This is a genomic window from Pigmentiphaga sp. H8, from assembly GCF_003854895.1.
In the GTDB taxonomy this organism is placed as follows: Bacteria; Pseudomonadota; Gammaproteobacteria; order Burkholderiales; family Burkholderiaceae_B; genus Pigmentiphaga.
This window is the reverse complement of record NZ_CP033966.1, coordinates 3,439,531-3,665,387: the sequence shown is the minus strand read 5'-3', so window position 1 is coordinate 3,665,387 and position 225,857 is coordinate 3,439,531. Positions and strand designations below refer to the sequence as shown.

At 68.2% G+C, this 225,857-nt stretch carries 204 protein-coding genes, 2 tRNA genes and 1 pseudogene (2 of these 207 only partly in view); 121 read left to right on the top strand and 86 right to left on the bottom strand.

Going from position 1 to position 225,857, the window contains the following annotated elements; translation table 11 throughout:
• From boxA to EGT29_RS17270, 4 genes and pseudogenes are all read left to right on the top strand, one after another.
• On the top strand, positions 1–606 hold the end of the coding sequence (boxA, locus tag EGT29_RS17285) for a benzoyl-CoA 2,3-epoxidase subunit BoxA (protein ID WP_124690136.1). It extends 669 nt beyond the left edge of the window; 606 of the gene's 1,275 nt are visible here — the last part of the coding sequence; its start codon lies beyond the left edge, outside the window; its stop codon occupies positions 604–606.
• Positions 607–611: 5 nt separating this feature from the next.
• Positions 612–1,394, top strand: coding sequence for an enoyl-CoA hydratase-related protein (locus EGT29_RS17280; protein WP_124690135.1), 783 nt, complete (start codon positions 612–614; stop codon positions 1,392–1,394).
• Positions 1,395–1,489: 95 nt separating this feature from the next.
• A pseudogene (locus EGT29_RS17275) lies at positions 1,490–1,609 on the top strand (enoyl-CoA hydratase); the annotation flags it as partial.
• Positions 1,610–1,652: 43 nt separating this feature from the next.
• Positions 1,653–2,105 carry a MaoC family dehydratase gene (locus EGT29_RS17270; RefSeq protein ID WP_124690134.1) on the top strand — a complete coding sequence of 151 codons (453 nt, stop codon included), beginning with the start codon at positions 1,653–1,655 and terminating at the stop codon, positions 2,103–2,105.
• Between the two features lie 20 nt (positions 2,106–2,125).
• Here the strand turns inward: EGT29_RS17270 and EGT29_RS17265 are convergent, their stop codons facing one another.
• Genes EGT29_RS17265 through EGT29_RS17255 form a run of 3 tightly spaced genes read right to left on the bottom strand, consistent with a single transcriptional unit; the run spans position 2,126 to position 4,517 of the window.
• Complete coding sequence (locus tag EGT29_RS17265) at positions 2,126–2,404, bottom strand: DUF6587 family protein (RefSeq protein WP_124690133.1); 279 nt, start codon at positions 2,402–2,404, stop codon at positions 2,126–2,128.
• 16 nt (positions 2,405–2,420) lie between these two features.
• Positions 2,421–4,268 (bottom strand): ferrous iron transport protein B, encoded by a 1,848-nt coding sequence (gene feoB, locus EGT29_RS17260; protein WP_124690132.1) that lies wholly within the window; start codon positions 4,266–4,268, stop codon positions 2,421–2,423.
• Positions 4,269–4,274: 6 nt separating this feature from the next.
• On the bottom strand, positions 4,275–4,517 hold the full coding sequence (locus EGT29_RS17255) for a FeoA family protein (protein ID WP_087841524.1): 243 nt from the start codon (positions 4,515–4,517) through the stop codon (positions 4,275–4,277).
• Between the two features lie 188 nt (positions 4,518–4,705).
• On the opposite strand from EGT29_RS17255, the gene EGT29_RS17250 reads away from it, so the two are divergent.
• Positions 4,706–4,924: a hypothetical protein gene (locus EGT29_RS17250; protein ID WP_124690131.1), complete on the top strand. Its 219-nt coding sequence runs from the start codon at positions 4,706–4,708 to the stop codon at positions 4,922–4,924.
• An 18-nt stretch (positions 4,925–4,942) separates the two neighbouring features.
• On the opposite strand, the gene EGT29_RS17245 is transcribed toward EGT29_RS17250, so the two are convergent.
• From EGT29_RS17245 to EGT29_RS17225, 5 genes are all read right to left on the bottom strand, one after another.
• Positions 4,943–5,830 carry a UDP-2,3-diacylglucosamine diphosphatase gene (locus tag EGT29_RS17245; protein WP_238160065.1) on the bottom strand — a complete coding sequence of 296 codons (888 nt, stop codon included), beginning with the start codon at positions 5,828–5,830 and terminating at the stop codon, positions 4,943–4,945.
• A gap of 77 nt (positions 5,831–5,907) precedes the next feature.
• Positions 5,908–6,831, bottom strand: a complete 924-nt coding sequence (locus EGT29_RS28750; protein WP_124690129.1) for an alpha/beta fold hydrolase — start codon at positions 6,829–6,831, stop codon at positions 5,908–5,910.
• Entirely contained in the window at positions 6,828–7,589 is a 762-nt protein-coding gene (locus EGT29_RS17235; RefSeq protein ID WP_124692411.1) for a tetratricopeptide repeat protein, read from the bottom strand. The genes EGT29_RS28750 and EGT29_RS17235 overlap by 4 nt, the downstream gene beginning before the upstream one ends.
• 512 nt (positions 7,590–8,101) lie before the next feature.
• Positions 8,102–10,360 (bottom strand): TonB-dependent siderophore receptor, encoded by a 2,259-nt coding sequence (locus EGT29_RS17230; protein ID WP_238160064.1) that lies wholly within the window; start codon positions 10,358–10,360, stop codon positions 8,102–8,104.
• Positions 10,361–10,596: 236 nt separating this feature from the next.
• Positions 10,597–11,034: an RDD family protein gene (locus EGT29_RS17225; protein WP_124690128.1), complete on the bottom strand. Its 438-nt coding sequence runs from the start codon at positions 11,032–11,034 to the stop codon at positions 10,597–10,599.
• Between the two features lie 459 nt (positions 11,035–11,493).
• Here EGT29_RS17225 and EGT29_RS17220 point away from each other — a divergent pair, with 459 nt between their 5' ends.
• The 3 genes from EGT29_RS17220 to ilvC all read left to right on the top strand — a co-directional run bounded on the left by EGT29_RS17220 (position 11,494) and on the right by ilvC (position 14,919).
• A complete protein-coding gene (locus tag EGT29_RS17220; RefSeq protein WP_124690127.1) occupies positions 11,494–13,215 on the top strand; it encodes an acetolactate synthase 3 catalytic subunit in 1,722 nt (573 codons plus the stop codon).
• A gap of 9 nt (positions 13,216–13,224) precedes the next feature.
• Positions 13,225–13,716: an acetolactate synthase small subunit gene (gene ilvN / locus EGT29_RS17215; RefSeq protein WP_087841377.1), complete on the top strand. Its 492-nt coding sequence runs from the start codon at positions 13,225–13,227 to the stop codon at positions 13,714–13,716.
• Positions 13,717–13,902: 186 nt separating this feature from the next.
• Positions 13,903–14,919 carry a ketol-acid reductoisomerase gene (ilvC, locus tag EGT29_RS17210; protein ID WP_124690126.1) on the top strand — a complete coding sequence of 339 codons (1,017 nt, stop codon included), beginning with the start codon at positions 13,903–13,905 and terminating at the stop codon, positions 14,917–14,919.
• A gap of 140 nt (positions 14,920–15,059) precedes the next feature.
• On the opposite strand, the gene EGT29_RS17205 is transcribed toward ilvC, so the two are convergent.
• On the bottom strand, positions 15,060–15,968 hold the full coding sequence (locus tag EGT29_RS17205; RefSeq protein WP_124690125.1) for a LysR family transcriptional regulator: 909 nt from the start codon (positions 15,966–15,968) through the stop codon (positions 15,060–15,062).
• Positions 15,969–16,072: 104 nt separating this feature from the next.
• On the opposite strand from EGT29_RS17205, the gene EGT29_RS17200 reads away from it, so the two are divergent.
• From EGT29_RS17200 to EGT29_RS17155, 10 genes are all read left to right on the top strand, one after another.
• Positions 16,073–16,675 carry an amino acid synthesis family protein gene (locus EGT29_RS17200; RefSeq protein ID WP_124690124.1) on the top strand — a complete coding sequence of 201 codons (603 nt, stop codon included), beginning with the start codon at positions 16,073–16,075 and terminating at the stop codon, positions 16,673–16,675.
• Positions 16,672–17,463, top strand: coding sequence for an alpha/beta fold hydrolase (locus EGT29_RS17195; RefSeq protein WP_124690123.1), 792 nt, complete (start codon positions 16,672–16,674; stop codon positions 17,461–17,463). Before EGT29_RS17200 ends, EGT29_RS17195 begins: the two co-directional genes overlap by 4 nt.
• Before the next feature lie 35 nt (positions 17,464–17,498).
• Entirely contained in the window at positions 17,499–18,473 is a 975-nt protein-coding gene (locus EGT29_RS17190) for a tripartite tricarboxylate transporter substrate binding protein (RefSeq protein ID WP_124690122.1), read from the top strand.
• Positions 18,474–18,752: 279 nt separating this feature from the next.
• A complete protein-coding gene (locus EGT29_RS17185) occupies positions 18,753–19,967 on the top strand; it encodes a MarR family transcriptional regulator (RefSeq protein WP_124690121.1) in 1,215 nt (404 codons plus the stop codon).
• Positions 19,968–20,187: 220 nt separating this feature from the next.
• Positions 20,188–21,237, top strand: coding sequence for an ABC transporter substrate-binding protein (locus EGT29_RS17180; RefSeq protein WP_124690120.1), 1,050 nt, complete (start codon positions 20,188–20,190; stop codon positions 21,235–21,237).
• Positions 21,238–21,376: 139 nt separating this feature from the next.
• On the top strand, positions 21,377–22,147 hold the full coding sequence (locus EGT29_RS17175; RefSeq protein WP_238160061.1) for an ABC transporter ATP-binding protein: 771 nt from the start codon (positions 21,377–21,379) through the stop codon (positions 22,145–22,147).
• The gene (locus EGT29_RS17170) at positions 22,144–22,971 is read left to right on the top strand and encodes an ABC transporter permease (RefSeq protein ID WP_124690118.1); all 828 of its coding nucleotides are present in this window, start codon (positions 22,144–22,146) and stop codon (positions 22,969–22,971) included. Before EGT29_RS17175 ends, EGT29_RS17170 begins: the two co-directional genes overlap by 4 nt.
• A complete protein-coding gene (locus EGT29_RS17165) occupies positions 22,964–23,800 on the top strand; it encodes an ABC transporter permease (RefSeq protein ID WP_161567854.1) in 837 nt (278 codons plus the stop codon). The genes EGT29_RS17170 and EGT29_RS17165 overlap by 8 nt, the downstream gene beginning before the upstream one ends.
• Positions 23,801–23,858: 58 nt before the next feature.
• Positions 23,859–25,394 (top strand): FAD-dependent monooxygenase, encoded by a 1,536-nt coding sequence (locus EGT29_RS17160; protein WP_161567853.1) that lies wholly within the window; start codon positions 23,859–23,861, stop codon positions 25,392–25,394.
• A gap of 7 nt (positions 25,395–25,401) precedes the next feature.
• Positions 25,402–26,298: an NAD(P)H-binding protein gene (locus tag EGT29_RS17155; protein ID WP_124690115.1), complete on the top strand. Its 897-nt coding sequence runs from the start codon at positions 25,402–25,404 to the stop codon at positions 26,296–26,298.
• Here EGT29_RS17155 and EGT29_RS17150 read toward each other — a convergent pair.
• Together EGT29_RS17150 and EGT29_RS17145 are read right to left on the bottom strand one after the other, a co-directional pair.
• A complete protein-coding gene (locus EGT29_RS17150; RefSeq protein WP_124690114.1) occupies positions 26,267–27,235 on the bottom strand; it encodes a tripartite tricarboxylate transporter substrate binding protein in 969 nt (322 codons plus the stop codon). The two genes, EGT29_RS17155 and EGT29_RS17150, sit on opposite strands and share 32 nt — an antisense overlap.
• Before the next feature lie 4 nt (positions 27,236–27,239).
• Positions 27,240–28,154 carry an alpha/beta hydrolase gene (locus EGT29_RS17145; RefSeq protein WP_124690113.1) on the bottom strand — a complete coding sequence of 305 codons (915 nt, stop codon included), beginning with the start codon at positions 28,152–28,154 and terminating at the stop codon, positions 27,240–27,242.
• 311 nt (positions 28,155–28,465) lie between these two features.
• Between EGT29_RS17145 and pssA the strand changes: the two genes are divergently transcribed.
• The 10 genes from pssA to EGT29_RS17095 all read left to right on the top strand — a co-directional run bounded on the left by pssA (position 28,466) and on the right by EGT29_RS17095 (position 49,262).
• A complete protein-coding gene (pssA, locus tag EGT29_RS17140; RefSeq protein ID WP_192901759.1) occupies positions 28,466–29,251 on the top strand; it encodes a CDP-diacylglycerol--serine O-phosphatidyltransferase in 786 nt (261 codons plus the stop codon).
• 103 nt (positions 29,252–29,354) lie between these two features.
• On the top strand, positions 29,355–30,896 hold the full coding sequence (locus EGT29_RS17135; RefSeq protein ID WP_124690111.1) for a 2-isopropylmalate synthase: 1,542 nt from the start codon (positions 29,355–29,357) through the stop codon (positions 30,894–30,896).
• Positions 30,896–31,426 carry a GNAT family N-acetyltransferase gene (locus EGT29_RS17130; RefSeq protein ID WP_238160059.1) on the top strand — a complete coding sequence of 177 codons (531 nt, stop codon included), beginning with the start codon at positions 30,896–30,898 and terminating at the stop codon, positions 31,424–31,426. The genes EGT29_RS17135 and EGT29_RS17130 overlap by 1 nt, the downstream gene beginning before the upstream one ends.
• A 154-nt stretch (positions 31,427–31,580) precedes the next feature.
• Complete coding sequence (locus EGT29_RS17125) at positions 31,581–32,327, top strand: serine protease (RefSeq protein ID WP_161567852.1); 747 nt, start codon at positions 31,581–31,583, stop codon at positions 32,325–32,327.
• A gap of 32 nt (positions 32,328–32,359) precedes the next feature.
• Entirely contained in the window at positions 32,360–32,860 is a 501-nt protein-coding gene (locus EGT29_RS17120; protein ID WP_124690109.1) for a YbaB/EbfC family DNA-binding protein, read from the top strand.
• Positions 32,861–32,912: 52 nt separating this feature from the next.
• The gene (locus EGT29_RS17115; protein WP_124690108.1) at positions 32,913–33,143 is read left to right on the top strand and encodes a hypothetical protein; all 231 of its coding nucleotides are present in this window, start codon (positions 32,913–32,915) and stop codon (positions 33,141–33,143) included.
• Between the two features lie 161 nt (positions 33,144–33,304).
• Positions 33,305–33,973, top strand: a complete 669-nt coding sequence (locus tag EGT29_RS17110; protein ID WP_124690107.1) for a secretin and TonB N-terminal domain-containing protein — start codon at positions 33,305–33,307, stop codon at positions 33,971–33,973.
• On the top strand, positions 33,970–34,578 hold the full coding sequence (locus tag EGT29_RS17105) for an RNA polymerase sigma factor (RefSeq protein WP_124690106.1): 609 nt from the start codon (positions 33,970–33,972) through the stop codon (positions 34,576–34,578). Before EGT29_RS17110 ends, EGT29_RS17105 begins: the two co-directional genes overlap by 4 nt.
• 18 nt (positions 34,579–34,596) lie before the next feature.
• A complete protein-coding gene (locus EGT29_RS17100; protein ID WP_238160058.1) occupies positions 34,597–35,592 on the top strand; it encodes a FecR domain-containing protein in 996 nt (331 codons plus the stop codon).
• Positions 35,593–35,801: 209 nt separating this feature from the next.
• A complete protein-coding gene (locus tag EGT29_RS17095; RefSeq protein WP_124690105.1) occupies positions 35,802–49,262 on the top strand; it encodes a filamentous haemagglutinin family protein in 13,461 nt (4,486 codons plus the stop codon).
• A 63-nt stretch (positions 49,263–49,325) separates the two neighbouring features.
• Here the strand turns inward: EGT29_RS17095 and EGT29_RS17090 are convergent, their stop codons facing one another.
• Positions 49,326–49,691 carry a hypothetical protein gene (locus tag EGT29_RS17090; protein ID WP_124690104.1) on the bottom strand — a complete coding sequence of 122 codons (366 nt, stop codon included), beginning with the start codon at positions 49,689–49,691 and terminating at the stop codon, positions 49,326–49,328.
• A 235-nt stretch (positions 49,692–49,926) separates the two neighbouring features.
• Between EGT29_RS17090 and EGT29_RS17085 the strand changes: the two genes are divergently transcribed.
• The 10 genes from EGT29_RS17085 to EGT29_RS17040 all read left to right on the top strand — a co-directional run bounded on the left by EGT29_RS17085 (position 49,927) and on the right by EGT29_RS17040 (position 60,794).
• Positions 49,927–51,558: a ShlB/FhaC/HecB family hemolysin secretion/activation protein gene (locus EGT29_RS17085; protein ID WP_124690103.1), complete on the top strand. Its 1,632-nt coding sequence runs from the start codon at positions 49,927–49,929 to the stop codon at positions 51,556–51,558.
• A gap of 55 nt (positions 51,559–51,613) precedes the next feature.
• A complete protein-coding gene (locus tag EGT29_RS17080; protein ID WP_124690102.1) occupies positions 51,614–53,413 on the top strand; it encodes a DUF2341 domain-containing protein in 1,800 nt (599 codons plus the stop codon).
• Between the two features lie 14 nt (positions 53,414–53,427).
• Positions 53,428–53,838 (top strand): biopolymer transporter ExbD, encoded by a 411-nt coding sequence (locus EGT29_RS17075; RefSeq protein WP_124690101.1) that lies wholly within the window; start codon positions 53,428–53,430, stop codon positions 53,836–53,838.
• A gap of 10 nt (positions 53,839–53,848) precedes the next feature.
• The gene (locus tag EGT29_RS17070; protein ID WP_238160055.1) at positions 53,849–54,565 is read left to right on the top strand and encodes an energy transducer TonB; all 717 of its coding nucleotides are present in this window, start codon (positions 53,849–53,851) and stop codon (positions 54,563–54,565) included.
• A 50-nt stretch (positions 54,566–54,615) separates the two neighbouring features.
• Positions 54,616–56,451, top strand: a complete 1,836-nt coding sequence (locus EGT29_RS17065) for a putative porin (protein ID WP_124690100.1) — start codon at positions 54,616–54,618, stop codon at positions 56,449–56,451.
• Positions 56,452–56,461: 10 nt separating this feature from the next.
• The gene (locus EGT29_RS17060; protein ID WP_124690099.1) at positions 56,462–57,157 is read left to right on the top strand and encodes a hypothetical protein; all 696 of its coding nucleotides are present in this window, start codon (positions 56,462–56,464) and stop codon (positions 57,155–57,157) included.
• A 45-nt stretch (positions 57,158–57,202) separates the two neighbouring features.
• Positions 57,203–58,135 (top strand): peptidylprolyl isomerase, encoded by a 933-nt coding sequence (locus EGT29_RS17055; RefSeq protein ID WP_124690098.1) that lies wholly within the window; start codon positions 57,203–57,205, stop codon positions 58,133–58,135.
• Positions 58,136–58,160: 25 nt separating this feature from the next.
• Positions 58,161–58,679 carry a YbjN domain-containing protein gene (locus tag EGT29_RS17050; protein ID WP_124690097.1) on the top strand — a complete coding sequence of 173 codons (519 nt, stop codon included), beginning with the start codon at positions 58,161–58,163 and terminating at the stop codon, positions 58,677–58,679.
• Positions 58,680–58,722: 43 nt separating this feature from the next.
• A complete protein-coding gene (locus EGT29_RS17045; RefSeq protein ID WP_124690096.1) occupies positions 58,723–58,962 on the top strand; it encodes a hypothetical protein in 240 nt (79 codons plus the stop codon).
• A 176-nt stretch (positions 58,963–59,138) separates the two neighbouring features.
• A complete protein-coding gene (locus EGT29_RS17040; RefSeq protein ID WP_124690095.1) occupies positions 59,139–60,794 on the top strand; it encodes a tannase/feruloyl esterase family alpha/beta hydrolase in 1,656 nt (551 codons plus the stop codon).
• Positions 60,795–60,840: 46 nt separating this feature from the next.
• On the opposite strand, the gene ycaC is transcribed toward EGT29_RS17040, so the two are convergent.
• Together ycaC and EGT29_RS17030 are read right to left on the bottom strand one after the other, a co-directional pair.
• A complete protein-coding gene (gene ycaC / locus EGT29_RS17035) occupies positions 60,841–61,467 on the bottom strand; it encodes an isochorismate family cysteine hydrolase YcaC (protein WP_124690094.1) in 627 nt (208 codons plus the stop codon).
• Positions 61,468–61,560: 93 nt separating this feature from the next.
• On the bottom strand, positions 61,561–62,427 hold the full coding sequence (locus EGT29_RS17030) for a pirin family protein (RefSeq protein ID WP_124690093.1): 867 nt from the start codon (positions 62,425–62,427) through the stop codon (positions 61,561–61,563).
• Positions 62,428–62,544: 117 nt separating this feature from the next.
• Here EGT29_RS17030 and EGT29_RS17025 point away from each other — a divergent pair, with 117 nt between their 5' ends.
• Both EGT29_RS17025 and EGT29_RS17020 read left to right on the top strand, forming a co-directional pair.
• Complete coding sequence (locus tag EGT29_RS17025) at positions 62,545–63,447, top strand: LysR family transcriptional regulator (RefSeq protein WP_124690092.1); 903 nt, start codon at positions 62,545–62,547, stop codon at positions 63,445–63,447.
• A 14-nt stretch (positions 63,448–63,461) separates the two neighbouring features.
• A complete protein-coding gene (locus EGT29_RS17020; protein WP_124690091.1) occupies positions 63,462–64,388 on the top strand; it encodes a LysR family transcriptional regulator in 927 nt (308 codons plus the stop codon).
• A 15-nt stretch (positions 64,389–64,403) separates the two neighbouring features.
• Here the strand turns inward: EGT29_RS17020 and EGT29_RS17015 are convergent, their stop codons facing one another.
• Complete coding sequence (locus EGT29_RS17015; protein WP_124690090.1) at positions 64,404–65,378, bottom strand: tripartite tricarboxylate transporter substrate binding protein; 975 nt, start codon at positions 65,376–65,378, stop codon at positions 64,404–64,406.
• A 158-nt stretch (positions 65,379–65,536) separates the two neighbouring features.
• Between EGT29_RS17015 and EGT29_RS17010 the strand changes: the two genes are divergently transcribed.
• Together EGT29_RS17010 and EGT29_RS17005 are read left to right on the top strand one after the other, a co-directional pair.
• Entirely contained in the window at positions 65,537–66,250 is a 714-nt protein-coding gene (locus EGT29_RS17010; protein WP_238160053.1) for a class II aldolase/adducin family protein, read from the top strand.
• An 85-nt stretch (positions 66,251–66,335) separates the two neighbouring features.
• Positions 66,336–66,755, top strand: a complete 420-nt coding sequence (locus EGT29_RS17005; RefSeq protein ID WP_124690088.1) for a cupin domain-containing protein — start codon at positions 66,336–66,338, stop codon at positions 66,753–66,755.
• Between the two features lie 4 nt (positions 66,756–66,759).
• Here EGT29_RS17005 and EGT29_RS17000 read toward each other — a convergent pair whose 3' ends face one another.
• Both EGT29_RS17000 and EGT29_RS16995 read right to left on the bottom strand, forming a co-directional pair.
• Positions 66,760–67,734 (bottom strand): fumarylacetoacetate hydrolase family protein, encoded by a 975-nt coding sequence (locus EGT29_RS17000; protein WP_238160049.1) that lies wholly within the window; start codon positions 67,732–67,734, stop codon positions 66,760–66,762.
• Between the two features lie 128 nt (positions 67,735–67,862).
• A complete protein-coding gene (locus EGT29_RS16995; RefSeq protein WP_124690087.1) occupies positions 67,863–68,639 on the bottom strand; it encodes a helix-turn-helix domain-containing protein in 777 nt (258 codons plus the stop codon).
• Between the two features lie 215 nt (positions 68,640–68,854).
• On the opposite strand from EGT29_RS16995, the gene EGT29_RS16990 reads away from it, so the two are divergent.
• Entirely contained in the window at positions 68,855–69,814 is a 960-nt protein-coding gene (locus EGT29_RS16990) for a tripartite tricarboxylate transporter substrate binding protein (protein ID WP_238160047.1), read from the top strand.
• A gap of 9 nt (positions 69,815–69,823) precedes the next feature.
• A complete protein-coding gene (locus EGT29_RS16985; protein ID WP_124690085.1) occupies positions 69,824–70,795 on the top strand; it encodes a tripartite tricarboxylate transporter substrate binding protein in 972 nt (323 codons plus the stop codon).
• A gap of 4 nt (positions 70,796–70,799) precedes the next feature.
• Here EGT29_RS16985 and EGT29_RS16980 read toward each other — a convergent pair whose 3' ends face one another.
• Together EGT29_RS16980 and EGT29_RS16975 are read right to left on the bottom strand one after the other, a co-directional pair.
• A complete protein-coding gene (locus EGT29_RS16980; RefSeq protein ID WP_238160044.1) occupies positions 70,800–72,134 on the bottom strand; it encodes a lysophospholipase in 1,335 nt (444 codons plus the stop codon).
• On the bottom strand, positions 72,131–74,806 hold the full coding sequence (locus EGT29_RS16975; RefSeq protein ID WP_124690084.1) for a tannase/feruloyl esterase family alpha/beta hydrolase: 2,676 nt from the start codon (positions 74,804–74,806) through the stop codon (positions 72,131–72,133). The genes EGT29_RS16980 and EGT29_RS16975 overlap by 4 nt, the downstream gene beginning before the upstream one ends.
• Positions 74,807–74,922: 116 nt before the next feature.
• On the opposite strand from EGT29_RS16975, the gene EGT29_RS16970 reads away from it, so the two are divergent.
• Together EGT29_RS16970 and EGT29_RS16965 are read left to right on the top strand one after the other, a co-directional pair.
• On the top strand, positions 74,923–75,837 hold the full coding sequence (locus tag EGT29_RS16970) for a LysR family transcriptional regulator (protein ID WP_124690083.1): 915 nt from the start codon (positions 74,923–74,925) through the stop codon (positions 75,835–75,837).
• On the top strand, positions 75,834–76,856 hold the full coding sequence (locus tag EGT29_RS16965; protein ID WP_124690082.1) for a tripartite tricarboxylate transporter substrate binding protein: 1,023 nt from the start codon (positions 75,834–75,836) through the stop codon (positions 76,854–76,856). The genes EGT29_RS16970 and EGT29_RS16965 overlap by 4 nt, the downstream gene beginning before the upstream one ends.
• A 9-nt stretch (positions 76,857–76,865) precedes the next feature.
• On the opposite strand, the gene EGT29_RS16960 is transcribed toward EGT29_RS16965, so the two are convergent.
• The gene (locus EGT29_RS16960) at positions 76,866–78,269 is read right to left on the bottom strand and encodes an MFS transporter (RefSeq protein ID WP_238160042.1); all 1,404 of its coding nucleotides are present in this window, start codon (positions 78,267–78,269) and stop codon (positions 76,866–76,868) included.
• A gap of 134 nt (positions 78,270–78,403) precedes the next feature.
• Here EGT29_RS16960 and EGT29_RS16955 point away from each other — a divergent pair, with 134 nt between their 5' ends.
• Entirely contained in the window at positions 78,404–79,273 is an 870-nt protein-coding gene (locus EGT29_RS16955) for a LysR substrate-binding domain-containing protein (RefSeq protein WP_124692403.1), read from the top strand.
• A gap of 3 nt (positions 79,274–79,276) precedes the next feature.
• Here the strand turns inward: EGT29_RS16955 and EGT29_RS16950 are convergent, their stop codons facing one another.
• A complete protein-coding gene (locus EGT29_RS16950; RefSeq protein WP_124690081.1) occupies positions 79,277–79,789 on the bottom strand; it encodes a hypothetical protein in 513 nt (170 codons plus the stop codon).
• A gap of 109 nt (positions 79,790–79,898) precedes the next feature.
• Between EGT29_RS16950 and EGT29_RS16945 the strand changes: the two genes are divergently transcribed.
• The 5 genes from EGT29_RS16945 (at position 79,899) to EGT29_RS16925 (ending at position 84,639) form a co-directional block, all read left to right on the top strand.
• Positions 79,899–81,119, top strand: a complete 1,221-nt coding sequence (locus tag EGT29_RS16945; protein ID WP_370282417.1) for a branched-chain amino acid ABC transporter substrate-binding protein — start codon at positions 79,899–79,901, stop codon at positions 81,117–81,119.
• 150 nt (positions 81,120–81,269) lie between these two features.
• Positions 81,270–81,539, top strand: a complete 270-nt coding sequence (gene rpsO, locus EGT29_RS16940) for a 30S ribosomal protein S15 (RefSeq protein WP_124690079.1) — start codon at positions 81,270–81,272, stop codon at positions 81,537–81,539.
• A gap of 207 nt (positions 81,540–81,746) precedes the next feature.
• Positions 81,747–83,849, top strand: a complete 2,103-nt coding sequence (gene pnp, locus EGT29_RS16935; RefSeq protein ID WP_124690078.1) for a polyribonucleotide nucleotidyltransferase — start codon at positions 81,747–81,749, stop codon at positions 83,847–83,849.
• Between the two features lie 185 nt (positions 83,850–84,034).
• Positions 84,035–84,289 carry a type II toxin-antitoxin system RelE/ParE family toxin gene (locus tag EGT29_RS28935; RefSeq protein WP_370282416.1) on the top strand — a complete coding sequence of 85 codons (255 nt, stop codon included), beginning with the start codon at positions 84,035–84,037 and terminating at the stop codon, positions 84,287–84,289.
• Positions 84,290–84,306: 17 nt separating this feature from the next.
• Entirely contained in the window at positions 84,307–84,639 is a 333-nt protein-coding gene (locus tag EGT29_RS16925) for a DNA-binding transcriptional regulator (RefSeq protein ID WP_124690076.1), read from the top strand.
• A 74-nt stretch (positions 84,640–84,713) separates the two neighbouring features.
• Here the strand turns inward: EGT29_RS16925 and EGT29_RS16920 are convergent, their stop codons facing one another.
• On the bottom strand, positions 84,714–85,085 hold the full coding sequence (locus EGT29_RS16920; protein ID WP_124690075.1) for a type II toxin-antitoxin system HigA family antitoxin: 372 nt from the start codon (positions 85,083–85,085) through the stop codon (positions 84,714–84,716).
• A gap of 221 nt (positions 85,086–85,306) precedes the next feature.
• On the bottom strand, positions 85,307–86,212 hold the full coding sequence (locus EGT29_RS16910) for a LysR family transcriptional regulator (protein WP_124690074.1): 906 nt from the start codon (positions 86,210–86,212) through the stop codon (positions 85,307–85,309).
• 111 nt (positions 86,213–86,323) lie between these two features.
• On the opposite strand from EGT29_RS16910, the gene EGT29_RS16905 reads away from it, so the two are divergent.
• The 4 genes from EGT29_RS16905 to EGT29_RS16890 all read left to right on the top strand — a co-directional run bounded on the left by EGT29_RS16905 (position 86,324) and on the right by EGT29_RS16890 (position 90,332).
• Positions 86,324–86,752, top strand: coding sequence for a sel1 repeat family protein (locus EGT29_RS16905; protein WP_238160040.1), 429 nt, complete (start codon positions 86,324–86,326; stop codon positions 86,750–86,752).
• Positions 86,753–86,819: 67 nt separating this feature from the next.
• Complete coding sequence (locus EGT29_RS16900; RefSeq protein WP_124690073.1) at positions 86,820–88,349, top strand: ABC transporter ATP-binding protein; 1,530 nt, start codon at positions 86,820–86,822, stop codon at positions 88,347–88,349.
• Complete coding sequence (locus EGT29_RS16895) at positions 88,336–89,409, top strand: ABC transporter permease (RefSeq protein WP_124690072.1); 1,074 nt, start codon at positions 88,336–88,338, stop codon at positions 89,407–89,409. Before EGT29_RS16900 ends, EGT29_RS16895 begins: the two co-directional genes overlap by 14 nt.
• 5 nt (positions 89,410–89,414) lie before the next feature.
• Entirely contained in the window at positions 89,415–90,332 is a 918-nt protein-coding gene (locus tag EGT29_RS16890; protein ID WP_124690071.1) for an ABC transporter permease, read from the top strand.
• Positions 90,333–90,351: 19 nt separating this feature from the next.
• Here EGT29_RS16890 and EGT29_RS16885 read toward each other — a convergent pair whose 3' ends face one another.
• Together EGT29_RS16885 and EGT29_RS16880 are read right to left on the bottom strand one after the other, a co-directional pair.
• Positions 90,352–92,790 carry a penicillin acylase family protein gene (locus EGT29_RS16885; protein WP_124690070.1) on the bottom strand — a complete coding sequence of 813 codons (2,439 nt, stop codon included), beginning with the start codon at positions 92,788–92,790 and terminating at the stop codon, positions 90,352–90,354.
• 153 nt (positions 92,791–92,943) lie between these two features.
• Positions 92,944–94,380, bottom strand: a complete 1,437-nt coding sequence (locus EGT29_RS16880) for a catalase (protein ID WP_124690069.1) — start codon at positions 94,378–94,380, stop codon at positions 92,944–92,946.
• 187 nt (positions 94,381–94,567) lie between these two features.
• Here EGT29_RS16880 and EGT29_RS16875 point away from each other — a divergent pair, with 187 nt between their 5' ends.
• The 3 genes from EGT29_RS16875 to EGT29_RS16865 all read left to right on the top strand — a co-directional run bounded on the left by EGT29_RS16875 (position 94,568) and on the right by EGT29_RS16865 (position 98,959).
• Complete coding sequence (locus tag EGT29_RS16875) at positions 94,568–95,740, top strand: BMP family ABC transporter substrate-binding protein (RefSeq protein ID WP_238160038.1); 1,173 nt, start codon at positions 94,568–94,570, stop codon at positions 95,738–95,740.
• A 150-nt stretch (positions 95,741–95,890) separates the two neighbouring features.
• A complete protein-coding gene (locus EGT29_RS16870) occupies positions 95,891–98,419 on the top strand; it encodes an ABC transporter permease (RefSeq protein WP_238160036.1) in 2,529 nt (842 codons plus the stop codon).
• 108 nt (positions 98,420–98,527) lie between these two features.
• Positions 98,528–98,959: a group II truncated hemoglobin gene (locus EGT29_RS16865; protein ID WP_124690068.1), complete on the top strand. Its 432-nt coding sequence runs from the start codon at positions 98,528–98,530 to the stop codon at positions 98,957–98,959.
• Between the two features lie 7 nt (positions 98,960–98,966).
• Here the strand turns inward: EGT29_RS16865 and EGT29_RS16860 are convergent, their stop codons facing one another.
• A complete protein-coding gene (locus tag EGT29_RS16860) occupies positions 98,967–99,878 on the bottom strand; it encodes a LysR family transcriptional regulator (RefSeq protein WP_124690067.1) in 912 nt (303 codons plus the stop codon).
• A 101-nt stretch (positions 99,879–99,979) separates the two neighbouring features.
• On the opposite strand from EGT29_RS16860, the gene EGT29_RS16855 reads away from it, so the two are divergent.
• Positions 99,980–101,338 carry an FAD-dependent oxidoreductase gene (locus EGT29_RS16855; RefSeq protein ID WP_124690066.1) on the top strand — a complete coding sequence of 453 codons (1,359 nt, stop codon included), beginning with the start codon at positions 99,980–99,982 and terminating at the stop codon, positions 101,336–101,338.
• A gap of 18 nt (positions 101,339–101,356) precedes the next feature.
• Here the strand turns inward: EGT29_RS16855 and EGT29_RS16850 are convergent, their stop codons facing one another.
• The 9 genes from EGT29_RS16850 to EGT29_RS16815 are packed head-to-tail and all read right to left on the bottom strand — an operon-like array spanning position 101,357 to position 110,101.
• Positions 101,357–101,749 (bottom strand): RidA family protein, encoded by a 393-nt coding sequence (locus tag EGT29_RS16850; protein WP_124690065.1) that lies wholly within the window; start codon positions 101,747–101,749, stop codon positions 101,357–101,359.
• Between the two features lie 33 nt (positions 101,750–101,782).
• Complete coding sequence (gene maiA, locus EGT29_RS16845; RefSeq protein ID WP_124690064.1) at positions 101,783–102,427, bottom strand: maleylacetoacetate isomerase; 645 nt, start codon at positions 102,425–102,427, stop codon at positions 101,783–101,785.
• A 14-nt stretch (positions 102,428–102,441) separates the two neighbouring features.
• Entirely contained in the window at positions 102,442–103,263 is an 822-nt protein-coding gene (locus tag EGT29_RS16840; protein ID WP_161567851.1) for an ABC transporter permease, read from the bottom strand.
• Positions 103,256–104,107, bottom strand: a complete 852-nt coding sequence (locus EGT29_RS16835) for an ABC transporter ATP-binding protein (RefSeq protein WP_238160032.1) — start codon at positions 104,105–104,107, stop codon at positions 103,256–103,258. The genes EGT29_RS16840 and EGT29_RS16835 overlap by 8 nt, the downstream gene beginning before the upstream one ends.
• Before the next feature lie 9 nt (positions 104,108–104,116).
• Entirely contained in the window at positions 104,117–105,190 is a 1,074-nt protein-coding gene (locus EGT29_RS16830) for a cupin domain-containing protein (protein WP_124690062.1), read from the bottom strand.
• Between the two features lies 1 nt (position 105,191).
• A complete protein-coding gene (locus EGT29_RS16825; protein ID WP_124690061.1) occupies positions 105,192–106,286 on the bottom strand; it encodes an ABC transporter substrate-binding protein in 1,095 nt (364 codons plus the stop codon).
• Between the two features lie 24 nt (positions 106,287–106,310).
• Positions 106,311–107,942, bottom strand: coding sequence for a gamma-glutamyltransferase family protein (locus EGT29_RS16820; RefSeq protein ID WP_161567850.1), 1,632 nt, complete (start codon positions 107,940–107,942; stop codon positions 106,311–106,313).
• Positions 107,929–108,984 (bottom strand): ABC transporter substrate-binding protein, encoded by a 1,056-nt coding sequence (locus EGT29_RS28500; protein ID WP_161567849.1) that lies wholly within the window; start codon positions 108,982–108,984, stop codon positions 107,929–107,931. Before EGT29_RS28500 ends, EGT29_RS16820 begins: the two co-directional genes overlap by 14 nt.
• Position 108,985: 1 nt before the next feature.
• The gene (locus tag EGT29_RS16815; RefSeq protein ID WP_124690059.1) at positions 108,986–110,101 is read right to left on the bottom strand and encodes an amidohydrolase family protein; all 1,116 of its coding nucleotides are present in this window, start codon (positions 110,099–110,101) and stop codon (positions 108,986–108,988) included.
• 219 nt (positions 110,102–110,320) lie between these two features.
• Here EGT29_RS16815 and EGT29_RS16810 point away from each other — a divergent pair, with 219 nt between their 5' ends.
• From EGT29_RS16810 to EGT29_RS16785, 6 genes are all read left to right on the top strand, one after another.
• Positions 110,321–111,568 carry a citrate synthase gene (locus EGT29_RS16810; RefSeq protein ID WP_161567848.1) on the top strand — a complete coding sequence of 416 codons (1,248 nt, stop codon included), beginning with the start codon at positions 110,321–110,323 and terminating at the stop codon, positions 111,566–111,568.
• Between the two features lie 56 nt (positions 111,569–111,624).
• Positions 111,625–113,106: a DNA recombination protein RmuC gene (gene rmuC / locus EGT29_RS16805; protein ID WP_124690057.1), complete on the top strand. Its 1,482-nt coding sequence runs from the start codon at positions 111,625–111,627 to the stop codon at positions 113,104–113,106.
• Between the two features lie 31 nt (positions 113,107–113,137).
• On the top strand, positions 113,138–113,536 hold the full coding sequence (locus EGT29_RS16800) for an MAPEG family protein (RefSeq protein WP_124690056.1): 399 nt from the start codon (positions 113,138–113,140) through the stop codon (positions 113,534–113,536).
• Between the two features lie 122 nt (positions 113,537–113,658).
• On the top strand, positions 113,659–114,522 hold the full coding sequence (locus EGT29_RS16795; RefSeq protein WP_161567847.1) for a fumarylacetoacetate hydrolase family protein: 864 nt from the start codon (positions 113,659–113,661) through the stop codon (positions 114,520–114,522).
• Positions 114,523–114,524: 2 nt separating this feature from the next.
• A complete protein-coding gene (locus EGT29_RS16790) occupies positions 114,525–115,709 on the top strand; it encodes a Rieske 2Fe-2S domain-containing protein (protein WP_238160030.1) in 1,185 nt (394 codons plus the stop codon).
• A gap of 25 nt (positions 115,710–115,734) precedes the next feature.
• A complete protein-coding gene (locus EGT29_RS16785) occupies positions 115,735–116,718 on the top strand; it encodes a tripartite tricarboxylate transporter substrate binding protein (protein WP_124690054.1) in 984 nt (327 codons plus the stop codon).
• A gap of 19 nt (positions 116,719–116,737) precedes the next feature.
• Here the strand turns inward: EGT29_RS16785 and EGT29_RS16780 are convergent, their stop codons facing one another.
• Both EGT29_RS16780 and EGT29_RS16775 read right to left on the bottom strand, forming a co-directional pair.
• Positions 116,738–118,174 carry an NAD-dependent succinate-semialdehyde dehydrogenase gene (locus EGT29_RS16780; RefSeq protein ID WP_124690053.1) on the bottom strand — a complete coding sequence of 479 codons (1,437 nt, stop codon included), beginning with the start codon at positions 118,172–118,174 and terminating at the stop codon, positions 116,738–116,740.
• Positions 118,171–119,904 (bottom strand): thiamine pyrophosphate-binding protein, encoded by a 1,734-nt coding sequence (locus EGT29_RS16775; RefSeq protein ID WP_238160028.1) that lies wholly within the window; start codon positions 119,902–119,904, stop codon positions 118,171–118,173. The genes EGT29_RS16780 and EGT29_RS16775 overlap by 4 nt, the downstream gene beginning before the upstream one ends.
• 263 nt (positions 119,905–120,167) lie before the next feature.
• Between EGT29_RS16775 and EGT29_RS16770 the strand changes: the two genes are divergently transcribed.
• From EGT29_RS16770 to EGT29_RS16730, 9 genes are all read left to right on the top strand, one after another.
• Positions 120,168–120,791: a Crp/Fnr family transcriptional regulator gene (locus tag EGT29_RS16770; RefSeq protein WP_161567846.1), complete on the top strand. Its 624-nt coding sequence runs from the start codon at positions 120,168–120,170 to the stop codon at positions 120,789–120,791.
• A 123-nt stretch (positions 120,792–120,914) separates the two neighbouring features.
• Positions 120,915–122,456: an acetolactate synthase large subunit gene (locus EGT29_RS16765; protein ID WP_124690050.1), complete on the top strand. Its 1,542-nt coding sequence runs from the start codon at positions 120,915–120,917 to the stop codon at positions 122,454–122,456.
• 107 nt (positions 122,457–122,563) lie between these two features.
• Positions 122,564–123,082, top strand: a complete 519-nt coding sequence (locus EGT29_RS16760; protein ID WP_124690049.1) for an SRPBCC family protein — start codon at positions 122,564–122,566, stop codon at positions 123,080–123,082.
• Positions 123,066–123,395, top strand: a complete 330-nt coding sequence (locus EGT29_RS16755; protein WP_124690048.1) for a helix-turn-helix transcriptional regulator — start codon at positions 123,066–123,068, stop codon at positions 123,393–123,395. Before EGT29_RS16760 ends, EGT29_RS16755 begins: the two co-directional genes overlap by 17 nt.
• Before the next feature lie 36 nt (positions 123,396–123,431).
• Entirely contained in the window at positions 123,432–123,836 is a 405-nt protein-coding gene (locus EGT29_RS16750; protein ID WP_124690047.1) for a VOC family protein, read from the top strand.
• A gap of 136 nt (positions 123,837–123,972) precedes the next feature.
• Complete coding sequence (locus EGT29_RS16745; RefSeq protein ID WP_124690046.1) at positions 123,973–124,434, top strand: (2Fe-2S)-binding protein; 462 nt, start codon at positions 123,973–123,975, stop codon at positions 124,432–124,434.
• A gap of 13 nt (positions 124,435–124,447) precedes the next feature.
• On the top strand, positions 124,448–126,694 hold the full coding sequence (locus tag EGT29_RS16740; protein WP_124690045.1) for a xanthine dehydrogenase family protein molybdopterin-binding subunit: 2,247 nt from the start codon (positions 124,448–124,450) through the stop codon (positions 126,692–126,694).
• A gap of 37 nt (positions 126,695–126,731) precedes the next feature.
• The gene (locus EGT29_RS16735) at positions 126,732–127,703 is read left to right on the top strand and encodes an AraC family transcriptional regulator N-terminal domain-containing protein (RefSeq protein WP_370282411.1); all 972 of its coding nucleotides are present in this window, start codon (positions 126,732–126,734) and stop codon (positions 127,701–127,703) included.
• A 67-nt stretch (positions 127,704–127,770) separates the two neighbouring features.
• Entirely contained in the window at positions 127,771–129,435 is a 1,665-nt protein-coding gene (locus tag EGT29_RS16730) for an isovaleryl-CoA dehydrogenase (RefSeq protein WP_124690043.1), read from the top strand.
• Positions 129,436–129,442: 7 nt separating this feature from the next.
• On the opposite strand, the gene EGT29_RS16725 is transcribed toward EGT29_RS16730, so the two are convergent.
• A complete protein-coding gene (locus tag EGT29_RS16725) occupies positions 129,443–130,921 on the bottom strand; it encodes a TAXI family TRAP transporter solute-binding subunit (protein WP_124690042.1) in 1,479 nt (492 codons plus the stop codon).
• A gap of 14 nt (positions 130,922–130,935) precedes the next feature.
• Positions 130,936–132,150: a sodium/glutamate symporter gene (gene gltS / locus EGT29_RS16720; protein WP_238160027.1), complete on the bottom strand. Its 1,215-nt coding sequence runs from the start codon at positions 132,148–132,150 to the stop codon at positions 130,936–130,938.
• 117 nt (positions 132,151–132,267) lie between these two features.
• Here gltS and rpiA point away from each other — a divergent pair, with 117 nt between their 5' ends.
• Positions 132,268–132,954, top strand: a complete 687-nt coding sequence (rpiA, locus tag EGT29_RS16715) for a ribose-5-phosphate isomerase RpiA (RefSeq protein ID WP_124690041.1) — start codon at positions 132,268–132,270, stop codon at positions 132,952–132,954.
• 130 nt (positions 132,955–133,084) lie between these two features.
• Positions 133,085–133,786 (top strand): phosphate signaling complex protein PhoU, encoded by a 702-nt coding sequence (phoU, locus tag EGT29_RS16710; RefSeq protein WP_124690040.1) that lies wholly within the window; start codon positions 133,085–133,087, stop codon positions 133,784–133,786.
• A gap of 350 nt (positions 133,787–134,136) precedes the next feature.
• Here the strand turns inward: phoU and EGT29_RS16705 are convergent, their stop codons facing one another.
• Together EGT29_RS16705 and EGT29_RS16700 are read right to left on the bottom strand one after the other, a co-directional pair.
• Entirely contained in the window at positions 134,137–134,406 is a 270-nt protein-coding gene (locus EGT29_RS16705) for an oxidative damage protection protein (protein ID WP_124690039.1), read from the bottom strand.
• A 60-nt stretch (positions 134,407–134,466) separates the two neighbouring features.
• Complete coding sequence (locus tag EGT29_RS16700) at positions 134,467–135,183, bottom strand: GntR family transcriptional regulator (RefSeq protein ID WP_124690038.1); 717 nt, start codon at positions 135,181–135,183, stop codon at positions 134,467–134,469.
• A 157-nt stretch (positions 135,184–135,340) separates the two neighbouring features.
• Between EGT29_RS16700 and EGT29_RS16695 the strand changes: the two genes are divergently transcribed.
• Positions 135,341–136,498 carry a hypothetical protein gene (locus EGT29_RS16695; RefSeq protein WP_124690037.1) on the top strand — a complete coding sequence of 386 codons (1,158 nt, stop codon included), beginning with the start codon at positions 135,341–135,343 and terminating at the stop codon, positions 136,496–136,498.
• A 35-nt stretch (positions 136,499–136,533) separates the two neighbouring features.
• Entirely contained in the window at positions 136,534–137,526 is a 993-nt protein-coding gene (locus tag EGT29_RS16690) for a tripartite tricarboxylate transporter substrate binding protein (RefSeq protein ID WP_124690036.1), read from the top strand.
• A 78-nt stretch (positions 137,527–137,604) separates the two neighbouring features.
• Here the strand turns inward: EGT29_RS16690 and EGT29_RS16685 are convergent, their stop codons facing one another.
• Entirely contained in the window at positions 137,605–138,189 is a 585-nt protein-coding gene (locus EGT29_RS16685) for a hypothetical protein (protein ID WP_124690035.1), read from the bottom strand.
• The gene (locus tag EGT29_RS16680; RefSeq protein ID WP_124690034.1) at positions 138,189–139,970 is read right to left on the bottom strand and encodes a hypothetical protein; all 1,782 of its coding nucleotides are present in this window, start codon (positions 139,968–139,970) and stop codon (positions 138,189–138,191) included. The genes EGT29_RS16685 and EGT29_RS16680 overlap by 1 nt, the downstream gene beginning before the upstream one ends.
• Positions 139,971–140,075: 105 nt before the next feature.
• Between EGT29_RS16680 and EGT29_RS16675 the strand changes: the two genes are divergently transcribed.
• Positions 140,076–140,390 carry a DUF962 domain-containing protein gene (locus EGT29_RS16675; protein ID WP_124690033.1) on the top strand — a complete coding sequence of 105 codons (315 nt, stop codon included), beginning with the start codon at positions 140,076–140,078 and terminating at the stop codon, positions 140,388–140,390.
• A 7-nt stretch (positions 140,391–140,397) separates the two neighbouring features.
• Here the strand turns inward: EGT29_RS16675 and EGT29_RS16670 are convergent, their stop codons facing one another.
• The 5 genes from EGT29_RS16670 to EGT29_RS16650 are packed head-to-tail and all read right to left on the bottom strand — an operon-like array spanning position 140,398 to position 145,570.
• Positions 140,398–141,756: an amidase family protein gene (locus EGT29_RS16670; RefSeq protein WP_161567845.1), complete on the bottom strand. Its 1,359-nt coding sequence runs from the start codon at positions 141,754–141,756 to the stop codon at positions 140,398–140,400.
• Positions 141,749–142,687: an alpha/beta fold hydrolase gene (locus EGT29_RS16665; RefSeq protein ID WP_124690031.1), complete on the bottom strand. Its 939-nt coding sequence runs from the start codon at positions 142,685–142,687 to the stop codon at positions 141,749–141,751. The genes EGT29_RS16670 and EGT29_RS16665 overlap by 8 nt, the downstream gene beginning before the upstream one ends.
• Positions 142,688–142,706: 19 nt before the next feature.
• Positions 142,707–144,011 carry a TRAP transporter large permease gene (locus EGT29_RS16660; protein WP_124690030.1) on the bottom strand — a complete coding sequence of 435 codons (1,305 nt, stop codon included), beginning with the start codon at positions 144,009–144,011 and terminating at the stop codon, positions 142,707–142,709.
• Positions 144,012–144,024: 13 nt separating this feature from the next.
• Complete coding sequence (locus tag EGT29_RS16655; protein WP_202865543.1) at positions 144,025–144,516, bottom strand: TRAP transporter small permease; 492 nt, start codon at positions 144,514–144,516, stop codon at positions 144,025–144,027.
• Positions 144,517–144,535: 19 nt separating this feature from the next.
• Positions 144,536–145,570, bottom strand: a complete 1,035-nt coding sequence (locus tag EGT29_RS16650; RefSeq protein ID WP_202865542.1) for a TRAP transporter substrate-binding protein — start codon at positions 145,568–145,570, stop codon at positions 144,536–144,538.
• A gap of 166 nt (positions 145,571–145,736) precedes the next feature.
• Between EGT29_RS16650 and EGT29_RS16645 the strand changes: the two genes are divergently transcribed.
• Together EGT29_RS16645 and EGT29_RS16640 are read left to right on the top strand one after the other, a co-directional pair.
• Complete coding sequence (locus EGT29_RS16645) at positions 145,737–146,546, top strand: IclR family transcriptional regulator (protein WP_202865541.1); 810 nt, start codon at positions 145,737–145,739, stop codon at positions 146,544–146,546.
• Positions 146,543–147,352: an aspartate dehydrogenase gene (locus EGT29_RS16640; protein WP_124690028.1), complete on the top strand. Its 810-nt coding sequence runs from the start codon at positions 146,543–146,545 to the stop codon at positions 147,350–147,352. Before EGT29_RS16645 ends, EGT29_RS16640 begins: the two co-directional genes overlap by 4 nt.
• Before the next feature lie 11 nt (positions 147,353–147,363).
• Here EGT29_RS16640 and EGT29_RS16635 read toward each other — a convergent pair whose 3' ends face one another.
• The 5 genes from EGT29_RS16635 to EGT29_RS16615 are packed head-to-tail and all read right to left on the bottom strand — an operon-like array spanning position 147,364 to position 151,231.
• On the bottom strand, positions 147,364–147,756 hold the full coding sequence (locus EGT29_RS16635) for a RidA family protein (protein ID WP_124690027.1): 393 nt from the start codon (positions 147,754–147,756) through the stop codon (positions 147,364–147,366).
• Positions 147,757–147,787: 31 nt separating this feature from the next.
• Positions 147,788–148,327, bottom strand: a complete 540-nt coding sequence (locus EGT29_RS16630; protein WP_124690026.1) for a hypothetical protein — start codon at positions 148,325–148,327, stop codon at positions 147,788–147,790.
• Positions 148,324–149,589, bottom strand: a complete 1,266-nt coding sequence (locus EGT29_RS16625) for an aconitase family protein (protein WP_161567844.1) — start codon at positions 149,587–149,589, stop codon at positions 148,324–148,326. The genes EGT29_RS16630 and EGT29_RS16625 overlap by 4 nt, the downstream gene beginning before the upstream one ends.
• A 32-nt stretch (positions 149,590–149,621) precedes the next feature.
• Complete coding sequence (locus EGT29_RS16620; protein WP_161567843.1) at positions 149,622–150,230, bottom strand: RraA family protein; 609 nt, start codon at positions 150,228–150,230, stop codon at positions 149,622–149,624.
• Between the two features lie 20 nt (positions 150,231–150,250).
• Entirely contained in the window at positions 150,251–151,231 is a 981-nt protein-coding gene (locus EGT29_RS16615) for a tripartite tricarboxylate transporter substrate binding protein (RefSeq protein WP_124690023.1), read from the bottom strand.
• 221 nt (positions 151,232–151,452) lie between these two features.
• Here EGT29_RS16615 and EGT29_RS16610 point away from each other — a divergent pair, with 221 nt between their 5' ends.
• Positions 151,453–152,136, top strand: coding sequence for a GntR family transcriptional regulator (locus EGT29_RS16610; RefSeq protein WP_161567842.1), 684 nt, complete (start codon positions 151,453–151,455; stop codon positions 152,134–152,136).
• A 5-nt stretch (positions 152,137–152,141) separates the two neighbouring features.
• On the opposite strand, the gene EGT29_RS16605 is transcribed toward EGT29_RS16610, so the two are convergent.
• On the bottom strand, positions 152,142–152,360 hold the full coding sequence (locus EGT29_RS16605) for a DUF3820 family protein (protein WP_124692394.1): 219 nt from the start codon (positions 152,358–152,360) through the stop codon (positions 152,142–152,144).
• A 197-nt stretch (positions 152,361–152,557) separates the two neighbouring features.
• Here EGT29_RS16605 and EGT29_RS16600 point away from each other — a divergent pair, with 197 nt between their 5' ends.
• Complete coding sequence (locus tag EGT29_RS16600; RefSeq protein WP_238160025.1) at positions 152,558–154,222, top strand: amidohydrolase; 1,665 nt, start codon at positions 152,558–152,560, stop codon at positions 154,220–154,222.
• A gap of 10 nt (positions 154,223–154,232) precedes the next feature.
• On the opposite strand, the gene EGT29_RS16595 is transcribed toward EGT29_RS16600, so the two are convergent.
• On the bottom strand, positions 154,233–155,402 hold the full coding sequence (locus tag EGT29_RS16595; protein ID WP_124690021.1) for a zinc-dependent alcohol dehydrogenase: 1,170 nt from the start codon (positions 155,400–155,402) through the stop codon (positions 154,233–154,235).
• Between the two features lie 90 nt (positions 155,403–155,492).
• Here EGT29_RS16595 and EGT29_RS16590 point away from each other — a divergent pair, with 90 nt between their 5' ends.
• The gene (locus tag EGT29_RS16590) at positions 155,493–156,500 is read left to right on the top strand and encodes a GlxA family transcriptional regulator (protein ID WP_124690020.1); all 1,008 of its coding nucleotides are present in this window, start codon (positions 155,493–155,495) and stop codon (positions 156,498–156,500) included.
• Here EGT29_RS16590 and EGT29_RS16585 read toward each other — a convergent pair.
• The 3 genes from EGT29_RS16585 to EGT29_RS16575 are packed head-to-tail and all read right to left on the bottom strand — an operon-like array spanning position 156,497 to position 158,872.
• Positions 156,497–157,672: a 4-hydroxybenzoate 3-monooxygenase gene (locus EGT29_RS16585; RefSeq protein WP_124690019.1), complete on the bottom strand. Its 1,176-nt coding sequence runs from the start codon at positions 157,670–157,672 to the stop codon at positions 156,497–156,499. The genes EGT29_RS16590 and EGT29_RS16585 overlap by 4 nt on opposite strands.
• Complete coding sequence (locus EGT29_RS16580; protein WP_124690018.1) at positions 157,669–158,508, bottom strand: class III extradiol dioxygenase family protein; 840 nt, start codon at positions 158,506–158,508, stop codon at positions 157,669–157,671. The genes EGT29_RS16585 and EGT29_RS16580 overlap by 4 nt, the downstream gene beginning before the upstream one ends.
• A 1-nt stretch (position 158,509) precedes the next feature.
• Positions 158,510–158,872, bottom strand: a complete 363-nt coding sequence (locus EGT29_RS16575; RefSeq protein WP_124690017.1) for a protocatechuate 3,4-dioxygenase — start codon at positions 158,870–158,872, stop codon at positions 158,510–158,512.
• Between the two features lie 143 nt (positions 158,873–159,015).
• On the opposite strand from EGT29_RS16575, the gene EGT29_RS16570 reads away from it, so the two are divergent.
• Positions 159,016–159,555, top strand: coding sequence for a MarR family winged helix-turn-helix transcriptional regulator (locus EGT29_RS16570; RefSeq protein ID WP_124690016.1), 540 nt, complete (start codon positions 159,016–159,018; stop codon positions 159,553–159,555).
• Between the two features lie 18 nt (positions 159,556–159,573).
• Here EGT29_RS16570 and EGT29_RS16565 read toward each other — a convergent pair whose 3' ends face one another.
• The 5 genes from EGT29_RS16565 to EGT29_RS16545 form a co-directional block, all read right to left on the bottom strand.
• A complete protein-coding gene (locus tag EGT29_RS16565; protein WP_124690015.1) occupies positions 159,574–160,578 on the bottom strand; it encodes a tripartite tricarboxylate transporter substrate binding protein in 1,005 nt (334 codons plus the stop codon).
• 60 nt (positions 160,579–160,638) lie between these two features.
• Positions 160,639–161,694 carry an aromatic ring-hydroxylating dioxygenase subunit alpha gene (locus EGT29_RS16560; protein ID WP_161567841.1) on the bottom strand — a complete coding sequence of 352 codons (1,056 nt, stop codon included), beginning with the start codon at positions 161,692–161,694 and terminating at the stop codon, positions 160,639–160,641.
• Between the two features lie 118 nt (positions 161,695–161,812).
• Positions 161,813–162,802, bottom strand: coding sequence for a tripartite tricarboxylate transporter substrate binding protein (locus tag EGT29_RS16555; RefSeq protein ID WP_161567840.1), 990 nt, complete (start codon positions 162,800–162,802; stop codon positions 161,813–161,815).
• Between the two features lie 11 nt (positions 162,803–162,813).
• Entirely contained in the window at positions 162,814–163,692 is an 879-nt protein-coding gene (locus EGT29_RS16550; protein ID WP_124690012.1) for an amidohydrolase, read from the bottom strand.
• A complete protein-coding gene (locus EGT29_RS16545; protein WP_124690011.1) occupies positions 163,689–164,990 on the bottom strand; it encodes an adenylosuccinate lyase family protein in 1,302 nt (433 codons plus the stop codon). The genes EGT29_RS16550 and EGT29_RS16545 overlap by 4 nt, the downstream gene beginning before the upstream one ends.
• Positions 164,991–165,096: 106 nt before the next feature.
• Here EGT29_RS16545 and EGT29_RS16540 point away from each other — a divergent pair, with 106 nt between their 5' ends.
• Positions 165,097–165,972, top strand: coding sequence for a TrmB family transcriptional regulator (locus EGT29_RS16540; protein ID WP_124690010.1), 876 nt, complete (start codon positions 165,097–165,099; stop codon positions 165,970–165,972).
• A gap of 48 nt (positions 165,973–166,020) precedes the next feature.
• Here EGT29_RS16540 and EGT29_RS16535 read toward each other — a convergent pair whose 3' ends face one another.
• The 3 genes from EGT29_RS16535 to argA all read right to left on the bottom strand — a co-directional run bounded on the left by EGT29_RS16535 (position 166,021) and on the right by argA (position 169,745).
• Positions 166,021–167,127: an S-(hydroxymethyl)glutathione dehydrogenase/class III alcohol dehydrogenase gene (locus EGT29_RS16535; protein WP_124690009.1), complete on the bottom strand. Its 1,107-nt coding sequence runs from the start codon at positions 167,125–167,127 to the stop codon at positions 166,021–166,023.
• Between the two features lie 137 nt (positions 167,128–167,264).
• Entirely contained in the window at positions 167,265–168,233 is a 969-nt protein-coding gene (locus tag EGT29_RS16530) for a tripartite tricarboxylate transporter substrate binding protein (RefSeq protein WP_124690008.1), read from the bottom strand.
• Positions 168,234–168,392: 159 nt separating this feature from the next.
• On the bottom strand, positions 168,393–169,745 hold the full coding sequence (gene argA / locus EGT29_RS16525) for an amino-acid N-acetyltransferase (protein WP_124690007.1): 1,353 nt from the start codon (positions 169,743–169,745) through the stop codon (positions 168,393–168,395).
• 38 nt (positions 169,746–169,783) lie between these two features.
• Here argA and hrpA point away from each other — a divergent pair, with 38 nt between their 5' ends.
• Positions 169,784–173,635 (top strand): ATP-dependent RNA helicase HrpA, encoded by a 3,852-nt coding sequence (gene hrpA / locus EGT29_RS16520; RefSeq protein ID WP_238160023.1) that lies wholly within the window; start codon positions 169,784–169,786, stop codon positions 173,633–173,635.
• Between the two features lie 5 nt (positions 173,636–173,640).
• Here hrpA and EGT29_RS16515 read toward each other — a convergent pair whose 3' ends face one another.
• Positions 173,641–174,021 carry a thioredoxin family protein gene (locus EGT29_RS16515; RefSeq protein WP_124690005.1) on the bottom strand — a complete coding sequence of 127 codons (381 nt, stop codon included), beginning with the start codon at positions 174,019–174,021 and terminating at the stop codon, positions 173,641–173,643.
• A gap of 83 nt (positions 174,022–174,104) precedes the next feature.
• Between EGT29_RS16515 and EGT29_RS16510 the strand changes: the two genes are divergently transcribed.
• Together EGT29_RS16510 and EGT29_RS16505 are read left to right on the top strand one after the other, a co-directional pair.
• Entirely contained in the window at positions 174,105–174,884 is a 780-nt protein-coding gene (locus EGT29_RS16510) for an EI24 domain-containing protein (RefSeq protein ID WP_124690004.1), read from the top strand.
• Positions 174,881–175,693, top strand: a complete 813-nt coding sequence (locus EGT29_RS16505) for a molybdopterin-binding protein (RefSeq protein ID WP_124690003.1) — start codon at positions 174,881–174,883, stop codon at positions 175,691–175,693. The genes EGT29_RS16510 and EGT29_RS16505 overlap by 4 nt, the downstream gene beginning before the upstream one ends.
• Before the next feature lie 198 nt (positions 175,694–175,891).
• On the opposite strand, the gene EGT29_RS16500 is transcribed toward EGT29_RS16505, so the two are convergent.
• On the bottom strand, positions 175,892–176,455 hold the full coding sequence (locus EGT29_RS16500; protein WP_124690002.1) for a phasin family protein: 564 nt from the start codon (positions 176,453–176,455) through the stop codon (positions 175,892–175,894).
• A gap of 391 nt (positions 176,456–176,846) precedes the next feature.
• Here EGT29_RS16500 and EGT29_RS16495 point away from each other — a divergent pair, with 391 nt between their 5' ends.
• The 3 genes from EGT29_RS16495 (at position 176,847) to pbpG (ending at position 180,076) form a co-directional block, all read left to right on the top strand.
• Positions 176,847–177,710: a DMT family transporter gene (locus EGT29_RS16495; RefSeq protein ID WP_238160021.1), complete on the top strand. Its 864-nt coding sequence runs from the start codon at positions 176,847–176,849 to the stop codon at positions 177,708–177,710.
• Between the two features lie 105 nt (positions 177,711–177,815).
• The gene (locus tag EGT29_RS16490) at positions 177,816–178,811 is read left to right on the top strand and encodes a tripartite tricarboxylate transporter substrate binding protein BugD (RefSeq protein ID WP_124690001.1); all 996 of its coding nucleotides are present in this window, start codon (positions 177,816–177,818) and stop codon (positions 178,809–178,811) included.
• Between the two features lie 194 nt (positions 178,812–179,005).
• Positions 179,006–180,076, top strand: coding sequence for a D-alanyl-D-alanine endopeptidase (gene pbpG, locus EGT29_RS16485; protein WP_124690000.1), 1,071 nt, complete (start codon positions 179,006–179,008; stop codon positions 180,074–180,076).
• A gap of 62 nt (positions 180,077–180,138) precedes the next feature.
• Here the strand turns inward: pbpG and EGT29_RS16480 are convergent, their stop codons facing one another.
• Positions 180,139–181,050: a LysR family transcriptional regulator gene (locus tag EGT29_RS16480; protein WP_124689999.1), complete on the bottom strand. Its 912-nt coding sequence runs from the start codon at positions 181,048–181,050 to the stop codon at positions 180,139–180,141.
• A gap of 110 nt (positions 181,051–181,160) precedes the next feature.
• Between EGT29_RS16480 and EGT29_RS16475 the strand changes: the two genes are divergently transcribed.
• Positions 181,161–181,901, top strand: a complete 741-nt coding sequence (locus EGT29_RS16475) for an SDR family oxidoreductase (RefSeq protein WP_124689998.1) — start codon at positions 181,161–181,163, stop codon at positions 181,899–181,901.
• 28 nt (positions 181,902–181,929) lie between these two features.
• Here the strand turns inward: EGT29_RS16475 and EGT29_RS16470 are convergent, their stop codons facing one another.
• The 6 genes from EGT29_RS16470 to EGT29_RS16445 all read right to left on the bottom strand — a co-directional run bounded on the left by EGT29_RS16470 (position 181,930) and on the right by EGT29_RS16445 (position 187,248).
• Positions 181,930–182,757: an IclR family transcriptional regulator gene (locus tag EGT29_RS16470; protein ID WP_124689997.1), complete on the bottom strand. Its 828-nt coding sequence runs from the start codon at positions 182,755–182,757 to the stop codon at positions 181,930–181,932.
• A 198-nt stretch (positions 182,758–182,955) separates the two neighbouring features.
• Positions 182,956–183,999 carry a quinone-dependent dihydroorotate dehydrogenase gene (locus EGT29_RS16465; RefSeq protein WP_124689996.1) on the bottom strand — a complete coding sequence of 348 codons (1,044 nt, stop codon included), beginning with the start codon at positions 183,997–183,999 and terminating at the stop codon, positions 182,956–182,958.
• Positions 184,000–184,013: 14 nt separating this feature from the next.
• Complete coding sequence (locus EGT29_RS16460; RefSeq protein WP_124689995.1) at positions 184,014–184,841, bottom strand: arginyltransferase; 828 nt, start codon at positions 184,839–184,841, stop codon at positions 184,014–184,016.
• A 7-nt stretch (positions 184,842–184,848) separates the two neighbouring features.
• Positions 184,849–185,604: a leucyl/phenylalanyl-tRNA--protein transferase gene (gene aat / locus EGT29_RS16455; protein ID WP_124689994.1), complete on the bottom strand. Its 756-nt coding sequence runs from the start codon at positions 185,602–185,604 to the stop codon at positions 184,849–184,851.
• A gap of 17 nt (positions 185,605–185,621) precedes the next feature.
• A complete protein-coding gene (locus tag EGT29_RS16450; RefSeq protein ID WP_124689993.1) occupies positions 185,622–186,239 on the bottom strand; it encodes an NUDIX hydrolase in 618 nt (205 codons plus the stop codon).
• A gap of 61 nt (positions 186,240–186,300) precedes the next feature.
• Positions 186,301–187,248 carry a LysR family transcriptional regulator gene (locus tag EGT29_RS16445; protein WP_124689992.1) on the bottom strand — a complete coding sequence of 316 codons (948 nt, stop codon included), beginning with the start codon at positions 187,246–187,248 and terminating at the stop codon, positions 186,301–186,303.
• Between the two features lie 84 nt (positions 187,249–187,332).
• On the opposite strand from EGT29_RS16445, the gene EGT29_RS16440 reads away from it, so the two are divergent.
• The 8 genes from EGT29_RS16440 (at position 187,333) to EGT29_RS16405 (ending at position 193,817) form a co-directional block, all read left to right on the top strand.
• Positions 187,333–188,967, top strand: coding sequence for an FAD-dependent monooxygenase (locus EGT29_RS16440; RefSeq protein ID WP_124689991.1), 1,635 nt, complete (start codon positions 187,333–187,335; stop codon positions 188,965–188,967).
• Positions 188,968–189,015: 48 nt separating this feature from the next.
• Entirely contained in the window at positions 189,016–189,996 is a 981-nt protein-coding gene (locus EGT29_RS16435; RefSeq protein WP_124689990.1) for a tripartite tricarboxylate transporter substrate binding protein, read from the top strand.
• A gap of 9 nt (positions 189,997–190,005) precedes the next feature.
• Entirely contained in the window at positions 190,006–190,941 is a 936-nt protein-coding gene (locus EGT29_RS16430) for a VOC family protein (RefSeq protein WP_124689989.1), read from the top strand.
• Between the two features lie 11 nt (positions 190,942–190,952).
• On the top strand, positions 190,953–191,822 hold the full coding sequence (locus EGT29_RS16425; RefSeq protein ID WP_124689988.1) for a fumarylacetoacetate hydrolase family protein: 870 nt from the start codon (positions 190,953–190,955) through the stop codon (positions 191,820–191,822).
• Between the two features lie 21 nt (positions 191,823–191,843).
• On the top strand, positions 191,844–192,779 hold the full coding sequence (locus tag EGT29_RS16420; RefSeq protein ID WP_124689987.1) for a 3-keto-5-aminohexanoate cleavage protein: 936 nt from the start codon (positions 191,844–191,846) through the stop codon (positions 192,777–192,779).
• A gap of 41 nt (positions 192,780–192,820) precedes the next feature.
• Positions 192,821–192,897: transfer RNA gene (locus EGT29_RS16415), tRNA-Met, on the top strand.
• Positions 192,898–193,148: 251 nt separating this feature from the next.
• Entirely contained in the window at positions 193,149–193,325 is a 177-nt protein-coding gene (locus tag EGT29_RS16410; protein WP_124689986.1) for a type II toxin-antitoxin system HicA family toxin, read from the top strand.
• A gap of 78 nt (positions 193,326–193,403) precedes the next feature.
• Positions 193,404–193,817: a type II toxin-antitoxin system HicB family antitoxin gene (locus EGT29_RS16405; RefSeq protein ID WP_124689985.1), complete on the top strand. Its 414-nt coding sequence runs from the start codon at positions 193,404–193,406 to the stop codon at positions 193,815–193,817.
• A 155-nt stretch (positions 193,818–193,972) separates the two neighbouring features.
• Here the strand turns inward: EGT29_RS16405 and EGT29_RS16400 are convergent.
• The 6 genes from EGT29_RS16400 to siaA all read right to left on the bottom strand — a co-directional run bounded on the left by EGT29_RS16400 (position 193,973) and on the right by siaA (position 200,017).
• Positions 193,973–194,049, bottom strand: a tRNA-Met gene (locus EGT29_RS16400).
• 64 nt (positions 194,050–194,113) lie between these two features.
• Entirely contained in the window at positions 194,114–196,135 is a 2,022-nt protein-coding gene (locus tag EGT29_RS16395) for an FUSC family protein (RefSeq protein WP_124689984.1), read from the bottom strand.
• Between the two features lie 137 nt (positions 196,136–196,272).
• Positions 196,273–197,061, bottom strand: coding sequence for a biofilm regulation diguanylate cyclase SiaD (siaD, locus tag EGT29_RS16390; protein WP_124689983.1), 789 nt, complete (start codon positions 197,059–197,061; stop codon positions 196,273–196,275).
• Positions 197,062–197,072: 11 nt separating this feature from the next.
• Positions 197,073–197,450: a biofilm regulation phosphoprotein SiaC gene (gene siaC / locus EGT29_RS16385; RefSeq protein ID WP_124689982.1), complete on the bottom strand. Its 378-nt coding sequence runs from the start codon at positions 197,448–197,450 to the stop codon at positions 197,073–197,075.
• Positions 197,451–197,468: 18 nt separating this feature from the next.
• Entirely contained in the window at positions 197,469–198,011 is a 543-nt protein-coding gene (gene siaB / locus EGT29_RS16380) for a biofilm regulation protein kinase SiaB (RefSeq protein WP_124692392.1), read from the bottom strand.
• On the bottom strand, positions 198,011–200,017 hold the full coding sequence (gene siaA / locus EGT29_RS16375; protein WP_124689981.1) for a biofilm regulation protein phosphatase SiaA: 2,007 nt from the start codon (positions 200,015–200,017) through the stop codon (positions 198,011–198,013). The genes siaB and siaA overlap by 1 nt, the downstream gene beginning before the upstream one ends.
• Positions 200,018–200,256: 239 nt before the next feature.
• On the opposite strand from siaA, the gene EGT29_RS16370 reads away from it, so the two are divergent.
• Positions 200,257–200,526 (top strand): DUF1488 family protein, encoded by a 270-nt coding sequence (locus tag EGT29_RS16370; protein WP_124689980.1) that lies wholly within the window; start codon positions 200,257–200,259, stop codon positions 200,524–200,526.
• 19 nt (positions 200,527–200,545) lie between these two features.
• Here the strand turns inward: EGT29_RS16370 and EGT29_RS16365 are convergent, their stop codons facing one another.
• Entirely contained in the window at positions 200,546–201,463 is a 918-nt protein-coding gene (locus tag EGT29_RS16365; protein ID WP_124689979.1) for a DMT family transporter, read from the bottom strand.
• A 317-nt stretch (positions 201,464–201,780) separates the two neighbouring features.
• Here EGT29_RS16365 and scpB point away from each other — a divergent pair, with 317 nt between their 5' ends.
• The 9 genes from scpB to EGT29_RS16320 all read left to right on the top strand — a co-directional run bounded on the left by scpB (position 201,781) and on the right by EGT29_RS16320 (position 215,062).
• Positions 201,781–202,737: an SMC-Scp complex subunit ScpB gene (gene scpB / locus EGT29_RS16360; protein ID WP_124689978.1), complete on the top strand. Its 957-nt coding sequence runs from the start codon at positions 201,781–201,783 to the stop codon at positions 202,735–202,737.
• Between the two features lie 101 nt (positions 202,738–202,838).
• Complete coding sequence (rluB, locus tag EGT29_RS16355) at positions 202,839–204,500, top strand: 23S rRNA pseudouridine(2605) synthase RluB (protein ID WP_370282403.1); 1,662 nt, start codon at positions 202,839–202,841, stop codon at positions 204,498–204,500.
• 460 nt (positions 204,501–204,960) lie between these two features.
• The gene (rimP, locus tag EGT29_RS16350; RefSeq protein ID WP_124689977.1) at positions 204,961–205,470 is read left to right on the top strand and encodes a ribosome maturation factor RimP; all 510 of its coding nucleotides are present in this window, start codon (positions 204,961–204,963) and stop codon (positions 205,468–205,470) included.
• Entirely contained in the window at positions 205,467–206,945 is a 1,479-nt protein-coding gene (nusA, locus tag EGT29_RS16345; RefSeq protein ID WP_124689976.1) for a transcription termination factor NusA, read from the top strand. The genes rimP and nusA overlap by 4 nt, the downstream gene beginning before the upstream one ends.
• A 44-nt stretch (positions 206,946–206,989) precedes the next feature.
• Complete coding sequence (gene infB, locus EGT29_RS16340) at positions 206,990–209,893, top strand: translation initiation factor IF-2 (protein ID WP_124689975.1); 2,904 nt, start codon at positions 206,990–206,992, stop codon at positions 209,891–209,893.
• Positions 209,894–209,910: 17 nt separating this feature from the next.
• Positions 209,911–210,378 (top strand): 30S ribosome-binding factor RbfA, encoded by a 468-nt coding sequence (gene rbfA, locus EGT29_RS16335; protein ID WP_124689974.1) that lies wholly within the window; start codon positions 209,911–209,913, stop codon positions 210,376–210,378.
• A gap of 33 nt (positions 210,379–210,411) precedes the next feature.
• On the top strand, positions 210,412–211,350 hold the full coding sequence (gene truB, locus EGT29_RS16330) for a tRNA pseudouridine(55) synthase TruB (RefSeq protein WP_124689973.1): 939 nt from the start codon (positions 210,412–210,414) through the stop codon (positions 211,348–211,350).
• A complete protein-coding gene (gene typA / locus EGT29_RS16325) occupies positions 211,347–213,167 on the top strand; it encodes a translational GTPase TypA (RefSeq protein WP_124689972.1) in 1,821 nt (606 codons plus the stop codon). Before truB ends, typA begins: the two co-directional genes overlap by 4 nt.
• Before the next feature lie 194 nt (positions 213,168–213,361).
• The gene (locus EGT29_RS16320; protein WP_124689971.1) at positions 213,362–215,062 is read left to right on the top strand and encodes a methyl-accepting chemotaxis protein; all 1,701 of its coding nucleotides are present in this window, start codon (positions 213,362–213,364) and stop codon (positions 215,060–215,062) included.
• A gap of 22 nt (positions 215,063–215,084) precedes the next feature.
• Here EGT29_RS16320 and EGT29_RS16315 read toward each other — a convergent pair whose 3' ends face one another.
• The 3 genes from EGT29_RS16315 to EGT29_RS16305 all read right to left on the bottom strand — a co-directional run bounded on the left by EGT29_RS16315 (position 215,085) and on the right by EGT29_RS16305 (position 217,717).
• Positions 215,085–215,576: a GNAT family N-acetyltransferase gene (locus EGT29_RS16315; RefSeq protein WP_124689970.1), complete on the bottom strand. Its 492-nt coding sequence runs from the start codon at positions 215,574–215,576 to the stop codon at positions 215,085–215,087.
• Positions 215,573–217,054: an NAD-dependent succinate-semialdehyde dehydrogenase gene (locus EGT29_RS16310; protein WP_124689969.1), complete on the bottom strand. Its 1,482-nt coding sequence runs from the start codon at positions 217,052–217,054 to the stop codon at positions 215,573–215,575. The genes EGT29_RS16315 and EGT29_RS16310 overlap by 4 nt, the downstream gene beginning before the upstream one ends.
• A gap of 69 nt (positions 217,055–217,123) precedes the next feature.
• Positions 217,124–217,717: a DUF2242 domain-containing protein gene (locus tag EGT29_RS16305; protein ID WP_124689968.1), complete on the bottom strand. Its 594-nt coding sequence runs from the start codon at positions 217,715–217,717 to the stop codon at positions 217,124–217,126.
• Positions 217,718–217,955: 238 nt separating this feature from the next.
• On the opposite strand from EGT29_RS16305, the gene EGT29_RS16300 reads away from it, so the two are divergent.
• The 9 genes from EGT29_RS16300 to dapA all read left to right on the top strand — a co-directional run bounded on the left by EGT29_RS16300 (position 217,956) and on the right by dapA (position 225,750).
• Positions 217,956–219,149: a urate hydroxylase PuuD gene (locus EGT29_RS16300; RefSeq protein ID WP_124689967.1), complete on the top strand. Its 1,194-nt coding sequence runs from the start codon at positions 217,956–217,958 to the stop codon at positions 219,147–219,149.
• Positions 219,150–219,286: 137 nt separating this feature from the next.
• On the top strand, positions 219,287–219,970 hold the full coding sequence (locus EGT29_RS16295; RefSeq protein WP_124689966.1) for a GntR family transcriptional regulator: 684 nt from the start codon (positions 219,287–219,289) through the stop codon (positions 219,968–219,970).
• 249 nt (positions 219,971–220,219) lie between these two features.
• Positions 220,220–221,155, top strand: a complete 936-nt coding sequence (locus EGT29_RS16290; protein WP_124689965.1) for a fumarylacetoacetate hydrolase family protein — start codon at positions 220,220–220,222, stop codon at positions 221,153–221,155.
• A 51-nt stretch (positions 221,156–221,206) separates the two neighbouring features.
• Positions 221,207–222,211, top strand: a complete 1,005-nt coding sequence (locus tag EGT29_RS16285; protein ID WP_124689964.1) for an ABC transporter substrate-binding protein — start codon at positions 221,207–221,209, stop codon at positions 222,209–222,211.
• Between the two features lie 9 nt (positions 222,212–222,220).
• Positions 222,221–222,775, top strand: a complete 555-nt coding sequence (locus tag EGT29_RS16280; RefSeq protein ID WP_124689963.1) for a VOC family protein — start codon at positions 222,221–222,223, stop codon at positions 222,773–222,775.
• Positions 222,772–223,587 carry an ABC transporter permease gene (locus EGT29_RS16275; RefSeq protein WP_124689962.1) on the top strand — a complete coding sequence of 272 codons (816 nt, stop codon included), beginning with the start codon at positions 222,772–222,774 and terminating at the stop codon, positions 223,585–223,587. Before EGT29_RS16280 ends, EGT29_RS16275 begins: the two co-directional genes overlap by 4 nt.
• A gap of 38 nt (positions 223,588–223,625) precedes the next feature.
• A complete protein-coding gene (locus EGT29_RS16270; RefSeq protein WP_124689961.1) occupies positions 223,626–224,027 on the top strand; it encodes a VOC family protein in 402 nt (133 codons plus the stop codon).
• 35 nt (positions 224,028–224,062) lie between these two features.
• Positions 224,063–224,833 carry an ABC transporter ATP-binding protein gene (locus EGT29_RS16265; protein ID WP_238160017.1) on the top strand — a complete coding sequence of 257 codons (771 nt, stop codon included), beginning with the start codon at positions 224,063–224,065 and terminating at the stop codon, positions 224,831–224,833.
• A 23-nt stretch (positions 224,834–224,856) separates the two neighbouring features.
• On the top strand, positions 224,857–225,750 hold the full coding sequence (gene dapA / locus EGT29_RS16260) for a 4-hydroxy-tetrahydrodipicolinate synthase (protein WP_124689959.1): 894 nt from the start codon (positions 224,857–224,859) through the stop codon (positions 225,748–225,750).
• 102 nt (positions 225,751–225,852) lie between these two features.
• Here dapA and EGT29_RS16255 read toward each other — a convergent pair whose 3' ends face one another.
• Positions 225,853–225,857, bottom strand: the end of a protein-coding gene (locus tag EGT29_RS16255; RefSeq protein ID WP_124689958.1) for an amidohydrolase. Its footprint extends 871 nt past the window's final position; 5 of the gene's 876 nt are visible here — the last part of the coding sequence; its start codon lies off the right edge, out of view; it ends in the stop codon at positions 225,853–225,855.

The window sequence follows — 225,857 nt, the reverse complement described above, 5'->3', positions numbered from 1 at the left end:
GGCTACAACAACATTTCACTGACGGTCAAGCGCGTGACGGCCGACCACCAGGGCAACCCGGTGCAAGGCCTCTGTTCGAACTATGTATGCGACCTGAAGGTGGGGGACAAGGTCCAGGTCATCGGCCCCTTCGGCGCCTCGTTCCTGATGCCCAATCATCCGCGCTCGCACATCGTGATGATCTGTACCGGGACGGGCAGCGCGCCCATGCGGGCCATGACCGAATGGCGGCGGCGGCTGCGCGGGAAGGGAAGGTTCGAGGGCGGCAAGCTGATGTTGTTCTTCGGCGCCCGGACCAAGGAAGAGCTGCCTTACTTCGGTCCCCTGATGAGCCTGCCCAAGGATTTCATCGACATCAACCTGGCGTTCTCGCGCGCGCCGGGCACGCCCAAGCGCTACGTCCAGGACCTGATGCGCGAGCGCGCCGCGGACCTGGCCGGACTGCTGCAGGATGCCAATACGCATTTCTATGTCTGCGGGCTCAAGAGCATGGAAGAGGGCGTCGTCATCGCCCTGCGCGACGTGGCCTTGCAGGCCGGGCTGAACTGGGAGGCCATTTCCGCTGCGCTCAAGCGCGAAGGCCGCCTGCACCTCGAGACCTACTAAAGCCCATGGACACTCTTCGGATAACCAGGAACGAATCGGGCGTGGTCGACGTGCGCATGGCGCGGCCCGAGGTCTTCAACGCCTTCGACGAACGGATGATCGAAGAACTGGCCACGGTCTTCGCCGAGTTGGGCCGGGACGAGGCCGTGCGGGTGATCGTGCTTTCCGGGGAAGGCAAGGCCTTCAGCGCAGGGGCGGACCTGCAGTGGATGCAGCGCGCCAGCCAGGCCAGCGTGGAATGGAATCTGGAGGACGCCCGGCGCTTCGCCGCCATGCTGGACGCCATCGCGTCCTGTCCCAAGCCGACGATCGCCCGCGTCCACGGCGTGGCGCTGGGCGGCGGCGTGGGGCTGGCCTGCGCGTGCGACATGGCGGTGGCCAGCAGCGATGCCCGTTTCGCCGCCAGCGAGGCCCGTTTCGGCATCCTGCCCGCCGTCATCAGTCCCTATCTGGTCAATGCCGTGGGCAAGCGCCATGCGCAGCGCCTGGCGCTGACCGCCTCGCGCATCGACGCGCAGGCGGCGCTGGACATGGGCATGGTGCAGCAGGTGGTCGACATCCCCGACCTGGATGCCGCGGTCGAGGCGATCGTGGCTGAACTGCTGGCCAACGGCCCGCGGGCGCTGGCCGAGATCAAGGGCTTGTTCGGACAACTGGAAGTCGGCCCCGTCACCCCCGAGGTGCGCGAGCTGACCGCCCGCACGATCAGCCGCGTGCGCGGTACCGACGAGGCGCGCGAGGGTTTCGCGGCCTTCCTGGCCAAGCGGCCCGCGGCCTGGATCCGATGACACCCACCCAGCAGAGTTTCCCGATGTCTCGTTCCCTGGCCGTGGATACCCAGGATTTCCGCATCGACCTTGGCGACGATGGCGTGGCCGAACTCGCCGCCTGGCCGGCCTTCGAGCATTCCCTGGCGATGGAGATCATGGGATTCGCCGGAGCCGATGCGCGCGAAGGGCTGGCGGCCCTGAGCGAGAAGCGTCCGCCGCGTTTCGGCGGATGAGCGGCGGCTGGAGCAGGGCGTCAACAACAAGGAGAACGACGCAATGAAGTTTGCCGATTTCCACCCGGGCATGATCATCGAAGCCGGCCCCCGGCGGATCGAGGAGGCGGAGATGCTGGCCTTCGCCCGCAGCTACGATCCGCAGTGGTTCCACGTGGACGGCAAGGCCGCGGGCAAGGGGCGGTTCGGCGCGCTGATCGCCAGCGGATGGCAGACCTGCGGCATTGCGATGGACCTGGCCGTCAGGGCGGTGCTGCACGACTCCGAGTCGTTCGCGTCGCCAGGCGTCGAACAGGTGCGCTGGCCCCATCCGGTCATGTCGGGAGACGAATTGCGTTTGCGTGCCGAGGTGCTGGAAGTGCGGACCTCGCGCAGCCGGCCCGAGCTGGGCGTGCTGCGCTGGCGCTGGCATCTGTTGAACCAGGATGGGAAGGAGGTCCTGGAATTGACCGCCACGAGCCTGTTCGACCTGACGCCCGGGGCAGCGCGGGGCTGACAGCCAGCCCGGTTTCCTTTCTACTTTCTTGCGTGGACCTGGACGGTCTTGGTTTCGCCAGGGCCGCAGGTTCCGCATGTCCCGCAGCCGCTGCCGCATCCCGCGTCGGGCGCGGCGGCGCCCAGTTTCCTGCCCAGTTTTCGCAGCCAGGCGGCCTGGCCCGGGCGGTCCAGGCGGAGCGCCAGCCACGATTGCATGCGCATGCGCGTCTTGGGCGCGAAGCGGCCGAAGGCCCGGATGGCGCAGGCGGCCACGATCAGGGCCACCACCGAGAGCTCGAACAGGGAATAGGCGCTCATGGAAGCCTCCCAGGTGTCAGGTCAGCATCCTCGTCACCTGATAGGTGATGAAGGATGCGATGTAAGCCAGCCCGAACAGGTAGCCGGCGGTTAGCGCGACCACCTTCCAGGAATTCGTTTCGCGCCGGATCACGGCCAGCGTCGACAGGCACTGCGGCGCGAAGATGAACCAGGCCAGCAGCGAGAACGCGGTCGCCAGCGGCCATTGGGCGGCGATCAGCGGCGTCAGCATGGTCGAGGCCGCGTCGTCGTCGGCGGCCGACAGCGCGTACACCGTGGCCAGCGCACCCACTGCGACTTCGCGCGCGGCCAGGCCGGGAATCAGCGCGATCGAAATCTGCCAGTTGAAGCCGATGGGCGCGAACACGGTCTGCAGGGCTTCCCCGATGCGGCCGGCGAAGCTGTACTCGATGGCCGGGCCGGTGGCCCCCTCGGGCGGGCCGGGGAAGCTGGACAGGAACCAGATCAGCACGGTCAGCGCCATGATGATGCCACCCACGCGCGCCAGGAAGATGCGGGCCCGCTCGACCAGGCCGGTGGCCACGTCGCGCAGGTTGGGGATGCGGTAGGAGGGCAGTTCCAGCAGCAGCGAATGTTCGGTCGTGTCCCGGCGCAGCAGCTTCATGACCCAGGACACCGCCAGCGCGCTGACGATGCCGGCCACGTACAGCGCGAACAGCGTGACGCCCTGCAGGTTGAAGATGCCCAGCACCGTGCGGCTGGGAATGAAGGCGCCGATCAGCAGCGTGTAGACCGGCAGGCGCGCCGAGCAGGTCATCAGCGGCGCGACCAGGATCGTGGCCAGCCGGTCGCGCGGGTCCTGGATGGTGCGCGTGGCCATGATGCCGGGGATCGCGCAGGCGAAGCTCGACAGCAGCGGGATGAACGAACGCCCGGTCAGGCCGGCGCCCACCATCATGCGGTCCAGCAGGAAGGCGGCGCGCGGCAGGTAGCCCGACTCTTCCAGCAGCAGGATGAAGAAGAACAGGAACAGGATCTGCGGCAGGAACACCAGTACGCTGCCGGCACCCGCGATGATGCCGTCGACCAGCAGGCTGTTGAGCATGCCCTCGGGCAGCGTTCCGCCCACCCAGGCACCCAGGGACGAGACCGAGGTCTCGATCAGGTCCATGAGCGGTTCGGCCCACGAGAACACCGCCTGGAACATCAGGAACATGACGACGGCCAGCGTGACGAGCCCCAGCACGGGATGCAGGACCCAGCGGTCGATGGCGTCGTCGATGGCGGCGGTGCGCCGCGGCATCGACACGGCCTCGCGCAGCAGCCCGTTGACCACCTGGTGCAGGTCGGCGTCGGCCGGCTGCGCCGCTGGCACGGCGGAGATGTCGCCATCGATGCGCGCCAGCAACTGCGCCGCGCCGTCGCGCTTGATCGCGACGGTTTCCACGATGGGAATGCCCAGCGCCTGCTGCAGCTTGTCGCGATCGATCTGGATGCCGCGCTTGGCCGCGGCGTCCACCATGTTGAGCGCCAGGACCATGGGCAGCCCCAGCCGCTGCAGTTCCAGCACGAAGTGCAGGTGCAGGCGCAGGTTGGTCGCGTCCACCACGGCCACCAGCAGGTCCGGCCGACGCTCGCCGGCGAAGTTGCCCATGCAGACGTCGCGGGTGATGGCTTCGTCCGGGCTGGTGGCGTGCAGGCTGTAGGCGCCGGGAAGGTCCAGCACGCTGACCTGCAGGCCCGAGGGCGTGACCAGCCGGCCCTCCTTGCGCTCGACGGTGACGCCGGCATAGTTGGCCACCTTCTGGCGGCTGCCCGTCAGCAGGTTGAACAGGGCGGTCTTTCCGCAGTTCGGGTTGCCGACCAGGGCAACGCGCAGATTGGACAAGGTAGTGGTGGACATCGGGATTCAGGAAGCGAGCGGTTCGACCAGGACCCGCGCGGCTTCGGAGCGGCGCAGGGCGAAACGGGTGAAACCGATCTGTATCAGCAGGGGGTCGGCTCCGATCGGGCCGCGCGCCACGATGCGCACGCGCTCGCCCGCCACGAATCCGAGATCGCGCAGGCGCACGGCAATGGGGTCCGCCGGGGCGGCGTCTTCGACGGCGTTGACGGCGGCGTCATGGCCGTAAGGTAGCTCGGAGAGGCGGATGGCCATGTGCTCGTTCGGTAGAAGAAAATGAAAACGATTACTAATTATAAAAGTTTTGCACCGATCCGGGGCGAATAGCCGCCATATCGGCAAGGGCAGTGCCAGAGGTAAGGAATTGCTAGCTGCTCCACCGTGGCGGCCGGGCATCGGTTATCTTGATGCCGTCACATCACCAAAAAGGGGGAGATATGAAGGCATCCGTCATCGTCGGCCTGCTGCTGATCGTGCTGGGCGTGGTCGCGCTGGGCTACAAGGGCTTTTCGTACACGTCGGAAGAAACGCTGCTCAAGGTCGGTCCGGTCGAGGCCACCGCCGATACCCGGAAGACGGTTCCCATTCCCACCTGGGCCGGCGTGGCCGCCATCGTGGTCGGCGCCGCGGTGATCGTGCTGGGACGCAGGCGCTGATCGCCGCCTTCGGGCGGGTCAGACGTCGGCCGTTTCGGTCTGCGAGCTTTCGCGGGCCGGCTGGGGCGCGGGGCGGGGCGCCAAGGCCGAGGGCAGGGCGGGCAGTTCCAGCGGCCGGCGCCGCCTGGACTTGACCGCCGCCGGCTCGCCCGCGTCGGTCAGATGGGTCCAGTACACCAGCTGCAGCTGGCCGTGCTCGTCCTCGACCAGGGCCGACAGGCTTTCCACCCAATCCCCGTCATTGCAGTACAGCACCCCATCCACATGCCGGATCTCCGGCTTGTGGATGTGGCCGCACACGACGCCGTCGTAGCCCTGGCGCCTGGCCTCGTTGACCAGCACGTCCTCGAAGTTGGTGATGAAGGACACGGCGTTCTTCACCTTGTGCTTCAGGTACTGGGACAGCGACCAGTAGTGCAGTCCCAGGCGGCGGCGCACGCGGTTGAAGTGCAGGTTCAGCCACAGCGCGAAGGTGTATAGCGTGTCGCCCAGGTGGGCCAGCCACTTGCTGTGCTGGATCACGCCGTCGAACTGGTCGCCGTGGGTGACCCACAGGCGCTTGCCGTCGGCCGTGACGTGGACGGCGTCTTCCTGGACCTGGATGTCGCCGAAGGCATAGCCGATGAACTGCCGGGCGAATTCATCGTGGTTGCCGGGAATGAAGACGACGCGCGTCCCCTTGCGCGCCTTGCGCAATACCTTCTGCACCACGTCGTTGTGGGCCTGGGGCCAGGTCCAGCTCTTGCGGAGCTGCCAGCCGTCGATGATGTCGCCGACCAGATAAAGGGTCTCGGCCTCGTTGTGCTTGAGGAAATCCAGCAGGTGGCTGGCGTTGCAGCCGGCGGTTCCCAGATGCAGATCCGAGATCCAGATGGTGCGCCATTGGGTAGGGAGCGATGTCGTCACGCTGGCCGGGAGGATGTTTCCATGGAATGAATGGAAACATGCCGCGATGACGTGTTTGTGACGGTGCCGGACCGTTGTCAGGCCGCGTCGCTTTCCGCCGTTTCCAGGGCGTGCAGGGCCGACAGGCGTTGTTCGATGAAAGCCCGCACGCCGGCATCGTGGGCCAGGGCCATGTGTCCCACACGGGCCACCACGAGGCTGGCCGCGGCGCCCGGCAGCAAGGCGCGATCCACGGGGCAGACGATGTTGTCGTGGTGCGAGGCGATGCAGATGCACCGGCTGGCCACCGCCGGGGTCTCGGCGGTCTGCAAGTCGCACAGCCAGGGACTGTCGGGCAGCATCTGGGCCGCGCATTCCCCGCGCCCGAAGCGTGCGTGCCAGGTACCCCGGTGCGGCGTGCCCAGGGTGATGACGTGGCCGATGGGCGCGTCGGGTACGACGCGCAGCGCGGCCCGCGTCGCGAGGCCGCCCATGCTGTGCGCGATCACGGTCACTCGCTCGTGGCCCGTGCGCAGCACCAGGGCGGCGGCCTCGGCGGCCACCTGCTTGCCGAATCCGTCTATGCCGGCCCGGGGCGGTTCCAGGTCCAGCGCGGCGACGATCCAGCCGCGCGCAGCCAGCCAGGTATCGAAGTCGCGCCAGACGCCGCGGTTGCAGCCGTAGCCGTGCACCAGCAGCACGGCGCCGCGCGCATGGGCGGGCATGCGGATGGGCCAGCGGTGCCGCCACGGGATGTCCAGGTACATGTTGCGCAGGGAAAGGTAGATTTCCTTGGGCATGGCGGCCAGCCAGCCGGGCGGGCCGGCGGGGCCGCCGCGGTCGGTCAGCAGCCTGGCCAGCGCGAAGCCCAGGGCGACGACCGCCGCGTGGATGACGACGGCCAGCACGAGCGCGGCCAGCAGGGCGGCGGGCCAGGGCAGCCAGGCCGACAGGGCCCACGAGGTCAGCGCCACCAGGAGCGCCACGCCGAGCGTGAACCCGCGCATGGCCCAAGCCATCATGCGGCGGGACCTCGCGTGGCCGGGCGTACGGCCAGTTCGGCGGCCTTGGCGCGCACGCGTGCGTCGGCGACCTGTTCCAGGAAGGCGCGGGCCTTGGCGAGAAAGGCCGGGGTGGCGGTTGCGGGCAGGCGGTCGAGCCAGGGCAGCGCGGCGTCGATGTCGCCGCGCTCGATCAAGAGGCGCGCGTAGTTGAACTGTCCGCGGAAGTCGCCTCCCTCGGCCGCGCGGCGGTAGTGTTCGAGGGCCTGCTGTTTGTCGACCGGGACTTCCCAGCCGTCTTCGTGGAAGCCGCCGATGATGTTGATCGATTTCGCATGGCCCAGCGCCGCCGCCTTTTCGAACCATGCCAGCGCCTGGGGCCGGTCGGTGGAAACGCCTTCGCCCAGCGCCAGGGCGGTGGCGTAGTTGTACATGCCCCAGTCCAGTCCCTGCTGCGCGGCCAGCCGGTACCAGTAGGTCGCCAGCACGAGGTTCACCGGCACGCCCCAGCCGTGGTGGTGGCATTGGCCGAGCATGTTCATGGCCATGGGATGGTCGGCGTCGGCGGCGCGCTTGAACCAGTACACGGCCTGTTCCCGATCGACGGGCAGGCCCTGGCCGTCCAGCAGCATCTGTCCGAACACCGCCTGGGCCTCGGCCACGCCCCCCTCGGCCGCGGCCCGTACCCACGCCGCGGCGCGCTCGCGCGGGCCGCGCAGGATCTCGGCCAGGTCGTCGGCGGTGGCGGCGTTCAGTTGCTGTGGAGAGATGGGCTCCATGGTTTTGGGGGTGTTGATGGGACTCATGGGATTGTGCATCAAAGAACTTGGGTTCCAAACACGGCCGTGTCCGGGGGCGCGGGGCCGCATGGGGCGCAACGGAGCCGGTCCCGGCCTTTGGCCGGGACTTCCCGGCGTTCAGGCACTTGGCGGGGCGGGCGCAGAACTCGGGCGGGCACAGTCCCCCGGACTGTGCCTACTGCCGCCCTCAAACAGCTGCGCCCTTGCTTCCCCGCCAAGCACCTGAACGCCGGCGGCTCCAATGCGCCCCATGCGGCCCCGCGCCCCCGGACACGGCCTGCAACGTCGCGAAGCGTGGCTCACATGGAGCGGGGTAGGGCGGAAAAGAAAAGAGGCGCCTTGCTTACGCAAGGCACCTCCCACAGACAAACCAGGACACGCAGAATAGCCGCCCCCCGCCAGCCCGGTAGTTCCCAGGGATGCGGTGGATCCGGCTTTGCCGGTCCACCCGCATCGCCCCCTGGGGGGCGCGCGTAAGCGCGTAGGGGGGGTCAATATTTTAAGTTGAGGTTCAGGATCGCGGCGCGGCCCGCGCCGACCGATGCGTAGTGCGTCGAGTAGGTCGTGGTGAAGTAGCGCTTGTCGGTCAGGTTCATCAGATTCAGCTGCAGGCTGACGTTGCGGTTGATCCGATAGGCCGCCATCGCGTCGAAGCGGGTGTAGCCGGGGATGTAACGGCGCACCGCCGCGTTCGAGCCGTATTGCTTGCTGGAGATGAACACGCCGCCGCCGATCGAGAAGTCGCTGTTGATGGCATACGTGGTCCACAGCGTGGCCGTGTGCTTGGGGGTGTTGGGGAACGCCTGGCCGCTGGCGGCCGCGGTGTCACGGCCCAGGTCGCGGACTTCGCTGTCCAGGAACGTGTAGCCGCCGAACACTTGCCAGGCCTTGGTGATGCTGCCCGAGGCGCCGACTTCGAAGCCGTTGATGCGGCGGTTGCCGGCCATGGCGTAGGTGCCGTCGGGCTGGGTTACGCGGGCGTTCGTGGTGTCGATGCGGAAGATCGCCCCGGACAGCGCAAGGCGGTTGTCCAGCACGTTCCACTTGGTGCCGACTTCCAGCGAACGGTTCTTTTCCGGAGCCATGTCCTTGGCGTTGACGCCCACGCCGCCACGCCCCGGGACGATGCCCTGGGATTCCGAGCCCTGGCCCAGGGTGGAGTTCGCCGGCGTCGACGACGTGCCGTACGACACGTAGACGCTGCCGTTCTTGGCCGGCTTGTAGATCAGGCCGAGCTGGTAGTTGAACAGCGTGTCGCTGCGGCCCACGTCGGCGGTCGGGCTGACCAGGCCGGTTTTGTAGTTGTCCACGCGCGCGCCGAGGTTGGTCAGCCACTTCTCGCTCAGCTTGATGGTGTCGAAGCCGTAGACCGAGAAGGTGGTGGCCTTGAAGTGGTTGTTGCGCTCGCCTTCGACCGTCGAGCCGTTCCACGGATCGTTGGGATTGGGATTGTAGAGGTCCGTGCAGTTGTAGCCGGACGGCGCGCCGACACCCGCCGCGCAAGTCGCGGCTCCGGTGTTGTTGGGGCTCGGCAGCGTGCGTGCCACGGTGTACGAGCCGGTATCCGATTTCTCGCGGGAGATCTCGATGCCGGTGTTGAAGCTGTGCTCGTAGCCGCCCAGGTTGGCCTTGCCGAACAGTTCGGTCTGGTTGGCGATGGTGTGCACGCCGCCGGTGCGGGACTTCGCGTTGCGCCAGACGCGGCCGTCGTTCACGTTGCCCTGGCTGTCATCGGGATTGGTCCACACATAGCGCTGGTCCACGGACGTGTAGCGCAGCGTGTTGCGCACCGTGAGATTGCTGCTGATGTCGTGTTCGACGCGGGCGGTGGCGACGTCCGAGCGGGTCTTGTAGAAGTCGCTTTTCAGGCCGTAGAAGTTGTCCATGTTGACGGTGACGGGGCGGATCGCGGTGACGCCGGCCGGAACCTTGTTGCCGTACATGAACGGGATGCCGGAGTCCGGCGTATCGTCGGTCTGGATGTGCGAATAGCTGAGGGTGACGCGGGTGGGCGTATTCAGGCCCCAGGTGAACGAGGGGGCGATACCCCAGCGGGACACGTCCACGCCGTTGCGGCCCGCCACGTCGGCATCGTGCGCCATCGCGTTCAGGCGGAAGGCCATGTTGTCGCCCAGTAACCAGTTGCCGTCGACCGTGGCGCGCTTGTAGTTGTCCGTGCCCAGGCCCAGCGTGGCATTGGTGAACTTCTCGGCCTTGGGCGTCTTGGTGATCAGGTTGATGCTGCCGCCCGCGCCGCCGCGGCCGCCGTAGGCCCCGTCCGGACCCTTGATGACCTCGATCTGTTCGAGGTTGAAGACTTCACGCGTCACGGCGCCGATATCGCGCATGCCATCGACGTACGTGCTCGATTGCGCGTCGTAGCCACGGATGAACGGCCGGTCGCCCAGCGGGTTGCCGCCTTCGCCGGCCCCGAACGAGATGCCGGGTGTCAGGCGCAGCGCTTCGGTCAGGGTGGTGGACGCCGTGTTCTCGATGATTTCCTGGGGGATGACGGTGACGCTCTTGGGCGTGTCCAGCAGCGGCGCGGTGAATTTCTGCGAGGCCGACTGGTCGGCCTTGTACGCCGATTCGGCTTCGCCGCGCACCGTGATGGGCGCGAGCTGGCCGCTGGTGCGGGGCGCGTCGGCCGAGGTGGCGTTCTGCGCCTGGGCCTGGACGGCCGGCACGAACGTGAGCGCGCTGATGGCGGCCGCCAAGGTATTGAACCTGAACTGGTTCGTAGGTATCACCGTGAAATCCCCCAAAGCTGGGCGCGAGGCCCGTCATGAATGCGGGGCGGGGTGCCTGGCCCCCACCCTCGATGAAATGAGATGAAACTCTAACGAAGAATGATTCGCATTCTTCGATGACCAGGGAAGATAGGCGTCGTCGGCTTACAGAAAGCTGAACATCGACTGGCCGGCAGGGGATTTCGGGAAAAATGCAACATCAGGCGCCGGATTTGCGGCGCCTGATGAGGGATGGGTCAACGGGTGGAGACGAGACGGGTGCCGACTAGGCGGTCGTGCGGGAACTGGCGGTCGCGGTCGAAGAAGGTCCAGACGAAACCCAGGCCGGTCAGGGTGAAGGGCCAGGCCAGGACGTAGCGCAGCACGGCCTTCCAGACTGGGGGGCGGCCGCCGTTGGCGTCGACCAGCCGGATGTGCCAGGTCTTCATCGGCAGGGTCTGACCGCCCAGCCGCCAGCACAGCACGAAATAGACGCCGATGACGCAGAACAGCCACGCCTGGCGTTCGTGCCGCAGCATGAGCGCGTGCCGGCTCTGGGTCAGGGTGTCGAACAGGTAGTCGGCCACGAACACCACCCCGAACAGCAGGATGGCTTCGTACATCATGCAGGCGAACCGGCGCCAGCGGCCCGGCGCGGCCTGGGGGGCGGGGGAGGCGGATGGGGTGTCGTTCATGGGGCGCTACGATAACCCGAGCGCGGGCGGCTTCGCCCGGCCGCGCCCGCGACCCGGGGGAAAGTCCCAGTCGCTGCGGCGAGCCTTGACCGCACCGCAACATTCCTGATAGCCTAGCGGGCTCGCCGAAAGCGTTACAAAAGCCAACGGCAGAGAGCTTCATCTGGCGCCAGGCACCCCTGCGCGCCATGCAGTGCAGTCAACCAAGCCTGGCCCGCGCCAAAAGCGTTGTGGCGGCCTTAGCCCCAGGGGCGAAGGCAGTCCGGTCCCGGCCTTCCGTTTCAACCTTCAGTGCTCGTTCCGGTGAACGTGCGCGAGGTCGGCAGGGTGGGCGAGTGGAACGGTTCCGTGAACCGTGAAGCGTCGCCGCATGTTGCCGGTGCCCGCGCAGGTTTGGTTTCCCTGCCGATGGCAGTACCGCCCGGGGCGTCAGCGCGAACTTGAATGGACGAAAATCCAATGGAACTCACAGGCGCAGAGATCGTCGTGCGCGCCCTGGCCGACGAAGGTGTCGAACATGTGTTCGGCTATCCGGGCGGCTCGGTCTTGTACATCTACGACGAGATCTTCAAGCAAGACAGATTCAAGCACATCCTGGTGCGTCACGAGCAGGCAGCCGTGCACGCCGCGGACGCGTATTCGCGCGTATCGAACCGCGTCGGCGTGGCGCTGGTCACCAGCGGTCCCGGCGTGACCAACGCGGTCACCGGCATCGCCACCGCCTACATGGATTCGATTCCCATGGTGGTGCTGACCGGCCAGGTGCCCACCTCGGCCATCGGCCAGGATGCATTCCAGGAAGCTGACACGGTCGGCATCACCCGGCCGTGCGTCAAGCACAACTTCCTGGTCAAGGACGTCAAGGACCTCGCGGACGTCATCCGCAAGGCCTTCTACATCGCCCGCACCGGCCGTCCCGGTCCCGTGCTGGTCGACATTCCCAAGGACATCACGATCGCTCGCGGGAAATACACCCCGCCCACGGGCGAGATCAAGATGCGTTCCTACTCGCCCGTCGTGAAGGGACACCAGGGCCAGATCAAGAAGGCGGTCCAGCTGCTGCTGCAGGCCGAGCGCCCCATGATCTACACCGGCGGCGGCGTGATCCTGTCCGACGCCGCGCCCGAGCTGACCAAGCTCGTGCAGATGCTGGACATGCCCTGCACCAACACGCTGATGGGCCTGGGCGCGTTCCCCGCGGATGACCGCCGCTTCGTGGGCATGCCAGGCATGCACGGCACCTACGAAGCCAACATGGCGATGCAGCACTGCGACGTGCTGGTGGCCATCGGCGCCCGCTTCGACGACCGCGTCATCGGCAATCCCAAGCATTTCGCGCAGAACGCCCGCAAGATCGTCCACATCGACATCGACCCGTCGTCGATCTCCAAGCGCGTGAAGGTCGACGTGCCCATCGTGGGCGACGTCAAGGACGTGCTGCTGGACTTCCTGGCGCAGGTCGAGGCCTCGCTCAAGGAAACCAAGCGCAATCCCGAGCAGATCGCCGGATGGTGGAAGCAGATCGGTGCCTGGCGCGAGCGCGAGTGCCTGAAGTACAAGTCCTCCGACGAAGTCATCAAGCCGCAGTTCGTGATCGAGAAGCTGTGCGAGATCACCCGCGGCGAAGCCTTCGTGACCTCGGACGTGGGCCAGCACCAGATGTGGGCCGCGCAGTACTACCGCTTCAACAAGCCGCGCCGCTGGGTCAATTCCGGTGGCCTGGGCACCATGGGCGTCGGCCTGCCGTACGCCATGGGCGTGCAGATGCTGCATCCGGATGCCGACATCGCCGTCATCACCGGCGAAGGCTCGATCCAGATGAACATCCAGGAGCTGTCGACCTGCCAGCAGTACCATCTCAGCCCCAAGATCCTGTGCCTGAACAACCGGTACCTGGGCATGGTGCGCCAGTGGCAGCAGATCGACTACGGTTCGCGCTATGCCGAGTCGTACATGGATTCGCTGCCTGACTTCGTCAAGCTGGTCGAGGCCTACGGCCACGTCGGCATGCGCATCGAAAGCCCGCGCGACGTCGAGGGCGCGCTGCGCGAAGCCTTCACCACGCACAAGAAACGCCTGGTGTTCCTGGATATCATCACGGACCGCACGGAAAACGTGTGGCCCATGGTGAAGGCCGGCAAGGGCCTGACCGAGATGCTGCTCGGTTCCGAAGATCTTTAAGGAGCGCACATGAGACATGCCATATCCGTGCTCCTGGAGAACGAAGCCGGCGCACTTTCCCGGGTGGTTGGACTTTTCTCGGCCCGCGGCTACAACATCGAGACGCTGACCGTCGCCCCGACCGAGGATGCCACGCTTTCGCGCATGACCATCGTCACCTCGGGCTCCGACGACGTCATCGAGCAGATCACCAAGCACCTGAACCGCCTGGTCGAGGTGGTCAAGGTGGTGGACCTGACCGAGGCGCCGCACATCGAGCGCGAACTGATGCTGATCAAGGTTCGCGCGGTGGGCAAGGAGCGCGAGGAAATGAAGCGGATGGTCGATATTTTCCGCGGCCATATCGTCGACGTGACCGACAAGAGCTATACCGTCGAACTGACCGGCGACAAGGGCAAGCTGGACGCCTTCATCGAGGCGCTCGATCGTGCCAGCATTCTTGAAACGGTGCGCACCGGCAGCTGCGGCGTGGGTCGTGGCGAACGGGTATTGAAGATTTAACCCCCCTGATTTGTTGTCCCCCCCTACGCGCTGACGCGCGCCCCCCAGGGGGCGGCACTGGCGGACCGGCAGAGCCGGATCCGCGGTGCCCTTGGTCTTGCGGGTTCACCCGCGGGGCTGAGGTGGGGGTGGTAAGTGTTTTGATTGAATTTGAACTGATTCTGAATTGAATCTTGGAGAGCATCCATGAAGGTTTTCTACGATAAAGATTGTGATCTGTCGCTGATCAAGGGCAAGACCGTCGCCATCATCGGCTACGGTTCGCAAGGCCATGCCCATGCCCAGAACCTGAACGACTCCGGCGTCAAGGTCGTGGTCGGCCTGCGCAAGGGTGGCGCTTCGTGGGACAAGGCCGCCAACGCCGGCCTGACGGTCAAGGAAGTGAACGAGGCGGTGAAGGATGCCGACGTCGTCATGATCCTGCTGCCCGACGAGAACATCGCCAAGGTCTACGCCGAGAACGTCGGCCCCAACATGAAGAAGGGTGCCGTGCTGGCCTTCGCCCACGGCTTCAACGTCCACTACGGCGCCGTCGTGCCCCGTGAAGACATCGACGTCATCATGGTCGCTCCCAAGGCCCCCGGCCATACCGTGCGCGGCACGTACACCCAGGGCGGCGGCGTGCCCCACCTGGTGGCCGTGCATCAGGACAAGTCCGGCGCCGCCCGCGACATCGCCCTGTCGTACGCCATGGCCAACGGCGGCGGCCGTGCCGGCATCATCGAGACCAACTTCCGCGAAGAAACCGAAACCGACCTGTTCGGCGAACAAGCCGTGCTGTGCGGCGGTACCGTCGAGCTGATCAAGGCTGGCTTCGAGACGCTGGTGGAAGCCGGCTACGCGCCCGAGATGGCCTACTTCGAGTGCCTGCACGAGCTCAAGCTGATCGTCGACCTGATCTACGAAGGCGGCATCGCGAACATGAACTACTCGATCTCGAACAACGCGGAATACGGCGAGTACGTCACCGGCCCGCGCATCGTGAACGAAGACACCAAGAACGCCATGCGCGCCGTCCTGAAGGACATCCAGACCGGCGAATATGCCAAGAGCTTCCTGCTGGAGAACATGGCCGGCGCCCCGACGTTGAAGTCGCGCCGTCGTTTGAACGCCGAGCACGATATCGAGGTGGTTGGCGGCAAGCTGCGCGACATGATGCCCTGGATCCGCAAGAACAAGCTGGTCGATCAGAGCAAGAACTAGAACCCCCCCTACGCGCTTGCGCGCGCCCCCCAGGGGGCGGCACTGGTGGACCGGCGGAGCCGGATCCACTGTGCCCTGGGTCTGGAGCCTCCACGGATGTTCGTGGGGGCTTTTTCTTTTTGGGGCGTTCAGTTTGCCGGTCAGGAGAGGAGTTCGCCGCCTTTGTCGGCGGCGAGCTCGCGCATCAGGTCGACCAGCAGGTCGTGCATGTGGCGGGCGGCGGGGGAGAGGCTTTGGCCGGGGCGCGTGACCAGGCCGACGGTGCGGGCGATGACGGGGCGGTGCAGGCGGACGAAGGCCAGTTTGTGGCGGCGTGCCGGGCGGGCCAGGGTGGGAAGGATGGTGATGCCCAGGCCCGAACGCACGCTGGCGATGAGCGAGGTCCGGTTGGTGACGGTCATGCCGGGCGTGGCCACCCATGGCGGGATGTCGGGGTGGCGCAGGGCTTCGAAGGTGGCGTTGGCGATCAGGCGTTCGCCCTGGAGTTCGTTCCAGTCCACGGGCTTGCGCCGTCCGGCCAGGCGATGCGAGGGCGGGCAGATGATGCCGAATTCGTCGCGCGCGATGGGCAGGAAGTCCAGCCGGGGTTCGTCGGCCAGGAGGCCGGCGATGCCGATGTCGACTTCGCCGCTCAGCACCAGCTGGCGCACGGCCTGCGAAGGCATGTCGATGGCCCGCAGGCGGACCTGGGGAAACCGGCGGGTGTAGCGGTCCAGGATGTCGGGCAGCCATTCGTCCGCCAGCGAAGGCATGACCGCCAGCGACACCGAGCCGTGGCGCGCCTGCGCCAGTTCGTTGGCTTCCAGCCGGACGCGGTCGTGGATCGCCAGCAGTTCGCGGAACAGGGGCAGCAGGCTCCAGCCCAGCGGCGTGGGGCGGGCCCGTTTGCCGGGTTCGAACAGGGCGGCGCCCACCTGGCGTTGCAGGTCGTCCATGGCGGCGGAGACGGCGGCCTGCGAACGGAAGGTGGCCTGGGCCGCCGCGAGGAAGCTGCCGCTGTCGACGGCGGCCACGAATTGCCGCAGGTGCTGGATCTTGAATGGGTCCATGCGGGTTCCGGAAATTCAGGTTTTCCGAATTTTATTTCCACAAATTTGCCTTGGCAAAATCTGGAGCCGTGGCGACCATGTCCCCAGGACAAGAAGGAGGTCGCATGACGCTGGAAGTGCGCAAGGTCGTTTCGTATGTCGAGGAAACGCGGGTGGAAGGGGGCAGGAAGGCCGGGCGGCCCCTATTGATGGTGCTGAGCGCCGCGGTCCTGAAGAATCCGTGGGCGGGAAAGCCATACACCGAGGACCTGCGCCCGGAGATCTTGCGCATCGCGCCGCCGCTGGGCGATCTGCTGGTCGGGGAAATCCTGAAGCACACGGGATCCGGCGAGCGCGTGGAAGGCTATGGCAAGGCCGCCGTGGTCGGGGCCGACGGCGAGGTCGAGCACGCCTCGGCGCTGATCCATACGCTGCGTTTCGGGAACACGTACCGGAACGCGGTGGGCGGCACGAGCTACCTGAGTTTCACCAACTCGCGCGGCGCGATGGGCTGCCCCATCGTCGTGCCGATGATGCACAAGAACGACGAGGGAATGCGGTCTCATTACCTGACGGTGCAGGCGACCATCGCTGACGCGCCGGCGGCGGATGAAGTCGTCGTCGCGCTGGGGGCCAGCGTGGGCGGCCGGCCGCACCACCGCATCGGCGATCGCTATCAGGACATGCGCGAGATGGGACTGGATCCGTCCGGGAAGGAGGCCCCGTGACCTGGCCGACCCGCGTGGTCCGCAGCGGCACGGGCAAGCCCGTCGTCCTGATCCACGGCGTCGGCCTGGATCTGGGTATGTGGGACGAACTGGCGCAGGCGCTGGGGGGCGAGTTCGAACTGATCCGCTATGACATGCTGGGGCACGGCGGCACACCCTTGCCGGCGGGCGAGGTAGGGCTGGACCGGTACGTGGCGCAACTGGGCGAGGTACTGCGCGCGGAAGGCTTGCGCCACCCGTGCGTGGTGGGATATTCGATGGGCGGCCTGGTGGCCGGGCGTTTTGCCGCGTGCCATCCTGGCGACGTGGGGAAGCTGGTGCTGATGAGCACGGTCTTTCGCCGTACCGAAGCCGAGCGCCACGCCGTGCGGGCCAGGCTGGAGCAGGCCGAGGACGGGGACGAGGTGGCGAGCGCGCAGGCATCCGTCGAGCGCTGGTTCTCGCCCGCCTTCATCCAGGCGGCGCCGGGCCGTGTCGAGGCGATCCGGCAACGGCTGCTGGCCAACCGGCGCCAGGATTTTCTGGCGGCCTATCGCATCTTCGCCGGCGCGGATGGCGTTCTGCCCGAGGCGGCGCCGCAGATCCGCTGTCCGGCCCTGGTGCTGACGGGCGACCAGGACACCGGGTCCACGCCCCGCATGGCCGAGGAGTTGGCGCGGTCCATTCCCGACGCCGCGCTGCGGATCGTGCCGGGACAGAAGCACATGTTGCCCGTCGAGGGCGTGATGGCTGCCGCGGCGGCGCTCAGGGACTTCCTGGGGCCCGGCGGTACGCGAAGGGCCGCCTGAGCGGCCCGCACCCATACCAAGCAAGGAGACAAGACATGCAACGCAGACACATGCTGGGCGCGATGGCCGCGCTGGCGTCCTCGGCCTACCTGGGGAAGGGGCACGCGCAGGGCGCGGGCGGCAACGCGCCGCTGCACGTGGTGGTGCCGTTCCCGCCCGGCGGCGGCACCGACGTGCTGGGGCGCGCGATCGGCTACCGGCTGGAAAAACTGCTGGGCCGGCCGGTCGTGGTCGAGAACAAGCCCGGGGCCAGCGGCATCGTCGGCGCCGAGTACGTGGCCAAGTCCGATCGCGACGGCAACACGCTGCTGTTCTCGGGGCTGGTGCCGTCCGTGCGCTACTACAGCCGTCCGCTGTCGCAGATCGGCGCGGAACTGGCGCCGGTGTGCATGATCGCCCGTTCGCCCTATCTGGTCGCGGTCAATCCCGGCGTGCCGGCGAAGACGCTGGGCGAGTTCGTGCAACTGGCCAAGAGCAAGCCCGGCACGCTGACTTTCGGTTCGCCGGGCAATGCCACGCCGCAGCACCTGGCGACGGAGCGTTTCCGTTCCCAGGTCGGCATCGACATCCTGCACGTGCCGTATCGCGGCACGGGGCCGATGATGACCGACCTGCTGGGCGGCCAGATCCAGCTGGTGTTCGCGACGGTGGCGGCGGCCGAGCAGCACGTGAAGTCCGGCCGCCTGCGCGCGCTGGCGGTGACCAGCGCCGACCGGCTGGATCGCCTGCCCGACGTGCCCACCGTGGCGGAGGCGGGCATCCCGGACTTCGTGGCCGAGATCGCCTTCGGCACCTATGTCGCGGCGGGCACCGCGGCGGCGGCGATAGGCGGCCTGAACCGGGCGATCAACCAGGCGCTGACCGATGCGGAGGTGCGCGGCAAGCTGATCGAGCAGGGTTTCATTCCCGTGGGCGGCGCGCCAGCGGACCTTGAAAAAAGCCTGCTGGCCGAGGTCAAGGCGGTGTCCGACCTGGTCCGCTCGGGCAAGGTGCGCATCGACGCCGCCTGACGCCGGGCCCGTCTCGTCAGCGGCGGGGACCGTGCATCCATCCGCCGCGCGTGTTGCGGCCGGCAGGGGTTTGGAGCAATGCGGTCGTCTTCATGGTGAACCTCCTCGTGCGCCGGGCACAGGCAAAAAGTCGCAAGCCTTGATTGAGGAAACGCTCGATGACGGGACCATGCTGCGGCCGCCGGCTTACGCGAGTCTTAATTCGGCCTCCATGTTCTCTCCCGGTGGTTTCCGTAAGGAATACGGTAGAATGCCGTACAAATTACGGAGATAGTCGGCATGGCCAAGACCGAACGATTCGAAATGCGCCTGGACGAGTCGTCCGGGGCCGCCATCGACGCCTGGCGCGACGCGCACATGGCGGGCGCATCGCGGGCGCAGGCGGTCCGGGCGCTGATCGAGCGCGGCCTGGCGGGCGCGCCTGCCGGCGGTCCCCGGTTCAGCGACGGCGAGAAGACCCTGATGGCCTTCATGGGCGACCTGTTTCGCCACCTGGGCGCGCCGGCGGAGCGGGTGGATGCCGTATGCCGGGGATTCGCGACCGGCAATCACTGGGCCGCTGATCTGGAGATGGGCGGGCTGTACAGTCCGGCGTCCTCGTCGGCATCGCCGGACGACGCCCGCTTCGTGCTGTCGGTGCTCGAAATGTGGGAAGTGTTCGAGTCCGCGTTCGAGGATTTTTCCGAGGCCCAGCGGGCACAGGTGCTGGGCGGCGAAGGCGCGCAGCGGCGCGGGCGGGGTGCGCGCCGGCCCGCGGAGCTGCGGTTTGCCGGTTTTGATGCGGTCCATGAGCCCGAGTTGCTGCGGATCGCGGAATTCCTGGTGCGCGAGATGCGGCGCTTCGGGCGTTTCGCCGGGCGCAGCCTGGTGGCGGCTCAAGGTGGGGCGCGCCGGGATCATGCGGCCCGCCTGCGTTACTACGAAAGGCTGCTGCCCACGCTGGCGGGGCGTCGGCCGACCCCCGACGAGGTGCGCGAATTCCTGTGGCTGCGCGCCGAGACGTCCGGAGCTGAGCCGGCGGCCGGCGGCCGCGGCGTGTCCCATCTCAAGGAGTTTTCGTTCCATCGCTTCGGCCTGCTGGCGCCGCGCGTCAATGCGCTCAGCCGGGTGCTGACCCGCAGCGCGGTGCAGTTCGCCAAGGCGGAGTACGGGCTTTCGCAGGTCGAATGGCTGGCGGTCACGCTGCTGGGGGCGTTCGAGCCGGTCTCCATCGGCGAACTGGCCTACCACGCGATGCTGGATGCCGGCCAGATGAGCCGGACGGTGTCCGGGCTGGTCGAGCGCGGATTCGTCGAACGCCGGCGCAGCGAGGAAGACAGCCGCGAGACCGTGCTGACGCTGACCGGGGAAGGCGAGGAGATGCGCCGGCGCCTGGCGGACGCGGCGGCGGCCCGCAATCGGCACGTGGTCGGGGACCTGCCGGAAAGCGAGCTTGCCGTCGTCTATGCCCGCCTGGATGGCTTCATTGCCCGGGCCCGGCAGTTGGTGGACTGACGGTTCAAGCCTTGAAGTATGACTTATTCATTTAATTGTGCAGAGGCTTAAGGGTTTGCTGTTTTTCGTGAAGTCCTTGATTTAACGGGAAATAACGAAATTCATAGGGTTGGCTGGAGGTGGTGTTAGGGAAAACTCCAGCGCTTTTATGTTTGACTATATCAAATAAAAAATCGCAGAATGCCTCCTGTTGCGTTCCATTCGATCCAGGAGCCCTGCGATGCCGGTTTTATCCCTTGGTGCTTTTCCTTCATCGATCACCGCCGCGCGAGGAGTGTTGATCCTGGCGCTGTCGGCCGGTGCCTTGCCCGCGCTTGCCGCCGAAGGCGATGCCTGCGCGGCGGTGGACCTGTCCGGGGCCAAGTCCTCGCCGGTCGCCATCCGCTACGGCACGACCGGCGGCGGCGAGGAGCCGTTGGCGCTGCTGTGGGCGGACCAGGCCAGCTATCCCGGCAATGGCAAGTTCTACACCATGCAGGTCACGGAGTTCACGTCCACGGACCGCATGACGGCCTTCCAGGCCGGGCAGATCGACGCCGGCACGATCAGCTTTCCCTCGCTGGTGACGGCGGTGCACGTGGGCATCGACGCGCGGGCGGTCGCCTCGCTGGTCCAGGTCAACGAGGCCGACAACGAAGGCGCGTTCGCATCGTTGTCCAGCGGCGGCATCCGCGACATCAAGGATTTCAAGGGCAAGAAGGTCGGCTACTACGGGCCGAATACCATCAGTGAATACTGGGTCAAGAGCGCGCTGCGGCGCGCGGGCATGAAGCCGAACGACGTCTCGTTCGTATCGCTGCCGCCGCCCGCCCAGGAGCAGGCCTTGCGCAACGGCCAGATAGACGTGGCCTGGCTGGCCCGCCAGTTCCTGTTCAAGGCGAAGTCCGCGGGCGGCGTGGAAACCATCATGACGCCGTTCCAGGCCACGGGCGGAGCCAGCCAGCCCAGCCTGCTGATCTTCTTCTCGCCCAGGTTCATCAAGGCCCATCCTCAGGCCTATTGCGCGTGGCGCAAGGATTACCAGCAGGCCCTGGCCAACTGGTCGGCCAACCGCGAGGCGGCCTATCCGAAGCTGATCGCCGCCAAGTACGTGACGCCGTTCTCGGCCAAGGCCGGTGCCGACGGCGGACGCAGTCCCGACGGCGCGGTTTCGCTGGCCGAGTTCGACGCCACGATGAAGGACATGGCGACTTCCCGCTTCCTGCCGCCGTCCATGGTGCAGCCCGCCGCCAAGCTGGTGATGCCGGGCTATTCCTTGACCAGGAAATAAGCCCACCCCCTACCCGCTGCGCGGGCCCCCTCAAGGGGGCGGCACGGGCGGACTGGCAAAGCCAGATCCGCCGTGCCCTGGGCACTCAGGTTGTGTGGGTGTTTTAGCTCGAGGAGTTCTCTTGTTAGAAGTCAAAAGGGTGACGAAGACGTTTCGTCGCGGCAAGCACGTCGTCAATGCGCTGAGCGAGGTGGACCTGACGGTTCGCAAGGGCGAGTTCCTGACCATATTGGGCCCCAGCGGCTGCGGCAAGACGACCTTGCTGCACATGCTGGGGGGCTTCGAGTTCCCGACCGAGGGCAGTGTCGAGATCGAGGGCCGGCCCATTACCGGTCCCGGCCGTGATCGCGGCATGGTCTTCCAGGAGGCCATGCTGTTCCCGTGGCGCACGGTGCGGGCCAACGTGGCCTGGCCGCTGCAGGTGGCCGGCACGCCCAGGCGCGAGGCGCATGCGCGGGCCGACGAACTGTTGGCCAGGGTCGGCCTGGCGCGGTTCGGCAATGCCTATCCCGGCGAACTGTCCGGCGGCATGCGCCAGCGCGCGGCGCTGGCGCGGACGCTGGCGATGGAGCCCAGCGTGCTGCTGATGGACGAGCCCTTCGGCGCGCTCGACGCGCAGACGCGCGAGGTCATGCAGGAGGAACTGACCCGGCTGTGGCAGGCCTCGGGCCTGACGGTGGTCTTCATCACGCACGACATCAACGAGGCCATTTTCCTGGGCGACCGAGTAGTCGTGATGGGGGCCTCGCCCGGCCGCGTGGTCGAGGACTGCGCCATCGAGCTCGCCCGGCCGCGTTCGTCGGAAACCAAGGCCGATCCGCGCATTCTCGAATATCGTTCGCATCTGTGGGAAGTGCTGCGCCGCGAGTCGGCGCGGAGCACGCCCGCGATGGCGGAGGCCGGGCGATGAGCACGTCGGGCAGCATGGCCGCGCAACTGATGCGCAGGCAATCCTTCCCGGGCGCCTCGCGCGAACGGACCTGGCTGATATCGAGCCTGTTCACGATGTTCGTCCTGGCGGCGTGGGAAGCACTGGCGATGGCGGGCGTCCTGCCCGCATACATCTACGGGCCCATCGAGATCGCCCGGGCCTTCGTCGAACTGGCCCGCGGCGGCGACCTGGCCGCGCAGACCGGGCCTAGCCTCTACCGCGCCCTGAGCGGCTTTTTCATCGGCAGCGCCATCGGCGTCATGCTCGGCCTCCTGGCCGGCGTCTCGCGGGTGTTCCGCGACCTGTTCGACCTGACCCAGTCGTTCACCCATCCCATTCCCAAGATCGCGCTGTTTCCGGCCATCGCGGTGCTGCTGGGCTTTACCGACAAGTCGCGCATCCTCGTGATCGCCATCAGCGCCTTCTATCCGTCCTACCTGAACGCGATGAACGGCGCGCTGGGCATCAACGCGCGGCTGCTCTGGGTGGCGCGCAACGCCGGCGCCTCGAAGCTGCGCACCTTCTTCCAGGTGGTGGTGCCGGCGGCCATGCCGCGTGCGCTGGTGGGCGTGCGCATCAGCCTGATGATTTCCTTCGTCCTGATGGTCGCCACCGAGGTGGTCGGGCATTCCAACGGCCTGGGCGCCGGCCTGATGGAGGCGTACCGCGATGGCGAGTATGGCGCCATGTACGCGGGCATCGTCGCCGTCGCGTTGTGCGGCGTGGTCTCGAACGCCGTGCTGCAACTGGTGGTGCGTGCCCTGAGCGGTGGCCGCCATGCGGGAGGGGGCGGCCATGGCTGATGCCGATATCCGCGCGGCCCGTCCGCTTTCCGGAGCGGTGCGAGGCAGGTCCGCGGACCGGGGCCTGGCTGCGATCCTGCTGTCGAGTCCGGTGCTCAAGGCACTGGGCCTGGCCGCGGTGCTGGGGGCCTGGCAGTTCTACGCCACGGTGAACGGCACGCGCCTGACGCCGGGCCTGGAGGTCATCGGGCAGAGCTTCATGCAACTGCTGGAAGACGGCGAATTGCTGGAGCACGCCGCGGTCACGCTGACGCGCGGTTTCGCCGGGCTGGCGATCTCGTTCCTGGTGGCGGGCCTGCTGGGTTTCGTGGCGGCCCGCAACTGGGTGGTGGATGCCGCGCTGGGCCCCTTCGTCACCTTCGGCTACCCGGTGCCCAAGCTGGCGCTGTACCCGGTCATCATCCTGCTGTTGGGACTGGGCGCGGGCTCGCGTATCGCCCAGGTGGCGCTGGAGTGCTTCTTTCCGATCTTCGTGCATTGCTACGCCGGCGCCCGCGCCGTCGCGCCGAAGATGGAGTGGCTGGCCCGCAATACCGGCGCCGGCCGCTGGCGGCTGCTGGCCGACGTGATCGTGCCCAGCGCGCTGCCCTTCGTGTTCACCGGCCTGCGCGTGGCGGTGCCCATCATGCTGATCGTGATGACCGTGACCGAGTTCATCGGCGATTCGCAGGGCCTGGGCTACCTGATCGCGCGCTCGGCATCGTATTTCGATACCGCATCGGCCTTCGCCGTGGTCGCCACGCTGGGCGCGATCGGCTTCGTCAGCGACCGGATCGTCGTCAAGCTGCGCAGCCGCGTGGTGTTCTGGGAGAAAGGCGCATCTCTCTGACCGTCAGTCCCCGACCTGTCCGTTTTCCCCACATACTATCTTTCATAAGAGCTACATCGTGAGCACAGAGCATATCGACGTCGTGATCGTCGGCGCCGGCCTGGCCGGTCTTTCCAGCGCGGTCTTCCTCGGCATGAACGGCGTGAAGGCGCTGGTGGTCGAGCGCCGCGAAGGCACCTCCATCCTGCCGAAAGCGCGCGGCGCCAACCCGGTCACCATGGAGGCCCTGCGCACCGCCGGCCTGGCCGAGGCCATCCACAAGGCCATGCCGCCGGGCAAGCCGGCAATCACCTCGGTGGTGTCGGAAAGCCTGACCGGCAAGGTGCTCTACGATCACGTCGCGCACCGACCCGACTTCTCCATGTTCTCGCCCGAGCGTCCGGGCATGGCCAGCCAGGCCCGCGCCGAAGAGGCATTGCTGCGCCGCGCGCTGGAACTGGGGGCGCAGGTGCGCTTCAAGACCCGCTGCGAAGCGCTGGCGCAGGACGACGAGGGCGTGGACCTGACGCTGTGCGACATGGAAACCGGGCAGGCCCGCACGGTGCGCGCCAAGTACGTGATCGCCTCCGACGGCATACGCGGCAGCATCGCCGGCTGGCTGGGCATAGGCACGCACGGCCTGGGCGCGATCAAGTCGGTCACCGCCGTGCGCTTCAACGCCGACCTGACCCAATGGGCGGGCGACAACGCCATGGTCATCCACTACCTGCAGAACCCTGCGCTACCCGATGGCGCGGGCGTGCTGGTCAGCACCGACTACAAGGACGAATGGGTCGCCAACATGTCCGCTGATCCCGAGCGCGACGAGGCCGGCATGCGCGAGATCATCAAGATCATGACCGGCCTGCCCGACCTGGACTTCGAGATCATCGGCACGGTCAGCTACGACTACGGCCATCGCATCGCCGACCGCTTCCGCGCCGGCCGCGTGCTGCTGACGGGCGACGCCGCGCACGTGATGCCGCCCACCGGCGGGCAGGGCGGCAATACCGCCGTGCAGGACGGCTACTACCTGGGCTGGAAGCTGGCTGCGGTCATCCAGGGCAAGGCCGGCCCGTCGCTGCTGGACAGCTACGAGATCGAACGCCAGCCCTACGCGGAAGAGGTCTGCAACTGGCAGGTCGCCAACCTGGCCGAGCGTCGCCGCATCGATACGCTGGCCGAACGCATCGGCGCGCCGCTGGACCATGCCACGCTGCTGTTCGGCTACATCTGCCCGCCCAACGGAGCACTGGTGCCCGAGCCCGGCACCGAGGACCAGCGCTTCGAGCATCCCGCGCGGGCCTCGGGACGCCCGGGTGCGCGCGTGCCCTATGTCGAGCTGGAGGGCGTGGATGGCGGAAGGGTTGCTCCGCGTCATTTGCTGGGGCCGTGGTTCATGGCCTTCACGGCCGTGCCGGGCGGCGCCGAGGCGGCCCGGGCGGCCGCCGATGAGCTGGGCATCGAGCTGAAGGCTTATCCGGTCAAGTCCACGGCCCCGCTGCATGCCGGCGAACGGCAGACCGTCCTGGTGCGGCCCGATGGCGTCGTGGCCTGGCGTGGCGCCGACAACGCCGGCATCGGCCGCGCGCTGCGCACGGTCCTGTGTCGCTGAGCGCGCCATGATCCTGGTGACCGGCGCGACCGGCAACGTCGGCGGGTGCGTGGTGCGCCGCCTCGTGCAGGCCGGCGAGCGCGTGCGGGCCCTGGCGCGGGATCCCTCGGCCGCCGCTTTTCCCGCCGGCGTGGAAGCTTGCGCGGGGGACCTGTCCGCGCCCGGAAGCCTGGCGCATGCGTTCGAGGGCGTGGACCGCCTGTTCCTGTTCACACCCGCATCCGGTACCGGGTCGATCGTGCGCGTGGCCCGCGAGGCGGGCGTGCGGCGGGTCGTGCTGCTGTCCTCGGCCGCCACCCAGAAGGCCGATCCCCGCATCAATCCCATCGCGGCGCGCCATGCCGCCGCCGAAGCGGCGGTGCGCGAGGCGGGGCTGCGCTGGACCTTCCTGCGGCCGGACAGTTTCGCCGCCAACGCCTGCGCCTGGGCCGACTCCATCCGCCGCGAAGGCGTCGTGCGGGCGGCGTATCCCGACGCGCAGCGCAACCCCATCCACGAGGACGACGTGGCCGCGGCGGCGGTGGCGGCATTGCTGGATGCCGCGCACGAGGGCCATGCCTATGCGTTGACGGGGCCCGCCGTCATCACCCAGGCGGGCCAGGTGCGGGCCATTGCCGAGGCCATCGGCAAGCCGCTGCGCTTCGAGGCGTTGACGCGGGAGCAGGCCCTGGCCGCGCGCCCGGCCGGCACGCCGGTCGAGGTCGCGGAGCGACTGCTCGACTATGCGCTGAAATCGGTGGCGACCGCGCCCGCGGTTACCGATGCGGTCGAGCGGGTGACGGGCCGTCCGGCCCGCGCGTTCGCGCAGTGGGCGCGCGACCACGCGGCGGCGTTCACCCAGCCGGAAACGCCAACCGGGGCGATACCCGCCGTCAATCGATCCGGATATCCAGGCCGCGGATGACGTCGCCCCACATGCGGTTCTCCTGCGCCATGTATTGCGCCAGTTCTTCCGGCGTGGACATTGCGACGTCCACGCCTGCCCCGGCCAGGGCTTCACGCGCCTCGGGCTTGGACAGTCCGGCGCGTACCGCCTCGTTCAGGCGCGCGACGATGTTCCTGGGCATTCCCGCCGGCCCCAGCAGCGCCAGCCACACCACCGCGTCGTAGTCCGGGACGCCCGCTTCGGCCAGGCTGGGCACGTCCGGCAGTTGGGCGTTGCGGCGCGTGCTGGTGACGCCCAGCGCCTTGATCTTGCCGCTCTTGACGTGCGGCAGGCCGTTGGACACGGCTGCGAAGCTGGTTTCCACGAAGCCCGCCGCCAGGTCCTTCATGGCGCCGCCGCTGCCGCGATAGGGAACGTGTTCCAGCTTGGCGCCGGACTTGGCCAGGAACAGCGCTCCCATCAGGTGCTGCGTGCTGCCGTTGCCGGATGAGGCGTATCGGAGGTGGGAGCCGTTCGACTTGGACAGCGTGATGAGTTCCTGCACCGACTGGACGGGCAGCTTGGTGTTGACGAAAAGCACGTACGGGCTGTCCGCCAGCTTGGCGATGGGCGTGAAGCTCTTGATCGGATCGTAGTCCAGGTTCTTGTACAGCCGGTGGCTGGTGACGTGGTTGGTCGAGACGATCTCGAGGGTGTAGCCGTCGGGAGCCGCCTTGGCCACGAAGTCCGTGCCTATGGTCGAGCCGGCGCCGGGCTTGTTCTCGACGATGAAGGACTGGCCCAGCGCGCTGCTGAGCTGTTGGGTGACGACGCGCGCCACGACATCGGTGAAACCGCCGGGTTCGAAAGGGACGATGACCTTGACCGGACGTTCCGGATAAGTCTCGGCGGCCCCTGCGTGCAGCGAAAGTGCGAGCAGCGGTGCCGCCCATGCCATGCCGTGGATGCGCTTCATGGAGTCAACCTCCGTATCGGGCTTCGGGGAGCGTGAGAAAGGCGTGCAGGATGTGATAGACGCGCAGGTAGTTCTTCTGCTGGAAGCTGGCGTGCGAGATGCCCGACATGACGGTGAACTGCTTGTCCATGTTGGGCAGCCGTTCGAAGAAGCGCATCAGGTCGTCGAAGCTGGCGATGCCGTCGTATTCGCCGCGCATGACCAGGGTCGGCACCCGCAGGTGCAGCGGGTCGATCAGCGGCAGCTTCGAGCACATGTCCACGTAGGTTCCCGTGGGCATGGAATCGTCCAGGGTCAGGATGGCGTCGGCGAAGGCCTCGACGGTGGCGTCGTCGGCGGTGCCGGGGTGGTCGCGGTTGAAGATGCTGTGGACGAAGGCGCGGTCGATGGGGCGACGCGTCCTGGCCTGGAACTCGGGCAGTTTCTTGGCGCGTTCCTTCAGGGTGGGGCTGCCTTCGCCGGTCCAGACGAAGGCATCGAGCGCGATGCGGGCGACGCGCTCGGGATGGCGCTGCGCGAACAGCGCTGCCTTCAGCGCGCCCGACGAGATGCCGTAGACGAACAGCGGCTTGCCGCCGTTGCGCGCCAGGATGTATTGCGATCCCGCGGCGAGGTCGTCGGCGCCGTTGGCGATGTCGAAATTGATCGGTCGGTGCTTGTCGGAGCGGCCGTAGCCTTCGTTGTCCATGCACCAGGTGTCGAATCCCCGGCGGGCGAACCAGTCCATGACGGAGGAGTCCGGCCTGCCGGGGACTGACAGGTCGAACGTGGGCTGCGAAGCCATGGACGAGCCGTGCACGAAAAGGATCGTGCCGGCGAACGGAACATCGGTGGCGGCCGGTTTCTGCCACAGGAACAGGCGGATGTCGCCCTTCGTGGTCCAGTGCTCGGTACCGCCGTGCCATTCTACGTGGGGCATGCTGTCTCCAATTGGTACAACTATGGTTTTTGTGTTTGTACCAATCTAGCAGCGCGGCGTTTTGCAAGTCAATAGAAAGGGAATCGGAAAATGGCCTGGAGAATCAGGGATATCCAGGATTAAATGGAGTTTCAACGTATCTCGAAAAGTGGCGTCAAAAGTGGACCATTTGGTTTTATCTGCGGAAATTGGTCTTGGTGCGAGCTTCCCGCGCCAGCCCCGCGCAATTGGCCTGCCGGCATGGCTTCGGTTAACCTTCACCTCATGCTCAAAACCACTCTTTCTCCTTATTCCATGGGGGGCATTGCAACGTGGGTGCACCTCGACCATCCCTCTTCCGGCGGAGTCCAGTCGTGAAAGATCTGGAGCATCGCCACCGCGGCATCTACCTGCTGCCCAACGCATTCACGACGGCGGCCCTGTTCGCCGGCTTCTACGCCATCGTGCAGGCCATGAACGACCGCTTCGAGGCGGCGGCCATCGCCATCTTCGTCGCGATGGTGCTCGATGGCATGGACGGGCGCGTCGCGCGCCTGACCAATACCCAGTCGGCATTCGGCGAACAGTACGACTCGCTGTCGGACATGACTTCGTTCGGCGTGGCGCCGGCGCTGGTCATGTACGAATGGATCCTGACCGGCCTGGGGCGGTGGGGCTGGCTGGCGGCCTTCATCTACGTGGCCGGCGCGGCATTGCGGCTGGCCCGTTTCAACATCAACACCGGTGTGGTGGACAAGCGCTTCTTCCAGGGGCTTCCCAGCCCCGCGGCGGCGGCGCTGGTGGCGGGATTCGTCTGGCTGGCGGTCGACAACAAGCTGCCCATCCGCGAACTGTGGATGCCCTGGGTGGCCTTCGGCCTGACCGTCTACGCGGGCGTCAGCATGGTGTCGAACGCGCCGTTCTTCAGCGGCAAGTCCTTCGCGCTGGGGCGCAGCGTGCCGTTCTGGACCATCCTGCTGGTGGTGCTGGCCTTCGTCTTCATCTCCAGCGACCCTCCCATCGTGCTGTTCGCGCTGTTCGTGATCTACGGCCTGTCCGGCTACGTGCTGTGGGGCATGAAATGGAAAAAGAGCAGAAGGCCTTCCTCCATGTCCTGACAGGCGTTCCCGAGGAAAAAAGCGGAAAAAGGCGGCCCAGCTTGAAAAGCAGGGCCGCTTTTTTGTGGGGGGGTAAAATCCCCTCTTGGAAGGAGAGATAGTCATGAGCGACAAACTGATCGTTTTCGATACCACGCTGCGCGACGGCGAGCAAAGTCCCGGCGCCTCGATGACGCACGAGGAAAAGGTCCGCATCGCCAAGCAGCTCGAGAAGCTGCGCGTGGACATCATCGAGGCGGGGTTCGCCGCGGCCAGCAATGGCGATTTCGAATCGGTCCGCGCCATCGCGCTGGCCATCAAGGATTCCACCGTCTGTTCACTGGCGCGCGCCAACGACCGCGACATCTCGCGGGCGGGCGAGGCGCTGCGGGGCGCGAACAGCGCGCGCATCCATACCTTCATCGCGACCAGCGCGCTCCACATGGAGAAGAAGCTGCGCATGACGCCCGACCAGGTCTTCGAACAGGCCCGGCTGGCGGTGCGCTTCGCGCGCCAGTACACGGACAACATCGAGTTCTCGCCCGAGGACGGCAGCCGCTCGGATCCGGATTTCCTGTGCCGGGTCCTGGAAGCGGTGATCGCCGAAGGCGCCACCACCATCAACGTCGCCGATACCGTCGGCTATGCGGTGCCCGAGCAATATGGCGAGTTCATCCGCAAGCTGCGCGAGCGCATTCCCAATTCCGACAAGGCGGTCTGGTCTGTCCACTGCCACGACGACCTGGGCCTGGCCGTGGCCAATTCGCTGGCCGGCATCAAGATAGGCGGCGCCCGCCAGGTCGAGTGCACGATCAACGCCCTGGGCGAGCGCGCCGGCAACTGTTCGCTGGAAGAAGTGGTGATGGCGGTGAAGACCCGCAAGGACTACTTCGGCCTGGACGTGGGCATCGACGCCACGCAGATCATGCCGGCCTCGCGGCTGGTGTCGGGCATCACGGGCTTCGTCGTGCAGCCGAACAAGGCCATCGTCGGCGCCAATGCCTTCGCGCACGCCTCGGGCATCCACCAGGACGGCGTGCTCAAGGCGCGCCAGACCTACGAGATCATGCGTGCCGAGGACGTCGGCTGGGCGGCCAACAAGATCGTGCTGGGCAAGCTGTCCGGGCGCAACGCGTTCAAGCAGCGCTTGCAGGAACTCGGCATCGAGCTCGATTCCGAGCAGGCGGTGAACGAGGCCTTCGCGCGCTTCAAGGATCTGGCGGACCGCAAGTCCGAGATCTTCGACGAAGACATCCACGCGCTGGTGTCGGGCGAGCAGGGCGAAGCCGGCGAGGGCGCCTACCGGTTCGTCGCGCTCGCGCAGCGCTCGGAAACGGGCGAGCGGCCCCACGCCCGCGTGGTGTTCTCGGAGAACGGCAAGGAGGTGGTGGCCGAGGCGCAGGGCAACGGGCCCGTCGATGCCACGGTGAACGCCATCGAAAGCCATACCCGCAGCGGCGCCGAACTGCTGCTGTTCTCGGTCAACGCCATTACCACCGGCACCGAGTCGCAGGGCGAGGTCACCATGCGGCTGTCCCGCTCCGGCCGCATCGTCAACGGCGTGGGTGCGGATCCCGACATCGTCGTGGCGGCGGCCAAGGCCTATCTGTCGGCGCTGAACAAGCTGCAATCGCCGGTGGAGAAGGTGCACGCTCAGGGGATCTGATGTCCGGCTCCCTCCGTTTTCCGGCGGGCTTCGCCGTCCAGGCGATGCAGCCGGCCGACGTCGAGGCCGTACTGGTGGTGCAGGCCCAGGCCTACGCCGGCTTCGACCTGCTCGAGGATGCGGGCTTCTTCCTGAATCGCATCGAACTGTCGCCGCGCACCTGCTGGATCGCGCGCGGCGACGGCGAACTGCTGGGCTACCTGGTGTCCTATCCCTGGACGCTGGGCGAGCCGCCGCAGCTCAATGTCCCGCTGCGGGCCCTGCCCGCGGGGGCGCATAGCTGGTTCGTGCACGATTGCGCGGTGGCGCCCGCCGCCGCCGGCCGGGGCGTGGGCCGTGCCCTGGTCAGCGCCGGACTGCGCCATGCGCGTACGTCGGGCCTGGCCTGCGCGACGCTAGTATCGCTGGGGCTGGCCAGGCCCTACTGGGCCGCGCTGGGCTTCGAACCCGTGGCGACGGATCCCGGCCTGCTCGACGGCTATGGTGCCGATGCCTGCTACATGCGCCGCCTGCTGAGCGCGGAACGCTGACGCCTCGCTTTCCTCTTCGCCGTGTGAAATTTTCGTGACAACCGGGGGTTTCGCCGGCCGATTTCCGTCTAGATAGAAATAGCGGAATGTCCGACATATTCCGGCAATCACCCCGAGGCACTTTGTGCGGCTGACTTTTCAACGAGGGGGGCGCGTGGATACGGCGACTCGCCATCGCGCGGTTTCCGTGGCGGCATGCGCCGCGCTGGTATCCCCGCTCGCATGGGGGCAGGCCGCCGTTTCGCCGCGGCTGTCGGCGACGGCGGAGACCCATGCCACCGGCGTCTTCCTGAATCCGCAGGGCGACGTACTGACGGCTCGTCATGCCGTCGAGCATTGCCGGGACATCCTGGCCGTCAAGGACGGCAGGGTGGTGCAGGCGCGTGTGCGCGCCATCAGCAACGAGCGCGACCTGGCCGTGCTGGGTACGGACCTGGTGCCTTACCTCAGCGCCACCTTTCCCGAACGCGCGCGGGCAGTTGAGGGGAGCGCGGGCGTGTTCACCGAGGCCTACAGCGTATTGCAACGCATGCCGCAACGCGGCAGCGTGTTGAGCAATGCCTTGACCGTGCCGGGTGGCGAGGATCTGAACCTGATATCGGGGGTCAAGCCGGGCACCAGCGGCAGCGCGGTGCTGCGCGGCGACGGATTGGTGGCCGGCGTGGTGGTCGAGCGCGTGGCACGGTGGCCGGGTGCGGCCACCGGCATGCTGAGCCGCGCATCCGGCGGCGCCGTGTTGCAGGGGCCCTCGCAGGTGCGCGCGATTTCCGCCGAACAGGTCAAGGCCTTCCTGCGCGACAACGGTATTGCCTTCACCCAGAGCGACGTTCCGCAGCTTGCCCCCAACCAGTCGCCAGCCGCCCGTGCCGCCACGCTGGCCGTCGGCATCCTGTGCGGCTGACGCTGTTTTCCCACTTTTGCGCGTTGTCGACCATGGCACAGATTTCTTCTTCGAATCGATCCAGCTCTCGCGGGCGCGGCGGCCCGTTCGCCCGCGTCCGGGAGCGCCTCCTCCGCCTCGCCGGTGCCCTGGGACTGGGGCTGACCACGGCGGCGGGCAGTCCCGCCGCGGCGCAGGCGCCCGCGCAACCGGTGCCGCAGCACTGGATCAGCTATGCGCAGATGACCGGCAATCAGTTCCAGGCCTGGCTGAGCGACCCCGACAGTGAGACGGTCCAGCGGCTGCATGCCTGGATGCAGGAGCGGATGTTGCAGGAAGGGCCGGCCGTGCCGCCGGCGCCCTTGATCGTGCGCGTCTGGGTGGGGCAGGCGGGCAAGGTCGAACGGCTGGAGTTCGCGTCGCTGGGGCAGCCCCAGGTGGACGAGGACCTGCGCGCGCTGCTGACTGCTCAGCCCTTGTCCGAACCGCCTCCGCCGGACATGCGCCAGCCCATGGTGCTGCAACTGGAACTCAGCTTTGTGGCCAAGGGCTAGGCGGCCAGGCGGTCTTTGCCTGGCGGAACTGAGCCCCGGCGAGACCGCGCCCATGGCGGCCTGGCGCGACCGGCTGCGGGTGGCGGTGAACGTGCCCATCGACCGCTTCGAGACGCTTTCTCGGCCGGCCCTTGCCGCGGCGCAGGATCCCGCGATGCCGCTGGGTATGGTCGTGCGCCCCCTGTTGCCGCAGGAACTGCAGGTCCTGCGCATCGAGGCCGGACTGCTGGTGCAGCGAAGGGGAGCGAGGGTGTTCGTAGCGCTGGAGCTGCCGGCGCGGTGAAACGGATGTAATCCCGTTGTCACGCCTGCCGGCTACGATGCGGCGGCCTTGCCGCATGTCCGGTCCAGCCGTGCGGCCCTGAAGAACTTCCGCGTTTGGGGTGGAATGTCCTGCCAGCCGTTGCCTGCCTGTCAGCCCGTCGCCTGCACGTTCGTGTGCGCATGATGTTGCTTGCCTGGATCCTGGGGCCGTTCTGCTGCGGCTTCGCTCATATCGCCGCCGCGGCGCAGGCAGCTGGACGAGCGGCCGACGCGGCCGTCCGGACCGAGCCCGCCGCGTTCGCTATCGACAGCCAACCCCTGCACGATGCGTTGCAGGCCTACAGCCAGGCGACGGGACGGTCGGTGCTCTATGACGCCGGCCAGGTGGTCCACCTGCGGTCGATGGCCGTCCACGGCGCCCTGGATCCCGACGCCGCCTTGGCCGCCCTGTTGCAGGGAACCGGGATGCAGGCCAGGTTCGCCTCGACCGGAGCGTTCGTGATCGTGCCGGTCGAGCCACCGGCGTCAACCGCGGTGCACGGCGAAGGAGGGATCGCGCTTCATGCCGCTTTCTACGGCCGGGTGCAGCGCGTGGCCACCAGCATTCTTTGCGCCGACGCCGGCCTGTCGATCGGCCGGTACCGGTTGGCCATCAGTGCCTACGTCAGCGGCTCCGGCGAGCTGCGGCGGGTCAAGGCCGCGGCCCAGGGGCATGCCGAACTCGAACCCCGCATCGAAGCCAGCCTGGAAGGGGCGCGGCTGGAAATCGAGCCGCCGCCGGCGCTGATTCAGCCGATCGTGCTGCTGGTGACGCAGCAGGCGGGCCGCCTGAAGGCCTGCGCATCATGACCGGCGGCGGCCTGGCCGAACTGAAGCGGCTGTTTGCCGAACGCTACGAAACGCTCAAGGCGCAGTTGGTCAGGCGCCTGGGGTCGGCGGAGCTGGCGAGCGATGCGCTGCACGATGCCTATGTACAACTGGCGGATCGGGAGGGTTTGAACGAAGTCAGGCATCCCCAGGCCTACCTGCTGCATACCGCCGTCAATGCCGCGATCGACAAGCTGCGCGGCACGCAGCGTTACCTGAGCGCCGACGAAGTGGCCGACCTGTACGAACTGGCGGACCCCGCGCCCGGTCCGTCGCGCGTGGCGCAGGCCCGCTTCGATCTGGGGCGCGCGGCCGATGCGCTGGCCGCCTTGCCGGCCAGGCAGCGCGACATACTGTACGCCGCGCGGGTCGATGGCCTGACGCTGAAGGAGCTGGCCCAGCGCTGGGGGGTATCCACGCGGCTGATCAGCCGGGAGCTGCAGGCGGCGCACGAATTCTGCGCGCGCCATATGGAGGCGGCGGGGGAAACGGTGGGGGCCGCTTCGGGCCGTTTCGGCAGAGATGGCAACAAATTGTCAGATCCCGCAGAAAAGCGTGCGCATATCCGCGTCTCCAAACGTCTATAAGAAGAAGGAAAAACGAACATGGACACCAGGCTCCACGGCATGACGGCAGGAGGCCCTATGAACGATCCCGGCGCGGACGGCGTCGACGCCGTGTTGCAGCAGGCGCGTGCCTGGGCGCGGCGGCTGGCGGTCGGCCGTCCGACCACCGCCGACGCCGAGGCCCTGCGCCGTTGGTGCGCGCAGAGCGCCGTGCATGCGCAGATGTGGCGGCGGGCGAGCGCGGAATGGCGCGACATGGGCGAAGTCCTGCAGACGGTTCGGCGCCAGATCCCGGCGGCGCGGATCGCGCGGCCGGTCTCGCCGGGCCGCCGATGGTTCGTCGGCGCCGCGGTCGCCACGGCCGCGGGCGTGGTGGGCATGGTGAATCCGCCTCTGGGGCTGTGGCCTTCGTGGTCCGAGATGGGGGCGGATTACCGCACGGCCGTGGGCGAACAACTTAGCGTGGCCCTGAGCGCGCACATCCAGCTGCTGTTGAATACTCAGACCAGCATCACGGTAAGGGAAGCTGATCCCCTGCGGGTCGAGCTGATTGCCGGCGAGGCCGAGATCCGCAGCGATGGCCGGGCGCCGCTCGAGATCCAGGCCGGATCGGGCCGCATCCGGCTCGCGGCGGGATGTGTGGAGGTCAGGCATCTGGCCAACGAGGAAACCCGGGTGCTGTGCACCGAGGGCCGGGCCGAGGTCCGCCATGCCCACGGCGTCCTGACTCTGAACGCCCGCGAGTCGGCTTCGTACGGCGCCGGCCGGATGCTTGCCGCCCTGGGCGGCGAGCCCGCCGTGCCCTCGGGTTGGCGCCAGGGATACATCGTCTTCCACGATACGCCGCTGACGGATGCCGTGGCCGAGATCAACCGCTATCGCAGTGGCCGCGTGATCCTGATGAGCGACGAACTGGCCCGCCAGCGCATCAGCGGCCGCTTCACCATCCAGGATACCGATCAGGCCATCACCCTCATCCAGCAGCTCTATGCCGCCCACGTCCGCCGCGTGGCGAACGTCGTGATGCTGGGGTGACCTGTCACTAAAAATTCATGCGGGTTTCTGTTCCATCTTTTTTTCGGGTGGCGTCTATACGGACATAGGGGTGCGCGGCTTGCGCGCCCGAGCTGATTCATCTGTCTAGGATCCGACCCGATATGTCCGTGCCCGCCCAGCCTGTCGCTTCGTCCCGTGTGACGTTCTCAATCCGATCTGCGCGTTGCGCCGCGTGGCGGCGTACGCCGATGGCGGCGGCGATCGCGGCGCTGGCGCTGACCGGAGCGTTCGCCGACCCCGCGCATGCGCAACATGCGTTCAGTCCGGCATGGTTCGCGGCCAAGGGTGCGGCGCAGGGCACGGCGACGGCCACGGGGCGGCTGCCCAACGGCTTGCCGGCTTCGTCGCTGACGGCGCCCGAGCAGCAATCGGCGGCGGCGCGGCAGAAGCTGCAAACCTCGATCAACAACCTGAACCTGGCGGCGCAGGCGATCGCGGCGCAGCAGGCGCTGCAGAAGGCGGCTCGGGAAGCGGCGCAGGCGAACGGCTCGTCGGTGCCCGATGGCCTGGGCGAGGGTGGCCTGAAGGTCGATGCCAACAGCCTGACGGCGGGCTGGCTCAATGCGAAGGATCCGGTGCAGACGGCGTCGGGCGGCCAGACGAAGGTGACGATCGAGCAGACGGCGGACAAGGCGATCCTGAACTGGGAGACGTTCAACGTCGGCAAGGAGACGACGGTGGCGTTCGAGCAGCAGGCGAACTGGTCGGTGCTGAACCGGGTGAACGATCCGCAGGCGCGTCCGAGCCAGATCCAGGGCCGGATCGAAGCGCCCGGGACGGTGATGATCGTGAACCGCAACGGGATCGTGTTCAGCGGGTCGAGCCAGGTGAACGTGCGCAACCTGGCGGCGGCCGCGGCGGGGATGACCGACAGCCAGTTCAAGAAGGGGCTGTACAGCGAGGCGCAGGGCAGCGGGTACATCCCGAGCTTCGCCAATGACCTGGAAACGACGGCTAGCAGCAACAGCCATGGGGCGGCGACGGGGCAGGTGGTGGTGGAGCAGGGCGCGCGGATCGCCACGCACGTTCCGCAGACGGTGACCGAGGGCGGCGGCTATGTGCTGCTGCTGGGCGGCGAGGTGCACAACGCGGGCCAGATCACGACCGATGGGGGCCAGACGGTGCTGTCGGCCGGCGATGCCTTCGTGATCAAAAAGGGCATGGGCACCGATGCGAACCAGAACTCGACCACGCGCGGCAACGTGGTTCGCACGCAGCACCTGGACGGTGGCGCCAGCGGCCTGGCGAGCAACATCGGCCTGATCCAGGCATCCACCGGCGACATCACGCTGGCCGGCCACGACGTGCGCCAGGGGGGCGTCGCGGTGGCGACGACCTCGGTGCACACGCGCGGCACCATCCACCTGACGGCGAGCGGCGGCGACACCGCGCAGGTCGGGCTGGAAGAGGGTGGCGTTACCGCCATCGTGCTCGATGCAAGCGCTTCGACGGCGCTGGACGTGCAGCGCGAGACATTGGTCCAGGATAGCGACAAGGCGGGCGACGGCATCGCCCACCGGCGCGACCAGTCGCTGGTGCAGGTCGCCAGCAGCGGCGACGTACGCTTCGAAGGCGATAGCCTGACCCTGGCCACCAGCGGCCAGGTCTACGTCGATGCCGCGGGCACCAGCGAGGTCAAGGACGGCGCCGCGATCGACGTCTCCGGTTACGTCGGCGTGCGCATCGCGATGGAGGCGAACAATGTCCTGGTCAACGTGCAGGGCTTCGAGCAGCGCGACGCCTCGGTCAACCGCGACGGCGACAAGCTGCGCAACAGCGATATCTGGCTCGATCGCCGCGACCTGGTCCTGGTGCCGGCCGGCACCAATGGCTACGAAACGGACCGTTGGTACACGGCGGGGGGCCTGCTGGAGGTGGGCGGCTATCTTGGCATCACCGGCCACGGCATAGGCGAATGGTCGGCGCAGGGCGGCACCGTGCAATTCAGTGGCGGCAATCTGCTGACGCGCCAGGGTTCGCTGATCAATCTGTCGGGCGGCGCGCTGGACGTGCAGACCGGCTATGTGGCCCAGACCTGGCTCAAGGGTTCGGACGGCAGCCTGTACAACGCCTCGACGGCGCCCGGAGACCTGTTGTATGCCGGCTTGTACCGGGGTTTCGAGACCGATGCCTCGCGTTGGGGCGATACGGCGAAAGAGAGTTTCTACAACCCGATCATCGCGCCGCTGAGGCGTCTGGAGAATGGCTATACGGTGGGCCGCGACGGCGGCCGACTGGTGGTGGCGACGGCTGCGGCGACGCTACAGGGCGACGTCGAAACCAGCACTTATCAAGGCGAGCGGCAGCAACGCGCGCGCGAGGCGGGCCTGGACGGCTACCGGCAGGCGCAGACGGCCGTCGCGCGCAACGGCGAGCTGGTCATCGGCACCTGGACGCCAGTCTACGACGCCGGCAGCGGCGACCTGCGCCACAGTCCGGGCGCGGTGGTCGACTCGGTCAAGATAGGCGGCACGGGCGGCGACATCGCGCTCGAGGCGGCCTGGCTCAACGCGCTGGAACTGGGCGGACTGCGGGTCTACGCCAAGGGCGGCATCGAGGTGGGCGCATCGGTGGCGATCGCGCCGGGCGGAGAAATCGCCCTGCATGCGACGCAGGTCGATGTGAATGCTGGCCTGACGGCGCGCGGTGGCGCCATTGTCCTGGGCGACATGGTCGACCGGTACGTCAGTGCCAGCACGGGTTGGCAGCGGCTTCCGCTGACGACGGCCGTGCCGGCGGGTTACGTGGCGCGCGTTTCCATCGGCGATGGCGTGACGCTGGACGCACGCGGTTTGTGGAGCAATCTGCTGCAGGACGGCGCCGGCATCGGCGGCCTGCCGTTCGTCAACGGCGGCCGCATCGACGTGCGCAGCAGCGGCGACGTGCGGGTGGGCGCGGGCGCGCTGCTCGACGTTTCGTCGGGCGCGGCGCTCATGGCCGACGACAGCCTGCGCGGCGGCAAGGGCGGCGACATCGCGCTGGTTGCCGACGCCTACTCGGCGGCCGCAGGAGCCAAGGGCAGGCTCGTGCTAGAAGGCGAGCTGCGCGGCCACGGCGTCAAGGGAGGCGGCACGCTGACCCTGCAAACCGGCAATGCCGTGATCGTCGGCGGACAGGTCGCAGGTAGCGACGGGGTCCTGAAGGCGGGCGAGATTTCGCTGGTCGATCTGATTACCGACGAGGCCTTCACCGTCGCCGAAGGCGCGGTGCTGCCGGTGGATTATCACTATGTCCGCACGCACGCCAATCCGGGCGAGGCGATCGGCGGGGCACCGCAGATCGTTGCCGGCAATCCGGCAAGCTGGGTCACGCTGGGCGCGGCCTGGACGCTGCCGAAGGCGGCCAACCAGAACGTCAGCTACAGCGTGACGCTTTCCAACGGCCAGTACCTCACGGTCGACGGCTATAGCTGGAGCACGCCGCCGACGCTGCCGGCGGGCACGGTCATTACCTCGATCGTGAATCCGGCGGGCTTTCCCATCAATTACGTCGTGGATGCCGCCATCCTGCCGAACGGCATCCCGATCGCGCCGACGCCGGGCGTGTTCAAGGCCGGCACCATCGCGGCCAGCGAGTTGACCTATGCGGCCGGCACGCTGATACGCGCCGGTTCGTCCCTGCCGCAGTCGGTGGCGGTCGAGTCCTTGCTGCATCTGGACGCCGCGCGCTTCCAGCAGGGTTTTTCGCGCTACGAGGTGACGGGGGGCAATGGCCTGGCCGTGGCCGAAGGCGCCGAACTGCGCGCGACGATGCCGGTCCTGCATGCGGATCTTTCCGCGGCGCGCGGGGTGGCCACCGGCGCTGATCCGCAAGAGGCGCTGGAGCGGCGGCTCGCACCGCTGTTCGCCGAGGATGCCGCCAAAGGGCGGCTGACGCAGCGTGGTGGTGCCGATCTCGTGCTGGCCGCCGGCAACGCGCGCAGCATGGTCGAGGGGGGGGAGAGGCCTACCCTGGCCATTGGCGAGGGCGCTCGCATCGAAGTGGATCCGGGGCGCAGCATCGTCCTGAAGGGCAACGGCCAGATCAATATCGACGGCGAACTGCGCGCCGCCGGCGGCCGCGTCGGCGTGTATGGACTGGGTTTTGGCACCGAGAATGTCGGTAACCTGAAGGGCCACGACGGTTCGGTGTGGATAGGAAGCAAGGCCGTGCTCGACGTGGCGGGCCTTGCCCGGACCGCGGTGGATGCGCAGGGGCGCCGTTACGGCGTGGTGCTGGACGGGGGCTGGATAGAAATCGGCGGCAAGTACCAGGCCTACGCCACCCAGGCCGATGCCATCGACAATTTCATCGTCATCCGGCCCGGCGCGCGCCTGGACGCCTCGGGCGCCGCGGCGAAGCTGGACCTGCCGGGCCTGGGCGAGACCCTGCTGGCTTCCGGCGGCGGCGTGATTCATCTGGCCAGTTTCAACGGCCTGTATCTCGACGGCGATATGCAAGCCGCGGCGGGGGGCGCGGGCGCCGCCGGCGGTACGCTGTCCCTGGCGCTGGAAGCGCCCGCCTACCGGGATGCGGGCAATCCGACCGATCGCGTGCTGGTGCATCGCGAACTGCAATTGGTGAAGGAGCAGGCGCCCGAGAGCCTGGCTGCCGGGCTGCGTCCGGGCCAGGCCGATCCGGGACTGGTCTACGGCCATGGCCGTCTGGGCGCGGATCGCGTCGAGACGGGTGGCTTCGGCAACCTGTCCATGCTGGTCAACGGCGTGCTTTCCCTGGACGATGGCGTGGATCTTGCGCTGGGTCAGAGCCTGCACCTGGCATCGCGCGCGATCGTTCTGGCGGAGGGGGCGCCGGTCGGTGCCAGCGTGAACCTGGCTGCGCCTTACGTGCGCCTGGCGGGCACTTCCCGCCTGGGCAAGGACAAATACACCATACCGTTCCTGAACGATCCCAGTTCCTACCAAGGCGGCATGGTTGCGTTGCGGGACGACACGCGGCTGCGTGTGGAGGCTGGCGTGCTGGACGTGATCAATGGAGTGCGGTTCGGGGCCTACGGCTACTCGGTGCAGAGCGGCAAGGCGCTGGTTGCGCGCCACGGCTTCGAGCAGGTGGAGCTGCGCAGCCAGGACGATCTGCGATTCCTCAAGCATACGGTCGGCGACCGTACTTCCCTGACGACCGAAGGCGACCTGCTTCTGGCCGCTAGCCAGATCTATCCGGCCACCGGCTCGGTGGTCGACGTGATCGCGGGGCGCAAAGGGATTTTCGACCAGTGGGAAACCTATCAGATCACCTACGATCCCGAGCGCAGCCTGCGCATCGAGCGCAGCGGCGATGGCGCGGCGCCGCCGGTGCCGTACTCGGCCTTCGGTACCTTGCGCCTGCGGTCGGCCAACATCGACCAGGGCGGCGTGGTTCGTGCGCCGCTGGGCATGCTGGACCTTGGCGTTGCCGCGGGGAATCACCAGGAACCGGGCAGGATCGTGCTGCGCCCGGGCAGTGTCACGTCCATCAGCGCCGCGGGACTGGTCATGCCCTACGGCGGCACGGTCGACGGCCTGAGCTACAACTATGATGGCGTGCAAGCCTGGTTCTCCGGGCTGGGCGGCGGCCTGGGCAATGTGCAACTGACGGCGGACAGCATCGAAGTGCAGGACGGCGCGCGGATCGACCTGTCCGGCGGTGGCGAACTGAAGGGGGCGGGCTTCCTGACCGGGCGCGGCGGCTCCGCCGATGCGCGCCTGCATCCGCTGGTGCAGATGACCGGCGAAGGTTTCGTGCTGCCGGGGCTGTCCACCAATCCGGTCTACGCCATCGTCCCAGGCGCGCAGTCCGCCGTGGCGCCGATCGCGGCCGAGAAGGGGGCGGGCGATCCGATGATAGGCCGCCAGATCACGGTGGGCGACGGTGTGCCGGGCCTGGCGGCGGGCACCTATACCCTGTTGCCGTCCACTTATGCGCTGCTGCCGGGTGCCTTTCGCGTGGAATTGAACGGACTGGCTTCGAGCCAGGTCGCCTTCGGCAGCGGCACCGCCATGCGCAACGGATCCTACGCTATGGCCGCGCGCCTGGGCATCGCCAACACCGGCATCGCCGACGCGCAAACCACGCAGGCCGTATTGACGCCGGCCGACACCTTGCGTAGCTATTCGCAATACAACGAGACCAGCTACGCGCAGTTCGGCCTGGATTGGGCGGCGCGCGATGGCGCGCCGCGGCCGCAGCTGGAGCGCGATGCGCGGCAGCTCAGTCTTTCGCCAGGCAGCCGCCTCGACATAGCCGCCGGCGCGGCCAACTTCGCTCCCGCCGAAGGCGGGCGCGGCGGCACGGTGGTGCTGAACGGCCGCCGCATCGAGATTCTTGCGGATGGCACGGCGCCTACCGAGGGCTTCGACGGCACGTCGGTCCATGCCAGTACGCTCAACGGCTTGGGCGCCGCCGGCATCAGCATCGGCGGCTCGCCGGTGTCAACGTTCGTGGTGCAGAACGACAGCGGATCGTCGACCCAGAATTCCTGGCAGGTCGGCCTGAGCAACGGTTCGACCGGCGAGCTCATCCTGCGCCAGGGCGCCGTGCTGGAAGCGGCATCGGTCTTCCTGGTGGTCAACAACAAGAATGAAGGCCTGACCATCGAGCAGGGCGCGGGCATCAATACCTTGGGGCAGGGCAAGGCGCCCTGGGACTCGAACGACGGTTATGTGCTGATGCCGGGCCAGACCGGGGTCTTGGCGGTGACCAACGGCTGGCTGGACGTGACCTCGCCTACTGCCGATGACGCTTCCGGTGTACTCGGCGCGGGCTATCTGCACGTCGGCGCCTGCGCCGCAGGGGCGAGCTGCGTCGGCGAAACGGTGCTGTACTCGGAAGGCACGATCACCGCCGCCACCAACAAGTCCTTCGAGCTGGGCGAGTCGGTGCGCTACGGCACCCGCAACCTGGTGCTGGCCATGGGCGGCATCAACGTCGGCAGCGCCGAGGCCCTGGCACAGGCGGGAGCCGCCGGCATCCTGCCCTCGGGCCTGACGCTGAACCAGGGCGTGCTCGACCGTCTGCTGCGAGGCGATACCAGCACCGGCGCGCCGGCGCTGGAAAACCTCGTCCTGACAGCAGGCGATTCGGTCAACTTCTACGGCAGTGTGGACTTGAGCACCATCGACCCGACCACCGGCAAGTCCGCCCTGGAGCGCCTGGTGCTGGGCACGCCAGCCATCTACGGCCACGGCGGCGCGGGCGACGTCGCCCGCATCGAAACCGGCACCCTGGTCTGGAACGGCGCGACCACGCCGGCGGGCAATGTCATCGCCGGCGGCGCCGGCACCGGCAGCGGAAAACTGGTCATCGATGCGGACGTCATCGAGTTCGGCTACGGCCCCCGAAGCCAGCCCGATACCGTAGGCACGCACGAACGCCTGGCGTTGGGCTTTGCCAGCGTGGATCTCAACGCGGCCGAACGCATCACGGCCAACCACAAGGGCGCGCTGGCGGTGTACCAGTCCCGGGGCGCCTGGGACGACACGGCCAAGGCATGGACCTACAGCGGCGGCGACCTGAACCTCAACACGCCGCTGCTGACCGGCCAAGCCGGTTCGGTGAACCGGATCAAGGCAGGTGGCGCCATCACGGTCGCGGCCCCGGCAGGCGCCGCCGCGCCGCTGGCAGACAACGCCACCTTGGCCGATGCCCTGGGCGCCGAGCTTGCGCTGGACGCTGGCTCGCATCTCGTGCTGGACACCGCGGTGCTGCTGCCCAGTGGCAAGCTCAAGCTGTCGGCGCAGGACGATGTGATGCTGGCGGACGGCGCGCAGCTGGACCTGGCCGGCCGCAAGATCGATTTCTTCGACGTCGACAAATACAGCTGGGGCGGCGACGTGACGCTGTCGAGCCGACAGGGCAGCGTCGTCCAGCAGGCCGGCTCGACGATAGACCTGGCCGCCAAAAACAATCGCGCCGGCAAGCTCACGGTGCTTGCGCTGGAAGGGACGGCCGATCTCGCTGGCGCTGTCCTGGGCGGCAGCGCCGGCCACTACGATGCGGGTGGCACCCGGGTCCCGTTCGCGGCAGGCTACATCGACGTGCGCGCGCAGCGCATCGCGGATTTTGCCGGCCTGAACGAACGATTGACCCAGGGCGAAGTCTTCGGCGGCCGCAGCTTCCAGCTGAAACAAGGCGACCTGGTCATCGGCGACGAACTCAAGGCCCGCGAGATCAACGTCTCGGTCGACAACGGCAGCCTGACGGTAACGGGCCGGGTCGACGCCAGCGGCGAGCAGGCCGGCAGCATCCGCCTGGCCGCCAATCGCGGCGTCACCCTGGCTGGCAGCGCCGTGCTGGACGCCAGCGCAAGCGTGCTGCGCAAGGACAGCTACGGTCAGGCGATCGACGCGCCCAACCGCGCCGTCATCGAGATCGACTCGGGCAGCGGCCGACTGGTGCTGGCCGACGGCGTGCGCATGGACCTGGGCGTGGCTGGCGCGAGCGCGAACTACGGCACGGTGGCGTTGAACGCCCCACGCCTGGGCGGCGCCAGGGGCAACGACGTCGACATCGACGCGAGCGGCGCCATCGTGATCACCGGCGCCAAATCCATCGCCGTCAATGCCTTCCATACCTACGACGACGCGGCCGCCGGCACCGAGACCACGGTGGACGGCCGAAGCTACCAGACCATCGACCAGGCCTACCTGGACGGCAAGCACGCCGACAGCCTCGCCTTCATCGACAACGCGCTGGCCAACAGCGCGCTGATGAACGGCAAGCTTGCAGGCCTGCGCGCCCATGCCGGCGCGTTCCGCCTGCGCCCCGGCGTGGAGATCGTCAGCAATGCGGCGGTCAATCCCGACGGCAACCTGCACGTGGACGGCGACATCGATCTCTCCGGCCATCGCTACGCCAGCGTCAATCCGCGCACGCAAAGGACGTCCGTCCACGGCTCGGGGGAGGCCGGCGCGCTGGTGCTGCGCGCCCAGGGCGACCTGACGATCTTCGGCAGCATCACCGATGGTTTCGACACGAGCAAGCTGGGGGTGACGGCAGACGACAATGGCTGGGTGCTGCCCGCGGGACGCATGCCTTTCGGCGGGGATCTCGTCATCCCGCACGGCGGTATGGCGACGCTGGACGCCGGCACCCAGTTCGCCGGCGGCCGCACGCTGAACTATGACCTGCCGGTATCGAGCCTGACCTTGCCGGCCGGCACGCTCCTGCCCGCCGCCATGCCGCTGGCGCAGAGCCTGACGCTGCCGGCCGGCACGGTGCTGGGGGCGGCGGTGCTCGATGGCCAGGGCAACGTGGTGCACGCGGCCGGTACCGTGCTGCAAGCGCCGGTGACGCTGGACGCCGGCATGCAGCTGGCCGCGGGTTTCCGCCTGCCGGCGCAGGCGCAGATCGGGGCCACGACGTGGCCCAAGGGCGCTGTGCTGCCGGTGGCAATGAAGCTGGCCCGGCCGCTGGCGCTGGCCAAGGGTGCCATCGTGCCGTCGGAAACCGACGTGGTGCTGCCGGGCGGCGTGGAGATGGTGGACCTGCGTCCCAAGGGGGCCGACGGCACCCAGGGTCGCACCTTGGCGCTGGCGCCGATGCTGGAGGCCGGTTCGCAATCGTGGGACATCCGGCTGGTGGCCGGCGCCGACACGACGGCGGCCGACGCACGCCTGACATTGCCGGACAGCATGGCGCGCTTGCGCCTGTCCGACACGCATTTCGGCATGGGACACGTGCTCACGCCGATTCCCGGCACCGGTACGCCGGCCACGTACGGGGCCGCCACGTCGCCAGAAGCCGAGGCCTTCTTCGCGGATCTCGCGGCGTGGTACGGCATCGTGCTGACGCCAGGCCAGGCGATCACCCCAAGCGACGTGCAGAACCTCAAGGACAACTGGATCATTTCCGAGAGCGTTACCGAACTCAACGACTGGGGCTATGGTGAAGTGGTCCATGTCGTAGATGCCGGGACGCCGCCGGACCTGGAGTTCGTGCCCAAGCTAGCGCGGCAGCAATTGTTCAGCGCGTTGCGCACCGGCACCGGCGACCTGGACCTGGTTTCCGGCGGGGATGTCGAAATGACCTCGCTCTACGGCGTCTACACGGCGGGCACCTCCTCGGCGCCGCCGGGCAGCGGCTATAACCAGGCGCGCGGCCGTTTGACCGACGGTACGGTGCTGCGTCCCGAAGGGGCGATTTTCGAAGCGCTGGTCGATGGCGGCGCCGAAAGCCTGTACGCGGCCTGGTACCCGGAGCAGGGCGGTAATGTGTTGTTGCGTGCTGGCGGCGATCTCAAGGGCGACCTGGTCGGCAACAACGAGAACCGCAGCGACGTTGACGCCTATACCTTCTACAACACGCGCCAGCAGATCGCGACCGCGGCGGTTGGCAACTGGCTGTGGCGGCAGGGTACCGGTAGCGTCGAGGCGGGCACCGACGCGGTGCCGACGGCGTGGTGGATCAACTTCGGCACTTATGTCGCGGGTGGCGCCACCGGCCAGACCGATCCTTACGGTACGAGGCTATTCGGCAATGCCCCTTTCCTGGTGGGCTTCACCGGCATCGGCACGCTCGGTGGCGGCAATCTGGTCGTGGAGGCCGGCGGCGATGCCGGCATGATCGATGCGCGCGGCCTTCAGGCGACCTGGAACGAGACGCGCCATACTCCGCGCAGCCAGGGTCTGCATCTGGCCGTGGCCAGTACCGGTCGCATCACGCCGAGCGGCGAACTGGTGCAGACGGGCGGCGGCGACCTCTCGCTGCGCCTGGGCGGTACCTTGAATCCGAATCCGGAACTGCGGGTCAACGAGCACGACCTGAACAGTACCTTCGTCAATCTGCGCGGCGCCACGATGATCGATGCCGGCGCCATCGGCGGAGTGAAGCTCGGCTATGGCGGGCGGGATCAGATGGATTCCCGCCGGGGCGACGTGTACGCGGCCGGGGGCAGCCAAGCCACCGGCGGGCCTATCCTGGTGCTGGGCGATTCCGCTGTCCGCATCGAGACGCGCGGCGATCTGGTGTTGGGCGGTACGGCCGACCCCGGCCGGACCCTGCTGCTCAATGCAACCCCTTTCACCTACCAGGGCGCGGATTACGCCGGTAACGGCTGGACCTGGTTCTCGCTGTGGACGCCGGCTACCGCCATCGATCTGTTCAGCGCAGGCGGCAACCTGACTCCCGTCACGACCTGGGACGAAAGGGATATCAACGAAAACGTGCGCGGAGGCGGCAAGGGCCGCAACCAGTCGGCCAACGGCGACGGCTCTTTCTACCCGTCCGTCCTGCGAGCGGCCGCCGCCAATGGCAGCCTGTACTACGGCGCCAGCGCCAGCAGCGCGCGCCATTTTTCCACCGGAATCATGCGCTATGCCCACGGCACTGTGCTGGCGCCTTCGCCGGTCGGCGCACAGTTCGTCAATGCCATCGGCAAGGGCGAACTTCAACTGCTGGCGCAGGAGTCGATTCATGGCGCAGGTTATGTGTTCTCGACCTCTACGGCCGACCCGTCGGGGATGGCCAGCCCGTTCCGTCCCGGTTTTGTCGGCATGCTGGCCCAAACAGGTGGCGGCCAGTACGGCACCGATCCGCTTCTGGTCCACAACGCGTCGGCCGAAGCGGCGCTGTACAACGATTGGCTGGGGGGCCAAACCTTGGGACGCATGAATACTGCCGCGTTGTTTACCTTCGGTGGCACGACGACCGTCGCCGGGGCGGCGGTGGGACGGGAGCCGGCGCGCTATTACGCGGTGCAAGGCGACATCGTCGGCCTGCGCGTCGGCCAGGAAGTGTTGCTGGGCTATCCGGCGGGCTCGGCAGGGTCGCGCTACGAGGCGTCGGGGCCGGTGGCGATACGCGCCGGCCGCGACATTGCGGATTCCGGTACGCCGCTGGGCCAGAAGGATCCGACGGCAGGGCGCCTGGACTCGACCGCCTCGACCCGCGGCAACCTGATCGCTCATGCCTATGCCGACGAGATATCGGTGGTGGAGGCCGGCCGCGATCTGCGCAGCAGCAGCTTCTATATCCTCGGCCCGGGCCTGCTCGATGTATCGGCTGGCCGCCACGTCTATCTGGGCAACAAGGGCGAGATCAAGAGCCTGGGGCCGCTCGGCGGTGTCGAGGCGTCGGGCGGCCGCAGCGGCGGCGCCAGTATCTCGCTGTCGGCGGGAATGGGCGAGGGCGCTTACTGGGATGCCTTTGCCAGACGTTATCTGGACCCGTCCAACCAGGCCGATCCGGGCCGGCCCTTCGCTGACCAGCCAGGCAAGGCCTTGATCGTCTACAGCGGCAAGCTCACGCTGGCGCAATGGCTGCAAAGCGAGTTCGGCTACACCGGCGACGAGGCCGGCGCGCAAGACTTCCTGGCGCAGCAGCAGGCGCAGCTGGATGAGGCGCGCGCCGCCGCGCTAGCCCAGGGCCGCACCGCCAGCAACCGTTCGCTGGCGCGCGAGTTCCAGCAGCAAAGCCAGCTGCATCTGGTGAACTGGCTGAGCGACCGTTTCGGCGGCGCCAATGGCCTGGGCCTGCATTTCGATCCCGCGACTACAGACGCGCGCGCCTTCTTCGATGCACTGCCGCCGGAGCAGCGGCACGCCTACTTGCGCAATGTCTATTATGCCGAGTTGCGCGAGTCCGGCCGAGAGTACAACGATGCCGACGGCAAGCGCTTCGGCAGCTACCTGCGCGGCCGTGAAGCCATCGCGACCTTGTTTCCCGAGCAGGACGCGCAGGGCAGGGCACTGACGTACGAAGGCGACCTGACCATGTTCAGCAGCGCGCTCTACTACAACGCCGACTATGTAAACAACCCCGTCGGCCAGGCGCGTCCGACGCCGGGCACGACTTACATCACCAAGGCGCAGTGGGAGGCGCTGGGCAGCCCCGGCTACAACGTTTCGTTCTACGACGTGCTCGATGCCGGCATCCATACCAACTTCGGCGGCGACATCAGCATCTTGGCGCCGGGGGGGCGCACGCTGGTCGGCATCGACGGCGGCTTCAACCCGGGCCCGGGCTCGGGCGTGATGACGCAGGGAGAGGGCGACATCAATATTTACGCTCTCGGCAGCATCCTGATGGGGCAGAGCCGCGTCTTCACCACCTTCGGCGGCAATATTCTGGGTTGGTCGGCCGCTGGCGACATCAATGCCGGCAGGGGCTCCAAGACGACGGTGGTCTATACGCCCTCGCGGCGCACGTACGACAGCGTCGGCAACGTCACCTTGTCGCCGCAGGCGCCGAGCACGGGCGCCGGCATCGCCACGCTGAACCCGATCCCGGAGGTGCCTCCCGGCGACATCGACCTGATCGCGCCCTTGGGCACGATCGACGCGGGCGAAGCGGGGATCCGGGTGTCGGGCAACGTGAACCTGGCGGCGCTGCGCGTGGTGAACGCGGAGAACATCCAGGTGCAGGGCAAGGCGGTGGGGATTCCGGTCGTGGCGGCGGTGAACGTGGCGGCGCTGAGCAATGCCAGCGCGGCGGCGTCGCAGGCGGCGACGGCGGCGCAGGACGTGATGCAGCGCGAGCGGGCGGCGTCGCGCCAGGCCTTGCCATCGGTCTTTACCGTGCGGGTGCTGGGATTCGGCAACGAGACCGCGCCTGCGTCGCAGGAACCGGCGGCGCCGCGTGCCGTGGAACCTTCGGCTTATCGGCCGGAGGGGTTGGTGAAGGTGGTGGATGCGTCGGCGCTGACGGCGCGGGAGCGGGCGCGGCTGGGTTTGTAAGCGAGACCGCCGTGTCCGGGCGGCGCGCGGGTCGGGTTTTCCGGACCGCGCGCCGTTTTTGTATCAGGGCGCGTCGAAGATCGGGCTGCCGTATTGCGGCGCAGGCGGCCGCTGCGGATAGACCGAGGTGCCGAAGGTGTTGCCCATCCGGTTGGCCATGGCCGCTCGGTTGAACAGGCCCAGTTGGTTGGAGGCGCGCTGGACGATGGCTTCGGAGGCAAGTTCGGGGCCGCCTTCCATCTTTCCCGGCGCGGGCTTGGGCTGAAGCTTCTGCGTCAGGCATCCATAGGAAGGCGCGCGTTGGCCGTTGACTTCGACATCGAAGCAGGACGCCTCGGCGTTGTCGGGCGCGGCCGCCGCGGCGGCGCCCGATACGAGGGCGCAGGCGAGGGCGGCGAGGGACAGGTTCAGTGTGCGGTGCAGGTTCATGGCGTTCTCCTTGCAGCCAGCGTAGCACCCGGTATCGATTCTCTCTACCTCGACGCCGCGTCATTCGCGGGAGGTCGCCGGCCGCCGATTTCTTCATGAACTTTTCATGACAAACGACAGTCCGGGGCCGCCTCATCCGTCTAAGCAAAGGAACGACCCGGACCCTGTGCCTCTTCCGGCATGACGCCGGGAGGGGATGCCGCGAAGGCTACTACTTGAGAAACGAATTCGACACATGCATGAGCTGAGAAAGAACGGGCCGTCGGCGGCATGGCGGGCCCTTTGCGTGGCGGCGCTCTCGCTAGGGGCGCATGGCCTGACGCTGGCCCAGGAGCCGGGAGCGGCGCCGCCGGCCGGCGCATCGAGCGGGGCGGAACGCCACGTGGACATCAACGAGTACATCGTGCGAGGCAATACGGTGCTGGACGTGCGGTCCATCGAGAAGGCGGTGACGCCTTTCCTCGGACCTGGCCGTACGCTCAAGGACATGGAAGGCGCGCGCGACGCGCTGTTGTCCGCTTACCAGGCCAAGGGCTACCAGTCCGTCTACGTCGATCTGCCGGAACAGCAGGTCGTGGGCGGCATCGTCTACCTGCAGGTGTCCGAGACCAAGGTGGGGCGTGTCCGGGTGGTGGGGGCCGAGTATTCGTCGCCGCTCGAGGTGCGGGATCAGGTGCCGGCGCTGACGGAAGGCCAGGTCCCCGATTTCAACAAGGCACAAGCCCAACTGACCGAGTTGAACCGGACCGGCCGCCGGCAGGTGATGCCCCTGGTCCGGCAGGGCAAGCTGCCTGGGACCATGGACGTGGACCTGAAGGTGGAGGACAACAGTCCGTGGCGCGCCAGCGCGGGCCTGAACAACGACCGCAGTCCGGATACCAAATCGTTGCGGGCCACCGCCTCCATCGGCCACGACAACCTGTGGCAGATGGGGCATAGCGCGTCGCTGAGTTTCTTCGGCGCGCCGCAGGACCTGGACCAGACCAAGGTGTGGTCCGGTTCGTACATCGCGCCGCTGCGCGGTACGAACTGGAGCCTCGAGGCTTCGGGCTACGTCTCGGACAGCAACGTCTCCACCGTGGGCGGCACCTCGGTGCTCGGCAAGGGGCATGCCATCGGGCTGAAGGCCACCTACACCGTTCCCAACGCGGGCGACTGGTGGCACGCCTTCAGCGCCGGCATCGACTTCAAGAGCAACAAGGAACAACTGCGCCTGGGCGCCACCGGCGACGAAGTACCGCTCAAGTACGCGCCGATCACGCTGTCTTATTCGGGCTTTCGCCAGACCGAGCGGAGCCAGTACGCGCTGGGCATGTCGTTCGTGACCGGCACCCGCAGCCTGTTCGGCTACGGCAGCAATTGGCAAGAATTCAACTACAAGCGCTACAAGGCCAAGCCCGCATTCATGGCGCTGAAGGCCGACGTCAACGCGACCTACAACTTCGCTGGCGAATCCCAACTGGGATTCAGGCTGGCCGGACAGATGACCGACTCGGCGCTGGTATCGGGCGAGCAGATCGCCGCCGGCGGCATGAACTCGGTGCGCGGCTACATGTCGGCCGAATCCACCGGCGACTACGGCCTGGTCGGTTCGGTCGAGTGGCGCACCAAACCCCTGCCGTGGGCTGGAACCTGGGTCGAGAACTGGCGCGCGTACGCGTTCGTGGATGCCGCCCAGCTCCGCCTGCAGGATCCGCTGCCGGAGCAGCAGTCGCGCTTCACGCTGGCCTCGGTGGGCGTCGGAACCAGTTTCCGCATCGGCCAGCGCGTGTCGGGCCGGCTGGACTTCGGTTATCCGCTCAGGGACGGCCCCCGCACGGAAAAGCACGATCCGCGCGTGACCTTCAGCATCAACGCCAGTTATTGATCATCGCCACTCGCTTCCATTCATGTCTTTCAGAAAAGATTTCGGAGAGTTTTCCATGCGACGCATTCTGCTTCTCGCGCTCACGATGCTGAGCGCGGTCCTGCCCGGCCTGGCGCAGGCCTGGTGGCAGCCCGACTGGGCCTACCGCAAGCCCATCACCATCGACGCCACGCCGCAGGGCGCCGCCCTGGGCGGCGAGGCTGGCCGCACGCCCGTGCTGGTGCGCCTGCATACCGGCAACTTCAGCTTCGAGGGTGTGGGCGAGAACGGCTCCGACCTGCGCTTCGTCGCGGGCGACGACAAGACCGTGCTCAACCACCAGATCGAGCAGTTCGATCCGTTGCTGGGCATCGCGCTGATCTGGGTCGACGTGCCCAGCGTCTCGGCCGGCGCCGCGCAGCAATTGTGGATGTACTACGGCAATCCCAAGGCGCCGGCCTCGGCCAACGGCCAGCTGACTTTCGATCCGGACTACACGCTGGTCTACCACTTCGCCGAGGCCAACGTGCCGGCGCGCGACACCACCGCCTACGGCAACCATGCGCAGACCGCCGTGGTCAGCGTCGACGGCACCGTCATCGGCAAGGGTGCCCAGCTAGGCGTCGCGCCGCTGATGCTGCCCGCTTCGCCGTCGCTGTCGCTGCAGGCCGGCGCGCCCTTCACGTTCTCCGCCTGGGTGCGTCCCGACCAGCTCGGCGCCGAACAGGCGCTTTACGTCCGCCGCGAAGGCGCCAGCGAATTCGTCGTGGGGGTGAACCAGGGCGTTCCGTTCGTGCAGGTCAATGGCCAGCGCAGCGCCCCTGGCCAACCCATCCAGGCCGGCCAGTGGTCGCATATCGCGGTCAAGTCCGATGCCGGCAACGTCGCGCTGTTCGTCGCCGGCCGCCAGGCCGCGGCCATGGCCGTCAGCCTGCCCGCTTTCAACACTTCCGCCGCGGTCGGCGGCGACACCGCTCGTCCCGCCACGCCGGGCCAGGCGGCTGCCGCCCCGGCGCTGGCGGCGTTCACCGGCGCCATCGATGAACTGCGCCTGTCCAAGGTCGCCCGTCCCGACGCGCTGATCCTGGCCGACGCCATCTCGCAAGGCGCCGATTCGCGCCTGACCGCTTTCGGTGCCGACGAGCAGCAGGCGGGCAAGAGCCACTTCGGCTTCATCCTGGCCGCCATGCCGCTGGATGCCTGGGTGGTCGTGGCCATACTGGGCCTGATGATGCTCGTCTCGTGGGCCATCATGATCGGCAAGGGCCGCAGCTATGGCGCCATGTCACGCGCCAACGGATCGTTCATGGCCTTCTTCCGCGAGTCGGCCGGCTCGCCGCTCGACGCCTTGGCCAGCAGCAATCGCGTGCCGCAGGAGGTCAAGCAGGATTCGTCGCTGTGGCGCCTGTACGAAGTGGCGATCGAGGAAATGCGCCGCCGCCAGGAGCGCGGCTACGACATCAACTCGGTGTCGGATGCCACCATCGGCGCCATCCGCGCCGCGATGGACGGCGTGATGGTGCGCGAGAACGAACGCATGTCCAAGCGCATGAACTGGCTCTCGACAACCATCGAAGGCGCGCCTTACGTGGGCCTGTTCGGCACCGTGATCGGGATCATGCTGGTGTTCGTGGTCGCGGCCATGGCCGGCGCGGTCGACATCAACTCTGTCGCGCCGGGCATGGCGGCGGCGCTGCTGTGTACCGCGGCCGGCCTGGGCGTCGCGATTCCCGCGCTGTTCGGCTACAACTGGCTGGCCTCGCGTTCGGAGGCCATCGGCGCCGACATGGCCGTGTTCGTGGATGAGTTCTCCACGCGCCTGGCCGAAGAGCAGGGCGCGGGCCGCCAGGTCCGCCCCGCCTTGCAGCGCGCTTGACGGAGCGGGCGATCATGGCAACCGCAGCCAAGTTCGGCACCAAGAAGCGTGCCAACGGCATCAACATCACGCCCTTCGTGGACGTGCTGCTGGTGGTGCTGGTCATCTTCATCCTGACCAGCAACGCCAGCATCCCCGGCATCCGCGTGGACCTGCCCAAGGCGAGCGCCTCGGTCCCTCTTGAAAAACCCAAGACCAAGGCCATCACCATCGACAACGCCGGCCAGGTGTTCCTGGATGCCTATCCGGTCACGCTGCCCGAACTGGAAGAGCGGTTGCGCACGGAAAAGGCGCTGTCGCCCGACTTTCCGGTAATCGTCCGCGGCGATGCCTCGGTCCAGTACGCCAAGGTGGTCGAGGTGCTCGACCTGTTGCGCCGGATCGAGCTCAACCAGGTCGGCCTGGTGACGGGCAAGCCGGCCTGAGGAGAGCAATGTGATCAGTCGTGATCCCGTCGCCCGCCAGGCCTCGCCAGGCAGCCGCCTGTGGCGGCGCTGGGGCGGGGTTGTCATCGGGCTGGGCGTGGCGGCCATTCTTGCCGGGTTGCTGTGGTATCTGCTTGCGGATACCGCCAGTACCAAGCGCGAGGTGGCGGCAACCCCGATGCTGATGCTGCCCCCGCCGCCTCCGCCGCCGCCCGAGCCGGAGAAGCTGCCCGAGCCCGAACCCGAGATCAAGCCGGAAGTCGTCGAGCCCGAGCCCACGCCCATCGAACCGCTGGATGCGCCGCCGGAAGACGCGCCGCCGAGTCCTTCGCAGGACCTGGGCGATCCCGTCACCATCGACGGCGCCGCCCAGGCCGGCACGGACGCCTTCGGCGTGGCGGCCGGCCGCGGCGGCGGATCCGCCGGGGCAGGGCGCGGGGGAATGGGCAATTCCTCGTATGCCTCGTATTACTCGAGTGCCTTGCAGCGGCTGCTGGCGCGTGATGCGAGGACCCGTCAACTGGCGTTCCAGGACATCCGCATCGATCTCTGGCTGACCGCGGACGGCCGTGTGGCGAAGGCCCAGCTGGTGCAGAGCACCGGCGACGCCGAAGTCGACAAGACCGTGCTGGCGGCGGTGCGGGACGCGGATGCGATCGATGAACGCCCCCCCGCCTCGATGCGCTATCCGATGCGGTTGACCATCAAGGGGCAGCGTCCGTCATGAACACGCCGCAGCAGCTTTATCCGTTTCCACCCCATTCCGTGAATTCGCTCATGAATCAATCGACAGCATCCGATCGCCGCGCGACCCGCGGCAGCCATACCCGGACGTGGCGGCCGGCCGCGCAAGCGGCGCGCAGCCGCCCCGGCCTCCGAGCCATCGCCGCCGCCGTTGCCTCGGTCGTCGGGCTGCTGGGAACCGTCCCGGCCCAGGCCCAGACCGCGGCGACCAATGAAAGCGCGATGGTCCGGCTGATCCGCGGCCTGATCCAGAGCGGCGCCCTGACCAAGGACGTGGGCGAAGCGCTGCTGGCGCAGGCCCAGACCGAGGCGCTCGCTGCGCAGCAGGCGCAGCGCCAGGCGGCTACCGCCGCCGCTGCCGCGACGGCAGGCGCCGCCGGCGGCGCGCTGCGCCCCGAGGCGGGCGACGTGCGCATCCCGTACATTCCCGAGACCGTGCGCGACCAGATCCGCGACGAGATCAAGGGCCAGGTCATGGCCCAGGCCAAGTCCGAGGGTTGGGCGGCTCCCAACGAGACGCCCGAGTGGACCAAGCGCATCCGCATCGAGGGCGACATGCGCGTACGCAACGAGTCGCGCTTCTACTCGGACGGCAACAGCAACATCGAGGTGGACTGGGCCGCGATCAACCGGGGCAGCGGCTATGACGTCAACGGCAACACCAATCTGTCGCTGCCCAACACCATCAATACCCGCGAGAACCGCAAGAACGTATTCCGCGCCCGTGCCCGGCTGGGCGTCTACGCCGATCTCTCGGACCGCACCGAAGTGGGCGTGAGGCTGGCAACCGGCAGCGACGAAAGCCCGGTGTCGACCACCCAGACGCTGGGCGGCGGCCTGGGCAAGAAGAATGTCTGGCTCGACCAGGCCTACCTGGCGCACAAGCCGCTCGACTGGCTGACCGTGGTGGGCGGCCGGTTCGGCAATCCCTTCTTTTCGTCCGACACCCTGTTCTCGTCGGACCTGAATTTCGACGGCCTGGCCGTGAAGGCCGAGCGGCCGTTCACGGCGAATCCGGATGTGTCGCTGTTCGGCAGCCTGGGCCTGATCCCGCTCGAGTATTCGTCGGACAGCTTCCCGGGCACCAGCCAGGACAAGGCGCGTAGCCACAACAAGTGGCTGATCGGCGCGCAGATCGGTTCGAACTGGAAGGTGAACGAGGACAACCGCCTGCGCGGCGCGGTGGCGTACTACGACTTCCGCAACATCAGCGGCAAGGTGTCGCAGCCCTGCGCCCTGTATGCCGGCGCCGACCATTGCAGCACCGACTGGTCGCGTCCCGCCTTCATGCAGAAGGGCAACACGCTGATGCTGTTGCGCAATATCTCGCTCGATCCGCTGGATCCCGCCAACACGAAGATGCCGCAATACGTCGGGCTGGCCTCCAAGTTCCAGTTGCTGGACCTGAACTTCCGCTGGGATACCAAGGTCGCCGGCGGCTACGGCCTCAGGCTGGACGCGAACTACATCCGCAACCTCGCCTATGACGCCGATGAAATGTGGACCCGTTCGGGCGGCGGCATCGTCAACAACTTCGGCGGCACGGGCGGCACCGGGCGTTCGGACTTCAAGAGCGGCGCCAACGCCTACATGCTGCAGGTCACGTTCGGCAAGCCCGCGCCGGTCGCGCGCGGCGACTGGAACCTGCTGGCCGGCTACAAGCGCATCGAGCCGGATGCCCTGCCGGACGCCTACAACGATTCGTCCTTCCATCTGGGGGGAACGAACGCCAAGGGCTACTACGTGGGCGGTTCGTACGCCATCGACAAGAACACCTGGTTCACCGGCCGCTGGATGTCGACCAAGGAAGTCTACGGCACGCCGTTCTCCGTCGACATGCTGCAGGTCGAGTTCAACGCCCGCTTCTAAGGAGAACGACGTGCATTTCGCATCCATAGTGCCGTCGGCGGCCGCCGCGCGCCGTGCCGCCTGCGCGGCGGTGCTGCTGCTCGCGGCCGCCGGCGGCGTGCAGGCCCAGCAGGCACAAAGCATGGAGGAACGCTTGCGCGCCCAATTGCGCATCACGACCTCCCAGCTCCAGCAGGCGCAGAACGAACTGGCCGCGCTCAAGGCCGGCCAGGGAGCCGCCGCGGCGCCAGCCAAGGCCGACGAACTGGCGGCGATGAAGGACGAATTGTCGCGCGCCAAGGCCCAGTTGGCGGCCGAGCGCGAATCGCGGCAGAAGGCGCGCGACGACAGCGTGCAGCTCAAGGAGCAGGCCGAGGCTGCCCTGGAGAAGGCCGGCGCCCAGGTCGCCCAGTACCGCAACGCTTACGACGAACTGCTGAAGATGGCCCGGGCGTCGGAGGCCGAGCGGCAGCGCCTGGCGTCCGAGACGTCGACGCAGCGTACCGCCATCGGCCAGTGCGAGGCGAAGAACGCCCAGCTGTATGCCGTGGGCAAGGAGATCCTCCATGCCTACGAAACCATGGACGTCGGCACCGTGCTGTCCGCGCGCCAGCCGTTCGCGGGCGCCGCGCGGGTCAGGCTGGACGAGACGGCGCAGCAGTTCGGCGACAAACTGTACGAAGGCCGGTTCGACGCCCGCGGCGCGGCGTCGGCCGCAGCCCAGTAGCCAGGGCGCGAGTAGCAGTCACGATCAGAGAAGGAAGTCGAAGTCATGAAACTCAAGCAGAACCCCTCCACGCATTCCATGCCGGCCGTTCTTGCGGCCTTGTTCGCCGCCTGGCTGGGCGTCGCCGCCACGGCTCACGCAGCGGACAGCGGCGTTGCAGTCGCCAGCGTGGGCGGCGTCTCGATCAAGCAGCAGGAGGTCGAGCAACTCCTGCGCGGCATGCCCGACGCCGAGCGCGATGCCATCAAGGGCAATCGCGCCGGCCTGGAGAACTGGCTGCGCCAACGCCTGGCCAGCGAGGCGCTGCTCAAGGAAGCCCAGGGCAAGGGCTGGGAAAAGCGCGCCGAAATCAAGGCGCGCGTGGACGCGGCGGTACGCGAGGTCACGGATCGCATCGTCGCCACCTCGTACCTGGATTCAGTGGCGCAGCTTCCCGAAGGCTACCCCTCGGAAGCCGACGTGCGCGCGGCCTACGAGCGCGCCAAGGAGGGCTTCCAGCTTCCCGCCACTTATCACGTGGCCCAGATCTTCCTGGCGGCGCCGGCCAACGACGGCGCGGCTGTCGCCAAGGCCCGCGCCCAGGCGCAGGAACTGCTGGCCCAGGCCCGCGGCGGCGATTTCGCCGAACTGGCGCGCAAGCATTCGCAGGACGAGCGCTCGGCGGCGCGCGGCGGCGACGTCGGAACCCTGCCCCTGGCGCAGTTGCTGCCCGAGGTGCGCGAGCCCGTTTCCCGCCTGCAGCCCGGCCAGGTAAGCGATCCCGTCCAGTCCCAGGCGGGCATACACGTGCTCAAGCTGCTTGAATCGCAGGCACCGCGCACCGCGACGCTGGAAGAGGTCAAGCCGCGTCTGCAGCAGGTGCTGCGGCAGCAGCGCAAGCAGGAACTGATCGAGGCCTACATGGCCAGGCTGGCGCCGGCCGGTTCGGTCAAGATCGACAGCGCGGCGCTGGACGCCGCGATGAGCAAGGCCAACTGAACATCATTCATCATCAGGACAGAACATGAGCAAGAACGACAACCAGGCCGCCGTGGACAACACCGCGGCCCAGGTACTGACTTTCGTCGGCGCGGACCAGGTGGCCGAAGCCATCAAGGCCGCCGGCTGCGCCGTGACCCCGATCGAACAGGATGGCGTGGTCCGCCTGCACAGCGCCAGCCACGGTGTGGGCTTCCAGGTGCTCTGGGGCAATGCCCAGGCCAAGGACCAGTACGCCGATTTCACCTTCAGCTGCCCGCTGCGGGTACAGGGCGGCGATCTGCCGGCCGGCCTGTTGACCGAATGGCACCGCACCAAGCGTTTCGCACGCGTTTCCCAGCATGGCGATTTCGTCGTGCTGGAGATGGACGTGGTGGCGGCCGGCGGCGTGGCGTTCAACCACCTGGTTGTCGCGGCGCAGATCTGGACGCAGATGATGGGCCAGTTCTTCCTCTACCTGCGCAATTTCCGCGCCGAAGAGCGACAGCAGGCCGAGGCCGGAACCGGCGAGGCCGAGAACGCGCCCGCCATCGCGACGGCTTGACACAGCGCAGCCGCCGGATCGCTGGGTGACACGGGAGAAGCACATGCAGGAGACGATCGCTGTCCGCCATGACGCCGAAGGCGCGGCGCAGGAAGCCATCCAGCGGCGATTGAACGCGACGGCGCGTCAGCTGGAGCGGACGCGGCGCGTGGAGACCGCTCGCATCCGGCAGCGCGAGCGGCTGCTGCGCATGCTGGTGGAGACCATGGCGGAGCTCGGTATCTCGGGCGCGGAGCTCCAGGCCGCGCGCCGTGCCTACAAGCAGGCGGCGGACAAGAAGTAGCAGGAGCGGGCCGGTCGAGCCCGTTTTTCCCGGATCCGGTCTTGATACAAAGCAAGGAAACTTGATTGTTTACTTTGTTAAATATTTAAGGCATCGTTGCCGGACGCGCGCCATGGCTCGTGTCCGGGCCGATGGGTGCGCGAGAACGACAAGAAACTCGCATCCGGAGGAGATCCATGAAGATCCGTCACGTTCCGCTTTCCGCATTGGTCCTCGCCGCCCTGGCGGCCTGCGGCGGCAGCGACGACCCCGCGCCCACCCCATCCGACCCCGGGCCGGGGCCGTCCGCCGCCCAGTCGTGCAGCGACCTGAACGGCAGGATGATCGGCAAGGCCGAGATCGGCAAGCCGACCTCGGGTGCCGTGGTGCAGTCGGCCACGCTGGTCAAGGCCGATGCCGAGGGCAATGCCAACGGCGAATACTGCGCCGTGCGCGGCATCGTCATGCCGGTCGATCCGGCCGCGCCCAACCTGGAGTTCCAGGTGAACCTTCCCACCGCCTGGAACAAGCGCGCGCTGCAACTGGGCGGCGGGGCGTTCAACGGTTCGCTGGTGACGGGCCTGGGCAAGTACCCGCTGCAACCGGCCGATTCCAAGGCTCCGCTGGCGCAGGGCTACGCGACCCTGGGCAGCGACGGCGGCCACAAGTCCAGCGCGGGCTTCGACGCCTCGTTCGCGCTGAACGCCGAGTCGCTGATGAACTTCGGGCAGTTGTCCATCAAGAAGACGCACGACGTGGCGATGGCGCTGATCAAGGCCCGCTACGGCGCCGCGCCCGAGCGCTTCTATTTCATCGGCGCTTCGCAGGGCGGCCACGAGGCGCTGGACGCCGCGGCGCGCTACCCGGGCGACTACGATGGCGTGGTGTCGAACTATCCGGCCTACAACGTGACCATGCTGCACCTGGGGTCCCTGAATGCGGGCCGTGCCATGTACGGTAATGGCGGCGCCAACTGGATGAGCGCGGCCAAGGTCAAGCTCTTGACTGACGCGGTCTACGCCGCCTGCGATCCGCTGGATGGCGTGAAGGACGGCGTCATCAGCAACGTGGCCGGCTGCGACGCGGCATTCGGCATCGCCGGCGTGCGCGCCACGCTGCGCTGCGCGGGCGGCGGCGACACGGGCGACACCTGCCTGTCCGATGCGCAGATAGCGGGCGTGGAGACGATCGCCTCGCCCTACAGGCCGGGCGTGGAAATCGCCGGCATGACGCAGTTCGAGCGCTGGCCGATACTGGAAGGCGCGCTGTTCAACGTGTCGTCTTATGGCACGGAGCCCCAGCCGGCCAATCCGCTGTCGGGCAAGGAGGCGCTGCTGTACTCGGTCGGCGCGGCCACGACCAAGTACATCATCACCCGCGACGTCAACTTCGATCCCATGACGCTCGATCCCAAGACCTACGAGACGCGGATCAAGGAAGTGGGCGCCATCATGGACGTGTCCGACGTCGACCTGGCACCGTTCATCGCGAAAGGCGGCAAGCTGATCATGATCCACGGCACCGCCGACGACTTCATCACGCCGCACAACTCCATCGTCTATTGGAACAAGCTGGTGGCGGACAAGGGCCGGTTCGCGGTCGATGGGTTCGCGCGCTTCTACGTGGTGCCCGGCCTGGGACACGGCTTCGGGCCGTTCAACGCGACCTATGACGCGCTGGGCGCGCTGACGGGGTGGGTGGAGCAGGGCACCGCACCGGGCGTGCTGACCGCCATCGACGCCAATCCGGGCGCGGCGCGGACGCGGCCGATGTGCCGGTTCCCGGGATGGCCCAAGTACAAGGGCGAAGGGCCGGCCGGCGACGCGGCCAGCTTCGCCTGCGTGACGGAGTAGGAGAAGGCCGGGCCGGGGCGCCTTGTGGGCGTTCCGGCCCGCCTGCTTACTTCGACGGGGTCAGGGTGTTGTAGCTGGTGATCAGGTTGCGGTAGTCCGGGATGTGGTTGGAGAACAGGGCCGCCAGTCCTTCCACGTCATTGCGCCAGTCGCGGTGCAGTTCGCAGGCGGCGCCGAACCAGGTCATCAGTTGCACGCCGGCGCGCGACATGCGGTCCCAGGCGGCATCGCGGGTAAGCGGATTGAAGGTACCCGACGCATCGGTGATGACGAAGACTTCGAAGCCTTCCTCGATGGCCGACAGGGCGGGGAAGGCCACGCATACTTCGGTGACCACGCCGGCGATGATGAGCTGCTTCTTGCCGGTGGCCTTGACGGCCTTGACGAAGTCTTCGTTGTCCCAGGCGTTGATGTTGCCGGGGCGCGCGATGTAGGGCGCGTCGGGAAACTGGGCCTTCAGTTCGGGAACCAGCGGGCCGTTGGGGCCGTTCTCGAAGCTGGTGGTCAGGATGGTGGGCAGCTTGAAGTATTCGGCCATGTCGGCCAGCGCCAGGACGTTGTTCTTGAACTTGTCGGGGTCGATGTCGCGGACCAGCGACAGGAGGCCGGTCTGGTGGTCCACCAGCAATACGGCGGCATCGTTCTTGTCGAGGCGGATGTAAGGCTTGCTCATGTCATGCTCCTGATCGGATAAGGACTGCGAAAACCCACGGGGAAGCGCGAGGCTCCCCCGTGAGAAGGGGCCGGGAGCAGGGCTCCCGGGACATCAGGCCGCCGCGCGTTCGAAGCGGCCGGCGTTGTAGTCGTCGATGGCCTGCTGGATCTCGGCCTGGGTGTTCATGACGAAGGGACCGTAGCCCACGACCGGCTCGTCGATGGGTTCGCCCGACAGCCACAGCAGGACGGCGTCATTATTGGCCTCCAGCGTGACACCCGTGCCGTCGCGGTCGAAATGCACGAGCTGTCCTTCGCGCGCCAGCGTTTCGCCGTTCACCAGCACCGTGCCGCGCAGCACGACCAGCGCCAGCGTGTGGCCGGGCGTGCCGTCGAAGTGGGCATAGCCGCCCTGCGTCAGGCGGATGTCCCACATGTCGATGGGCGTATGGGTCCGCGCCGGGCCCTTGCCGCCGCCGTATTCCCCGGCGATCACCCGCACGCGGCCGGCGCCGTCGGGCAGGTCGACCGAGGGAATCTGCGCGTCGAGCAGGGTCTGGTAGCCCGGTTCGCTCATCTTGTCCCGCGCGGGCAGGTTGACCCACAGCTGCACCATTTCTATGGTGCCGCCGCGTTCGGTGAAGGCGCGCGAGTGGAACTCCTCGTGCAGGATCCCGCCGGCCGCCGTCATCCATTGCACGTCGCCCGGGCCGATCAGGCCGCCGGCGCCGGTGGAGTCGCGATGCTCGACCTCGCCCTGGTAGACGACGGTGACGGTCTCGAACCCCCGGTGCGGATGGCGGCCCACCCCGCGCGGCCGGGTGGCGGGCGGAAAAGGCGTGGGCGCGGCATGGTCCAGCAGAAGGAAGGGGCTGAGGTGGCGGCCCAGGCCGTCGTAGCCGAACAGCGAGCGCACGGGGAACCCGTCGCCCACCCAATGGGGCCGGGGAGCGCTGTAGACGCCGAGTATCTTCTTCATGCCGATCTCCTGGTAGGGAACCGTGGTAACGGTTGATGGAGACATCATATGGACGGGACGAAATTCCCGGTAGATGGCAGAATTCGCATGGAGCGTTCTATTTAAGGAACGATGATCATGCAAGACCTCAACGACCTTTATTACTACGTGCAGGTGGTGGACCATGGCGGATTCGCCCCGGCCGGCCGCGCCCTGGGCATACCTAAATCCAAGCTCAGCCGGCGCATCGCGCTCCTGGAGGAGCGCCTGGGGGTCCGGCTCATCCAGCGCTCGACGCGCCGCTTCGCGGTGACGGAGATCGGCCAGACCTACTATGGCCACTGCAAGGCCATGCTGGTGGAGGCCGAAGCGGCCGACGACGCCATCGCGGTCATGCATGCCGAGCCGCGCGGCATCGTGCGCCTGGCATGTCCGGTGGCGCTGCTGGGGGCGCGGGTGGCCGAGATGGTGGCCGGATTCATGGTCGCTCACCCGCGCGTGGAAGTCCACCTGGAGGAGACCAACCGGCGGGTGGACGTGGTGGGAGAAGGCATGGACATCGCCCTGCGCGTGCGGCCGCCGCCGCTCGAGGACAGCGGATTGGTCATGCGCGTGCTGGCGAACCGCGGGCAATACCTCGTGGCCTGCCCGGAACTGCTCAGGAACGGCATCCCCCGCGTGCCCGCCGACCTGGCGGGGCTGCCCAGCATGGCGCTGGGCGTGCCGCAGCAGGAATATGTCTGGAACCTGATCGGGCCCGATGGCGCGCATGCCGCCGTGCGCCACCATCCGAGGCTGATCACGCGCGGCATGCCGGCGCTGCGCGCGGCCGCCGTGGCGGGGGCGGGCGTGGTGCAATTGCCGGCGATGATGGTGCGCGACGAGCTGGTCAGCGGCGAACTGGTCCATGTCATCCCCGGCTGGGCGCCGCCGCGCGAGATCATCCATGCGGTGTTCGCATCGCGGCGCGGGCTGCTGCCCGCCGTGCGGGCCCTGGTCGACCACCTGGCCGACCGGTTCGCGGAACTGGACGAAGACTGAGGCGCCCGCCGACCATGGACGACGATCGCAAGGGCGCGGACGCCAGGAATTTTCCCGACTATCGCCAGATCAGCATATTCACCGCGCTGTACGAAGTGGCGAGCATCGCGCGCGTGGCCGCGCGCCTGGGGATGAACCCTTCCACCGTCAGCATGGCGCTGGCCCGGCTGCGCGAGATCTACCGGGATGATCTGTTCGTGCGCAGCGCCGTCGGCATGATTCCGACCATCAAGGCCGAGTCCATCTATCCGGGGCTCAAGCAGGCCCAGCAACTGCTGCAGGCCAGCGCGCTGGAGGGCGACGCCTTCGATCCCGCGGTGGCGACCCGCCACTTCCGGGTGGCGATGAGCGAGATCGGCGTCTATGTGCTGATGCCCGGCGTGCGCTCGCTGCTGGCGGGCGAGGCGCCCGGCGTCAGCCTGGAACAGATCGAGATCACGGCCGATACGCCCTGGCACCTGGAGTCCGGCACGCTGGACCTGGTGCTGGGCCACGTGCCCACCATGGGCAAGTCGGTCATCCGGCAGCGGCTGTACCGCGAGCACTATGTCTGCCTGGGGCGGGCCGGCCATCCGGCGCTGCGGGCCGGCATGCCGGTCGAGGATTTCCTGCGGCTGCCGCACCTGTCGGTGGCCAGCCGGGGCCGTAACCGGCAACGCTGGGAAGACCATGCGGCCGAGAAGCTGGGCGCGCGGCCCAACATCCGCCTGGAACAATCGAGTTTCGCCGGCATCGAGCACCTGCTGGCCGACAGCGACCTGGTGGCCGTCGTGCCCGCCCGGCTCAGCCGCGCGCTGATGCGCTTCGCGCCACTGATGGTGGTGGACCTGCCGTTCGAATCACCCAGCTACGTGGTCCACCAGCACTGGCATTCCCGGCACAGGAAGGATGCCGGCGCGACCTGGCTCAGGAAGGCGCTCGCCCGCGTTGCGCAGGGCTGAGCGCCGGGCACGGGGCTATTCGACCGTGATGTGGTTGCGTTCGATCAGCGATTTCCACATCGCGCGCTCGGCCGTCAACTGCTGGCTGAACCTGGCCGGCGTGTCCGAGACCGGGAGGTAGCCCTGATCGATCAGGCGCTGCTTGACCGACGGCTCCTGCATGGCCTTGACCACGGTCTGGCTCATCTTCTGGACGATGGCGTCGGGCGTGCCGGCCGGCGCCATCACGCTGAAGGACTGCGGCACGTCGGGAAGGCCCTTGTCGGTCCACACCGCTACCTTCGGGAACAGTGGCGACTTGCTGCTGATGGCGAGCGGGACGGCCTTGCCCGACTTGATGTGGGGAAGCACCGAAGCGACGTCCGATTGCAGGAAGTCCAGGCGTCCGCCCAGGAAGTCCTGCATGGTGGGCGCCATGCCCTTGTACGGTACGTGCGTGAACGCGGCGCCGGTCTTTTCTTCCATGACCTTCACGCCCAGGAAGGTGGGCGAGCCGTGGCCGGCCGACCCGAACGCCAGCTTGCCGGGCTCGCTCTTGCCGGCGGCCAGCAGGTCGTCCAGTGTCTTGAAGCGCGAGCCGGGCGGCACGACGTAGACCAGGGGCGCGTCCACGCCGCGGGCCACCGGCACGAGATCCTTCTCGGCGTCGTAGGGCAGGTTCTTGTACAGATAGGGATTGACCGCGATCGCCGGCGTGGCCGAAACCAGGAAGGTGTAGCCGTCCGGCGTGGCGCGTGCCGCCGCCGCCGCGCCGATGTTGCCGCTGGCGCCGGGCTTGTTCTCGACCACGACGGTCTGCTTGAGCTGCTTGCCCACGCCTTCGGCCAGCAGCCGGGCATAGATGTCGGTGCCGCCCCCGGGCGACGAGGGCACGACGAAGGTGATGGGCTTGGCGGGCCAGGTGTCGGCCGCCGAGGCGGCCAGCGCGAACGAAAGCGCCAGGCCGCCGCCGATCAGGGCCAGGCCGCGCGCGAGGGGAGTGGGGGTCATGCGTATCCTCCGGATGTTCTCTTCTTGAGGCCGAGTATTTCACAGGCCGGGCGCCAAGTCGGTCAGCTGGATTGATGTCGAAGATCAAGAAAATTGATGCATTCTTCGGGTGCACAATACGAAGTCGATACAACGAGCGGAACACGGGGAGCATGCTCATGAACGAAATCGTGCTGGAGGCGCGCCGCAACCTGGCGCGGGCCAACCGCATTCTTTACCTGAAGGGCATCGTCGACGGGTTCGGGCACGTCAGCTGCCGCCACCCCGAGATCGCGGGCCACTACCTGATCTCGTGCAACCGGGCGCCCAACCTGGTCAAGGAAGCGGACATCGTCGAACTGGACGAGGAATCGAACCCGGTGGGCGGCGATACCCGGCGCCTGTACCTGGAACGCTTCATCCACGGCGAGATCTACCGCACCCGTCCCGACGTCCAGGCCGTGGTCCACAGCCACTCGGCGGCCATGATCACCATCGCCGCCACCGACGTGGCTGTCAAGCCCATGTTCCACATGGCCGGGTTCCTGACGCGGACCGCGAAGTTCGACATCCGCGAGGCCACCGGCCGCGAGACCGACATGCTGATACGCGACCACGACCTGGGCCGCCACCTGGCCGATACCCTGGGGCCCGCCAGCGCGGTGTTGATGGTCGGCCATGGATCGACCATGGTGGGGACCAGCCTGGAAGAAGCCATCTACCGGGCGGTCTACGCCGAAGTCAACGCCGGCATGCAACTGGGGGCGATGCGGGTGTCGGACCGCGTACGCTACCTGTCCGAGACCGAGTCCGACCTCGCCACCGAGACCAACCGCGGCCAGCTCAAGCGGTGCTGGGACCTGTGGTGCGAGGAAGTGGATATCGACGCCTGAGCCGGGCGCCGCCGTCGGTGGTATCGTGCGATCCGGACGGCACACGGGCCGCCGCACAAATAAAACAAGGCAAGGGGACATCGCCATGAAACGGATCGTGGGAGGACTGGCCGCGCTGGTATTGGCGCTGGCCGGGGGGACGGGCATGGCGGCGGAATCAGCCGGCGTGCAGGTCGAAAAGCTGATGGAGAGCGGGGCGTCGTGGGACGGCCGTCCCTACGTGGCCTACCCGTCGGGCGCGCCGATGCTGACCGTGCTCAGGATCACGATTCCCGCCCACAGCGCGCTGCCCTGGCATACCCATCCGATCCCGAACGCGGCCTATGTGCTGTCGGGTGAACTGACGGTCGAGAAAAAGGAAACGGGCGAGACGCGCCTGCTCAAGCAGGGCGACGTCCTGCCGGAAATGGTGGGCGAGTACCACCGCGGCGTGACCGGCGACCAGGGCGTGGTGCTGATCGTGTTCTATGCCGGCAGCCGCGGCTTGCCGCTGTCGCAGCAATAGCGGGTCAGCCCGCCTGCACCGGGTTGCTGAGCTTGCCTATCCCCGCCACGGTCACGCTGACGGGCCCGCCGATCTTGTTGAGGTCGGCGTTCTGGACCGCCCGGCCGGGCTTGCCGCCCGAGGCCAGCGCCGTGCCCATCGACACCACGTCGCCCGGCACCAGCGTCATGTAGCTGGAGACGAAGGCCAGGACCTCGGGCAGCTTGTGGAAGAGGTTGGCCGTGTTGTCGCTGGCGTACTGTTCTTCGCGGACGTGGCACGAGATGTCCAGCGCGTGCGGGTTGGGGATCTCGTCGCGGGTGACGATCCACGGGCCCAGCGGGGAGAACGTGTCCGAACCCTTGTAGCGGCCGCTGTACGAGACGTGGCTTTCGACGTAGCGGATGCCTTCGCCTTCCAGCGCCGGGTGGATGGCGCGGTAGTGGAAGCTGTCCTCGTCGCGCATGGTGGGCGAGGTCAGGTCGTTGTGGATGGTGTAGCCGAATACGTGGTCATAGGCGTCGGCCGCGTCGATGTCGCGTGCCAGCTTGCCGATCACGATCGCCAGTTCGGGTTCGGGGTGCACGCGGCCGTAATGGGGCTTCAGGCGTATCGGTTCGCCGTGGCCGACCAGCGCCGACCAGGGCTTGGTGAAGACGGCCGGGTGCTTGGGGCCCTTGACGATGCGGTCGGTATTGGCGCTGTTGTTCAGGGCCAGGCAGCACAGCTTCGAGGGGCGCGGCACCGCGGGAAGGAAGCGGACCGTGTCCATGGGCAGGCGCGGCAGCCCGGCCTGGCCCAGCGCGGCATGCACCTGCCGGAGCTGTTCCCAGAAATCGGGGCCGGCCTCGATCAGCCGGTGCATGTCCAGGGGGCCCTGGAAGTCGGGGGCGAATTGGCGGCATGCGGTTTCGGCATCGACCAGTTCGGAGTCGGAGATCACGAATCCGACGCGCGCGGTGTCGGGCCGGTCGAAAGTGGCGTAGCTGGCGAGTTTCAAGCGAGGCTCCAGTCCTGAGGAGAATGGGAACGGGGCGGCGCACGGGCCGCCTCGCGGCACGACAGCTTAAGTCCGCGCGCCCGCGGCCCGGTATCGTGCCGCCGCTTCTTTCCGTGACACGGAACGCGTCAGCCTTGCGCCAGCCGCGCGCCGACGGCGGCGCAGATCTCCTGGCGCGTCCGGTCCAGGTGGCCCACGCATTCGCGCAGGCGCTCCGGGGTCAGCAGCGCGCCGAAGGTGGTCAGCGACAGCACGCCCAGTACGCGCTCGCCATGGGCCAGCGGCACCGCCAGGGTGGTGCTGGAGCCGCGGCCCTGGCCTTTGCGCAGGCCGTAGCCGCGCCGGCGCGTGACGGCCAGTTGATGCTGGATGTCCTGTTCCACCGGTGGCCACAGGCCGGGCTCGGGCAGCGAGGCCTGCATCCATTGCAGCAGGCGGTCGCGTTCGGCTTGGCCGCAATAGGCCAGGTAGGCCTGCCCCATGCCGGAATGCACGAGATCGTGGACGTGGCCGACCGTGGTGTGCTCGGATCCGATGGGGCTGTAGGGCATGGAGCTGTAGCGCACGACGATGTGGCCGCGATCCAGGGTGCCCAGGGCCAGCGGCAGTCCGGTGGCGCGGGTGTTCTTGAGCACGATGGGTGCGCCGACCTCCACCACCAGTTCGGGTTCGGAGAAGCCTTCGCTCAGGCACAGGACCTTCTCGGTCAGCGTGTACGTGCCCTTGACCACGTCGGCGCGCACGTAGCCCTCGCTCTTGAGCGTGGCCAGCAGGCGGTGGATGGTGGACTTGGGCAGTCCGGTGGCCTGGTGCAGGGACTGGAGCGAACTCTGCGGCTGGTGATTCAGCGCCCGCAGGATGTTCAGCGCCCGGACTACCGGCCCGATCGCGTTCGTTTCGGACATGCCTGCCGTTTCCTCCGTGTGCTGGCGTCCCGATCATAGCGCCGGGCCGGCCCTTCCTGGAATCGTTCCATTCCGTGGCACGGAATGCGCGCGCGCGGAGTGGCGCCGGCGGCGGGGGGCGCTCCTATACTGCGCCCCGGCGACCCCCCCAGAGGGGCGCGACCATGAAGAATGAAGGAGACCCGATGGGGACTTGCACCTTATCCCGACGCGCCATGCTGGCGCTTGCGGCCGGCTCGATGCTGCGCCCGGTTGCCGCCGCCACCGGCGCGGCTTCCGGCTATCCGGGCCGTCCGGTGCGGCTGATTTCGTCGTTCGCGGCGGGCGGCACCACCGACATCCTCGCGCGCCTGGTGGGCAAGCAGCTGTTTCCGTCCGCGGGGCAGGCCGTGGTGGTCGAGAATCTTCCCGGGGCGGGCGGCACGATAGGCGCGGCGGCCGTCGCGCGCGCGCCCGCCGACGGCTACACGCTGGAGATGGGCGGCGTGTCCACGCATGCGATGGCCGGCGCGCTGTACAAGCAACTGCCGTTCGACCCGGTGGCGTCCTTCGAGCCGGTGTGCATGCTGGTCTATGCGACCACCGCGATCGCCGTGCCCGCCTCGTCGCCGTTCCGCAGCCTGTCGGACCTGATCGCGCATGCGCGCGCGAACCCCGGCAAGATCACCTACGGCTCGGGCGGCATAGGCAGCATCAACCACCTGGCCCTGGCCTCGCTGGCGAGCACGGTGGGCATCGACCTGCTGCACGTGCCGTACAAGGGCGGCGGCCCGGCGGTGACCTCGCTCCTGCAGGGCGAGACCCAGTTGTTCGCGGGCGGCAGCTCGCTGCTGCTGCCGCACGTGCGCGCCGGCAAGCTGCGGATACTGGCGGTGACCGAGGACAAGCGCGCCCGCGTGCTGCCCGATGTCCCCACGGTGGGCGAGACGGTGCGGGGATTCCGCGTGGTCAACTGGTACGGTGTGCTCGCGCCGCGCGGCCTGGCGCCCGAGGTCCGGGAGACGCTGTGGCGGGAACTCGACCGCGTCATGCGCCTGCCCGAGGTCGAACGCCAGCTCGACTCGATGGGCCTGGAGTATCCGGGCATGTCGTCGGCCGCGTTCAAGACCGCCCTGGCCGAGGACAAGGACCGCTGGGGCCGCACCATCCGGGAACTGGGCATCCTGCCCGAATAGGAGATCGATATGCGGACCATCCTGCTTGCCGTCCTGGGGACGGCCATGTTGTCCACGTCGCCCGCGCCGCGGGCGCAGGAGCCGGCCTATCCGGCGCGGCCGATCCGGCTCATCGTGGCGTTCGGGCCGGGCAGCGTGAACGACGCGATGGCCAGGGAACTGGCCAAGACCCTGTACGGCGAACTGGGCCAGCCGGTGATCGTCGAGAACAAGCCCGGCGCCGGCGGCGTGGTCGGTACCGACTATGTCGCCAAGGCGGCGCCCGACGGCTATACCCTGGGCTTCGGGACCAGCTCGCAGCTCGTCATGAACGTCGGCTTGCAGAAGTCGCTGCCGTTCGACGTGGAGCGCGACCTGACGCCCATCGCCCTGGTCGCGCGCACGCCGCTGGCGCTGGCGGTGCCGGCGAACGGGCCGGGCTCGCTGGCCGACCTGGTCAAAGCGGCCAAGGGGCGCGCGCAGTCGATTACGTATTCGTCCAGCGGCGTGGGCTCAATCAACCACATCGCCGGCGCCGCGTTCGCGCGCGCCGCGGGCATCGACCTGATGCACGTGCCCTACAAGGGCGCGGCCGTGGCCGCCGCCGACCTGGCCGCGGGCCGGGTCGACATGATGCTGGTGACGCTGCCCAGCATGGCGGGCCTGGTGGAGCAGGGGAAGGTCAAGGTGCTGGCCAACGGCATCGACCGGCGCGGCGCCTCGACGCCCAATGTCCCGACGTTCGCCCAGGCCGGCCTGCCGGCCTTCAAGGGCTACACGTGGAACAACGTGTTCGCTCCGGCGGGCACGCCCGCCGCCGTTGTCGCCAGGCTCAACGCCGCGCTGAACCGCGTCCTGGCCGACCCGCAGGTCGTCCAGTTCGCCCAGCGCCAGACGGCCGAGATCATGGCGCCTTCCACGCCGGCCCAGGCCCTGGCGTTCGAGAAGAGCGAGCGCGCGACCTGGGTGCCGTTCATCCGCAGCCTGGGCATCGAGCCCTGAGCGGCTAGCGCGGCGGGACGCGGGTAGAAAGCGGCGGCGGCTGGTAGCCCACCTGGATGCGGCAGGTCTGCTTGCCGCCGTTGCCGTAGTCCCGTTCATAGCCCTTGCACAGCTGCGCCACTTTCCCGGGGGTCGGCTTTTCCCCCTTGTCCACCCAATCCATCAGCGCGGTGAACAGGGCGGGATACTGGGGCTCGCTCAGATAGCTGTGCTCGGCTTCGTCCGAGAAGGTCTGCACCAGCTTGTCGCCGCTGCCCGCGCGGTCGAAGATCTCGCGGTAGGCCGACTCGAGTTCGACGAAGGCCGTCGGATCGTGGATGGCATGCAGGGTCAGCACGGGCATCGCGAGCCTGCCCGTCGGCGTGCTGTCCACCATCAGCCGCCCCACGGCCAGCGGGTCCGCCCGATAGCGGGCCACCCCGGCGTTCAGCGCGGCATCGTCCGGCGAGCCGCCGTACACCACCTTCCCGTTGCCGAAGGGATTGCGGCCGTCCAGCCGTTCCTGCGCAAGGTCCCGGAACAGCCAGGTGGCCCAGTTCATGTTGGACACGAAGGTGCGTTCGGGAATCTTCACGACCGACAGGATGGTCTTGAGCCGGGCCGCCTGCTCGGGACTGCGCTGCGCGGCCGGCATGCCGACCCCCGTGCATGCCTTGATGCGCGCGGCCAGGTCCGCGCGGGTCAGCGTGGAATCCTTGGGCAGGCCCATCCACAGCGGGTATTGCGGCTCGTCGGGGCGCGGGTGGTTGCGGCAGACGTACTGGTAGACCACCCGCAGGTCCAGGCGAAAATCGTAGGCGGTATTGCCGCCGCCCAGCACGCCGCTGGTCAGCAGCACGGCATCGTAGGGGCCGGGCCGGCCCTCGACGGTGCCGTACAGTTCGGCGGCTTTGGACGCCACGCCGCCGCCGTAGCTCTGGCCGTGCAGCAGGGTGCGGCGGGGCTGGCCGAATTGCCGGACGAACAGGCGGCGCAGACGCTCGGTGTCCTCGGCCGCCATGGTCACGCCATAGCCGCCGCGGCGGTAGGACGAGCCGGCCCAGGCATAGCCCGCCTTCACGGTCACGGCCCAGCGGGTCAGGTCTTGCTGGCTGCGTTTCAGGGTGGACGGGCCCAGGTCGGGACCGCCGTGGGCATGCATGACCAGCACCCGGTTCCAGTCGCGGGGAATCGCGATCCAGTAGTAGGCGCCTTCGCTGTCCTGCCCGTTATAGCAACGCGCGTCGGCGGGGACGTCCTTGGGGCAGGGGGCGGGCCGCGCGCGGTCGGAGGCGGCGTGGGCCGTGGCGGCGCCCAGGGCCAGCGCGGCCAGCAGGGAGAATCGGGTCAGGGTTTTCAATGGCGGACTCCGGTGGCGAAGATGGCGGTCGATCCCGTATCCGAGGCATAGCCCAGGATGCCTTGGGTGAAAAGGAAATGGTCGTTGCCCGACGCGCCCGCCTGGGCGACGCCCGGCACCGGGGTGTCGTAGGCCACGGCCGTCGTGCCGCCGTCCATGTCCAGCGTGGCGCCGGACAAGGTGGCTTCGAGATTGCGCGCGCCGGTGCCGGCGATGGTGTAGACCCCATCGGCCGCGCCGGAAGCCAGCGACTGCTGCGGTGCGTACAGGCGCATGCCGTAGCTGGTGGCCGACTCCCGCACCAGTTGCAGCGGCACCGCGTTGCCGTTGACCAGCCCGATCACCATGGAGCCCGCGGGCGTGCCGCCGGTGGTGCTGGCCGGATCGGCGGGCGGGGTCGCCAGCAGGTCGAAAGCCCCGCGTCCGGCGTTGTAGCTGATGTATCCCTTGGCGGTGGACGTGCACGCGGCATCGTAGGTCATGAAGCCGCCGGTGACGGGATCCCGGCACAACTGGAAGGTGCCGGCGTTGCGCAGCCGGCCCGCAGCCTTGTAGGCCGCCGGCGTGCCGCCCGCGCCATGGTGGACGCCGATCAGGTCGTAGATGGCGGCGACCGGGTTGAAGACCGTGGGCGAGCTGGTGTTCTCGAACGTGGTGGCGAAGGCCAGCAGCGGTTCGAAGCCGCCGCCCGATGTCGGCAGCACGCCGCCCTGCAGGACGCCGCCCGCGCCGAACAGGTAGACCGCGCCGCCTTCGTCGCTGGCATAGGCGCAGGCCGTTTGCGCGCGCAGGCTGCCCTCGCGCACGGTGCCGGCCGCGCGTTGCAGGCTGGCGTCTATCGTGACGGTGTAGCGCAGCGAGGCCGGATCCACGGTCACCGTCAGTTCCTCGCCCAGCGTGTTGCCGCCCTTGTAGCGGGTGACCGCGGCGGGCAGGTGGGGGCAGGCCAGCGGGTCGCCCGTCTCCTGCACGCAGCTGTAGTTGACGGCGGCGTCCTGGCTGCCGCTGCCGCGGTATTTGGGCCAGGCGGGGTACTGGCACAGGGGCCGCGTGCGGCCATAGGTCCCGGCCACCGCGTCGGCCGCCACCGGCGTGCCCGGGGGCAGGCCTTGCTCCACCCAGCCTTCCAGCGCGGCCAGCGAATCCCAGTTGGGAATGAACACGCCGGTGCCATGGCCCATGCCGGGCACGGTGTAGAAGCGCACGCCCTTGTCCACGGCCTCCTGCCCCACGGCAGCCACCACGTGCTGGTAGTAGTCGATGGTGGAGTTGGGGCTGATGACTTCGTCGGCCAGGCCGTGCAGCATGATGAGCTTGCCGCCGCGGGACAGGAAGGGACGCAGGTCGGGATCGGTGGCGTCGGTGATCGCGGACACGGCCTGCACGCGCTCGGTGTACGGACCGGGGTTCCGCGGGTCGAATCCCTGCGTGTCGAAACTGGCCGAGCGGGTGACGAAATACTTGACCCACTGGTCGCCCGTCACGTACATGTTGGCATCGGCCGAGGTCGCCGGGTTGCCGGGCGCGCGGCGAGTGCCCAGGTCCCGCGTGGTGTAGGGGCCGGCCACCAGCGCGCCTTCCAGGATGTTGTAGCCGCCCGCGCGGTCGACGCCGTTGGCGAGCCGGTAGGCGGAGAATTCCAGCGGCGCCTCGAGCGTGCGGATCGTCGCCAGTTGCGCGGTGGACAGGCAGTGATCGCCTTCGTCGCCGCCCGAGGGGCAGCGCATGGCCGCCAGGTTGGAGGCGTTCAGCAGCCGGCAGCTTTCCACGTTGCTGACGATGCCGTCGACCGCGCCGTCCAGTTTGTCGCAGGCCTGCTTGACCGTGTTCTGCACCATCAGCGTCTTGGCCACGTTCAGCCAGCCGGCTCCGCCGTTGGCGTACAGGGCGCGGCCGAGCGCGACGTTGGACAGCCGTGTGCCGGAGTAATTCAACGCGGGTTCGTTGGCGATGACGCCGTCGTAGTCGGTCGGCCAGCGCTGGATGTGCGCCAGCGCGTCGCGGCCGCCGGTGGAGGTGCCCAGGAAATAGGCGTGCCTGGGCGCCATGTCGTAGTAGGCCCGCACCAGTTGCGCGGCGACGTCGCGGGTTTTCTTCAGCGACTGGCCGCCGTAGTTGGACAGGGCCTCGTCGTCGGCGGCGAACTTGCCGTCGGTGATGCTGCCGCTCTGGTGGCCGGAGTCGTCGCCGTAGGTGGCGTAGCCGAGGGCCAGCGGGGAGGGCTTGTCGGCGGGACCGAAGCGTATGGTCTCGGTGCCGTCGATGAGCCGGCCGTTGAAGCCGCCGCCGCCGAAGTGGATGGTCTTGCCGTTCCAGCGCAGCGGCAGGTTCAGCGCGAAATTGATATCGGGCGAGCCGGCGTTGACCGGCTTGATGAGGCCGCGGACGCGGCAGTAGGCTCCCAGGTTGTTGCCCTCGGCATCGGCGGGGACGTCGACCGCCTCGGACACCGTCGCGCCGCCCGAGGGCAGCGTCAGCTGGGCGGGGGAAAAGCCGCGCGCGGCCAGCGAGGCGCAGGCCAGCGCGGGGGCATAGGGCGGGCCCGAGGCGGCCGGAGGCTCGTCGGGCGGATTGCCGGCGGGCGCGTCGCCATCGCCGCCGCCGCAACCGGCCAGGGCCGCGAGGGTGGCAAGCAGCAGGGGCAGGGCGGGAAAGGGGCGGGATGCGGTCATCGTATCGTCTCCATGGCCGGCCCTCTCGAGGCGGGGCGCGTGCACGGCGGGATGATGCGAGCGCGCCGCTCGGTACGTCAAATACAATAAAAGCGGAGACTCGATATATAAAAAATATGGACTTGCGCCACCTGCGTTACTTCGTCACGGTCGCCGAGACCGGCCACATGACGCGCGCCGCCGAGCGGCTCGGCATCCAGCAGCCCCCGCTCAGCCAGCAGATCAAGGCGCTGGAGCGGGAGCTGGGGGTGGAACTGCTGCGCCGTCACCCGCGGGGCGTGGCTTTGACCGACGCCGGCCGGCACTTCCTGCGCGAGGCCGAGAACCTGCTGGAAGGCTATGCGCAGATGCGCCAGCGCATGGCGCGCGTGGCCAACGGCCAGGAAGGGCTGCTGGCCGTGGGTTTCACCAGCTCGGCCGCCGCGCACGCGTTCACGCCCGAGGCCCTGCGCCTGTACCGGCGGGACTATCCGGGCGTGGAGCTGGACATCCACGAGGACAATGCCGCGGGGCTGACCGCTGCCATCGCCGCCGGGCGCCTGCATTGCGGCCTGCTGCGCGTGCCGGTGTCGCGGCCCGACGGCCTGGTGTTCGAGACCCTGCTGACCGAGCCCGCGGTGGCCGCCGTGCCGTGCGACCATCCGCTTGCGCGGGGGCGGCAGGCAAGCCGGCCCGGCGCGATCTCGCTGGCCGAACTGTGCCAGGAGAAGATCATCCTGGTGCGCCAGCCGGGCGCCCCGGGCCTGTACGCCAACCTGCTCGCGCTGTGCGAAAGCCAGGGACTGCGGCCGCGCATCGCGGCCGAGGTCGACCGCATGATGACCAACCTGAACCTGGTGGCGGCGGGGGCGGGCGTGTCGGTCGTGCCCAAGTCCATCAGCGGCGCGCATGCGCATGCCGTGACCTATCTGCCGCTGGCGCGGGCCGAACGGCTGGACGCGCCGCTGACGCTGGTGTCCCGCCATGGCGAGGACAACCTTCCGGCGCAGCACTTCGCCGCCCTGGCGCGGCGGCTGGCGGCGGCGCGATGACGGCCGCGGGCCCGCGCGCGGCGCGCCGCCGCGTCCTGCTGGCCGCGGCCGTACTGCCGCTGGCCGGAGCGGGGGCGCGTGCCGCTGCCCCGGCGGACGGACGGGCCTGGCCGACGCGGGCCATACGCATGGTGGTCGTCTACCCGCCCGGCGGCGTGAGCGACACCATCGCGCGTATCCTGGCCGAGGCGTTGTCGCGCGACCTGGGCGTGCCGGCCTGGGTCGAGAACAAGGGCGGCGCGGGCGGAAGCGTGGGGATGGAGACCGTGGCGCGCGCCGCGCCCGACGGCCACACCCTGGCCTTTTCCGCGTTGACGCCGCTCACGCTCAATCCGCTGCTGAGCCGCCCGTCGGCCGACCATGATCCCCTGCGGGAGATCGCGCCCGTGGCCGCCGTGATGCGCACGCCGGTGCTGGTGGCCGGCACGCCGGCCTTTACCGGCCGCGATTTCGCCGGTCTGGTGGACGAGGCGCGGCGCCGGCCGGGGGCGATCCGCTGGGCCAGTTCGGGCGTCGCCACGACCGGCCACATGGTGATGGCGCAGGTGGCCGCGGCAAGCGGCGCGCGCATCACCCACATTCCGTATCACGGCGGCGGGCCGCAATTGAACGATGCGCTCAGCGGCCGCTTCGAGGTGCTGTCGACCAACGTCGCGGCCCTGCAACTGGATTATGTGCGCATGGGCAGGCTGAAGGCGCTGGCGGTGGGCGCCCCCGCCAGGCTGGGCGCGCTGGCGGAGGTGCCGACGCTGGAGGAGCTGGGCTATCCGCAAGCCAACCTGATGTCGCTGTTCGGCCTGTTCGCGCCCGCCGGCACGCCCCTGCCGGTGCAGGAAAGCATCAATGCCGCGGTCCGTCGCGCGCTGGTGGGCGGGCCGCTGGCCGCGCGGCTCGAAAGCGCCTACAACCTGCCTGCCATGGGTAGCGTGGAGGATTTCCGCGCAGCCGTTCGGGACGACTACGAGGCGAATCGCCGGCTGGTCAGGGCGGGGGCGCTGGGCAGCGGCCAGGCGCCCTGAGCAGCGGCTTCAACGCCGGGCCGGATGCTCCGCTTCCCGCGCACGCAGAACGATCAGCCAGGCCACGCCATAGGCCGCGGCGACCACGGCCAGGCCGGCAGGCAGGCTGTCCGTCCAGTCGGGCAGTCCATGCAACAGGCTGCCCATGATGGCGACGCCCAGCAGCGTGCCGATCTGCCGGTTGGCGTTCAGGATGGCTGCGGCGCTGTTGGCGTGCTCCTTGCCGCCGGCCTGCATCACGGTCGCGGTCATGGCGGGGATGGCGATGGCCGCGCCCAGGTTGCCGCAGACCAGCAGCGCCATCAGCAGCCAGTAGGGCAGCGCCAGGCCATCGAACGCAGCCGCCGCCGTGGCGAGCGTGGCGAGGCCGGTGCCGGCCAGCATCGGGAAACGCGTGCCGTGCCGGCTGGAGAGCCGGCCGGACAGCAGGTTGCCCAGCACCAGGATGAGCATCAGCGGCATCAATTGGAAACCGGTGTCCAGCGGCCCGGCGCCGCGAGCCCGCTGCAGGTAGAGGCTGAGCAGGAACAGTTGGCCGTACACCGCGAAGCTGGCCAGGGCCCCCAGGGCATTGGCGGGCAGGAAGCGCGGCGCGGCCAGCAGTTGCCGGGGCACCAGCGGCGAGGCGGTCCGTTGCTCGCGCCAGGCCAGCAGGGCGCCGGCCGCCAGGGCCAGGACCGCCGCCAGCAGGATGGGGGGCGCGGCCCAACCCCGCTCGGGGCCCTGGATGAGCGCATAGCACAGGGCGGCCAGCGCCGTGATGCCCAGCGCGTGGCTGGCGGGATTCAGCGCGCGCGGCCGGGCGGGAGCGGGCCGCACCAGCTTCAGGGTAAGCAGCGCGCCGGCGATGCCGATGGGAACGTTGATCAGGAAGACGCTGCGCCAGCCGAAATGCGCGATCAGCAGCCCGCCCACCAGCGGTCCGGCCGCCACCGACAGCGTGACGATGGCTGACCAGAGCGCCACCATCCGCGCCCGGACGCGTTCGTCGGCATAGGTGTGGACCAGCAGGCTGAGCGAGCTGGGAACGAACAGGGACGCGCCCACGCCTTGCGCCAGGCGCGCGCCGACCAGAGCCAGGCCGTCCTGGGCCAGGCCGCACGCCACCGAGGCCAGCGTGAAGACGGCCAGTCCCGCCAGATACACGGCGCGCGCGCCCAGGCGGTCGGCCAGCGCGCCGCCGACCAGCAGCATGGCGGCGAAGGCCAGCGTATAGCCGTCGACCACCCAGACCAGGCCCGACAAGGAGACCTCCAGGCTGCGCGCGATGTCGCTCAGCGCTACGTTGACGACGGTGACGTCGAGCATGGCCATGATGAATCCCACCGCCAGCGCGGCCAGCGGCATGGGGTCGGCCGATGCCTGGCGCGCGGGCGCCGGGGGGAGGGGAATGTTGGGGCAGGGATACCGCACGATCGTCGTCCGAAAAGCAAGAGAAGGCGTTATCCTAGGCCCGGGAATGATGCGGAAAAAGAGGTGAAAATGCGGTGTAGTGATGCAAAAATGCATTGCCTGGAAAGACGCCCGGCCGGTGCGAAGCGCGCATGATGAACTGGGACGATGCCCGGATCTTTCTGGCCATCCGGCGCGCGGGCACGCTGCGAGGCGCCGCGGCGCTGCTGGAAGTGGACCAGGCCACGGCCGGCCGCCGCCTCGCCGCCCTCGAGGCCGCGCTGGGCGCCCGCCTGTTCCTGCGCACGCCCAACGGCTACGTGCCCACGCCGGCCGGAGAACTGGCCGGCGCCGCCGCCGAACGGATGGAGCAGGCCGCCGACCAACTGCAGCGGCAGATGCAGGGCCTGGACGACAAGCTGTGCGGCGTGGTGCGCGTAGCCACCTCGGACACCATGGCGAGTTTCTACGTGATCCCGGCGCTGCGGACGCTGCGCGAGGCCCACCCCGACATCAAGGTCGTGCTGGGCACGTCCACCCAGGTCACCAACCTGACCCGGCGCGAGGCCGACATCGCCGTGCGCACGGTCAAGCCCACGAGTCCGGACCTGATCGCGCGGCGGCTGGCGCGCAGGCAGATAGGCGTCTATGCCTCGCGCGACTACCTGCGCCGCCGGGGCGTGCCGGCGATGGACGCGGCGCTCAAGGGCCACGACGTGATCCGGTACGACCGCGCGATCGGGCCGCTGGACGGCGCCCGGCTGGGCGGGGTGTCGACCGGCAATGCGCGGGTCGCGCTGGAAGTCAATTCGGGTTTGATGATGCTGGAGGCGGTACGGGCGGGCCTGGGCCTGGGCGAACTGGCCGTGCTGATGGCGCAGGACGATCCGGACCTGGTGCGCGTCTGGCCCGAGCGGACCGAGCGCCTGGACGTCTGGCTGGTGCTGCACGCCGACCTGAACCGCACGGCCCGCGTGCGGGCCGTGGCCGATGCCATCATCGCCGCGTTCAAGGGCGAAGACTGAGCCCTACAAGCCCAGCTGGAAGCGGGGCTCCATCAGCGGGTCGGGCCCGGGATGGTAGCGCGTGACCACGCCCTTGTCGGTGACGTAGACGTACATCAGCGAATTCCACACGCCGTCCTCGCGGAAGCGGTAGCCCCAGACGATCTGCTCGCCCTTCAGGCCGACGCGGGTGATCTCGGCCGGGGGGCCGAACTCGAACAGCAGCCGCTCGGTATCCCAGTGTCCCGAGTCCAGCATGCGGAAACGCTCGCTGGTCAGCGCCTGGGTGGTGCCGATGACCTTGCCGTCGGGGCCGACGTCGGTGATCCAGGCGTATTGCCCCATGGGCTGGCTGGAATAGATCAGGCGCTGGCCGCCGTTCGGCAGGGGGCGCTCGAGCGTGGGCCGGCCCAGGCGGGCCATGACGGCCGAGCCGGATTCGCCCGGCTGGATGCCGGCCGGGCTGGCGCAGGCCGCGAGCAGCGCCGCCATGCCCAGCAGGCAGGCGCCACGGCGCAAGATGATGGCGATACTCATACAATTCACCTAGTTCTTGGATTGACGACCGGAGATGACCGTGTTTCTGTCACGCAGGCGTGGCTGTGTTTCGCTGATTGTAGGACTTGTGCTGGCTTGCGCGGGTTCCATGCCCGCCTGGGCGCAGGGAGACGCGGGCGCGCCGGTGCGCATCGCCGTGATCGAGGCCATGTCCGGACCCTTCGCCAATACCGGCGAGGCCATCATGCGCAACCTGCGCTTCGCGGTCGAACGCGTCAACGCCCGGGGCGGCGTGAAGCTGGCCGACGGCGCGCACCGGCTCGAGCTCGTCCCCTTCGACAGCAAGAACCAGATCGACGAAGCCCTGCTGCTGCTGCGCGGCGCGGCCGACCAGTCCATCCGCATCGTCATGCAGGGCAACAGCTCGGCCGTGGCGGCGGGGCTGATCGAGGGCGTCAATCGCCACAACCAGCGCAATCCCGGCCAGCGCATGGTGTTCCTGAACTACTCGGCCGTCGATCCCGCATTGACCAACGAGAAGTGCAGCCCCTGGCACTTCCGCTTCGATGCCAGTTCCGACATGCGGATGGCGGCCCTGACCGAGGTCATGCGGCGCGACCGCGAGGTGCGCAAGGTCTACCTGATCAACCAGGACTACAGCTTCGGCCAGGAAGTGGCGCGCAGCGCCCGGGCGATGCTGGCCGGGAAGCGGCCCGACGTCGAGGTCGTGGCCGACGAGTTCCACGCCATCGGCAAGGTCAAGGATTTTTCGCCCTATGCGGCCAAGATCCTGTCCAGCGGCGCCGACACCGTCATCACCGGCAACTGGGGCAACGACCTGACCCTGCTGGTGAAGGCCGCGCGGGAAGCGGGATTCAAAGGCAGCTTCTACACCTTCTACGGCAATGCGCTGGGCGCGCCGGCCGCGCTCGGGGATGCCGGCGTGGGCAAGGTGCGGGCGGTGGCCGAATGGCACTACAACGCCGGCGAGCCCGGCATGGACCGCGCCTACGATGCCTATCGGCGCATGTTCCCGCGGCCGGGCGACGACTACCTGAACGCGCGCATGCTGCACATGACCGATATGCTGGCCGCGGCGCTGGAGCGGGCGGGCAAGGTGGACGCCGCCGCCATCGCGCGCCAGTTGTCCGGCATGCGGTGGGCGGCGGAGGGAGCGGACCTGTGGATGCGCCCGGACGACCACCAGGCGATCAAGCCCCTGTATGTCTTCACCATGCAGAAGATGGGCGCCGGCACGGTCAGGCGCGACGTGGAAGGCAGCGGCTACGGTTTCGAGACCACGCTGAAGGTGTCCGCGGCCGACCTGACGCTGCCCACGCGTTGCAAAATGGCAAAAATCCCTGAATAAGGCTATACTTACCGGCTAACTTTCAGTTTTTTCCGATTTTTAAAACTGATGGTTAATCTGCCGGCCGCAGCCAGATGAAAACGCGGCGGCCGGATCATCAACTTTCACGGCAGGGCGCCTCGGCCTTGCCGCCAGTCCGAGAGGAAAAAAATGTCCGTCGCCGACATCAACAAGGCCAATATCGTTACCGAATTCCAACGCGCCCAGGGTGATACCGGATCCCCCGAAGTGCAGGTCGCTCTTCTGACCGCCCGGATCAACGAATTGACCAGCCATTTCAAAGAGCACACCAAAGACCACCATTCCCGTCGCGGGCTGCTGCGCATGGTCAGCCGTCGCCGCAAGCTGCTCGACTACCTGAAGGGCCGCAACGCCGACGCGTACCGCGCCCTGATCGAGAAGCTCGGTCTGCGTAAGTGAATTTCCAGGGGATCGGGAACCTGGCGGGCGCTGCCGTCGCAGCGCCGCTCCGTGTTTCCGGTGGTTGCCGGTTTCGTCGCTTCCTGTTCGGGCGCGACGCAGCCGGCACTCTAGCAACCCCCTCCTGAAATATGAGAGTGCCTGTGTCAGGGACCGCCTGTCACAGGCATTTTCGTTTCAGAAGGGCAATCGCAAAGGATGCCTGTCATGTTCAATAAAGTCACAAAAACCTTCCAATATGGCCAGCATACCGTCACGCTCGAAACCGGCGAGGTTGCTCGCCAGGCTTCGGGCGCGGTAATGGTGTCCATCGAGGACACCGTCGTGCTGGCAACCGTGGTCGGGGCCAAGAAGGCCAAGCCCGGCCAGGATTTTTTCCCGCTCACCGTCGACTACATCGAGAAGACCTACGCCGCCGGCCGCATCCCGGGCGGGTTCTTCAAGCGCGAGGGCAAGCCCTCCGAAAAGGAAACGCTGACCTCGCGCCTGATCGACCGGCCGCTGCGTCCGCTGTTTCCCGAAGGCTTCTACAACGACGTGCATGTGGTCATCCACACGCTGTCGGTCAATCCCGAGATCGATCCCGACATCGCCGCGATGATCGGTTCGTCGGCCGCCCTGGCCATTTCCGGCATCCCGTTCAACGGCCCGATCGGCGCCGCGCGCGTGGGCTGGATCGATGACCAGTACGTGCTGAACCCCACCGCCTCGCAGCTCAAGACCTCCAAGCTGGACCTGGTGGTGGCCGGTACCGACGCCGCCGTGCTTATGGTCGAATCCGAAGCCCAGCAGCTGTCCGAAGAAGTCATGCTGGGTGGCGTGGTCTACGGCCACGAGCAGATGCAGACCGTCATCAACGCCATCAACGATCTGGTGCGCGAAGCCGGCAAGCCCGAATGGGACTGGAAGCCCGCCGCCAAGAACGATGCCCTGATCGCTTCGGTGCGCGCCGTGGCCGAGGACAGCCTGAAGGCTGCCTACCAGATCCGCTCCAAGCAGGAGCGCACCACCAAGCTGCGCGAAGTCTATGCCGACGTGCACGCCAAGCTGGCTGCCCAGGCCGAGGCTTCGGGCGCCGCGATCGACGGCGTCGAAGTGGACAACATCCTGTTCGACTTCGAAGCGCAGATCGTGCGCGGCCAGATCCTGAACGGCGAGCCCCGCATCGACGGCCGCGACACCCGCACGGTGCGCCCGATCAGCATCCGCCTGGGCGTGCTGCCCCGCGCGCACGGCAGCGCGCTGTTCACCCGCGGCGAAACCCAGGCCCTGGTGATCGCCACGCTAGGCACCAAGCAGGACGAGCAGATCATCGACGCGCTGATGGGCGAGTACCGCGATCGCTTCATGCTCCACTACAACATGCCTCCGTTCGCCACCGGCGAAACCGGCCGCATCGGCGTGCCCAAGCGCCGCGAAGTCGGCCACGGCCGCCTGGCCAAGCGCGCCCTGGTGTCGCTCTTGCCCGCGCCGCAGGACTTCCAGTACACCATCCGCGTGGTGTCGGAAATCACCGAGTCGAACGGTTCGTCGTCGATGGCGTCCGTGTGCGGCGGTTCGCTGGCCATGATGGACGCCGGCGTGCCCGTCAAGGATCACGTGGCCGGCGTGGCCATGGGCCTGATCAAGGACGGTGGCAAGTTCGCCGTGCTGACCGACATCCTGGGCGACGAAGATCACCTGGGCGACATGGACTTCAAGGTGGCCGGTACCGTCGGCGGCGTGACCGCGCTGCAGATGGACATCAAGATCCAGGGCATCACCAAGGAAATCATGCAGGTGGCGCTGGCCCAGGCCCGCGAAGGCCGCCTGCACATCCTGGAAAAGATGCGCGAGGCCCTCGAAGGTTCGCGCGGCGAGCTGTCGGCGTTCGCGCCGCGCATGCTTTCCATGAAGATCAACCCCGAGAAGATCCGCGACGTGATCGGCAAGGGCGGCGCCACCATCCGCGCGCTGACCGAGGAAACCGGCACGCAGATCGACATCTCGGACGACGGCACCATCGTCATCTCCAGCGCCGACCTGGACCGCGCCAAGGAAGCGCAGCGCCGCATCGCCGACCTGACCGCCGACGTGGAAGTGGGCCAGATCTACGAAGGCGCCGTGCTGCGCCTGCTGGATTTCGGCGCCATCGTCCAGGTGCTGCCGGGCCGCGACGGCCTGCTGCACATCTCGGAAATCGCCAACCATCGCATCGCCAACATCAACGATGTGCTGAAGGTCGGCCAGCAGGTTCGCGTCAAGGTCATCGAGGCCGATGACAAGGGCCGCCTGCGTCTGTCGATGAAGGCGATTGCTGCTGAAGGGTAAGTCCCCCCCTACGCGCTTACACGCGCGCCCCCCCGGGAGGCGGCACTGGCGGACCGGCGGAGCCGGATCCGCTGTGCCCTGGGTCCGGGGGGAGGGGTGTAGTGCTGACGGCGTCCTGCGGGGCGCCGTTTTTTATTTGTGGGACGTTTTCATCCTGTGGGGAGGCGACTTTGGTTTAGGGGACGGTGAGAATCCGGAGTTGGCGTGAACATTCGATACGTCAAGCTCAAAGTATATGTTCTTGTGCTATAGTTTTCTATGCTAGGGAATGCCACTTGCGGATTTTCAAGACCAAAGGCGTATGTCGGTTTGCCCGGGGTGAGCGGATCGCCGATGTCAGTCTGAAAGCCGCCATCGAGCGGGCGGAGCGCGGTTCCATCGATGCGAATCTGGGCGGAGGCTTCCATGGACATCGTTGGGCAAGCGTTGGCCGATGGTGATTTGCAGGAGATTGAACATGACGACGAGCAAGCCTGGCCGCTTGGCCAGTGAACTTCTGGAAATGGTCGACTCCCAGCACCGGTTGGGGATCATGGACAGGGCGACGCATCAGAAAATCACTGCCCGCCACCTGGGAGCGGATGCGCTGCCTACCTCGGAGCCTATTACGGCCGCTCAAGTGCGGGAAGTGCGCGAGAAGGCTCATCTCAGTCAAGCCGCGCTTGCCCGGTATCTCAATATGACGCCGGGCTATGTCTCGCAGCTCGAGCGCGGTGCGACGCAAGCGAAAGGCCCTGCGCTGGCACTGTTGAACGTTATCCGGCGCAAGGGAATCGAGGCGCTTCTCTAAATGTCAGGACCCGGAGCGAGCGATGGGATCGTGTTGCGATTTTCTTCACAAGCCACCGTGGTCCTACCGGGTGATCAGGAGTTCGACGGGGGTTTGACCAGGCTTTCGGCGGGGATGCCTAGCCCTTTGTGCAGATTCCAGATCATTTGCAGTGTCAGGCCGCGCTTGCGATTCAGGATTTCGTAGACGCGGTTGCGGCGGCCGATCATGGGCTCGAGGTCTTTGGCGGTCAGGCCGGCTTGCTCCATGCGGAATTTGATCGCTTCGACAGGGTCGGGGAGGTCGATGGGAAAGTGCCTGGCTTCGTAGGCTTGCACCAGCGTAGCCAGGATGTCCAGGCGATCGCCATCCGGCGTTCCGGGTTCAGGATCGCTTTCCATGAGGCGTGAGATGTCTTTCAGGGCCGCCTTGTAGTCCGCTTCGCTACGGATGGGGCGAATCTCCATGTCTTACTCCATTTCTATGGTCTCGGCATCGATCGCGTCATATTCCCGGTTGCGTCCACGTGGCTTGGCTTGCTTCATCCACCCAAGCCTTGAGGGGTTGCTCCGCGTCCGGATGGGTTTTTCAGAACTGGCGCAATGTGCTGACGGCAATGACCCGCATGAGTTCATGCTAGTCCCAAATTGGAGTTTCGCAAGTGGTTGTTCGAAGCACCAGCGGCACCCTACGGCAGCGGCGGCACGCCGGCGTTGCCGGCAAGATGCGTCAGCAGGTCCCGGACCGGGGCCGACAGGCCGGCCCAGTCGCGCAGGCACAGGCACAGGCGGCGGTGGGCCCAGCCGTCCGCCAGAGCGATGCGCTGGTAGGGATGGCGGCGGCGATGGCTCTGGGCGATGCTGTCGGGGACGATGGCCACGCCCACGCCATGCGACACCATTTCGCACAGGCCGCCGAAGGTGTTCATCCTGATGCGCAGGGCCAGCGCCTGGCCGGCGCGCCGCGCATGTTCGTCGATGTGATCCTGCAAGGCGCTGCCCGGGGCCAGTCCCACGAAGGGTTCGCGCAGGACTTCCGAGAACGGGACCACGCGCCGTTGTGCCAGGGCATGGCCGGTGGCGGCGATCAGGACGAGATGGTCGGTGGCGACGGGGTGCAGGCACAGCCCCTGGGCGTCGACCTGATCGGAGGTGATGCCGGCCTCGACCAGCCCGCTGGCGACGGCCTTGACGATCTCCTTGCTGGTGCGCTCGCGGATGTCCACGTTCAGGTGCGGGCGGGTGGCCATCCACGGGGCCAGCTTGCGCGGCAGGAAGGCCGTCAGGGCCGCGGTGTTGGCGTGGATGCGGATGGTGCCGCGGGCGCCGGAGGCGAAGTCCAGCAGTTCGCCCTGCATCAGTTCCCGCTGGCGCAGGATCAGCCGGGCATGGTGGGCCAGCGCCTCGCCGGCTTCGGTGGCGATCACGCCGCGATGGCGGCGCTCCAGCAATTGCACGCCGGCATCGGCCTCGATGTTGCGCAGGCGTTCGCTGGCCGAGGCCAGCGCCAGGTTCGCGCGCGCGGCGCCCTGCGTGATGCTGCCGGCATCGACGATGGCGAGGAACAGGCGCAGGTCCGCGAGATCGAGGCGCATGGACATTCTCCGTGGCGGATTGCCTTCGGGACAACCGAAGGCTCGGGGCATAGAACCGCATTGTGCCAAAGCGCGCCGACAGGCCCAATAGGCATGTCAAAGGAGACGGCAGTGACGCGCTCGCACATCTTTCCCCGCATGGTTCTTACCCTGGCGCCGTGGCTGTTTGCCGCGGCCGTCCTGGCGCCAGCCGCCTCGGCGGCGGCGCCGCTCTCGGAGATCGCCACTTCCGAGCAGTTCTATCAACTGGCGCTGGAGGCCCGTTCGGAAGGGGACTACGCCGCCATGCTGATGCGGCTGCGGCAGGCCGCCACGCGTGGCGACCTGGAGGCCCAGGAAATGCTGGCTTCGGTCCTGCTGGCAGGTCCGGCGCTGTATGGCGCCGGCGTGAAGGCGGATCCGTGCGAGGCGATGCACTGGGCCCACCTGGCCCTGGAACGGGGCAGCGCGACCGCACGGCATCAATGGATGGTTCTGAACGGCCTGCGCGACGTGCCGCGCATCCGCAAGGGCTGCCGGCCGCCGCCCCTGTACCGATAGGCCGGGGCCCTGGGCGCCGGAGAGGGGCGGTCTACAATGGCGCCTCCTGTCCACCCGCCCCGTCCCCATGGCCGTTCCTCGACTCGAACTGCGCGGGATCACCAAACGGTATCCCGGCGTCCTCGCGAACGACGAGGTCTCGCTGGCCATCGCGCCGGGCGAGATCCACGCCGTGCTGGGCGAGAACGGCGCGGGCAAGTCGACCTTGATGAAGATCGCGTACGGCGCGCTGGCGCCGGACGCGGGGCAGATCCTGTGGGATGGCCGGCCGGTGGCGCCGCGCGCGCCGGACGATGCGCGCGCCTTGGGCGTGGGCATGGTGTTCCAGCACTTCGTGCTGTTCGACACGCTGACCGTGGCGCAGAACGTGCTGCTGGGATTGCCGGCCGGGCTCGCGCGCGAGGTTGCGCGCGGCGGCGCCCCGAGCGCCTGGCTGGCGCCGCTGATCGAACGCTATCGCCTGGACCTGGATCCGGATGCCTATGTGGGCGATCTGTCGGTGGGCGAGCACCAGCGCGTCGAGCTGCTGCGCGCCCTGGCCGCGCGGCCGCGCCTGCTGATCCTGGACGAACCCACGTCGGTGCTGTCGCCCGAGGCCAGGACGGCCTTGTTCGCCACCCTGCGGCAACTGGCGGCCGAGGGGTGCAGCGTGGCCTACATCAGCCACAAGCTGGCGGAGATCCGCGAATTGTGCGATCGCTGCACGGTGCTGCGGGCGGGCCGTTCGGTGGCCGTGGTCGATCCGCGCGACATGGCGCAGGACGAACTGGCCACCCTGATGCTGGGAACAGCGGTGGACGACGTTCGCAGCGCTTCGCCGCGTCCGGCGGGCGATACGGTGTTGAGCGTGAAGAACTTGTCGATACCCGCTCCGGCGGGCCAGCGCGTGGGCTTGCACGACGTGTCGTTCGAGCTGCGGGCCGGCGAAATACTGGGCGTGGCGGGGGTGTCGGGCAACGGCCAGTCGCTGTTGCTGTCGGCGTTGTCGGGCGAAGATATCCGCATGCCGCACGATGCCGTGCGCCTGATGGGGCAGTCCATCGGCCGGCTTCGGCCGGCCGCGCGGCGCGAGCTGGGACTGCGCGCGATTCCCGAGGAACGCCTGGGGCGGGGTTGTGTGCCCGAGATGGGGCTGGACGAGAACATGCTGCTGACCCTGGCACCCGGGCAAGCGTCATCCGGAGGCTGGATACGGCGGCGCGCACTGGTCCAGGCCGCCGCCCGCGTCATCGGGCGCCACGGCGTGCGGGCGGTGTCGCCGCGCGCGCCGGCACGCAGCCTGTCCGGCGGCAATCTGCAGAAATTCATGGTGGGCCGCGAGCTCGATGGCGAACCGCGCGTGCTGCTGGCGGCTCAGCCGACCTGGGGCGTGGACATCGGCGCCGCCGCCCGCATCCACCAGGCGCTGATCGATCTGCGCGACGCCGGTGGCGCGGCCCTGGTCATTTCCGAGGACCTGGACGAGTTGCTTGCGCTGTGCGACCGGCTGGCCGTGATGGCGGGCGGGCGGTTGTCGCCGGCGGTGGCGCGTGCCCGGGTCACGGCCGACATGCTGGGGCGGTGGATGGAAGGACGGTGGACCCATGATCCAGCTTGAGCCGCGCGCCGCCGCCTCGCGGCTGGCGGCCTGGCTGTCGCCGCTGGTCGCGCTGGCGCTGACCATGCTGGGCGGCGCCGCGCTGTTCGCGATGCTGGGGATCGACGCCTGGCAGGGGCTGCGGCTGTTCCTGGTCGAGCCTTTCAACGGGGTCTACGCGTGGGGCGAACTCGCGGTCAAGGCGGTGCCGCTGGTTCTGTGCGCGGTGGGACTGTCGCTGTGTTTCCGGGCCAACGTCTGGAACATCGGCGCCGAAGGGCAGTTGATCGCGGGCGCCATCGCGGGCGGCGGCGTGGCCCTGCTGGCCGGGCCGGACACGTGGCGGGGCTACGTGGCGCTGGTCATGGCCGCGGGCATGCTGGGAGGCATGCTGTGGGCCGCATTGACGGCCTGGCTCAAGGACCGGTTCGGCGCCAATGAAATGCTGGTCAGCCTGATGCTGACCTACGTCGTGCAGCTCCTGCTCGGCTATCTGGTATTCGGGCCCTGGCGCGATCCTTATGGCTACAACTTCCCGCAGTCCCGATCATTCGACGAGGCAGCCGTGCTACCCGTGCTCTGGGAAGGCACACGCGCCCACGCCGGGTTGTGGCTGGCGCTCGCGGCCACCGGCGCGGCCTGGCTGTTCCTGGCGCGATCCCATCCGGGCTTCCGCCTGCGCGTGACGGGCGCCGCGCCCGCCGCCGCGCGCTATGCGGGGTACTCCCCGCGCCAGGCTCTGTGGACGTCCATGCTGGCGTGCGGCGCGCTGGCCGGACTGGCCGGCATAGGAGAAGTCGCGGGGCCGATGCAGCGGCTCACGACCTCGGTGTCGCCGGGCTATGGCTTCGCGGCGGTGATCGCGGCTTTCCTGGGGCGCCTGCATCCGGCCGGCGCGCTGCTGGCCGGCCTGGTCATGGCCGCGCTTTACATCGGCGGGGAACTGGCACAGTCGCGCCTGGGCCTGCCGGCTTCCATCGTCGGCGTGTTCCAGGGGCTGGCGCTGGCGTTGCTGCTGCTGGGCGATACGCTGGTGCGCTATCGCATCCGCTGGCGCCGCCCTGCGGCCGCGGCAAGGTGAGCGGCATGGACAGCCTGTTGCCACTCCTGGCCGCGACGCTGAACGCCGGCACGCCGCTGGCGCTGGCGGCGCTGGGGCTGGCCATCCACGAACGCGCGGGCGTGATCAATCTCGGGGCCGAGGGCATGATGCTGCTGGCCGCCGCGGCCGGCTTCGCAGTGGCCTTCCACACCGGTAGCCCCGCATGGGGACTGGCGGCGGGGGCCGCGGCGGGAGCCGTGCTGGCCGCCGTGTTCGCGCTGCTGGTCGTGGTGTTCAATGCCAGCCAGTACGGCAGCGGCCTGGCGATCATGCTGCTGGGGTCGGGGCTGTCGGCCTTCGCCGGCGTGTCCTATGCGGGGCGTTCGCTCGCGCAGGGCCAGGCCGGGCTGCCGTGGCTGCGGGACATACCCGGGCTGGGCGGCACCGTGTTCGCACTGCATCCGCTGGTGTATGCGACGATGGCGCTGGCCTGCCTGCTGACCGCATTCCTGTATCGCACGCGAACCGGCATGCTGCTGCGGGCGGTGGGGGAGTCGCCGGAGTCGGCGCATGCGCTCGGCTATCCGGTGGGCTGGATACGCGCGCTGGCGATCCTCGCGGGCGGCCTGTGCTGCGGGCTTGCGGGGGCGTACCTGTCGGTGGTCTACACGCAGTTGTGGAGCGAAGGCATGGTGGCCGGCCGGGGCTGGATGGCGCTGGCGCTGATCGCCTTCGGCATGTGGCATCCCCTGCGCATCCTGCTGGGCGCGTATCTGTTCGGCGGCCTGACCATGCTGCAGTTCCAGCTGCAAGGCATGGGCGTGCAGGTGCCCTCGCAATTCCTGGCGATGCTGCCCTATGTCTGCACCATCGCCGTGCTGGCTCTGCGGGGCGGAAACCCCGGCTGGATGCGCCGGAACATGCCGCGTTCGCTGGGCCGGCCTTTCCTGCCCGAACGCTAGGGCGTGCCATGCCGGCCCGTCAGCGGCCGGAGGCGGGAACCAGCGTCAGGCGGTGGACATCGGGGCCGGGCAGGAAAGGTGTGGCCTCGCCATCCGTCCACGCCGAGTGGCCGGCCAGGAAGAAGGGCGACAGCGGATGGCCCGAGGCGCCGCCCGGCATTTCCATCAGTCCGTGTTCCTCGTGTCCCGGCGACACCACGAAGCGCTCGGACGCGCCGAACGAGGCGCCCTGGATGCGCGGCATGTGGATGTCGCCCGGCATGGGGCGCACGGGCGCCGACAGCCACGGCCTGACGGCCGCGGGCAGCACCCGGGCCAGCGGATGTTCCATGGCGAGGCGGTTGCGGTCGCCCCAGCGGATGTCGTCCAGCGGGCGGCCACCGGCGGCGACCGAGGCGATGGCCGTGTCGATGCGTTCGAGCATGAAGGCGCGCCAGTCCGCGGCATAGGCCGGTTTCCAGGCCCGGGCGCGCACCAGGCTTTCCATGGTGGCCAGCACGCGTGACGAGGCGCGGCGCATCGACAGTCCGCCATCGATGTCCGCCAGTTTCTCGTCCAGCGCGCCGAACCAGGCGTCGTACAAGGCGTCGTGGTAGGCGCGCAGTAGCGCGTAGCCGGCGCTGCCGGCATCGGCGCGCCCGTTCCAGGCCTGCAGGAGGCGCCGGAAGGCGGCCCGTTGCGGATGGCCGGCGACGGCGGCATGGTCCAGCTCGGCCAGGGCCTGATCGCGCAGGAAAGAAACCCAGGCGGCGCGGTCGTCCAGCTGGATGGCCAGCAGGTCGCGCTCGTTGAAGCGTTCGCCGGCGAACAGCGCGTTGCGTATCTGCGTTCCGCGGGCGCCGACATCGGCGCCGCCGTCGCCTATCTTGCGCTGTGTGTCGTCGTCGGCGAGCTGGGTGCTGTTGGCCGTCCAGAGCCGGCCGTAGGCCGGCGCCCGGATCGCGGGATAGTCGGTGGGCGTCAGGCGCCCGAGCGGCGCGCCTGCATGGCCGGCCGCGACCGGGAAGCCCAGCGGGTCGAGCGTGGCGGTGGGCAGCGGTCCCGCCAGCGTCCAGCCTATGTTGCCGGCGCGATCGGCCACCACCAGGTTCTGCGTGGGGATGCCGGCGGTCTGCGCGACGTGCATCGCCTGGCCGACGTCGCGGGCGTCCTCCATGCCGGCCAGCCCCACGTTGGCGGCATCGGTCAGGTAGGCGATCCAGCGTATCGCGTAGGCCTTGCCGTTGGCCTGCCGCAGCGGACCCCATGGGGTCTCGCGCACGGGCAGCATGACCGGCGGCGCGCCTTTCACCTCGATGCGCTCCATCGTTTCCGATGCGGTTTCCCACGTTCCTGCCGGACCCCGGTAGCGGGAAGGATCGGCCGCATCGGTCTCCAGACGTACCAGATCGATGAAATGGCCATAGCTGTTGGTGAAGCCCCAGGCGACGTCGCCATTGCTGCCGGCCACCACGATGGGGGCGCCGGGAAGGCTGACGCCACTGATGCGCCGTGCGCCGGAGCCCGACGGAAATTCCAGGGTCAGCCGATACCAGACGTTGGGCAGGCGCAGGCCCAGGTGCATGTCGTTGGCCACCAGCGCGCGGCCGTCGGCGCCATGGCGTGCGTCGATGGCCCAGCCGTTGCTGCCCAGCGCCGACGAGGCGGTCCCGGCATCCACCATCAGCTCGGCGGGAATCACGCCGCGCGTGCGCGGCGGACGGGGCGTGTCTATCCAGTCGGGATGCGCATCGACCAGCGCGGTGTCCGGCGCGGCCGGCCGCGCGGAATAAGGCGGGCGGTCCAGGGGCGCATCCCAGTGACTGCGCGTGGGCAGCAGCGCCGAGAGCAGCGGAGCGGGCAGGAGGTCGCGCAGCGCGTCGCGCGAGCGCACCCGCAGCAGCTCGCCGCCTTGCAGGTCCAGGTACATCGCATAGATCGCCAGCAGCGTATCCACGGGCCGCCAGGGTTGCGGCGGCGCGCCCAGCAGGACGTATTCGAACGGCCGTGCGTCCAGCGCGGCCAGGCCGGCATTGACACCGTCCGCGTAGCGTTCCAGCAAGGCGCGGTGGGCGGGCGGCAGCGCGGCGTAGGCCTGCTCCGCGCGGGCGCGGAAGCGGTGCACGCGCACGCGCCGGTCCAGCGGCACGGCGGCCTCGCCCACCAGCGCGGCCAGCTCGCCGGCGGCCGAGCGCCGCACCAGGTCCATCTGGAAATAGCGGTCCTGCGCATGGGCGAAGCCCGTCGCGTAGGCGGCGTCGGCACGGTTGGCCGCGCGTATCGTGACGCTGCCCTGGGCGTCGCGCGCGATCGTGGCGGGCCGTGCCGTACCGGCCACGCTGAGTTCGCCGTCGACCTGGGGCAGGCTGGCGCGCAGGGTGAGCCAGGCAGCCGCGATGGCGGCGATGCCAAGGATGAGCACGCCTGCCACCGTGAACAGGGCGAGACGGGCGGGGCGTTGGGGGCTGCGGAGTTTCATGGTGCGCGGCTTGCCGTCCAATGTGTTTGCCGGGCACATTGTGCCCGTTCTGTTTCAAGCGCACGACACCGTGGAGGGTTCGTAAAAAGGCCGCACGTCGCCGTGCGGCCCGGCAGCGGGCCGAAGCCCGCCGGATACCGATCGCCGGCCAGACTAGACAGCGAGTCCCAGCCCCTTCGCCACGCCTTCCCCATACCGAGGATCCGCCTTGGCGAAATGCGCGATCTGGCGTTCCTGGATCTCGCGCGGCACCGTCTTCATCGCGTTGACGATGTTCTCGATCAACAGGGCCTGCTGGTCGGCGCTCATGAGGCGGAACAGGTCGCCGGCCTGGGTATAGTCGTCATTGCCGGCGCGATGGTCGTAGCGGTCGGCTTCACCCGACAGCGGCAGCGGCGGTTCGCGGTGCGCCGCATCCTGGCGCGGCGCGCCGGCCACGCTGTTCGGCTCGTAGTTGGCCGCGCCGCCGAAGTTGCCATCGAAGCGCATGGCGCCGTCCCGCTGGTAAGTCCGCACCGGAGCATGAGGGCGGTTGACCGGCAGGGCCTGGTAGTTGGTGCCGACGCGGTACAGGTGGGCGTCATGGTAGGCGAACAGGCGGGCCTGCAGCATCTTGTCGGGGCTGAAGCCCAGTCCGCGCACGATGGACGACGGCGAGAACGCGGCCTGCTCGACCTCGGCGAAATAGTTCTCCGGATTGCGGTTCAGCGTGATCACGCCGACCTCGATCAGCGGGAAGTCCGCGTGGGGCCAGACCTTGGTCAGGTCGAAGGGATCGTAGGGCGTGGCGCGCGCCTGCTCCTCGGTCATGACCTGGATGCAGAAGCGCCACTTGGGATAGTCGCCTCGTTCGATCGCCTCGAACAGGTCGCGCTGGGCGTAGTCCGGGTCCTGGCCCGCAATCCGGGCGGCGTCGCGCGGATGCAGGTTGCGGATGCCCTGCAGGCTGAGCACGTGGTACTTGACCCAGACGCGCCGGCCCGGGGCGTCGATCATGCTGAACGTGTGGCTGCCGAATCCGTGCATGGCGCGATAGCCGTCGGGCGTGCCGCGATCGGAGAACAGGGTGGTGACCTGGTGCAGCGATTCGGGCGACTGCGACCAGAAGTCCCACGTCGCGGTGGGGTTCTTCATGTTGGTGCGCGGGTCGCGCTTCTGGGTGTGGATGAAGTCGGGGAACTTGATGCCGTCGCGGATGAAGAAGACCGGCGTGTTGTTGCCCACCAGGTCCCAGTTGCCTTCGTTGGTATAGAACTTGATGGCGAAGCCGCGCGGGTCGCGCTCGGTGTCGGCCGAACCCTTCTCGCCACCCACGGTGGAGAAGCGGATGAAGACGTCGGTCTTGCGGCCCACCTGCGCGAACAGGTCGGCACTGGTGTAGCGGGTGATGTCGTTGGTCACCTCGAACACGCCGTAGGCGCCCGAGCCCTTGGCATGCACCACGCGCTCGGGGATGCGTTCGCGGTTGAAGTGCTGCAGCTTCTCGACCAGGTGGAAGTCCTCGATCAGCACGGGGCCGCGCGGGCCGGCGGTTTTCGAGTTCTGGTTGTCGGCGACAGGCGCGCCCGTTGCGGTGGTGAGAGTCGTCATTCCTAGCTCCGAATTATCGAGGCCCCACGATAGGCCGCCCAGGTTCATTGGTAAATTGAATTGAATAAATCGCGGCAATAGGTAGTTTCAATGAATGATAAAATGCCGAGTTCGTTCGTGTCCGTCCCGGCGTAGCTTCCCGCCGGCCGGATCTTTTTCCCGGAAGCCGTGTTCGAGGAGAACCAGCGTGAAAAACCTCGTTTCGGTGCCGCTTGCGCACCGTGAACAACCTTGTCCCCACGAAATGGAAGCCATGGCCGGCCCCGCCAGCACGGGGCGCCGCCGCGTCCTGGGCTGGCTGGCGGCGGGCGCGCCCATCGCCGGCGCGGCCCTGGGCGCGCCGCGCCTGGCCTGGGCGGCCGATCCGCTGTCCGTGGGTTTCGTCTACATGTCGCCCATTACCGATGCGGGCTGGACGCGCCAGCACGAGGACGGCCGCCTGGCCATGGTCGCCGCGCTGGGGTCGCGGGTGGCCACGCGCGTGGTCGAGAACGTGCCCGAGAATGCCGACGCCGAGCGGGTGATACGCGATCTCGCGCGCCAGGGCTGCAAGCTCATCTTCACCACGTCCTTCGGCTACATGGACGCGGTGCTGCGGGTGGCGCGCGAGTTCCCGGGCGTGGTGTTCGACCAGGCCTCGGGCTATCGCCTCGCGCGCAACCTGGGAGCCTACAACATCCGCTTCTACGAGGGCCGCTACCTGGCCGGACTGGTGGCGGGGGCGATGACGCGCAGCCATGTCCTGGGCTATGTCGCGGCCCTGCCGATCCCGGAGGTGATCCAGGGCATCAACGCCTTCACGCTGGCCGCGCGCAGCGTCAATCCCAAGGTCCAGGTGCGCGTGGTCTGGACCCAGAACTGGTTCGATCCCCCCCGCGAGCGCGATGCGGCCCAGGCCGCCCTGCGCCAGGGGGCCGACGTGCTGACCAATCACTCGGGATCGTCGGCGGTGGCGCAGGCCGTCGAGGCGGCGGGCGCCTGGATGCTGGGCTATACGTCCGACATGAGCCGCTATGCGCCGACGCGCCAGCTCGGTGCCGTCGTGCACCGCTGGGGCGACCATTACGTCCAGGCTGCGCGCGAAGTGCTGGACGGCACCTGGACCTCGCGGTCCATCATGGGCGGCCTGAAGGACGGCATGATCGCGCTCGAGGCGCTGTCGCCGAAGGTTCCCCAGGCGGTGCGCGCGTCGGTGGACGAGGCGCGCCGGAAGATCGCGGCGGGCGCGCTGCATCCCTTCGGCGGCCGGCTGGTGGACAACCAGGGCAAGGTGCGCCAGCAGTCCGGCGTGCCGAGCCAGAAGGACGTCGACCACATGGACTGGTTCGTCGAGGGCGTGGTGGGCAAGGCGGTGGCCTGAGGGCGCCGCGCGCTCCGGTAAAGTAGCGGGGACGCGTGAACCGCGGGCGGCCGGCGCGGTCCTATCCGGGGCTGCCCGGGCGCGTCGCGCGTGCCGCGGGCCCGCATTGCCCGGGCGCTCGCCTTCGATCCACTTTCTTTCCCGCCGGCCATGACCACCGACATCCGTTCGTTCTCACCGCTGTCCCTCCTGGCCCAGGCCTGGCGCATGACCGTGCGCGACTGGCGCGCCGGGGAACTCAGGCTGCTGGCGATGGCGCTGGTCATCGCCGTGGCCTCGGTTTCCAGCGTGGGCTTCCTGGCCGACCGCATCCGCCAGGCGCTCGAACGCGACGCCGCCCAATTGCTGGGCGGCGACGTCGTGCTGATCTCCGACAATCCGGCCGGCCAGGCGCCGCGCGACGAAGCGCGCCGGCTTGGGCTGTCGGTGACCGAGAACCTGCAGTTCCCGTCCATGGCCAGCGTCGGGACCGGCGACGCCGCGCGTTCGCAACTGGCGGCCTTGAAGGCGGTGCGGCCGGGCTACCCGCTGCGCGGCAGTCTGCGCGTGGCCGACGGCCCCACCGCGCCCGATGAACCGACGCGCGAGATTCCCGCGCCCGGGACCGCCTGGGTGGACCCGCAGCTGCTGTCGCTGCTGGACGTGCGCGTGGGCGACGACCTGCAGCTGGGCGACCGGCATTTCCGCATCGCCCGGGTGATCACGGTGGAACCCGACCGCGGCATGAACTTCATCAACGTGGCGCCGCGGGTCATGATCCGCGAGGACGATCTGGCGTCGACCGGACTGGTGACTTTCGGCAGCCGCATCACCTACCGCCTGCTGGCGGCGGGGCAGCCGGCGGCGGCGCGCGAGTATGCCGCCTGGCTGCAGGCCCATCCGCAGCGCGGCCAGCGCGTGGAAACGCTGGACTCCGGCCGGCCCGAGATGCGCCGCACCATCGATCGGGCGCAGCAGTTCCTGTCGCTGGTGGCGCTGCTGGCGGCCTTGATCGCGGCGGTGGCCGTCGCGCTGGCCGCGCGGCGCTTCACGCTGCGGCATTTCGACAGCGTGGCGGTCATGCGCTGCCTGGGGGCGACGCAGGCCACGCTGACCGGGCTGTTCGCCGCCGAGTTCCTGATCATCGCGCTGGGGGCGGCCGCCGTCGGCAGCGCGCTCGGCTATGCCGCGCACGAAGGCCTGATCGCCGCGCTGGGCGGCCTGATCACGTCCGACCTGCCGCGCGCCGGGCCGCTGCCCGCGATACAGGGATTCCTGGCCGGTGTCTGGCTGCTGATGGGCTTCGCGCTGCCGCCGCTGGCCCAGTTGCGCCACGTCGCGCCCGCCCGCGTACTGCGCCGGGACACCGGCGTCGCTCCGGTGCGGACCGCGCTGGGCTATGGCGTGGGCGCGGTGGGCTTCGCGCTGCTGCTGCTCTGGTTCGCGCGCGACCTGAAGCTGGGCCTGATGGTTGCCGGGGGATTTCTGGGCGGCTTCCTGCTGTTCTCCGGCATCTCGTGGCTGGGGCTGCGCTGGCTGGAGCCGCTGCGGCAATGGCAGCGCGGGCCGGTGGCCCTGCGTTTCGCGCTGGCAGGCGTGGTCCGCCGCCGCGGCGCCACGGTGGCGCAGATCTGCGCGTTGGCGGTGGGGCTGATGGCGATCCTGCTGCTGTCCATCACGCGCGGCGATCTGGTCGAGGGCTGGCGCGGCGCCGCGCCGCCCGATGCGCCCAACCGCTTCCTGATCAACATCCAGCCGGATCAGCGCGAGGCGGTTACGCAGCGCCTGGCGCAGGCGGGGCTGGGCCACGTGCAGCTCTACCCGATGATCCGCGGGCGGCTGATCGAGATCAACGGGCGCGCGGTCGGGCCGGCCGACTACCAGGACGATCGCGCGCAGCGGCTGGTGGACCGGGAGTTCAACCTGTCCTACATGGACCAGTTGCCGGGCCACAACCGCGACGTGGCCGGCCGCTGGCTGGATCCCGACGCCGCCGAGGTGTCGATGGAGCAGGGCATCGCGAAGACCCTGGGCGTGAACCTGGGCGACATGCTGCGGTTCGACATCGCCGGCAACGCGGTCGACGTGAAGGTGACCGGCCTGCGGGCGGTGGACTGGGATTCCATGCAGGTGAACTTCTTCGCCATCCTGTCGCCGGCGGCGTTGCGCGACATGCCGCAGAGCTGGATCACCGCGCTGCACCTGCCGCCCGAGAAGGCGGACCTGTCCAACGCGCTGATCCGGGAATTTCCCAACCTGACCATCTTCGATACCAGCGCCATCCTGAGACAGGTGCAGGACGTGCTGGAGCAGGTAGTGGCGGCGGTACAGTTCCTGTTCCTGTTCACGCTGGCCGCCGGCTGCCTGGTGCTGTATGCGGCGCTGGCCTCCACCCGCGACGAGCGGGTGCGCGAGGCCGGGCTGCTGCGCGCGCTGGGGGCCACGCGCCGCCAGCTGTCGCTGGCGCAATGGCTGGAGCTGGCCGCCATAGGCGGCGCGGCGGGCGTGCTGGCCGCCGCCGGCGCGTCGGTGATCGCATGGCTGCTGGCCCGCCATGTGTTCAACTTCGCGCTGACGCCCAATCCGTGGGTGTGGGCGATCGGGCTGCTGGTGGGCGTGGCGTGCGCCTGGGCGGGGGGATGGATGGGCCTGCGCGGCGTGCTGCGCCAGCCGCCGCTGGCGACCCTCAGGGAGGTATAGCCCCCCCTGCGCGCTTCGCGCGCCCCGGCAAAGCCGGATCCGCCGTGCCCGCGCAACTACCAGGCTGATGAGAGGGCGGTGTTTTTTCCGCTTCTCGATGGAAACGACATGAACGACAAGACGATATTGATACGCGAGCCCGAGGAACCGGCTCCGGCCGGCCAGACCCTGTTCGACGTGATAGGCGGCGAAGCGCGCGTGCGCGAACTGGTCGACCGGTTCTACGACCTGATGGACCTGGACGCCGACCTGGCCGAGCTGCGTGCCGCGCATGGCCCGTCGCTGGACCAGGCCAGGGAGAAGCTGTTCTGGTTCCTGTGCGGCTGGATGGGCGGCCCCGATTACTACATTCGCCGCTTCGGCCATCCCCGCCTGCGGGCACGCCATCTGCCGTTCTCGATCGGCACCACGGAGCGCGACCAGTGGGTGGTCTGCATGGGCCGGGCGATGCAGCAGGTCGGCGTCGAGCCGGCGTTGGCCGACAAGCTGCTGGCCTCGTTCTACAACACGGCGGACTGGATGCGGAACCGGCCGGAGTAGGCCGGGCTCAGGCGCCGCCGCCGGGTCTTTCCCAGGGCGGCGTGCCGCCCAGGTGTTCGCGCAGCCAGGCCAGCAGCAGCTCCATGCGCGGCAAGGCGCGCTTGCGGGCCGGGATCAGGGCCTTGAGCCAGACGTCCTGCAAGGGGTGGTCCTCGAGCAGCGACACCAGGCTGCCGTCCGCCAGCGCGCTCCGCGCGACATAGGTGGGCAGCACGGCGATGCCGTTGCCGGCGCGGGCGGAGGCATACAGCACGTAGTTGTCGTTGGCGCCCAGGCGCGCGGGCACGTCGACGCTGATGGGGCCGCTTGCGCTGTTGAAGTGCCAGCTGTGGCCGGTGGGGTTGAATACCAGGCAGTCGTGGTCGGCCAGGTCGCGCGGATGGCGGGGGGCGGGCCGGCGCGCCAGGTAGTCGGGCGCGGCGCAGACGACCTGGCGCAGCGGGCACAGCGGCTCGTCCACCACGCCCTCGTAGCTGTCGGCGCGGCCGCTGACCGAGATGTCGAAGCCTTCCTCCGCGGGATTGGCCGACCGGTCCAGCAGCGCGACTTCCAGGGTCAGCCGTTCGTGGCGGCGCTGGAAGGCCGCGAGGATGTCGGCCAGGTACAGCACCGTGAGCGAGGTCGGGGCCCGCAGCCGGATGTGGCCGTCCAGCGCGTCCTGGTCGCGCTTGAGTTCCGAGGCGATGTCGTCGAAATCGCTGACCAGCGCGCGTGCCCGGGCGTGGAACTTGTGGCCGGCCTCGGTCAGCGTCACGCGGCGGCTGGAGCGCTCGAACAGGCGCGTGCCCAGGGTCCATTCGAGATGGCCGATGCGCTTGGCGACGACCGAGGGCACCGTGTCGAGCTGGCGCGCCGCTTCCGAGAAATTGCCGCCGCGCACCGTGGCGAGGAAAGCGCGCAGGTTGGCCAGGGTATCCATCTTCTTTTCCAAAACGCGAAAGCTGGTTCGTCGAATTAGACCAGATAATCCGTTTTGAAATAGATAACATGTCCGCATTCTCTGAACGACAAGGTGAAGCAATGACAGCGGCACATCCGGCCAGCGTGACCGAACCCGCGCGGCAGACTCCCGTGCTGGGCGAATTCGACGTGGTGGTGCTGGGCGGCGGGCCCGCCGGGATGACGGCGGCCGCGGCGGCGGCGCGCCATGGTTGCCGCACCCTGTTGATCGAACGCTACGGGTTCCTGGGCGGCATGGGCACGGCCGCCGGCGTGACCAATTTTTGCGGCCTGCACGCCAACGTCTTCGGCGACAACCGGCGCGTGGTGCACGGCCTGGCGGACGAGCTGCTGGCCACGCTGGAAGGGCTGAGCGGGCTGTGCGAGCCGCACCGCATGTTCCAGGACAAGATCATGGCGCAGGCCTACGACAACGCGGCCTACAAGCTGGCGGCCGATGACCTGGTGGTCTCCAGCGGCAGCCAGTTGCTGTTTCATGCGCAGGCGGCCGGTGTGCTGATGCGTTCGCCCGGCGAGATCGCCGCGCTGCTGGTCGAGACCAAGTCCGGCCGTGCCGCCGCGGTCGGCAGGGTCTATATCGATTGCTCGGGCGACGGCGACATGGCGGCCGCGGCGGGCGTGCCCTACGAGAAAGGCGACGGCCACGGCGGCATGCTGTATCCGTCGACCATGTTCCGCGTCAACAACGTCGATCCGGCCCGCGCCGGCAGGGCCTGGGAACATTTCGGCCGCCTGATGGAGGAAGCCGCGCGCAACGGCCGCCGCTTCGCACGCAAGACGCCCATCGTGCGGCCGCAAAGGAATCCGGTCGAATGGCGCGCCAACGTGACCCAGCTCAGCAATCCGGACGGGACCGCGATCGACGGCACCGACGCCTGGCAATTGAGCGAGGGCGAACTGCAGGGCCGGCGCCAGGCCCGCGACTTCTTCGAGTTCCTGCGCGAGTACGCGCCCGGCTTCGACGCCTCGTACATCCTGGAGATCGCGCCGCAGGTGGGCATACGCGAGACGCGCCGCATCGTCGGCGAATACCAGCTGACCGAGGACGACGTGCTGGGCTGCGCGAGCTTCGAGGACACCATAGGCGTGAACGGCTGGCCGGTCGAGGCCCACGTCGCCGGCGACATCGTGTTCAAGTTCGTCGACGTGCCCAATGTGCGGGGCTTCAACCACCTGCCGTACCGCATGCTGCTGCCGCTGGGCGTGGACAACCTGCTGGTGGCGGGGCGCTGCGCCTCGATGACCCACATGGGCCAGTCAGCCGCGCGCGTGACCGGTCCGTGTTTCGCCATGGGCCAGGCGGCCGGCACGGCGGCGGCCCTGTCGCTGCGCGCCGGCGTGGCGCCGCGCCGGCTGGACGTGGCCGCCTTGCAGCAGGTCCTGGAGCGGGACGGGGCCTACCTGGGCCGGGACATGTAGCGGCGGCGCCGGGCGAGATCAGGCGCGGCCGCCGATGAAGCCGGTGGCGTTGATCTCGACCTTCAGGGCGGGCGTGGCGAGTCCCGTCACCTCGACCAGGGTGCAGCAGGGGAAGTCGCCGGTGAAGAATTCCTTGCGCGCCCGCCAGACCTCCTGTCTTTCCTCGATCCGGGTCACGAACACGTTGAGCTGGATGATGTCGTCCATGGCGGCGCCGCACGCCTCGACCAGGTGCCGGATCTTCTGGAAGGTCCGCCGCGATTGGTCGTACATGCTGCCGTCGCCTTCCACGCCACCGGAAAGATCGTGGGCGGTCATGCCCGAGATGAAGAACTGCCCGTTGTGGACCTTGCAGTTGGTCCAGGTCTGGGGCGGCGCGGCCTTGACTTCGGGCGCATGGATGCTTTTCATGGCTGGGGACTCTCCTGTGGTGGACGCGAGGCTTCAGGCCACCGCGTCGGCCTGCGTGGAAGGATGCGCCGCGGCGAAGGGCGGCAGTGATTCGCAGCGCCGCGCGATGGCGGCGAGCCGGGGATAGGGGCGCAGGTCGCAGCCGAACCGGCGCGCGTTGTAGAGCTGGGGCACCAGGCAGACGTCGGCGAGGCCCGGTTCATCGCCGCAGCAATAGTCGCCATCCCAGCCCCAGTGTTCCAGCGAGGCTTCGAAGGCCTGCAGGCCGGCGGCGATCCAGGTGGCGTACCAGTCGTTGCGGGCGGCCTCGTCCAGGCCCAGGCGCTGTTCCAGATGGCGCAGGACCCGGACGTTGTTCAAGGGATGGATGTCGCAGGCGACGATGTTGGCCAGCATGCGCACGTAGGCGCGTCGGCGGACGTCGGTCGGCAGCAGGGCGGGCGAAGGATGGCGCTCCTCCAGGTATTCGAAGATCGCCATCGACTGGGCCAGTTCGAAATCGCCGTCCTGCAAGGCCGGGACCAGGCCCTGCGGATTGGTGCCGAGAAACGGCGCGGCCCGGTGGTCCATGCGCGGCAGGCTGACGTACTCCGGCCGGTAGGGCAGGCCCTTCCAGTTGAGCATGATGCGCACCCGGTACGAGGTGGACGAACGCCAGTAGGTGTAGAGCGTGAGCATGACGGCGTGTCCCTTCAGCGCCGGTTGCCGGGCGCCCAGGGCAGGAAGCGCCGTTCGAATTCGTCCACGACCGTGAAGAAGATCCAGCCCAGCGCGCCGATGACCACGATGCCGACGAACATCGTTTCGATGTTGAAGGTCTGCCAGGAATCCCAGACCAGGAAGCCGATGCCGCTTTTCGAGCCGACGAACTCGGCGCTGACCAGCACCAGCAGCGACACGCCCAGGCTCAGCCGGATGCCGGCGATGATCATGGGCAGCGCGCCGGGAAGCGCGATGGTCAGGATGCGGCGCAATCGGCCGACCCGGAAGCTGTGGCCGACGTCCCAATAGATGCGTTCGACATTCAATACGCCCGCCGCCGAGTTGATCGCCATGAAGAAAAACACCGCGATCGCCACCAGGACGTACTTGCTGACCTCGCCTATGCCGAAGATCACCATGATCAGCGGGAAGATGGCGATCTTGGGAATGGGGTAGAGCGAGGCGATGACGGGCGACAGCACGGCCCTGACCAGCGGCGAGAGCCCGATGGCGACGCCGGTGAGCACGCCGGGAATGGCGCCCAGCGCGAAGCCTATGCCTATGCGCACCAGCGAGATGCCGACGTGGCGCGCCAGTTCGCCCGACTGCGCCAGCGCCCAGAACGTGCCGGCGATCTGGCTGGGCGACGAGAACAGCCGCGCGTCGACCAGCCCCGCGCGGACCAGGGCTTCCCACGCCGCCAGGATGATCAGGGGCGTGGCGACGGACAGCAGCCGTTCCAGCCGCTGGCGGCGGCGTTCCGCGTGCCCGATGTCGCGCGAGGGTTCGATGGGGATCAGGTCCTCAGCCATGTCCGTCTCCTGTCTGGTCGGACTGGGTTTGCAGGAAGGATTCCTGGATGTGCGCGGCCACCCGCGATGCGAGATCGACATAGGCGCGATCGGCGCGCAGGGCCGCGTACGAACGCGGGCGGGCGAAGGGCGAGGCCAGCGTGGCGCGCACGCCGCCCGGGCGCCCGCCCAGCACGACGATGCGGTCGGCCAGGAGGACCGCCTCGTCGACGGAGTGGGTGATGAAGACGACCGTCTTGCGCGTTTCTTCCCAGATGCGCAGCAGCTCTTCCTGCATGACCGCGCGGTTCTGCTCGTCCAGCGCCGAGAACGGTTCGTCCATCAGCAGGATCTCGGGATCGTTGGCGAACGCCCGGGCGATGGAGACGCGCTGCTTCATGCCGCCCGAGAGCTGGTGCGGGTAGGCGTGGGCGAAGGGCCGCAGGCCCACCTTGTCGAGATAGTAGTCGACCCGCCGCTTCATTTCCGGCTTGGGCATGCCGCTGGAGCGCACGCCGTAGGCGACGTTGTCGTACACGCTCAGCCAGGGAAAGATGGAGTGTTCCTGGAACACCACCGAGGTCAGCGGCCTGCCGGCCGGGGCGGGCCGTACGGCCAGCTTGCCGTCGGTATGCGTGTCCAGGCCGGCCAGGATGCGCAGCAGCGTGGTCTTGCCGCAGCCCGAGGGCCCGACGATGCAGACGAATTCCCCGTTCAGGATGTCGAGATCGACGCCGCGCAAGGCCGTGTATTCGCCCTTGCCGGCCAGAAAGCGCTTGCCCAGGTTTTCCATGACGATCGCGCGCCGGCGTCCGGGGTCCGCCGGCGCGCCGGGGGAAAGCGCGAATTCGGGCATCGCTTTCATCACCGTCTCCTAGGGCGTGAAGGTGGATCCGACCGTCTGGCGGCCGTCGTGGTCGGGATAGGGTTGTTCGCGGTACATGCCCAGCGTCCGCATGACCGGCTCGTCGGTGATGCAGAACAGGATGGCATCGCGGCCGTGCGGATTCACGTGTTCGTGCCAGGCCCAGTTCGGAATGACGAAGACGTCGCCGCGGGCCCAGTCGAAGCGCTGGCCATCGACGATGCTGCTGCCTTCGCCCTCGATCACGTAGTGGACGGTACTGGCCGTGGCGCGATGCGCCCGGGTGTGCTCGGCGGGTCTCAGGAGTTGGGCGCGGCAGGACATCGTCGGCAGGGTGGGGCCGGAGGTCCGGGGGTTGACGTACTCCAGCAGGATGCCGTCGTGGGGGCTGCCGTCTTCGCGGCGCAGGCGTTCGAGGGACTCGCGCATGTCGAGCCAGCGGTAGCGCATGACGGGCTGGGGATCGGGGTCGCCGTCCCAGCCCGCCGGCCGGGCATGGCCGTAGCGGGCCGTCGTATAGCCCTCGGGCCGGGGCGGCGCCGAATCGTCGTCGCCCGGTTCGAACCAGCTTGCCTGCAGCAGGTTGACCAGCGGATAGTCCAGCGCATCCAGCCAGACGATATCGTGTTCCGTGTCGTTCCTGTGCCCATGCCAGGTGCCCGAGGGCGTGAGCAGGAGGTCGTTCTCCTCCATGCGCAGCGGTTCGCCGTGGACGCAGGTGAACACCTCGCCGCCGTGGCTGCGGGCCGCGAACCTGACCGCGCCGGCCTGGTGGCGGTGGGCGGGCGCGCGTTCCCCGGGGCGCACCAGTTGCAGGGCGGTGGCCAGGGTATGGGAGGTCGAGAATTGGGCCCGCAGGTCGGGATTCGTATGTTCCATCGATCGCCGCTCGGCGCCGCGCTCCAGGGTCACGAGATCCCCCGCCCGCATCAGATGGGCAAGTACGTGGTCCCATTTCCACAGGAAGGGCCGGTACGTGACGACAGGCTGCATGGATACGAACTGCGAGACGTATTTCCACGTGGGCACCAGGCGCGCCCGTTCCATGTCGGCATGCAGTTGTTCGAGGCTGTCGGAGGCCATGTCAATTCACTCCTTGCCTGGGGCCCTTGCGGCCCAGGCGATCCAGGGCATGGTCCAGGTAGCGGTAGTCGACCAGGTCGGTCAGCCGGGGCTGCGTCTTGAGCAGCCCCAGCCCCGCGTACCATGCCATGCTGTCCTTGATGGTCTGCAGGTTGAGGTAGCCGTCGGGGTTGAATCCCGGGTAGACCACTTTCTTCAACAGCTCCTGGTTCTTGAAGACTTCGATGTGGCGGCTGAGCGCCCGCTCGGTCACGTCGCGGGAGCCCCGGCCGTCCAGCGAATCGAGGTAGTCGCGGATGCCGCGCACGTAGGCGACCATCCATTTCCTGCCGACGTCGGAATCGGCCTGGGTCAGGCTGGGGCCATAGATGATGCCGGCGATCTGGAATTCGGGCGAGGTCTGGTCGAAGCCCAGCAGGCGCGCGCCGATCTGCCGCTGGGAGACGACCGTGACCAGCGGCTCTATCATCAGCGCGGCGTCCACCGCCTTGTTCGCGAGCGCCGCGACCATGCTGGGAAACGCGAGCTGCTCGAAGCCGACGTCGTTCAGGCCCAATCCGGCGGTGCGCAGCGCCATGTCCAGTTGCAGTTCCATCGGGGAATGGCGCGACGGCGTCGCCACCTTCATGCCCTTGATGTCGCCTATGCCCTTGACCCGGCCGGAATCGACCAGATCCTTGCGCACCACCAGCGCGTTGAACCCGTGGCCGGGAGAGTTGCGTCCCTTGTCGGCGACCAGTTTGAACGGCAGTCCGCGCAGGGCGCCGTTGAACAGCGCCAGCGTGGGTGCGCCGGAGGCGACGTCGAGCTGGCGGGCGCTCAAGGGGGCCACCATGTCGGCGGTGTTGCTGAACGACACGAATTCCACGTCCAGCCCTTCTTCCTTGAAGTAGCCCTGTTCGTATGCGATCAGCGCGGGTGCCTCGGACAGGCTGTCGAGCATGCCGACACGCACCTTGCGCAGCGCCTTGTCCGGCTGAGCGGCAAGCACGCGCGTCCACGGCGGCAGCGTGGCCAAGGCCAGGCCCGACAGGGCGGCCAGCCGGCGCCGCGTGGGCGAGGGGGCGGCGGGAGGAGAACGGCGTCTGGTATTCATGGCGGCTCCTAGGCGAGCGAATGGTCAACCGACCGCGTACGCGGCCCCGTCTGCCCGGGGATCGGCAGCGGCGACGAAACCCCCGGATGGCGCGATCCCCAGTACCTGCGCCGCTCCCAGCATGCCCAGCGACTTGTCGCTGATCGTGTGGCCCAGCGCGCGGAGCCGGTCGACCAGCGTGGCGTCGAGGCGCCGATCGACGCGGATCTCGTAAGGGTGCGCGAGATGGGCGGGGTCGCTGCCGGGAAAGAGTTCCCAGCGCGGCTGGTCCACCGCCTGCCGCAGCGACAGGCCGCGGTTCAGGACGGCGTCGAGGATCTGCAGGTTCCACTGCGGCTGGCCGTCGCCGCCGGCAGTGCCTCCCGCCATGACCAGCCGCCGCTGGCTGTCCAGGGCCATGTAGACGTGCAGCGTGGACATGGTGCGCTTGCCGGGAGCGAGATGGTTGGGCGAGTGGACGTCCGGGGAAAATCCCCGGCCCGCGCGGTTGTTGAGCAGCACCCCCGTGCCGGGCACGACCACGCCCGCGCCGAACGGCGTCGAGATGCTGGTGATGTAGCTCGCCACGTTGCCCCGCGCATCGGCCGCCACGAAGCAGGTGGTGTCGCCGCTGCCGAGCGACCAGCGGGCGCGCGGCAGCGCCGTGGCGGCGCGCGACCGGTCGATGGCGGCGGCGATCCGGTCCAGGCGCGGCGCCGCCAGCAGTTGAGGCAGCGGATTCTCGGTGAAACGGGGGTCCCCCAGGAAGTCGTTGCGGTCGGCAAAGGCATGCTTGAGCGCCTCGATCATGCAATGCGCGCGCAGAGCACCATCATCCGCGGGGAGATTCAGCCGGTCCAGGATGCCCAGGGCCTGCAGCAGGACGGTGCCCTGGGCGACGGGCGGGTTGCTGAGCACCCATCCGTCGCCGTAGGGAACCTGGATCGGCGCGGCGGCCTCGGCGAACACACCGTCGAAGTCCGATTCGCGGAAGGGACCGCCTGTCTGGCGGCTGAGTTCGACCAGGCGGGCGCCCAGGCCCGCGCCATAGAAATCGTCGCGGCCGCGCGTGGCCAGGCGTTCCAGCGTGCGCGCGAGGTCGGGTTGCCGCAGCGATTCGCCTTCGCGCGGCACGCGTCCGTCTATCAACAAGGCCTGGCGCGCGCCGGGATCGGCCGCCAGGAGCGCTTCGTTCAGGGCGAAGAACCTGGCGCAGAAGTGCGGGGTCTCGCATCCCCGCTCCGCGAGTTCGATCGCGGGCGCCAGCAGCTCGCCGAAGGACAGCCTGCCGCTGGCATGGCGGTCGTAGGCCAGGCACATCGCATCCACCGCGCCGGGAACCGAGGCCGAGCCCAGGCCGCGCATGGGCAGGGGGCGCGCCGGGTCGTCCGCGGCCGCCGCGGGCGCCGGGCCCGCGCCGTTGATCGAGGTGATCCGGCCCGTCGCGGCGTCGTACCAGAGGATGAAGCTGTCGCCCCCCAGGCCGCTCATCATCGGCTGCGCCACGCCCAGCGCCGCCGCCATCGCGATGGCGGCGTCCATGGCGTTGCCGCCGCGTTCGAGCATGGTCCGGCCGGCCGCGCTGGCCGCCGCATGGGCGCTGGCCACGACGCCGCGCCCGGCGGCCGACAGCGGCCGGGGCGGCGATACCGACGTAGCGGGTTCAGACAGTTGCATGGGAGCCTCGCGTCGCGGCGGCCGCCTCGATGAACTCCGGGGCGATCCACGCCTGCAGGTCAAAGTCCTTTTCCAGCAGCCCCAGGCCGAGCAGGAAGTCTTTCTGGGCGGCGACCGCCTGGATATGGGCGGGGTCGAGCACCGGCGCGAGCCTGGCCGCGACATCGTCGCCATGGGCCGCGACCAGCCATTCCTTCGTGGTTCCTACGTCCTCGGACAGAATGGCGGCTGCGCCCGAAGGCTGGGCGCGGGCCCAGTCGGCGGCGTCGAACAAGGCCGCCAGGTAACGGACAACCAGATCGGGTTGGGTACGTGCCAGGCGTCCATCCACGGTCAGGATCGCGGGCACCTGGTTGTTGCTGCGCAGCGCCGGAGACGGCGCGGCACCGATGTCGACCACGACCTGGGCGCCCAGGAATGCGGTCAGCTGCGCGCCGGCCGGGCTGGCGGTATAGATGGCGTCGACTTCGCCGCGCGCCAGGGCCAGGGCTTCGCGGCTCTGCCGCCGGGCCCGGGGCGCGCCGTGCCACAGCGAGCCGCGCTGCGAGGCGCCGCCCGTGGGAATCTGGCCCTCGTGGATGGGCAGCGCGACGAATTCCACGTCGGTGGGCGCCAGGCCGGCAAGCTGGAGCGCGCTGTGATAGCCGCGCAGGCACATCGCCCGCCAGTAGTCGATCTGTTCGCCCGGCCGGCAGGGGACGCCCAGGCGCCTGCCGCGCAGGTCGCCGCCGTCGCGGATGCCGCTGTCGGGCAGGGCGATCACCGCCTGGTATTCATCGATCCAGCCGGTGGCGATGACGAGGGTGTCGGCGCCGCGCGCACGGCTCCAGATCGGCGGGATCATGCCGCCCTGGCGGAACAGCCCGGGCTGGCCGTGATCGAAATGGGCCTCGCGGACCTGGTGGTCGAGCGAGGCGTTGAGCGATTGCACGGCGATGCCCAGCGGCGCGAACGCGGCGTCGAGCAGGCCGCGTTCGATGGCCACTCCCGATGCGGTCGGCAGCGGGCAGCGCGTGTACCACAGCGTCCGGGCGGCGGGCATGTCAGCGTGCTCCGCCCGCCGTCGCCGTGTCGAAATCGAACAGGCGCGAGGCGTTCTGGTGGAACATCTTCTCCAGCAGCGCGGGGCTCAGGTCGTCCCGTTCCTCGTATTCCTCGGCGATGCTGTCGTGCGCGGCCTCGTCGAAGTGCGGCATGTCGCTCGATACCAGCAGCGCCTGTTCGCCCAGCACCGAGGCCGCGTAGTTGATGTCGTCGTCGGGTTCGCTGCCGACGTGGATGCGGCCGCTGGCGAAGTAGTCGGCGGCGTTGGCCTTGCCGCCGCGTTCGATGGTGCGCAGCGCGGCGGCCATCCAGGTGCATCCGCCGCCTTCCAGGAAGGCCCATTTCAGGCGCGGGAAATCGTCGAGCAGCGTGCCTTCCATCAGGTTGTAGAAGGCGTACTGGACGGTCAGGGTGCTGAGCAGTCGCCGGGAGTAGGGCGGATAGAAGGTCTTGCGCTCGGCCGGCGGGTGGGTCAGGCCGTCGAACATGCCGTACATGGCGGGCGACCCCAGGCCCAGGTGCACGACGATGGGCAGTCCCTGGCGTTCGGCTTCGGCGAAGATGGGGTAGTGCCGGGGATCGTCCATGGGGCGGTCCCACTCCAGGCCGCGGGCCAGGACGCTGACCGCGCCGCCCAGCTTGCGCACGCGGCGGATTTCCTCGACCGCGACGTCCGGCTGGCGATACGGCACGACGGCATTGAAGAAGATGCGTCCGCCCGACTCGGCGCAGGCGCGGGCCATGAAGGTGTTGTAGCTGCGGATCAGCGCGGCTTCGAGATCGGGATCCTCGCTCAGGGTCGAGAGCACGAACGACGGATGGACGATCTGCTTGCCGACTTTCATCCTGTCCATGGCGGCCACGCGCGCCGGCACGTCGGTGATCTGCTGGACGCCCGGCGAGAAGGTCTTGCGCGCCGCCATGGCGTTGCCGGCGATGGGGGTGGCGCCGAAATGGCGCAGTTTCCGGTCGATGACCCAGAAGGTGTTCCAGTCCTGGAAGCCCGTGTCCGTGGGGGCGGCGAAAGGCAGGGGCCGGCGGGCGTGGTAGGCGGGATCGAGATGGGCCCAGGTCGCTTCGGATTCGATGACGTGGGAATCGGTATCGATGATCATGGGAGGCCTGCTCCGGGTGAGGGAAATATCATGTTGATCAATATTGCTTGAGCGTGATTCAAATCAATATATGATGTCCCCCAGGCCGATCCATGCTGCTGGACGGGGTGCCCGAATGGAACATGATTGGCCAAGCATAGACCAGGCCATTCCGCGGGTAGAAGTTGATTTATTGATCAATATCCAGCGCCGGAATGCATGGGGAACAGGAGCCAGGACATGCCCGGAATCGACGAGGTCCACTACATGACGGCCGACGACGCGGCCAAGGCCTTGCGTGTCAAGAAGCAGACGCTCTATGCCTACGTCAGCCGGGGGTGGATACGGCGCCAGCGCCAGGGCGACGACGGTCCGGTCATGTACCTGCGCGAGGACGTGGAGCGGATGGGATCGCGCAGCCGCGCGCGGGCCGAAGGCGGACCCTCGAAGGGGGGTAGCCACCAGCCGCACTGGTCGGAGCCCATCATCCAGACCGCCGTGACCGAGATCACGCCGCGGGGGCCGGCCTACAGGGGATTTGCCGCGGTCGACCTGGCGGCAAGCGGAGAGCGGTTCGAGAACCTGGCCGAGCTGCTGTGGACCGGCGTGCGCCCGGAGGAGCCCGAAACCTGGCCGCCCGAGCCGCTGCCGGCGCTGGCGGTGCACGTGTTCCGCAAGCTGGACGGGGCCATGGAGCCCATCCAGTACTTCAGCGCGGCGGTTTCGCTGCTCGCGGTCGCGGGCGACTCGCGCCACGACACGCGGCATGGCACGACCCTGGCCGACGCGCGCGCCGCGCTGTCCCTGTTCGCCGGCTGCCTGGGCTACCTGGGCCCGGAAGCGGGGTTCGTCGTAGGCCGCGAAGGGGAGACACTCGCGGCCCACATCCTGAGGGCCGTCGGCACGCCGGCGAACCCGGTCCGCGAGCGCGCCGTCAACGCCGCCCTGGTACTGCTGGCGGATCATCACCTGACGCCCCAGGCCGTGGCCGTCCGGCTTGCCGCCTCCAGCGGCGCCAGCCTGCCGCACTGCCTGAACGCCGCGCTCAGCGTGCACAGCAATTCGCGCAGCCGGCGGGTGTACCGGCGCATCGAGGACCTGTTGCTGGAAGCGTCCGACGAGGCGGGATTCCTGGCGCGCATCGAGGAGTCGCTGCGCTCCAGCGGCCGGGCGCCGGGATTCTTCCATCGCATGTACCCCCAGGGCGATCCGCGGGTCGCGCCCCTCCTGTCCCTGGCGGCGGGCGCGCAGCCCACGCGCGGACGCCGGCCGGACTGGACCGGGTACCTGGCCGCGGTCCAGGCGCGCACCGGCATGGCGCCCACCGCCGAGGCGGCGCTGACCGTGCTGTGCCATGCCCTGGGCCTGCCGCGCCGTTCGTCGGGGGCGCTTTATGCGCTGGCGCGCTCGGCCGGGTGGATCGCCCATGCCATCGAACAGCGCATGGCGGGGGTGATGCTCAGGCCCCGCGCACGCTACCTGGGATAGCCGGGCGCCGTCCGCCGCGTCTTCCCTCTAAAATCCGTGGTTTTGGGGGCCGAGTCTTGACCGAATACCTGTTGTGGGGCAGCGCCGCCGCTGCCGTGCTCGCGGCATTGTTCGCACTGTTGGCGCTGCTGCGCAAACCGGGGGCGGATCCGCGCCTGGACCAGATCCTGACCGAGCAGGAGCGCCTGGAGCGCACGCTGCGGGCCGACATCACCGAAAGCCAGCGCGGCCTGCGGTCGGAACTGGCCGAGTCCACACGCGGACTGCGCACCGAACTGGGCCAGACGCTGGCCCAGGGCCTGCATGCCCTGGGCGGCCAGCAGGCGCAACAGGCCCAGGTGCTGAACCAGCAGCTCGATGCCTTCGCCCAGAACCTGACCACGCTGACGGCGCAATTGCAGGAACGCTTCGAGGCGCTGCGCATTTCTCTGACCCGCGACGCCGCGGCCAACCGCGACGAGAGCGCGCAGGCCCTGCAACGCTTCGCCGACCGTTTCTCGGAACAACTGCGCGTGCTGACCGAGGCCAATGAGCGCCGCATGGCCGAGGTCCGTACCACCGTGGAGCAGCGCCTCAAGGACATGCAGGCCGACAACTCCGTCAAGCTCGAGGAGATGCGCCGCACCGTGGACGAGAAACTGCACGCCACGCTGGAACAGCGGCTGGGCGAGTCCTTCAAGCTGGTCTCCGACCGGCTGGAGGCCGTGCACAAGGGGCTGGGCGAGATGCAGTCGCTGGCGGCCGGGGTGGGCGACCTCAAGCGCGTGCTGACCAACGTGAAGACGCGCGGAACCTGGGGCGAAGTGCAGCTGGGCATGCTGATCGAGCAGACCATGACGCCGGCGCAGTACGCCCGCAACATCAAGCCGGTGCCCGGCAGCGACGAACTGGTGGAATTCGCCATCCGCCTGCCGGGTCGCGGCGACGAGGCCGTGCCGGTATGGCTGCCGATCGACGCCAAGTTCCCCAAGGAGGAATACGAGCGCCTGGTGGACGCGCAGGAGCGCGCCGACCTCGATGCCGTGCGTACCGCCGGGCAGGCCTTCGAGCGCGGCGTGGAGCTGGAGGGGCGCCGCATCGGTTCCAAGTACATCGCGCCGCCGCACACCACCGACTTCGCCATCATGTTCCTGCCCACCGAGGGGCTGTATGCCGAGGTGCTGCGGCGCGCCGGATTGATGGACAAGCTGCACGCGCTGCGCATCAACGTGGCCGGCCCCAGCACTCTGGCCGCCTTGCTGAACAGCCTGCAGATGGGATTCCGGACGCTGGCCATCGAGCAGCGTTCGTCCGAGGTCTGGAAAGTGCTGGGCGCGGTCAAGTCGGAGTTCGGCAAGTTCGGCGATGCGCTGGCCAGCGTGAAAAAGACGCTGGAAACCGCCAGCAACAAGATCGGGCAGACCGAGGTGCGCACCCGCGCCATGCTGCGCAACCTGAAAACCGTCGAGGCCCTGCCGGAAGGCGAGACGCGCCAGTTGCTGGGGACCGAGGACGACAACCTCGCGGCCGACGAGGCCGATGGGGAAGCGGAAAACTAGGAGACGCGGGGCCAGACCCCGGGAGGCCGGCATGACCCTCGCATTCTGGTGTGTGTTCGTCGCGATACTGATGCCCTACGTCTGCTTCGGCATCGCCCGGAACCGCGCCCGGCCCCTGCGCGACAACCGCGATCCGCGCGATTTCCCGAACCGCATACAGGGCATCGCCAAGCGCGCCTGGAGCGCGCACCTGAACGCGTTCGAGACCCTGCCGGGTTTCGCCGCGGCCGTGATCATCGCCCACCTGGCGGGTACCCCGCAGAACCAGGCCGACGCCTGGGCGCTGGCGTGGGTCGCGGCGCGGCTGTTGTTCATCGGCTGCTACCTGGGCGACAAACCCGCCCTGCGTTCGACCGCGCACGTCGCCAGCATGATGTGCGTGCTGGGGTTGTTCGTGTCGGCGGCGATGGCGGGGCGGGTCGGGGGCTAGGAGCGAATAAAGAGAAAGAACGCAGGAGCAACAAAGGAGACAATTGCCTCGCATTGTCCGTCGTCTCTCGAAGCGGCGAGTGCCAAGATGGCGGCACTTGTTCATGGATTCGTGGAATGAAGATGACAGTGACAAACGGGCATTTCAGCGTTGGGCGCTATCTCGTCGGCGACAGGGTCGTCGTCGGCTGCCCCAAGGACGGCTACGTCGATATCGTGTGCGAGGGCGATGAGCTTCCCCGCATCCTGGAAACGGGCGCCGGCAGCCCCACCCGCAGGGTGTCCGCTGCCGAGGCACGGCTCCTTCCTCCCCTCGATCGGGCATCCCGGGTCTTTGCCGTCGCCGTCAACTACCGGGAACATGGCGCCGAAGCCAAGACGCTTCCTCCCATCCGCCCGGTCATTTTCTACAAGGCCCCTTCGAATTTCGTCGCGCACGGCGGAGTCTTGAATCCCAACGCGGGAATGACGGCGAAGTTCGACTACGAAGGAGAGATCGGTGTCGTCATCGGCCGCGTCTGCAAGGATGCGACGCTCGAAACGGCACTGGATCACGTCGCCGGGGTCTGTGCGCTGGACGACGGCTCGGCGCGCGACCTGACCCGGGTGTCGCTCGGCCCTCTCGGACCGGACGCGAAGACCTGGCCCGACTGGACCGCGGCCAAGGGGCTGGACGGCGCGTCCGCCCTGGGCCCGACCATTGCCTGCGGGCCGGACATCGTCGACGCCTTGCGCGCACGCACCCTGCGGATCTCCACCCGGCTCAACGGCGAAGTCGTGCAGGACGAGAGCATGACCGAGATGATCTTCTCCACCGAGGAACTCATCGTTGCGCTGTCGTCCTACATGACGCTGCTGCCTGGCGACGTCATCGCGACCGGCACGCCGGCGGGGGTCGGTTCCGCGCGCAATCGCTTTCTTGCCACGGGCGACGATCTGCAAATCCAGGTCAGCGGACTGGAGCCGCTGTGCGTAAAGGTGGGATGAACATGGAAAAAATCGACGGCAAGAGTTCGCACAAGCAGGCGGAGCGCTTGAGGCGCCTGACGGAAACCGCGGGCGACACCTCCATGGGCAAGGTGCTGCGGCAGTTCTGGCACCCCATCGCGCTTTCGAAAAGCGTGGCGGCGGGGACTGCCAAGCGCGTCCGCCTGTTGAGCGAGGACCTGACGCTTTACCGCGGCCAGGGCGGGACCGTCCATCTGGTGGGGGCCCGGTGCGCGCATCGGGGCACGCTGCTGCACACCGGCTGGATCGAAGGCGACCAAGTGCGCTGCATGTACCACGGCTGGAAATACGATGGCAGCGGCCAATGCACCGAGCGGCCGGCCGAGCGCCCCGGCAGCGAGGGCAGTGTGCGGATCGGCGCCTATCCGGTCCGGGAATACTGCGGCGTGATTTTCACGTACATGGGGGAAGGGGCGCCGCCGGATTTCGATCTTGTCCGCAGGAGCTCCTGCGAGCAGGAAGGCGTTTTCCTGTTGCAGCGCAAGGAGATATGGCCGTGCAACTGGCTTCAGGTCGCGGAAAATTCCCTGGATGCGGTGCACGTGAGTTTCGCGCACCAGATGGGGAAAGTGGGCGCCTTCGGCGAAGCCGTCCCCGCCGAGGTGCCGGAGATCAGCTATGAGGAAACCTCGGCGGGGATATGCCAGACCGCCGTCCGCAGGCTTGGTGAAAAGACCCAGGTCCGCGTCAGCGATTGGACGTTTCCCTATGGCAACACGGTCGTCATTCCCGGCGTCAAGGCCGGCGACCCCTGGATGGAAGTGACGAACTGGATGGTGCCCGTCGATGACGAACACACCATACGGATTTCCCTGCGGGCGGCTCCGTCGACGTCGCCGGAAGCGGACGAAGCCCTGAAGCGCTACTTCGACGAATGCGATGACTACAACTCGGCCGACCATCACGACGAACTGTTCGCGGGGCACTATCCCGACGACCCGCTCGTGCGCCTGACCAGCGCCCAGGATTACGTGGCGCTGATCGGCCAGGGAACCATCGCCGACCGGGCCAGCGAATGCCTGGGGGCATCGGACCGCGGCATCTCGATGCTGAGAAAGATCCTCTGGCGCGAAATGGACGCCGTCGAGACAGGAAAGCCGCCCAAGCAATGGCGGCGGCTCGACCAGCCATCGAAGCTCATGGGCTACGTGAAAGAAACCGATTGAGTCGGGCTCCAAGGAGGAGAGAAAAATGAGACACCAAGCGATGAAGTACGCCTGCGCGTTGTTGGCGGGGGCCTGTGCCTTGCCCGCCATGGCGGCGGCACCCGAAGGCAGCTTTCCGGCAAGGCCCATTACCCTGGTCGTGCCGTTCGCGGCGGGCAACGTCGCCGACGGCATCGCCCGCATCGTCGCGAACGCGCTGGGCGAGGATCTCGGCCAGCAGGTCGTCGTGGAGAATCGTCCTGGCGCGGGCGGGATCGGGGCGATCAGGCAGGTGGCCGCCGCGGCGCCCGATGGCTACACGGTGATATACATCGGCGTCGGGACGGCGATCAGCCAGTCGTTGTTCCGCACGCCTCCCTACGATATCGAAAAGAGCTTCGTGCCGATTTCGACCATGACGAGCAACGATGTGTTGATGCTCGCCAGCAGCAAATCCCGGCTCAAGAACGTTCAGGACGTGGTCCGCGAAGCGAAGGCCAAGGGCGACCGGTTCACCGTGGGCATATCGCTTATCGGGACGCTGCAGCATCTGACCGCCGAGCTGTTCAAGTCGAACGCGAAACTCGACTACACCATCGTCCCGTTCAAGACGGCGGCGAACTTGAATACCGCCTTGCAGAGCGGCGACATAGATATCGCGTTCGAGTATCTGCAGCCGATGTATGGTCTGATCGCCGATGGCGGCCTGAGCGCATTGGCCATAGGAAACGGCGCTCATCGTTCTCCCAGGCTGCCGGATGTGGCGACGTTCACCGAACTCGGCTATTCCAAGGTCCAGGTCGCGTCCTGGGGGATGCTGCTGGCCCCCGCGAAGACGCCCGAGGCGGTGGTGGAGCGCCTGAACAAAGGGATGCAGAACGTCTTGAACAATCCGGAGATCAGGGCGCGCCTCGAGAGCAATGGGTCGCGTGTGCTGGGCGGCACGACGGCGCAGGCGCGCGAGCTGATCTCCAGCGAAATAGCCCGGTGGCGCAAGGTGATCCAGGACGCCAGGATCGAACTGCAGTAGCCGGGCCGGCCGGGCGGCTCTATACGTTCATCACGGATACGAGCCGCGTGTCGAGATGGGCCTCCAGGGCCTCCGGGCCGCCGTCCGAGCCGTAGCCCGAGTCCTTCACTCCGCCGAAAGGCAGCTCCGGCCAGGCGGCGGCAGGCTGGTTGATCCACAGCATTCCGGCCTGGACGTGTTGCGTCAACTGGTGTGCATGCTTCAGCGAGCGCGTGTAGGCATAGGCGGCCAGTCCATACGGCAGCCGGTTCGCCTCGGCGATCGCTTCCTCCAGCGTCGCGAACCCCTGGATGGTGGCAATCGGACCGAAGGGTTCCTCGTTGAGCAGTCTGGCATCCTGCGGCACGCCAGTCAGGACGGTGGGTGTCCAGAAGTTGCCGGCCGTGCCCAGCCGCTCGCCGCCGGTCTCGATCGAGGCGCCGCGCCGTACCGCATCTTCGGTGAGCTGCGCCATGGCCGCGAGCCGGCGTGGATTGGCCAGCGGTCCCATCTGGGTGTCCGAGGCGAGGCCGTCGCCAAGCCGCAGGCTCCGTGCATGGGCGCTCAGTGCGGACGCGAAGTCCGTGCGTATGCTGTCGTGCACGAGGAAGCGGGTGGGGGCGATGCAGACCTGGCCGGCGTTGCGAAACTTGGCGGCGCCGGCGGACCGTATCGCCAGGTCGATGTCGGCGTCGTCGGCCACGATGACGGGGGCATGGCCACCGAGTTCCATCGTCACCCGCTTCATATGCCGGCCGGCGAGCGCGGCCAGCTGCTTGCCCACCGGGGTGGAGCCGGTGAACGATACCAGGCGGATCGCGGGGTGGGCGATCAGGTGGGCGGAAATCTGGGCGGGGTTGCCGTAGACGAGGCCGATCACGCCCGGCGGCACCCCCGCGTCGGCGAAGGCCTGGAACAGGGCCGCCGCCGCCGCGGGGGTTTCCTCGGCGGCCTTCAGAATGATCGAGCAGCCCGCGGCCAGCGCCGCCGCGATCTTGCGCGTCGCCTGATTGATCGGGAAGTTCCAGGGCGTGAACGCCGCGACCGGGCCCGCCGGGACCTTCAGCACCAGTTGCTGGGCCCCCGGCACGCGCGAGGGTACGATGCGTCCATAGACCCGCAATGCTTCGTCGGCGAACCACTCGATCATTTCGGCCGCCATCGAGGTTTCGTGCTTCGCTTCGGCCAGGGGCTTGCCCTGTTCCCGGGTGATGATGGCCGCGATGCCTGGCGCGCGCTCGCGCAGCAGTGCCGCCGCTCGCCGCATGAGCCGGGCGCGCTCGGCTGCCGGCGTGTTCCGCCAGGTGTCGAAACCCTGCCGCGCGGCAAGGAGCGCGCGGTCGAGGTCGGCGATCCCCGCGTGGCTGAGGCGGCCGATTTCCGTGCCGGTGGCCGGGTTGACGACCGGCAGGGTACGGCCGTCGGCCGCATCCTGCCACTGATTGGCGATGAAGAGCCGCGTATCGGGATAGTTCATGCCGGTCCCGCCTCGCGCGCTGCCTTCTCCAGGCGTTCCAGGGCCTGGGTGCGCAGCTGGGTCAACGTGGAAGAAGGCGTGATGGCCTCGGGGTCGATCACGCAGTGCAGCAGGCTGGGCAGGCCCGAGGCCAATGCCCGGCGCAGGGCGGGCCCGCAGTCCTCGGCCGTGGCCAGCCGCTCGGCGTACCCGCCGAATGCGCGGGCATAGGCGACGAAGTCCGGATTCTGCAAGGTCGTGGCGGAGACGCGCCCCGGATACCCGCGTTCCTGATGCGCCCGGATCGTTCCGTACATCCCGTTGTCGACCAGGAGCACGATCAGAGGGAGCCTGTACTGGACGGCCGTCGCGAATTCCTGGCCGGTCATCAGGAAGTCGCCGTCGCCGGCCAGCACCAGTACCGTCCGCTGCGGGTACAGCCGCTTGGCGCCCACGCCCGCGGGAAACCCATAGCCCATGGAACCGGAGGTCGGCGCCAGCTGGGTGCCGAACGCCTCGAACGGCCAGAATCGCTGGGCCCATGTGCAGAAGTTGCCGGCGCCATTGCAGACGATGGTGTCCCGCGGCAGTTCCGCCTGCAGGGCGCGCATGACGGCGGGCATCTTGACCGCTCCGGGAACCTGGATGTCGGACAGGTCGCGCCAGCGCAGCGCATCGGCTGCCGCCTCGCGCGTCCATTCGCGCACCTCGCGCCCGGGCGCGGCCTGGAGGGCCGCCAGGCTCTCGCAGAATCCTCGCGGAGTCGCATTGATGGCCAGATGGGCCCGATACACCCGGCCAAGTTCGTCGGGGTCCGCGTGCACGTGCACCAGTGTCTGCGCCGGGGTCGGCACATTCAGCAGCGAATAGCCCTGCGACGGGACTTCGGACAATCTGCCCCCGACCAGCAGGACGAGATCGGCCTGTCTGATCCTGTCCAGCAGCCTGGGGTTGGCACCGTAGCCGAGTTCTCCCGCATAGCAGGGATGGGCCTGCGAAAACAGCATCTGCCGCCGGAACGAACAGACTACCGGTAACTGGAAGGCCTGGGCGAAATCCTGGAAGCGCCCGACGTCGGCCGCGGACCAGCGGCTGCCGCCCAGGATGGCCAGGGGGCGCCGCGCGCCCGCCAGCAGTGTCCGCAGTTGCTCGATCTGATCCGGCGCCGGATGGGTCTCGGTGATCCGGTAGGGAAGCGCATCCGGCACGTCGACGGTTTCCGCCAGCATGTCCTCGGGCAAGGCCACCACCACGGGACCGGGACGGCCGGAGGTGGCCACGTGGAACGCGCGCGAGACCAATTCGGGAATGCGCCGGGCATCGTCGATCTCGACCACCCACTTGGCCATGGTGCCGAAAACGGCCTGGTAGTCCAGTTCCTGGAAGCACTCGCGGCCCCGGGTGCCGCGCTCGATCTGGCCGACGAACAGTATCATCGGCGTCGAGTCCTGGCTCGCGACGTGGATGCCGGCCGCGGCGTTGGTGGCGCCCGGGCCGCGCGTCACGAAGCAGATGCCGGGGGTTCCCGTCAGCTTGCCCTGTGCCTCGGCCATCATCGCGGCACCGCCCTCCTGGCGGCAGACGGTGACTTCCACGGGCACGTCGAGCAGCGCATCGAGCACGGCGAGATAGCTTTCCCCGGGAACGCAGAAAATGTGCTTGACGCCGTGCAGCGCGAGTTGGCCGGCCAGGACGGCGCCGGCGGTGCGCGCCGTGGCCGGTCCGGAGCCGGGAAGGGGAGGTGCCGTCATGTTCATCGCGGGTCCTTGATAGCATTGCTCTGGGCCAGGGGTGGCAGGCCGGCGCAAAGTGTAGGTAGCCCGGTATCTCGCAACAATGAGGAAAGCACGGCGATTGTCCTGTTTGTTGCTATGTGTCCGGCGGGAGAAGGCCTCTTCCGTGGTCGTAGGCAAGCACGAGGAAATCCGAGGTTATGGAAAATACGTTGGTCAGGCTGGTGATATCCCAGTCGGAGCTTTTCTCTACATGGCCCGCGGAGACGATTTCTCGCCTCGTGTCGGCAGCCGACCTGTGCACGGTCGAGGCGGACACCTGTCTGATCAGGACCGGGGAAACCGCCCACTTCCTGTACATCCTGGCAACGGGGTCCATGCATCTCGTGCGCGGGACGCCGTCTGGCAGGAACTTCACGGCGGGTCTGCACCTGCCGGGGGACTACCACGGCCTGGGGCCGGTCCTGACCCAGGTGCCCTATTTCTACACGGCGATATGCAAGCAGAAGAGCATCCTGGTCAGGATTCCGGCGCCCCTGCTGCGTGAAATCCTGTGCGAGGATGGGCAGCTGTCGTTCACGCTGTTTGCCGGGCTTGGCCAGCGGCACCGGCGCGCGCTCGATCATTTCGAAAGCGCGGCCACCCACCCGACGAATGCCCGGGTCGCGCAATTGCTGAAGGCCATCCATGCCCGATCCCGGCGCGGCATCGAGTCCGCGGACGTCAGCCTGTCGCAGGTCGAAATCGCCACGATGCTGGGAACGCGAAGGCAGGTGGTCAACCGGGTGCTGCGTGCCATGGCCGAAGAAGGCATCGTCGAAATCCGGTATGGAAAGATCTCCATCACGGATTGGGCGAAGCTGGAAAAAATGGCCGGGGAGCCGTCCTTGCCGCCCTCGCTGTAGAAAAACGCGCTGAAGCAACAAAGGAGACACTTGCTCCGCAATGTCCGTCGCCTTCCGCGGCGCCGAATGCCAACATGGCCGGCCGATAAGCGTTGAAACATGTCTGGACAAGGAGGTTTGCGGATGAACGGCGCGAAGAGCCTGGTGGAAACCTTGTTGGCCGCCGGGGTGGATACCTGCTTCGCCAATCCGGGGACGAGCGAAATGCATTTCGTCGCCGCGCTGGACCAGAGCCCCGGAATGAAGTGCGTGCTCGGCTTGCAGGAGAACATCGTCACCGGCATGGCCGATGGCTATTTCCGGCTGGCCCGCAAGCCCGCCTGCACGCTGTTGCACTGCGGCCCCGGCCTGGCCAACGGCATGGGCAACCTGCACAACGCGCGCCGCGCGCGCAGCGGCATCGTCAACATCGTGGGTGACCAGGCGACCTACCATCGCCCCTACGATGCGCCGCTGACCGCGGATACCGCCGGCATGGCGCGGACGGTTTCGGCCTGGGTGCGCACCAGCGCCGGGACCGCTGATCTCGGACGGGACGCGGTGGAGGCTGTGCGCGCGGCGCGCACCTTCCCGGGGCAGATCGCCACGCTGATCCTGCCCGCCGACGTGTCCTGGCAAGAGGGGGGCGTGCCCGGGGAACCCATGGATCCGCCGTTGCCCCCCGCCATCGACGGCCAGGCGGTCGAGGCGGTGGCACGCCTGCTGCGCGATCGCCGCGACGTCTTGATCCTGCTGGCGGGGCATGGCGTGCTGAGCGAGGCGCAGGGTTTTGCCTGGCGGGTCGCCCATGCGACGGGCGCGGCGGTGATGGCCAGCTATGTGACCGCGCATCTGGCGCGCGGCCGCGGCCGCATGCCGCTCGAACGGGTGCCCTATGGCATGGACCACGCCATCCAGGCGCTCGATCGGTACAGGCACATCATCCTGGTGGGCGCCGAGCCGCCGGTCGGATTCTTCGGTTATCCCGGCAAGCCCTCGATCCAGTACCACCCGGATACCCGGTTCCATGTCTTGTCCCGCCCGGACCAGGATCCCGTCGAGGCGCTTCGGGCGCTGGCGCAGGCGCTCGATGCGCCGGCGGCGGCCATGCCGGATCCCGGCCCCCGCCCGAGCCCGGGAACCGGCCTGCCCACGCCCGAAGGCCTGGCCCGCACGCTCGCGGCGACGATGCCCGAGCATGCCATCGTGTCCGACGAGAGCATTTCCTACGGCCGGGGCTTCTACCCGTTCACGCACGGCGCGCCCGCGCACGACTGGCTGCATCTGGCGGGCGGCGCCATCGGCGATGGAATGCCCGTGGCCACCGGCGCGGCGCTTGGCGCCGGCAAGCAGCGCAGAGTGATCAATCTGCAGGCGGACGGTTCCGCCATGTACTCGCTGCAGTCGCTGTGGACGCAGGCGCGCGAGGCGCTGCCCGTTACCACGATCATTCTCAACAACCGCAAGTACAACATCCTGATCGGCGAGTACGCGAGCGTGGGCGCGACGCCGGGCGAGACGGCGATGAGCATGCTGGACCTGGGCAACCCGCCCCTCGATTGGGTCAAGCTTGCCCATGGCATGGGCGTCGAGGCGGCGCAGGCCACCACGCTGGAGCGTTGCGCGGACCTGATGAAGAGCAGCTTCGGCAGGCAGGCGCCGTTCCTGATCGAACTGATGGTGTGACATCGCCTGGCCGGAAGGCCGGTTTCCGTAAGCGTGTGCAACAGAAACGTTGCGCGTCTGGATGGACCTGTATATTGCAACCAAACGGTTGCAATAGGAGTTCCGCCATGACATCGCTCGACCGCATCGAAAAGCAGGTCGTGTTGCGCGCGCCGGTCGAGCGCGTGTGGCGCGCCTTGACCGACATCCAGGAGTTCGCGCAGTGGTTCGGCGTCAAGCTGGACCAGCCCTTTGCCCCCGGCCGCGCCATTACCGGCAGCTTCGAGGGCGGGTTCGACCAGGACGAGATCACGCGCTACCAGGCCTCGCTGGGCCTGCAGCCGGCCGCGATACGCCAGCCGCTTCCCCACGCGGTGTTCTGCACCGTCGAGCGCATGGAAGCGCCGCGCGTTTTCAGTTTTCGCTGGGTGCCGTTCGGCATCGATGCCGAGTGCGATCCCGAGCAGGAGCCCACGACCCTGGTCGAGTTCCAGCTGGAGACCGTGCCCGAGGGCACGCGGCTGACCATCACCGAGTCGGGATTCGAGCGCGTGCCGGCGCACCGCCGCGAACGCGCCTTCATGATGAACGACGGCGGATGGGCCGCCCAGGCCGACAACATCCGGCGCCATGTCGAAGGGGCGTGAGCACGAGCTGGCGCGGGTGTTCGCCGCGCTGGGCGACGCGACCCGGCTGGCCCTGGTCGCCCACCTGCTGGCCGGCGGGGCCTTGTCGGCCACCGCGCTGGCCGAGGGCCGGGACATCTCGCGGCAGGCCATCGTCAAGCATCTCCAGGTGCTGGAAGCGGCGGACCTGGTCGTGCGCGAGCGCCAGGGCCGCGAGGTGCTGTACACCCTCGATCCACGCCGCGTGGACGAGGCAAGAGCCTTCCTGGACGCGGTCTCGGCCGGGTGGGACCGCGCCATCGGGCGCTTGAGGAAACTCGTCGAGGCGCCGTGACGCGGCGTCCGGCCAGACACGACAGGAGCATCATCCATGAAAGACATCGCCACCTTCCTGATGTTCTCGGGCGAGCGGCATGGCCGGGCCGAGGAAGCGATCGGCTTCTACGTCTCGCTGTTCCCCGGTTCGGCCATCGACCGCATCGACCGCTACGGTCCCGGCGAGAGCGACCCCGAAGGCACCGTCCGCACCGCATGGTTCACGCTGCACGGCCGGCGCTTCATGGCGATCGACAGTTCGGCTCCCCATGCCTTCAACTTCACCCCGTCGGTGTCGCTGTTCGTGGAGTGCGACCAGGAGGAGGAGATCGACCGGCTTCATGCCGCGCTGGCCGACGGCGGCCAGGAGCTGATGCCGCTGGGCAATTACGGCTTCAGCCGTCGCTTCGGATGGGTGGCCGACCGGTTCGGCATATCGTGGCAGCTCAACCTCGCGTGACGCCGGGCCTGATCCGTGGTTTGCAGGATCAGGCAAAACACAGGCAGGAATCGGTATTGTCCCCAGGTAGCCGCCTTACGTAACCTCTGTCACGGCCGGATAGGGATCCGGCATCTTTTCCGCAGGGGACGTGGCAATGGCGATTCAGCTCGAGATCAATGGCAAACAGACTGCGCTGGACGCGCCCGGCGAAATGCCACTGCTATGGGCCCTGCGCGATCTGGCAAACCTGACCGGCACGAAATACGGATGCGGGATGGCGCTGTGCGGCGCCTGTACGGTGCATGTGGACGGCGCGCCGGTGCGCGCCTGCGTGACGCCGGTCTCCTCGGTCGAAGGCAAGCCGGTCACGACCATCGAAGGCGTGGGGAACGACGCCGTGGGCCGGGCCGTGCAGGCCGCATGGCAGGAACTGGACGTCGTGCAATGCGGCTACTGCCAGTCGGGCCAGATCATGTCGGCCGCCGCGCTGCTGCGCACGAACCCGCGTCCCACGGACGAGGACATCGACGGGGCGATGAGCGGCAATGCGTGCCGCTGCGCGACCTATGTCCGCATCCGGGCCGCCATCCATCGCGCCGCCCAGGCACTGGCCTGAGGAGGAAGGCATCATGATCTTCACCCTCGACAACACGACGGATCGCCAGCAAGCCTCGCTGGTCAATGTCAGCCGCCGCCGCTTCGTGCAGGGCGCGGGCGTGCTGGTGCTGGGCTGGCAACTGCCCGGCGCCCTGGCCGCGACGCCGGCGGCGGACGGGGCGGATGCCTTCGCGCCGAATGCCTTTCTGTCCATCGATGCCCAAGGCCGGGTCACGGTGTATGCCAAGCACGTGGAGATGGGGCAGGGGGCCTATACGGGCCTGGCGACCCTGGTGGCCGACGAGCTGGACGCGGACTGGGCGCAGGTGCGGGTCGAAGGCGCGCCCGCCGACACCGCGCGCTACAAGAACCTGGCCATGGGCATACAGGGTACCGGCGGCAGCACGGCCATGGCCAACTCCTTCAAGCAGATGCGCGAGGCGGGCGCCGCCGCGCGCGCCATGCTGGTCGGCGCGGCGGCGCAGGCCTGGAAGGTCGACCCGGCCACGATTACCGTGCGCGAAGGCGTCGTCCGCCATGCCGCCTCGGGCCGGAAAGCCGGATTCGGCGAACTGGCCGGGGCCGCGGCGGCGCAGCCGGTGCCTGCCAAGCCCCGGCTGAAATCGCCCAAGGAGTTCGGCCTGATCGGCAAGGCGTCGCTGCGGCGCGCGGACTCGGCCGACAAGGTGCACGGCCGCGCCCGGTTCACGCAGGACGTCAAGCTGCCCGGCATGCTGATCGCGATCGCGGCGCATGCGCCGCGCTTCGGCGCGACCGTGGCCGGCTACGACGCCAGTGCCGCCCTGGCCGTTCCCGGCGTGGTGGCCGCGATCCCCTTCGAGGGGTCGGCGCACCGTTCGGCCGGTGTCGCCGTGCTGGCGCGCAATACCTGGGCCGCCCGCACCGGGCGCGATGCCCTGAAGGTGCAATGGGACGAGCGCCGCGCCTATACCGAGGGCAGCGACGAACTTTTGGCCCGGTATCGCCAGGCCGCCGCGCGCCCTGGCCTGCCCGCCGCCGCGCGCGGCAATGTCGAGGCCGCGTTCGCCCAGGCCGCCAAGGTGATCGAGGCGGACTACGAGTTCCCGTTCCTGGCCCACGCCAGCATGGAGCCGTTGAACTGCGTCGTGCAACTGGGCGACGGCCGGTGCGAGATCTGGAACGGCGAGCAGTTCCAGACCATGGACCAGAAAGCCGTGGCCGACTATCTCGGCATTGCGCCCGAGCGGGTCACGATCAATCAGCTGTATGCAGGCGGCAGCTTCGGCCGGCGCGCCAGCCCGCATGCCGACTACGTGGTCGAGGCCGTCGCCATCGCGCAGGGCGCCCGCAAGGCGGGGTTCGACGTTCCGGTCAAGATGGTCTGGACGCGCGAGGACGACATGCGCGGCGGATACTATCGGCCCGCCTACCTGCACCGCGCCCGGCTCGCCCTGGACGAGCGGGGCAGGCTGCAGGCCTGGCAGGTGCGCGTGGTCGGACAGTCGCTGATCAAGGGTTCCGTGTTCGAGGAATTCATGATCAAGAACGGTATCGACGCCACCTCGGTCGAGGGCCTGTCCGACCTGCCCTACGGCATCCCCAACCTGAGCGTGGAGCTGCATACCCCCGACGACGTGAGCGTGCCCGTGCAGTGGTACCGGTCGGTCGGGCACACGCATACCGCGTTCACAGCCGAGACGCTGGTGGACGAGGCGGCGCATGCCGCGCGCCGCGATCCGGTCGCGCTGCGGCGCGACTTGCTCAAGGGCCATCCGCGCCACCTGGCCGCGCTGGAGACGGCGGTGCGCGCCGCGCAATGGGACCGTCCGCTGGCGGCGGGGAAAAGCGGCGTGCGCCGGGGCCGGGGCGTGGCGGTGCACGAGTCCTTCAACAGCGTGGTGGCACAGGTGGTCGAGGTGAGCGTGGACGCCGAGGGCGGACTGAAGGTGGACCGCGTGGTCTGCGCCGTGGCGTGCGGATTGGCGATCAATCCGGACGTGGTCAAGGCGCAGATGGAGGGCGGCATAGGCTTCGCGCTGTCGACCGCGCTGCATGGCGCCATCACGCTGGACAAGGGCGCCGTCGTGCAGAGCAACTTCCACGACTATCCCGTGCTGCGCATCAACGAGATGCCGCGTGTCGAGGTGCACATCGTGCCGTCCCAGGACGATCCCACCGGCGTGGGCGAGCCCGGCGTGCCGCCGCTGGCGCCGGCGCTGGCCAACGCGATCTTCGCCGCGACCGGCGAGCGCGTGCGGACCCTGCCGATCCGCACGCCTTTGCGCAAGGCGGTCTGAGCATGGCAATATCGTCGCTTGTCCTGCGCTTTCCACGATGACCATGTCCCAGCCGGCCTTTCCCGCCGATAGCGTCCCACGCGACGAGGAACCCGGTCAGTTGGCCGCCGCGCGGCGCGAGCTGGCCGGCCGCATCGCGCGGCACGCCCCGGTCGACGGGGCACACCCCAGCACCTACCCGGGGCTGTCGTTCGTGCGCTTCTCCGGTCCCTCTGAATCCAACTGCGGCTTCTACCGGCCTTCGCTGACGATCGCCGCGCAGGGTGCCAAGCGCGTCGAGCTGGGCGAGGCCGTCTACGAGTACGACGAACGTCACTTCCTGCTGTCCTCGTTCGACCTGCCGGTGCAGGCCCGCATCACCTGCGCGTCGCAGGCAGAGCCCTACCTGTGCGTGGCGCTGGACATCGACCCGCAGCGCCTGGGCGAACTGGTAGGCGAGCACGGCCTGCCGCCGGCGTCCGAGGCACCGGGCATGCGCGGGCTGGCCGTGGGCACGACCCCGCTGGCCCTGATCGAGCCCATGCTGCGCCTGGTTCGCCTGTTGGACACGCCCGAGCACCTGGCGGTGCTGGGGCCGCTGGCCGAGCGCGAGATCCTGTACCGGGTGCTGACCGGCGAACTGGGCCGGCGGCTGCGCCAGGCGGCCCTGTCGGCCGGGGCTTCCAGCCAGGTCGCCCGCGCCATCGCCTGGATCAAGGAAAACTACACCGTACCGCTGCGCATCGAGGCGCTCGCCCAGGCGGTCAACATGAGCCCGTCCTCGCTGCACCACCATTTCAAGGCCGTCACGGCCATGAGCCCGCTGCAGTTCCAGAAGCAGCTGCGGCTGCGCGAGGCGCGCACGCTGATGCTGTCCGAGCTGCTGGATGCCGGCAGCGCGGCGCGCCGGGTCGGCTACGAAAGCGCGTCGCAGTTCAGCCGCGAATACAGCCGCCTGTTCGGTTCGCCGCCCTTGCGCGACGTGGCCAGGCTGCGCAACGGCGATCCGGCGGAGACCGCGGCGGCCTGACCCGCTGGCGCTCGGCGCTACACTCGACGCATGGCGACGATGCCGCCGCGACGGCGGGGGAGCGATCATGACGGACAGCGACCGGGACGACGCGTTCAACGTGGTGGAGCCGTGCACCGGCTACAACCTGTACGACACCGATCCCGCGCTGCGGGAAGCGGTCCGGCGCGAAGGGGCCGGCCATGCCGAGGTCTCCCTGCGCGAGCAGGGACGCTGGCTGGGCAGCCGCGAGGCCATGGACGCGGGCCGCGACGCCAACGAGCACCCGCCGCGCTTCGTGCCCCTGGATCCGGTCGGGCGGCGCATCGACGAGGTGCGCTTCCATCCCGCCTGGCATGTCCTGATGACGGGCATCGTCGCGCGCGGACTGCATTCCGGGCCATGGGCGGCGCCCGCGCCGGGCGCCATGGTCGCGCGGGCGGCGGGCTACCTCATGCAGGGCCAGGTCGAGGCCGGCACGCTGTGCCCGGCCACCATGACCTTCGGCGCGATTCCCGTGCTGGCGCGCGAGCCGGCCGGTGACATCGATTTCGCCCGCGACTGGCTGCCGCGTCTCCATGCGCGCCACTACGATGCCTCGGATGCGCCGGTGGCCGGCAAGCGCGGCGTGCTGATAGGCATGGGCATGACCGAGAAGCAGGGCGGCTCGGACGTGCGGGCCAACACGACCCGGGCCGTGCCGTGCGGGGCGCCGGGCCGGGGGCGGGGCTATCTGCTCGAGGGCCACAAGTGGTTCTATTCGGTGCCCCAGTCCGATGCCCACCTGGTGCTGGCCCAGGCCGATGAAGGCCTGTCGTGCTTCTTCGTGCCGCGCTACGCGCCCGACGGCCGCCGCAACGGCGTCCGTATCCAGCGCCTGAAGGACAAGCTGGGCAATCGCAGCAACGCCAGCGCCGAGGTCGAGTTCCATGGCGCCTGGGGCGCCATGCTGGGCGAGCCGGGGCGGGGCGTTGCCACCATCGTGGAGATGGCCACCTACACGCGGCTGGACTGCGTGCTGGGCAGCGCCGCGCTGCTGCGGCAGGCCACGGTCCAGGCGCTGCACTTCTGCTCGCGGCGCCAGGCGTTCGGCCGGCCGCTGCGCGAGCAGCCCCTGATGCGCCATGTCCTGGCCGATCTTGCGCTGGAAAGCGAGGCCGCGACCGCGCTGGGCCTGCGGCTGGCGCGCGCCTTCGAGTCCGATGCGCCGCTGGAGCGGGCCATACGGCGCATCGTCACGCCGGCGGCCAAGTACTGGGTCTGCAAGCGGGCCGTGTCGGCCATCGCCGAATGCATGGAGGCATGCGGCGGCAATGGCTACGTCGAAGACGGCCCGATGCCCCGGCTCTACCGCGAAGCGCCCGTCAACGCGATCTGGGAAGGATCGGGCAACGTCATGTGCCTGGACGTGCTGCGCGCGATCCGGCGCGATCCCCAGGCGTTCGAAGCGCTGGGCGAGCACCTGCGCGAGCGCGGCAGCGGCAGCCCGGAGTTCCGCTCGGCCTGGCAGACCTGGATGGACTTGTGCGCGGGCAACGGCGAGGCCGAGTTCAAGGCGCGCCGCATCGCCGGCCTGCTGGCCGGGCTGATGCAGGCGGCGCTGCTGGTGGACGCGCCGGGGGGGCTGGTGGGGGACGCGTTCGTGGCGGCCCGGCTGGCGCAGGCCAGCTGGCTGTACGGTGACAGCGACACCGGCCACGGCGACGCGGTGTGCGCGGAACTGCTGGCGCGGGCATGGCCGCCGGGGGATTGACTCCGATCTAACGCGGCGCCGGTTCAGCCTTGAAATAACGCTCGGCGGCGTCGTGCATGGGGATGGTCACGCCTTCGCGAGCCGTCGCGCGCGTGATCTGTCCGCCGGCCGGGCTGCCCGCCGCCACGAAATCGGCCTGTTCGAACACCGCCTGCAGCACGCCGCGCACTTCGTCCGCGGGCGTGTCGGTGCCCGTGACCAGCAGCGCGGTGACGCCCACCGTCGCGATGGGCGCGCCCTGGCCCGGATAGGTGCCGGGGGCGAGCACGAGGCGCACGAAGGCGGGATCGTCCCGCGCGAGTTGTGCGATGGCCGGTGGCGACAGCGGCAGGATGCGCAGGCGATGGTCGGCGGCCAGGCGCTGCAGTTGGCGCGCCGGGGCGTGGATCACGCTGGCGATTGCGTCGACCTGCTTGTCGAGCAGGGCCCGTACCGCCTGGTCGAAGTTGGTACTGGAGACCAGTTCCACGCTGCCGGCCGGGAGTCCGTGCGCCGCCAGCACCTGCAGCGTCGAGGCGCGGGTGCCGGACGCGGCCAGGCCGGCGTCGAGCCGGCGGCCGCGCAGGTCCGCGATGGACTGAACCGGACCGTCGGCCAGCACCGCGATGTGGAAGGCTTCCGGGTACAGGCTCGCGATGGCGCGCAAGTCGGGGTTGTGGGCCGTGCCGCCGAAGGCGCCCTGGCCCAGGTAGGCCTGTCTGGCGATGTCGCCCTGCGCGAGCGCGATGTTGGCCGCGCCCCGTTGGAGCAACTGGAGGTTCTCGATACTGCCCTGGGTGGACGAGCCGCTGGCGCTGAAGCCCTGTGCCGTCAGGCGCGCGGCGATGGTACGGGCGACCAGATCGTACTCGCCGGCTTCCGGTCCGCCCGCCACCACGAAGGCGCGGCGCAGCCGGTCCAGGCGGCGCGTGATCTGCCGGTCGGCCGCGGCGAGTTCCTCGGTGATGATGGCACGGGCGCGCGGGCTGTTGGGGGGCAGGGTATTGAACAGGTTCTGGATGCGCTCGATGGTCGTCCGGGCCGGCGAGCCGGCTGCGGCCTGGCTGGCCGTGGCCTGTGGCGGCGGCACGAAGTCCACCGCCTGCCATCCGTCGGGACCTTCGCGGAAGGTGACCGAGCCGCGGACCTGCAGGAGGTCGCCGGCGCGGTTGCCGTCGCGCGCGATGCCTTCCACGCCGCGTTCGGTGGCGCCGAGCAGCGTGGCCAGCGCGGCCGGATTGAGCGACTGCCAGTCGCTGAAGGCATAGTCGCGGGCCAGGCGGAAGCGGCCGTTGAAATAGACGATGCGGCGGGCCGCGCCGTCGGGGGCGTCGGCCAGCGGGCCGCTGCCCAGGCGCCGCAGGGATTCCACATTCAGCACCGGCTTGGCGAAGACCGCCTGCAGGCGGTGCTCCACGGCGGCCTGGACCTGGGACTGGTCGGGTCCGCGGCTGCAACCGGACAGCAGCACCGCGGCCAGGACGAGGAGAAGCAATCGTCGGATCATGGTTGCGCTCGCTGTCAAAAGCCGAAAAGAGGCAGGCTGAGATAACCCTGAATGACCAGCGCGTTGGTGATGTCGATCAGGAACGCGCCGACGATGGGCAGTATCAGGAAGGCCTGGGGGGAGGGGCCGTACTTGTTGGTGACCGCCTGCATGTTGGCGATGGCGGTGGGCGTGGCGCCCAGGCCGATGCCGCAGGCACCCGCGGCCAGCACCGCGGCGTCGTAGTTGCCACCCATGATGCGGAAGGTGACCAGGCTGGTGTAGGCCGCGACGAAAGCGGTCTGTACCGCCAGGATCGCCAGGATGGGCAGCGCCAGCGACACCAGTTCCCACAGCCGCAGCGAGATCAGCGCCATGGTCAGGAACAGCGACAGCGCGACGCCGCCGAACAGTTGCACGGCGCCGTCGTCGACTTCGCGGATGCGCGCCAGGCCCAGCACGTTGCGCAGCACGACGCCGGTGAACAGTGTCCAGACGAAGGGCGGCAGGGTCAGCACCTTGCCTTTCATCAGTTCCCCCAGCGTACCGCCGGCCACCACGCAGGCCACGATCAGCAGCAGGGTTTCGAGAAAGAGCGGAATGGTCAGCGGACGGGACGCTTCGGGCGGCGCGTCGGCGCTGGCCTGGCCGGATGGCGCCGAGGCGCCGTCGCCCGGCGTCAGGCCATGGCGCGTGATCAGGCGCTGGGCGACGGGGCCGCCGATGATGCCGCCCAGCACCAGGCCGAAGGTCGCGCAGGCCATGGCCAGTTCCATGGCGCCCTGCAGGTTGTCGACGTCGGAGAACTGGGTGGCATAGGCCGCGCCGGTGCCGTGGCCGCCCAGCATCGTGACCGATCCGGCCAGCAGCCCGTTCAGGGGATGCAGGTCCATGCTGAAGGCGCCCGCCAGGCCGATGGCGTTCTGGAGCATGAGCATGATGGCGATGGCGACCAGGAACAGGATCACGCCCCGGCCGCCGCGTACCAGCGTCCTGACGTCGGCGCTCAGGCCCACGGTGGCGAAGAAAGCCAGCATGAAGGGCGTCTGCAGCGCCATGTCGAACGACAGCTCGGTGCCGGCGGCGACCTTGGCGATCGTGATGACGATCGCCGCCAGCATCCCGCCCACCACCGGTTCGGGAATGTTGTACCGCTGCAGCGGCGGTATCCGGCCGATCAGCCAGCGTCCGATCAGCAGCACCACGATGGCGACCAGGAGTGTGGTGATGATGTCTATTTCTATCAGCATGAATGCCCCTTCAGTGCGCGCGTGCCCACGCGTCGGCCGGAACGCCGGTGGCGTTCGCGCGTCCAAGTGCTAAAGTGTCTGCTGGCAACCCTTAGCACCGTCTTTGCACCACCTATTATGCTTTCTCAACAGGAACTGAAACAGCAGGCGGCCGACGCGGCGCTTGCCTTCGTCGCCGACGTGGCGGCGCCCGACGTAGTCATCGGAGTCGGCACGGGGTCGACGGCCGACCTGTTCATCGACGGACTGGCCGCCTACAAGGGGCGCATCCGCGGCACGGTCGCCAGTTCCGAGCGCAGCGCGGCGCGCCTGGCCGGCCACGGGCTGCCGGTGTTCGACCTGAACGACGTGGCTTTCATGCCCATCTACGTCGACGGCGCGGACGAGATCGACGACCACCTGCACATGATCAAGGGCGGCGGCGGCGCACTGACCCGCGAGAAGATCGTCGCCTCGGTGGCCGAGCGCTTCATCTGCATCGCCGACGAGTCCAAGCTGGTCGAGCAACTGGGCGCCTTCCCGCTGCCGGTCGAGGTGATCCCCATGGCCCGCGAGGCGGTGGCCCGCGCGCTGCGCCTCTTGGGTGGACAGCCCAGGTTGCGGGAAGGTTTCGTCACCGACAACGGCAATGTCATCCTGGACGTGCACGGCATGCGGATCGCCGAGGCCCAGGGCCTGGAAAAGGTGATCAACGACCTTGCCGGCGTGGTGACCTGCGGCCTGTTCGCGCTGCGCGGCGCGGACGTGGCCCTGCTGGCCACGCAGTCCGGCGTGCGCCGGCTCGACAAGCCGCGCCACGCCTAGCCTACATTCGTCGCGCGGCGGACCGCCAAGACATATTCCTGTCACATGACGTTCATATACTGCGCGATGCATTGCCCATGCGGCCGGGGCACAAACGGCCAGGCCCATTGTTCTTCCGCTGGGAGCCGGCATGACTGAACATACCCACAAACAATACGACGCCGAACTCGAGGAGGTCCGGTCGCGCTTCCTGCAGATGGGAGGCCTGGTCGAGTCCCAGATCACCGGCGCCATCGACGGCTTGGCCAACGGCGATCTTGCCGCGCTGGAGCGCGTGATCGTGCGCGATACCGAGGTCAACCGCTTCGAGGTGGACCTGGACGAGGCGTGCAGCCACATCCTGGCCCGCCGCCAGCCCACCGCCGGCGACCTGCGCATGATCATCACGGTGATCAAGATGATCACCGACATGGAGCGCGCCGGCGACGAGGCCGAGAAGATCGCCCGCATGGCCAAGCTCATCCACGAGGCCGGCCGCGTCAACATGCCCGCCGTCGAGCTCTGGCACATGGCCAATACCGTGGTCACGATGCTGCGCAAGGCCCTGGACGCCTTCGCCCGCCTGGACGCGCAGGCCGCGGCCCAGGTCGTCCGCCAGGACAAGTCGGTGGACTCGGAGTGGCAAGGGGTGATCCGCCAGCTGATCACCTACATGATCGAAGACCCGCGCAAGATCTCGCGTTCGATCGAGCTGCTGTTCATCGCCAAGGCGCTCGAACGCATCGGCGACCACGCCAAGAACATGTGCGAACTCGTGGTCTACATGGTCAAGGGCCGCGACGTGCGCCACACGGGCGTGGACAACGTCGAACGGGAAGCTGCTGCGGGGTAGTGGGGTAGACCCCCCTACGCCCTTCGGGCGCCCCCCAGGGGGCGATGCGGGTGGACCGGAAGGGAAGCCCACCCCACGCGGCCATGGCCGCGCCCCTCAAGGGGCGGCGCTGGCGGACCGGCAAAGCCGGATCCGCTGCGCCCTGGGCCTGAACCGATCACGAATACAAGAGCGGCCTTGCATCCTATGCAAGGCCGTTTTTTTGAATCCAAGCGGCTGCCAGGCAGTATCGCCAGTCCCCGCCAGCCCGTTGTTACCCCAGGATGCGGTGGATCCGGCTCCGCCGGTCCACCCGCATCGCCCCCTGGGGGGCGCGCGAAGCGCGTAGGGGGGGCTTAGTACGGGGGGGCTTAATTCGGCGGGACGTAGCCCTGGGCTTCCACGTTGCCGTCTTCGAACAAATAACGCTGCATTTGCTGTTGCAGGTACTTGCGGGCGCGGGCGTCGGCCAGGTTCAGGCGGTTTTCGTTGACGAGGCGGGTCTGGGTCTGGACCCACTCTTGCCAGGCCTCTTTGGAAATGCTTTGCCAGATCTTGGTGCCGAGTTCGCCCGGGTAGGGGGGGAAGTCCAGACCTTCGGCTTCTTTCTTGAGCTTGACGCAATAGATCATGCGAGCCATGTGACCACCTGTTCCGCGATAGTTTGCAATGGGCTCTATTGTAGCGGCCGCGCCGTGTCCTTACCTGGCCGCGCGGCGCAGGGCGTCGATGCGGAGCTGGTAGATGCGGCGCTTGTTGTCGCGGCTGCGGCGCACGTGTTCGCGCATCAGGCCTTCGGCGCGCGCGCCTTCGCCCAGTTCGATGGCCGCGACGATGTCGTCGTGGTCCTGCTGGGCGCGATGGATGTAGGCGTATTCGGGCTGCGGCATGGTGTCGTCCAGGCCCAGGCCCAGCACGGCCGCGCCCACCAGCGGGATCTGCGAGACGTGCGCCAGCGCGCTGGCCAGCGGCGGGTTGCCGGCGGCCTGGATCAGCACCGCGTGGAATTTCTCGTTCATGGCGGACCAACGGGGCGTTTCCACGCGATAGCCGTCGGCGGCCGCGTCCTCCAGCAGGTTCCAGCCTTCTTCCACGCAGTCGCGTAGCGCTTGCGCCACTTCCGCAGGCGCGCCTTGTTCGGCCACCAGCCGTGCCGCCATGCCTTCCAGCGTGCCGCGCACGTCCAGGGCGTTGGCGAGGTCGTCCAGGTCCACGGCCTTGACCCGGAAACCCCGGGTAGGCAGCCGCTCCAGCAGGCCTTCCTTGACCAGTTCCTCGAACGCGAGGCGGATAGGCGTGCGCGAGACGCCCAGGTCCGCCGCGAGCTGCAGTTCGACCAGCCGTTCGCCGGGTGGGTAGGCGCCGGACATGATGCGTCGGCGCAGTTCGCCTGCGACCGTGTGTATTTGTGTGGCCATCTACCGGTAGAGCATGGGTGTCCTGTGTCGGAGGATAGTAACCGCTATGCCCGACAAACGATTATTTGCATGCAAAATTAGATTTATATTGAAGAAAAAATCGTTTTATCCAATAATTTGCACGCAATTTAATTATAGCTCTAAGTAAGAGGAAGCCATGATTCCATCTTCCGCCTTCGTGGGCCTGCCGCCTGCGCTGGCCGACTCGGTCGTACAGACCAAGCATTTCTTCCAGGCGCTGGACAATTTCGCCAAGGTGTTCGCCATCCGTCCGGGCGAACGCGTGCTGATGTTGACCGACCAGTTGCTCGACACCCGTGTGGTCGATGCGGTGGTGGGGCTGGCCAAGGCGCGTGGCGCGCAGGTGCGCGTCTATACCGAGCCCGACTCGCGCGTGACCGAGGTGCCGGAACCAGTGAAAGGTTTGCTGGAGCAGGCGGACTTCGTCGTGTCCACGTGGTTCTGTTCGATCGAGGATCCGTTCTGCATCGCGATGCGCAAGAAGGGGCAGCGCTGGGTGAAGATCACCTATTTCCGCAATCTCGACCTGCTGCATACGCCCCAGGCGCGTTTCCCGAGCGAGATCGTCGGGGCGCTGTGCCGGGCCACGGCTGGCCGCTATCCCCAAGGCCAGGACTTCGACCTGCATTTCACCGATGCGCGCGGGACCGATTTCCGCATCGGCTTCACGCCGGAAACGCGCGACACGATGCTGTCGTCGAACCGCTGGCGCGGCGTGACGACGGCCGAGGAGCCCGGCTGCTACGTGCACTACCTGCCCACCCATGGCCCCAACCTGTGGGACCGGACGTCGGTGCGCAACGACCATGCCGTCAAGACGCCGATGTCGGGCGTGATCTATCCGCAGTGGGCCGTGGGCTTCGCCCGGCCCTTCGAGGAACGCATCGCCGTGCGTTTCGAGGGCGAGTACGTCAGCGCGGTCGAAGGCGGTTCCAAGGAAGCGGACATCCTGCGCGACATGCTGGTGGGCGGCCGGATGATCGAGGGCGGCGGCTGCGGCTTCAATCCGAAGGCGCCGCGCCACACGATTTATCCCGCCGGTTCGAACGCGCCGGGCGCGCTGCATTTCGGCATCGACCTGGCCAAGCCGAGCGACTACATCCGGCGCGTGCTGCCCGACTGGGAAGAGCCGCCCGTGCACATGGACCTGGTCTGCCTGGACGCCACCGTCACGGCGGGGCCCAACACCCTGATCGACCAGGGCTTCCTGTGTGCGCTGCGCGATCCCGAGGTTGTGGGGATCGCCGCCCGCTACGGTGATCCGGTCGAGTTGCTCGAGGCCGGCGTGGATTGACCGGGCCAGATCCGAAAACACAACAGGAGACAAGCATGCATGTGAAAAAGAACGGGAAGCCGGCCCGCATCCTCGGCACCCTGGCCCTGCTGGGCGCGATGGTGTCGGGTGCCGCAGCGGCCGGCGCTTCCGACTGGCCCCAGCGTCCGCTGACCATGATCGTGCCTTTCGTCGCGGGCGGCGGAGGCGATACGCTGGCCAGGCTGTACGCCCGGGAAATGGAAAAGCAGCTGCGCCAGCCCATCATCATCGACAACCGGGCCGGAGCGGGCGGCAATATCGGCACGGCCGCCGGCGCCCGTGCCGCCCCGGACGGGCAGACGGTGGTGTTCGGCACGAACGGCACGATGGCGACCAACCACTGGCTGTACAAGTCGGTGGGCTATGCCCCGGACGATTTCGAACCGGTCGCGCGCTTTTCGGTCATCTCGATGGTGATGTTCGTCAGCCCCGATTCGCCGTTCAATTCCACGCAGGAACTGATCGGCTACGCGAAGAAGCATCCGGGTGAACTGACCTGCGCCTCGGCGGGCAATGGCACGGCCTCGCACATGGCCTGTGGCCTGCTGCAGCAGATGGCGAAGATCGACCTCACGCACGTGCCCTACAAGGGCGGCGCGCCGGCATCGACCGACGTGCGGTCGGGCCGCGTGTCCTTCATGATCGACGTGGCGCCGTACCTGGTGCCGCTGGCCAAGAGCAAGCAGATCAAGGTGCTGGCGGTGTCGACGCCGCAGCGCATTCCCACGCTGCCGGAGGCGCCCACGCTGTCCGAGAGCGGGGTGCCCGGGTATGAGCTGTTCGCCTGGGATGGCCTGTTCGTGCCCAAGGGGACGCCGCCCGAAAGGCTGGATCGCCTGCACCAGGCGGTGAACGCGGTGTTGAGCGATCCGGCGTTCGAGCGTTCCATGGAGGAGCGGGGTTCGATCAACTCGCCGATGACCCGCCGCGAGTTCGCCGATTTCGTGCATAAGGAATACCGGCGCCAGGGCGAGCTTGCGAAGATGCTGGGTGTGCAGGTGGATTGAGCGTTGCGCGGCCGGCCGGGCATGGCGCCCGGCCGGCGCGCGGGAGGGGCGGCGCGGATGCGCCGCCCGCAGGCCAGGCTATTGCGCGGTCCCGCCGGAACGGGTTTCCTGCGCCGGCAGCACGACGAAGCCGCCCTGGTCGGGCGCGGACTGCTTGCGGTTCTGGGTGGCGGCCTGGCCGGCGTCCAGGCGTACCGAGAAGGCACTATGCCGCCCGTTGGCCGTGACGTACACGTTCAGGTAGTGCACGCCCGTGCCCAGCACGGTGACGGGCACCTCGACGACGGCGCGCCGCTGGGCATCCAGCGGGACGACGGTGGGCGAGGCCGCGTCCACGCGCACCGCGCCTTCGACGCCATACTTCAGTTCCACCTGGGTCACGCCCGGCGATCCGCGCAGCGACAGGCCCACGGAGGTGGGGCCGGTGGCCAGCGGCGCCGACGGCGCGCGGACCGAGACGGCAACGACGTCGCCGGGCTTGCCGGGCCGTGCCACGAAGGCGTTGGCACCGGTAGCCGCGGCCGTCGCGGCGGGCGCCTGCCGGGCTTCATGGGCGCAGGCGGGAAGAATGGGAAGGGCGGCCGCCAGCAGGACGGCCAGGCGGGTGACGGCGGCGCGCGGCGCGCGAGCGCGCACGGCGGAGATGTTCAGAGGCGGGCGCATTACAGAGCTCCTGCGGAAGTACGTTCGAGACTCACCTGGTAGCAGACACGGGTGTTGGCGGGGACCGGGGTGGGGCCGGGGGCGGGCGCGGAACTGCCTTCCTCGTCCTCATCGTCGTCGCCGCTGGTCAGGGCAGTATCCACCAGGAAGGCGGTATAGGTACCGGCTTCCAGCGCACCCTCGACCGCTTCGTCGTCTTCCTGGATCTTTACACCCTGGCGCGACAGCCACAAGTGGGCCTTGGTCACGAGAGCCGGGGGCGAGACCAGCGTCGCGCTCAGCCGGTAGGTGCCCGCGCTCGGCACGTCGAGCCGCAGGAAGCGGCCCTGGTCCAGCTTGTTGTATTCCCCGCCCAGCAGGTTGGATACGCATACCTGCTGCGTGGCGGCGGGGGCTCCGGCGGCGGGCGCATCGAAGCGGACGTAGGGCTTGGCGATCTCGGCCGGCACGGTCGGAATCGTATAGGACGCGGGGCCGCCCCAGTCGTCCAGCTCGTCCAGCGTGGGCGTGCCGACCGAGGTCAGCAGCGTGTTCACCTTGCCGATCACGGTGGCGTCGGTCAGGCGCTTGGCCAGGGCGGTACCGAACGGGAAGATGCTGGTGAAGGCCGGCGTGAGCTTCTGCTCGTTGCGCAGGATGGAGATCGTGGTCTCGAAGCCGCCGGGCAGTTGCGCGAGCTGGTAGATGAAATACTGCATGGCCGCTTCGTTGTACCAGGCAGCATCGTTGGGCGGTGCGGGCAAGGCGCTGACGTCGAAGAAGAAGCTGTCCTGCTGCTTCTGGCCCGAGGTGTCGATGTAGATGGGATCGTTGCGTACGATGCCGGCCAGGCCGTTGCCCCAGCCTTCGCCCCAGGACACGCGCATGTCGAGCTTGTCGCCTTCGCCGTGCGCGCCGCCCACCGAGTCCGAGCGGGAGATCCGGCCCTCGAAGTAATGGCCCCATTCATGGACCAGCACGCCGGTGTCGTATTCGTCGGTGTCGACGTCGGCCTTGCCCAGGATGTACAGGCCGGGGGCGGGGCCTTCCGGATTGAAGTGGCTGGTGCCGATGTCGCCGTTCTTGGGCTCGCCTTCGGACGGCGCGTTGTTTTCGCTCCAGTAGATGTTCAGGTGGGGGAAATTCAGGTCCGGCGCGATGGCCAGGAAGCGCTGCATGGCGCCATAGGCCTGGTCGAGCACCGAGAACGGCGCGGCGGCGCGGGCGCTGGCGTACTTGCCCGCGGCGTTGCTGCCGGTCCAGCCCGACGCCGCGTGCAGGTCGAGGACCACCCCTTCCTGGGGGACGGACAGCGACTTGCTTTCCATGGCATAGATGGGCGCGTTGGTGGGAACCGCCGTGTAGCCCGGCTTGGTGTTGTCGCGTATCGCCACGCTCCAGGCGCCTTCCTTGCTTTCGCGCAAGAGGCGCGCCTGCACCCGTATCTTGACCTCGCGGCCCGGAGGCAGCACGAGGGAATACTTGCCCTGGGCATCGGTCACGGTGCTGCCCAGGATCTCGGTCGCGCTGAAGGCTTCCACCACCGCGCCGCGCACGGGCAGGGCGCGGGCAGCGGCGTAGTCCAGACCCGTGGACCGGGCGGCCGGCACGAAGTCGTAGGTGACGGCGCCGGATACCTTGCCGGCTTCGGGTTCCGGCTTGGCTCCGCTGCCGCCGCCGCAGGCGGCCAGCACGGCCGACAACAGCATCACGGCCACGGCCGTCCGGCCCTGGCGCATGCCATGATGCCCGGACCGGGCCGAGGGCGCGGTCGATTGCCCCTTTTCGGCGAGTATTCTCATCTGTGCGATTCCCCCATGGAATTGGAATTCAGTTACAGAATGATATACGGCGTGACGCAAGAAGGGCATTACTCATTTCTAGGTATTCTCGGGAAGGGCGGAAAAATGCATGGACCCGCGCGGCGTTATCGCACTTTCGACGAGTTCTACCGGTTCTACCTGGGGGAACACGCTCACCCGGTTTCCCGGCGCCTGCACGTCGTGGGCACGAGCCTGGCCCTGATCCTGGTGCTGCTGGCGGCCGGGCTGCGCCAGCCCTGGCTGCTCGTGGCCGCGCTGGCCTGCGGATATGGCCTGGCCTGGACCGGACATTTCTTCTTCGAGAAGAATCGTCCCGCCACCTTCACCCATCCATGGTGGTCGCTGCGGGGCGATTTCCGGCTGCTGGCCGAAACGCTGGCCGGCCGCCGGAAGTGGTGAACAGACCCTAGGCCGCCAATTCGCGTTCGACGGCAAGGCCGAGCGCCAGCAGGGCTTCGTCGCGGCCGGTCGCCATGGCCAGGCTCATGCCGGCGGGCAGGCCCGCGCCGTCGGTGCCGCAGGGCAGGGCGAGCGTGGGCATGTCCAGGTAGCTGCCTACCATGGTGTTGCGCAGCACGCGCGCATTGCATTGCGCGAACCAGGCCGGATCGGCCGCCAGCGCCGCGATGGGCGGGGCCGCCATGGGCACGGTGGGGAACAGCAGCGCTTCGCCGGGAGCCAGGGCAGCGGCCATGGCGGCCACCAGCAGGGGCCGGTTGTCGCGCAAGGCCTGCCGGTTTTGCGCGGGAAGGGCCTGCCCCAGCCGCAGCCGCTGGACGATGCGGGCATCGACGCGGGCCAGCGCGGCCGGATCATCCAGCAGTTCGCGGTGCACGGCGGCCGCCTCGACGCCCACCAGCGTGCCGAAGGTGGCGAACAGGTGATGGGTCAGGTCCAGCACGGGGACGGCCCGGCGTTCCACGATGAAGCCGCGCCTGGCCAGGCGCTCGGCCGTGTCCTCGAACGCCGCGGCCACGCCCGGTTCGAGTTCGCTCATGAGGATGCCGGAGGGAATCACCAGCCGTGCGGCGGGGAGGTCGGCGCCGGTCCGCAGGGTGGGCGCGCGGCCCAGCAGGGCATCGTCGATCAGGCAGGCATCGGCCACGGTCTGGACCAGGGGGCCGATGCTGTCGAGCGAGGGCGCCAGAGGAAAGACGCCGCGCTGATCGTAGCGGGCCGAACTGGGCTTCCATCCGACCAGTCCGTTCAGGGCCGCCGGCACCCGGATCGAACCCGAGGTGTCGGTGCCCATGGCGCAGGGGACGACCTGCCGGGCGACCGCCACCGCGGATCCCGACGACGAGCCGCCGGGGATGCGCGGGACCACGGCGTCGTACGGGTTGGGCGGCGTGCCGAAATGCAGGTTGATGCCCAGCCCGGAGAAGGCGAACTCGCTCAGGTTGGTCTTGCCCACGCTGACCATGCCGGCGGCGGCCAGCGCGCGCACGGCGGGTGCGTCGTCGTCGGCGGGGGCAGCTTGCCGGCGCGTGTCCGACGCGCAGGTGGTGACGGTGCCCGCCATGTCGAACAGGTCCTTCCAGGCCAGGGGCACGCCATCCAGCGGCCCCAGCGGCCGGCCCTCGCGCCAGCGGGCCTGGCTGGCGCGGGCCTCGTCCAGGGCGCGCGCTTCCAGCAGCGTGATGAAGACCGCGTCCATGCCAGGGGCGCGGGCCTGGTCCAGCGCCTGGCTCGCGACCTCCACCGGATCCAGGCTGCCCTGGGCGTAGCCCTGGGCCAGCGCGGCGATTCCCCGTGCGTCAGTCATGGTGTTCCTTCGTGTCCTGGACGTGTCCGGCCAGCCAGTTGGCGATGACGGCGGCGGCCTCGATCTCGTGGCCGGCGTACCAATGGTTGCCGCCCAGCACGGCCGACGAGAACGATAGCGCGGATGTCGCATGGCCGCGCAGCAGCTCGATCGCGCCGCGCACGCCGGCGGTGCCGACGATCTCGCCTTCGGATCCGTACAGCGACAGGATAGGTGCCGTTACCGCCGAGAGATCCCGGAAGGCCTGGGACGAGCGGCGGCCGTGGAAGTCGAAAGTATCGGCGGGCCGGCCTTCCTCGAAACGGTCCAGCAGGGTCTGCGCCGAGATGCGCTGCCGCAGCAGGCCCAGGACACAGTCTTCCCCCATCAGCACGCGGCCCTGGCCGGCATCCACCAGTTGCCGGGCCTGGGCCAGGAAGGCCGCGGCCTGGTCCTCGCCGTGCAGGGCGAAGAAGGCGCCGCGCAGGTCGGCGGCGGAGGCCAGCACCAGGCCGCGCACGCGCGCGTCGCCGGTTGCCGCGGCATAGCGCAGGATTTTCGATGCGCCCAGCGAGTGGCCCATCAGGACGATGGGGCCGCCGTGCGACCGTGCGGCGAAATCCATCCACGCCGCCAGGTCGGGAATGCAGTCGTCGAAGTATTCGAACGCGGAGCCGGTCAGCTTGTAGGCCGGCTCGGCGCCGACCCGCGACATGGCGATGTTCCCGTGTCCGCTGCAGCCGATGGACAGCAGGTGGATGCCGGCCAGGTCGGGACTTTGCAGGAAGTCGTAGGTGAAGCTCGTGTCGAAGTTGCCGCTCAGGCCGTGCAGGCTGATCAGCAGGGGCGCGTCCGCCGTGGGGGCGGGCGCGAGGAATCCGGTCAGTTCGACGTGCTGGGTGGTGCGCACGCGCACCAGTCGGCCGTTGCGCGGCTCAATCTTCATGGTCATGGGTACGTCTAGTACGCGCTTAGCGCGCCATGTCGGGAAGGAACAGCACCAGGCTGGGGAAGGCGATCAGCAGGCCGATCCGCAGCAGGTCCACGAGGATGAAGGGCGTGACACCCTTGTAGATGGTCCAGATGTCGGTCCGCTTGGACAGGCCCTTGATCACGAACACGTTCAGCCCGAAGGGGGGTGTGATGAGGCCCAGCTCCACGCACATGGTCACGATCACGCCAAACCAGATCGGGTCGAAGCCCAGCTGCATCACGATGGGATAGACCAGCGGCACGATCAGGATCACCACCGCCAGCGCATCGATCAGGCAGCCCAGCACCAGCATGATGCCGATGATCACGAGCAGCGTGCCGTAGCGGCCCAGGTTGGCGTCGATGAGCAGTTGCGCCGCTTTCTGCGGGGTCTCGGTCACGGCCAGGAAGTAGCCGAACAGCACGGCGCCCGCCATGATCAGCAGGATGGCCGCGCCCATGCGTACGCTTTCTGCCAGCGACGAGAACAAGGTGTTCCAGGACAGGCGCTTGCCCAGCGCGACGATGGCGATGGCGCCGGCGGCGCCCACGGCGCCGGCCTCGGTGGGCGTGAACAGGCCGCCGTAGATGCCGCCGATGACGAACATGATGAGCAGCATGATGGGGCCGAGCCGCGTCAGGCTGGATAGGCGTTCACGCATCGCGGCCCGCTGGCCCACCGGCGCATCCTGCGGGCGCACGGCCAGCCATACCTTGACCACCAGCATGTACATGGCGATGGCCAGGATGCCCGGCACGACGCCGGCCATGAACAGCAGGCCCACGCTTTGCTGGGTCAGCAGGCCGTAGACGGCCAGCGCGATCGAGGGCGGGATCAGCACGCCCAGCGTGCCGCCGGCCGCGATCACGCCCGTGGCCAGCCGCTCCGAATAGCCGTGCTTCTTCATTTCGGGCAGGGCGACCCGGGTCATGGTGGCGGCGGTGGCGGCCGACGAGCCGCAGATGGCGGCGAAGCCGCCGCACGAGGCCACCGTGGCCACGGCCAGCCCGCCGCGGAAGTTGCCCAGCCAGAGCTGGGCGGCGCGGAACAGTTCCCCGCTCATGCCCGAGGTCACGGCCACCGCGCCCATCAGGATGAACAGCGGCACCAGCCCCATGGTGTAGTCGGAGAACGTGGAGATGACGGAGTGGGACAGCAGCTTGAAGGCGGGCTCGAAGCCGGTCATCAGGCCGAAGCCCAGGATGCCCGCCGTGCCCATGGCCAGGCCGATGGGAACGCGCAGCAGGCAGAGCAGAAGCAGGGAGCCGAAGCCGATGAGGATGGCGAGGTTGGGGCCGATCATGGTGTACGTCCGTTCAGACCGTGGCGTCCGGGTGGCCGTCATGGGCCTCCGGTTCCGGGGGAGCGATGACTTGCTGGAGCAGGATGAAGAAGCAGGCCAGGGTGCCCAGCCAGGCCGCCGTGTAGAAACCCCAGACCGGCAGTTCCAGGTCCACGGTCAGCAGTCCCGCTTCGAAGACGTCGACGACCTTGGTGCCCAGGGCGTAGGCGAAGCCGCCGATGATGCACAGGCACAGCGCCGCGCCGATGCGGGTCAGCGTGCGCTTGGCGCGCGGGCCGAGCACGCTCCAGAAGATATCGAGCTGGATGTGGTCGTTGTGACGGAAGGCCGCCGCGATGCCCCAGCACACCACCACGCTCAGCAGCAGGCGCGAGATCTCGTACTCGTCCGGAAGCGGGTAGGCGAAGAGGTAGCGCGAGGCCACCGACACGGACGTGAGTATCGCCATGAACAACAGCAGTACCGATGGCACGAACTCGAGGAAGGCAAGCAGACGTTGTTTCATGGCGATGCTCGTCGGACGATCAGTAGGCGGCGTTGTATTTCTTCAGCGTGTCCTGCAGTTCGCCGAACACCTTGGCGCCGTCGACGCGGTTCTTCTTGACGCTGGCTTCCCAGTCGGCGCGGACCTTGGCGGCCATGGCCTTCCATTCGCCGACCTTGGCGTCCGAGATCGTGTAGACCGTGTGGCCCGGCTTCTTCAGCAGCGCGGCGCGGCCTTCCTGTTCCCAGTTGTACCAGGGCATGGGCAGGCGTTCGGCCCAGTCGGCGTTGCAGTGGTTGTCGATGACCTTCTTCTGGTCGGCCGACAGTTTCCCGTACGACGACTTGTTCATCAGGATGGCCGTGCCCAGCGAATAGAAATTCATGTCCAGGTGATAGGTCAGCGCGCGATCGGCGCCCAGCGCCTGCAGCAGGTTCCACGGGAACGAGATCGCGTCCACCACGCCGCGCTCGACCGCCTCGGCCGCGTCGGAGGCCGACAGCTGGACGGGCGAGGCGCCGGACAGGCGGTAGAAGTTGGCCGCCATGACGTTGGGCGAGCGGATCTTCAGGCCGGCCAGGTCGGTGGGGCTTTCGATGCGCTTCTTGGAATGGATGGTGCCGCCGCCGTCGTAGAACATGGTGCAGACCTTGACGTCGGCCATCTCTTTCTTGGCGTAGGGCTGGTACCACTCGTACAGCGCGCGCGAGCCCTTGGCGGTGTCGGCCACCAGGAAGGGCATTTCGGCGGCGGTCACGATGGGGAAGCGCCCCGGCTCGATGCCGACAAGATAGAAGGCCAGGTCGGCGATGCCGTCGCGGGCCAGGTTGTAGTGGTCCTTGGCGGGGCCCAACTGCTGCGCGGGGAAGACCTGGATCGCGATGCTGCCGCCCGAGTCCTTCTCGATCGACTTCGCCCACGGCACCAGCACGCCGTAGTGCAGGGGGTTGGTGGTGGGCAGGTTGTGCGACAGCCGCAGGCTGACTTTCTTGTCGGCGGCGTGGGCCGGACCGGCCAGGACGGCGGCTGCCATGGCGGCGGCCACGAGCGGCTTCAAAGCATGGTTCTTACGCATGGAGTTCCCCACTGGTTCGATGAAGAGAGCCGGTCTGGCTCGGCAAAAATAGTTCCGTTTTTCGGAACTAATCTATCGTTATATGGAACATAATGCAGGTTTCGGTGTAATTTCGTCAAGACGTTTCATTGCGGGCAAAATTTCGCCTGGTCACATGGGGGGTGATGTGGAAGAAGAGTCGTCCAAGAACCGGTTCCTGCTGGAACGGCAGATGGAAGTGATCGAACTGGTCGCCCGCCATCCCGCCGGACTGGCGTTCGGCGAGATACAGGCCGCGCTGGACATGCCCAAGGGCACGCTGCACCGGATGCTGGCCGGCCTGTGCCGCGCCGGCTGCCTGGATGCCGAGCCGCCGTTCGAGGCGGAGGCCGGCAACGCGCGCCGCACCTATCTCCTGGGCGGACGCATGCGCCGGCTGCTGGGAACGGCGATCTCGCCCGACCAGATGGCGGCGGTCGCCCATACCGTGCTGTACGGCCTGGTCGAGCAGTTCCAGGAAACGGCTTTCCTGAGCATGCTGCGCGGCAACCGCATCGAGAGCATCGTCATGGCCACGCCGCCCAAGGACTGGCACGGCTACGTCAACCCGGGCCACGTCATGCCACCCCATGCGGCGGCCTCGGCCAAGGCCATCCTGGCCTTCCGCGACGAACGGGAATGGGAGGCGCTGCTGGACGAGCCGCTGCCGGCGCTGACGGACCGCACCATTACCTCGCCGCAGCTGTTGCGGGACGAATTGCGGCGGGTCCGCAAGACCGGCATCGCCTATTGCCGCGAGGAGATCGATCGCGGGCTGGTCGCGGTGGCCGCGCCCATACCGCTTTCGCAGGTCGGCGTGATGTTCTCGGTGTCCATCGTCGGGCCCTCGCAGCGCATGCAGGGCTACGACGACGAGAAGATGAAGCGCGCCCTGCTCGATGCCGCCAGCAAGCTCGCGGCGATTTTTTCCAAACAGATGAACGCGGACCTCAAATGACCCGACCCACCATAGCCGTGATCGGACTGGGCGGGATCGCCCGCGGCCTGCTGGATGCCCTGGCCGGCGATGCCTGCGCCGACGTACGCAACGTCGTCGTGCGCGCGGGCAAGGAGGGCGAGGCGTCGGCCTCGCTGCCGTCCTCGATCAAGCCGGTGGGCGACATCGCGTCGCTGGCAAGGGACGTCGACCTGGTGATCGAGGCGGCGGGCCAGGGCGCCGTGGCGCAATACGGCGCCGACGTGCTGCGCAGCGGCCGCCATTTCGCGCTGGTGTCGGCCGGCGCGCTGGCCGACGACGGCCTGCTGCGGACGTTGAGGCAAGAAGCGGCCCGGGCCGGCTGCCGGCTGCATCTGATCAGCGGCGCCATCGGCGGCCTGGATGCGCTGGCGACGGCCCGCGCCGCCGGCGCGGTCGAGGTCCGCTATACCGGCATCAAGCCGCCGCGCGCGTGGCTGGGCACCCCGGCGGAACAGGCCTGCGACTTGCAGGCCCTGGCCGGACCGGCCGTCGTGTTCGAAGGCAGCGCCCGCGAGGTCGCGCGGCGCTATCCGCAGAATGCCAACGTGGCGGCCACCGTCGCCCTGGCGGGAGCCGGGCTGGACGCCACCCGGGTCACGCTGATCGCGGATCCGGCCGCCACGCGCAACAGCCATCGGGTCGAGGCGCGCGGCGTGCTGGGCGAGTTTCGCTTCGACACGCAGGCCGAACCCTCCGCCGCCAATCCGAAGACCTCGGCCAGCACCGCCTGCAGCATCCTGGCCTACCTGAAAGGCGGCCCCAACGCGCTCGCGCTGCAAGGCTGAGGGCGGGCGGATCAGGCCTCGCGGTAGAAGCAGAACTCGATTTCCACCGTGGCGTTCAGCGGCAGCGCCACGACGCCCATGGCGGTGCGAGCGGGCGGGGTCGCGCCTTCGGGGAAGTAGCCTTCCCAGACACGGTTGATCTCGGCGAACTGATCGAAGCGGGTGGTGAAGATGCGGGCGATGACGAGCTGGTCCAGGGCCAGGCCGTATTCGGGCAGGGCGGCCAGCATGTTGCGCATGATCTTGTCCGTTTCCGCGGCGACACCGCCGCTTTCCAGCTGGCCGCTCTGGGCATCGAGCGCGATCATGCCGGCCAGTTGGTAGTAGGGGCCGGCCTGGATGCAGGGGGTGTAGCGGAAGCGGGGCTTGGGCAGGGTCTTGGCGTAGTGGGCTTGCAAGGGCATGGTGGAGGGCCTGGAAGGAAAGGCCCGTAGTCTACTCCGCGTAGGGTTGGCCGAGTTCGGGGTGCGCGCGCAGATGGGCCTGGAGCGCGCCGCGCATGCCGCCGTTTCCGATCATGGCGCGTATCTCGGGCGCCAGGGGCGGGTAGCGGTGCATCTCGCCGGTGGCGCATCGTGTGACGGTGCCGTTGGCGTAGTCCACTTCGATTTCGTCGCCGTCGGACAGCGTATCCACGATGCCGTGGCAAGAGGCCAGCGCGGGTACGGCCAGCGCGACCACGCCCTGGAAGGCGCGCACCGACATGGACTCGCACAGGATGCCCAGGCCCAGCGCCTTCATGGCGATGATGCCGGTGTTGTGCGCCTTGCCGGCCAGGAAGTTGCGGCCGGCGACGATCAGGTCGCCTGGGCGGATGCGGCGGCCCAGGCCGGGATCGAGTTCGGCGAAGAGATGCGGGATCAGTTCGTCGGGATTCGTGTTGCGGGAAAGCACGATGTCGAACGCCATGACTCCGCCGTCGTGGGGAACGTCATGGCCCAGCACGTGGGCGGTGCCGCGTTGTATCCAGTTCATCGACGGGGACTCCTCAATGTGCCCGGGCGCGGATCGGCGATCCTGCCGGCGACGGCGGATGCGGCCACGGTGAGCGGACTGCCCAGGTAGCAGTGGGCATCCTTCGCGCCCATGCGGCCCTGGCCATTGGTGGCGGCGGTCGAGATCGACACTTCGCCGGAGGCCAGCGGCCCGCCGGCGCCGCCGGCGCAGGGACCACAGCCGGGTGGGAGCAGGATGGCGCCGGCGTCGAGGAAGCGCTGGGTGAGGCCGTCGCGCGCCATGCGCCCGGCCGTCTCGACCGTGCCCGGCACGACGATGAAACGCACTCCGCTTGCCACGCGGTGGCCGGCAAGCACGTCGGCGGCGGCCTGGAAGTCTTCATACATGCCGGATCCGCAGGATCCCAGGTAGGCCTGGTCGATCGCGACGCCCACCGTGTCGCCGACGGGGACGGCCCGATCGGGGGCGCCCGGCAGGGCCACTTGCGGCTCCAGGTGCGAGACGTCCAGCACGAGCGTATGTTCGAATCGGGCGTCGTCGTCGCTTTCCAGCCAGCTAGGGTCGCGGGCCGAGCCCAGCGGCGACATGGGCGGAAACAGGATGTTGAGCACGCCGATCTCGGTCAGGGTATTGCACAGCGCGACGCGGCCCGACAGTGGCAGGCGGTCGCAGTACGAACCGCCGAACTCGACCACGCGATAGTCGAATTCGACGCCCAGTTCACCCGAGGTCAACCGATGGGCCAGCCAGAAGCCGACGTCGCGGGGATGCACGCCGGGCGGCGCCTCGCCCTCCAGCGTGACGCGCAGCGTGTGCGGCACGACGGTCCAGGTCGTGCCCGTGGCCAGCACCGACACCACGTTGGGCCCCGCGCGCATCGCGAATGCCCCGATGGCGCCGAAGTTCGTGCAGTGCATGTCGTAGGCGAAGAGGAACATGCCGGGCCTGACCAGGCCGCTTTCCATGGGAAAGAGGTGGCCGTGCCCGCCCTGGCCGGCATCGTGGAAGTGGCCGATGCGCCATTCTCCGGCGATGCGCCGGTTGGCGCGGCCCCGCAGGATCGAGGCGGGCGTGGTGTAGACCACCTGGTGGTCGGTGACGAAGACCACCCGCTCCGGATGCGTGACGCGGCGATAGCCGATGTCGTGCAACTGCTTGTAGGCGGTCTCGACGTAGCCGTCGTGCAGGATGACCAGTTCGGGCTCGGGCAGCACGATGTCGCCTGGCCTGACCGAAGTCTTGCCGCTGGCGCGCGCCAGCATCTTTTCAACGAGAGTCATGCCCATGTGGCAGCTTCCATGCTTGGGGCCGGTCATGGCCGGCCGCTGACGGCCTGCGCGTACGAGGCGCCGGCACGCACCTGGGCATCGGCGTCGCGCTCGAAGGCCAGGCGGGCGGCCAGCCGCTCGGCGAAGGTGTCGAAATACTGCCGGCCGATGACGACGACGCCGTCATCGTCGGCGCAGACCAGATCGCCCGGATGCACGATCTGGCCGCCCATCGCCACGGGTATCTGGAACTCGGCCGTACCGTCCTTGCGGCTGCTGCGCACCGTGCCGCCGCGCGCGAATACCGGGAACCGCAGCGCGCGGATCTCGGCCAGGTCGCGCACGCGGCCGTTGGTGACGCAGCCGGCCAGTCCGCGCATCTGCGCGGCCAGCGAACCGGTGCCGCCCAGCGCGCACGTGTCCGGGTCTGCGCCGGTGTCGATGACCAGCACGGAACCGGGGGGCGCCAGGTCCAGTGCCCGGTTCGCCGATCCGCTGCGGTGGGGCGGCGCGCTCACGGTGTATGCCGGGCCGACGCAGACCGCCCCCCGCACTTGCGCGGCGATGGACGCATCCAGGTCGCCGCGGCGGCCCAGGGCTTCATAGGCCGCGGCCGCGGAGGCCCCGGCCAGCAAGCCCACGAGTTGTTCCACACCCATTCCCATGGCGTTCCTCAGTCGAGTTGAATCTTCACTTCCTTGGCGACGCGTGCCCACTTGCCTCGCTCCGCGTCGATGAAGCGGGCGAACTGTTCCGGCGTGTTGGGCATGGGCAGGAGCCCTTGGCCGCGCAACTGGCGCACCACGTTCGGCTCGGCAAGAATGGCCGCGATGGTCTGGTGCAGCGTGCCGATGATGGCGGGGGACGTGCCCGCGGGCGCCATGAAGCCGTTCCAGTCGAACATCTCGTAGCCCGGCAGCGTTTCGGCCACCACCGGCGTGTCGGGAAATTCGGCCACCCGTTGGTCGCTGGTGAGCGCCAGCGCGCGCAGCTTGCCCGCCTTGACCATGGGCCAGGCCGGCGGTTGTCCGCCGAAGGTCAGGGTGACGGCACCGCTGGCGACGCCGGTCAGGGCTTCGGGCGCGGTCTTGAACGGCACGTGGGTGATGGAGATGCCCGCCAGCGTCTTGAAGTATTCACCCGACATGTGCGAGGCCGTGCCGTTGCCGGCCGACGAGAAGGTCAGCTTGCCGGGATCGGCCTTCGCGGCGGCGATGACGTCGGCGATCGACTTGTAGGGCGACTCCGCGGAAACGACGACCAGCAGGGGCGTGCGGGCCGACAGCATGATGGGCGCGAAGTCCTTGACCGGGTCGTAGGGCAGCTTGCTGTACACGTTCGGGTTGATGGTGAGTGTGCCGATGTGGCCCACGGTCAGCGTATAGCCGTCCGCGGGGGCACGGGCGGCGGCGCCCAGGCCTATGGTCCCCCCGGCGCCCGCGCGGTTCTCGACCACGAACGGTTGCCCGAGGCGCTCGCCCAGGTGCTGGGCGATCAGGCGCGTGATGGTATCGGGCGACGAGCCCGCGCCATGCGGAACGATGATGCGCACCGGGCGAGCCGGATAGGACTGGGCGCTGGCGCCCTGGGGCGCGGCGGCGAGGGCGGCGGCCAGGGCAAGCGCCGTAGCCAGGAGCCGAGAGTGCAGCGGCATGGTGTGTCTCCTCGAGGGTTGGAAGGCCTGTTCGCCTTTTTGTATGACAAATATTATTTTTATAGACGAAAATATGCCATGAAATGGGGTTAATTTTCAATAATGTAAGACAATTTTGGAGGGGCAATGAAAATGCCCGGATGGGAAGACCGCCCGGCCGCGTCGTTACAATGCAATTCCCGTTGCCGCGACCATGACCCATGGACCGAAAAATCGTTGCCTTGAGCGAGACCGCCATGCCGGCCGGCGATCCGGCCCGGCAGCAGCTGGCCGACCGTTTGCGCGATGCCATCACCGAGGGGGTCTACCTTCCGGGTGACAAGCTGACCGAACGTGAGCTTTGCGAGCGTTTTGCCGCCAGCCGCCCCTCGATGCGCGAGGCCATCCGGCAACTCGACGGCGAAGGTTTGCTGGAAGTGGCGCCGCATCGCGGGCCTGCCGTGCGGGCGATCGATGAAGCCCAGTTTCATGAGTTGCATGAAGTGCGGGTGGCCCTGCAGAAATTGGCGGCGGCGTGTTTCGCGATGCGTGGCACGCCTGAACAGATGGACGCCTTCGCCCTGCGCATCGACGAATTCGAGCAGGCGCTGGTCTCGCGCGACGTGCCGCGCATACGCGCGACCAAGCATCAGTTGTTCGAGGCCTTCATCGCGGGGGCGCGCAACGAGCCGCTTGCCGCCTTCATCCGCAAGATCAACGCGCGCCTGGGGTTCCTGTGGGCGTCATCGATGAACCATCCGAACCGGCCGGCGGAAAGCGTGGATGAGTTCCACCGTCTTCTGGGCGCGATACGTGAACGCGACCCGGAAGCCGCGCAGGCGGCCATCGTGCTTCAGAACCAGCGCGCCCGCGCCGTCGGACTGCATGCGCTCGAGCTGTTCCAGAAGCGGCGCGCGTCGCCGTGAACGTGCTAGCGCTGGCGCTGGCGCAACGGCGCCAGCAGGTGCGACAGGCCGTTGTGGTCGATCTCGTGCATCAGCGCCAGCAGGCGCCCCAGTTCGCCGGGCGGGAAGCCCTTGCGGGCGAACCAGGCCAGGTAGGGGCCGGGCAGGTCGGCGATCAGCCTGTCCTTGTATTTGCCGTAGGGCATGGCGACCGTCGTCAGGCGTTGCAGGTCTTCGGGATTCATGAAAGGGGACGGCGTGGCGGCAAGGATGGCCTCGTGGATCTTACCCGCATTGTGCACGAAGCGCGGGTGCCGCGGCATGCGCCGCCATGGCGGACAAGTATTTGACATTTAAAGATTGTCGGGATCACACTGGCGCCTTCCAACGACGAGAGGGGCGGGCCATGGATACGATGGTTGGCGGGTCTTGGGGACGGCGTGTGGCTGCGGCGGCCGCCGTGGGGCTATTGGCCGCATGCGCGGCACGCGGGCCGGGGGGCGCGGCGACGTCGGAGGCCGCGGATGCGGTCTATGTCAACGGCAAGGTCGCCACGGTCGACGCCGCTTCTTCCGTGGCGCAGGCCTTCGCGGTGCGCGCCGGGCGGTTCGTCGCGGTGGGGACGACCGAGCGCATCATGGCCTATGCGGGACCCGCCACGCAGGTAGTCGACCTGCACGGCCGTACGGTGGTGCCCGGCCTGGCGGATTCGCACCTGCACGCCGTGGGCGGCGGCCCCGGCATCGACCTGTCGGCCACGCGCTCGATCGCCGATCTGGCCGCCAAGGTGGCCGAGGCGGCCAAGGGCGCCAAGCCGGGACAGGTGCTGGTGTCCAACAGCGACTGGCACGAGGCCCAGCTGAAGGAACAACGGCTGCCTACCGCGGACGAACTGGAGGCGGCCGCGCCCGGCGTGCCGGTGATCCTGGTGCGCGGCGGCCACAGCTATTTCCTCAACAATACGGCACTGGCCAAGTACGGCATCACGCCGGCGACGCCGGTGCCGCCGGGCGGCGCGATTCCGCGCAACGCCGCCGGACGCCTGACCGGCGAGCTGACCGACACGGCCAAGCGCCTCGCGCCGCTGCCGCCTCCGCCGCCGATGACGCTGGCGCGGCTCGAGGCGCAGCAGAAGAAGCTGAACGAATACGGCCTGACCAGCATCCGGATACCGGGCACGAACGTGGCGGCCTATCGCCAGTTCCAGCAACTGCGCGACAGCGGCAAGGCCACGGTCCGCTACAGCATCCTGTTCCGTCCCAAGGACCTGGCCGACTTCCGGTCCAGCATCGTGGGGGGCGGCATCCGGCAGGGCGAGGGCGACGAGTGGGTCAAGGTCTGGGGCATCAAGATCAGCGTGGACGGCGGCTTCGAGGGCGGCTACATGACCCGGCCCTACGAAGGGGAGATGGGCAAGGGCGGTACCTACTACGGCTTGCAGACCATTCCGCAGGCGACGTTCAACGAGTACGTGGCGGGCATCAACCAGGCCGGCTGGCGCGTGGCGGTGCACGCGGTGGGCGATGCCGCCGTGGACGAAGTGCTGCAGGGCTACGAGCGGGCCCATGCCCAGCGCGACATCCGCGCGCAGGGCTGGACCATCGAGCACGCCTTCATTACGCGCCCCGACCAGTATCCGCGCATCAAGGCGATGAACCTGCGCATGTCGGTGCAGGACCATCTCTACCTGGCCGCGCCGGTGCTCAAGCGCTACTGGGGCATGGACCGTGCCTCGCAGGTCACGCCGCTCAAGACCTACATGGAGCAGGGCTTCATGCTGGCCGGCGGCACCGATTCGCCGGTGATTCCGGTCAATCCATTCTGGGCCATGTACCACTTCCTGACGCGGGACACGATTTCCGACGGGGTCTACGGTGCCGACCAGGCCGTGCCTTCGCGCGACGCGGTGCTCAGGCTGATGACGATCAACAACGCCCGCCTGACCGACGAGCAGGACATCAAGGGGTCGATCGAGCCCGGCAAGCTGGCGGATTTCGTCGTGCTGTCGGCCGACTATCTCAGCATCCCGGCGGCCGAGGTGCAGCGGCTGAAGGCGCTGGCGACCTACGTGGGCGGCAGGCAGGTGTACCGGGCCGAGTCGTTCTGAAGCGGGGTGGTCACGGTTTCAGGACCACCTTCACGCAGCCGTCCTCCTTGTCGCGGAAGATCTCGTACATGTCCGGTCCGTCCTCCAGCGCTTCGCTGTGGGTGATGACGAAGGAGGGGTCGATCCGGCCTTCGGCGATGAGTTCGAGCAAGGCCTGGCTCCAGCGCTGGACATGGGTCTGGCCCATGCGCCAGGTCAGGCCCTTGTTCATCGAAGCGCCGAACGGAATCTTGTCGATCAATCCGCCGTAGACGCCGGGAATGGACAGCACGCCGGCCGGGCGGCAGACGTAGATCATTTCCCGCAGCACGTGGGGACGGTCGCTTTCCAGCATCACCGCCTGCTTGGCCCGGTCGTACATGGCGTCCAACGAGCGCGCGGCGTGCGATTCCAGGCCCACCGCGTCTATGCATTTTTCCGGCCCGTTGCCGCTGGTCAGGTCGCGCAGGCGTTCGACCACGCTTTCCTGGTCGAAGTCGATGGGGGTGGCGCCCGCCTGGGCCACCATGGCCAGCCGCTCGGGAACGTGATCGATCACCACCACCTGCCGGGCGCCCTGCAACTGGGCGCTGCGCATGGCCATCAGCCCCACCGGCCCGGCGCCCCAGATGGCGACCGTGTCGGTGGGCTGGATGTCGCACTGGGCCACGGCCTGCCAGCCGGTGGGCAGGATGTCGCCCAGGAACAGCACCTGTTCGTCCGGCAGATCGGCGGGCACCTTGATGTGGGTGGTATCGGCATGGGGCACGCGCACGTATTCGGCCTGGCCTCCGGCATAGCCGCCCGTCAGGTGGGTATAGCCGAACAGGCCCGCCGTGGCGTGCCCGAAGACCTTGTCGGCCAGTTCCTTGTTGCGGTTGGTGCGCTCGCACACCGAGTAATTGCCGCGCCGGCATTGCTCACAGGCGCCGCAGGCGATGGTGAAGGGCACGACCACGCGGTCGCCCACCTTCAGGTCGCGGGTGTCCGATCCCACCTCGACCACTTCTCCCATGAACTCGTGTCCCATGATGTCGCCGGCTTTCATGCCGGGGATGAATCCGTCGAACAGGTGCAGGTCGGAGCCGCAGATGGCGCAGGCGGAGACCTTGACGATGGCATCGCCCGGTTGCTCGATGCTCGGGTCCGGCACGGTTTCGTACCGGATGTCCTTCTTGCCATGCCAGCACAGTGCTTTCATGACGTTCTCCTTCGTCGTACGCGCCGGGTTGCGCGAGCCTGGACGAGCAGCAAGCGCCGTGCCGTCCGCGCCGCGCACTAAAATCCACGCATGAGCAGCCATTTCCGTGTCCGTCGCGTCGATATCGTCGTCTATCCCGGGTTCAAGTCGCTGGAGGCGATCGGCCCCCTGTGCGTGTTCGACTACGCCAATGTGCACTTGCGCAAACGCGACCTGCCGCCGGCCTACCAGGTCGAGATTGCCGCACCGCAACCCGGGGTAGTGCAATCGGATACCCTGATGTCGCTGCACGCCAGCAAGGGCCTGGACAACCGCGATCTGCCCGATGCCGCCATCCTGGTGGGCGCGCGCAACATCGAGGAAGCCATGCGGCACTCGCCGGCCATCGTCGACTGGGCGGCCGCGGTCGCGCCCCGCATCGCGCGGCTGGCCGCCCTGTGCTCGGGCAGTTTCTTTCTTGCTGAAGCAGGGCTGCTGGACGGCCGGCGCGCCACCACGCACTGGAGCGTGTCGCGCCTGCTCCAGCAGCGCTATCCGCGCATCGACGTGCAGGCCGATGCCATCTACATCCGGCAGGGCAACATCTGGACCTCGGCCGGCGTCACGGCCGGCATCGACCTGGCGCTGGCCATGGTGGAAGAGGACTGCGGCCGCGACCTGGCCCTGGAGGTCGCGCGGGACATGGTGGTCTACCTGAAGCGTCCGGGCGGGCAGTCGCAGTTCAGCATGCACCTGAACAGCCAGACCACCAGCCATCCGGGCATACGCAAGACCCAGGACTGGATCCTGTCCAACCTGCACCAGCCGCTGGCCGTTTCCGACCTGGCCGCCCATGCGGCCATGAGCCTGCGCAACTTCACGCGCGTGTTCGTGCGCGAGACCGGCGCCACGCCGCAGGCCTTCGTCGAGACGGCAAGAGTGGACCTGGTGCGCCGGCTGCTGGAGGACGCGGCCCTGCCGCTCAAGACCGTGGCCGCGCGGGCCGGCTTCGGCTCGGACGCCCAATTGCGCAAGGTGTTCCAGCGCCACCTGGGCGTCACGCCCCGCGCGTATCGCGAGCGTTTCGCCAGCGCGGGCGGCAGCGGCGGGGAAGGCTAGGCCTCGATCGGCAACCCGGTGAAGTTCTCCGAGAAGGCCTGCCGGCCCGGCTCGGATCCCGTCATGTAGTCCAGGTCGGCCCGTTGCAGGCGCCGGGCGAAGTCGCTCTGCCCCGGGAAGCTATGCACCATGGTGCACAGTCCGGCCGAGAACCGGTGCACCAGCCACATGCGCCGCAGGCAGGTTTCCGAATAGCTGTCCAGGAGCCGGGTGGAGCCCTGGCGGTAATACGCTGCCAGCGCGCGGCCGAGCACGCGTATGTCTGCCACGGCGGAGTTCAGCCCCTTGGCGCCGGTGGGCGGGACGATGTGCGCGGCATCGCCGGCCAGGAACAGGGCGCCATGGCGCAGCGGCTCGACCTGGAAGCTGCGCATGGCGGTCACGCCCTTCTGCACGATGGGGCCTTCGATCAGCGGCGGCATGCCGGGAACGTCCAGGCGTTCGTGCAGCGCGCTCCAGATGCGGTCGTCGGACCAGTTGTCCGGATCGTCGTCCGGTTCGCATTGCAGGTAGAGGCGGCTGCGCGTGGGGGAGCGGAAGCTCAGCATGGCGAAGCCGGTCTCGTGGCAGCCCCAGGTGACGTCGGGCGCGGCCGGTGGGACCTCGGCCAGGATGCCCAGCCAGCCGAAGGGATAGACGCGGTCGTAGGTCTTCATCACCGACGCTGGGATGGCGTCGCGGCAGATGCCGTGGAAGCCGTCGCAGCCCGCGATGAAGTCGCAGCGCACCGGCCTGCCTTCCGGGCCGGCCAGGATGGTGGGCGAGGGGCCTTCCAGGTCCCGGATGGCGGTGACCGGGGTGTCGAAGCGCAGGTCGCCGCCGGCGGCCAGCCGTGCCTCGATCAGGTCGTGCACCACTTCATGCTGGGGATAGACCATGACCGTGCGGCCGATTTCCTGCGCGAAGTCTATGCGGTGCGAGGCCCGGGCGTAGCGGAAGTCGAGGCTGGTCTGCGGCATGCCCAGGCGCCGCATGCGTTCGCCCAGTCCGACCTCGGCCAGCAGATCGACCGTGCCTTGTTCCAGCACCCCGGCCCGCAGGCGCTGCTGCACGTGTTCGCGGCTGCGGTTGTCGAACACGATGGATTCGATGCCTTCCCGGTGCAGCAGGTGGGAAAGCAGCAGTCCGGCGGGGCCCGCCCCGACGATGCCGACCTGGGTACGCTCGCTCATACCGGCTCCTCCAGCGTGATCAGGCCCATGCCGGTGGTCATGGGGGCGTAGTAGTGGCGGTGGACGCGCCGCGCCCGGTTCGACAGCGCGCCGCGCATGACCAGCCACATGATCAGCTCGATACCCTCTGCGCCGTAGCGTTCCATCAGCGTCTGGTGGGTGAGCTCGCACAGGCTGTCGGGGTCGCGTTCGATGCGGTCCAGGAAGTCCTGGTCCCAGTCCTGGTCCATCTTGCCGAAGTGGGGGCCGGTCAACTGATGGGACATGCCGCCGGTGCCCAGGATGACGACGCGCAGATCGGCCGGGTAGGATTCGACGGCCCGCCGTATGGCCTGGCCCAGCCGGTAGCATCGGCGCGCGGTGGGCAGAGGATGTTGCAGCACGTTGACGGCGAAGGGCACGGCCGCGACGTTCCATCCGGGCGTATGGTCGAAGCACAGGTGCATGGGCACGAGGAATCCGTGTTCGACCCGCATTTCCTGGCAGACCGTCAGGTCGAACTCGTCGTAGACCAGCGATTCGCACAGGTGCTGCGAGAATTCCAGGTGGCCGTCTATGGGCGGCAGCGGGCGTACGCCGAAGCCTTCGTCGGCGATGTCGTAGCGGTCGGCCGCGCCCACGGCGAAGGTCGGATATTTGTCGAAGAAGAAATCGGCGCCGTGGTCGTTGTAGACCATGATGGCCACGTCGGGCTTGAGCTCCTCCAGCCACTCGCGCACCGGGACATAGGCGTCGAACAAGGGGCGCCAGGCCGGCGTGGCCTGCTTGCCGCGGTCGTAGGCCGCGCCGATGGAGGGCACGTGAGAAGTACCTATGCCTGCGATGATGCGTCCCATGTCAGACCGCTCCCTTGTCGTTGCGGGTGGCCAGGAAGGCCTCGTAGCTTTCTCCGCGCATACGCGCGCCCATGACGTAAAGGCCGTTGCCGGTGACCACGCCCAGCTTGAGCAGGAAGTAGATGTTGGCGCCGGCGTCGAGCAGGCCGGTGAAATCGCGCGCGCGTATCAGCGCCTTCTGTTCGTCGGACAGGCCGAAGCGGGTCATGTAGGCCTCTTCGTCCGCCCGGTAGGCATCGCGGTTGGCGGCCTCGCTAAGCGAGTTGCAGAGCTTGTTGATGCGGTATCCCTTCCATGAAAGACGCAGGTCGAAGACGTGCGAATCGGCGATCGGCCGTGTCCGGTCGCGTTGGGGAAGTGTCATGGGCAATGCTCCTTGGGTAGAGGGAAAACGACCAGGGCCGCGCCGGCGTATGGCGTTGCGGCTGCTGGGCTTTTTATGGAGAATGACTCTAGCTTTCATGTCCTTGATTGTTCTAATCAACCGCCGTCGGCACAGGAGCAGCCATGTCCTTCGAGCAGCCCGCAAATTGCGAGGAACTCCTGAACTACCGGATAGCCAGGCTGCTGTCGGTCAGCGGGGCGCTGGTGATCCGGTTGTGCGAAGGCCGCTACGGCATCAGCCGGCGGGAATGGCGCTTGATCGCGATGCTGGCCGACTACGGCACGCTGGCGCCTTCCGAACTGGCCGAACGCGCGCATACCGACCGGCCCCTCGTGTCCCGCGCCATCAGCGACCTGGTCGCCAAGGGGTTGGTGTCGCGGGTCGGCCGCAGCAGCGACCGGCACCGCGTGGCCATCGAACTGACCGACAAGGGCAGGGCCCTGCACGCCGAGCTGTTTCCCATCACCGCCGACATCAACGGCCGCATCCTGCAAGCACTGGGGCCGGAAAGAATCCGGGAGCTCGACGACATGCTGAACGTCCTGACCCGCACGGCCGAACAGATCAACCAGGACTACCCGCTCAAGGAAAAGGCCGATCGCCGGAACGGCGGGAGCCGCCAGTGGACCTCGTCGAAGCCGGACCTGGCGGGCGTCTGGTAGGCCGCCCGCGCCGGCCTGTCAGTTGTTCGACGTGGCGCCCGAGGCCTTGATCAGGCGCGCCCATTTGGTGATTTCCGCTTGTTGGAATTGGCCTAGCTGCTCCGGCGAGGACGCCGAGACCGTCAGCCCTTCCTGCACGAATGCGGCCCGCGTCGAGGGTTTGCCCATGGCACGCGCGATCTCGTGGTTCAGCTTGAGCACGATGTCGGCCGGCGTGCCCTTGGGCGCGAACACCGAGAACCACAGCACGATCTCGTAGCCGGGGACGCCGGCCTCGATCATGGTCGGCAGCTCGGGCGCGGCGGGCGAGCGTTCGCGGCTGGTCACGGCCAGCGCCCGCAGCTTGCCGGAGCGCACGATGGGCATGCCGATCGCGACCGAGTCGAACAGGATGTCGGCATGGCCGCCCATGACGTCGCTGACGGCCTGCGCCGGACCGCGCGCGGGGATGTGGACCATGTCGATGCCCGCCAGCGACTTGAACAGGTCGCCCGACATGTGGCCCGAGGTACCGATGCCCTGCGAGACGAAGTTGAGCGAGCCGGGCTTGCGCTTGGCGAGCTGTATCAGCTCCTGCACGCTGTGCGCCGGGACCGAGGGATGCACCATGAGGACGTTGGGCACCGTCGCCAGCAGGCTGACGGGCTCGAAGTCGCGCACCGCGTCGTAGGGCAGGTTGGCAAGCAGGGTGACGTTGATGGCGTGGGTCGCATGGGTGCCCAGCAGGATCGTGTAGCCGTCGGCGGGCGCCTTGGCCACCAGGTCGGCGCCGATGGTGCCGCCCGCGCCGGGCTTGTTTTCCACGATGACCGGCTGCTGCCAGGCTTCCTGCAGGTCGTGCGCCACGCTGCGCGCCAGCTTGTCGGTCAGCCCGCCGGGCGTGAAGGGAACGACGAGGCGGATGGGCTTGCCGGGGTAGGCGTCGGCGGTGCCGGCACAGGCCTGCGTCGCCGCCAGGGCGAGCGCCAGGCCGGCCAGCAGCGGCGAGGCTCGGTGGAAACGAGGGTATGGACGGTGGGACATGGTGGCCTCCTTGGGCGGCACGCAAGCGGAACGGGTGGGTGGGCGGGGGACCGGCGGGCGTCAGGACGCCGTCGAGGCCGCGGGGGCGGCGGCCGCGGCGTCGGCGGCCGCCATCTTCTCGATCATGCGGCGGGCGCGGCTCGGGCCCGCGTCGATGCGCAGCCAGGCCAGTTGGCGCACGCCGGTGGCATCCTGTTCGCGCTGCATGGCGGACACGATGACGTTGTCCTCTTCGAAAGTGCGGCCCATGTCGCGCATCAGCCGCTGGTCGAGTTCCTGGTCGCCCACGCCGAAGTTGCGCACGTGCAGCCAGAAGAAATGCGTGGCCGTGTCCGTCTCGGGCGTCAGGAACTTGTAGCTGAACGCGCGCAGGCCGAGGTCCATGTTCGCTTCCGTATGCTCCTGGCCGGCCTGCATCGTCACCACGTCCACGCGCGAGGTGCAGGGCGGGAAGAAGTGGTAGTACTGGCAGCGGTCGGCCAGCCCGCTGAAGTTGGCGTTCTTGCGGTCGATGGGCGGCGGTTCGGCGTCGAGCGTCCAGCGGTAGGTCACGATGTGGCCCTCGCTTTCCTCGATGACGGGAGCAATGTCGCTCGATGCCGGATTGCCGATGGTGCCCGGATGAACGTAGGTCGTGTGGGCCGGGTCCTGGAGGTTCTCGACGATGTTCAGGTAGTGCGAGCGATGGTGCTGGGGGACGCCCCAGATGACGGTCCAGCCCGGCGCGCCATAGCGTTCGATGGCGGGGATGAGCCCGGGGTCGGCCTGTTCCGGGTCGCCCATCCAGATCCAGGCGGCGCCGTATCGTTCCGTGACGGGAAAGCTGCGGACGCGCGCGGCGGGGGGGATGTTGGCCTGGCCGGGAACGTGCACGCAGGCGCCGGTGTCGTCGTAGCGCAGGCCGTGGTAGCCGCATTGCAGCGTGTCGTCCACCACGCTGCCCAGCGACAGGGGCACGAGGCGGTGCGCGCAGCGGTCCAGCAGCGCCGCGAGCCGGCCGTCGCGCTGGCGGAAGGCAACGACGGGTTCGTCCAGTACCCGCCGGGCGAAAGGCCCGGTGCCGATTTCTGCGGTCCAGCCCAGTACGTACCAGGCGTTGCGAACGACGTGCTCCACGAACGAATCTCCTTGAACCGGACCGCCAGGGCGTGGCGGCTTCGATGCGGGAGACTCTATCGGCGGCGAACTGAATTGTTCTATACAACGACGGGCGGGGGTTTTCCCGCCCGTGCGTCTAGTTCAGCCGGATGCCGGCCTGGGAGATCAACTGGCGCCAGGTGCGGATTTCGTTCGCCAGATAGGCCCGGAATTCCTCGGGGGTCGAACCTACCGTGTCCACGCCTTCCGAAGTCAGGTAGGCCTGGATGTCGGGCGAGGCGAACGCCTGGCGGATGGCTTCGTTCAGCTTGTCGACGATGGGGCGGGGAGTGTTGGCGGGTGCGGCGTAGCCCCACCAGCCTTCGGCCTCGTAGTCGGGAAATCCCGCCTCGGCGATGGTCGGCACCTGGGGCAGTTTGGCCCAGCGCTTCTTGGACGTGACCGCCAGGGCCTTGAGGCGTCCCGCCTTGATCGAGCCGCTCGCGCCCGCGTAGGTGGCGAAAGTGAAATCGACCTGGCCGCCGATGGCGTCGTTCATGGCCGGGCCGGCGCCCTTGTAGGGGACGTGCAGGATGTCGATCTTCGCCATGCTCTTGAGCATTTCGCCCATCAGATGGGCGTTGCCGCCGGTGCCGGAGGACGAATAGGACAGGGTGCCCGGCTTTTCCCGCGCCATGCGCACGATGTCGGAAACGGAGTTCGCGGGAAACGCCGGCCCGGACACCAGCAGGAACGGCGAGGTGGCGACCATGCTGATGAAGCTGAAGCTGTTCAGCGAGTCGTAGGGCAGCTTGTCCATCGCGACGGCGTTGATGGCGTGCGCGCCCGGCAGCTGCAGCAAGGTATAGCCGTCGGGCGGGGCCTTGGCCACGAAATTCGTGCCGATGACGGTTCCGCCGCCGGGTCGGTTGTCGACGATGACGGGTTGGGACAGGGAGTTGGACAGCTTCGCGGCGATGGCGCGGGCGAGCGCATCGTTGAATCCACCGGGACCGAAAGGCACGACGATGCGTATCGGCTTGCCGGGAAAACCGTTCAGAGGATCCGGGGCGGCCGCGTGCGAGGCGCGGGCCACCAGGCCTAGCGAAAAAAGGACCGACAGGCCGATGACCAGGCCATGCTTCATGTTCGTGCTCCTCATGATCCGGCCAGGCGGCCGGGGTTGTCTCGAAGAATGGCGATCCGGTCTTCGACCGGAAATGCGCGGATGAGTGTTTCGAAAAGCGTGCCGTCGTCCGGCGTGCGCGCGGGCGCGAAATAGCCGGTATGGGGCCAGTCGCTGCCCCAGGTGAGCCGGTCCAGCGCGTTTTCCGCCAGCCGCCGCATCAAGGGGATCGCGGTGTCGAACGAGGCGCCGGGCGCGCAGACCCGGTCAGCGCCGGACAGCTTCACCCAGACGTGGCGCTGCTGCGAGAGCCGGAGCAGCGCGCGCTGGGGCGCGCTGTCCAGGCCGTCGGCGATGGCGACGCGGCCCAGATGATCGATAAGGACCGGTGCGTCCAGGCCGGCTATCCAATCTTCGAGTTCAGGCAGCCGGGCGCCGTCGAAGTGGAGTTGGACGAACCACCGCCATGGACGTATGCATCGCAGCACGTGCTGCACGATCGAGGGATCGAGGCGGCCGCCGTGCTGGGGATTGAAGGCGAAGCGGACGCCGCGCGCGCCGCGCCGGTGCAGGTCGCGCACGGTTTCCGGCGTGCAGGTTTGGTCCAGGCGCACGACCGCCAGCAGGCGTTCCGGCGCCTGGCCGACGGCCTCCAGGTAGATGTCGTTGCACGGACCCTGGGTATTGGCGTGGACTACGAAGGCGCGTTCCAGGCCCAGCGCATCGAGCAGCGTGAAATAGTCTTCCAGCCGCGCCGCGGGCGGGGTGTAGTGCCGGTCGGGGGAATAGGGATGGCGGCTTTCGGGACCGAGGACATGGAACTGCGTGTCCCAGCATCCCGCGGGCGGGCGCCAGGAAGGGGCGGACACCGTCTTGCGCGGACCCAGGCAGGGCGGGATCTGATGGCTCATATGCGGGTTCCAACCTGGCGCACGACTTGATCGACGACGGCGCCGGCCGCGCCGAGATAGCGGCACGGATCCAGCAACTGCCGCAGGGTGTCGCGGGACAGCGCGCCGCGGATCGCGGGCATGTCCAGCAGGGCATCGAGCAACGGGCGGTCCTGATCCACCGAATCGGCGCAGGCCTGGTGGACCAGGTCGTGCGCGCGCAGCCTGCCCAGCGCGGGCGCCAGCGCCATCTGCACGGCTTCGGCGACGATCATGCCGCCGGTCGCGTCCAGGTTGCGGCGCATCCGCCGGGTATCGACACGCAGGCCATCCAGCAGCGCCAGCATCTTTTCCAGGCAGGCGTGGCTCTCGATGAAGGCTTCGGGCACGACGCGGCCTTCGATGAAACCGTGTCCGGAGCGTTCCTGCTCCTGCCGGACCGCGCCGATCATGGCGTCGGCATTGCGCTGCACCAGCGTGGCGCCGGTCATGATCTGCCAGGACAGGATGGGGTTGGCCTTGTGTGGCAGTGTGCTGGACATGCCGGCGGTGCCGGCCGTCGGTTCCGCCAGTTCGCCGATTTCGGTCCAGGCCAGGTGGGCGATGTCCTGGGCGATCTTCGCCAGGCTGGCGGTCAGCAGCGCGAGGAACTGGACGACTTCGGCCACCGCGTCACGCGCGCTGGACGCGGAGGCCAACGGGATGGGCAGCCCCAGGCGGTCCAGCACCTCGCGCTGCACGGCCAGCGCCTCGGTTCCCATTGATGCCAGGGTGCCCATGGCGCCCGCCAGTTCTCCGTCGATGGGCCGGGCAAGCAGGGTCCGCAGGCGCTCGGCATGGCGCAGCAGCGGCACCGTCCAATGGCTCAGCTTCAACCCGAAGGTGATAGGCAGCGCGTGGCCGCCGAAGCCGCGTCCCGCCATCGGGGTATCGCGGTAGCGCGCGGCCAGCACGGCCAGGCGCTCCAGGACGCCGGCGAGCAGGCTATCCAGGCGCGGCAGGGCCGCGTTGACCTGGCGCGCGCGAGCGCTCAGGAGCAGGTCCTGTGTGGTGCTGCCCCAGTGCAGATATTCACCGGCTTCGCCGCATGCATCGGCCAGTTGGCGCACGAAGGCAGCGACGGGGAATCCGACCTGTCCGCTCGCACGCTCCAGCGATGCCAGGTCTATGGCCGAGACCTTGGCGTCGCTGCCGATGCGTTCGGCGGCCCATGGCGGAATGAGTCCGCGTTCGGCTTGCACCTGCGCAAGTACCTTTTCGTATTCGACGAAGAAAGCAACCGTGGCATGGGTGGAAAACAGTTGGTCGAAAGAGGGCATGAAGGTGTTTCCACGTTCTCGGTTTAGTAGTAATAATAGATACTACTAAAAAAATGAGCAAGCGGCCGTGCAGTAAACTCGGGAAAACCGCCACCACGCCAAGTCCATGCCCAAGACCATCGATCGCGAATCGCGCAGTGCGCGCGAAGATCTCCAGCAGACCTTGCAGCGCCTGGGATTCAACGAAAACGAGGCTCGCGCCTATATCGCGCTGGCCAATTCCTATCCCGCCACGGCCTACGAGATCGCCAAGCGCTCGGGGCTGCAGCGTGCCAATGCGTACGGCGTCCTGCGTTCGCTCGAGGCCAAGGGGGCCATCCAGGCAGTCAACGAATCGCCGGTGCGATACGCGCCGCTCGACCCCGAGGACTATTTCGGCAACCTGGCCCATTCCACGCAGGCGCTGTGCGCGTCCGCGGCGCGCGACATGGCCGCGCTGGCGCAGCCGGACAACGACACGTTCATGTGGTTCTACGAGGGGGCCGATGCGATCGACCGGAAGACGGTGGACCTGATTCAGGCCGCCGGCCAGCGGATCTGGATCAAGGGTCCCGATGCGCTGATCTCGCCGCTATTGCCGGAGCTGCAAGCGGCATGCGAGCGCGGCGTGCAGGTCATCATCATCGGATTCGGCTCCGGCATCCAGGACCTCAAGCGCCACCCGGACATGGTGGTGCTGCCTCACGAAGGCGACGCGACCGTTTCACGCGGCGCGACGGACGTGATGCTGACGATGACGACCGATTTCGACGGCGTGCTGATTTCCACGCGGGCGCCCGGACTGGCGCCGAGCGCGTCCTATGCGCGCAACCGCTCCATCATCTACGTTGTCCAGACGCTGCTGTTGCACGAGATCTATCTCGCGGAAATGCTGACCAGCATGGGCGAGGAGATCGAAGGCCGGTTCGGCAAGGGGCTGTCCAGGCTGCGCAGGAAATACCGGCCGCCCGGGATGGAAAAGCACGTGCTGGAAGGGTCTTGAAAGGTCCCCCGGGGGCGCCCGATTGGCGTCCCGGGGAAACCGGGGCTGTCAGTACAGCACGACCGAGCGGATGGACTGCCCGCTCTTCATGAGGTCGAATCCCTCGTTGATGCGTTCGAGCGGCAGGGTGTGGGTGATGAGTTCGTCGATCTTGATCTTGCCGTCCATGTACCAGTCGACGATGGTGGGCACGTCGGTGCGTCCGCGGGCACCGCCGAAGGCCGAGCCTTTCCATTCGCGGCCGGTGACCAGCTGGAAGGGGCGGGTGGCGATTTCGGCGCCGGCGGCGGCCACGCCGATGATGAAGGACTGGCCCCATCCCTTGTGGCAGCACTCGAGCGCCTGGCGCATGGTGGTGGTGTTGCCGATGCACTCGAAGCTGTAGTCGGCCCCGCCGTCGGTGAGCTGGACGATGTGGTCGACCACGTTGGCGACGTCCTTGGGGTTGACGAAGTGGGTCATGCCGAACTGGCGGCCCAGGGCCTCGCGCTCGGGGTTCAGGTCGATGCCGATGATCTTGTCGGCGCCGACCATTTTGGCGCCCTGGATGACGTTCAGGCCGATGCCGCCCAGGCCGAAGACGACGACGTTGGCGCCGGCCTCGACCTTGGCGCTGAAGACCACGGCACCCACGCCGGTGGTCACGCCGCAGCCGATGTAGCAGGCCTTGTCGAAGGGGGCGTCCTCGCGGATCTTGGCCACGGCGATCTCGGGCACCACGATGTAGTTCGAGAAGGTCGAGGTGCCCATGTAGTGGTGGATGGGCTTGCCGTCCAGGGAAAAGCGGCTGGTGCCGTCGGGCATCAGGCCCTTGCCCTGGGTGCTGCGGATGGCCTGGCACAGGTTGGTCTTGCGCGACAGGCAGAACTTGCACTGGCGGCACTCGGGCGTGTACAGGGGAATGACGTGGTCGCCCTTTTTCAGGGTGGAGACGCCGGGGCCGGCATCGACGACGATGCCGGCGCCCTCGTGGCCGAGGATGGCGGGAAACAGGCCCTCGGGGTCGGCGCCCGACAGGGTGTAGTAATCGGTATGGCAGATGCCGGTGGCCTTGACCTCGATCAGCACCTCGCCGGCGCGCGGACCTTCCAGGTCCACTTCTTCGATGGTCAGGGGCGCGCCTGCCTTCCAGGCGATCGCGGCTTTGGTCTTCATGGGCTGCTCCTTTCGCGGCGTATGCGGCGGCAATATAGCCGCGCGTGCGCGGGCAGCGGGCATCCCGCCCCGAGGATGGCCGCCGTCCGCCGCAAATTGGCCGAAATGGACCCCTCGGCCGTTTGCGGACGCCCCGGTCAGTCGGCGCGGATGCCGAGTTCGCCGATGATCCCGCCCAGCCGGCGGTGGTCGGCCGCCACCAGTTCCTTGAGGCGGGCGGGAGGGCCGCCCACCGGTTCGGCCGCGAAGTGCTTCAGCGTCTCGATCACGTCCTGCATGCGCAGGATTTCGTTCAGGTGGCGGTTGAGCAGCGCCACGACGTGGTCGGGCGTGCCCTTGGGGGCGAAGAATCCGTGCCAGGCACCCACCATGACCTGGGGGTAGCCGGATTCGGCCATCGTCGGTACGTCGGGAAGGAAGGACGAGCGGGCCGGATCGGTCACGGCAAGCGCGGTGACCTTGCCCGCCTGCAGGTACGGCGCGACGGTGCCCAGGGTGACGTAGCCCAGCGGCACATGGCCGCCTATGATCTGGGCCGCCACGTTGGCGCGGTAGGGCACGTGCTGGATGCCGATTCCGGCGGCGCGGTTCAGCCATTCGCCGGCGATGTGCATGGGGGATCCCGGGCCGGGCGTGCCGAAGGCCAGTTGCCGCCCGCCGCGCGCGGCGTCCACCACGTCGGCCAGGGTCTTGAAGCCGGTGGCGGGGTTGGCCACCAGGATCAGCGGGCAGATCGACGTCTGGACGATGGGGGCGAAGTCGTTCAGCACGTCGTAGGTCAGGGCCTCGGGCTTCATGACCAGGGGCGCGGTGGCCACGGTGTTGGGCGCGAACAGCAGGGTATGGCCATCCGGCGCAGCCTGGGCGACGTAGCGGCTGCCTAGGGTGCCGGCCGCGCCAGGGCGGTTCAGGACCACCACCGGCTGCTTGAGGCGGGCCGACAGCCTGGCCGCGTAGAGACGCGCCATGGCGTCCGTGTCGCCGGTGGGGGCGTAGGCCACCACCAGTGTGATGGCCCGCGAGGGATAGGTGTCCTGCGCGCCGGCGGTCCAGGCTGCCGCCATGGCCAGCGCCGCCGCGCCGAATTGCCTGCGATGCACGTTCATGCTTGCTCCTTGGCTTCGCGGACGCCGGTGGGCGGGCGCGGGGGTCGTTTCAGCCTAAGGTAATGCGAAGCAAGAAATATGTAAATGCATTTAATATCAGAGTTTGCTCTGATATTGGATTGGGGAAAATGTATGTAAATACATTTTATGAAAACCGGCTTATAGCCGCTTGATGAACACCTGGCTGTTGCGGCTGCGGTCGTAGTGCGCCTGCTTGTCCTTGGGCAGATCGGCCACGCTGCCCTGGGCGAAGCCGCGCTTGATGAACCAGTGCGCGGTCCGCGTGGTCAGCACGAACAGCCGCGTGATGCCCGCCGCCCGGGCGCGGCTTTCGATATGGCGCAGGAGCTTGTCGCCTTCGCCCGTGCCCTGCCACTGCGGGTTGACGGTCAGCGCGGCCATCTCGGCCATCTTTTCGTCGGGGTAGGTGTAGAGCGCCGCACAGCCGTAGATGACGCCGTCGTGCTCGCTGACCGAGAATTTCTCGACGTCGCGCTCGATGCTGCCGCGGCCGCGGCGCACCAGCGTGCCGTCCACTTCCAGCGGCTCGATCAGGTGCAGGATGGCGCCGACGTCGTCGATGGTGGCCGGGCGCAGGTCGTCCAGCGTGTCTTCCACGACCATGGTGCCCACGCCGTCGTGGGTGAAGACCTCCAGCAGCACGCCGCCGTCCAGGTCGTAGGGCACGAGATGCGCGCGCGCCACGCCCAGCTTGACCGCCCGCGAGGCGTGCTTGAGCACCACGGCCGTGCCCGCGTCCAGGTCGCCCTGGGAGATCAGGGCGTCGGCGTCCTCGCGCGCCAGCTCGGTGTCGACGTAGCCTTCCTTGTCCTGGATGACGGGGGCGTCGGTCAGGAAGATCAGCTTTTCGGCGCGCAGGGCCACCGCCACGGCGGTGCCGACGTCTTCCATGGAAAGGTTGAAGGCCTCGCCGGTGGGCGAGAAGCCCAGCGGCGACAGCAGCGTGATGGACCCCTGGCCCAGGGCCATGTTCAGGGCCTCGGCGTCCACCTTGCGTACCTGGCCGGTATGGCGGTAGTCGACGCCGTCGATGACGCCGACGGGGCGGGCGGTGATGAAGTTGCCCGAAATGACCCGGATATGCGAATGGGACATGGGCGTGTTGGGCAGGCCCTGGCTGAACGCCGCCTCGATGTCCAGGCGGATTTCGCCGGCCGCTTCCTTGGCGCATTCCAGCGCGGCGGCGTCGGTCATCTGCAGGCCGCGGCCGAACTGGAAGGGGATGCCCTTGAGCCGGAGCTGCTCGTTGACCTGGGGGCGCGAGCCGTGGACCAGCACCAGGCGTATGCCCAGGGCGCTGAGCAGGGAAAGGTCCTGGATCAGGACGTTCAGGGCGCCCTCCTGGACGAGTTCGCCGCCGAAAGCCACCACGAAGATCTTGCCGCGGAAGGCGTGTACGTAGGGCGCCACCTCGCGGAACCACTGCACGAAGCGGGCGTGCAGGTCGGAGGGGGCAGGATCGGGGTCGGGAGGCTGTGCGGCTGCGTTCATCCCAAAATTATAATGATGGGTTAACCCAAGTTCTTCTCATGGTCGCACAATCCACCAAGAATGTGCCTTTGGCACGACGGCGCAACCCGGTTCCGCCCGTTACCTACCCCGAAGACCTGCCTGTCAGCGGCCGGCGAGACGAGATCGCGCGTGCCCTGGCGGCGCACCAGGTCATCATCGTCAGCGGCGAGACCGGGTCGGGCAAGACCACCCAGCTGCCCAAGATCTGCCTGGACGCCGGCCGCGGCGTGGCCGGCATGATCGGCCACACCCAGCCGCGGCGCCTGGCGGCCACCTCGGTGGCGCGCCGGATCGCCGAGGAGCTTGGCACGCCATTGGGCGAAGTGGTCGGCTACCAGGTCCGTTTCAACGACCGCACGGCCCCGGGGGCCTCGGTCAAGCTGATGACCGACGGCATCCTGCTGGCCGAGTCGCAGCGCGATCCGTGGTTGCGCGCGTACGACACCCTCATCATCGACGAGGCGCACGAACGCAGCCTGAACATCGATTTCCTGTTGGGCTACCTGCGCCAGCTGCTGGCCCGGCGGCCCGATTTGAAACTGATCATTACATCGGCAACCATCGACGCGGAGCGCTTCGCCCGGCATTTCAGCCTGCCCGGCCAGCCCGAGGTGCCGGTCATCAACGTCTCGGGACGGCTCTATCCGGTCGAGGTGCGCTACCGGCCGGTGGACACCCGCGGCATGCAGGCCAGCGACGGCGACGAGCAGCCGGCCAGGAAGCCCGAGCGGACGCGCGAGAAGGAAAACCTGTCCCGCGACGAGGAGCGGGACCTGATCGACGCCATCGTCGATGCGGTGGACGAGTGCGCCCGCCACGGCGCGGGCGACGTGCTGGTGTTCCTGCCCGGCGAGCGCGAGATCCGCGAGGCGGCCGAGGCCCTGCGCAAGCACCATCCGCCCGGCACCGAGGTGCTGCCGCTGTTCGCCCGGCTGTCGCAGGCCGAGCAGGAACGGGTCTTCCACCCCAAGGGCAGCGGCCGCCGCGTCGTCCTGGCCACCAACGTGGCCGAGACCTCGCTGACGGTGCCCGGCATACGCTTCGTGGTCGATACCGGCCTGGTCCGGATGAAGCGCTATTCGTGGCGCAACAAGGTCGAACAGCTGCGCATCGAGCCGGTCAGCCAGGCTTCGGCCAACCAGCGGGCCGGGCGCTGCGGCCGCATCGGGCCGGGCGTGTGCATCCGCCTGTACGAGGACACCGACTACGCGGCGCGCCCGCCCTTCACCGATCCGGAGATCCTGCGCTCGTCGCTGGCCAGCGTCATCCTGCGGATGAAGTCGCTGAAGCTGGACGACATCGAGCAGTTCCCCTTCGTCGAGGCGCCGCCGGGGCGGGCCGTCGCCGACGGCTACCACCTCCTGCAGGAACTGGGCGCCATCGACGAGGACAACGTGCTCACGCCCGTGGGGCGTGAACTGGCACGGCTGCCGGTGGACCCGCGCATCGGCCGCATGATCCTGGCGGCGCGCGACCAGTCCTGCCTGAGCGAGGTGCTGATCATCGCGGCCGCGCTGTCGGTGCAGGATCCGCGCGACCGGCCCATGGACGCGCAGGAGGCGGCCGACCAGGCCCATGCCAAGTTCGCCGACGAGCGGTCGGAGTTCATGGCCTTCCTGAAACTGTGGAAATGGTTCAACGAAGCGGTCGAACACAAGCAGTCGCAGCGCAAGCTGGTGGAGAACCTGCGCCAGAATTTCCTGTCGCCGGTGCGCATGCGCGAATGGCGCGACGTGCATTCGCAACTGGCCGCGGTGGTGGGCGAGCATGGCTGGCGCCTGAACCAGACCGAGGCCACGCTGGAACAGATCCACCTGGCGCTGCTTGCCGGGCTGCTGGGCAACCTCGGCTACAAGTCCGACGAAGATGCCCAGTATCTGGGCGCGCGCGGCATACGGTTCTTCATCCATCCGGGTTCCCGGCTGGCGAAGAAGGCGGGGCGGTGGGTCGTGGCAGCCGAACTGGTCGAGACCTCGCGCCTGTTCGCGCGCTGCATCGCGCGTATCGATCCGACGTGGGTGGAGCGCGTGGGCGGCCACCTGCTGCGCAAGAACTGGTCCGATCCGCGCTGGGAAAAGAAGGAAGGGCGCGTGGTCGCCAACGAGCGCGCGACGCTGTACGGGCTGACCATCTATGCCGGCCGCCGGATCGACTATGGGCGCATCGATGCCCGCCAGGCGCGCGAGCTGTTCATCCGCGAGGCCCTGGTCACCGGAGAACTCGACAGCCGGCTGCCCTTCATCGCGCACAACCGCAAGCTGGTCGCCGATATCGAGAAACTCGAACACAAGTCGCGCCGGCCCGACATCCTGGTCGACGAGGACCTGATCTTCGCGTTCTATGAACGGCAGGTGCCGGCGGACGTGAACCGCGTGGTGACGCTGGAGAAGTGGTGTCAGGAAGAAGCGCGCAAGCCCGGTGGCGGCAAGCTGCTGTTCCTGTCGCGCGACGAGCTGATGCGGCACGAGGCGGCGGGCGTCACGACCGAGGTGTTTCCCAAGAAACTGTCGCTGCACGGCATCGACATGGCGCTCGACTATCACTTCGAACCGGGCTCGCCGCGCGACGGGGTGACGCTGTCGGTGCCCCTGTTCGCGCTGAACCAGCTCGATCCGGCGCGCTGCGAGTGGCTGGTGCCGGGCATGCTGAAGGAGAAGGTCCATCTGCTGCTGAAGTCGCTGCCGCAGAAGCTGCGCCGGCACTGCGTGCCGCTGCCCGAGTATGCGGCGGGGTTCTACGATCGCTGGTTCGAACAGGCGCAGAAGCCGGACCGCGGGCTGGTCGAGGCGCTGATCGCCGACGTGCGCGAGCAGACCACGGTGCAGCTGGCGCCGTCGGACTTCAAGCAGGAGACGCTACCGGCGCATCTGTCGATGAACTTCCGCGTGGTGGACGAGCACGGCCGCATGCTGGACATGAGCCGCAATCTGTCGCACCTGAAGGCGCAACTGGGGCGCGAGGCGCAGGCCACGTTCCAGCAGGTGGCCGCGCGCGACAAGGAGGTGGCGCAGGCGCTGGCGCACGAGAACCTGACGGACTGGACCTTCGGGCCCTTGCCGGAGCTGATGGAGATCAAGCGCGGGGGCTTGTCGGTGATCGGTTATCCGGCGCTGGTGGACCGGGTCACGCACTGCGACCTGGACGTGTTCGACGATCCGGACGAGGCCGCGCGGCATCACCGCGCGGGGCTGCTGCGGCTGTTCCGGCTGCAACTGAAGGAGCAGGTCAAGTTCCTGGAGAAGAACCTGACCGGCATGACGCAGATGAGCATGCTCTACATGCCGCTGGGCACGCAGGAGGAACTGCGCGACCAGATCGTGGACGCGGCGCTGGCGCAGGCCTGCCTGGCCGATCCCTGGCCGGCGGACGCGGCGTCGTTCGCGCAGCGGCGTACCGAGGGCAAGGGCAGGGTGGGGCTGCTGGCGCAGGAGATCGCGCGCCTGGTGGCGGCGGTGCTGACCGAATGGGCCGCGGCGCAGCGCAAGCTGCCGCAGGCCAAGCCGCATGCCGCGGCCCATGCGGACATGGAGCAGCAGATGCGCGGGCTGATGGGAAAGTGGTTCGTGCGCGATACGCCGTTCCCGCAGTTGTCGCATTTCCCCCGGTATTTCAAGGCGGCGCAGGCACGGATCGACAAGCTGCGCGCGGATCCGGCGCGCGATGCGCGGTTGCTGGCGGATCTGAATCAGTTGCTGGTGCCGTATCAGCGGGCTCGGGCGGCGCGCAAGGGGGTGCCGGATGGAAAGCTGGACGAGTTCCGGTGGATGCTGGAGGAACTGAGGGTGGCGTTGTTCGCGCAGGAACTGAGAACGCCCATGCCGGTTTCGGTCAAGCGGTTGCAGAAGAGCTGGGAGGCATTGAGCCGGTAGGGTTCTCAGGTCAGGCTGCGCCGCAGTTCCGGCGCCCCCGGCAGGTTGGGCGGAGGGCTGTCGGTCTGAAGGCTTTCGAGCAGGCGTTCCAGGTGGCCGATGTGGGGCAGCATGGGGCCGTAGAACAGGGTCTGGTTGCCGTTCTGGATCAGGAGGGTGGGGAAGTCCTCGATGTCCTGGTCGTCGAGGAGATCGGGGTGTTCCTCGACGTCCACCCACAGGAAGACGTGATCCTTGAAGCGGCCGGACAGTTCCTCGAACTTGGGCAGGTATTCGCGGCAGGTGCCGCACCAGGCCGCGCACAGGCATGCCACCAGTATGGTCTGCGGATCGTCGAGGCGCCGCGAGAGGTCGCTGGCGCCGGTGTCGGGAAGATAGACGGCCATGGTGCGAAGAAGTAGAGAGTTCCAGCCATTATGCCTGTGCCATGCGTCATACTTGCAACCGTGGCTGAATTCCCGGAGCTCTGATGACTTCTTCTCTTGTCGAACGCGGTGACGTCAGCGCCGGCCTGCAAGGCGTGGGGCTGGCCTTCGGGCGCGCGGTGGTGTCCCAGTTCCGTGGACCCATGCTGCTGGCGCTGTTGTTGCCGTTCCTGGTCGCGCTGGTGGGCGCCGTGGTGCTGATCTGGCTGTTCTGGACGCCGCTGACCGAGTGGCTGCAGGGCACGCTGTTCTCGCTGCCGTTGATGGGGCAGATCGACAGCATGCTGGTCGCGATCGGCATCGCGTCGCTGAAGCTGTGGCTGATTCCCGTCGTGGCGACGCTGATCCTGTTGCCGTTGTCGGGCATATTGGGGCTGGTGGTGGCGGCGGTGTTGATCATGCCGCTGGTGCTGCGCAACCTGGAACAGCACGATTATCCAGGCCTGCAGCGGCGCGGCCGCAATGCCACGGTGGCCAGTGTCTGGAACGCGGTGTGGGTGACCACGCTGTTCGTGCTGGGGTGGCTGTTCACCATGCCGCTGTGGCTGCTGCCGCCGTTGGCGGTGCTGTTGCCGATCGCGTGGTGGGCCTTTGCTTTCACCCGCATGCTGCGGCTCGACGCCATGATCGAGCATGCCTCGCCGCAAGAGCGGCGCATCCTGATGGCGCGGCACAATCGCGGCTTCTGGGGGCTGGGGCTGATCTGCTCGCTGCTGAACCTGCTGCCGCCGGCCTGGTTCCTGTTGCCGGTGTTTTCCGCGCTCCTGTTCTCGCACTTCGCACTCGAGGCGCTGCGCCGCTTGCGCAGCGAAACCACGCCATGAACGACACCGCCATTTCCCATCGCCGTATCGGCCTGATCATCATCGGCGACGAGATCCTCTCGGGCCGTCGCCAGGACAAGCATTTTTCCAAGATCGTGGAGCTGCTGGGGGCGCGCGGCCTGCGGCTGTCGTGGGCAGAGTTCCTGGGCGACGATCGCGAGGCCCTGGTGGCCGCGCTGCGGCGCAGCTTCGCGAGCGGCGACGTGGTGTTCTCGTGCGGCGGCATAGGCGCGACGCCCGACGACCACACGCGCCAGGCGGCCGCGGCCGCGCTGGACCTGCCGCTGGCGCTGCACGACGAGGCCCGCGAGCTGATCACCCAGCGCTGCGCGGAAACCGCCGCGCAGGGCTCGGGCACGGCCGACATGACCGCGCCGGACAACCTGCGGCGCCTGCAGATGGGCGAGTTCCCGGTGGGCAGCGAGATCGTGCCCAATCCGTACAACAAGATCCCGGGGTTCTTCATCCGCGACCATACCTTCGTGCCGGGTTTCCCGGTGATGGCGTGGCCGATGATCGAATGGACGCTGGACCACCGCTACGCGGGGCTGCACCACGCCGTGCCGCACGTGGAGCATTCGTTCATGGTGTTCGAACTGGCCGAGTCCAGCATCGCCCCCGTGATGGAAGCCATCGAGCGGCGCTGGCCGGGCGTGAAGGTGTTCAGCCTGCCCAGCATGGGCGAGGGCAAGCGGCGCCACATCGAACTGGGCGTCAAGGGCGACCCCGACACCGCCGCCGAGGCCTTGGCCATGCTACGCGACGAAGCCCGCCGCCTGGGCGGCGTCTTCGCCGCCGCATCAACCTAAAAAAAAGCGGAGAACGAGCCGTTCTCCGCTTTTTTTACCCAGGATGCGGTGGATCCGGCTCTGCCGGTCCGCCAGTGCCGCCCCCTCGGGGCCCGGCGCCGGGCCGCCCCAAGGCGGGCCCCGGCCCCCCCAGGGGGGCTGCCGCGTAGCGGCTGGGGGCTCACCATGTGGGGCGCGCGAAGCGCGTAGGGGGTGGGCCTATGCGGTCTTTCGAGCGCGAGTCGTCTTGCCGGTTTCGGCGGCGGCCTTGAACGTCGCGTTGGCGGCGGCGGTCAGGTTGGACTCGGCCAGCTCGGCAGCCTGCTTGGCGGCCTTGTTCACCGATTCGTAGGCCGAGGTGGCGGTGGCCAGCGAGGACTTCAGCAGGGCCAGGGCGCTTTCCGAGCCGGCCGGGGCGTTCTTGGCCAGTTGCTCGACCACGTCCGACAGCTGGCGCTGTTGTTCGGCGACCTGGGCTTCGCCCAGACGGGTGAATTCGCTCTGCACGCCGGCGACGATGTCATACACGTGCTTGCTGTAGGCCAGCGCCTTTTCGGCGTTGGGCTGGGCCAGCGCGGAGACGAACGCCAGGGCTTCCTGGCCGTCCTTCAGCGTGAAGGCTTCCTGAGCTTTCTGCGAGGCCTCTTCGAACGTGGCCTTGGTCACCTTGAGGTGCAGGTCGACCAGCTTCTCGAAGCCGGCGAAGGCGGTGTTCTGCGCGGCGAGCAGGGCGTCGAAGGCGGCTTTTTGGGTGGCCAGGGCGCGTTCGGGGGTGGCAAACATAGGGGGCTCCTTGAGGACTGTCTACACGAGGCGACCGGGAAACCAGGGGAGTACGCCCCAAAAAGCCCGATCCTGGTGCACGCACCGTACCGCGGTAAGCGTCTTTGCTGCGATGCACAAAACGTATTTTAAGGACGTGTGGTCGAAAGTCAAGAGACCCGCCGAAAAAAATGCACCATGTTGGTCAAGCCCCTAAGTGACTGATTGAAGACATGTTTTTCCGCCAGGGGAGACGCGGTCCCAGGCGTCGTGACGGCAAGGAATGTGTTGCATTGCGTCACTTCTCCTTGGTGCGATGCGCCATGCGGACAGCGGCCGCATGCTCCGGCATGGTGCGGGACGTGGCGCGGCGGCTACACTTCCCGACTGACCGATCCGCAAGGCCGCCGTCGTGGGTTCCCCGCTGCCATCCCGCCTGATTTCCCCTTTCTTCGTCCTGATCTGGAGCACCGGCTTCGTCGTCGCCCGCTACGGCCTGCCCTACGCCGAACCCCTGACGTTTCTGTCGATGCGTTTCGCCGGCGTGCTGGCGGTACTGGCGCCGTTCTGCGTCGGCGCCGGCATCGCCTGGCCGGGCTGGCGGCAGGGCATGCACATGGCGGTGGCCGGCGTGCTGCTGCAGGCCGGCTACCTGGGAGGCGTCTGGATCGCCATCCATCTGGGCATGGGGGCGGGCCTGGCGGCGCTGGTGGTGGGGCTGCAGCCGCTCCTGACCGCCGTGGCCGGACGCTGGATGGGCGAACCGCCCACCGCGCGGCAGTGGGCGGGGCTGGTCCTGGGGTTCGTGGGCGTGGCCCTGGTGGTAGGCAACCGCATCGGCACGCTGGGCCTGACCTGGCAGGCCCTGGCCTTCGCGGTGGCGGCGCTGCTGTCGATCACCGCGGGCACCGTCTATCAGCGGCGCTTCTGTCCCGGGGTGGACCTGCGGGCCGGGCTGCTGTTGCAGTTCGGCGCCTCGCTTGCCGTGGTGCTGCCCGCGGCGTGGCTGTTCGAGACCATGGCGGTGCGGTGGACCTGGGCGCTGGCGGGCGCCTGGGCGTGGTCGGTCTTCGCGCTGTCGATCGGCGCCATCTGCCTCCTGTTCCTGTTGATCCGGCGCGGGGCGGCCACGCGTGTGGCGAGCCTGATGTATCTCACCCCGGCAGTGACGGCACTGATGGCCTGGGCCGCCTTCGGCGAGCCGCTGACCGCGACCATGGTGGCGGGCATGGCGCTGTCGGCCTTCGCGGTGGCCTGGGCTCAGGGGAAACGATAGGCGAAACCGTCACGATGCCATGGTTTCCATCCCTTAAACTCGTCTCACCGTCGCGGGAATTGTTGGCTCGCGTCGCAACTATTTAACGAGGCAGGAGATAAAAGAATGGCTATCCAAAAGAAAGCTGTGTCCGCGGCTATCGGGGCCGCAGCCCTGGCCAGCGCGGCCGTCCTCGGACCTGCGCAGGCAATGGCGCAGGGCTATCCCACCCGACCGGTCACCATGATCGTCCCGTTTGCCGCCGGCGGTCCCACCGACGTGGTGGCGCGCTCGCTGGCCGAGGCCATGCGCAAGTCGCTGGGCCAGACCGTGGTGGTCGAGAACGTCGGCGGCGCGGGCGGCACCATCGGCACCGCCCGCGTGGCGAAGGCATCGAACGACGGCTATACCATGCTGCTGATGCACATCGGCTTCTCGACCGCGCCCGCCCTGTATCGCAAGCTCAGCTACGACCAGGCCCACGACTTCCAGCCGGTCGGGCTGACCGTCGACGTGCCCATGACCATCATCGCGCGCGAGAACTTCCCGGCGACCAACATCAAGGAATTCCTGACCTACGTGAAGGCCAACGCCAGCAAGCTGTCGATGGCCAATGCCGGCATCGGCTCGGCGTCGCATCTGTGCGGCCTGATGTTCATGAGCACGATAGGCTCCGAGTTCCAGACCATTCCCTACAAGGGAACCGCGCCCGCCATGAACGACCTGCTGGGCAAGCAGGTGGACTTCATGTGCGACCAGACCACCAACACCACGGGGCAGATCAAGGCCGGCAAGGTCAAGGCCTACGCGGTCACCAGCAAGACCCGCGTGCCCAGCCTGCCGGACCTGCCCACGCTGGACGAGTCGGGCCTGAAGGACTTCTCGGTGGGCATCTGGCACGGCTTGTGGGTGCCCAAGGGCACCTCGCCCGAGATCGTCACCAAGCTCCAGACCTCGTTGAAGGCGGGCCTGGATGACCCGGCGTTCAAGCAGCGCATGACCGAACTCGGGGCCATCGTGCTGAACGACAAGGCCACGCCGGCGGCGCTCGACGCGCTGGTGAAGTCCGAAACCGCCAAGTGGGGCGCGGTCATCAAGAAGGCCGGCGTCTACGCCGACTGACCCCGGCTTTCCGGGGCAAATGGGGTGGCTGTCCCGCGGGACGCCGCCCCATTTTGTTGCCTTTTTTGTAATTTTTGCCGTGGCATTTAAATAACGACTTAAAATGTGCGCGCTAAGTCGTTCATTTAATAGAGATTTTTGTCGAAAAATCTGATATGCTGCGGCGCCTGGGCTGAGTCGTTACCGGAGGAAACATGGCGCGCATCAGAAAGAGCATTCTGTCGATTTCACTGCTGTGCGCGCTGACCGCCGGGCTGGCCCTTCCCGCGGTCGCTCCCGTGGCCCACGCCGCCACCACCACGACGTCCAAGAACGCCAAGACCAAGCCGGCGAAGAAAGCCACCGCCAGCAAGACCCGGTCCGCCAAGTCCAAGACCGCCTCCACGACTCGCCACGCCTCCGCCAAGACCACCAAGAAACGCGCCGCCAAGCCTGCCTCCAGGAAAGCCGTTGCCGCCGCCAGCATCCGCCATGCTTCCTACGCACCGTCGTCGGCGGCGCTCGAGGACGCCGACGGCAACCTGTCGCTGCGCTCCAGCGTGGCCTTCGTGCAGGACCTGAATTCCTCCGACGTCCTGTTCGCCAAGAACGAGGGCGCGGTGGCCCCCATCGCGTCCATCACCAAGCTGATGACCGCGCTGGTCGTGGTCGATGCCGGCCAGCCGCTGGACGAGATGATCGAGGTCACGACCGACGACATCGACACGCACAAGTTCACGCATTCCCGCCTGTCGGTCGGCACGCGCCTGTCGCGGGCCGACATGCTCCACCTGGCGCTGATGTCTTCCGAGAACCGCGCCGCCAACGCACTGGGCCGCAACTATCCCGGCGGCCTGCCGGCGTTCGTGCAGGCCATGAACGCGAAGGCCGTGGCGCTGGGCATGCAGGATACGCACTACGTCGAGCCCACGGGCCTGTCGAGCGAGAACGTCTCCAGCGCCCGCGACCTGGTGCGCCTGATGCGCGAAGGCTCGCAGCGTCCGCTGATCCGCCAGTACACCACCGATACCGAGTACTCGGTCGAGGTCGCCGGCCGGCACCAGACCTTCCGTAACACGAATCGCCTGGTGGCGCGTTCCGACTGGAACATCATCGTGTCCAAGACCGGTTTCATCAACGAAGCCGGGCGCTGCCTGGTCATGCTGGCCAACATCGGCGGCCGCGACATGGCCATCGTGCTGCTCGATTCGGTCGGTTCGCTCACGCGCACGGCCGATGCCCAGCGCATCCGCCAGTGGGTCCAGCGCGAGATCGGCGCGCTGTAAGCCCGTCGTTCTTTCGTCCCTGAAAACGCCGCGCTTGCGCGGCGTTTGTTTTTTCGCGCGGCTCAGAGCGTGGCGGGCGCGAACCTTTCCCCGTACAAGGCGAGCAGCCAGTCGATGAAGACCCGCACGCGCGGGGACAACTGGCGGTGTGACGGATAGAGCACCGACAGCGGCAGGCCCGGGCTGGGCCATCCGGCCAGCACCTCCACCAGCCGTCCGTCCCGCAGTTCGTCCAGGACATGGAAGCGCGGCAACTGGATCAGGCCGCAGCCGCGCAGCGCGCACGTCACGTAGTTCTCGGCATCGTTCACCGACATCCAGCCGTCCGGCGCATAGGCGCGGACCTGGCCGTCGACCACCAGTTCCAGCGGATAGTCGGCGGTGCCCTGGCTGGCGAAGAAGCGCACGGCCTGGTGTCCCGCCAGTTCGTCGGGATGGCCGGGCATGCCGAAGCGGGCAAGGTAGGCGGGGCTCGCGCAGACGACCTGAGGCATGATGGCCAGAGGCCGGGCCACCAGGGACGAATCGCGCGGACGGCCCGCCCTTATCACGCAATCGACGCCTTCGCGGACCAGGTCGACCAGCCGGTCGCCGCTGCTGACGACGAGGTCGATGCCCGGGTAGCGGTCGCGGAACCGGTCTATGTTGGGCAGGACGATGCGGGTCGCGTGCGTGCCGTGCATGTCCACGCGCAGGACGCCGCGCGGATTCGACGCCACGTGCAGCAGCGAGGATTCCGCCTCGTCCAGTTCACTCAGCACGTGCACGCAACGTTCGTAGAAGGCCTGGCCATCCAGGGTCGGGCGGACGTGGCGCGTGGTGCGCTCGAGCAGGCGCGTGGCCAGCCTGGCTTCCAGTTCCTTGATGGCGTGGGTGGCCGTGGCCCGGGGGATGCCGAGTGCCATCGCGGCCCGGCTGAAGCTGCCCAGTTCGACGATGCGGGTGAACAGTTGGAGCGATTCGAAGCGGTCCACGGGGATTGTTGTCTGGTGTTGAATTGATATGCCAATTTATCAGGGTTTATCTCAATCCAATAAACAAGAAGAATGCTCGCCATCGTTGCTTCTTCTTTCCAGGAAATTTCATGGGCACAAACATCACCAAGACCGCCATCGTCACCGGGGGCTCGCGAGGCATTGGCCACGCCATTTCCCGCAGGTTGGCGGCCGATGGCTACGCGGTGGTCGTCAACTATGCCGGCAATGCCGCCAAGGCCCGGGAAACCGTGGCCGCGATCGAGGCCGCCGGGGGCCGGGCGCTGGCGGTCCAGGGCGACGTGGGGCGCGAGGACGACGTGGCCGCGCTGTTCGACGGCGCCCGGCAGGCCTATGGCCGGATCGACGTGGTGGTCAACAGCGCGGGCGTGATGCCGATGACGCCGATCGCCCCAGCCAGCCTGGCCGATTTCGACAAGGTGATCGCCACGAATTTGCGCGGCGCCTTTCTGGTGCTGGCACAGGCCGCCGCGCACGTGGGCGAAGGCGGGCGCATCATCGCGCTTTCCACCAGCGTCATCGCGCGCGCCTTCCCGTCCTACGGCCCCTACATCGCCTCCAAGGCGGGGGTCGAGGGGCTGGTGCGGGTGTTGGCGAACGAGCTGCGGGGGCGGGGCGTCACGGTCAATGCGGTAGCGCCGGGGCCGGTCGGCACCGAGTTGTTCTTCAACGGCAAGACGGCCGAGCAGATCGACCAGATCGCGCGGCTGGCGCCGCTGGAGCGCCTGGGCACGCCGCAGGAGATCGCCGCCGCGGTGTCCTTTCTCGCGGGCCCGGACGGCGGCTGGGTCAATGGGCAGGTATTGCGGGCCAACGGCGGTTTCGCCTGAGGCGGACCGGAGCGGCCCGCCCCGCGGGTCAGGCCGCCGATACCGCGTGCGACGGTTCGTAGCCCAGGGCGTCGGAGATCTGGCCCGCGGTGTCCACCAGCGCGTCGATCCAGCCGTCCTGCATGCGGTCCGCCGGCGCCGAGATCGACAGGCCGGCAATCAGCTTGCCGGTGTCGTCATGGACGCCGGCCGCGATGCAGCGCACGCCCATTTCCAGTTCCTCGTTGTCGCGGGCATAGCCCTTGGCGCGTACCTGGTCCAGTTCGCGTTCGAGCTTGGCCAGGTCGGTCAGGCTGTTGCCGGTATGGCCCTGCAGCCCGGTGCGCAGGGCGTAGGCCCGGATCAGGCGGGCATCGTCGGCCGACAGGAACAGCTTGCCGGTGGAGGTCAGGTGCAGCGGTGCGCGGCCGCCGATGGCGCGCACCACCTGCATGCCCGAGCGCTCGCTGTAGGCGCGGTCGATGTAGACGATTTCATCGCCCTGGCGTACCGAGAGGTTGACGGTCTGGCCGGTCAGGCGGTGCAGCATGCGCATGGGCGTGATGGCGGCGTCGCGGACGTTCAGCCGGCCCTTGACCAGGTGGCCCAGTTCCAGCAGCCGCATGCCCAGGCTGTACATGCCGCTGTCGACCCGGTCGACGTAGCGGCCGGCCACCAGGTCGTTCAGGATGCGGTGGGCCGTGGACGGGTGCAGGCCGGTGGCCTGGGACAGCTCTTTCAGGCTGACGGGGTCGGGATGCTCCGCCAGGGCGTCGAGCAGGTGCATGGTGCGCTCGAGCACCTGGATGGCGATCTGCGGCGTGGGGGCTGCGGACGGGGCGATCATGGCCGCGTCGGGGGTCGTGACTCTGGGCATTGTCGTGGTGAGTCTCTACGCGATGAAGCTAGTTTATCCCATATGGTGAAATTTCATAGCTTTATTACACCGCAGATGGGTAGCCTTTCTGCGTTGCAGCAGGCCACTTCTTGTAGGACCAGTATAACGCCTATGCCGTGAATTTCCGCGACGCAGCATCCCTCATTGTCATACAGGGCATCGGGGAATAACCCGAGGTTAGCGCCGAACCCGCGAGACGGCCGCCAGGCAGTCCCCGACCAGCGCCGGACCGCGATAGATGAGGCCGGTGTAAAGCTGGACCGCGTCCGCGCCCGCCGCCAGCTTCTCGGCCGCGTGGCGGCCTTCCAGGATGCCGCCCACGCCGATGATGGCGAGGGCGTCGCCGGCCTGGCGCCGCAGGCGTTCGACCACCCGCAGCGACATTTCCCGCACCGGCGTGCCGGACAGGCCGCCGGCTTCGCCCGCGTGGGGCAGGCCCTGGACGGCATCGCGCGACAGCGTGGTGTTGGTGGCGATGACGCCGTCGATGCCGTGGCGCGGCAGCAGATCGGCGATGGCGTCGATCTGGCTTTCTTCCAGGTCGGGCGCGATCTTGACCGCCAGCGGTACGCGGCGGCCGTGCCGCGCCGCCAGGGTGTCCCGGGCCTGGTCGAGCTGGCGCAGCAGGCTGGAAAGCTCGTCGGCGCCCTGCAGGCTGCGCAGGTTCTGGGTATTGGGCGACGAGATGTTGATGGTGACGTAGTCGGCGTGAGGATAGACGGCCTCGAGCCCGGCCAGGTAGTCGTCGGCCGCCTTGTCGATGGGCGTGTCGGCGTTCTTGCCTATGTTCAGCCCCAGGATGCCGCCGCGCGTGCGGTAGCCGCTGCGCTGGACGTTGGCCAGGAACACGGCCAGCCCGTCGTTGTTGAAGCCCATGCGGTTGATCAGCGCCTCGGCGCGTGGCAGGCGGAACAGGCGGGGCAGCGGGTTGCCGGGCTGGGGCCGGGGCGTGACCGTGCCGATTTCTACGAAGCCGAAGCCCAGGCCGCCCAGCGCGTCGATGTGCGCGCCGTTCTTGTCCAGGCCGGCGGCCAGGCCCACCGCGTTGGGCAGCGTCAGGCCCATGACGGTGACCGGGCGGTCCGGGACGCGGGCGGGGCGTGTCCATCCCATGTCGTGCATGCGTTGCAGCGCGGACAGGGTCAGGGCATGGGCGGTTTCGGGTTCCAGGGCGAACAGGGCTGGACGCAGCAGCGGATAGGCTTGAAAAAACGCGGACATCAGGCGGATGGGGATCAGGAGGTGGAGGACGACGCATCGTCGGGATGGCCGTGGCGGGTGGAGGCGTGCAGGCGGCTGGTGTCGATGACGGCCGGCGCGGCGGGCTGGGCGGCCGGCGGGCCGGCGTACTCGCGCCATTCGCCGTTGACCAGCATTTCCAGCGGCCGGAAGTTCACCTTGTAGGCCATCTTCGGGCTTTGTTCTATCCAGTACCCCAGGTAGAGATGGGGCAGTTCCAGCAGCCGGCATTGCTCGAGCTGCCAGAGTATGTTCCAGGTGCCCAGGCTGCCCTTCATGTCGGGATCGAAGAAGGTGTAGACCGACGACAGTCCGTCGGACAGCACGTCCATGATGGACACCATGCGCAGGCACCCCTGCCGGTCGCGGAATTCGACCAGGCGGGTGTTGACGCGGCTCTGGAGCAGGAACTGGGCGTACTGCTCGCGGCTGTCCTGGTCCATGCCGCCGCCGCGGTGGCGGGTCGACTGGTAGCGCTGGTAGAGCGAGTAGTGTTCGGAGGAATAGGCCAGTTCGGCCACGAAGACCTGCAGGTCGGCGTGGCGTTTCCAGGTGCGGGCCTGGGTGCGGTTGGGCAGGAAGCGGTTCACCGGCACCCGCACCGGCACGCAGGCGCGGCAGCCGTCGCAGTGGGGCCGGTAGGTGAAGACGCCGCTACGGCGAAATCCCATGCGCACCAGCTCGGAGTAGACGTCGGCGTTGATCAGATGGCTGGGCGTGGCCACCTGCGAGCGCGCCATCCGGTCCCCCAGGTAGCTGCACGGGTAGGGAGCGGTCGCATAGAACTGCAGCGCGGCGAAGGGAAGTTCTCGAAGATGCGTCATGCGCGGTTCAGCCGGGATCGGCCGCAGCGTGGGGTGCGTCCAGGTCGACGATCTCGCCGTCGTGGCGCAGCCTGCCCGATCGCCACGGAAGCTCGGGCATCCGGGTGAATTTTACAATCAGGTGCTCGAATTCCGCGCGGGTAATCGTGGCCCCCCCTAACGAGGCCAGATGGCGCGTGTCCTGCTGGCAGTCGATCATCTCCACGCCATGGCGGCGCAGGAAGCGCACCAGGTAGGCCAGCGCGATCTTGGAGCCGTCGGCCACCCGGGTGAACATCGATTCCCCATAGAACATCCTGCCCAGGCTGACGCCGTACAGGCCGCCCACGAGTTCGCCGCCGATCCAGGTCTCGACCGAGTGGACCTGGCCGTGCCGGTGCCAGAGCCGATAGGCCCGCTGCATGGGCAGCGTGATCCAGGTGGCGGGGCGCTCGTCGCTGCGCGGCGCCGCGCAGGCGCGCATGACGTCGTCGAACGCCGTGTCCACCCTGACCTCGATGGCGGGATCGCGCGCGACCTGCCGCAGCTTCTTGCGCAGCGAGTGCGAAGGAGAGAAGCGTTCGGTGAACAGCACCATGCGCGGATCCGGGCTCCACCACAGGATGGGTTCGCCCGGCAGGTACCACGGGAAGACGCCATGCGCGTACGCGGCGCGCAGCCGTTCGATGGACAGGTCGGCGCCCACGGCCAGCAGGCCCGGGGGATCTTCGAGCGCGTGTTCGAGCGGCGGGAAGGGCGTGTCCGGCTCCAGCAGGGCCGGCATGCGCGGACGCGGGGGGCTCAAGGGGCGGGCGTGGAGATCGCGGGAACCGGTTCGGGACCGCGCAGCAGGGTGTCGCTGTGGATCTGGAACGTGCCGCGCGCCCGGTCGGCGAAGAACAACCTGAGCGCGGTCGAGACCGAACGGAAGGCCAGGTCGTCCCAGGGGATCTCGTCCTCGTCGAACAGGCGGGCTTCCAGGCTTTCGGGGCCGGGCTCGAACTCGGCATCGGTCAGGCGCGCGAGATAGAAGATGTGGACCTGGTCCACGTGGGGGATGTCCAGCACCGCGAACAGCGGTCCCATCTCGATGCGGGCGCCGGCTTCTTCCTGGGTTTCGCGGGCCGCGCCCTGGGCAGTGGTCTCGCCCAGCTCCATGAAGCCGGCCGGCAGGGTCCAGTAGCCGTGGCGCGGCTCGATCGCCCGGCGGCACAGCAGCACCTGCTTTTCCCAGACGGGAATGGTCCCCAGCACCATGCGGGGATTCTGGTAGTGGATCGCGCCGCAGTGGTCGCAGAGATCGCGTTCGCGGTTGTCGTCGTCGGGTATGCGGCGGGCCAGCAGGTTGCCGCATTGCGAGCAGTAGCGCTGGGAGCGCGGAGCCGGGAAGTACGTGAGGGCGCGGTCGGAAGCGGTCATGGCGTGTCCAGGGGGCGGAGGCGGCGCTGCGCCCCGGCGGTTGCGGAGATCCGGGAGTCCGTCAAGTATACGAGAGGTGGCCGGGCGAAGCGGGCTGGCGTTCGCAGCCCACCGCGTAGACCACCGAGCGGAAGAACTGGTTCGCCGGATCCCCCGCCACGCGCGAGTGCCAGTACTGGTGCACGTCGATGGACGGGATGCGCAGCGGTAGCCGGACTTTCTTGATCGGCGCGATGGGTTGGAACAGGTGGTAGACCTCGTCCGGAATGATGGCGATCAGGTCGCTGGCGGCCACGATGAAGGGAATCGCGGCCACGTGTTCGGTGGTGAGCCGCACCTGGCTCTGCACGCCGTGCTTGCGCAGCTGGTCGTTGATCCACGCGAAGGTGATGGGCACGGACGGGGACTGGACCTGCGGCGTGCGGCCGAATTCGCGCAGGGTCATGGCGTCGCCGATGCGGGGGTGGTCGCGGCGGGCCACGCAGACGTAGGCGCGGCGGTAGAGATGCTGGCGCAGCAGGGCGTCGTGCGGGCGCGAGACGTGGCCGGCGACGACGTCCAGCTCGCCCGACTCCAGCGCGGCGGCCATGGTGTCGGCCGAGACCTGCGTGGGGGCGAGGCGGGCGTGCGGGGCGACTTCGGCCAGGCGTTTCATCAGCTTGGGCACCAGTACGATGGCGCCGATCTCGTTGACGCCGATGCGGAATTCCCGGTCCGTCAATGCGGGATCGAAGCGGGCCAGCCCGGCGATCTCGGTTTCCACGATGCGCAGCACCCGCGAGGCCGGCTCGGCCAGCCGCTGGGCGAAGGGCGTGGGAGCCATGCGGTTGCCCACGCGGACGAACAGCGGGTCGGCGAAGCGCTTGCGCATGCGGTCGAGGTGGTAGCTCAGCGCCGACTGGGTCAGCCCCAGGCGCTGGGCTGCGCGGGTGACGGTGCCGTCTTCGATCAGCGCCAGCACTGCCCGCAGGTCCGCGATCTGAGGATCCTGGTTATCTGGATTATTCATAACCTATATCAAGGTAATGATCTTTCCAGAGCTTCGCCGAATGCCTAAGCTGCTGTCAATTCAAGAACACAGGAAGGAGACGGCATGGCGGGCGAGACGCTGCTGGAAACCGACGTGCTGGTGATCGGAGCAGGCCCCGTGGGACTGGCGCTGGCCATCGAACTGGGCATGCAGGGCCGCCGCTGTCTGGTGGTGGAGCAGCATGACCGGGTGGGACTCGCGCCCCGCGCCAAGACGACCAACGTGCGTTCGCGCGAACTGATGCGGCGCTGGGGCGTGGCCGGGAAGCTGGCGCAGGTCGCGCCCTTCGGTGTCGATTACCCGTCCAACGTGGTGTTCGCGACCCGGCTGGCCGGCCGGGAACTGGCGCGGTTCGCCAATGCGTTCTATTGCTCGCCCCGGCGCGACGAGCGCTTTCCCGAGCATGCGCAGTGGGTGCCCCAGTACAAGGTGGAGGAGGTGCTGCGCGACCATGCGGAAAGCCTACCGGGCGTGCAACTGCGCTTCTCCACCCGGCTGGAAGATTTCTCGCAGTCCGGCCAGGGGGTCGAGGCCGTGCTGGCGGGGCCGGACGGACCGCTGCGCGTGCGGGCCGCCTACATGGCCGGCGCCGATGGTGCCCGCAGCACCGTGCGTGCGCGGCTGGACGTTCGGATGGAGGGCGTATCCCCGCTTTCCCATCACCGCAACATCATCTTCCACGCCCCGGGGCTGGCTGGCATGCACGGGCTGGGTCCGGCCGTCATGTACTGGCTGGTCAACCCCGAGGCGCCGGCGGTCGTCGCGCCGCTGGACGGCAACGACATGTGGACCTTCGGCTATGCCCGCCGCGACGGCCAGGAGCCGCCCATCGAAGGCCTGATGCGCGCCGCGCTGGGCCTGGACATCCCGATCGACATCCGCCACCGCGACGAATGGACCGCGCATCGCCTGATCGCCACGCGCTATCGCGACGGCAGGGTGTTCCTGGCCGGCGATGCCTGCCACCTGCATCCGCCGTTCGGCGGCCATGGCATGAACATGGGTATCGGCGACGCCGTGGACCTGGGGTGGAAGCTGGCGGCGGCGCTGGACGGCTGGGGCGGGCCGGCGTTGCTGGACAGCTACGAGGCGGAACGCCGCCAGGTGCATCGCCGGGTGGTGGACGAGGCCGTGCACAACCTGTCGCACAGCTCCGGCAGCCTGTGGCGCGAAGGGCTGGAGGACGAGGGGCCGGCCGGGGACGCCGCGCGGCGCGAAGCCGAGCGGGCCATTCTCGTTTCCAAACGCCAGGAGTTCGATTCGCTGGGCGTGGTGCTGGGCAGCCGCTACGAGCGGTCTCCGGTGCTGGCGCATGAGCCGGAGGGGGCGGACGAGCCCTGGGACTCGACGCGCTATGTGCAGACCGCGCGCCCGGGGTGCCGCGCGCCGCATGCCTGGCTGGCGCCGGGTCGCGGCCAGGGCGCGTCCTTGTTCGACCATTTCGCCTTTCGCGGGCTGACGCTGCTGGCGACCCGTCCGGCCGCGCGGGAGGCGGCGCAGGCGCTGGCCGCCCAGGCGGCGGGCGCGGGTATTCCGCTGACGGTGATCGCGCCGCCCGTCGACGGCCTGCGCGAACTGTACGGCGCCGACCTGGCCCTGATCCGGCCGGACCAGTACGTGGCCTGGCGCGGCCACGATCCGGGGGAAGGCGCCGCGGCGCTGGAACTCGCGGCGGGTCGCGCCGCGGTCCACGCCTGAGCGCCGGCGCGCCGCCATCACACAAGAAACCACCCAGGAGACAGACTCATGAACGCATCACGACGCAAATGGATGGCTGCCGGCCTCGCGCTGGCGGCCTGCCTGGCCGGCACGGTCCACGCGGCCTCCTGGCCGACCCGTCCCGTACGGCTGGTCCTGCCGGGGGCGGCCGGGACGGCGCCCGACATCATGGCCCGGCTGCTGGGCGACAAGCTGTCCAAGCTCTGGGGCCAGCCGGTCATCGTCGAGAACAAGCCCGGCGCCGGCGGCCTGGTCGGACTGGCGGCGGTGAAATCGGCCGAGCGCGACGACCACATGTTCGTGTTCACCCCCGCTTCGGTGCTGACGCTCACGCCCTACATGTACAAGAGTTCGCAGGTCGACATCGTCCGCGACTTCCAGCCGGTGGCCATGGTGGGCATCAGCCCCATGATGGCCGCGGTCAGCGCCTCGTCGTCCGCCAATACCCTGGCCGACGTGCTGGCCATGGCGCGCCGCCGGCCGGACAGCTTCGTGGTGTCGACCACCTTCCTGTACTCGGTGCCCAATCTCGCGGTGGACATGCTGTCGCGCGCCGCCGGCGTGCCGCTGCGCGCCGTGCCGTTCTCCAGCAGCTCCCAGAGCATATCGGCCGTGGTCGGCGGCGACGCGCAGATGCTGATCGACGGCGTCCCGCCCATCGAGCCCATGATCAAGGGGGGCCGGCTCAAGCCCGTCGTGATGTTCTCCGACGGACGGGTGCCGAATCGTCCCGACCTGCCCGCCGCATCCGAGACCTATCCCTCGCTGGTCATCAACGGCTGGTTCGCGGTCGTCGCGCCGCAAGGCACGGGCAAGCCGGCCATCGAGCGCGTCAACCGGGACCTGGCCACCGTGCTGGCCGAGCGCGACGTGGTCGACAGGCTCGACACGCTGGGCGTCTACCCCAAGACCATGTCGGTGGACGAGTTCGGCAACTACTGGCGCGACGAACGCACGCGCTGGGAAAAGGTGCTGCGCGATGTGAACGCCCAGCCGGTGCAGCAATAGGAGGCCGGCGTGAGGACAGGATTGGAAGCGGCCTACATCGGCCTGGACAGCACGGCGCCGGCGGCCCTGGGCGCCTATCTGACCGAGGTCGTGGGTTTGATGCCCGGCCAGGCCGCCGCCGACGGTGCCGCCACCTGGCGGGTCGATGGCAAGGCGCAGCGGGTATGGGTGCGCGAAGGCGCGCGCAACGATGCCGCCTGCATCGGCTTCGAAGCGGCCGATGAACAGGTGTATGACCGCGTGCTGGGACGGCTGTCGGCACAGGGGTGGCGCATGCGGCCCGGCACGGCGGCCGAGCGCGCGGCCCGGCGTGTGCGGGACCTGACCGTGATCCAGACCCCTTGGAACGTCCCGCTGGAACTGGTGACGGGGCTGGAGGAGGCGGCGACGCCTTTCGCGAGCCCGCACTTCTCCGAGGGCTTCGTCACGGCGGGGCAGGGCTTCGGCCACTTCGTCTTCGCCGTGGGCAGTGCCGAGGAATACGACGCGGCCCGCCGCTTCGCCATCGACGGCCTGGGCCTCGTCCTGTCGGACTGGCTGCGGCTGCCCATGGGCGAGATCCAGATGCACGTCTCCTTCTTCCATTGCAACCCGCGCCACCATTCGCTGGCCATCGCCTATCTGCCCCGGCCCGAGGTGCCGCAGCGCCTGCATCACGTCAACTTCGAGGTCGCGCACGTGCGCAGCGTGGGCCTGGCCTACGACCGCGCGCTGCGCGCCGGCACGCCGCTCGCCAACACGCTGGGCCAGCACGCCAACGACGGCATGGTCAGCTTCTACAGCCTGGGCCCCGATGGCTGGCGCGTCGAGATCGGCGCCACCGGCCGCACCGTGGGCGAGGACTGGAACGACGTGCGCGAATACGACCGCATCAGCGACTGGGGCCACCTGCCGCCCGACGCACTGGCGCAGGCCCTGGCCGGATCGCCTTCTTCTTCTGCTTGAACAAGGAACCCATGAAACTCGTCACTTTCTCCCATCGCGGCAGGACCTCCATCGGCAAGGTCGAGGGCACGCGGGTGATCGACCTCGCGGCCGCCGATCCGGCGCTGCCCGCCACCATGCGCGGCCTGCTCGCCGGCGGCCGGGGCCTGCTGCAACGCGCGCGCGACGTCGATCCCGAGCGGGCACCGGCCTACCCGCTGGCCGACGTCAGGCTGGAAGCGCCGGTGCCCGATCCCGGCAAATACCTCGCCATCGGCATGAACTATGGCAAGCACGTGATCGAGGCCAAGCGTGCCGGCGTGGATGTGCCCGACAGCCAGGTCTGGTTCAACAAACAGGTCAGCTGCATCAACGGCCCCTACGACCCCGTGCACATGCCGCGCGTGTCCGACAAGCTCGACTACGAAGCCGAGCTGGGCGTGGTGATCGGCACCCGCTGCCGCCATGTGCCGGCGGGGCAGGCCAGGGACGTCATCGCCGGCTACCTCGTCTGCAACGACGTGTCGGTGCGCGACTGGCAGCGGCGTTCGGCCACCATGACCCTGGGCAAGTCCTTCAACACCACCGGTCCCATCGGCCCGTGGATCGTTACCGACGACGAAGTGCCCGATCCGCTGGCGCTGACGCTGCGCATGCGGGTCAACGGCGAAGTGCGCCAGGAGGCCCGCACCGGCGAGATGATCTACAGCATCTACGACCAGATCGCCTACCTGTCCACCGTCATGACGCTGGAGCCCGGCGACATCCTGGCCACCGGCACGCCTTCCGGCGTGGGCGCCGCCATGGATCCGCCTTCCTTCCTCAAGGTCGGCGACGTGATGCGCGTCGAGATCGACGGCATCGGCCATATCGAAAACCGCGTCGTCGCCGAGCCGGCGTAACGCCAGTCCAGGAGCCTCTTCGTGCCCAGAAAAGTCATCATCACCTGCGCTGTTACCGGATCGGTGCACACCCCCAGCATGTCGCCGCACTTGCCCATCACGCCCGACCAGATCGCCGAACAGGCCGTGGACGCGGCGCGGGCCGGCGCGGCCATCCTGCACCTGCACGCCCGCCACGCGGCCGACGGCAGGCCGGCCTTCGAGCCCGCGGTCTACCGGCAATTCCTGCCGCGCATCCATGCCCAGACCGACGCCGTCATCAACATCACCACCGGCGGCTCGCACACCATGACGCTCGAACAGCGCCTGGCCGGCGCCATCGACGCCTCGGCGGAAATGGCCTCGTGCAACATGGGATCGATGAACTTCGCCCTGTTCCCCGTGCTGGACAAGATGAAGGATTTCGATTTTCCCTGGGAGCGCGAGCACCTGGAGAAGACCCGCAACGCCATCTTCCGCAACACCTTCGGCGACATCGAAACCATCTTCGAACAACTGGGGCGGGGGCACGGCACCCGCTTCGAGTTCGAGTGCTACGACGTCGGCCACCTGTACAACCTCAAGCACTTCGTCGACCGCGGCCTGGTGCAAGGGCCGATCTTCCTGCAATTCGTGCTGGGCGTGCTGGGCGGCATAGGCGCCGATCCCGAGAATCTCGTGCACATGAAACGCATCGCCGACAAGCTGTTCGGCGACAGCTACCAATGGTCCGTCCTGGCCGCCGGCCGCCACCAGATGCCGCTGGTCACCCAGGCCGCACTGATGGGCGGCAACGTGCGGGTGGGGCTGGAGGATTCGCTGTCCATCGGACCGGGCGAGATGGCCACCTCCAATGCGCAGCAGGTGGGCAAGATACGCGGGATCCTGGAGTCCTTCGGCTTCGGGATCGCGACGCCCGACGAGGCGCGCGAGATGCTGGGGTTGAAGGGAAGAGGGAAGGTGGCACTGGCGGCGTAAAGCACGGCCGCGCGAGTACGTGTATAATCTTTTTCTTCAGACGCGGGGTGGAGCAGTCTGGCAGCTCGTCGGGCTCATAACCCGAAGGTCACAGGTTCAAATCCTGTCCCCGCAACCAGATAAAAAACGGCCTCGACGCATTGCGTCGAGGCCGTTTTGCTTTGCACTTTCCGTTCAAGGGCGTTTGCTCAAGAACCTCCCTCTCCCATTAGTGCCACAGACCCAGGTCTAGCCTGGAGGTCTGTCACCGTGGCGATGAGACACAAGCCAGCATACTGAAGGTGAAGGCGACGCGTTAGTCATCTTTTTTGTTGATCATGTAATCTTTTTTGTTTACTTTTGTCATGGGTCGACAAACGCGGGGGTGAGGTGAAAGTTAACGAGTTCCGGCGATGGTTAGCTGCCCAGGGCGCCACATTCAAGGAAGGCGCCGGTCACACAAAGGTGTACTACCAGGGCAAGCAGACCACTCTGCCAAGGCACCCAAGCCAGGAGCTTGGGGAAGGGCTGAGAAAGGCGATTCTCAAGCAACTGGGGATCAAGTAATTGAGAGGCCGCAAGGGACTTCCCGAACGCATTTCACCGTACCACCGAACGCAAACGCAAACGCAAAGAGGTAATCAGATGCGCTACGCCGCTCGAATCGAACCGGATGGCAACGTTTTCATGGTGTCGTTCCGCGACATCCCCGAAGCTCTGACGGCTGCGGATACCCGCGAGGAAGCCGAGGCCGCAGCGGCCGATGCATTGCGCACGGCCATGGACTTCTATTTCGAGGATCGACGGGCCGTACCCCTGCCGTCCAAGGCCCAGGCCGGTGAGGTCCTGGTTGAACTACCTGCCAGCCTGTGGGCAAAGGTCCTGCTGCTCAACGAAATGGTCCGCCAGGACGTGGCGCCGGTGGAACTGGCGCGCCGGCTGGGAACGCGCAAGCAGGAAGTCACCCGCATCATGGACCTGGGCCATGCCACCAAGATCGATACCATTGCTGCCGCGCTTGCCAGCCTAGGGCGAGAGCTGAGCTTGTCGGTGCGTTAACAAGCAGGTGAAAGAGATCGTCGGCCGGAGGCGGCGTGGCTCGGGCAAAGAGCTGCCCCGCGCGCAGCGGAGGATATCGACGCCGAGGGCGCGTTTGGTTGAGGGATGCAAAGCAAAACGGCCTCGACGCAATGCGTTCGAGGCCGTTTCTTATCTGGTTGCGGGGACAGGATTTGAACCTGTGACCTTCGGGTTATGAGCCCGACGAGCTGCCAGACTGCTCCACCCCGCGTCTGAAGAAAAAGATTATATCCCTGTCATCTTCCCAATGCAAACTGGAGCGTGGGAAGGTGCCTTCACGCGCGTTTCCTGTCTTCACGGGCGGGCGAAGAAGAAATGTCCGCGACCCGCTGCCTCCATGCTCTTGCCGGCTGCGCGCGGAAGAATGCCGTGTGCTCGGTCAGGTGCTCCGCGGCTTCCTCCAGCCAGCGGGCGGCAGGCACGGCGGCGGAGGCGTCGGCCGCGCGGGCCCGGTTGGCGTAGTTGCGCAGCGTCGCGCCGGCATCGTGCGGCGTGGGCAGCGGTTTGCTCATCGCGCGCAAGGCCTGGCCTATCCACGGCGCTTCCGGCGCATCGGGCCGCCGGTCGAGCAAATGGCCCATGCGCGCCAGCGCGTGGCCCAGCGATAGCGCCGCCAGCGCGCCGTCGGCGGTGGCGGCCTCCGTGCTGGTGCGGGCGATCAGCGCCAGGACCAGGAAACGCAGGCGGGCCAGGTGGCGTGCCGCGCGCATGGGCGTACCGGCCCACTGCGCGATGGCGGCGATCTCGGTGCGTATGGCGCGATGCAGGTGCCGGCGGCGGCGCAGGGTGGTCATCGGGATCAGCCACCGGTAGGCGGCGTAGCTGCAGGCGATGCCTGCCAGCAGCATGAGCTCGACCGTAAGCAGCGCCATCGGTTCGGCGGGTTCGGTATTGACCGGTTGCGCCAGCACCGCGAACAGCATGTTGAAGGCCAGGCCGATGAAGGCCGTGCCGCGATGCGCCTGGGCGGTGGCGGCGGCCAGGATGAGCGGCGAAGCCAGGGCCAGCGACAGCCAGGGATGGGGCACGATGGGAGCGATGCCCACGCGCCACGCGAAGGCCGCGACCGCCGCCGCGGAGGCGCCGGCCAATACGCGCCGCATGAGCGGCACCGGTTCGTCGACCGGGGCGAACAGAGCGGTGAAGATGCACGCGCCCAGCATCAGGTAGCGCAGCGGTTCCCAGCCGGATGCCAGCCACGCCCCCGCGGCAAGCGCCGAGACGGCCACGCCCCGCCAGGCGGCGATGCGCACGCCGGCGATATCCGGATGGGCGGCGGTGGGCGAAGGAGAGGGTTCCGGCAGGGTCGCCGCCATGTTCCGGTAGCTCGCGGTGATGGCCGCAAGCGCCTGTTCGAACTCGTCCAGGCAGGTGTCGAACAGCGGATCGGCGCCGCGCAGGCGGCGGGTCGCGGTGCGGACGATGGCCAGCGAGGACCCGTGTCCCGCCTGGATGGTCTCGGCCAGGTCGTCCAGGCTGGCCCGCAACTGGTCCAGGTCTTCCGCGTGGCGCCGCGCCAGCGCCTGCGCGTGCTGGCGCAGCGCCGGCATGATGGCGATCAGGTCGAGCAGTCCCGCCAGCAAGCCGCGCATGGGCTTGAGCCGGCGCCGCTGGGACAGGGATCCGGCCGTCGTGTCCTCGGCGGTGGTTTCCAGTTCGGCCAGCGCGGCGACGAGCTTGCGCGCGCGCGGCGCGGTGTCGGGAATCGGGTCCGGCCCAAGCTGGCGGGCGGCGTGGCCCAGCGTCGCGCAGAGCAGGTCGCGGGTCTTCTCCAGCAGGGCGGTCGCGGGAGAGGGCGCGTTCCACAGCGCGATGACAAGCAGCGAAGCGGCGATGCCTATCATGTTGTCGAGCACGCGTGCCGCCGCGAAGGCGGCTGTGTCGATCGGCGTGCCGGCCGTCAGCACGACGATGACGGCGGTGGTCAGTCCGCACAGGGCAGCGCCATAGGCGCGCTGGTGCCGCAGCAGGTTGCTGGCGCCGCAGCACAGCCCCATCCACACACATAGCGCGGTCAGCAGCAGGGCCGGGGCGCCGCCCGTCAGCGCGGTCAGCCCGACGGCCGCCAGGCCGCCGGCCAGGGTGCCGAGCCATTGCATCAGGCTGCGTTCGAGCAGCAGTCCGCGCGTGGGCTGGCCTATCATCCAGACGGCCATGGCCGCCCACCAGGGGTTGGCGATGGAGAAGGCGGTCGCGGCCGCCATGGCCAGTATCGAGGCGGCGGCCAGCCTTAGCGCGAAGCTGCGCGAGGCGGGGTGGCGAAGAGCGGGAAACAGGAGGGAAGGCTGGATGTGCATCGATGGCCCGTTGAAACTGAGCCTCCTCCAGCTCTGCCGGATCGTGGTGTCCGGCTTTGCGGTGCCGTCCAGGCGGACCGCGGGACGATTATAGAGGCTCGGGCCCCGTCGTCATATTTCGGCCCCTGGCGCGGGGCTCAGACCTCGGACAGCACGATGCAGTCGCGGCCCCGCCGCTTGGCCTCGAGCAGCGCGGCGTCCGCCCGCTCGATGGTGTCGGAGTAGTGTTCGCCGTGGCGATAGGCGCTTATGCCCACGCTGGCGCTGATGGACTGTCCGACGTCCGGCACGCCGGCGTGTTCGCGGATGCGGGTGCAGACCCGCTGCGACAGCGCCTGGGCCGACACCAGGGTCGTGCCGGGCATGATCATCATGAATTCCTCGCCACCCCAGCGTCCGCACAGGTCGTACTCGCGCAGGGAGCTTTGCAGGATGCGGCCCACTTCGATCAGGGCGCGGTCGCCGGCGGCATGCCCGAGCGTGTCGTTGATGCGCTTGAAGTGGTCGATGTCCAGCATGGCGATGGTGTACGGCTGGCCCGAGCGCGAGGCGCGCTGGCTTTCTTCCTTCAGCCGGTGCATCAGGTGCCGGCGGTTGGCCAGGCCGGTCAGGACGTCGCGGTTGGAGGCGTCGCTCAGGGCGACGTTCAGGTCCTGCATCATGCGCTGGTAGTGGTCGGAGATGCGTGCCAGCTTCTCGAGCTTGCGCAATTGTTTCTGGAACCGCCCGTCCAGGTCGTTCTCGCGCTCCTTGACCAGGGCCTGGTAGCCGTCGGAGATGTGGGTGACGCGCTCCAGCCGGGTGGTCTGGTCGAGGAGGGCGCGCCAGACTTCATCAAGGGCTCCGCGCAGCGGATGGTCCTGGTATTCCGGCTGGGCCAGCAACTGCTCGATGCGCCGGCCGAGGTCCTCGATGTCGCGTTTCATGGTCGTGAAGGTCAGTCGTGAGCGACGATGGCGAAAGGAAAGCTGCAGTCTTCCTTGAATTCCTCGGCCAGCTCGGCTACCCGTTCGTTACGTCTATCGTAATGCCAGTTGACCGAGACCGGGTGGCCGCCGCCGTGCGCCTCCTCCAGCAGGTCGAACACGTCCATGATGGCGCGGACGCTGCTGGTGTTCAGGTAGAGCAAATGCAGTTCCAGCGACAGGGGACGCTTGGACTCGGCCAGGAAGCGCTCGACCCAGTCGATGACCTGGTTGAACAGGTCGAAGGAATTTTCCGGATAGGAATCGCCGGTCATGGTCAGGACGCCGGCGTCCCAGTCGCCGGAAATGGCGGGAGTGGACTGGCTGCCTGTAATCGTGAGGTTGCTCATGATGCTGGTACTCGTTTGCTAGATGACGGCGCTCAGGCTGAAGAACGCCCGGCCCGCGTCGATTTCCCGCAGCGAGGCGCTGAGCGGCTCGCTGGCCTTGCGCGCGATGTCGATCAGACCCAGGCCCGAGCCGCTGCTGGCCTCCGCGTCGCGGGGCTTGCGCAGCTGTTCCTTGTAGCTGGCCTTGAGCTGGGCCTTGTCCTGTCGGGCCAGGGCGTTGATCCGCCCGAGCAGCGAATGGCCGTCGGCGATTTCCACCACGTTCCCGGCCGACACGACGTGGCGGCCGTCTTCCTTGTTGGCCACGATGACCGTGGCCATCGCTTCATGTTCGGCATAGCCCTGGGCGCTGGCATAGTGCCGGATGTTCTGAGTCATTTCGATGTAGGCGCCGAAAACGTCCATGGCCGCCGAGGGCTGCACCTGCTCCGCCTGCAGGTAGTTGCGCAGCGCATTGCCGATTTCCTCGATCAGGCTGCGCGAGATGGGGCCGTTGAAACACAGCATGATGCGGTCGCGGGTGAAGCTTTCGCGCATGGCGAAAAGGTCGATCGAATCCATCATGACTCCGCGCTAAGGTTGGCCTGCTCGAACTTGAATGACAAGACGGTAATATCGTCGCGCTGCGGTTGGCGGCCCTGGTAGTCTACCAATGCCTGCGTGACGGCGCGGGCCTGCTGGTCGAGCGGTAGCCCGGCCACCGACTGCAGCAGGTCGACCAGGCGGCGATTCCCGAAACTGAAGCCATGCTCACCTCCGGATTGGTCCAGCAGGCCATCGGTGACGAGGTAGAAGGTGCGATCGGCAAGAGGCAGCGTGGCGTTGGTATATTCCCCGACGCGCTTTTCCCCCAGGGCGCGGCGGGCGCCCTTGTATTCCTCGACCGCGTCCCCGCTGCTGGCGTAGAGCGTCATTTTCGCGCCGGCGAAGCGCAACTGTCCAGCATGCCGGTCTACGTAGACCAGGGCCGCATCCATGTTCGTGGCCAGCGCGCGCGGCAGTTCGGCATCGCTCAGCATGGCCCGCATGGCCGCGTCCGTGCGCGTCAGGATGGCTGCGGGATCGCCCGGGCCGGCCTCGGAAATGGCGTGGTCGATGGCGGCGCGGGCCAGCATGGTCATCAGCGCGCCCGCGACGCCGTGGCCGGCGCAATCGACCACGCCCAGCAGGCAGTTGTCGCCGTCGGCCCGGAACACGTAGAAATCGCCCCCTACCACGTCGCGGGGCTTCCACAGCACGAAATGGTGCCGCCCCAGGGACTGCACCAACTGGCGGTCGGGCAGGATCGCGCGCTGGATCAGGCTGGCGTAGTCGATGGAGTCGTCGATGGTCTTGTGGGTGGCGGCCATGCGTTCGTTGGCTTCCTCCAGCGCCTGGGTGCGCTCGCGCACCCGCTGTTCCAGCTCGGCGGTGTGCGAGCGGACTTTCTCGGCCATGACGCCGAAGGCGCGGCTCAGTTCGCCGATCTCGTCGCTGCCGCCTTTGGGCAGGGTGACGTCGTAGCGGCCGGCCGAGATTGCCTGGGCCGTGTGCTGCAGCCGGCGCAGAGGCGCCAGCATCAGCCGGTCGACCGCGTAGCCGAAGCCCAGGAGCAGCAGGAACAGCACGGCGGCAAGCGCCAGCAGCGCCGGCACCAGCCACTGGTAATTGACGATGCGGGCGATGCCCAGGTCCACCGACGTCAGGACATACCACCGCAGCTCGGGCAGGTAGACCAGCGCGACGGCCGATTTCGCGCCGTTCAGCGTGGCGAACAGCGGAATGGCGCTGCCGGGGCGGGCCAGGGCATCGGCCATGGCCTGCTGCAGCTGGGTGCGCTCGGCATCGCGGGCCACCAGCCCCTGGACCGTGCGCTGGGCGGTTTCCTCGGCCGTCATGGACTTGTAGGCGATGCGCGTGGCGTCGGGGTGGACCTGGATGTTGCCCTGGCGGTCGAAGATGATGGTGCTCACGCCCGGCTCCACGCCCTCCATGAAGCCCTTGAGGAAGGTGGTCAGGTCCAGGCCCGTGCCTATCATGCCCAGCCGTTCCTGGCCGTCGCGCACCTGCACGTTGAACCAGAACTTGGTCACGCCCAGGACGTGGTTGACGTCGATCTGCAGGTCGTAGGGCGCGCTGTCCTGCATGGTCGAGAAGAACCACGCGTCCTTGGGTTCGGAACGTTTCAGTGTGTAGCGGGGCGTTTCGACCGTAGGTCCCTTGTCGTCGTTGTAATAGTAGGACGGCGTGCCGTCGATGACGAAATAGGAGTGGTCGCGGAAATCATGCTGGTAGCCCCGGGCTTCCCGGAAGAAGCGGCTGCGTTTCTCGGGGTTGGCCGGGTCGCGCATCCAGTCCAGCGTCAGGGTCGAGCTGGCCATGCGCTGGGCCAGCGCCAGCTCGCGCATGACGGGGGCCAGCAGCTTCTGCTCGCTCAGCAGCGTGTGGTTGCGGGCGTAGGCGACGCCGAAATATTCGCGCACGGCGTTGATGCCCTGCCAGGCCAGCAGCGCCGCCGGCACCAGGGCCACGGCGCAGGCGAACAACAATGCCAGTAGCGATTTACCCCTCAGACCCAGCATGGCCATGCGGATTTCCTTGACAAGCGCGACATGCCGATCCGGCGAAGCCGCGATTGTGCCGGGCGCGCGCGGCGCATGCAACGAAACGTTGCGCTGCCGCCCGCCAGGCGGGGTGAGGTTTATGCATCGCATTACCTGGAGGGCAGTGGACGGGCGCGGCCATTGGGCCTAGAGTCAAGGATCGCGATGCGCGAATCGGTCGTCGCGAGGGACGACCGCTGGTTCAGACTATCGGAGACAGGCTTATGACCACGGAGCTTGCCAGAGAAGTCCGGCCCGCCGTGCTGGACGGCGCCGTTCGCTTCACCGCCCGGTTCGAGGGCCGCAAATCCCAGGAGTTCGAAATTTCCGCCGATGTGCTGCGCGAGCACTTCGGTGCCTCGGACGCGTCCGCCGACGCGCTGCTTGCCGCCTTCCACCGGGGCCGGCACGAGATCCTGACCGCGGCGCAGGAAACCCTGGGCACGCCCACCAGCGGCATCGTCCAGCTGGGGACGGGCGACTTCCGCGCCTAATCGCGCCGGCTCTTCCCTGTCACGATACTGGCCGCGCCGCGGCCCGCCTGCGTGCGACCGTGGCCAGCACGATGCCGGTCGCGATCAGGCCGATGCCCGCCAGATGGAAGAGGTGGACCCGCTCCCCCAGGAACGCGACTGCCAGCAGCGTGCCGAAGACCGGCATCAGGTGGATGAACAGGCTGGCGGGCCCCGCGCCTATCAGTTCCACGCCGCGGTTGTAGAAGAAATTGGCGACGATGCCGGGTAGCAGGATCACATAGGCGATGGCCAGCGCGCTGGGCAGGCCGGCCTCGATGCGCGCGCCCTGCGCATGTTCGTACAGGTACAGCGGCAGCAGCATCAGCGTGCCCATCAGGAAGGTGACGGTCAGCAGGCTGAGCGGGTGGATGGCCGGGCGGCGAGCCAGCAAGGTGGTGTACAAGCCCCAGACCGCGACCGCGGCGACGATCCAGGCGTCCCCGGGATTGAGCGCGAAGGCGAGCAGGTCCTGCGGACGGCCGCGGGTGGCGATGGCGGCGATGCCCGCCAGGGAAATGGCCACGCCGGCGATCTGGGCCAGCGAGGCGCGCTGGCCCAGCAGCATGAACGAGAACAGCAGCGTCACCATGGGAATGGCCGACTGCATCAGCAGCGCGTTGACGGCGGACGTCTCCCGCAGTCCGATGTAGACCAGCGTGTTGAAGCCGGCGATGCCCAGCAGCGACAGCAGGAGCAGGATGGGCAGGTGCCGCCTGATGACAGGCAGGTCGGCCCGCCAATGCCTGCGCGCCAGCACCAGCAGGATCAGCGTGCCGCCGGCCCAGCGCCAGAAGGCCAGTGCGATGGGAGGCACGGAGCCGCCGGCCGCGCGTCCCACGATGAAATTGCCCGACCAGAACAGCACGGTGGTGATGAGGAGGAAATAGGCGGAATTCCAGAGTCGGGTGGCAGGCATGGAGGCGGGCGTGGGTTGGAGGGCCAGGGTTGGTCGTGCGGTCCGGTTTGCCCGGAGGCTTGTGACAAGCGCGTGCAGACGCTACACTAAGAACCGCTGCAGGGGCTTGCGCCCGCGCCGACAAGGCGCGGCCGGTCTTGCCGGTGGTCACGAACCCGGCTCCCAAAACGCTCCCGCATCATCACAGGCCGGTTCAGCATAACGTAGAACTCCGCCAGCTCGCCCTGAAGGTCGGGCCGGTCGTCCAGGCCACATGCTCTAAGAATCAGAACCCGTATTGGGAACCATACGGATTACGCCCGTTTGATCACACGCTCATGAACACCAGCGAGGCAAGGCTCGTGCTGGAGACTGCGCTCTTGTGCGCGCAGGAACCGTTGCAATTGTCGGAACTGCGCAAGCTGTTCGCCGACGAAGTCGGCAACGATACGCTACGCGGCCTGTTGCAGGACATCCACCAGTCATGGGCCGAACGCGGTATCGAGCTCGTTGCGCTGGCCAGCGGCTGGCGGTTCCAGAGCCGGCCCGCCATGCGGCCCTATCTCGAACGCCTCAATCCCGAGCGGCCGCCGAAGTATTCGCGCGCCGTCATGGAAACGCTGGCGATCGTGGCCTACAGGCAGCCCGTCACGCGCGGCGACATCGAGGAAATCCGCGGCGTGACCGTGTCCTCGCAGGTCATCAAGACGCTCGAGGATCGCGGCTGGATCGAGGTCATCGGCCACCGCGACGCGCCCGGCCGACCGGCGCTGTTCGGCACCACGCGCCATTTCCTGGACGACCTGGGGCTGAAGGCGCTGGACGAGCTGCCGCCGCTGGAGTCCGCCGAATCCGTGGCCGCGCTGAGCGGGCTGGATGGATCCGGGGACCTGTCCCTGGCGGTGGAAGGGGCCGGGCAGGACATGCCGGGCGAGGCCGACGACGCCGCCGCCAATGACGATACGGCCGCCGAGGCGGCCGTCGCTGAAGAGGCGGTCCTGGTCGAAGAGGTGGTGGTCGCCGAAGAAGCGGTGATCGTCGAAGAAGTGCGGGGGGGCGAGGACGCCGTCGCCGCCGAGGGCATCGACCTCGGCGACAGCGGCTCGGACGAGGCTCCCGCCGACACGCCGGACATCCAGGAAACGGTGGACGAGGAAATCGTCGCCGAGGCCGCCGCGGACGAACCCGCCGGCCACGAAGAAGCCGATATGCAAGCGCCTGACGCCGAGCCGGCGCCGGACGTCGAGGACGAGGAGTCCTCGGTTACGAAGACAAGCAACCAAGACCATACATGAACGAAACCACGCACGATATGCCCCCCGCCGAAGGCGTGGAGGCGTCCGCTCCGTCGGAGACAGGTGCGCCCACGCAGGAAAAGGCCCGGGGCCGGCGGAATTTGCGTACGCCTTTTCGCCGCCGCCGTCCGACCGATGAGGCCGCGCCCGAGGCCGGCGCGCCGGCCGACGCGCCCGCCGCCGAAGGCGAGCAGGCTGCGCTGTTCCCCGCCGAAGCCAAACCGCAGCGCCGCAAGCCGCGCGCAGCGAAGGGCCCCCAGGAGGCCAAGAGCCCTCGGGCTGCCAAGGGTCCGAAGCCGCCGCAACAGCAGCGGCGCGGGGGCCAGAAGCGCCGCGAAGCGGGTGTCCAGGCCGAGGCCGATGGCACGCAGCTGGCGCTGCCCGACCTGAGCCCCGAGGAACAGCGCGCGGCCGAGAAAGAGGCCGACCAGGCGCTGTCCTTCCTCGACAAGGCTCCCGATCTCAAGCGCCGCCTGGGCAAGTATCTGTCCAGCGAGGCCGTCATGCCCAAGCTGCACAAGGTGCTGGCCGACGCCGGCATCGGCTCGCGGCGGGAGATGGAAGAGCTGATCGTGGCTGGCCGCGTGTCGGTCAACGGCGAACCCGCCCACATCGGCCAGCGCGTGGCGCCCAACGACCAGGTCCGCGTCAACGGCAAGCTGGTGCAACGGCGCCATACCACGCGCCCGCCGCGGGTCGTGCTCTACCACAAGCCCGCGGGCGAGATCGTCACGCAGGACGATCCCGAGGGCCGCGCCACGGTGTTCTCGCGGCTGCCCAAGATCAAGAACGGCAAATGGCTGTCCATCGGCCGCCTCGACCTGAACACCGAGGGCCTGCTGATCTTCACGACTTCCGGCGACCTGGCCAATCGTCTCATGCATCCCCGCTATGGGCAGGAACGCGAATATGCGGTGCGCGTGCTGGGCGAGATGACCGACGATCAGCGCCGGGCGCTGGTCGAAGGCGTGCCGCTGGAAGACGGCATGGCCGCGTTCGGCTCCCTGGACTACCTGGGCGGCGACGGCAGCAACCGTTGGTACCGCGTCACGCTGCAGGAAGGCCGCAACCGCGAAGTGCGGCGCATGTTCGAGTCGCAGGGCGTGGTGGTGAGCCGTCTGCTGCGCACCCGTTTCGGCGACGTGTCCCTGCCGCGCGGCCTGCGCCGCGGACGGTGGGAAGAACTCGATCCCTCGCTGGTGACCGCGTTGCAGGTTCAGTTGGGCCTGGTCCGCGCGGACGACGAGGAAGGCGGGCGCCGGGGCCGGCGCAGCACGCAACCCGTGTCGCATGAGGCCGCGCTGCCCCCGGGCTTCGGCACGCTGGAGCAGAACGGCATGCATGGCGCCCGCGTCGGCCGCAAGGGCCGTATCCAGGGCGGCAAGGCGGCGATGCCGGGCGTGGCGCAAAGTTTTCCCTCCGATCCGTATGGCACCGGCCAGAGTTTCGCGGGTGGGCTGCCCAATGGGCATCCCCATGGCGGCGGCGAGCGTGCCAATGGGCCCGGCGGGCGCAAGCCAGGGAAGAAAGGTCCGGCCCGTCCGGGCGGGCGGTCCGAGGGTCGCAAGCCCGAGGCCGGTGCCGCTGCCGGCGGACGTGCCCAGCGCGGCCGCCCCGCCAAGGGCGGCAACGGTCCGAAGGCAGGGAAGGGCGGCGGACGCGGCCCGAGCGAAGAGCGCCAACCCCGCGGCGCCTCGGCCCACGAATCCCACCTGGGATTCCTGGGTGGGGCGAACGGACGGGCACGGCGGGGCCGTGGCTAGGCGGACTCCTGTGGCGCGGTGGCCATTGGCTTGAAAAAAAGGCCGATTTGGCTTAACATCTACAGGCTAGACACCGCGTTTAGGGTTCAGTGCACGATCAGGGCACTTTTCGAGCCGGTCTTCACCTTGCGCGATGGCGGCCCCCGGCGTTTCAGGGGGTGGCTGGTGTGTACAGGGCAGGAGGGTTCTCCGGTTGAAAGGCGGTCTGCGGCATTCGTGCCCAAAGGCTGGTTCCCGGTTGAGTCCTCCGACAACAGAACAGGCGGTCGTTCGGGTCATGCGGCGCGTAAGCGCGCGATCGGAACGATGTCGCAAAATGGGCTGGGCCGTGCAGCCCATTTTTTTTTGGTTTTCCGGTTCGTGTCCGTCGGATTCCTGGCCTGTGCCGGGCGATGGGCCACGGCCGATACACGGCGGCATGCCAGGCATGCCGTTCACGAACGAGGGCGCATAACGAGGCATGGCAGATCTTTTTCAGCTTACCGAACAATCCCTGGCGGGCCTGGGGGTTGAACTGGTCGACGTGGAACGCGCCGGGCAGGGGCTGCTGCGTGTCACGATAGATCGCGAAGGCGGGGTGCGCATCGAGGACTGCGAAGCGGTCTCGCGCCAGTTGTCGCGGGTCTACGAGGTCGAGAACATCGACTACGCGCGACTGGAAGTCGGCTCGCCGGGCACCGATCGTCCGCTGCGCACCGCCAGGGACTTTACCCGGTTCGCCGGCGAGCGCGCACAGATCAAGCTGCGCCTGCCGTTCGAGGGACGCAAGGTTTTCGCCGGCACGCTGGTCGTTCCGGACCCCGATCCGGCCGCACAGGCGGATGGGACAGACAAAGGCGCCGAACCCGAGACGTTCGGCATCGAATTCGAAGCAAAGGAAGGGGATATCCAGGTACTGCGGTTCACGCTCGACGAGATCGAGCGGGCCAAGCTGGATCCGGTTCTGAATTTCAGGGGCAAAAAGCCATGAGCCGCGAGATTCTGTTGTTGGTGGACGCGCTGGCGCGCGAGAAGAACGTCACGCGCGACGTGGTGTTCGGTGCTCTCGAGAGCGCGCTGGCCTCCGCCATGAAGAAGCTCTACAAAGAGGATGTCGACATTCGTGTCGCGATCGACCGCGAGACGGGCGACCATGAGGCGTTCCGCCGCTGGCTGGTCGTGCCCGACGAAGCCGGCCTGCAGATGCCCGACCAGCAGACGCTGCTGTCGGAAGCGCGCGAAGTCGTGCCCAACATCGAACTGGACGACTACGTCGAAGAGGCGCTCGAGCCCATCGAGTTCGGCCGCATCGGCGCGCAAGCCGCCAAGCAGGTCATCCTGCAGCGGATCCGCGACGCCGAGCGCGAGCAGCTGCTGAACGATTTCCTGGAGCGCGGCGAATCCATCGTGTCCGGCACCATCAAGCGCATGGACAAGGGCGACGCCATCATCGAGATCGGCAAGGTCGAGGCGCGCCTGCCGCGATCGGAAATGATCCCGAAGGAAAACCTGCGCGTGGGCGACCGCGTGCGGGCCTACCTGAAGGGCATCGATCGCCAGGCCCGCGGCCAGCAGATCATCCTGTCGCGCGCCACGCCGCTGTTCATCGCCCAGCTGTTCGAGAACGAAGTGCCCGAGATCGAGCAGGGCCTGCTCGAGCTCAAGGGCGCGGCCCGGGATCCCGGCGTGCGCGCCAAGATTGCCGTGGTCGCCCACGACCGCCGCATCGACCCGATCGGCACCTGCGTCGGCATGCGCGGTTCGCGCGTGCAGGCGGTGCGCAACGAGCTGGGCGGTGAGCAGGTCGATATCGTGCTATGGTCCGAGGATCCTGCGCAGTTCGTGATCGGCGCGCTGGCGCCGGCCAACGTCCAGTCCATCGTGGTCGACGAAGACCGCCATGCCATGGACGTGGTGGTCGACGAGGACAACCTGGCGATCGCCATCGGCCGCAGCGGCCAGAACGTGCGCCTGGCGTCCGAGCTGACCGGCTGGCAGATCAACATCATGACGCCTGACGAAAGCCAGGCCAAGCAGGAGCAGGAGCACAGCTCCCTGCGCGAAACCTTCATGTCCAAGCTGGACGTCGACCAGGAAGTGGCCGACATCCTGATCGAGGAAGGCTTCACGGGCCTGGAGGAAATCGCCTACGTTCCGATCCAGGAACTGCTGGAGATCGAAGCCTTCGACGAGGACACGATCAACGAACTGCGCAATCGTGCCCGCAATGCCTTGCTGACCGAGGCCATCGCGCAGGAAGAGCGGGTCGAGACCGCGCAGGATCTGCTGAGTCTGGAAGGCGTGACGCCCGAGCTGGCCGCCAAGCTGGCGGAAGGCCAGGTGCTTACGCGCGACGACCTGGCGGACCTGTCCGTCGACGAACTGATCGAGTTGACCGGCATCGATGAAGAGCAGGCCAAGCAGCTCATCGTCCGTGCGCGCGCGCACTGGTTCGAGCAGGCTTGAGTTTGCCCATACCGTCGATCAGCCACACCGGGGAAGAGAAACGAATGTCGAGTAACACTGTCGCCCAGTTCGCAACCGAGCTGAAATTGCCCGCCAACGTACTGCTGGAGCAGCTGCGCGCCGCGGGAGTAAGCATCAAGTCGGTCGACGATACCGTCACCGAAAGCGACAAGGCACAACTGCTCGAATCGTTGCGCCGTGCCCATGGTGCGTCCGAGGACCGCAAGAAGATCACGGTCACCCGCAAGCAGACGTCCGAGATCAAGCAGGCCGATGCCACCGGCAAGGCCCGCACGATCCAGGTCGAGGTGCGCAAGAAGCGCGTCTTCATCAAGCGCGATGCCGGCGACGGCGCCGAGCTGGAAGCCGGCCAGGCCCGTCCCGAGGACGAGGTGCGCGCCAGCCAGGTGGAAGCCGAGGCCCAGGAAGCCGAGCGCCTCGAGCGCGAGCAGCAGGAGGCGCAGGCGCGCGAGCGCGCCGAGGCCGAGGAACGCGAACGCCGCGAGGCCGAGGCGCGCCTGCGCGAAGTCGAGGAGCAGGCCCGTCTGGCCGCCGAGCGCGCTGCTAGGGAAGCCGAGGAAGCCGCGGCTGAAGCCGAGAAAGCCAAGCATGCCGCCGCCGAGGCGGCCGCTGCCCAATCCACCCACCCTGCCGTGCCCGAGGGAGGGGCTGCAGTGAGCGATGTCGTAGCAAGCCAGGCTGCGTCGAGCGCCGAAGCGGCGCGCGTCAAGGCCGAAGAGGCCCGCAAGAAGGCGGAAGAAATGCGCAAGGCCGATGCCAAGGCCGCGGAAGCGCGTGACAAGGCGCGCCGTGCCGCCGAGGCCGAGGCCGCCGCGCTGCGCGAGATGCTCAGCCGTCCGCGCAACAAGGTCCTGCATGCTCCGCAGCCGGCGCCTGCGCCGGCCGCGGCCCCGACGGCGCCGATCGCCGGTACGCTGCACAAGCCGGCCGCGAAGGCCGCCGCCGGGGACAGCAAGGCCGCGCCGGCCGCCAAGAAGGACGACAAGGCCGCGCCGGGCAAGAAGGTCCTGAAGGCCGGGGCCGTTGCCTCGACCTGGTCCGACGATGCCTCGCGCAAGAAGGGCCTGAAGACCCGCGGCGATGCCCCGGGCGCCAGCCGCGACGGTTGGCGTGGCGGTGGCCGCGGTGGCCGGAACCGGCACCAGGACCAGAAGACACAGCAGGTGGTCGAGAACATCGTGCGCGAAGTGCACGTGCCCGAGACCATTTCGGTGGCCGACCTGGCCCACAAGATGGCGGTCAAGGCGGCCGAGGCCATCAAGGTCCTCATGAAGATGGGCCAGATGGTCACCATCAACCAGGTGCTGGACCAGGAAACGGCCATGATCGTGGTCGAGGAACTCGGCCACACCGCGATCGCGGCCAAGCTGGACGATCCCGAAGCCTTCCTGGACCAGGCGCCGGCCTCGGACGCCGTGGAAATGCCGCGTGCGCCGGTCGTGACCGTCATGGGCCACGTCGACCACGGCAAGACCTCGCTGCTGGACTACATCCGCCGCGCCAAGGTCGCCTCGGGCGAAGCGGGCGGGATCACGCAGCACATCGGCGCCTACCACGTGGAAACCGAGCGCGGCGTGGTCACCTTCCTGGATACCCCGGGCCACGAGGCGTTCACGGCCATGCGGGCGCGCGGCGCCCAGGCCACGGACATCGTGATCCTGGTGGTGGCGGCCGACGACGGCGTCATGCCCCAGACCAAGGAAGCCATCCACCATGCCAAGGCGGCAGGCGTGCCCATCGTGGTGGCGATCAACAAGATCGACAAGCCCGAGAGCAACCCCGACCGCGTCAAGCAGGAACTGGTGGCCGAGGAAGTCGTGCCGGAAGAATACGGTGGCGATTCGCCCTTCGTGCCCGTGTCTGCCAAGACCGGCGCCGGCATCGACGAACTGCTCGAGCAGGTACTGCTGCAGGCCGAAGTCCTGGAGCTGAAGGCGCCGGTCGATGCGCCGGCCAAGGGCCTGGTCATCGAAGCCAAGCTGGACAAGGGCCGCGGCCCGGTCGCGACCATCCTGGTCCAGAGCGGCACGCTCAAGCGCGGCGACGCCGTGCTGGCCGGCGCGAGCTTCGGCCGGGTGCGCGCGATGCTGGACGAAGTGGGCAAGCCGATTGCCGAAGCGGGTCCGTCCATTCCGGTCGAGATCCAGGGCCTGACCGAGGTCCCGGCCGCCGGCGACGAGCTGATGGTGCTGAGCGACGAGCGCAAGGCGCGCGAAATCGCGCTGTTCCGCCAGGGCAAGTTCCGCGACGTCAAGCTGGCTCGCCAGCAGGCCGCGAAGCTGGAGTCGCTGTTCGACAACATGGGCGAGGGCGTGCAGACGCTGGCGCTCATCGTCAAGACCGACGTCCAGGGTTCGCAGGAAGCACTGGTCCAGGCACTGACCAAGCTGTCCACCGACGAGGTGCGCGTGCAGGTCGTGCACGCGGCGGTCGGCGGTGTGTCGGAAAGCGACATCAACCTGGCCATCGCCTCGAAGGCGGTCGTCATCGGCTTCAACGTGCGGGCGGATGCCAGCGCCAAGAAGCTGGCCGAGAACAACGGCATCGACGTGCGCTACTACAACATCATCTACGACGCCGTGGATGACGTGAAGTCGGCCATGTCGGGCATGCTGGCCCCCGAGAAGCGCGAAGAGGTCATCGGCCTGGTCGAGATCCGCGAGGTCTACAACGTGTCCCGCATCGGCAACATCGCGGGCTGCATGGTGCTCGACGGCGTGGTCCGCCGCAATTCGCAGGTCCGCCTGCTGCGCAACAACGTGGTCCAGTGGACCGGCGAGGTCGATTCGCTGCGCCGCTTCAAGGACGACGTGCGGGAAGTCAAGTCCGGCTTCGATTGCGGTATCACGCTGCGCAACAACAACGACATCGCGATCGGCGACCAGCTCGAGGTGTTCGAGGTGAAGGAAGTGGCGCGTACCCTGTAAGGGGCACGTGCAGGCAGATGAGTCGTCACAGGCAGAAGAAGCTCCCCGGCGGCGGCCGCAACCAGCGGCTCGCCGACCAGATCCAGAAGGATCTGGCCGAAATGATCCAGCGCGAGGTCGATACGGCCCGCGCCGGGCTGGTCACGCTTACGGGCGTGGACCTGACGCCCGACTACGCCCATGCCAAGGTGTATTTCACCGTCATGGGCGCCGAGCCGTCCCAGGCTGAAACCGCGCTGAATGAAAAAGCGGGGTGGCTGCATTCGCTGTTGTTCAAGCAACTGCACATCCACACCGTTCCCACGCTGCATTTCTTCCACGACCGCCAGATGTCGCGCGGCATGGAAATGAACCGGCTGATCGCCCAGGCCAATACGCCGGGCGTCAAGGCCGACGAACTGGCCGAATCCAGCCAGGCCGGCCAGGACGCGCGCGAGGGTATCGCGCCGGCAGAACCGTCCGCTCCTGACGACGACCGCGCGTAAGCCGCGCCGCGTCCTTTTTTTCCGACGATTGCGATGGCTTCCCGACGCGGGCGTGCGCTGGATGGTGTGTTGTTGCTGGATAAACCCGAGGGCTTGTCCAGCAATCATGCCTTGCAGCGCGCTCGGCGCATCCTGGATGCGCGCAAGGCGGGGCATACCGGGACGCTGGATCCGTTCGCGACAGGCCTGATGGTGCTGTGCTTCGGCGAGGCGACCAAGTTCTCCGGCGGGATGTTCGATGCCGACAAGAGCTATACCGCCACGCTGGCGCTGGGCGAGGAAACCGACAGCGGCGACCGTACGGGCGTGCCGGTCGGCTTCCCCGGCCAGGATCCCGCGGCGGCCGTGGACGAGGCGGGGATGCTCGACGTGTTGTCACGCTTCGTCGGCAGGATTTCGCAGGTGCCGCCCATGTATTCGGCGCTCAAGCGCGACGGCAAGCCCTTGTACGAATACGCGCGCGAGGGCGTCGAGCTGGAGCGGGAACCGAGGCAGGTCACGATTCATGGATTGCGGCTGCTGTCGCTGTCCGGACGATCGGCGACGATCGACGTCGCATGTAGCAAGGGCACCTACGTCCGTACGCTGGCGCAGGACGTCGGCCGGGCGCTGGGATGCGGCGCGCACCTGACGGCGCTGCGCCGCACGCGCACGGCGGGGTTCGATTTGGCCCAGGCCTGGACGCTGGAGCGGCTGGAAGCCCTGGCCGATCCGGCCGGCGCGCTGCTGCCGATCGAGTCGCTGCTGGCCGACCTGCCGGTCGTGCGGCTGGACGCCGCGGCGGCCCGGCGCTTCATGCAGGGACGCAAGGAAAGAATGGTCGCCGGCGATGCAACCGGCACGGCGGCCGCCGAGACAGATGCAGGCAAGGTCCGGGTTGCCGGACCGGACGGTGGATTCCTGGGAACGGCTCGCTGCGAGGACGGCTGGCTGCAGCCCGACAGATTGATTTCATTCAAGGAAACGACATGACACGCGCATTGCGCAACGTGGCGATCATCGCCCACGTGGACCATGGCAAGACGACCCTGGTGGACCAGCTGCTGCGGCAGGCGGGCACCTTCCGCGAGAACGAACAGATAGCCGAACGGGTCATGGACTCGAACGACATCGAAAAGGAACGTGGCATCACGATCCTGGCCAAGAACTGCGCGGTCGAATACGAAGGCACGCACATCAACATCGTGGACACCCCGGGGCACGCCGACTTCGGCGGCGAGGTCGAGCGGGTGCTGTCCATGGTGGACGGCGTGCTGCTGCTGGTCGACGCGGTCGAGGGCCCGATGCCCCAGACCCGTTTCGTGACGCGCAAGGCCCTGGCCCTTGGCCTCAAGCCCATCGTGGTGATCAACAAGATCGACCGCCCGGGTGCCCGTCCGGACTGGGTCATCAACCAGACCTTCGACCTGTTCGACAAGCTGGGCGCGAGCGAAGAGCAGCTCGACTTCCCGGTGGTCTACGCCTCGGGCCTGAACGGCTACGCGGGCCTGACCGAGGAAGTGCGCAGCGGCGACATGAAGCCGCTGTTCGACGTGATCCTGGACAAGGTGCCGGTGCGCAACGACGACGCCGACGGTCCGCTGCAACTGCAGATCGTGTCGCTGGATTATTCCAGCTACGTCGGCAAGATCGGCGTGGGCCGCATCACCCGCGGGCGCGTGCGTCCGCTGCAGGACGTGGTGATCAAGTTCGGTCCCGAAGGGAACCCGATCAAGGGCCGCGTCAACCAGGTGCTGAAGTTCCGTGGCCTGGAGCGCGAGATCGTTCCCGAGGCGCAGGCCGGCGACATCGTCCTGATCAACGGCATCGACGAGCTGGGCATCGGCTGCACGGTGTGCGCGCCCGACACGCCCGAGGCCCTGCCCATGATCAAGGTCGACGAACCGACCCTGACCATGAACTTCTGCGTGAACACCTCGCCGCTGGCCGGCCGCGAAGGCAAGTTCGTGACCAGCCGCCAGCTGCGCGACCGCCTGGACCGCGAACTCAAGTCCAACGTGGCGCTGCGTGTGCGCGATACCGGCGACGACACCGTGTTCGAGGTGTCGGGCCGTGGCGAACTGCACCTGACCATCCTGCTGGAAAACATGCGCCGCGAAGGCTATGAACTGGCGGTTTCGCGTCCGCGCGTGGTCTTCAAGGATATCGACGGCGTCAAGTGCGAGCCGTTCGAACTGCTGACGGTGGACGTCGAGGACGGCCACCAGGGCTCGGTGATGGAAGAGCTAGGCCGTCGCAAGGGCGAGCTGCTGGACATGGCCTCGGACGGCAAGGGCCGCACCCGCCTGGAGTACCGCATTCCCGCTCGCGGCCTGATCGGTTTCCAGGGCGAGTTCATGACGCTGACGCGCGGCACGGGCCTGATCAGCCACGTGTTCGACGAATACGCTCCGGTGCGCGACGGCACCCTGGGCGAGCGCCACAACGGCGTGCTGATCAGCCAGGAAGACGGCGATGCCGTGGCCTACGCGCTGTGGAAGCTGCAGGATCGCGGCCGCATGTTCGTCTCGCCCGGCGAGGCGCTGTACGAAGGGATGATCATCGGCATCCACAGCCGCGACAACGACCTGGTGGTCAACCCGATCAAGGGCAAGCAACTCACCAACGTCCGCGCCTCGGGCACGGACGAGGCCGTGCGCCTGGTTCCGCCCATCCAGCTGACGCTGGAGTACGCGGTGGAGTTCATCGCCGACGACGAACTGGTCGAGATCACGCCCAAGAACATCCGTCTGCGCAAGCTGCACCTGAAAGAGCACGACCGCAAGCGGGCCAGCCGCGAAGCCGCCTGACGGGCCGTCGGCAAAGCCAGGGAAAAGGGGAGCGTAAGCTCCCCTTTTTTCATGTTTGCCGGCTGGCCCGATCCCGTGTTCCGCCATACAGATCCCGCCGGGCATGCCGTTAATGGCTTGAGTGAGTTTTCGTCGCCGCGCCGGTGCGCCATGCCCCGGCGGGTCGCGTGCAAGGGGATCGAATGAGCGCGGTAATGCATGATACGAGTGGTTTTTCCGGCGGCGAGACACGTCCCGCCCCGGTGTCCTTGACGGCCCGGTCGTCGCTGAAGGGCCGGCTGGCGGCCCTGGTGGCCCTGGCGGTGGTGCTGCTGCTGGCGGTTCAGGGATGGTCCGTCTACAGCGAGCGGCAATTGCTGCTCGAGGCCAAGAAGTCGGAGATCCTGGCCGTGGCTCAGGGCGCCTGGGGGATCGTCAACCACTACCAGGAACAGCAGCAGAAGGGGCAGTTGACCCAGCAGCAGGCGCAAGAGGCCGCCAAGGCCGCGCTGCAGGGCTTGCGCTATGGCGGCGGCAACGGCAAGGCCGAATACATCTTCGTCACCGACGAGCAGGGCCTGATCGTGATGAACGGGGGCAATCCCGCGCTGGCCGGCTCCAACGCCATCACCCGCTCGGGCGACAAGCGCGATCCGGGCGTGGCCATGCAGGAGCGCATGGCCGCCATGCGCGATGGGGGTGGGCAGAGCACCATGCGCATCCTGTTCGCCCGGCCCGGCGAAACGGAGCCCGTGCCCAAGCTGAACATCTACAAGCATTTCCAGCCCTGGAACTGGGTGATCGGCACCGGCGTGTACATCGACGACCTGGACCAAGTCATCTCGCGCCGGCTCGTCACCGGCATCGGCACGGCACTCGCGCTGGCGGTGGTCCTGCTGCTGGCCAGCGGCCTCATCGCCCGCGGCGTCATCCGGCAGATCGGGGGCGAGCCGCGTGCCGTGCTCGACATCATGCGCCGCGCCGCCGGCGGTGATCTCAGCCAGAAGCTGCCGGATGCCGAGCCGGGCAGCCTGCTGGACGGCTTCGCCCGGATGTCGGAGTCCGTGCGCAACCTGATCGCGCGGGTCCGCGAGGAAGCCGCCACCATGAAGCGCGACGCCCATCGCATCGCCGAATCGGTGAACCAGGTCTCCGCCGCGGCGGTCCAGCAGAGCGATGCGACGTCCTCGATGGCCGCGGCGGTCGAGGAACTGACGGTGTCGGTGGCCCATATCTCCGATGCGGCCAGCCAGACCCAGCACAATTCCGAGGGTGTGGCCGAGAAATGCCGCGATGGCGAGACCCGCGTCATGAGCGCGGCCGAAAGCATGAAGCGCATCGCCAGCGCGGTGGGCGAGGCCTCGCACAAGATCCGCGGCCTGGAGGAAAGGGCGGTGCAGATCAATTCCATCGCCGCCTCGATCAAGGAAATCGCCGGACAGACCAACCTGCTGGCCCTGAACGCGGCCATCGAGGCCGCCCGGGCCGGCGAGCAGGGCCGGGGCTTCAGCGTGGTGGCGGACGAGGTCCGCAAGCTGGCCGAGCGCACGTCGTCGGCCACGGTGGAAATCGAGGAAATGGTCAGCGCGGTCCAGCGCGAAACGGCCGAGTCCACCGTGACGATGGAGCACATTCTGCCCATGGTGGCCGAAGGCACCAGCCTGGCCGACGAAGTGGCGGTGTCGCTGCGCGAGATCAGCTCCAGCGCGGACACCTCGCTCGAGCGCGTGCGCGAAGTGGCCCATGCGACCAAGGAGCAATCGGCCGCCAGTACCTCGATCGCCCAGCAGGTGGAGAGCATCGCCCAGATGGTGGAGGAAACCACGGCCGCCATGGGCGAGACAGCCCGCTCGGCCGAGGAAATGCGCGAGATGGCCGAGCGGCTGGATCGGATGGTGGGGGTGTTCCGGGTCTAGGCCCGGGAGCCTGGCGGCGGATTCATCCGGTCGTCGATCCCAGTCGCGCCAGGGCCTCGCCCGTGACGCGCACGATGCGCCACTCGGGCAGCACGTCGGCGCCCATGGCCTCGTAGAAATCGATGGCGGGCTGGTTCCAGTCCAGCACGCTCCACTCGAAACGGCCGCAGCGGCGTTCCACCGCCAGGGCGGCCAGGGCGCGCAGCAGGCGCTTGCCCAGCCCCCGGCCACGCTGGTCGGGGGCCACGTACAAGTCCTCCAGGTACAGGCCCCGGCGGCCGAGGAAGGTGGAATAGTTGTGGAAGAAGAGGGCATAGCCCACCACGTCGCCTTCCACGTCCGCCACCAGGCATTCCGCGGCCGGATGCGGCCCGAACAAGGCGTCCCGCAGGTCTTCGTCGCGGGCCAGGAACAGGTGGGTCAGGTTTTCGTATTCCGCCAGTCCGCGCATCAGGGCGAGGATGGGCGCGACGTCCTCCAGCCGCGCCGGCCTGACCGTGGCATGCGCGCTCATATCCCGCCCAGGCACACGTACTTCATCTCGAGGTAGTCGTCGATACCGTAGACCGAGCCCTCGCGGCCCAGGCCCGACTGCTTGACGCCGCCGAAGGGGGCGACCTCGTTCGAGATCAGGCCGGTGTTGACGCCGACCATGCCGTATTCCAGCGCCTCGGCCACGCGGAAGATGCGGCCGATGTCGCGGCTGTAGAAGTACGAGGCGAGCCCGAACTCGGTGTCGTTGGCCAGGCGGATGACGTCGGCCTCGTCGCGGAAGCGGACCACGGGAGCGACCGGGCCGAAGGTTTCCTCGCGCATGCACAGCATGTCCTCGGACACGTCGGCCAGCACCGTGAGTTCGTAGAAGCGGCCGCCCAGCGCGTGCCGCTTGCCGCCCGCCAGGATCCGGGCGCCCTTGCTCACGGCGTCCTGCACGTGCTGGTCGACCTTGGCGATGGCGGCCTCGTCGATCAGCGGGCCCTGGGCGACGCCGGCGTCGAAGCCGCTACCCACCGTCAGGCCGCCGGTGCGCTCGGCCAGTTTGCGGACGAAGGCGTCATAGATGCTGTCGTGCACGTAGAAGCGGTTGGTGCAGACGCAGGTCTGCCCGGCGTTGCGGTACTTGGAGGCGATCGCGCCGTCCACGGCGGCGTCCAGGTCGGCGTCTTCGAAGACGATGAAGGGTGCCAGGCCGCCCAGCTCCAGCGACAGCTTCTTGATGGTGGGAGCGCTTTGCTGCATCAGGATGCGGCCCACCGGCGTGGAGCCGGTGAAGGTGAGCTTGCGCACCACCGGGCTCGCGCACAGCGCCTTGCCGGCGGCGATGGAGCGTTCGCTGTCGGCCGTCACGATGTTCAGCACCCCGGCGGGCAGGCCGGCGCGATGCGCCAGTTCCGCCAGCGCCAGCGCGGACAGCGGGGTCTGCTCGGCGGGCTTGAGCACCATGGTGCAGCCGGCGGCCAGCGCCGGACCGGCCTTGCGGGTAATCATGGCCAGCGGGAAATTCCACGGCGTGATGGCCGCGCACACGCCTATGGGCTCGCGCAGCACCAGCATCCGCGTGCCGGCGGCCACGGGCGCCAGCGTATCGCCGGCGATGCGTTTTCCTTGTTCGGCGAACCATTCGACGAACGAGGCGGCATAGGCGACCTCGCCCTTGGCCTCGGCCAGCGGCTTGCCCTGTTCCAGCGTCATCAGCGCCGCCAGGTCGTCGGCATGCGCCAGGATCAGCTCGAACCAGCGCCTCAGGATGGCGGCCCGGTCCTTTGCCGTGCGGGCCCGCCACGGGCCGAACGCGGCCTGGGCCGCGGCGATGGCCTCCTCGGCCTGCGAGCCGTCCAGGTCGGCGACGCGGGCCAGTGTCCTGCCGTCGGCCGGATTGTCGACCGCGAAGGTGGCGCCGTCCCGGGCATCCACCCACGCGCCGCCTATGTAGGCCTGGTTTCTGAAAAGACGGGAATCCGCCAGTTGGGGCGGGGCGGCAGGGCGATCCATGGACTGGTCTCCGGGCGTGGGGCTCCGTTCTGGAGCATCGCGACCATTCTAGCGGATGGCCGCCCGCGCCTAGGGAGACCTGGTTTGCCCCTCGGGCGCCTTGGGGGCGGGAGCGGTTGGCGCCGGCGAGGCGGACGGCATGTACTGTTCCAGTAGCGCGAAGAAGCGGCTGTAGAAATCTTCCGAGGCGATGGTCTCGCTGCCGGTCTTGACCATGGAGTCGTCCGACGAGGTGAAGGGCATGGACACCGAGCCCAGCAGCCCGACGCCGACACTGGCCGAGTTGTTGGTCTTCTTCAGCGCGAAGGTCGATTCGACCGCGTTGACGAAGGCGATCGACTGGGTGGTCCCGGCATGGTCGGGTTCGCAGACGAGGCGGAAGGTGATCTCCTTGTAATTGTCGCCGCTCTGGAACTGCTTGTGCCCCTCGAGCGAGCGTGCGCTGGCGTCGGCAAGCGTGTATCCCTGGCTCAGCAGCGAACGCTTGCCGGCCTCGCACACCATTTCCGGCGCCTTCGGATAGGCGCGCGAGTAGGTGTCGGTGCGGGCGAATTCGTTGCGGGTATAGGCCAGCGGATCGTTGGGATGGGAACAACCGGCGGCCACTGCGCCGGCCGCGGCCGCGCACACGGCGAACAGCCGAAGGCGGGAGACGAACATCATCGCGTACCTCCTGTACAAGCCCGGCGCGCGGGTGCCGCAAGTTCCATTCCCAGGGGCCGCGGGGCGCCGGCGGACGATATTGACAAGCCGCGGCGCGCCGGGTGAAGATGCAAAGCGTAACAAGGGGGGCCGTCAGGCCCCCGTTTATTGTACGGTCGCCGCGGCGCTTGGCATCTGGCGCGACCCGTCCTGCTCACAGCGCCCGCAGTGGTGAGCATTGCTCTCTGGCAGGAAGGGCATGGAAGCCTACATTCTTGATTGGGCCAATCTGCTGCTGCGTTGGCTGCACATCATCACCGGCATCGCCTGGATCGGGTCTTCGTTCTACTTCGTCTGGCTCGACAACAGCCTGCTGAAACCGCAGGATCCCGAACTGATCGAGAAGGGCGTCTCGGGCGAACTCTGGGCCGTGCACGGCGGCGGTTTCTACAACCCGCAGAAGTACCTCGTCGCGCCCAAGCGCCTGCCCGAGCACCTGCACTGGTTCTACTGGGAAAGCTACTCCACCTGGATGTCGGGCTTCGCGCTGCTGGTGGCGCTGTACCTGTTCAACGCCCGGACCTACCTGATCGACCGCAACGTGTTCGACTGGGGCCCCGTGGCCGCGGTGGTGGCGGCGCTGTGCTTCCTGGTGGTGGGCTGGCTGGCGTACGACATCATCTGCCGCGTCGCGGGCACCGACGAGCGCGCGGACCGCAAGGTCGGCATCGCGGTGGCGCTGTTCGTGGCGGCGTCCGCCTGGCTGGCCTGCCATTTGTTCGCGGGGCGCGCGGCCTTCCTGATCGTGGGGGCCATGATCGCCACCATCATGAGCGCCAACGTGCTCATGGTCATCATTCCGGGGCAGCGCAAGGTCGTCGCCGCCATGCGCGCGGGCGAGCCGGTCGACCCCGTCCACGGCAAGCTGGGCAAGCAGCGCAGCGTCCATAACACCTACTTCACGCTGCCGGTGCTGTTCGCCATGCTGTCGAACCACTACAGCATGGTTTATTCCGCTCCCCACAACTGGCTGGTGCTGATCGTCCTGATGCTGGCGGGCGCCCTGATCCGCCAGTTCTTCGTGCTGCGGCACAAGGGCGTCACCAACCCCTGGTATCCGGCGGCGGGCATCGCGCTGCTGCTGGGGGTGGCCGTGGCGATCGCGCCGCCCGGCCTGGGCAAGGGCGCCGCGCCGCCGGCGCCGCTGGGCGCCCAGGGCATCGGACAGGTCCAGCAGGTGGTGGCGCAGCGATGCGTGATGTGCCATAACGCCCAACTGGCGAACAAGGGCATACAGCTGCAGACCCCTGAGATGCTGAAATCCCATGCGCAGGTGGTCTACCAGCAGGCCGTGGTGCAGAAGACCATGCCGCTGAACAACGCCACCGGCATGACCGACGACGAGCGGGCCCTGCTGGCGCGCTGGTTCCAGGAGGGCGCGCCGGTACACTGACGTCGCCGGCGGGATGGGGCGAAGAAGGGGCTGCGCGGCAGCCCCTTTTTTCTCGTCGCTGGTGCTAAAATTGTATGCGGTAGATTGTTTTTGTAGACAATTTTCGAGTCGATGCAGCCATCGCACAAGGTTCCCAGATGACGGACAAAGGACCCGGCAAGACGCTCTCGCAGACCGTGGCGGATCAACTGGCCGAAGAAATCGTGCGCGGCCGCTTCCAGCCCGGCGAACGCCTGGACGAACAATCCATCGCCACCCGCTTCAATGTGTCGCGCAGCCCGGTCCGGGACGCGTTGCGCCAGTTGGCCTCGACCCGGCTGGTCGAATACCTGCCGCGGCGCGGTTTCTCCGTCGCGGTCATGGCCGAGTCCGACCTCGACGGCCTGTTCGAGGCCTCGGGCGAGGTCGAGGCGCTGTGCGCCAAGCTGTGCGCGCTGCGGGCGGCCCCCAGCGACCGCAAGCGGATCGAATTCATCCACCAGCAGGCGACCGACGCGGTGGCGCGGGGGGATGCGCAGGCCTATGCCGCCCTGAACGAGGAATTCCACGCGCTGATCTACGCGGGCGCGCGCAACAAGACCTTGCAGGAAATCGCGCTGGGGCTGCGCCAGCGGCTGGCGCCGTTCCGCGCGCAGGGCTTCTTCGTGGCCGAGAACCGGCTGCAGCATTCCCACGTCGAGCACGAAGCCCTGGTCAAGGCCCTGCTCGAGCACGACGGCGACGCCGCGGCGCTGGCCATGCACAGCCATGCGGCCAATTCCGCGATGAATGTCCTGCAGCATTTCGGCCGCGAGCTCCATCCTTCCGTCTCTGCCGCCTGAACGCTCCCTCCGGTCGTTCGTCCTGAACGCCGTGCGTTTGCCTCCCGGGCCTGGCGGTCCCGCTCCGCATCGCGGGGCCCCGTCCTGCCGCCACCTTTCCCATCTCCTCCCATCCGGCACTTTTTTCTGCGCGTTTCCCCCTATGCACATTTTCTTGACCACTTTGCGTGCTGGAAAATAAAATTGCACACAATTTATGGAAAGTGAATGCAAAGCTGTGCCGGAGTTCATCAACAAAGGAGTTGTGGAATGTCCTGGATTGCCCTTGCCACTTACCGCCGGTCCGACCGGCTGGCGCCCGCCCTGGTCCTGGACCAGCGCCTGTACGACCTGGACGCCGCCCTGGCGGCGGGATTGCCGGCCCTGCCCGAAGCCTGCCGCGGCGGCGTCGGCCGCATGCTGGAAGCCTGGCCGCAAACCGCCCCCTGGCTGCGCGAGGCGGGTCCCGTGGCCGAGCGCCTGGTCGCCTCCGGCGCGATCCGCCCGGTGCCCGCCGGCGAACACACGGTGGCCGCTCCCTACGTGCCGCAGCGCATCTTCTGCGCCGCCTCCAACTACGCGGCCCATGCCAACGAGATGGGCACCGTCCTGGCCGCCAAATCCCAAAGCAAGCCCTACATGTTCCTGAAGCTGTCGAACACCGTGGTGGGCGATGGCGACGTGGTCCAGCTGCCGCCGGAAACGGCCATGCTGGACTGGGAAGTGGAACTGGCGGCCGTCATCGGCACGCGGTGCCGGCGCGTCTCGGCCGAGCGGGCGCTGGACCACGTCGCCTGCTACACCATCCTGAACGACGTGTCGGCGCGCGACCTGAACGTGCGGTCCGACTATCCCTTCAAGCATGACTGGTTCCAGGGCAAGTGCCACGACACGTTCGCTCCGCTGGGACCGTGGCTGGTGCCGTCCTGGCAGATTCCGGATCCGCAGGCCGTGCAGCTCAGGCTGGACGTCAATGGCGAGCCCATGCAGCAGGACAGCACCGCCAACATGATCTGGACCGTCCGCGAGCAGATCGCCTATCTGTCCACCATCGTCACGCTGGAACCGGGCGACGTCGTGGCTACCGGCACGCCCACCGGCGTGGGCATGGGGCGGGGCATCTATCTGAAGGCCGGCGACACCATGGTCGCTTCCGTCGACGGCATCGGCCGTCTGTCCAACCAGGTGCAGGCCGAAAAGGTCTGAGCGCGCTGGGTAGTCGTGGTCATTCGCTGTACGACGTATGGAGAAGAAGACATGCAACCCTGCAAGCAAGGTTTCGCGGCGTGGGGCCGGGCACTGGGCCTGGCCGCGCTGATCGGTTGGGCAAGCGCGGCGCACGCCCAGGAGAAGGTCGCCTACAACATGGCCTGGCTGCCCCAGGGCAGCTCCGTGGGCGTGATCGTCGCGCAGGAACTCGGGTACTTCAAGGAAGCGGGCCTGGACGTCAACATCCAGCGTGGCTATGGCGGCAACCGTACCGCCAACGAACTCGACCAGGGGCAGTACGAGTTCGGCTACGTCGATCCCATCAGCCTGGTCCTGAACCGGTCCAATGGCGGCAAGATCCGGATGGTGGGCGCGCTCAACACGCGCTGGCCAGCCGGCATCTGCTTCGATACCCGGCGGCACAAGCCCAAGTCGCCCGCCGACATGAAAGGGCTGACGCTGGGCGGAGGCTCGGCTTCGCCGGTCCACAACGTGGTGCCGGCATGGCTGGAGCTGAACGGCCAGCCGCGCGACAGCATCCGGCTGCTGCGCATGGACCCGGCCGTCGTCGATGCCTCGCTGATCGAAGGCCGCATCGACCTGGCCGAATGCTGGCGCGCCAGCAACCGCGCCGTCACGCAGAAGCAGGCCGATGCGGCCGGCGTTCCGCTGGGCTGGATCGAATACAGCGACTTCGGCCTGGATGCCTACGGCAGCGGTTTCGCCGCCAGCGAGGACACCATCCGCAAGCGGCCCGACATGGTGCGCAAGTTCCTGAAGGCTTCCTACCGCGGCTATGAATACGCCTTCGCCAATCCCGAGCGGGCGGCCGATCTCATGGTCAAGATGTTCCCCGTCACCGACCGGAGCGTGGCCCTGGCCCAGATCCGCGACATGGCGGACCTGCTGGTCGATCCGCAGGCCAAGGACAAGGGGCTGGGCTACCTGCGCGAGGACCGCATGCGTTCGACGGTGCAGTTCGTCGACAAGGCCTTCGGCCTGAACGGCAAGATCAAGCCGCAGGACACCTACACCAACGATCTGCTGAAGTAGGAGGCAAGCATGGCGACTCGACCTTGCCCGCGCAGGCTGGGGCATGTCGTACTGAACGTGCGCGATCTCGCGGCCTCGGTGCGTTTCTATACCGATATCGTCGGGCTGGAGGTCTCGGACTACATCGAGGACCAGATGGCGTTCCTGCGCTGCGGCCACGACCACCACGATCTGGCGCTGGCGCAGATTCCCGCCGGCGGCCCCCTGCGCGAGGCCACCTACGCGCCGGGGCGCCCGGGCATGGAGCACTTCTCGTACGAGCTGGGTTCCCTGGCCGAGATCGAAGAGGCGGCGCGCTACCTGCAGGACCAGGGCATCGAGATCGTGCGCGGCATAGGCAAGCACGGGCCGGGCGAGAACCTGTTCCTGGTGTTCAAGGATCCCGACGGCAACTACTGCGAGTTCTACGCGGAAATGGTGCAGGTCACGCCCGAGCAGCCGCATGTCGCGCGGGTGTGGCGGAACGATCTCGCGGCCTTCGATCAATGGCATTTTTCCCGCTTCGTCGTGCCGGCCCCCGACTGGGGGCCCCGAGGCGGCGGGGACCAGGAGGGGCAGGCATGAACGCGCACGTACAACCCACCACGTTGCCCGCCGCCGAGCGGCGCGCGTCCTGGCTGCTGCCATCCGGCGATACCTGGCGCCGCGTGATCGACCCCACCGTGCTGTGCCTGCTGCTGGCCCTGCTATGGGAGCGGGCCGTCGACATGTTCGGCATCAAGCCCTACCTGCTGCCGCCGCTATCCAAGGTGCTGGAAAGCCTGTGGACCAACCGTGCCACGCTGGTCCTGCAATCCTGGGTCACGACCCAGGAGGTGCTGGCGGGTTTCGCGATCGCGGTCGTGGGCGGCATCGCGCTGGGGGTGGCCATCCATGCGATGCCGCTGCTGCGGCGGGCCCTGTATCCGCTGGTCGTGGTGTTCCAGGGGCTGCCCAAGATCGCGCTGGCGCCGCTCATGGTGATCTGGTTCGGCTACGGATCGGCGTCCAAGATCCTGATGGCCTTCCTGTTCGCCTTCTTCCCGGTCGTGATCGCGACCATGGGCGGACTGGCCGGCACGCCCGCCCATCTGATCGAGCACTTCAAGGCCATCCGCGCGCCGGCCTGGACGACGTTCCGCCGCCTGTACGTGCCGGCGGCGCTGCCCTCCATCATGGACGGATGCCGCTCGGCAATGCCGCTGGCGGTCATCGGCGCCATCGTGGGGGAGTTCGTCGGATCGGACAGCGGCCTGGGCCACCTGATCCTCGAGGCCAATGCCAACGGCCGGACCGACTATCTGTTCGCCGCGCTCATCGTCGTGTCGGCCGTGGCCGGCCTGCTGTATCTCTTGGTCGAACTGGCGGCCAAGCGCATCTGGTGGCGAGGCTTCTGAGTCCCGCATCCATCTCATATCTTTCAGGAGCATTTCGCATGGCCAAGCTACGTCACATCGCCCTTGCCGTTCCCGATCCCGAGAAGGCCGCCAAGTTCTACAGCGAGGTATTCGGGCTGGAGATCATCGAACCCACGCATTCGCCGCTGGCCGATGGCGTGTACCTGTCGGACGGTACGATCTGCCTCGCGCTGCTCAACTACAAGACCGACGATGCCGCCGGCCACGACCGCGGCAAGGACTGGGTGGGCACCCACCACTTCGGCTTCTGGGTCGACGACCTGGACGAACAGCGGCGCCGCATCGAAGAGTACGGCGGTACCTTCTTCATGGACCTGCCGCACGACAAGAAAAGCCTGTACTACGAGATGAAGTTCCGCGACCTGGACGGCGTGGTGTTCGACATCTCGGAGGGGGGCTGGGTCGGGGCGCGCAAGTGAGAGCCGCCGCCATGACGGGCGGAGATGCGGGCGCCGTGCGGACCGAGACCGCCGTCCAGGTCGAGCGGACTGCCAAGACCTTCCGTTCGCGCAACGGCGTGCGGGCGCTCGACCAGGTCGATTTCTCCATCGCACGAGGGGAATTCGTATCCATACTGGGGCCGAGCGGCTGCGGCAAGAGCACGCTGCTGCGCATCGTCGCCGGCCTGATCCAGCCCGACGCGGGGGGCGAGATCCGGGTGTTCGGACATTCCCAGACGCGCATGTCCAGCGATGTGGGGGTGGTGTTCCAGACCCACAACATGCTGCCCTGGGAAACGGTGGAGGCCAACATCCGGCTGGCGGCCGAGGTGGCGGGCGTGGCGCCCGCCGAAATCGACCGCCGGGTCGAGCAGATCCTGCCGGTGCTCAAGCTGGAGCGGTTCCGCCGCAACCATCCGCATGAGCTGTCGGGCGGCATGCGCCAGCGCGCGGCGCTGGGGCAGATCCTGATCACGCATCCCAAGGTGCTGCTGCTGGACGAGCCCTTCGGCGCGCTGGACGCGCTTACGCGCGACCAATTGAACGTCGAGCTGTTGCGGCTCTGGCAGGAGATGCGGCAGACGGTGCTGCTGATCACGCACAGCATCGCCGAAGCCGTCTTCCTGTCCGACCGGGTGCTGGTCATGAGCGAAAGCCCGGGGCGCATCGTCGAGGACATGCGGATAGACCTGCCGCGTCCGCGCGACCCGCGCACCACCAAGGAACAAGCCGCCTTCGGGCAATACGTCGGCCGCCTGGGCCGCCTGATGGGCGTCGGCGACTGAGATCGTCCTACACGGGAGTTCACATGCAGATTTCGAAGTTCCACGGCGTCGTGCCGGCCATGGCCACGCCTTTCACCCGCGACCACCGCCTGGACGAGGCCAGGGTGGGCGAACTGATCGAGGGCTACATCCGCGCCGGGGTGCACGGCATCTCGGTGGCGGGCAGCCAGGGCGAGTTCTTCGCGCTGGACACCGACGAACACATCCGGCTGCTGGAGTTGTCGATGCGGGCCATCGACGGCCGGGTGCCGCTGTATGCCGGCACCGGCGGCGCGACCACGCGCAAGTCCATCGAACTGACCAAGGCCGCCGAAGCCCTGGGCGTGGACCTGGCGCTGGTCATCACGCCGTATTTCGCGCAGCCGTCGCAGGACGAGCTGGTCGAGCACTACACGGCGGTCGCGCGCGCCACCCGGCTGCCGGTCATGCTGTACAACAACCCGCCACGCACCAGCGTGAACGTGCAGCCGGCCACGCTGGTGCGCTGCATGCGCGCCGCGGACAACATCGTGGGGATGAAGGACTCCAGCGGCGACCTGACCCAGTCGGTGGAGTATCTGTTGACCGCGCCGCGTCCCGCGCTGCTGTTCTCCGGACGCGACACGGTGGCGTTGGCCATGATGTTCCATGGCGGGCAGGGCACGATCTCGCCGGCGGCCAACGTCTTTCCCGAACTGATGGTCAGCATGTACGACGCGCTGAAGGCCGGCAACCACGACGAGGCGCTGCGCATCTCCAACGTGTTCGCGCCGCTGCGCGCGGCCTGGGCCTGGGGATCGTTCCCGGTGGTCATCAAGGAGGCCATGGCGCTGGCCGGCCGCGATGCCGGTCCGGCGCGTCCACCCATCGCCGGCTTGAGCGAGAAGGTCCGCGCGGACCTGGCCGCGGTGGTGGAGCGGATCCGCGCGGCGGCCTGAAGGACCGGCCCTCGGGGCGGCAGGCCCAAATGAATGGCCCCGGGGCGCGATATCCGCACGTCCGGGGCCGAGGGTAAAGCGTTGTCAGTCAGCGCGCGGGGTTCAGG

What these genes read in the sequence shown, in the direction of transcription:
- EGT29_RS17280 (WP_124690135.1), top strand. Translation starts at nt 612, where the DNA reads ATGGACACTCTTCGGATAACCAGGAACGAATCGGGCGTGGTCGACGTG.
- EGT29_RS17270 (WP_124690134.1), top strand. Translation starts at nt 1,653, where the DNA reads ATGAAGTTTGCCGATTTCCACCCGGGCATGATCATCGAAGCCGGCCCC.
- EGT29_RS17265 (WP_124690133.1), bottom strand. Translation starts at nt 2,404, where the DNA reads ATGAGCGCCTATTCCCTGTTCGAGCTCTCGGTGGTGGCCCTGATCGTG.
- feoB (WP_124690132.1), bottom strand. Translation starts at nt 4,268, where the DNA reads ATGTCCACCACTACCTTGTCCAATCTGCGCGTTGCCCTGGTCGGCAAC.
- EGT29_RS17250 (WP_124690131.1), top strand. Translation starts at nt 4,706, where the DNA reads ATGAAGGCATCCGTCATCGTCGGCCTGCTGCTGATCGTGCTGGGCGTG.
- EGT29_RS28750 (WP_124690129.1), bottom strand. Translation starts at nt 6,831, where the DNA reads ATGATGGCTTGGGCCATGCGCGGGTTCACGCTCGGCGTGGCGCTCCTG.
- EGT29_RS17235 (WP_124692411.1), bottom strand. Translation starts at nt 7,589, where the DNA reads ATGGAGCCCATCTCTCCACAGCAACTGAACGCCGCCACCGCCGACGAC.
- EGT29_RS17225 (WP_124690128.1), bottom strand. Translation starts at nt 11,034, where the DNA reads ATGAACGACACCCCATCCGCCTCCCCCGCCCCCCAGGCCGCGCCGGGC.
- EGT29_RS17220 (WP_124690127.1), top strand. Translation starts at nt 11,494, where the DNA reads ATGGAACTCACAGGCGCAGAGATCGTCGTGCGCGCCCTGGCCGACGAA.
- ilvN (WP_087841377.1), top strand. Translation starts at nt 13,225, where the DNA reads ATGAGACATGCCATATCCGTGCTCCTGGAGAACGAAGCCGGCGCACTT.
- ilvC (WP_124690126.1), top strand. Translation starts at nt 13,903, where the DNA reads ATGAAGGTTTTCTACGATAAAGATTGTGATCTGTCGCTGATCAAGGGC.
- EGT29_RS17205 (WP_124690125.1), bottom strand. Translation starts at nt 15,968, where the DNA reads ATGGACCCATTCAAGATCCAGCACCTGCGGCAATTCGTGGCCGCCGTC.
- EGT29_RS17200 (WP_124690124.1), top strand. Translation starts at nt 16,073, where the DNA reads ATGACGCTGGAAGTGCGCAAGGTCGTTTCGTATGTCGAGGAAACGCGG.
- EGT29_RS17190 (WP_124690122.1), top strand. Translation starts at nt 17,499, where the DNA reads ATGCAACGCAGACACATGCTGGGCGCGATGGCCGCGCTGGCGTCCTCG.
- EGT29_RS17185 (WP_124690121.1), top strand. Translation starts at nt 18,753, where the DNA reads ATGGCCAAGACCGAACGATTCGAAATGCGCCTGGACGAGTCGTCCGGG.
- EGT29_RS17180 (WP_124690120.1), top strand. Translation starts at nt 20,188, where the DNA reads ATGCCGGTTTTATCCCTTGGTGCTTTTCCTTCATCGATCACCGCCGCG.
- EGT29_RS17170 (WP_124690118.1), top strand. Translation starts at nt 22,144, where the DNA reads ATGAGCACGTCGGGCAGCATGGCCGCGCAACTGATGCGCAGGCAATCC.
- EGT29_RS17165 (WP_161567854.1), top strand. Translation starts at nt 22,964, where the DNA reads ATGGCTGATGCCGATATCCGCGCGGCCCGTCCGCTTTCCGGAGCGGTG.
- EGT29_RS17155 (WP_124690115.1), top strand. Translation starts at nt 25,402, where the DNA reads ATGATCCTGGTGACCGGCGCGACCGGCAACGTCGGCGGGTGCGTGGTG.
- EGT29_RS17150 (WP_124690114.1), bottom strand. Translation starts at nt 27,235, where the DNA reads ATGAAGCGCATCCACGGCATGGCATGGGCGGCACCGCTGCTCGCACTT.
- EGT29_RS17145 (WP_124690113.1), bottom strand. Translation starts at nt 28,154, where the DNA reads ATGCCCCACGTAGAATGGCACGGCGGTACCGAGCACTGGACCACGAAG.
- EGT29_RS17135 (WP_124690111.1), top strand. Translation starts at nt 29,355, where the DNA reads ATGAGCGACAAACTGATCGTTTTCGATACCACGCTGCGCGACGGCGAG.
- EGT29_RS17130 (WP_238160059.1), top strand. Translation starts at nt 30,896, where the DNA reads ATGTCCGGCTCCCTCCGTTTTCCGGCGGGCTTCGCCGTCCAGGCGATG.
- EGT29_RS17120 (WP_124690109.1), top strand. Translation starts at nt 32,360, where the DNA reads ATGGCACAGATTTCTTCTTCGAATCGATCCAGCTCTCGCGGGCGCGGC.
- EGT29_RS17115 (WP_124690108.1), top strand. Translation starts at nt 32,913, where the DNA reads ATGGCGGCCTGGCGCGACCGGCTGCGGGTGGCGGTGAACGTGCCCATC.
- EGT29_RS17110 (WP_124690107.1), top strand. Translation starts at nt 33,305, where the DNA reads ATGATGTTGCTTGCCTGGATCCTGGGGCCGTTCTGCTGCGGCTTCGCT.
- EGT29_RS17105 (WP_124690106.1), top strand. Translation starts at nt 33,970, where the DNA reads ATGACCGGCGGCGGCCTGGCCGAACTGAAGCGGCTGTTTGCCGAACGC.
- EGT29_RS17100 (WP_238160058.1), top strand. Translation starts at nt 34,597, where the DNA reads ATGGACACCAGGCTCCACGGCATGACGGCAGGAGGCCCTATGAACGAT.
- EGT29_RS17095 (WP_124690105.1), top strand. Translation starts at nt 35,802, where the DNA reads ATGGCGGCGGCGATCGCGGCGCTGGCGCTGACCGGAGCGTTCGCCGAC.
- EGT29_RS17090 (WP_124690104.1), bottom strand. Translation starts at nt 49,691, where the DNA reads ATGAACCTGCACCGCACACTGAACCTGTCCCTCGCCGCCCTCGCCTGC.
- EGT29_RS17085 (WP_124690103.1), top strand. Translation starts at nt 49,927, where the DNA reads ATGCATGAGCTGAGAAAGAACGGGCCGTCGGCGGCATGGCGGGCCCTT.
- EGT29_RS17080 (WP_124690102.1), top strand. Translation starts at nt 51,614, where the DNA reads ATGCGACGCATTCTGCTTCTCGCGCTCACGATGCTGAGCGCGGTCCTG.
- EGT29_RS17075 (WP_124690101.1), top strand. Translation starts at nt 53,428, where the DNA reads ATGGCAACCGCAGCCAAGTTCGGCACCAAGAAGCGTGCCAACGGCATC.
- EGT29_RS17065 (WP_124690100.1), top strand. Translation starts at nt 54,616, where the DNA reads ATGAATCAATCGACAGCATCCGATCGCCGCGCGACCCGCGGCAGCCAT.
- EGT29_RS17055 (WP_124690098.1), top strand. Translation starts at nt 57,203, where the DNA reads ATGAAACTCAAGCAGAACCCCTCCACGCATTCCATGCCGGCCGTTCTT.
- EGT29_RS17050 (WP_124690097.1), top strand. Translation starts at nt 58,161, where the DNA reads ATGAGCAAGAACGACAACCAGGCCGCCGTGGACAACACCGCGGCCCAG.
- EGT29_RS17045 (WP_124690096.1), top strand. Translation starts at nt 58,723, where the DNA reads ATGCAGGAGACGATCGCTGTCCGCCATGACGCCGAAGGCGCGGCGCAG.
- EGT29_RS17040 (WP_124690095.1), top strand. Translation starts at nt 59,139, where the DNA reads ATGAAGATCCGTCACGTTCCGCTTTCCGCATTGGTCCTCGCCGCCCTG.
- ycaC (WP_124690094.1), bottom strand. Translation starts at nt 61,467, where the DNA reads ATGAGCAAGCCTTACATCCGCCTCGACAAGAACGATGCCGCCGTATTG.
- EGT29_RS17030 (WP_124690093.1), bottom strand. Translation starts at nt 62,427, where the DNA reads ATGAAGAAGATACTCGGCGTCTACAGCGCTCCCCGGCCCCATTGGGTG.
- EGT29_RS17025 (WP_124690092.1), top strand. Translation starts at nt 62,545, where the DNA reads ATGCAAGACCTCAACGACCTTTATTACTACGTGCAGGTGGTGGACCAT.
- EGT29_RS17020 (WP_124690091.1), top strand. Translation starts at nt 63,462, where the DNA reads ATGGACGACGATCGCAAGGGCGCGGACGCCAGGAATTTTCCCGACTAT.
- EGT29_RS17015 (WP_124690090.1), bottom strand. Translation starts at nt 65,378, where the DNA reads ATGACCCCCACTCCCCTCGCGCGCGGCCTGGCCCTGATCGGCGGCGGC.
- EGT29_RS17010 (WP_238160053.1), top strand. Translation starts at nt 65,537, where the DNA reads ATGAACGAAATCGTGCTGGAGGCGCGCCGCAACCTGGCGCGGGCCAAC.
- EGT29_RS17005 (WP_124690088.1), top strand. Translation starts at nt 66,336, where the DNA reads ATGAAACGGATCGTGGGAGGACTGGCCGCGCTGGTATTGGCGCTGGCC.
- EGT29_RS16995 (WP_124690087.1), bottom strand. Translation starts at nt 68,639, where the DNA reads ATGTCCGAAACGAACGCGATCGGGCCGGTAGTCCGGGCGCTGAACATC.
- EGT29_RS16990 (WP_238160047.1), top strand. Translation starts at nt 68,855, where the DNA reads ATGCTGGCGCTTGCGGCCGGCTCGATGCTGCGCCCGGTTGCCGCCGCC.
- EGT29_RS16985 (WP_124690085.1), top strand. Translation starts at nt 69,824, where the DNA reads ATGCGGACCATCCTGCTTGCCGTCCTGGGGACGGCCATGTTGTCCACG.
- EGT29_RS16975 (WP_124690084.1), bottom strand. Translation starts at nt 74,806, where the DNA reads ATGACCGCATCCCGCCCCTTTCCCGCCCTGCCCCTGCTGCTTGCCACC.
- EGT29_RS16970 (WP_124690083.1), top strand. Translation starts at nt 74,923, where the DNA reads ATGGACTTGCGCCACCTGCGTTACTTCGTCACGGTCGCCGAGACCGGC.
- EGT29_RS16965 (WP_124690082.1), top strand. Translation starts at nt 75,834, where the DNA reads ATGACGGCCGCGGGCCCGCGCGCGGCGCGCCGCCGCGTCCTGCTGGCC.
- EGT29_RS16955 (WP_124692403.1), top strand. Translation starts at nt 78,404, where the DNA reads ATGAACTGGGACGATGCCCGGATCTTTCTGGCCATCCGGCGCGCGGGC.
- EGT29_RS16950 (WP_124690081.1), bottom strand. Translation starts at nt 79,789, where the DNA reads ATGAGTATCGCCATCATCTTGCGCCGTGGCGCCTGCCTGCTGGGCATG.
- EGT29_RS16945 (WP_370282417.1), top strand. Translation starts at nt 79,899, where the DNA reads ATGCCCGCCTGGGCGCAGGGAGACGCGGGCGCGCCGGTGCGCATCGCC.
- rpsO (WP_124690079.1), top strand. Translation starts at nt 81,270, where the DNA reads ATGTCCGTCGCCGACATCAACAAGGCCAATATCGTTACCGAATTCCAA.
- pnp (WP_124690078.1), top strand. Translation starts at nt 81,747, where the DNA reads ATGTTCAATAAAGTCACAAAAACCTTCCAATATGGCCAGCATACCGTC.
- EGT29_RS16925 (WP_124690076.1), top strand. Translation starts at nt 84,307, where the DNA reads ATGACGACGAGCAAGCCTGGCCGCTTGGCCAGTGAACTTCTGGAAATG.
- EGT29_RS16920 (WP_124690075.1), bottom strand. Translation starts at nt 85,085, where the DNA reads ATGGAGATTCGCCCCATCCGTAGCGAAGCGGACTACAAGGCGGCCCTG.
- EGT29_RS16910 (WP_124690074.1), bottom strand. Translation starts at nt 86,212, where the DNA reads ATGCGCCTCGATCTCGCGGACCTGCGCCTGTTCCTCGCCATCGTCGAT.
- EGT29_RS16900 (WP_124690073.1), top strand. Translation starts at nt 86,820, where the DNA reads ATGGCCGTTCCTCGACTCGAACTGCGCGGGATCACCAAACGGTATCCC.
- EGT29_RS16895 (WP_124690072.1), top strand. Translation starts at nt 88,336, where the DNA reads ATGATCCAGCTTGAGCCGCGCGCCGCCGCCTCGCGGCTGGCGGCCTGG.
- EGT29_RS16890 (WP_124690071.1), top strand. Translation starts at nt 89,415, where the DNA reads ATGGACAGCCTGTTGCCACTCCTGGCCGCGACGCTGAACGCCGGCACG.
- EGT29_RS16885 (WP_124690070.1), bottom strand. Translation starts at nt 92,790, where the DNA reads ATGAAACTCCGCAGCCCCCAACGCCCCGCCCGTCTCGCCCTGTTCACG.
- EGT29_RS16880 (WP_124690069.1), bottom strand. Translation starts at nt 94,380, where the DNA reads ATGACGACTCTCACCACCGCAACGGGCGCGCCTGTCGCCGACAACCAG.
- EGT29_RS16870 (WP_238160036.1), top strand. Translation starts at nt 95,891, where the DNA reads ATGACCACCGACATCCGTTCGTTCTCACCGCTGTCCCTCCTGGCCCAG.
- EGT29_RS16865 (WP_124690068.1), top strand. Translation starts at nt 98,528, where the DNA reads ATGAACGACAAGACGATATTGATACGCGAGCCCGAGGAACCGGCTCCG.
- EGT29_RS16860 (WP_124690067.1), bottom strand. Translation starts at nt 99,878, where the DNA reads ATGGATACCCTGGCCAACCTGCGCGCTTTCCTCGCCACGGTGCGCGGC.
- EGT29_RS16855 (WP_124690066.1), top strand. Translation starts at nt 99,980, where the DNA reads ATGACAGCGGCACATCCGGCCAGCGTGACCGAACCCGCGCGGCAGACT.
- EGT29_RS16850 (WP_124690065.1), bottom strand. Translation starts at nt 101,749, where the DNA reads ATGAAAAGCATCCATGCGCCCGAAGTCAAGGCCGCGCCGCCCCAGACC.
- maiA (WP_124690064.1), bottom strand. Translation starts at nt 102,427, where the DNA reads ATGCTCACGCTCTACACCTACTGGCGTTCGTCCACCTCGTACCGGGTG.
- EGT29_RS16840 (WP_161567851.1), bottom strand. Translation starts at nt 103,263, where the DNA reads ATGGCTGAGGACCTGATCCCCATCGAACCCTCGCGCGACATCGGGCAC.
- EGT29_RS16835 (WP_238160032.1), bottom strand. Translation starts at nt 104,107, where the DNA reads ATGAAAGCGATGCCCGAATTCGCGCTTTCCCCCGGCGCGCCGGCGGAC.
- EGT29_RS16830 (WP_124690062.1), bottom strand. Translation starts at nt 105,190, where the DNA reads ATGGCCTCCGACAGCCTCGAACAACTGCATGCCGACATGGAACGGGCG.
- EGT29_RS16825 (WP_124690061.1), bottom strand. Translation starts at nt 106,286, where the DNA reads ATGAATACCAGACGCCGTTCTCCTCCCGCCGCCCCCTCGCCCACGCGG.
- EGT29_RS16820 (WP_161567850.1), bottom strand. Translation starts at nt 107,942, where the DNA reads ATGCAACTGTCTGAACCCGCTACGTCGGTATCGCCGCCCCGGCCGCTG.
- EGT29_RS28500 (WP_161567849.1), bottom strand. Translation starts at nt 108,984, where the DNA reads ATGCCCGCCGCCCGGACGCTGTGGTACACGCGCTGCCCGCTGCCGACC.
- EGT29_RS16815 (WP_124690059.1), bottom strand. Translation starts at nt 110,101, where the DNA reads ATGATCATCGATACCGATTCCCACGTCATCGAATCCGAAGCGACCTGG.
- EGT29_RS16810 (WP_161567848.1), top strand. Translation starts at nt 110,321, where the DNA reads ATGCCCGGAATCGACGAGGTCCACTACATGACGGCCGACGACGCGGCC.
- EGT29_RS16800 (WP_124690056.1), top strand. Translation starts at nt 113,138, where the DNA reads ATGACCCTCGCATTCTGGTGTGTGTTCGTCGCGATACTGATGCCCTAC.
- EGT29_RS16795 (WP_161567847.1), top strand. Translation starts at nt 113,659, where the DNA reads ATGACAGTGACAAACGGGCATTTCAGCGTTGGGCGCTATCTCGTCGGC.
- EGT29_RS16790 (WP_238160030.1), top strand. Translation starts at nt 114,525, where the DNA reads ATGGAAAAAATCGACGGCAAGAGTTCGCACAAGCAGGCGGAGCGCTTG.
- EGT29_RS16785 (WP_124690054.1), top strand. Translation starts at nt 115,735, where the DNA reads ATGAGACACCAAGCGATGAAGTACGCCTGCGCGTTGTTGGCGGGGGCC.
- EGT29_RS16780 (WP_124690053.1), bottom strand. Translation starts at nt 118,174, where the DNA reads ATGAACTATCCCGATACGCGGCTCTTCATCGCCAATCAGTGGCAGGAT.
- EGT29_RS16775 (WP_238160028.1), bottom strand. Translation starts at nt 119,904, where the DNA reads ATGACGGCACCTCCCCTTCCCGGCTCCGGACCGGCCACGGCGCGCACC.
- EGT29_RS16765 (WP_124690050.1), top strand. Translation starts at nt 120,915, where the DNA reads ATGAACGGCGCGAAGAGCCTGGTGGAAACCTTGTTGGCCGCCGGGGTG.
- EGT29_RS16760 (WP_124690049.1), top strand. Translation starts at nt 122,564, where the DNA reads ATGACATCGCTCGACCGCATCGAAAAGCAGGTCGTGTTGCGCGCGCCG.
- EGT29_RS16755 (WP_124690048.1), top strand. Translation starts at nt 123,066, where the DNA reads ATGTCGAAGGGGCGTGAGCACGAGCTGGCGCGGGTGTTCGCCGCGCTG.
- EGT29_RS16750 (WP_124690047.1), top strand. Translation starts at nt 123,432, where the DNA reads ATGAAAGACATCGCCACCTTCCTGATGTTCTCGGGCGAGCGGCATGGC.
- EGT29_RS16745 (WP_124690046.1), top strand. Translation starts at nt 123,973, where the DNA reads ATGGCGATTCAGCTCGAGATCAATGGCAAACAGACTGCGCTGGACGCG.
- EGT29_RS16740 (WP_124690045.1), top strand. Translation starts at nt 124,448, where the DNA reads ATGATCTTCACCCTCGACAACACGACGGATCGCCAGCAAGCCTCGCTG.
- EGT29_RS16735 (WP_370282411.1), top strand. Translation starts at nt 126,732, where the DNA reads ATGACCATGTCCCAGCCGGCCTTTCCCGCCGATAGCGTCCCACGCGAC.
- EGT29_RS16730 (WP_124690043.1), top strand. Translation starts at nt 127,771, where the DNA reads ATGACGGACAGCGACCGGGACGACGCGTTCAACGTGGTGGAGCCGTGC.
- EGT29_RS16725 (WP_124690042.1), bottom strand. Translation starts at nt 130,921, where the DNA reads ATGATCCGACGATTGCTTCTCCTCGTCCTGGCCGCGGTGCTGCTGTCC.
- gltS (WP_238160027.1), bottom strand. Translation starts at nt 132,150, where the DNA reads ATGCTGATAGAAATAGACATCATCACCACACTCCTGGTCGCCATCGTG.
- rpiA (WP_124690041.1), top strand. Translation starts at nt 132,268, where the DNA reads ATGCTTTCTCAACAGGAACTGAAACAGCAGGCGGCCGACGCGGCGCTT.
- phoU (WP_124690040.1), top strand. Translation starts at nt 133,085, where the DNA reads ATGACTGAACATACCCACAAACAATACGACGCCGAACTCGAGGAGGTC.
- EGT29_RS16705 (WP_124690039.1), bottom strand. Translation starts at nt 134,406, where the DNA reads ATGGCTCGCATGATCTATTGCGTCAAGCTCAAGAAAGAAGCCGAAGGT.
- EGT29_RS16700 (WP_124690038.1), bottom strand. Translation starts at nt 135,183, where the DNA reads ATGGCCACACAAATACACACGGTCGCAGGCGAACTGCGCCGACGCATC.
- EGT29_RS16695 (WP_124690037.1), top strand. Translation starts at nt 135,341, where the DNA reads ATGATTCCATCTTCCGCCTTCGTGGGCCTGCCGCCTGCGCTGGCCGAC.
- EGT29_RS16690 (WP_124690036.1), top strand. Translation starts at nt 136,534, where the DNA reads ATGCATGTGAAAAAGAACGGGAAGCCGGCCCGCATCCTCGGCACCCTG.
- EGT29_RS16685 (WP_124690035.1), bottom strand. Translation starts at nt 138,189, where the DNA reads ATGCGCCCGCCTCTGAACATCTCCGCCGTGCGCGCTCGCGCGCCGCGC.
- EGT29_RS16680 (WP_124690034.1), bottom strand. Translation starts at nt 139,970, where the DNA reads ATGAGAATACTCGCCGAAAAGGGGCAATCGACCGCGCCCTCGGCCCGG.
- EGT29_RS16675 (WP_124690033.1), top strand. Translation starts at nt 140,076, where the DNA reads ATGCATGGACCCGCGCGGCGTTATCGCACTTTCGACGAGTTCTACCGG.
- EGT29_RS16670 (WP_161567845.1), bottom strand. Translation starts at nt 141,756, where the DNA reads ATGACTGACGCACGGGGAATCGCCGCGCTGGCCCAGGGCTACGCCCAG.
- EGT29_RS16665 (WP_124690031.1), bottom strand. Translation starts at nt 142,687, where the DNA reads ATGACCATGAAGATTGAGCCGCGCAACGGCCGACTGGTGCGCGTGCGC.
- EGT29_RS16660 (WP_124690030.1), bottom strand. Translation starts at nt 144,011, where the DNA reads ATGATCGGCCCCAACCTCGCCATCCTCATCGGCTTCGGCTCCCTGCTT.
- EGT29_RS16655 (WP_202865543.1), bottom strand. Translation starts at nt 144,516, where the DNA reads ATGAAACAACGTCTGCTTGCCTTCCTCGAGTTCGTGCCATCGGTACTG.
- EGT29_RS16650 (WP_202865542.1), bottom strand. Translation starts at nt 145,570, where the DNA reads ATGCGTAAGAACCATGCTTTGAAGCCGCTCGTGGCCGCCGCCATGGCA.
- EGT29_RS16640 (WP_124690028.1), top strand. Translation starts at nt 146,543, where the DNA reads ATGACCCGACCCACCATAGCCGTGATCGGACTGGGCGGGATCGCCCGC.
- EGT29_RS16635 (WP_124690027.1), bottom strand. Translation starts at nt 147,756, where the DNA reads ATGCCCTTGCAAGCCCACTACGCCAAGACCCTGCCCAAGCCCCGCTTC.
- EGT29_RS16630 (WP_124690026.1), bottom strand. Translation starts at nt 148,327, where the DNA reads ATGAACTGGATACAACGCGGCACCGCCCACGTGCTGGGCCATGACGTT.
- EGT29_RS16625 (WP_161567844.1), bottom strand. Translation starts at nt 149,589, where the DNA reads ATGACTCTCGTTGAAAAGATGCTGGCGCGCGCCAGCGGCAAGACTTCG.
- EGT29_RS16615 (WP_124690023.1), bottom strand. Translation starts at nt 151,231, where the DNA reads ATGCCGCTGCACTCTCGGCTCCTGGCTACGGCGCTTGCCCTGGCCGCC.
- EGT29_RS16605 (WP_124692394.1), bottom strand. Translation starts at nt 152,360, where the DNA reads ATGAATCCCGAAGACCTGCAACGCCTGACGACGGTCGCCATGCCCTAC.
- EGT29_RS16595 (WP_124690021.1), bottom strand. Translation starts at nt 155,402, where the DNA reads ATGAAAGCACTGTGCTGGCATGGCAAGAAGGACATCCGGTACGAAACC.
- EGT29_RS16590 (WP_124690020.1), top strand. Translation starts at nt 155,493, where the DNA reads ATGAGCAGCCATTTCCGTGTCCGTCGCGTCGATATCGTCGTCTATCCC.
- EGT29_RS16585 (WP_124690019.1), bottom strand. Translation starts at nt 157,672, where the DNA reads ATGAGCGAGCGTACCCAGGTCGGCATCGTCGGGGCGGGCCCCGCCGGA.
- EGT29_RS16580 (WP_124690018.1), bottom strand. Translation starts at nt 158,508, where the DNA reads ATGGGACGCATCATCGCAGGCATAGGTACTTCTCACGTGCCCTCCATC.
- EGT29_RS16575 (WP_124690017.1), bottom strand. Translation starts at nt 158,872, where the DNA reads ATGACACTTCCCCAACGCGACCGGACACGGCCGATCGCCGATTCGCAC.
- EGT29_RS16570 (WP_124690016.1), top strand. Translation starts at nt 159,016, where the DNA reads ATGTCCTTCGAGCAGCCCGCAAATTGCGAGGAACTCCTGAACTACCGG.
- EGT29_RS16565 (WP_124690015.1), bottom strand. Translation starts at nt 160,578, where the DNA reads ATGTCCCACCGTCCATACCCTCGTTTCCACCGAGCCTCGCCGCTGCTG.
- EGT29_RS16555 (WP_161567840.1), bottom strand. Translation starts at nt 162,802, where the DNA reads ATGAAGCATGGCCTGGTCATCGGCCTGTCGGTCCTTTTTTCGCTAGGC.
- EGT29_RS16550 (WP_124690012.1), bottom strand. Translation starts at nt 163,692, where the DNA reads ATGAGCCATCAGATCCCGCCCTGCCTGGGTCCGCGCAAGACGGTGTCC.
- EGT29_RS16545 (WP_124690011.1), bottom strand. Translation starts at nt 164,990, where the DNA reads ATGCCCTCTTTCGACCAACTGTTTTCCACCCATGCCACGGTTGCTTTC.
- EGT29_RS16540 (WP_124690010.1), top strand. Translation starts at nt 165,097, where the DNA reads ATGCCCAAGACCATCGATCGCGAATCGCGCAGTGCGCGCGAAGATCTC.
- EGT29_RS16535 (WP_124690009.1), bottom strand. Translation starts at nt 167,127, where the DNA reads ATGAAGACCAAAGCCGCGATCGCCTGGAAGGCAGGCGCGCCCCTGACC.
- EGT29_RS16530 (WP_124690008.1), bottom strand. Translation starts at nt 168,233, where the DNA reads ATGAACGTGCATCGCAGGCAATTCGGCGCGGCGGCGCTGGCCATGGCG.
- argA (WP_124690007.1), bottom strand. Translation starts at nt 169,745, where the DNA reads ATGAACGCAGCCGCACAGCCTCCCGACCCCGATCCTGCCCCCTCCGAC.
- hrpA (WP_238160023.1), top strand. Translation starts at nt 169,784, where the DNA reads ATGGTCGCACAATCCACCAAGAATGTGCCTTTGGCACGACGGCGCAAC.
- EGT29_RS16515 (WP_124690005.1), bottom strand. Translation starts at nt 174,021, where the DNA reads ATGGCCGTCTATCTTCCCGACACCGGCGCCAGCGACCTCTCGCGGCGC.
- EGT29_RS16510 (WP_124690004.1), top strand. Translation starts at nt 174,105, where the DNA reads ATGACTTCTTCTCTTGTCGAACGCGGTGACGTCAGCGCCGGCCTGCAA.
- EGT29_RS16505 (WP_124690003.1), top strand. Translation starts at nt 174,881, where the DNA reads ATGAACGACACCGCCATTTCCCATCGCCGTATCGGCCTGATCATCATC.
- EGT29_RS16500 (WP_124690002.1), bottom strand. Translation starts at nt 176,455, where the DNA reads ATGTTTGCCACCCCCGAACGCGCCCTGGCCACCCAAAAAGCCGCCTTC.
- EGT29_RS16490 (WP_124690001.1), top strand. Translation starts at nt 177,816, where the DNA reads ATGGCTATCCAAAAGAAAGCTGTGTCCGCGGCTATCGGGGCCGCAGCC.
- pbpG (WP_124690000.1), top strand. Translation starts at nt 179,006, where the DNA reads ATGGCGCGCATCAGAAAGAGCATTCTGTCGATTTCACTGCTGTGCGCG.
- EGT29_RS16475 (WP_124689998.1), top strand. Translation starts at nt 181,161, where the DNA reads ATGGGCACAAACATCACCAAGACCGCCATCGTCACCGGGGGCTCGCGA.
- EGT29_RS16470 (WP_124689997.1), bottom strand. Translation starts at nt 182,757, where the DNA reads ATGCCCAGAGTCACGACCCCCGACGCGGCCATGATCGCCCCGTCCGCA.
- EGT29_RS16465 (WP_124689996.1), bottom strand. Translation starts at nt 183,999, where the DNA reads ATGTCCGCGTTTTTTCAAGCCTATCCGCTGCTGCGTCCAGCCCTGTTC.
- EGT29_RS16460 (WP_124689995.1), bottom strand. Translation starts at nt 184,841, where the DNA reads ATGACGCATCTTCGAGAACTTCCCTTCGCCGCGCTGCAGTTCTATGCG.
- aat (WP_124689994.1), bottom strand. Translation starts at nt 185,604, where the DNA reads ATGCCGGCCCTGCTGGAGCCGGACACGCCCTTCCCGCCGCTCGAACAC.
- EGT29_RS16450 (WP_124689993.1), bottom strand. Translation starts at nt 186,239, where the DNA reads ATGACCGCTTCCGACCGCGCCCTCACGTACTTCCCGGCTCCGCGCTCC.
- EGT29_RS16445 (WP_124689992.1), bottom strand. Translation starts at nt 187,248, where the DNA reads ATGAATAATCCAGATAACCAGGATCCTCAGATCGCGGACCTGCGGGCA.
- EGT29_RS16440 (WP_124689991.1), top strand. Translation starts at nt 187,333, where the DNA reads ATGGCGGGCGAGACGCTGCTGGAAACCGACGTGCTGGTGATCGGAGCA.
- EGT29_RS16435 (WP_124689990.1), top strand. Translation starts at nt 189,016, where the DNA reads ATGAACGCATCACGACGCAAATGGATGGCTGCCGGCCTCGCGCTGGCG.
- EGT29_RS16425 (WP_124689988.1), top strand. Translation starts at nt 190,953, where the DNA reads ATGAAACTCGTCACTTTCTCCCATCGCGGCAGGACCTCCATCGGCAAG.
- EGT29_RS16405 (WP_124689985.1), top strand. Translation starts at nt 193,404, where the DNA reads ATGCGCTACGCCGCTCGAATCGAACCGGATGGCAACGTTTTCATGGTG.
- EGT29_RS16395 (WP_124689984.1), bottom strand. Translation starts at nt 196,135, where the DNA reads ATGCACATCCAGCCTTCCCTCCTGTTTCCCGCTCTTCGCCACCCCGCC.
- siaD (WP_124689983.1), bottom strand. Translation starts at nt 197,061, where the DNA reads ATGAAACGCGACATCGAGGACCTCGGCCGGCGCATCGAGCAGTTGCTG.
- siaC (WP_124689982.1), bottom strand. Translation starts at nt 197,450, where the DNA reads ATGAGCAACCTCACGATTACAGGCAGCCAGTCCACTCCCGCCATTTCC.
- siaB (WP_124692392.1), bottom strand. Translation starts at nt 198,011, where the DNA reads ATGGATTCGATCGACCTTTTCGCCATGCGCGAAAGCTTCACCCGCGAC.
- siaA (WP_124689981.1), bottom strand. Translation starts at nt 200,017, where the DNA reads ATGGCCATGCTGGGTCTGAGGGGTAAATCGCTACTGGCATTGTTGTTC.
- EGT29_RS16370 (WP_124689980.1), top strand. Translation starts at nt 200,257, where the DNA reads ATGACCACGGAGCTTGCCAGAGAAGTCCGGCCCGCCGTGCTGGACGGC.
- EGT29_RS16365 (WP_124689979.1), bottom strand. Translation starts at nt 201,463, where the DNA reads ATGCCTGCCACCCGACTCTGGAATTCCGCCTATTTCCTCCTCATCACC.
- scpB (WP_124689978.1), top strand. Translation starts at nt 201,781, where the DNA reads ATGAACACCAGCGAGGCAAGGCTCGTGCTGGAGACTGCGCTCTTGTGC.
- rimP (WP_124689977.1), top strand. Translation starts at nt 204,961, where the DNA reads ATGGCAGATCTTTTTCAGCTTACCGAACAATCCCTGGCGGGCCTGGGG.
- nusA (WP_124689976.1), top strand. Translation starts at nt 205,467, where the DNA reads ATGAGCCGCGAGATTCTGTTGTTGGTGGACGCGCTGGCGCGCGAGAAG.
- infB (WP_124689975.1), top strand. Translation starts at nt 206,990, where the DNA reads ATGTCGAGTAACACTGTCGCCCAGTTCGCAACCGAGCTGAAATTGCCC.
- rbfA (WP_124689974.1), top strand. Translation starts at nt 209,911, where the DNA reads ATGAGTCGTCACAGGCAGAAGAAGCTCCCCGGCGGCGGCCGCAACCAG.
- truB (WP_124689973.1), top strand. Translation starts at nt 210,412, where the DNA reads ATGGCTTCCCGACGCGGGCGTGCGCTGGATGGTGTGTTGTTGCTGGAT.
- typA (WP_124689972.1), top strand. Translation starts at nt 211,347, where the DNA reads ATGACACGCGCATTGCGCAACGTGGCGATCATCGCCCACGTGGACCAT.
- EGT29_RS16320 (WP_124689971.1), top strand. Translation starts at nt 213,362, where the DNA reads ATGCATGATACGAGTGGTTTTTCCGGCGGCGAGACACGTCCCGCCCCG.
- EGT29_RS16315 (WP_124689970.1), bottom strand. Translation starts at nt 215,576, where the DNA reads ATGAGCGCGCATGCCACGGTCAGGCCGGCGCGGCTGGAGGACGTCGCG.
- EGT29_RS16310 (WP_124689969.1), bottom strand. Translation starts at nt 217,054, where the DNA reads ATGGATCGCCCTGCCGCCCCGCCCCAACTGGCGGATTCCCGTCTTTTC.
- EGT29_RS16305 (WP_124689968.1), bottom strand. Translation starts at nt 217,717, where the DNA reads ATGATGTTCGTCTCCCGCCTTCGGCTGTTCGCCGTGTGCGCGGCCGCG.
- EGT29_RS16300 (WP_124689967.1), top strand. Translation starts at nt 217,956, where the DNA reads ATGGAAGCCTACATTCTTGATTGGGCCAATCTGCTGCTGCGTTGGCTG.
- EGT29_RS16295 (WP_124689966.1), top strand. Translation starts at nt 219,287, where the DNA reads ATGACGGACAAAGGACCCGGCAAGACGCTCTCGCAGACCGTGGCGGAT.
- EGT29_RS16290 (WP_124689965.1), top strand. Translation starts at nt 220,220, where the DNA reads ATGTCCTGGATTGCCCTTGCCACTTACCGCCGGTCCGACCGGCTGGCG.
- EGT29_RS16285 (WP_124689964.1), top strand. Translation starts at nt 221,207, where the DNA reads ATGCAACCCTGCAAGCAAGGTTTCGCGGCGTGGGGCCGGGCACTGGGC.
- EGT29_RS16280 (WP_124689963.1), top strand. Translation starts at nt 222,221, where the DNA reads ATGGCGACTCGACCTTGCCCGCGCAGGCTGGGGCATGTCGTACTGAAC.
- EGT29_RS16275 (WP_124689962.1), top strand. Translation starts at nt 222,772, where the DNA reads ATGAACGCGCACGTACAACCCACCACGTTGCCCGCCGCCGAGCGGCGC.
- EGT29_RS16270 (WP_124689961.1), top strand. Translation starts at nt 223,626, where the DNA reads ATGGCCAAGCTACGTCACATCGCCCTTGCCGTTCCCGATCCCGAGAAG.
- dapA (WP_124689959.1), top strand. Translation starts at nt 224,857, where the DNA reads ATGCAGATTTCGAAGTTCCACGGCGTCGTGCCGGCCATGGCCACGCCT.